Below are 200,237 nucleotides of genomic sequence, written 5' to 3'. Positions count from 1 at the left end.
GGTCCGGCCGATCGGCCGGACCACGACGCCACACAGCTTTCCGAGCTTCTAGGCCTGGGTGATCGACAGCACCGCCCACGCCGGCAGGTCGAGGTCGATGTCGAGCACCCCGGCCTCCGAGACGGTGAGCGTCGCGGTGCGCAGCGCGTCGGCGGTCACGCGCAGCTCGGCCGTCTGGGCGGGAGTGAGGTTGAGCGGCTCGCCCATCCGATGCCACGCCTCCGCGACGTTGCCGTGCTCCCAGTCGAGGCCCTCGACCCGGAAGACCGTGCCCGGGGCGAGGCCTTCGACGGTGTGGCGGATCCTGCGCCCCGGCCCGATGTAGGCCAGCTTGCGCGTGGCCGCGTAGCTGGTCTCGGAGCCCACCCCTCGGGTGCCCATGTCGTCGGGGTAGTTGAAGAAGACGGCGGACAGGGCGCCCGTCGTCGCGTCCTGGGTGATCACCCCCTGCGGGGTGGACGCCAGCACCGTGTCGCCGAGCCGGGACAGCATCGCGAAGGCGTGGAACGTCGGCTTGTGCAGGCCCTGCTCGTTGACCAGGCCGAACCCACCGTGGAACGGGCCGATGCCGGCTCCGCCCTCCTCGAACACGTCGGTGAAGGTCCAGTAGGCGATCGAGTCGGCCAACGCGGCGCACCGCAGGAAGGCCCGGGTGATGTAGGTGGCGGCGAACACGGTGTCGTGGATGTTGTCGCGGCTCGACGGCGAGCTCGACCATTCAGTGATGTGCAGCTCGGCGTCCGGGAACGGGCTGCCGGCGATGATCTTCCGGAGCGCGACCAGGTCGTCGTACGTCGCATCCACCTGGCGCCGGATGTGGCGCGCCTGCCCGGAGGCCCCGAACGCGACGTCGGTCGGGTACAGGTGGGTGGACAGGAAGTCGAGCGCGACCTCGCGGCCCGCGCACCAGTCGATGAACTCCTCGATCCACACGGGACGCCAGTCGAGCGCGTCGACGTCGTCGGCCTCCGCCGTCGCGTGCTCGACGGAGCGGTCCTCCCACTCCCCCTTGTAGCGGTCGTCGGGGACGAACACGCTGGTAGACGGGCCGCCCACCTTCAGCTCCCCGTCGATCGCCTTGATCGCCCGGGCCGTGGCCTCGTACAGCTCGAAGTACTGCGTCCTCGTGCCGGTCCAGAAGTAGGGCACCAGGTTCGGCTCGTTCCACACCTCGAACCGCCACTGGCGCACCTCGTCCAGGCCGTAGCGCTCGATCCAGTGCTCCACGGTCGCGGTGACCAGCTCGACCCAGCGCGCCATGTCCTTGGGCGGGCTGCAGTGGGCCTTCCACCAGAACAGGGTCTCGGTCTCCGTGGCCAGCTCGCGCGGCATGAACCCGAGCTCCACGAAGGGACGCGCGCCCGTCTCGAGGATGAAGTCGAACACCTTGTCGACGTAGCTGAAGGTGAGCACCGGCTCGTCGAGGGGCGTCTGCGGGCCGAACCCGCCCCCGTCGCTGGCGCGGTAGACGAACATGTCGTCGTGGAACAGGCCGTGGAACCGCACGAACCGCGCCCCGAGCTCGGCGACCGCCTCGCGGAAGTGCCCCTGCCAGTCCGCCCGCAACGCCTCGTTCGCCCGGCCGGCGCCGACGCACTCGTTCCAGACGTGCCGGAGCGGCGTCCCGGTGCGCGTTGCGCCGTCGATCGTCAGTTCCGGAAAGGTCATCTCGTTGTCCACCATGCTCTCTCTGTCTTCTCTCACGGATGTCGGGTCAGCCCTTGACGGCGCCGAGGCTCAGGCCCGACTGCCAGAAGCGCTGCAGCGAGATGAACGCCACGGTCAGCGGGATGATCGTGAGCAGCGACGACGTCAGGACGAGGTTCTGGAGCAGCTCACCGTTGCCCGCGGTGGAGGCCAGCTTGTTCCACTGGTTGATGCCCACGGTCAGCGGGTACCAGTCGGGGTCCTTGAGCATGATCAGGGGCAGGAAGTAGTTGTTCCAGATCGAGACGAACGAGAAGAGCAGCACGGTCACCGTCGCCGGGACGAGCATGGGCAGGGCGATCTGCCAGAACGTCCGGAACTCGCCGGCGCCGTCGATCTTCGCCGCCTCGAGCAGGCCGGTGGGCACGGCCTCCGCGGCGAACACCCACATGAGGTACAGCCCGAACGGGTTGAGGAACGACGGGATCAGCACCGCCCAGGGCGTGTTCGTCAGGCCGAGCTGCGCGAAGAGCAGGAACTGCGGGATGGCCAGCGCGATGCCCGGCACCGAGATGGCGCCGAGCACCACGAACAGGAAGACCCGCTTGCCCGTGAACTCCAGCTTCGCGAGCGCGTAGCCGCCCAGCGCGGCGAGGAACGTCGAGACCACTGCCCCGGCGACCACGTACAGAAGGGTGTTGAGCAGCCAGCGCGAGAAGATGCCGCCGTCGTAGGTGAAGACCGCGGCGATGTTGTCGAACAGCGCGAACCGGGTGCCGAAGGAGAAGCCGAAGCTCGAGACGAAGTCCGCCTGGGACTTCGTGGAGTTGATGGTCAGCCAGACCAGCGGCACCAGGCAATAGAGGGTGAACAGCCCCGTCAGGAAGGTCAGGGCGCCGCTCTTCCGGGGATTGGTGAGGGTGTACAGACGTCGGCGTGCCGTGCTGCCGGGACGCCGGACGTCGGCGATGGTGGTCGTCATCAGAGGTCTCCGGCTACTGGTCGAGGGCATTCTTCATGCCTCGGATCTGGACCGCGTAGGCGATGGCGATGGTGAAAGCGGCCATCACGAGGGCGAGTGCGGCGGCGTAGCCCTGCTGCGAGCCCGTGAACGCGAGGTTGAACGCGTAGAGGTTGGGCGTGTAGTACGTCGTGATCCCGCTGTTGGCGACCATCGACGGGAGGATCTGCGGCTCGTTGAAGATCTGGAAGGTCCCGATGATCGAGAAGATGATCGTGATCACGAGCGAGCCGCGCAGCGCGGGCAGCTTGATCGCCCGGATCACCCGCAGCTCCCCCGCGCCGTCGATCGCCGCCGCCTCGTACAGCTCGTGCGGGACCGCCTTGAGCACGCTGTCGAAGATCAGCATGTTGTACCCGGTGAAGGCCCAGGTCACCATGATCCCGATGGCGATCAGCGTGGTGCTCGGCCGGAACGGGTCGAGGTCGGTGCCGAGCCAGCCGTTGATGCTGCCGAACAGCCCGTACCGGACGCCGAGCATGAAGCCCCACATCAGGGTGGAGACGATCGCCGGCACTGCGTAGGGCAGGAAGATCGCCACCCGCATGAACCGCATGCCGCGCAGCCGCATCGAGTCCATCGCCAGCGCCAGCAGCAGGGCCAGCACGAGCATGATCGGCACCTGGATCAGCGTGAACCAGACGACGCGGGAGACGCCGTCCCAGAACTGCGGGTCGGCGAACAGCTTGCTGTAGTTGTCCATGCCCACGAAGGACGAGCCGCCCACCATCCGGTCCTGGAAGAGGCTGAGGTACGCGGCGTACGTGATCGGCACGATGAACACGAGGGCGAACAGGATGCCGAACGGCGCGACGAACGCCCAGCCGATCTGCCGCCTGCGTGGACTAGTCAACCTGGAACCCCTGCTCGTTGCCGTAGTCGATGGAGCGCTGCTGCCAGGTCTGCAAGACCTCCGCGAGGGAGCCCTCACCCGAGGTGTAGAACGGCGTGGCGATGTCGCCGTAGGTGCTGCGCGCCCACTCGAAGAACGGCGGGTACTGCCAGCCGACGGCGGCGATGTTCGAGGCCTCCGCGAGGACCTCGCCCGTCTTCTGGTCACCGAAGTAGGGGTTCTTCACGCTCTGGAACTTCGGGCTGTCGAGCACCGACGTGTTCGGCACGAACGCACCGGCGTCGACCCGGGGCTGCAGGCCCTCGCCGTGCGTGAAGTACTCCAGGAACTTGAAGGCCGCCTCCTTGTTGGCCGCGGCCTCCGGGATCCCGAAGGCCGAGCCGCCGTTCTCGGCGCCGACCTTCTCGCCCTCCTCCCACTGGGGCATGAGCGAGACGCGGAAGTCGCCCGCGGCGTCCGGCGCCCGTTCGGGCAGGGTCGAGGTCAGCCAGCCGCCCATGTTCTGCGAGGCGAGCGTGCCGTCGTTGAGCGCGCGGTTCCAGTCGTCGGACCAGGCGCTGATCTTCGTGTTGACCAGGTCCTCGTCGATCATCTTCTGCCAGAAGGCCACGGCCTTCTGCGTCCCCTCGTCGGAGAAGTCGATGTGCACCGACGTCCCGTCGACCTCGAACGGCCGCCCGCCGGCCTGCCAGATCAGCGACAGCAGGAAGAAGAGGTCGTTCGTGTCCTGGGTGATGTAGTAGTCCGGGCCCAGGGCGCGGATCTTCTTGGCGGCCTCGTAGTACTCGTCCCAGGTCGCGGGTGCCTCCTTGATCCCCGCCTTCGCGAAGGTCGCCTCGTTCCAGAACATGACGGCGGGGCCGTAGTCCGAGGGCAGGGCGTAGACGCCGTCGTCGATGGTGACGTTGTTCCAGGCCGAGGGGACGTAGTCGCCCTCCAGCTCCGTGGCGCCCAGCGGGGCGAGGTCGGCGAGCTTGCCGGGGATCGCGAAGTACGGGACCGCGAAGTACTCGAACATCGCCAGGTCCGGGACACCCGACCCGGCCTGGATCGCGTTGTCGAGCGCCTGGTACTCGTCGGAGGACGAGCCGGCGTTCACGACCTCGACCTCGATACCGGGGTTGGCCTTCTCGAACCCCGGGACGGCGAGCTCGACGGTGCCGTCCCAGCTCCACACCGTCAGCTTCACCGGCTGGTCGGCGGTGCCACCGCCGCCGTCGGCGCTGCCCGTCGTGCCGCCCGCACCTGAACATGCGGCGAGCGCACCCGCCGCCACGAGCGCGGTGCACACCAGCCGCGCCTTGGTAAAGAGCCTCATCGCCCTGTCCTCCTCGTTGAGTCCGTGCTTGGTGGAACATAGCGAAATAGTTTCGCAACTTTATCGATCAAGCAGCGACTCTAGCGACGACTGCCGTCGAGCGTCAACGGCCCCGAGATGAGAGTTCACGGGAGATTGACGGCGCCCTTAGCAATCGGTAGGCTCGAAACAGTTTCGACGAAGGGAAACCCATGGCCGGCAGGCCCCCGAGCGAGCGCGCGACACTCGCCGACGTCGCACGACAGGCCGGCGTCTCCACCGGCACCGCGTCCAAGGCGCTCAACGGGCGGCCCGACATCGCCGAGGACACCCGCAACCGGGTGCTGCGGGCGGTCGCCGAGCTCGGCTACCGGCCGACCACGACCCAGTGGGAGCCGCCGCGGACCCGCACCATCGCCACGGTGGTCGACGTGCTCGACCCGCCCTACGTCTCCAACGTGCTCCAGGGCGTCCTCGCCGCGGCGACGGGCGCCCAGGCCAACCTCCTGGTGCGCCTCGCCCCCGACCGCGCGGTGCGCGCGACCAAGGCGGCGGCGCGGGCCTGGGTGGCCGAGCAGAAGGAGTCGGGGGTGGTGGGCATCGTCGGCATCACGCTCGGTGAGCCCAACGCCATGCTGCAGGCCGCGAAGGAGGTCGGCATGCCCTTCGTCATGATCGACCCCGTCGACGTGGATGATCCGCGGACCGTCAGTGTCGGCTCGGCCAACTGGGCCGGCGGACGCACCGCGACCGAACACGTCCTGGAGCTCGGCCACCGCCGGATCGGCTGGATCGGCGGCCCGCCGGCGTCAGCCGCGGCGCGCGAGCGCCTGCACGGCTACCGGGCGGCCCTGGACTCCGCGGGGATCAGCCTCGACCGGTCCCTGGTGCGCAGCGACCCGTTCTCGATCAGCACGGGTCTGGTGCACGGCCGCGAGCTGCTCGCGCTGCCGGAGCCGCCGACGGCGATCGTCACCGGCGACGACGAGATCGCCGTCGGCGTGCTCGCCGCGGCCCGCGAGCTGCGCGTCGCGGTGCCCGAGCAGCTCAGCGTCGTCGGCTTCGACGACACACCCCAGGCCGCCTGGACGACGCCGCAGCTCACCTCGGTGCACCAGCCGCTGGCCGGGATGGGCCGGATGGCCGTCGAGACCGTGCTCACCATGGCGGACGGCGTCCAGCCCGCCTCCCGCCACGTCCAGCTCGCCACGAGCCTCACCGTCCGGGACTCGACCGCGCCGGCGCCCGGGGTGACGAAGGACTGACATGGGGGACGCCGTCGATCCATGACGCGGACGGCTAGCCGGGTCCGGCGCCGGCTATCCGTCCTGCAGTGCGGCGAGTGCCTCGTCGACGGCCGCGAGGTCGTCCCGGTCGTAGGTGCTGGTGGTCGCCATCAGCTCGACGGCGCCGGTCCGAGCGAGAAGCTGTTCGACGTCGTCAGCCACCTGCTGGGGCGTTCCCGTGATCGCCGTCCGGTACCACCGGGCGACGGCGGCGCGGGCCGTGTCGGGCGCCTGGTCGAGCAGCTTCTGCGCCTCGTCGGCGGACTGGAGCGGGGCAAAGCTCCCGCTCTGCCGCGAGCTGGCCAGCGCCCAGGCCTCAGGGAGCAGGAGCCGCCTCGCGCGTTCGGCCGTGTCCGCGACCGCGACGTCGACACTCGCCACCAGGTACGGCTCGGACCCGAGCGGCCCGGGGCGGAAGGCGTCGAAGTAGGCCGACGTCGCCTCGGTGTCGAGCAGTGCGGGCCCACCGATCACCGCGGGCAGGCCGAGCCGCGCGGCGAGCGCGAGCCCGTTCTTGATCGCGAGCAGGAACAGTGGCGGCGGTGCGACCCGCGGCTTCGCGGCCACGCCCGCCGTGCCATGCAGGTAGGCCCGCAGCTGTTCGACGGCGGCCGCGTGCTCGCCGTCGTGCAGGACGGTCCTGCCGAGGGCCTTGCGGACACCGGACGTGAAGGCCAGCGACGCACCGATGCCGATGTCGATCCGGCTCGGCGTGAGCGCCTCGAGCATCAACGCATGTTCTGCGACGACCAGCGGGTTGTGGTTCGGCAGCATGATCCCGCCCGTGCCCAGACGGATGGAGCTCGTTCGGGCACCGATGGCGGCCAGCAGGACCGTGGGCGACGCGCCCGCGATGCCGGGCACAGCATGATGCTCGGCGACCCAGAACCTGTGCAGCCTGAGGCGCTCGGCCCGGACCGCGCGGTCGACGGTGCCCGCGATCGCCTCGGCGTCGGACTCCCCGTCGCGCGTTCGGCTGCGGTCCAGGATCGATACGCGCATCAGAGCCATTCCCCGGTGACGTCCATGCCGGGGAAACCGCCGCGCCGCGACGATGATTCCGGCGACCCTGCCTGCAGCCGGTCTCCGGAAGCGCGGGCGGCGGTTCGACCCGCAGACCCGGGAAAGCCGAAGGGCCTGATCAGCATTTCTGCTGATCAGGCCCTTCCTTTGTAGCGGGGGTCAACGCGGCGGGTGCGAGACCTGCGGCGAGGTCCGCACGCACGACCGAAGGCGTCCGCGGGTGGACCTTGGTGGACTCGGCCCGCGCCACCGAGGTGACATCGTTCCCGACGGCGGCTCGTGCGGGTCAGGCGGAGGCTCCGACGGCCTCCGCCGGCTGGTGTGCACCGGCCTTCGTCATCAAGGTGATCAGGTCGAACGCTACGGTGGCGGCCGCGACGCAGGTGATCTCAGCGTGGTCGTAGGCGGGTGCGACCTCGACGACGTCACCGCCAACGATGTTGAGGCCGTCGAGCCGGCGGAGCAGGTGGAGCAGCTCGCGACTGTTGAAGCCCCCCATCTCCGGTGTGCCGGTGCCCGGTGCGAAGGCCGGGTCCAGGACGTCGATGTCGATCGAGATGTAGACCGGGGCATCGCCCACGCGGCGACGGACGATGTCGACCGCGCCGTCGATACCGAGCACGTCGAGGTCACCGGCACGAATGATCCTGAACCCGAAGGTCGCGTCATCGACCAGGTCGAGCTTGTCGTAGATCGGGCCGCGGATGCCGAGGTGGATCGACTGGTCCTCGGCCAGCAGACCCTCTTCGAACGCCCGGCGGAACACGGTGCCGTGCGTGATCGGTGCATTGAAGTAGGTATCCCAGGTGTCCAGGTGCGCATCGAAGTGGATGAGCGCGACGGGACCGTACTTCTCCCGCGCCACGCGGAGCATGGGCAGGGCCACGGTGTGGTCACCTCCCAGCGTCACGATGCGCCGGTCGCCGCTTCCGACGACCTCCCGGGCGAATCCCTCGATCTGCTTCACCGCCTCGTCGATGCCGTACGGCGTGCAGGGCACGTCGCCGGCGTCGACGACCTGAAGCTGTTCCAGGGGAGCGGTGTCGAACTCCACGTGGAACTTCGGGCGGAGGTGCCGTGAGGCCTGGCGGATGCCCATGGGCCCGAAGCGGGCACCGGGCCGGTAGGACGTGCCGCCGTCAAACGGGACGCCGAGGACGGCGATGTCGTAGTCGGGGACGGCGCCGATGTCCGGGATCCGGGCGAAGGTGCCCAGGCCAGCGAACCGGGGGATGACGGTCGCGTCGAGGGCGCCGATGGGAGTGTGCTCGCTCACGTCAGCTTCCGATCAGGTTGGAGTCGGGCGTGGGGTCGGCCTTCTTGGTACCGCCAGACGCGTCCGAAAGGGACCGGCCAGCGGTCTCGACACCCCAGGCGAGGGTTACCAGGAGGCCGACCGCGGACACGGCTGCTCCGGCGAGCAGGACCCAGTTGACGCCGCGGTCGAGGGCGAAGGGCATCAGGTAGACGGCGACGGCGGCACCGATGCGGCTGGCGGAGGTGCCAATGCCGACGGCTGTGGCCCGCACCTCGGTCGGGAACAGCTCGTTGGGGTAGACGACCTCCAGAAAGTTCGAGGTACCGGAGGCGACGGCGAAGAAGCAGATGACCGCGAAGATGGCCATCGCTCCCAGGCCCGGGACCAATCCGGCGACCCCCCACACCACAGCGATGGCAGAGAAGCTGTAGATCAGCAGGGCCTTGCGTCCGATCTTGTCCACCAGGAGCAGACCCGGGATGCCGCCGACGACGAACAGTGCTGCGAGGAACACCTCGGCGCCGTTGCCGGTGATCCCGGCCTTGGCGATGAAATCGAAGGAGAAAGAGTAGATCGACAGCAGCGGGATGACTTGGCACATCCAAAAGAGGCTGACGAAGAGTGTGCGCTTGAGGTAGGGCGCCTTGAAGACGGTGGCGAAGGTGGCAGTGCCCTCGGGCTCGGGCTCACCGAGGTCCTTGACGCCGTACTCCGGGCCGAAGACCTTCTTGATCGATGCGTCCGCCTCGTCCACGCGGCCCCGCGCGACGAGCCAGCGTGGCGACTCCGGCGTGCCCAGACGGAGAAGAAGCGTGACCATGGCGAAGAGTGCGGGGCTGGCCAGCATCCAGCGCCAGGCATCGTCGCCGGCCGCCTGGGCCAGGATCGCGACGACTGGGGCGACAGTGGCACCCACGGCCCAGACAACGAAGGTGGCGCCGAGCATGCGACCGCGGTACTTCGCGGGGAGGTATTCCGCCAAGAGCGAGGTGGCGATGGGGTAGTCGGCCCCAATGGCCACGCCGATCAGGAACCGCAGGACCACCAGTTGCCAAATCTCGGTGGCAAAGAAGCAGAGTGCGGAGAAGAGGGCGAGGGCTAGTAGGTCGAGAATGTACATGACGTGTCGGCCGACCTTGTCGGTCACCCAGCCGAACAGGCCTCCGCCGACGAAGATGCCGACGAGGACGGCTGCGGCGATGAGGCCCTTGTCGGTGGTTGTGACATCCATCGACGTGGACATGGTGGCCCAAGTGAACCCGATGATCGCGATCGCGTAGCCGTCGACGAACGGGCCGCCAGACGAGTAGACCGTCAACTTCTTGTGGAACGACGTGAGTGGCGCATCGTCGATCAAGTGGGATGTCGCAGTCATGGGACCTTCCTTGTGACAGGTTCGCCATGGTGCGGTGGCGACGAAGTGGTCCTCCATGTGTAGGTCGTCGAGGCCGCGTGCCGACAGCCGTCAACTGCTCAAACCTTTTCGACCGCTTTGTACGATCGCACATCAGCCATGTACTCATTTATGGTTGCGCCATGCCGATCACCGTGGCCGAGCTCCTCGAGATGCCGCACCTTCGGCTCACCCTGCACTCCGGCGCGGCCGGATGTGACCGCACCGTCTCCTGGACGCACACAACCGACCTTCCCGACCCGTGGCGATGGGTAGCCGGAGGTGAGCTGCTCATGACCAACGGGATGTCCTTTCCCAAGGCAGCAGCTGCCCAGGAAGACCTCATTCGCCAGCTCGTCGAACACGGTGCAACGGCGCTAGCGATCGGAGCAGAGATGTACTGTCCGTCGCTGACGCGCCGCCTGGCTACGGTCAGCGACGAGTTGGGCTTCCCCGTGTTGTGGATCGCCTACCCGATGCCGTTCATCTCGATCTCGAGGACCGTGGCCGAGGCTACGTTGCTTGAGCAATCTCAGCGGCTGATCCGCACCGAGCGCATCTATCGGGCTCTGCAACGCGTCTCGGCCGACAAGGACGGGTTACGCGAGTTGACCGAGTCCCTGTCTCGCGAGCTGGAGTGCCCGGTGGTGATCTGTGAGCGCGGGTCGGGCGGGCTCTGGTCCGGCGAAGAGGGTCCCGATGCCGCAGTCCGGGCCGCAGTGACCGGCGGGAAGGGTCGACTTCGCGCCGGCTCGATGGCCGCTCAGCTCGACGACGGACGACGGGTGCTGACCAGCACCATTCCCACCCATGACGACGCGCTCCTGGTCTGTGAGCCCCGGCCGGACCACGAACCCGATGCCATCCTGCTTCAACACGCGGCGACCGTCTGCGCGCTCGCGCTCTCCCAGGCGCGGCTGACCATCGAGCACCAGCGACGCGCGGGGGCTGAACTGCTGGTCCAGATCCTGGACGGGTACATCTCGCCCAGCTCGATCGAGCAGCACCTGGTCGAGCGGCACCTGGAGCCGCACGAGCTCGTTGTCATCGCGGCGCGCGGGGACGACCCCGATCGGATGCGCGAACTGCACGTCCAGCTGTGGCGCAACGACACCGCTCACCTCACGGTGCACCGGTCAGGGCTAGCCATCTCGCTCGTAGTAACCGACGCCGTCGACCGATATCTCGACGCCGTCGGCGACGAAGCGCGCGTCGGCATCTCCCTCACCGTCGCTCGGGCGAGCCGCATTGCCGATGCGGAGCGCGAGGCACGCTGGGCCGCGGAGATCGCTGAGTCGCAGCGGGGTGGAGTCGTGCGCTACTCCGAGGCGGTACCAGAACTCGGCCCCCGGACCCCGGACGAGGCCAAGGCCTTCGTGCGGCGGATCCTGCAACCCGTCCTTGACCGGTCCGAGGCCGAATCGGCCGAGCTCATCGAGACGTTGACGCGCTTCCTTGAGAATGGCCGGTCGTGGCAGCGCACCGCAGAGACCATGCACCTCCACCGTCAAACCGTGCTCTACCGCATCCGCAAGGTCGAGCGGCTCACCGGCCTCGACGTCAGCGAAACCGCAGACCTCGCCACGCTCTGGGTCGCCCTGACGACACTCGGCCGGTTGCAGCCTTGAGCGGAAGTTCGTTGGCTCGGGGAAACAACCCTTTTGCGCAAGGGACCCGGCGCCAGACATGGCAGGCAAGAGCGCGGGTTTGGCGCAGGGTTTGCTGAGCAGGGATGGCGATCAGGCGCGGAACCGCGATTCGGTCGTCGCCCGCACCTCGTCGAGCGTCACCCCAGTGGTGGAGAGCCGGAACGGCGGGTGGGCCGGTCAGACGCGGTATGTCTGCTCGACCCGGTAGACGTCGATCATCCGGTGGAGCAGCTTGCCGAGCCGCTCCACGTCGTGGTCGCCGTTGACGGAGACGACGAGCGAGACGCACATGACCCGCTCCCGAACCCGGTCGAGGCCGCGCACCTGGTTGTGGTCGAAGGAACTGAGGTCCGCGACCAGGCGCTCGACGGCGAAGCGTCGTGCGGTCACCGCCTGCAGGATCCGTGAGCAGACGCTCAGGTCAGCGCGGGCGTAGACGGTGACAACGACTATTCCGCCCACCTGCTCGTCGGGCTCGAGGAGCCCAGGCTGCGGCCTCATGCGAGCGCAAGGGCCTCGGCGGGATCCGCCAAGAGACGGCCCACGGTGGTAAGGACGTTCGACCCGTACTGCTCTGGGAGGCCGACGCCGAGCAGACCGAGCTCGCCGGCTCGGCGGTGCAGCTTCCGAGGCACCTCGCCACGAGCCCCCCAGTCGGCGAGATGAGGAGCCGCCTCCTTCTCGACGAAGGTCCGCACGGTGTCGCGCAGCGAGCGCCGCTCGGGGGTGCTGAAGAGGTCGTCAAGCATCCGGACCTCCGGAAGCGAGAGTGGACTCCACGGTTGTGGCGATGAGCTTCATGACGGCATCGCGATGGACAAACCCGACGGAGTGTGCGGAGTCGTCCATGAAGTGGGTCGTCGAGCCCGGGATCTGGCGGCTCAACTGCTGCCCGAGCGCAAACGGCACGTTGGCGTCGAGACGTCCGTGCCACACGTGGACATCGCCCGAGATATCAGCGAGATTGATGTCCCACGCCTTCCTGAGCATCACCAGCTCAGCCGCCGCCGCTGACGTGCCCTGACGGAAGGCGTCAGGAACAGCGGACATGCGAGGCGCGTACTCCGGGTCCCCGGCTAGCCGCCGATCCGCTTCGGGAACCCCCGCGTCGAGAAACCAGCCGAGCAGTCTCATCAACCGAGCGTGGCGCATCGATGCGGCCATGACGGCCAGCGGCCCGCGCACACCGGTCGTCCCGAACTGCAGGCACCAGTAGAGCAATGTGTTCATCGGCGTCATTCCGCGCGGCACGCCACGCTGTCCCCCCGGTCCAGCCGACCCCAGCAGCACGACGGGTCCGACCCGCGCTCCTAGGATCACGGCGACGGCCAGGGCGTGTGGGCCACCGCCGGACTCGCCGGCCACCGCGAAATCTCCCAGACCGAGGTGGTCGGCCAGCTGCCGGACGTCGTCGGCGAACATGGAGAGTGACCGACCAGGGAGGGCATCGGAGTGCCCGTAGCCGGGCTTGTCGACGGACACCCATCGCACGCCTGCCCGGCGGGCAGCTGCGTCGTAGGCCATGCCCGCGAGGCCGGATTCAGGAGTTCCCGGGACGTACACGCATGGCCTGCCCTGCGGGTCGCCAAGTTCGTACCATGCCAGGATGCGACCGTCGTCGAGCCTCATGGTCCGAAGATCGGGAGCAGATGTCATCGCCATCACCCGTGCATGCGGATCGAGCTGGGCACCGCGCCGAAGTAGTTGACCTCGAACGACGTCGCCTTGGCGGCCCAGATCGGGTAGTCGCTGAAGGCAAACGGGACGACGTCGGCAGCAGACACCAGCGCCTCCTCGGCGTCCTCCCAGATCGAGCAGGCCTCCTCTGTCGGCAGTGCGCCGGCCTTGGCCGCCAGCTCGGCGTACGTCGCGTTGTCGATGCTCGCGAAGTTGCCGCCGCCGTCGGCCGGGGTGGGCCCTGAGAAGCTCGGCGCGATCTGCGCGGGGTTCTGGCCGTCGATCGGGATCCACGCGATGTCGAAGTCGCCTGTCTCGTAGGCCGCCTTCAGCAGCTGGGCGTCGCTGAGACCGCGTGCCTCGACCGTCACGCCGGCTGCCTCCCATTGCTCCACTGCGAGCTCGGCGGCGGCTGCGACCGCGGGGCCGAGCTTGCTCAGGTAGACGAAGCTCAGGGTCGTGCCGCTGACCGGGCCGAGCGCGGCCTTGGCAGCCTCGACGTCCTGCTTCGGCAGGACATCGGCCACTCCCCCGTCACCACAAGGGCTCACACCGCTCAGACGCGTGGGCGTGGAGCCGGTGCCGGAGGTGGCGACCTGGCGCAGCTCGTCCAAGTTGAGCGCCTGCGTGAGGGCGACCCGCACCGCCGGGTCCGCAGTAGGTCGGCCCGTCTTCTGGTTGTACTCGAGCTCACCGAAGACGAAGCTGGATGCCTCTGGTTCGAGATCGGCCGCCTCAAGTCGCTTGCGGTCGGCGCCTGCAATGGTCGCCGCGTCCAGGTCGCCGGCGAGAAGCTGGTTGGCGGCCGTTGTCTCGTTGGGGACGACCTGCACCACGATCCTGGCCGGCAACCCCTTGGTCTTGCCGGTGACGCCGTCCTGTCCCCACGCGTAGTCGTCGCGGCGCTGCAGCTCGTACCTGGATCCCGCACTGACCGATTCGAGAGTGTAGGGGCCCGATCCGCTGGCGGACGTGCCGAGCTCGTCGAGGTCCTTCAGGCCGGAGGCGCAGACGATCGGCAGGCCGGCGAGGCCGTTGAGGAGGAAGCCGTACGGCTCAGGTGTGGACACCGTCACCTGGGTGTCGTCCGGACCCGCAGCAGCGGTGGTGCCGGCGGGGATCAGCGATCCGGCCAAGGGCGATGCGTTCTTGGTGTCGCCGACGTAGTTGATCGTGTCGATGACGTCCTGGCCCGTGAGGGGAGTGCCGTCCGAACAGGTCACGTCGTCGCGCATCGTGAACATCGCGCCAGAGTCCGTGAGCTCCCAGGAAGATGCCAGACCTGCCGTCACCTTGCCGTCCTCGTCGTGCACCAGCGGGTCGTACAGGAACGCGGCCAGCTGCTGAACGCCTGCGAGGTTGCTGCCCAACGGGTTGAGGCTGCCCGGGTCAACGTTGATCGCCAATGTGAAGGTGGCGTCGGACACAACGTCGCCCGCGGAGGCAGGCGCGGACGATCCCGAGCACGCGGACGTGGCGAGCAGCGCCGTTCCCGATGTTGCGGCGATGAGCAGCCTGGCCGACCTACGCAGATGTGACATGTCGTTCTCCTTGTTCTCCCATGGAGGGGGGTGGCGCGCCGCAGCCGGGTCCGGCTGACGCAGTCCGATTCGTCGAGGCCGGCACAGTGGTGGTTCGCGGATGGTCGAGATCCGAGGATCGTGGCGAGAAGTGACAGGCGCTCCGGTGCAGGCGGGACTCGGCACCGGCTACCGGGTCGTCCGTCAGGCATGCTGCCCGGTCGTCACGGGCCGTGGGACCGACGGGACAGCGCGGGTTGAATCGGCATCCTGACGGGGGGTTGCGAGGGTCGACTGGCTCGAAGTCGACCGGAACGATCTCGAGGCGGCGGTCCAGGGAGGGGACGGAGTCTAGGAGCACCCGCGTGTAGGGGTGCTGGGGGTCGGCGACGACGTCGTTGACTGTTCCCACCTCGATGACCTGGCCGGCGTACATCACCACGATGTCATCGCAGATCTGACGGACGGCGCCGAGGTCGTGGGAGATGAAAACGAGCGTGAACTGGTGATCGGCCTGCAGTTCGGCCAACAGCGAGAGGATGGCGAACCTGGTCGGTGCGTCGAGGGCCGAGGTGACCTCGTCACAGATCAGCACGTCCGGCTCGGCTGCGAGCGCCCGGGCCAGCGAGACGCGCTGCCGTTGACCTCCCGAGAGGTCAGCGGGGAGACTGCGACGATGCCGCTGCTCGAGGCCCACGGCCGCGAGGAGCTCGTCGATGCGCGCCGCGTTCGACGACCGCGGACCTGCACATGCGTCGAGGAGTGTCTGCTCGACCGTCATCCGGGGGTTCAACGACGTGCTGGGGTCCTGGAACGCCATTTGTACCCGGCGCTGGTCCTTGCGGGACCTTCGTGGCCCAAAAGTGGTCTCGCCGACAGTGACCTGTCCGCCCCGCACGGGCACGAGGCCCGCGACGGCACGGGCGAGGGTGGACTTGCCCGAGCCGGATTCCCCCACAATCCCGATGATGTGCCCGGCCGGAAAGTCAAGGCTCACTTCATGCAGGACGGTGACAGCGCGCGAGCCTTTGCCGTAGTCAACGCTCACCCCAGCGATGCGGAGGTTGTTCATGAGCTGCGCTGCCTCTCCTCGACGCCAGAACGGATGACCGCAGGTGGAGGAGGCCCCCCGGCCGGAGCGCGACCCGCCGAGGCCGGGGCCATGTCCCCCTCCAGCCGTCGTGCCATCTCCACCAAGGACCGCGTGTACGCGTGAGTGGCGCCCTCGCGCAGACCTGCGGCCGGAAGGTCTTCTACGATGTGGCCTTCCTGCATCACCAGGACTCGGTCGCACACCTGCGAGACGACGGCGATGTCGTGGGAGATGAAGAGCAGGGCGGCACCCGAGCGATCGAGGGCGGCAGTCAGATTCTGCAGCGCAAGGGCCTGAATGGTGACGTCCAGCGCCGTCGTCGGCTCATCGGCGATGAGCAGCTCCGGCTCGGCCGCCAGGGCCATCGCCGTCATGGCCCGTTGGAGCGTTCCCCCAGACAACTCATGTGGATACTGCCGTGCCCGGAGTTCGGGTGCCGACACCTTCAAGTCACCGAGCCGGACGATCGCGCGTCCCAGACGCTCGCGACGGCTTCCCGTCAAGTCGGCCTCGCCCACCTGCGCCCCCACGCGAAGAGCTGGGTTGAAGGAGCGAGCCGCATCCTGGAACGCGACGCCGACGCGCTCCTTCAACAAGCGTCGCTGGGCGCGAGTCGGGCTGCCCACCACCGGGAAACCCGCCACCCGCAGCTCGTCAGCGGTGACGTTCGCTCCGTCGACATGCAAGCCGGCGACGGCCAGCGCTGTCGCGGTCTTTCCCGATCCCGACTCGCCCACCAGCGCCACCCGTTCACCAGGAGCGATGGTGAACGAGATGCCGTGTACCACCTCTCGCTCGCTGCCGTCACGTTCCGCGAACGCCACCCGGAGGTTCCTGACGCACACTGCACTTCCGCCAGCTCGCGGCTCTTGTTGCACGATGCCAACGGAAGGCGACGCCGCCACCACCGTTCGCGCGTGGGAGCCGCGCTGGATCATCCGCTCGCCTGCCAGCGTGAAGGCGATGCCGGCGAGACAGATAGCCACGCCCGGTCCGAGAGCAGCGGCGGGCGAGATGTAGATCCGATCGAGGCTGGAGTCCAGGAGAAGACCCCAGTCGTAGTCCGGCGACTGGACGCCGAGGCCGAGGAACGAGAGTGCTGTCAGCACGACCAAGGAGGATCCTGCGGCAATGGTGGCGTTCACGATCAGCGGCTCGGCGATATTGGGCAGGACGTAGCGTCGGAACACCCGACGACGGCTCAGGCCCAGTTGTCGTGCAGCCTTGACGTAATCCAGCTCATTGACCTTCGAGCCGAGCGTGTACATCAGGCGCGCGAAGCTCGGAGACATGGCGAGGCCGACCGCGCCCATCGCGCTGAGGCTTCCGACCCCGAAGATCGTCGCAAAGAAGAGCGCCAGCAAAATGCCGGGGAAGGCAACGGCGACGTTGATGCCAGCCGTGATCGTCGCCCCAATGCCGCGAAGCAGCGCCAAACCGCCCAGCACCAGACCGACGGAGACCCCGATCGAAGTCGCCCCGAGTGCCAGCACGAGCGACAGGCGGGTTGCCACTAGGACCCTCGCCAGGTTGTCACGCCCCAAATCGTCGGTGCCGAGCCAATGCGCGCCTGACGGCCCTTGTAGCGCCGAGGCCACGTCAGTGCGGCCTGCCGCATCTCCCAGGAAGATAGGAGCGAAGATCGCAGTCACAGCGAGCAGACCTAATAGGGTCATCGCCAGGATCCCCAAGGGTGACTGTCGGCGCCGCACGCCCATCACGGTGCGCATCAGTTGTCCAGCACCGAGGAACGGGGGTCGACCCAAGCGAGGAGCAGGTCGATCAGCAGATTCACCAGGAGCACGCCCGCCCCGTAGACGAGGATGATCGCCTGCACGACGGGATAGTCCTTGCCAATGATGGACGACACCATCGTGCTGCCCAGCCCCGGCCACGAGAAGATGTTCTCGACGAGCACCGTGCCGGCGATGAGCCCTCCGAAGAGGAGCCCTCCGACTGTCAGCGCCGACGTCATCGCGTTGGGCAGCACGTGCCTGAGGTAGATCGTGCTCCGGGACAGCCGCTTGGCACGAGCGGTCTGCACGTACCCGTCCTGCAGCGCCGAGGTGGTTTCGACACGGACGAGGCGGGCCAGCACCGCGGTCGGCGCGGCCGAGAGGGCCAGCACGGGCATGATGTACGACTGCCAGCCGACCTGGCCGGCCACGGGCAGCAGTTCCAGGGAGACCCCGAGGACGAACACCATCGCGACGGCGAGCAGAAACTCGGGGAGCACGCTGAGGAGGCCGGCGGTGCCGGTGAAGATCGCTCCGAGGAGCCGACGGCGTCCGTTGCGAGAGGCCACGCCGACCGCAAGCCCGAGCGGGACCGCCACGCCCAGAGTCAGGACGAAGGAAAGGGCGGTCAACAGCAGCGTTCCGGGGAGCCGTTGTGCCAGGACATCGCCGACCGGCTGGCGAGTCGTGATCGACGTGCCGAAGTCACCCGTGGCGGTGTCGCGAAGGTAGGTGCCGAATTGCTCCAGCACCGGTCGGTCGAGGCCGAGCTGAGCCCGCGTTTCCGTGACGAGTTGCTGGTCGGCTCCTGGACCGAGGGCCGTCCGCACAGGGTCGCCCGGGATCAGCTGGAGCATGGCGAACGACAGGACGACCAACGCCAGCAATGACAGCACGAAGCGCCTGGTTCGACGCAGGACGAGCGACGCCTGCGGCGGCAACGAACGACGCCTCCGCTGCTCAAGCGCCACACCGATGACCGGGGACATCCGACTCCCTACGTTTGATCATGTCGTTATTGCTATAGTTGCGTTACTGTAAGAGCGTCGTTGTCGGCTGTCTAGTGCTTGGAGGATTTGATGCGACTGACTCGAGCAGAAGCCAAGGCGGCGAACCGGGCGGCGCTGCTCGATGCGGCCCGCATCCTGGTCAGCCAGGACGGTGCTTCGGTCTCGGTCGAGGCCATCGCGTCTGCCGCCGGCCTCACCACTGGGGCGATCTACTCGATCTTCGGCAGCAAGAACGATCTGCTCGTCACGTTGATCAACGAAAATCTCGCGCGCATCCACGGGTTTCTTGACCGGATTGAGGACCCGTCCCTGACCCTCGAGCAGGCGATCGACGCGTTCCTCGAAGCATGGTTCGCGGCTTACCAGGGCGACACCGCCGCCCAGGACATGTTCGCCCTTCAGGTGATCCTGGCCGCGGCCGAGGACGAGAGCCTGACGACAAAGCTCACCGCCGCGACATCCGCCGAGAATCGCGCGATCGCTCGACACCTGGTCGACCGGGTGGTGACCGAGTCCGGTGGCTCCGTGCGTCGCACCACACCTGCCGAGGCGGCCGACATCGCTCTCGCGATCCAGGCCATCCTGAGCGGCTTCTCCCTGCGCGAGAACTTCTCGCCAGGGCAGTCAACCGACCTCATGCGAAGGGCCTGCGCCTCCTTGGCGGGGCTGGCGACCACCCGATGACGCAGCCGGCTCGTCGACCGCCCACGGAGCTGGACGACCTGGCCGAACTGAACTGGCCCGGGTGATCGATCTGGAGATCGCCTTGCACGACGCCGACTCGAACCGGCGCCCAGCGTGGGTCTGGGGATACTGGAAAGAGTCCTGCTCAGCCAGGTGAGCGACGGGAGCCCTGCTCGTCGACGCGGCGAGCTGGGGCCGCCCTCCCCCAGCTCGCGTCCTTTGTCACCTTCTCCAGCAAGGGCTGCACGCGGTACCGCACCGGCGTCGTGAGGCAAACCGTCGTGTCGGACTGCGCGACTCCCGGAAGCTCGACGATGGCGTGGAGCAGGTCCTGAAGCTCTGCCAGTGTGCTGGCGGACAACCTCACCAGCAGGTCACCACCGCCGGTCGTGACATGGATCTCGAGCACGTTGGGCATGGCCTCGAGACGGTCGACGATCGAGTCGAACTGCGCTTGCTGCAAGGTCAGCGTGACGAACGCCTCCACCTCCACGCCGATGTCGGTCAGGTCGATCCGGGGTACGAAGCCCTCGAAGATCCCAGCCTTCTCCAGCCGCGACATCCGGGCCTGGACCGTATTGCGCGAGACACCCAACGTCTTGGCCAGCTCGACGATGCCTACGCGCGCATCGCGGGCGAGCGCCGACAGCAGTTCAGCGTCGAGGCGGTCGATGTTGAGCACTATGACGTGCCACCTCACTAACGGGCCAGATGATCTGGTGCTTTTGCCAAGCTGATTACACCACGATTGACCCATCCGTGACAGCCGATCAACATGATCTCATCCGAATGCTTGACTACCAGAAAGTCTGACAGCCATGACGCACGCTCCGGACGAACACGCAGCACGACGCGGCGAATCCATCTTCGATCCAGATGCGGGCGAAGACTCCGCTCCCGAGCGGCTCATCTACGCACAGGATCGCTCCACTGGGCTCAAGGCGATCATCTCCGTCCACAGCACTGCTCTCGGACCCGCCTATGGCGGTACGCGGTTCTATCCGTACCGGGACGAGCGGGCAGCGGTGACCGATGTCCTGCGGCTCTCGCGAGGCATGACGTACAAAGCGGCAGCTGCCGGCCTGAACGTTGGCGGCGGGAAGGCTGTCATCATCGGCGATCCCGCGGAGATCAAGACCCCCGCGCTCCTCGAAGCCTACGGCGAATTGGTCGAGTCCCTCGGGGGGACGTTCATCACCGGTGGCGACGTCGGCACGACGTCTGAGGATCTCGACATCATCGGGCGGCGCACCGAGCACGTGGGGACGCGCACCCCTGCGCGTGGTGGTTCCGGCGACTCAGGCCCGCTTACCGCGTTCGGCGTCTTCCAGGCGATGCGCGCTGCAGCCTCGCACGTCTGGGGAGCCTCCCACCTCGAGGGCCGTTGCGTCGGCGTGGAAGGACTCGGCAAGGTCGGCTTCCACCTGGCACGGTTGCTGGTCGACGGCGGCGCCCACGTCCTCGCCAGCGACCTGTCACCCGCCGCACGCGATCGCGTTCTGGCCGAGCTCCCCGACGTGAGGCTGGTCGACGACGTCTCCTCCCACCACGACCTGGACGTGTACGCCCCGTGCGCTCTCGGCGCAACCCTGTCGACCAGCTCAGCTCGAAGCCTGCGCGCCGAGGTGGTGTGTGGCGCCGCCAACAACCAGCTTGTGACGCCGGACGTCGAGGATGAGCTAGTGGCTCGTGGGATCACCTGGGTGCCTGACTACGTCGCCAGCGCGGGCGGGCTCATCCAGGGCGTTGTCGAGAAGGATGGCGGTGACGAGCTTGTCGCTCGCCAGCGGGTCGCGCGGGTCTTCGAGACGGTCGACTCCATCCTGTCCACGGCGGAGCGCGATCGGACCACACCCGGCCGAGCTGCTCAGCAGCTCGCTCAGATGCGACTCGACGCTGCCTCCCGCGCGAGGCTCGACACAGGCACACCGTCATGAGCGTGGTCGACCTCGCGCGAGACCTCATCCGCATCGACACCTCGAACATCCCGGACCCCACGGGGACGACGATGACCGGCCACGAGACGCTGGCCGCCGAACACCTTGCGGCGTACCTCTCGGCCGCAGGAATCGAGTGCGAACTCGTCGCGCGTGAACCCCACCGTGCGAACCTCATCGCCCGCATTCGTGGCGACGGGACAGGTCCGTCGCTCGCCTTTGTCGGTCACACCGACGTCGTCCCGGCGGACCGGGGTTCTTGGCTGCACCCGCCCTTCGCAGGAGTGATCGACGACGAGGGTTTCCTGCACGGTCGTGGAGCGCTCGACATGAAGGGCGAGGTGGCGGCACGTGCCGTCGCAATGGCGACCCTCGCGCGGCGTGGCTTCCGCCCCCGGGGTGATCTGTGGTTCCTGGCCGTGGCCGATGAGGAGGACGGCACAGCTGACGTCGGGATGCGATGGCTGCTCGAGCAGCGGCCCGACATCCGACCGGAGATGGCGGTTAACGAGGGCGGAGGCGAGCTTCTCGAACTGGAAGGACGAAGCTTCCTTACGGTCAGCCTCGGCGAAAAGGGAACCTTCCCCGCCCGCCTATCGGTCATCGGCGAAGCCGGTCACGCATCTCGTCCCAGTGCAGGCTCGAATCCGATCCCTGCCCTGTCGAAGCTGCTCACACGCCTCGACCGCGGCCTGCCGACGTCGAAATCGACCCCGTGGCTGATCGAGGCATTGACCACCGTGCTGGACAACCCGGTCACCGACGTCGATTCTGCTGTCGAGATCGCCGGTCGCCTGCACCCCAGCCTCGCCGGCGCCCTACCTCCAATGGGAGGAACGACCATGGCGCCCACGATGCTCAAAGCGTCGACTGTCCGCAACATCATCCCGGGCGAGGCCTCCGCCGAGCTGGACTGTCGGGTCGTGCCGGGGGCGACTGCCGCTCAGGTCGAGCAAGACATCCGCAGCCGCCTGGGCGACGACGTCGCCTACACGCTGTCATGGCCTGAGCCGTTCGTGGCCGGAAACAGCTCACCGGCTCAGTCCGAGCTCATGACCGCGATCAAGGACTTCCTCGCCACCACGCCCCAGTCACCGACTGTCCTTCCCATCCTCGACTCGGGCTTCACGGACTCGGTCCATCTGCGGGCTGTCGCCAACACGGTTGCCTATGGGGTTAACCCGTACCTGAACACGCCCTCTCCCGTCCTGACCAGCGGCTTCCACAACGTCAACGAGCGTGTGCATGTCGACGACCTGCAACTGTCAGTCGACTTCCATCTCTTCATGGCCGAACGGCTGCTGGGCAGCGTGCCAGGATGACGCAGGCGGCCTCTGAAACTCCGACGCCGCCCAGCTGATGTGTGGCCCTGGTCGGCCACGATGCCGACCTCGTCCTCGCGCACACTGAAGACGGCGTCGGCCGAGGCGCCGCAGGCCGGCCGCTGCCGCTCTCGACTCTCTACTCCCCCTACACCGACGGCCGCACCAGCCAGTGGATCCACAGGCTCGCGGTCACGCAGACGGTCACGAACGATCCCGGGCTCCGTCTGGCGGCGCAGGCAATGGACATAGGTGTCGACGACGCCGGGCCGGTCGGCGTCGGTGAAGGCAGCGTTGATGATCTGGGGTCGGGAGACGGGCGACGGCGCCCCCGCGCCACGGACGTCGCGGGGGCGCCTTGCCGGCAGTGCCAGCACTGCCGGCAGTGCCGGCAGTGCCGGCAGTGCCGGCAGTTGCGCTACGGGGTCTCGGTCGCGGCGACGGTCTCGCACCGCGGGTCGATACCGCCGAGGTTGGCGTTGAGCTCCGTGCGGTACTCGGGGGCGACGCCCGCCGCGCAGATGACCTCCCACGCAGCGCTGGGCCAGTTGTTCCCGCTGACCTGCACGTTGTCGATCAGCCGGTTGTTGCGCTCCTCGGCGTTCGGCATCTGGGCACCGCCGGAGTTGTACCAGTTCTCCTGCAGCGTGTTGTCATTCGTGCCGTTGCCGTCGGCGTACGCGTTGGTGAACACCCACGGGTTCGAGCCGCTCAGGACGTTGTGCCGGGAGAGGATGTAGCGGCTGCCCTCGTCCAGATAGATGCCGACGCCGGAGACGTTGTACATGTAGTTGTCCTCGATCACCGTCCCCGGGCTCGCCGAGAGGTTGTAGATGTTCCCGGAGTCGGCGAAGTCGGGCTTGATGTCGCGCACGAGGTTGCCCGCGATCAGGTTGTCCTTGAGCGTCGTCGGCGTCTGGTAGAGCGGGTTGTGCTTGTAGTACCCGCGGCGGACGTACTCCTGGGACCCGCCGGCGTCGTTGATCCCCCAGCCGTAACCGGTGTCGATTGCGTAGGGGAGGTTCGCGACCTCGTTGTGGACGATCTGCGCCCTGGTCACGTAGGTGCTGAGGATGCCGGAGTTGTCCTGGTACTCCACGGCGACGTGGCTGATGGTGTTGTTCGCGATGAGGATGTCCTGGTTCGTCATCCGGGGGTCGCTGGGGTGATGCGCGTCCGCCCGAACCCCGCCCACGAACAGGGCGTGGCCACCGACCTCGGTGAACACGTTGCCGGTCACGTCGATGTTGCTGGCGCCGAGCCCGATCCCGGTGAGCGTCGCGTTGGCGTCGTTGCCGATGCCGAGGCCCGACTGCCCGAGGTTGCGGAAGGTGTTCCGCGCGAACGTGATGTGGTCGGCGGCGGACACCTGCACGGCGGAAGGCTCCTGGAACGTGGCGTTGCGCGTCCGCTCGTACTGCTCGCAGCCGCGGCTGCAGCTTGTGAAGGCGTCGGCGGGGCGGTACTCGAACTCGCCCTTGATGTAGACCCCGTTCTGCTGGCTGGCGTACCCGTCGGCCGAGGAGGGGCCGAGCCAGGAGGTCCCGGTGAAGGTGAGACCGCTGAACTCCAGGTGGGAGACGGGGGCGTCGTAGGTGCCGCCGACGCTGACGAGCGTCTCCACCCGCGGGAGCTCGATGTCGAGGTCCTGTGGGTTCACGCCGTCCGCGGGCTTGTAGTAGAGCTTCCCCGCGTCGGGGTCGACGTACCACTCCCCCGCCTGGTCCAGGAAGCTGAGCGAGTTCGCCAGGAACCACTTCGACTCGGCGAGCAGCGAGTACTGCACCGTGTCCCAGCCCCATGTGTTGTTGTCCCAGGCGGGCTGGGCCATCGTGATCGTGCTGCCCTCGATGCTCTGCACCGGGGAGTAGCGGTCGGTGAAGTCACCGAGCGACTCGAACTCGATCCGGTCCTGCTTTGGCAGGTCCACGAGGTAGGCGAGCGCAGGATTGTCGATCGTCATCCCCGTCGGGGTGAGCGTCAGGTCGCTCAGCGCCAGGCTGGTCGCGGCCCGCGGCGCGGCGACGCCGTCGACGTAGAGCTGCCGGGTCTCGAGACCGACCGGCGTGTCCGCGACGTAGATGTTCGCGGCCTCGTCGTACTGCTGCCAGCCCGAGAGCTGGGTCGAGCCCGAGATCTCGGGGTGCGCGCCCGGAGCAGCCGTCCAGCGCACGGTGCGCCCGTCCCGGCCACCGTCCTGCGCACGGAACTCGAGCGGGCGGTCGATGCGGTAGGTGCCGTCGGCGAGCACGACGGTGACATCGTCCTTCCCCTTGGCGGCCGCGTGTCGCACGACGCCCTGCACGTGCTCCAGCGAGCACGGGTGCTGCTCCTGGCACTGCCCGTCGTCACGACCGTCGGGTGACGCGTAGTAGACGGTGTCCTTCTCCGGTGGTGCCGCCTGGGCGATCGATGCGCCCAGACCGCTCAGGAGCAGGGCTGCCGCGCCGGCAGATCCGGCAGCCGCTCGCCACCGGCCCATCCTTCGAACAGAGACTTCTCGCGTGCGTGACATCAATGTCATGGCTGTTCCCTTCCGTGATGTTGAGCAGGGCCGCTTTGCCCCGGGTCTACCGACAGGGTCGAGGGGTCGAGGGGTCGAGGGGTCGAGGGGTCGAGGTTCACGTCTCTCCGTCACTCAGGGCTCAACGGCCGCCGAAGGCGCCCGCGCCGATCGCGGCCACCAGCTGTCTCTGGGCGAGGGCGACCACGATCACCACGGGAGCGATCGTCATCACGCATGCCGCCATCAGCAGCTCCCATTGCGTTCCGGTCTGGGTCGTGAACCCGGCGATCCCGATGGGGATCGTCCACTTATCGGAGCTGTTGAGGATGATCAGCGGCCACAGGAAGCTGTTCCAGCTGCCCAGGAAGGTGAAGATCGCCGTCACCGACAAGGCTGGTCGCACCAGCGGAACGATGACGCTGATGAGGATGCGCCAGGTGGACGCTCCGTCGAGCCGGGCTGCCTCCTCCAGCTCCGCCGGGATCTGGAGCATGAACTGCCGGAGCAGAAACGCTCCGAAGGCTCCGAACAGGCCTGGCAGGATCAGAGCCACCCAGGTGTCGGCGAGCAACGCCTGGTCGAAGGCGAGGAACAGGGGCACGACGGCGACCTCGCTCGGCAGGGTCAGCGTGATGACGAACAGCAGGAAGACGGCGCTTCGGCCCGGGAACTGCAGTCTCGCGAACGCGAACGCCGTGAGGGTCGCGACGACCAGGGTGAGCACGGTCGAGATGGCGGCTACGACCAGGCTGTTCAGGAGCAGGCGCCCGAAGTCGACCTCGGTCCACGCGTCCACGAAGTTGGACCAGAGGACTTTCGAGCCGATGAAGTTGATCTGCGCTGCGAACACCTCGTTCGCCGGCTTCAGCGCGGTGAAGAAGGTCCAGATCAGCGGGAACGAGAACACGAGCGCGAACAGCCAGGCGACCGTTGTGTTGGCGGCGAACCCAACGGCGCGCCCCCTGCGACGCCAGTTCGGTCCCGACTTCGGCAGACGTTGCTCAGTCATAGTGGACCCACTTCCTCTGTCCCCACAGTTGGAACAGCGTGAAGATCGCGATGATCACGAACAGCACGGTGGCGATGGCCGACGCATAGCCGAGCTGGTTGTTCGTGAAGGCGGTCTGATAGAGGTACAGCATGATCGTCATCGTGCTGTTGCCCGGGCCCCCGCCCGTGATCACGTAGGCCTGGGCGAAGGTCTGCCAGGCGCCGATCACGGTCAGCACTGTGGTGAAGAACAGGGCAGGGCTGACCAGCGGCAGCGTGATCGAGACCAGGCGACGGAACCGGCCGGCGCCGTCGATCCGTGACGCCGCGATGACGTCCGGGCTTATCGAGTCGATGCCCGCGCCGAGCACGATCATGTTGTAGCCGAACGACTGCCAGAGTGACACACCTATCACGGTGACCAGCGCCCAGTTGCCGTCGCTCAGCCAGGGGATCGGCCCGAGCCCGATCGCCGCCAGAGCTTGGTTGACGGCGCCATCCTTCTGGAAAAGCAACCGGAAGACCGCGGCGTTTGCCACCATCGGTGACAGGGCTGGGATCAGGAAGATCACACGGAGCCAGTTGCGGCCCGCGATGCGGGTCTTCAGCCACATCGCCATCGCCATCGAGATCGCGATATTCGCCGGGACGTACACGAGCACGAAGATCGCCGTCACCATGACGCTGTTGAGGAACTGCGTGTCGTGCAGCAGCCGGACGTAGTTCTGTGTGCCCGTGAACTGGGTGCCTCCCAGCAGGGTCGAGTCGGAGAATCCGAGGATCAGCGAGGCGACCTGCGGTATGACGATGAACACCGCGAGCCCGATGAGGCCTGGGAGGACGAAGGCCCACCCCACCCAGCGGGGGCCCCCGAGGGGCCGGCGGCGAAGCCGGTCCCTCGGGCGGTCCGGTTGGGCGATGGACCCGTCGGAGACCTCTTCCTCCGCACGGTCCAGACGCACGAACGTCATTGCGCGAGGCCAGCCTTCACCTGCTGCAGCACTTCGGCGACCGTGCTCTTACCGGAGAAGGCGTCCACCTCGTACTGCGTCAGGAGCGTGTCGAGCTGAGCCTGGTTCGACGGTACGGGCGAGGGCGTCGCGTCACCGGTCATCTGCTTGATGACCGCGGTGAACGCCGGCGATCCGACGTTGGTGGACCAGGCGTCCAGCGCGTCGAGCCGCGCCGGCACGGAGGCCTGCGATGTGGTGACGAACTCGAGTCCGCTCTTGCTCGTCATCGCCTCGACGGCATCGAATGCCTTCTGCTTGTCGCCGCAGGTCTTCGTGATGGCGAAGCCCGATCCGCCGATGAACCCCTTGGAGGCGCCGCTCTTGCTCGGAATGACGGCGATGCCGACATTGTCCTTGCCGAGATTCTCCTGCGCGTGCTGGAGATCCCACAGCCCCTGCATCTCCATGGCCGCCTGACCTGTGCTGAATGCGTCGATGTCGGGGAAACTGCCGCCCGCCTCGAGCGGCTTCGCGACCTTGTACTTGTTGGACAGGTCGACGAGCAGCTGCAGCGCGTCGTGGAAGTTCGGGTCGTCGAGCAGCGGACCGTTCTCGTCCGCCCAGGGGTGGCCATCGGCCGCCATGAGGGTGGCGATGGGGTTCGATGCCTGGCCGATCGCGAAGCCGTACACGCCGTTCTTCGTGGTCGCCTTCGCTGTCGCGATGAAGTCGTCGATCGTCCAGTCGTTGGTGGGTTCGGCCACGCCGGCGTCCTTGAACATCTTCTTGTTGTAGAGGATCACGGTGGGCCCGGCGTTGAACGGGAGGGAGTAGAGCTTGCCGTCGACGCTGAGCTGCTCGAGCATCGCCGGGCTGTACGCCGACAGGTCGAGCTTGTTCTTCTTCGCCAGGTCGTCCAGCGGCTCCAGCCCCTGCACGTAGGGGTTCACCCGGCCGTTCTGGAACGTCACCAGGCAAGGCGCGCTACTGCTCCTCATCACGGTGGGTAGCTTCGTGTAGTAGTCGCCGATCGGCGGGCCTGAGACGCTCACCGCCACATTCGGGTCGGCGTGCTCTCCTCCGGCGATGTAGTCGCTCCACTGCTGCTCGTCGGCCTCGCCGCCGATCCACGTGTACATCTTGAGCGTGTTGCCGTCGAGGCCCGGGGTTCCACCACCGTCTCCTGAACATGCAGCGAGACCGAGGGCGAGCACCCCCGCGACCACGACCGAGACGCCGACGCGTCCCCGGCTCCTCGTGCTTTTCAACCGTGACCTCATGACTCCTCCTTGAGTCCGCCGAAATAGTTTCGCAACTGTGCACTGCGTGTTGCAGACTATAGGAGGCCGACATGCCGGGCAAGGGTCGACTTCGGAGCCGAGAATTCGGGTATGGTGCGAACATGGTCGCGAAACTATTTCGAATGAGAGGAGGCACGCATGGCTGATCGTTCGGCTACCCGGCGGACGACCTTGGCGGATGTCGCGGCTGCCACCGGGGTTTCGAAGGCCACGGTCTCCAAGGTGCTCAACGGCCGCGACGACGTCGGACGTGCGACCCGGGAGCGCGTGCTCGGCTCCGTCGCCGCGCTCGACTACCGGCCGACGACCTCGCACGTGCCGACAGCGACCCGACGTGCCATCGCCGTCGTGTACGACATCCCCGCATCGCCCTACATCCTCGGTGTACTTCAAGGGGTACTGACGGAGGCGTCAGACGGGCAGCTGGACCTGCTCACCCGGCTCGCCCCTGAGCGCGAGGTGCGGACGCAGCGGACGGTGGCCCGCGAGTGGGTCGCCGAGCAGCGCGCGGCCGGTGTCACGGGGATCGTCGGGCTCACACTGGCCAGACCGGGTGCGCTGATCGAGGCGGCGGCCGATGCCGGCGTTCCGTTCGTCATGGTCGACCCCGTCGACACCAATCACCAAGGCATGGTCAGCGTCAGCTCGTCCAACTGGACCGGTGCACGCACGGCCGCGGCCCACCTCATCGCGCTCGGTCACCGACGCATCGGCTGGATCGGTGGACCCGAGCTCTCCGAGGCCGCACGCGACCGCTTCTACGGCTTCACTGCGGCGCTGGACGCCGCAGGAATCCAGGTTGACCCCGCGCTGGTCCGCACTGATGAGTTCGACGTCGCCACCGGCGCGAGACACGCACATGACCTCCTGTCGGCGCTGGACCCACCGACCGCGATCATGGCAGCCGATGATGAGCTCGCCGTCGGCGTGCTGGCGGCCGCGCACGAGCTCGGGATCCGGGTCCCCGACGACCTGAGCGTCACCGGATTCGACGACACGCCCCAAGCGTCCTGGACAACACCACCATTGACCACCGTTCACCAGGACCTCGACGGAATGGGACGGACGGCGGTCCAAGCCATCATTGCGATGTCGACCGGCAAGCCGCCGACGTCCCGGCACGTCGAGCTGGCCACCTCGTTGACCGTCCGCAGCAGCACCAGCACCGCGCCGGCCAGGGGCCCTGGTCAGCGCAGTGCGCCGTAGCTCCTTCGGACCGGACGTGGTGCCCCCTGAGCATCGTCCGAGGACGGCACGTTCGAGGAAGGACGAATCGATCCGGTGCCCTCAGACCGCCCTTGCCTGGGCTGTCGCGTCCGCTGGCAACCAAGCCCGCCCCGCTTAGTGCACCACCGAGAGAAGAGGCGCCACGCCGCGGCGTATGACGTCAGCGTCGACGGCGCACGTTCAGCGGAAATCGCCGCCGCCACACGAGCAGCATCAGCAGCAGTCAGACCAGTGAAGACGCGGCCGTTGTCGGCCGCAGTGGGAGTCAGGTGAGTAGTCACACCAGCACTTCTACGGGCTGGTGGCCCTGCCTGCGCGCTACTTACGGAAAGTTCGACCCGCAGACCCGGGAAAACCGAAGGGCCTGATCAGCATTTCTGCTGATCAGGCCCTTCCTTTGTAGCGGGGGCAGGATTTGAACCTGCGACCTCTGGACCTAATCGGCCGAGAAATCGACGCCACGACAAGTCGGTGGGATTCGGGCGGAAGCCCTGAATCACTAGGGCGAACGGCTGCTCGCCGACTAGATAGTACAGGATTCCATCGGGTTGGTACCAGGTTCATTCGGGTGCCAAATGGATGGGTGGGTCAAGTCCCGAACCTCCTGCTGCCTCTCCGCATGCTGGAGGGCCGCCGACGCACAGCGCATCGTCGAGGAGAAGCTCCAGCGGCTCAACGCCGAGGTCGCCCGCGACAATGATGTCCTCGTACTGGCCGTAACAACCTCGTCTCGAGGCCAGACGGTGTGCTGCGTCATCGCGGTAGCGAGAGGCGGGCGCTCGGGCTCAACACTCAGTTGCGTGTTGATGCCTCGGCGTCGGCCTCTTGGCGCATGACCGCGCACACGGAGGCGCTGGTTACTGCTCGTCGTAAGGCCTAAACACCTCATCCACGCGCAGTTCCCGCTGCGAGAACAGCTCGCTCTGCACGTCACCGCGCAGTATTCCGACGAGGAGGTCCGTGACCGACATGTCGAACCTCTCCCACTCGTCACCATCGGCGCTCTCGAGATAGATCGGGTAGGTGTCGGCGGGCGCGTCAGCATCGGTCCGCCAGTACAGGTTCTCGCCCGTTGTGGTGGATGCCCATGGGATCAACCGTGCATCATTGGACAGGTCGTCCGGTGGATCGGAGTAGCCCTCTTCCCAGGAGAACTTGAGGTCGTCGAACTCGCCAGATGACTCGAGCAAGTTGCGTTCCGTATAGCGCTCGGCAGGCGCGTACAACCGGATGTACCGGAACCAGAGGCCCGCTCCTCCCGCGTCGAGCAATGTGCGGTAGTCCGGAGGGATCTCGATCCCAAGGGTGCGCTCTGCCAGGTCCCAGTCAAAGGCCTCAGCCCGTGGCACGAGACGGGCAGCCTCGATCAGTCGGTCAATGTGTTGGGGCATCACGAACCTCTCGTTCCGAACCGTAGACCATCCACCTTGGGATACAAGTCACTCGACTCTGAGAGCTTGGGAAAGTTTTCATGGTTCATGAGGGTGAAGTCCAGCTCATACCCAGCGGTGCCCGTACCCTCGAAATGGATCGCGTGCGGGACATCCGCGGTTCCGCTGTAATGAGGGGTCACCTTGTACATCACGTCTTCACCGGACTCCACAACCTTACGCACTTCACCTTCGATGGCTCTCTGCCAAGGACTGTTTGCCCGCTTGAACTGTGACACGAAGTTCGCAGGATGAGTGTTCGACCCTCCTAGTTGTGCTCCGTGGAGGTGCCCCTTCTGATGGACGTTCGGATCGTAGCCGGGCGGATCATCCACGTCAGGCTTCGTCTTACCCCCGATCGTCTTTTCCGTCAGCTTCGCCTCAATCCCTGACGGGCGGCCTAGCTCGTCGACCTTGTACACCGCGCCTTCAGGCACATGGGCGGCGTTGTGGACGAGAATCGGAGTCTCGCCGGCATAGACGTAGTAGTTGTGATTGGTGGCGGCGTGGAAGTTGTAGACGGTCACCGCATCCGCGTCGTCGCGCTGTTCAGTCTGGATCGCATCGACTGTCGCGGTGCCGGTCTCGGTGACCAGCAGGTCGCCCACCTTGAGGAATGCGGCATCCAGCCAACCGCGACTCTGGACCATGAACGGGTGCTCCGCCGTCGTGGACACAGCCGTGCCGTTGATGGTCAGGTGGAACAGCTCCGTGGTGGTGCGCACGAAAGTCTCTTCGACCACCTGCAGCTCGTCGGCGCCTGTTTCGAGGTTGCGGGTCCAGACCTTGTCCCCCACGACGATGTCCTCGATCGCCTTGGTGCCGTCCACCGTACGGATCGAGGTGCCAGCGGTGAAGCACTTGCCGAACCCGAACTTGCACCACCCCTTCTTCAACGCCTGCCGGAAGCCCCCCGACTTCGCGATCCCCTTCGCCAACCCGGTCGCGGCCTTGGCCGCAGCGCCCAGTCCGATCACCGACAGCGCGGCACCTGCGATGGCTATACCGGCGTCGGCCCAGGACCGTTCCCCGGTGGCAGCGAGTGTGATGTTCGCGACCGCGCTCACGATCGCTGCCACCGCGGCTATGACGATCAGCACCCCGGCCAGCGCAGTACCGACCACAGGGATGAACGCCACGATGATCGCGAGGATGCCGGCGATGGTGGAGATCATGTCCGCGATATCGGCGATCGCGGCAACGAGCTTGGAACCCCAGTTGTCCCACCAACCATCATTCAGCCCGCCGGAGCTGGTGATCTCCTCGATCCGGTCGATCGCATGCTCGGCAGCCCGGTCCCGGTCGGAGACCGCCGTCTCGATCGTGCCCTGCGCCGAGGAAATCGTGGACGCAGCCTGCTCGGCATCACCACCGGCCTCGTCAGCCTGCCGCTGATACTCCGCCTTCTCCGCCTCGTCCTTTGCACCGTCGGCCAGCTCCTGCCAACGGTCCCGCGACCCGGACGCAGCATCCGCCTCGTCCCGCGCGGCCCGGGCCTGCTCCAGGGCGGCCAGGGTCTCTGATTGAACCCGCTCCAACGAACTGGCGTACCCCATCAGGGCCTCACCCGTAGCGACATACCGGCTATACGCCTTGCGGATCTCGGCGATGGTGTCTTCCTTGGTATCCATCAACGCATCCACCGCCTGCGAGACAGTTCCGTCCACATCGAGACGACTCATCGCAGCGGCAGCGTTGTCGATCGAGTCCGCGACCGCCAGATACTCCTGCCCGCCCGAGAGCACTAACACCGGATCACCCGGCGTCGGATCCGCGTCCAACCCCACCGGCGACCAATCCGACGGCCTCATCACACGCCACCCCTGTCCGACATGAAAGTTTCACCCGCGAAGAGGGTAGGTGAAAACTTCCATCTCGGACAATTAGACGTGCTCACCATGGGCGGGCCGCAGATGGCGTTGACCTGGAGTTCCCGGTGTCGATGCGCAACATCTTGGAGGCTGCCACCTCCCGCTACCGTGCAGCCATGGAGCTCGGGAGCGCTGGAGAGTGGGCCGGCGCCGTAGTGACGGCTGCGGCGACCATCGTCGCGTTACACCTCGGCGCTCGGGACGCAGAGGAGCACTCGAACCGACAGGCCGCTCGACGGGAGATACACGGCTTCGCAGCGATCCGTCTCCGCCACATGGACCGGTGGGACGCTGGAACCGAGGACCCTGACGGCGACCGGATGAAGAACGCGCCGATATTGGACGCCGAGTGCGCGGCAGTTGTATCCGCCGTGGACAGGCTCGCTTCGCTCCGCCGCTGGCATGCTGATCGCTTGGCGCGTCGTATCTACGGTCAGCGCTCGGTGAGCGTAGCCCGGCTCTACCCCGAGCGGGTCGACCCCAACGCGACTGCGTCCACAGGCACCGAACTGCTCACCTTCTTGCTGCTGGAGAAGGACTACACGCTGGCAGTGGATGGCGACCCTGGGCCGTTGCGTCGTCAGGGTGCATCCGACGACCCGGAGAAGCGGAGGGTCCTACGTCGCGCCTTCCGTGGGCTCGCTCGAGTCTGAGGCTCAGTCCCGCCGAGAGGCCACGGCGATTCGATCGAGTCCAACCTATTGCGAGCCCGAACACCCGAGGTAAGGTCCACCCAGTCCTTGGAGCCACAGGCCCCGGAAGGCGGTAGACGATGGGAAAGTCAGCGAGAGTACTGGGCTTCGAGTTCGGCCGAACGGCACGCGAAATGAATGAGCTCTTCAAGCAGCACGGCTACTTGGAAGGCGAGCCTGGCGCCTACGGGCTCACCGACAAGGGCGCGCAGTACGCAGAAGAGCAGTACCACTCGCGAGGCACAGGTGGCTACGCCCACTACAACCGGAGCTGGGAAACTCGTACCTGGAACGACGCGACCATTGCTGCACTCCAAGCCGACATGAGGTCGGACCTGGGCGGCGGCACGGCACAAGATGCTCCCACAGTGGGGGACTTCCAAGGCCCTTCCTTGGATTACGATCCATTCCTGGATGACGGGAGCGACGGCGACGGCTCTCAGTTCGGCTGGAGAGAGTTGGCGATAGCGGGAACCGTCGTAGGAGCGATCCTCGTCGCTCCCCACGTCAAGACCTTCTACGACACCAAGTTCAAGCCGGCCACAGCGAAGTGGCGCGACATGCTGGCAAAGCGAGAGCCAGTTGAGGCTGGAACTCTCGATTCCGCGCAGGAGGTGGAAGAGCAGGCGAGCTCCGTTGCCCCCGAGTCGGAGTCGACGACAGCAGCCCCTGAACCTTTCAGCCCGCAAAGCGGTTCCAGCTCATCCGAAGACTCGCCCAGGTCCCACTGATGATCTGCAGCCCGCCGACAGCACGATCAGGCGGTTCGCCCGTGAGTTGAGTCCTGATAGTGGTGTAACGCGGTGGCCGCATCACGTCTCGCCGAGACGATCACGCCAACCGCGTTACACCACTATCAGGACTCAACTACCGGACGGCTCCTTCCAGGACGTCGACAAGCGGGCAACGCCTGGCGGACCCACGAACCCAACGTCCGCCAACATGCCCGGCGTACTCCACCTTGGCGATTGCGGAGTTCACTCGGCTGTCGGCGTTCTTGTGGCGTGGCCCGGGACGATGAATGTGGTCCACCGCGTCCATCGGCGGAAACCGAATTGCGTGTACAGATGTGGTTGGTCGAGTCGAGGCCCGTCGACGTCGAGGCCCGAACCAGGGCCGTCAGAACTGTCGCGGTCTGTGGACGGCAGCATGCGTCCCGCCGTTGGGTCGGGACCTCGTGGGAGCGCCGTCTTAGCATGCGCTACCGCGCGGGTCCGTTGGATCTCGGCGGGGCCGCAGGCGAGCGATCCAGCCGTCATCGCGTGACGGCGACCGGTGCTACGAACAGCGGGACGTTGCGACTCTCGATGTCCTGAGCCGCTCGCACCAGGTTCACTCGCGAGAACGTGAAGAGTTCACGTGCCGTTACGGGCTTGTGGCGCGCCATGGCGAGCACGACACGAGGTGGGCGGTCCTTGACCCACGTCGGGTCGCCGCCGAGGCTTTCGACCTTCTTCCGGAGGGCCGACACAGCCTGCTCATCACGGACGAGCGAGTCGGTGGAGACGTAGGCCTGTGCGAACAGGTGGCTCGCCGGTGCTGATGAGTCGAACTTCTTGACGTGGACCAAGGTGCCGTCGTCCAGCAGCACGTCGCATGCCTCGAACCCTCTGGGGTGCGCGTCCGTCGTGACCAGCTTTCGATCAAGGCACAGGCCACCGAGCTGCAGTGCAAGGTATTGGTTGTAGTCTTTCTCCTCCTTGAACTGCGAAGTCCACGGTGGCAGCGGCGGATCGAGCTGCTTGCGGAAGACGCCCTCCGCCAGCTGCAGAAGTCTCTCTGCGTACCGGGCGTCCATCTGGAACCACTGCCCGCCGAAGAAGCAGTACCGCTTCCCGTTCAGGCCTGTCTCGAACGCGAGCCACTTGCGTGCCGCGATCTGCGCACTGATCGCTTCCTCGTCACCGCTGAAGAGTTGGACAGACATCCCCTTGAGTTTCGCGACAGGGTCTTTGGTCTGCTTCAACGGCGTGATGAGGTCGTCAAGGAGCGGCAGCCCTTCCTGGATGCCCTTCCGTGACCCACCTCCGACGAGCTTGAAGTGCGTCGGCGGCTCGTTGTCCCCGATCTGCTCGAACGGCCAGGCCAAGCCGAGTTGCTTGCCCTCCGGATCGGCGAGCGCGGCTGCCAGCTGATCCTGCAACTCGCTGACCAAGGTCCTGGGCTTGCTGATCGGGACGAGCTGCTCGAGGACGCCCAGACCGATCGGCGGTTCCTGCGTCAGAATTGTCTCGATGTGGTCCAGGTCCGAGAGCAGTTCGGCCGGCGTGCGTCCCAGCGGAATGTTCAGCGCGTCGGCACCTCGGACTGCGATCATGTCCTTCTTCGCGCTGAGGCCCGACGAGGTTCCTCGGGCGACGAGCCTAGTCGCCATCTCGCCAAATGCCTCGAACCCGAAGCCATTGAGACCATCACCGTTGGGGACGGTGACGCGTGCGACTTGGGCTCGAGAGTCGATCGCGCTGCGGGTCACCGAGGAGATCTTCGCCGGGTCGGCTAGCCGGATTGCGATGCGCTGGCCGAAGCTCGCATCGACGTAGGACTGGTCGATCAGCTGGAACCCCATCCCGAACGTCAGCGCCCACGCCCCGTCCTCTCCGCGGCGGATGAGCAGTGCAGCCGCGGCGGTGATGTTCCCGATCGGTGTCACGACCTGGGTCAGGCTGTGCACGTCCTGGGCCCATTTCGCCTCGGGTGTGGCCATCACGCCGAAGACAAGAAGGCCTTCACGGTCACCGACGGTGACCGCGGTCGTCTCGAATTCGAGATCGTCGGAGTAGCGCTCCCGGACCGCGGCATGCATGTCCGGGAGGTCGACGAGACGGTAGAGCGTTCTGGGGGTCGTATTCGACCTTTCGCGGGGCATCAGTCGATCGTGAACAAGCGGGGCAATCGGCGCAAACGCTAGCAATGAAGATCACCCCTTGGAGGAGTCCCCCGGGCGGATTGACCACGCTCACGTCTCGCGGCCGGTCGAGGACTCGGTGCGTGTGCCGACCCGCCGTCAGCGGATTCGTGCTGCGGCTGTTGCCCGTTCAACTGGACCGTTAGCCGTACTCGTAGACAGCCAGCCTCGCCGCGAGTGCCTCGAAGTGCGGCAGCCGTTGCCAAGTCTCGCGATTGCCGACGACGTAGAGCCGGTGCTTGGCGCGGGAGATGGCGACGTTCATCAGGTTCGGTCGAGATGCGGCCCAGGATCGTGCGCCTTGGGTGCCGCCGCCGAGGACCAGAATGACCGCGAGGGCTTCCTTGCCCTGAGAGACGTGGACGGTGCCGCTGGTGACGCCCTGCCCGAACGTCCTGCGGACCAGGGGCTTGAGCCGGTCGGCCGCGGCACGAAACGGGCGGACGACGAGCACGTCCTTGGCCTGCAGCCCGTGCCGGCTCCTGAGCCCTCGCAGCACCCAGGCGGCAGCGTCGCCCTCGGCGGGGATTAGTTGCCGTCCGCCTCGCCGCGCACGTCGATCCAGAGGCTCTCGCGCACGGGCCGGTCCAGAACGGGCGGATTTGGCTCCTCAACGTCGGGTGGGAGGATGCCGAGCTTGTCCTGCTGGTTGGGGTCGCCGTGGAGCATGAGTCCGTCGTAGACGGTGTCGTTCACGATCGAGGACATCGGCTCGTCGCAACGCCGGTGCACCCGCAGCGGCGCCGACCCACAGTGGCTCGTCGTCTCGGTGCAGGCTCGTGCCGAGCGGGGTCACGCCGTCGATGAGGGTCTGGACGGACTGGCGGCTGGGTAGCCAGGTGTCGGTGATGTGGTGATGGTCGCGTAGACGGGCTTGGGTGGTGTGCAGAGCGGTGACGACGGGTTCGAGCTGGACCGACGGCGAACCCCATGCGCTGTTCACGCACGCACCTCGCGGCCCCGGTTCGCCCCTGTGTCCGACACGCAGCGCGCAAACGTCCGGCAGGACTTGGACGCTCCTCGCAGCACCCCCATCGCCTGTGAAGAACGGCGTTTTGGCACGTCAGAACGTCGAGACTGTGTTTGCGCTGGCGTTCAGGCGGCCTTCTTGTCGTAGGTAGACCGGAATATGGCGTCGGTCAGCCAGGCCTTGAAGTCCGGGTTGTCGACGAACTGCTTGAACAGCTGCGTCTCGTCCCGAAGCATGCCCTGCATGACCTTGTTCAGCGCCGCGGTCATGGCGAGCTTGGCGTTGTCGGCGTCGTTGTTCGCGCGGGCGTTGGCGTAGTCCTCGTCCGCGAGGACCCTTTCAGGGATCTCGGTGCTGATCCGCTCGCGGATGCGGTCGGCGTCGTCCCAATTGATGTTGCCGAACAGGTCGTTGAACTGGTTGAGGATCTCGGACAGGCGCTCGAGCGCGGGGTCGATGACACTGCTACCGCCACCGGTGGGGACCGGTTCCAGCTCCCCTTCGGCATCTGCGAGCGCGATGGAGACTTCCTCTCGCTTCTCGATGCGGTAAGAGTCCATATCGATGGTCTCGAGAATGCCGGCCGACAGATCAGTCTCCTCCGGCGCAGGGAGCTTGGGGATGAGTAGGCCGAGGAAGATCGACAGCTTCTCCCACCCGACGTTGCTGAAGGGCAGCACGAGCGAGAGGAACGAGTAGGTCCTCACGAATGCCTTGGCCTGGCTCTTGAACTCGATCTGCTCGTCCTCGTCGAGCTGCTCGATGTACTCGGCAGCGCAGTGGTCAAGGATCGGGTCAAGCTGCGACCGGTCCACGTTCTTGTCGAGGAACAGTGCCACGAATCGTTCGACGTCCTCATCGGAGTACACCGCTACCCGTGCGAGCGAGCCCTGCAGGTCGTGCAGCTTGTCCGGGTCGGTATCGCCAGCCAGAACGGTGGTGCGGTAGTACGGCTCGAACGCGGCCTGGATCTCCTCGGCAGTGTTGGCGAAGTCGAGCACGGCGGTGTCGATCTTTCCCGGCCGGGCACGGTTGAGCCGCGACAGAGTCTGTACAGCGAGGACGCTCGACAGCGGCTTGTCGACGTACATCGAGTGCAGCAGCGGCTCGTCGTATCCGGTCTGGTACTTGTCGGCAACGACAAGGATCCGGTACGGGTCTTCCTGGATCCGGTTGGGGATCTCCTTGCCAGGGAAGCCGTTGTAGCCGGCCTCGGTGACCTTCTTGCCGTCCCGCTCGAAGTCGGAGAACGCCACGATGGCCTTGTACGGGCTGCCGCGCTCGACGAGGTAGTCGCGGATCGCCTCGTAGTAGTCGATCGCGCGGGCGATCGTCTTGGTCACGACCATCGCGCGGGCCTTGCCGCCGATCTTGTGCTTGCCGATCACCTGGGTGTGGAAGTGGTCGACCATGATCTCAGCCTTCTTGCGGATCGCGGTCTCGTGGCCCTCGACGTAAACGCGCAGTTTCTTCGACGCCTTCGTGGCGTCGAACTCCGGGTCGTCCTCGACGGTCTTGACGAGCTTGTAGTAGCTCTCGACGGGCACGTAGCCCTGCAGGACGTCGAGGATGAAGCCCTCCTGGATCGCCTGCTTCATCGTGTACGAGTGGAACGGGCGCTTGCCCACCTCGCCGGGAACCGGCCCGCCAAATAGCTCGAGCGTCTTGTTCTTCGGGGTCGCGGTGAACGCGAAGTAGGAGGCGTTGGCCGGCAGCTTCTTCTGCTCGACCATCCGCAGCAGCATGTCCTCAGCCGACTCCTCGTCACCCTGCGCGCCCTCGGCCGACAGCGACCCGGAGAGTGCGGCCGCAGCTTTGCCCGTCTGGGAGGAGTGTGCCTCGTCGATGATGACAGCGAACTTCCGACCGCGGTGCTCACTGCCCAGGCTCCCGACGATGTACGGGAACTTCTGGACCGTCGTGATGATGATCCGCTTGCCCGCCTCGATCGCGTTCTTCAGGTCGCTGGAGTGCTCGGCATGCGCGACCGTCGACCCGACCTGCGTGAAGGACTTGATCGTCTCCTTGATCTGACTGTCCAGCACACGTCGGTCCGTCACGACCAGCACCGAATCGACGGCGTTCGCGCCGTCGTGCTTGGCCTCGATGAGCTGGTGGGCCAGCCACGCGATCGAGTTCGACTTGCCCGATCCTGCAGAATGCTGGATCAGGTACCGGCGACCGGCACCGTTCGCCGAGACGTCGGCGAGCAGACGACGCACGACGTCGAGCTGGTGGTAGCGCGGGAAGATCGACTTCTGGGACTTCTTGCCCGTCTTGGCATCTTTGGTCGTGGAGACCTGGGCGTAGTTCTCGATGATGTCGGCGAGCGACGACGGGGCGAGGATCTGCCGCCACAGGTAGTCCGTCATCAGCCCGTCGGGGTTCGGCGGGTTGCCGGCGCCGTCCTGGTATCCCTTGTCGAACGGCAGGAACCACGACTTCGGGCCGGCGAGCTCGGCGCAGAACTTCACGCGCTTGTCATCGACGGCGAAGTGCGCCAGGCACCGCCCGGGCTGGAACAGCAGCTCCTTCGGGTTGCGGTCGACCTGGTACTGCGCGACGGCGTCGGCGACGGTCTGCTTGGTGATGTAGTTCTTCAGCTCGAACGTCGCGATCGGCAGGCCGTTGACGAACGCGACGAGGTCCAGCGACTTGCCCGCATCCACCGGCGAGTAGTGAACCTGCCGCGCGATGACCCACCGATTCGCGACGTGCAGCGCCTCGGCCATCGTGTTCCCCGGTGTGGGGATCGGGTAGTAGAAGTCGATGTGCGGCACCGCACCGTGGCCGAAGCCGCGACGCAGCACCTGCACCACACCGTTCTTGGTGATCTCGCCCTGGAGCTTGGCAAGGAACTTCGTCCGCGCTGGGGTCTCCGTCGCCCAGTCCTCCCCAAGCCCGACCGCCTCAGCAACGGCCGGCTGGGTCTCCTGCAGGAAGGTGGCAAGTTGCTGCACGTCGAACCCGTATCCGGGCGCGAACGCCACGTCGACCTGCCGGTCAGCATCGACGACCGCGAGTGCAGGGGCGATGATCCCCTGCTTCCATCCCGCCTCGACCATCTGCTTGACGACGAGAGCCTCCAGACTCTCCTCGTTCATCAGCGTCGCGCTCATTCGTCCTCCAGGTCGGCCCCGTCGGCCGTCTCGTCATCGTCTGTATCGGCTGCGTCTTCGGACGCAGCGAACACGTCTGCGAGGTCGATCGACGGCAGGCTCGCTTCGATCGAGCGCACATCGACCTGGCCCGTCACGACGTCGGCTGTCAGGCGAGTGCGGAACTCTTCCAAAAGCCGGATCTCCTGACGAGCCACCTCTGTAGCGCTCGCCAGTCGGAGATGTGCGTCTGCAACGCGTGCGACGATCTTCCGCTGCTCCTCGATCGGCGGGACCGCCAAGCGGAAGTCGCACACCTGCTTGGGGCTCAGGTGGGGAACGCTGATCCCCGTAAAGATCGGGGCCAAGTAGTCCGTAAACCCCCGCCCTGCCAGCGCGAGCCTGAGGAACTCCGACTCGAGCGTGGGGCGCGCCCTGAGCCGCGCGACTCGCTGGACGAGCAACGAAGGGACATCGGCGGTGGAGACCCGGGCAACACGCACGCCCCCACGGATCACGGGTCGGTCCAGCCCCAGGACCAGGTCACCTTCCGTGAGGGAGAACGCAGACATGCCGCTTGCGCTCGCCGCTGGCCAATGGACGACGTTGTCCCAAGCGACACCGCCAACTCCCACGTTCGCGCCACGAAGTAACCGGATTCCATCTGTGTCAGCGATGAAGCCCGAACTCTCGAAAGGGAACCCCGCGAGAAGGTAAATGTGCCAACCCAACCGCTCCACCCGCCAATCAGCCGGGACTCGGCCGACATAGGGAATCCCGGAGTCAATAAGTTCAGCAGATGAAGTCAACGCGCCTCGGACCGCTTCGCTCGTAACAGCTCGCTGCTGCTCCTCGAGAAGCGAGATGAGTCGACGCTTGGTGGCGATTGCCTTGTTGATGCGCTGGTGGGCGTGGGCGAGGTACATGACGATCGCCTCCTGCTCCTCGACCGGCGGTACCGGAATCGGGTCGCGAGCAAGACGCGGATACTCGATGTTCTGACCCTCGCGGATTCCGGTCACGGCAAGGCGGAGCGCGTCGACGAACGGGCTCGACTTGAACAGGAGCGTGAAGTAGTCGCGGCTCGCATCGTCCTTCGCGCGCAGGATCGTGTATGCCGGACTGATGATGCCCTGAGAGTACGCCCGCTCAATTCCGCCCTGGAACGACCGGAGGCTGATGACGAAGTCATCGACAAGGACGCGCTTCAACGTGTCGAGCGCCTTGGTCGCCTCAACCGTGCGGTTCTCGTACTGGTCCTTGCGGATGACCCCTCGGGACTGAGTCGCGGCAAGCAACGGCTCGTCGGGGTATCCCTTGTCGCTGATCTCGCTAACGACGCTCTTCATCCGAGGCATCGACCAGTGCTTGGGCACCTGGCGTAGCCACGGTGACTCGGTAGCGATGTACTCGGGGTACGGCTTGAGGTCCTTGAACATCAGTGGGCGATCTCCGCGATGAGGGTGTCGGACTCGGCTTCGAGTGCGCGGATGTCGGCGCGGATTTCGTCGAGGGTGCGTAGGGGTGCGGGCTTATAGAAGTGCTTGGTGAAGCTGATCTCGTAGCCGATCTTGGTCTTCGATTCGTCGATCCAGGCGTCGGGCGCGTACGGGAGCACCTCGCGGCCGATGAACGCCTCGATGACGTCTCGCCACTCGCCAGCAGGCTCGGGCAGTGGGACCTGCTCGGTGTCGCGCAGCTCAGTATCGGGCAGGTAGGAGACGACGGCGGGCTTGCCCCGGAACGTCACCACGTACCGGCCCAGGAGGGGGTCGGGCTCGACACCCTTGGGGTGGACCTTGGTGACGATGGGCGGCGCGCTGCGGTCGCGCTTGGCGGTGCCGTCGTCGAGCAGCTTCTTGATGGCGGCCGCCGAATAGACCTTGTCGGGGTCCAGACCCTTGAGCCGGAGCGGGCGCTCGACGGTCTCCTTGGAGTATCCGAATTCGGCGTTGACGAAGACCTTCGAGCGGTCACCCTCGTCGTCGGACGAGTCAAAAGCGTTGAACGCCTGCATGATCCGTTCGACGTCGGCGTGCCCGAGCTCGCGGTTCTTGTTGCCGAGGTTCTTGCGCAGCGGGGTGTACCACTCGGTGGCGTCAATTAGCTGGACCTTGCCCTTGCGGTGTTCGGGCTTGCGGTTGGTCAGGACCCAGATGTAGGTCGCGATCCCGGTGTTGTAGAACATGTTGAGCGGCAGGGCGATGATCGCTTCGAGCCAGTCGTTCTCGATGATGTAGCGGCGGATGTTCGACTCGCCTTGGCCCGCGTCGCCGGTGAAGAGCGAGGACCCGTTATGGACCTCGGCGATGCGGCTGCCGAGTGGGGTGTTCTTCTTCATCTTCGAGACCATGTTGGCTAGGAAGAGCATCTGCCCGTCGCTGGACCGGGTGATGAGGCTGAACTCTGAGTCGCCGTCGTGGTCGACGATGAAGCGTGGGTCGATGATCTCCTTCTTGCCGCCCATGCGCTGCTGGTCGGTCGCCCAGCTCTTGCCATAGGGCGGGTTGGAGAGCATGAAGTCAAAGCTCTTGCCCTGGAAGGCGTCGTTCGACAGCGTCGAATACTCCGGGCCGCCGACCAGCCCGTCGGCGTTGGCGCCCTCGCCCTTGAGCAGGAGGTCGGCGACCGCGATCGCGTAGGTCTCGGCGTTGATCTCCTGGCCGAACAGGTTGGTAACGATCCGCTTGCCACCCCTGGCGGCAAGCTCCTGGAGGGTCTCCTCGGCAACGGTGAGCATGCCGCCGGTGCCCATGGCGCCGTCGTAGAGGGTGTATGTGCCGTCCGGGATCTGGTCGGCCACGGGATCGAAGATGAGCCTCGTCATCAGACGCACCGCGTCGCGCGGTGTCCAGTGCTCGCCGGCCTCCTCGTTGTTCGCCTCGTTGAAGCGGCGTACGAGCTCCTCGAACACGGTGCCCATGGCGTGGTTGTCCAGGCCCTCAGGGGTCAGGTCGATGGCCGGGTCGAGGAACTTCTCGATCAAGGCGCCGAGGGCGTCGGCCTTTGCGAGCTTGGGGATCTGCTGGCGCACTTCGAAGTTCTCAATTATTTGCTGCACGTTCGGGCTGAACCCGTCCAGGTACGCCTCGAAATCCTGCTTCAGGCGAGCCTGCGAAGAGCGCCCACGCAGCTCGCGCATCGTGAACGGGGAGGTGTTCCAGAACGCCTGGCCGGCCTCCTGGCGGAGTGCCTGGTCCTGGTCGATGATCCCGGCGTCGTCGAGGATCTTCTTCAGGTCCATGACCCTCTGCTTGGTGGGCTCGAGCACGGCGTCGAGGCGACGCAGCACGGTGAACGGCAGGATGACGTCGCGGTACTTGCCGCGGACATAGAGGTCGCGCAGGACGTCGTCAGCGATGCCCCAGATGAACGAGGCGATCTTCTGGACATTGGCGGCGGGGCTCATGTGGTTCCTTGGTCGTTACGGGTCTTGGGGCAATTGTGCTGGTCAGGATCGACAGGGCGCATCACCGACGGCGGGCGGGTCCGATCGTCGTCTGCACGGGTCGGCATGTTCCGGTCCGACGCACTTCGGTGGGAGTTCCCTGGAACCGGGGTGTGCTTGGCGGTGCCAGGACCTAGCACGCAACTGCGCTAGGAGGGAGCCTCGTCGCCACAGGATGAAACAGCGTTTCACCCGCAACAACGTCCGTCTAACCGACGTAAAAGACGCGAACGAAGTGCGAGGGTCGAACTATGCCACTTCCTGAGTATCCCGTAACCGTTTACCGGTCGCTGCCCAAGGGCTACGCCATCGATCCCTTGCCACCTGTGCACCACGGGCGCGTCTTCCACTACACCAATGCTCGGACAGCCATGGCGGTCGCAACATCGCGCCACTTCAGGGCGTCCGACGTGGCTGTGATGAACGATCCATCGGAACGACTGTTCGGGTGGGAGACGATCGCACGGGTCTACAGTGCCAGCAAAGACAGATTCAACGACAGGGCACAAGACGTGTTCGATGAGATCGTGAGGGACGCGCTCTCATGGAATTTCATGCCTCAGGGGTTCGCGCTGTGCGCGTCGACGGTCGGTGACGACCTGAATCAGTACCGCCTCTACGGCGACTACCAACTTGAGTTGCCCTCCGGAGTCTGGCAGCAAGACCAGGAGCGCCTAGAGGACCCTGGATATGCCCAGGCGGTGTGGCGGCCTGTGGTTTACGGCGAGGAAGCATCAGAAGAACTCGCCAGCAGGATGCTCGAGGCCGCCGCTATTGTCATCAACGAGCCCGAGGACGGGGACGCAACCGACGAAGGCGTCATCGCAACGTTCATGCTTGAAGTCGCCGCCCTGCATATGAAGCACGGGGCATACGCGACTGAGCACGAGGTGCGGTTAATCTTCCAAGCGGGCCCCCTTGAGGGTGCGAAGCCGAAGGTTCGCGAGCGGGAGGGGCAGCTCGTGACATACGTCGAGGCGTGGAACCAGGAGGTGGAGAGTCAGCCGATCGTGCGCGGCGTCATGCTGGGGCCCCTGGCCGGTGGAGAAGCCGCGCGTGCGGCGATGCGGCTCCACCTGAAGAACTCGTTCCCTGAGCTCCTATGGCGTCGGAGCGAGGATGACGGACCTGATCCGATCGAGGTGGAGGTCAGCAAGATTCCGTTCCGCGGGTAGCGTCGCGCCGTTACCAGTACCTGGAGCTCGTGAAGAGTGCTGGAACGCCTTCGGTGGTATCCACCCTGCCGGAACTCTGAGCAGCCGTCAGAGACGTCGAGAGCAATACGGGGCACAGTCGGACGGAAGCTGACCATCACACGCCCGGCCCGCTCGCGGTAGCTGGCGTTGCTTGGAACGGCGACGCCTCGAGACTCAATGACCACTTTTGCCGTTGTCTCGGCGAGCTCCTTGGCGGATCCAACGCACAGCGGGATGTCGTTCACAGCCACCTCCATCGGTCGACGAGAGTCAGCCGGGGGCTGATGGAACACCTGAGTGGCATGACGAACAACGACGGAGACGATGCCCGGAATCGAACACGCACCTGGTCTGAACAGCAACGGTCTGCCTGGAGCGGCCCACCCGACATCATCCGACGGCGCATGAACGACGCCAGCGTGTTCCCACTGGACGTCACGTCGCGAGGTCGATCATGAAGCCCTACTTCAGCGACCAGGACGTCACCCTGTATCTCGGCGACGCGATCGAGATCCTGCCCACGCTCGGCACGCTCGACGCTGTCGTAACCGACCCGCCCTACGGCGAGACCTCCTTGGACTGGGACATCTACCCGAACGGATGGCCCCAGCTCGTGGCCGGACACACCTCGTCGATGTGGTGCTTCGGGTCTATGCGGATGTTCCTGGACCACTTCGACGACTTCGCCGGATGGCGCATGTCCCAGGACGTCGTCTGGAACAAGGGCCGCGGCACCAGTCCCGCGACAGACAGGTTCCGTCGGGTGCACGAACATGTCCTGCACTGGTATCGCGGTCCCTGGCGGGACATCTATCACGAGACGCCGCGCGTCCAGCTCATGGGCCGGGCCCGCGGCGGCCGGTCGTCGCGCCATCCCGGCCCGTCGACGCACTCCGCGTACGGGCCCTCCACATGGCAGGACACCGGTGCCCGCTTGGTCGAGTCGGTGCTTCACGCGCCGAAGGACGTCACAAGCGTGTCGACCAACCCGACGCAGAAGCCCGTTGGTGTGCTCGAACTGCTGATCACGTACAGCGTCCCGCCCGGCGGGATCGTCCTGGACCCGTTCGCTGGATCAGGCTCGGCCGCCGTAGCCGCCCGCCACACCGGGCGCCGGGCAGTGCTCATCGAGAAGCGCGAGGAACAATGCGAGGCGATCGCTCAACGCTTGGCGCAGGGCGTCCTCGACCTGTCTGCGGAAGCATGACCGGTGACCGCACGAACGTTCCAGACCTGCATCGAGGCCGATCGCGGCGCCGCCGGGCTGTCGAAGCAACGATGTCGACCGCGACGCTAGCCAGCGTCCGCGAGCCCGGGGGTTGCGTATGCGAACTCCTGCACCTGTCGTAAGCGTGCCTTCTCGCGTGGTGTCGGCGTCCGCGGGTAGACCAGGCCTAGCACACGAGCCGGCGGCTCGTTGAGGTAGTCGGCGAAGCCGCATCCTGAGGCGTGCAAACACCCTCCGACGCGGGTGTTGCAGTCACGGCACAGATAGCCGCGCACGAGTCCGGTCACCGGGTCATGATCCACAGCGAATGCGATCGCCGTCTGGCAGCACGCGCAGCCAGGCCCAAACTCGGTCGTCAATCGCTCGCGGATGCGCCCGATCCGCGTGTTATCTACGGGCCGTGGCCAGTAGTCGGCTAGGACTGGGCAACGCTCAACGCCGGCGACGTGGGCAGGCAGCTTCGCCTCTCCACTCACCTCTACCGTCCAGTCGATGTAGTCGTGGCCGGACTCCCACTTCTCCATCTCCTTGTAGGGCATTTGGATCCGGTACGACGTCCCGTTCGTCGCCCAGATGATCCGCTGACTGTGCTCGTGATCACCGCAGGGCACCGTCGATCCCGCTTGAACGAGGTGGTAGCGGCCGTCGGAACCCAGCATCGTCATCGTGTCCGAAGCGGGGTATCGGCCGGTCCACCGGCCGACGCTGCAGGGCAGGTCACCCTGCCGAAAGTGCGGCTCGGCGGCGGTCCGTTCCCACAAGACGTTCATCCGCCGGTGCGCAGGCAAGTCCCCCCAATCCAGGGCGGGCACAGCAAGGGTCACCGCTTTCCGGTCGACGCCGAACACGGAGTTCGGATCTTCAGGAGGGTGTGGGAAATCGACCATGGCGTCAGTGAAGCACTCGACACCGACACCCCCGGGTCGAGCCCCACCGCTCATTACTTCTGCAGCCCAGGCAGGGCGCGCCAACCCTTTGAGGCCTCCTCGACTGCCGTCGTTGTCGGTGACTGCCGGTACGGTTCGCGGCGCCCGCCCGGCCCATAGGAGGCCGGAGGGTTGATCATGTGGCGAGGGGAAAGGCATGGTGGCAGGGATGTCCTTGACGGATATCAAGGAGCTCGTCGAGAGGCCGTTCGGAGTTTCGTGGGATCGGGTCCTGGCCGGGTTCGTCTACAGCCTCGCCAGCGGCTGGTTCTGGTGGGCACAGCTCACGTCGACTCGTCCGAGGTCACCGCTCGACGGCATGACCCGCCTGCTGGAGACGCTCACGATCACACCTCCCGCGTGGATCAGTGGCACCGCGTCCTGGCTCAGTCACCCAGAACGCGCCGGACTCGTCGTCGTTCTCGCAGTCGGCGCCGGCCTAGCCGCAACGGTCTACGCCGGGACCCAAAGCACCGGCTCAGAGGCCGCGTGCGTAATCCTCACCCTGGCCGCCCTCCAAGGCGGAGGCTGGACCTTGCTCATGATCACGTTTATGACCGTCGCGATCCCGGTAGCGCTGTCGTGGCGGTTGGCGGTCGCACAGGAACGTGCCAGGTCTTCCGAAGACGATCCGCTTCTTGAGGGCTTCTTCGGCAACCACACCACATCCGTGACGGTCAAGGCAGCGCTCTCCTCGTCGTTCCCCTTCTTGTTGATCCCGTTTGCTCCTCTCGCGGTCGTCGTCATCATGATCCGCTGTCTAAGCGCAGACCGACCCGTCGACGAGGCTGCGGCGCTGTCCTACAGTGCGCTTCACCGGCTTCATACCGGCTCGGCCGATGACCAACAGGCGGCAGCGCCAGCACTGATCCTGGCCGGCGCCCTGCTGGCCGACCCACACGACATCCAGGCCCGTCAGGCCGCTGCCAGCAGCCTTCGTGGCCTGTTCACCGGGCCGACCGGCGCAGCCCCGGTACAGCTGCGGCCCCGAATATGACGATGCGGTGAGGCCAGGTCAGGGCCTCAGGGTGGCGCCTCTGGTCTCCTACGGACGAAGCGGGGCGGTATCTCGATGCCTGGATCGTGCCGGCACCAGGTGATTCGGCTCCAGGCTCCGGGCGTTCGACAGTGCACGGTCGTCACCGTCAGTGCGCTCGGCAAGGGCTGCGATCAGACGTGCTCGTTCCGCCAGCGCCGCGCGCTCGTCCTGGGTCATCGGGCCGAGCGCTTCGGGGACGTTGTCGGCAACGAAGTGCATGTCCCTGGCCCCGGGTTTCCTGGTCGCTCGGGTCAGGCGGGCGCCGAGCATGGCGCACGCGTCGTCGGCGATCAGCAGGCCACGCTGGGCCGCGATCTGTGTCAGGAGGGTCTCGACGTCGTGTCCGAGCGCTTCGGCGCGGCGCAGGGCTCGGCACAGCGGGCCGAACGCGTCGGTCGTGACCGCTGAGGTGGCTTCGGCGGGGGTGAGCCTGCCTGCAGTGGTGAGCGTGGTGGTGACCAGGTGGGTCCAGCGTGGTCGTTGGGCGACGTCGGCGATGTGCTCGTATTCGGCGATCAGCTGGTTGAGCCCGGCCCACTTGTCGTGCTCGGCATCGTGCGTTTCGTGTGCGGAGAGCTCTGCGCCGGGGCGGGCCAAGATCCGGTAGAGGATGCCGCGGGCGGTTAGGTTCTCGGCGGGTGGGGTGTGGTCGTCGTCGGGCTGGTCGGTGGCGACGTAGGCGTGGTTGGCGTGCCGGCCGCGGGTCAGGGCGACGTACAGGTTCTCCCGGATCGTTCTGGCGGTGACCAGGACGTGGGCGGTGTCGACGGTGATGCCCTGGGCGCGGTGGGCGGTGACGGCGTACCCGAGGTCGAGGTGCTCAGCGACGTACCGGGCGGGCAGGATCACGCTGGACCCGAGTCGTGTCGGCGCTTGGCTTCCGCGACGTCCAGACAGAAGCCGGCGGGCTTCGACGGTGCCGTCGCGGCGGGTGTGTGTGATCTGCCAGCGGTCACCGTTGCGCACGAACCCTCCTCGGACCGTGACCAGGTTGCGGCGGTTGCGACGGGTGATTACGAGGTCGCCTTCGGACGCTTCGGTCCCGTCCGCCAGGGCCACGGCGCGACGGGGGTCGACCTTGCCGGCCAGGATACGGTCGGCGCGAGCGCGCCGGTTCAGCTCGGCAACCGCGGCGTTCGTGTCCGCCACGAGGACCGTGGCTTGGCCCGTGGTGTGGTCGTGGTGCCAGGCGGTATAGGCGGCGTCGGCCATCTCCTCCGTGGTGCCGTCGTGGAGGCGTCCGTTGTCGTGGTAGGCGGGCACAGCTTCGGGCCGCCCGTCGCGCAGTGCGAGGGAGGCGGTCTTCTCCCAGGCGTGGGTGAAGCGGTGCAGCTCGAGCAGGCGTGGTGGGTCGGTGCGGGCGTCGATGAGCATGGCGAAGGCTCCGCTGGCTTCGACGGCTTGGAGCTGGGCGGGGTCGCCGACTAGGAGCAGCTTCGCCCCCGCGCGCTTGGCGGCGGTGGCGAGGGCGTTGAGGGTGTGAGTGCCAGCGAGGGTGGCTTCGTCGACGATCACGAGCTGCCCGGGGTGGAGTTCGGCGTGGTGCCAGCGTTTGGTTGTGTGGTCGTGGAGCCACTTCGCTGTGGTCTCGGCGCGCAGTTCGACGTCGTGCGCGAGGACCTTCGCGGCGGCGGCCGAGGGCGCCAGCCCGACCACGCTGCCGCGCCCGTACTGGAGGGTCCAAGCCTGGACGAGGGCGCGCATGGTGGTGGTCTTGCCTGCGCCTGCTGGCCCGACGAGCACGTCTACCGTCCGGGCGGAGGCCGCGATCTGTTCAACGGCAGAAGCCTGCTCGCGGCTGAGGGTCCGGCCTCGGCGCGGGCGGTCGGCGGCGACGTCGCCGGGGTGCAGGGTCGGTGCGGTGGTGTCGTCGGCCAGGTCCAGGAGGTGCTGCTCGGCGTCCCAGACTGCGGTGCTGCTGAACACAGTGTGGTGCTTGGGTCGCAGCATTGTGGTGCCGTCGGGGCGCCGCAGCGTGGCCGGTGTCGGCGCGAGCTCGCCCGGGGTGAGCGGGATGGACCCAGCCTCGGCCAGGGCGACGATCCGGGCGGTGAGCTGTTCCCGGTCAGCGACGGAGGTGAGGCGCCAGCCGGTGGTCTGGCGGGAGGCTTCTGCCCACAGGTTCCAGTGCGTCCAGGTCGCCTTGCTGTCGGACACGGCTGCCAGCGTGCTTGCAGCAGCCTTGGCCAGGGCATCGTCGGGCACCTGGTCGGCGGTGTGGGTGCGGGCGGTACCGGTAGTGGTCAGGCGGCGGGCGAACGCGACCGGGTCTCCCCCATCGAGACCGGGTAGGAGCCGTGCTGCACGGCGGCGCCACGTGGTGGTCAGGTCGTGCAAGGAGTGCAGGGTCTTCTCGGGGCGGGTAGCCAGCGTGGCCTGGGCCCGTAGCTGCCCGACCATCGTCTTGGAGGGGCGGCGCCCGTGCCGGGCGATGTACTCCGTGATGAGGACGTCGGTCGCGGCATTGATCTGGGTGGACCGGGTGGAGAACTCGGCGATCAGGTCCTCGCCGACGCCGTCGATCTCCCACTGCGGGTTCCGGTCGACCGCGCGCTGCCGGCGTTCCCAGACCAGGCCGAAGGTTCCGGTAAGGCGGTCGCGTAGGACCGCGTCGTAGTGCGCTGACAGCGCGACCGCCGCCGCGAACAACGGCTGACCGTCCAGCGTTCGCCAGTTGCCGTCGAGGAGCGTCTTGACCTTGTTGGAGACCACGACGTGGGTGTGTAGCTGGGGGTCGTTGGCCCGGGAGTCCCAGTGGTCGAACGCCGCAGCGATCACGCCCTCGACGTCGACCTGCGCGATGCCGTCCTTGCCGACCCGTGTCGCGGCGACGTGTCGTTCGAGCAGGTCCAGGGTCTCGCGGACTGCGGCGTGGTGTGCCTCGACGATCCGCGCCTGGGTGTTCGCATCCGCCAACGCCCACAACACGCTCACCGACTTCGGCACGGAGAACGTCAAGTCGAACCCAGCCACGGCATGCCGGTCACCAGCGCGGTGCTCCTCGGACTCGATCGCTGCTGTCTCGATCACGCGCTCGTCGTCGGTCAGCCAGCGGTCGAGCTTCGCGATCCGTTCCTCGATCCGCTCCGCGACGGGCTTGTAGGCCCGGTAGTCCCGTCCCAGCCGCACACCGGTTATGGGGTGGCGGCCAGCTCCGAGAAGGAGCTTGAGTTGCTCTTCGGTCACCACATCACCGTCTGCGAGGCCGACCACGTCGGGCGTCCCACCACCTTGAGCGCCCACCAGAGCAGCCACGGCGAGCGCCGGGTCCAGAGCCTCCAGGCCGGAGCCGAGCCAGAACCCCGGCGGCGTACCCGCCTCCAGGTAGTACCGCGTCACCCGATCCGGCGCCGAACGATCTCCGTCCCCACGAACGACAGAACGCAGGAGGTAGGCGTAGCCGTCTCCTGCCGAGACCTTGCGGATGGACATAGTCACATCGGCGCACCTCCCCAGAAAGTAGGTGTGCCGAGGGATCCGGGACCGCGTGGTGCGCCCGTAAAAAGACAGCCCGGACTGAAATGATCGGTGACATGTCGGGACTCTCTGCCGAAGACGCTCGCCAGCTACTCGTGGTGCGGAACATGCTGACCGAGGCAACCCAATACGCCGCATTCGCAACGAACCTTCAACGCACCACGGCCGTGGTGCTGCTAGATGGGGTGGTCGAACGCGTGACGCATCTCGTGGCCATGACGCGTGGGGTCAAGGTGGGGCGTAACGACGGGCTCCGCGAGATGATCGACAACGTCAAGGCTGACCTCGGGCCGATATGGCGCCCCCGGGGACTCGCTGAAGTGCGCCAGCTGCACCGCTCGCGAAACAACGCCCAGCACGAGGGCTTGGGACCTGATCGCGACGACATCCCGAAATGGTCCCGCGGCACTGCGTCATACGTCCGAAGTTTGGTCGATGCGCAGTTCGATGCTGACATCGACCGGATTGTGCTAACTGACGTGGTCCGCGACCCGGACCTTCGCGTAGCGCTCGAAGAAGCGGCAGCGGATCTCGATGCAGGTCGGGCTGGCGTGTGCGTGGAAAAGTGTGCAGCGATCCTAGGGACCTCCGAACGTCGGTGGAACGAGCTTCACCGACCGCCCCGAACTCGAGGATTCCGACCGATCCTCGCAAACGAGCCCGTGGATGAGGTCAGACGAGAGCTCGATGATGTCGCACGTCTTGTGGCTCTCGCCGCCTTCGCGTCAGACGTCGCCGAGGCCGCCTGGTTCTTGCACATCCTCCACGAGCATTTCGATCTCTTGGACGCCGACGATGGTTCGCGCGCTCTCGCTTTCGTAACGAACTGGGTGATCGGCTTCGAGGAGGCGACAACCACATGGGTGCCAGACCGTCACGCAAGGAACGTCCGTGCTCGACGCCTCGTTCGGACGGATTCCGGCCAAACCGCCCGCATAGTGGAGATCGTCGATGTCCCGCCATCCAAGCCGAGCGAAGTATCGGTCACAGTGCGCATCGGTGACGTTCCTAGTGATTCCGACTACGACGAGTGGCAGGCAACCGCTAACGGACAGTTGTCGAGGTCTTCTGCACTCGGAGCCAAGATATGGCGAATCAACGATGACGGGACCGCGCGCATCCTGATCGACTCAGACACCACAGTGCCTCAGGCGCTCGACGACCTTGACAAGGTACTCAAGGAAACCGAGGCGAGACTGGCCCAGCAACGAGCCGCCGTCGTGATGCAGGCCGAGACGACGGCCCGCGCATCGACCGATTTCACGACTGCCCTGGAGCAATGGACTGACTCGCCCAAGTGGTTCGTCGAGGCCGTCCGCGGGTCGGACTACATCGCTGTCAGGCTCCCGATCGGACCGGAGGGACAACTGCCGGACGGAACGAGCGCGCGGCAGAAGATTGCCGGGATCCTTCGGAGGGACCCCCTGATCGAGCACTGCACGGCGGGAGCTGGCAGCGGTGGGGTCGTGATAAGCCCCCCAATCGACACGGCTGCCCTCATCAGGATCCTTACCGAAAACGAGGCTGCAATCTCCGCCGTCGTCAATGAAGTCACTGCGGCCGAAGAGTCATGGGAAGAAGCGCGAAAGCGAGTCAAACAGGAAGCTAGAGCCTATCTGGGCATTACCAGAGACATCTAGAGATCCCTGAATGCAATCGGTGTGAAAGGGCGGGGGTGGGGTGAGGCGAGGAGGGCGAGGATGAGGGTGAGGGGGCGTGAGGGTGAGGGGGCGTGAGGGTGAGGGGGCGTGAGGGTGGGGGGTAAGGGGGTGGGGCAAGGAGAGCGAGGGGCGTGAGAGTGGGGAGTAAGGGGCGATGCGCGAGAGGTGGGTGATGCCGCTTGAATACAGCAAGTTCAGTCGGCGATCGCGGGCCGAGGCCCTCAGCTCGTGCGGCGCACTGTCGCGATTCGTGGCGCCGTCACGGTGGGCGCCCGTGCGCCTTGCCGAGTCACGTCGAACCGCGATCCCGCACCGTCGACACGGGAGCGACGGGTCACGGTCAGTTGCGCCTCACGGATCCAGCCCCCGCCCCGGTCGGGGCCGGACCATCGCGTGCGCTCGACGTCGAGCATCGCGACCGCCCCTTCCCACGCCTGCGGTGTGATGATCGCCGTGCCTCGCTGGCGTGCTCGAGCAAGGAGTCGACGCCGCTCGCCCGCCGTCAGTAGAACCTTCGGGCCGACGACGACGATCTCAAATCCGTCACCGAGTGCGGCCAGGACCTGAGCGGCAATCCCACGGACGTCGGGCACAGCAACGACATGCTCTAAGTCGACTCCGGCCTCGCTCAGTGCCACTAGGCCCAGCGCCGGCCAGCCGACCAGTGCCACCCAGCGATCGCCCTGGGTGACACCCAGGAGCCAACCCAACAGGCTCGCAGAATCGCGGACGATCAGGGTGGCGCCTCGAGGAAGGTCACCGTCAGGCAGGAGCTCGGTCAGTGGATCGGGCTCAGGCGGGGCGAGTGGGATGACCTGGTCGCGGTGCTGGACACCGACGCGCCGCTCGGCGATGCGTAGCGCAGCGCGAGCCCGCCCAAGAGAGTCGGCACCGCCACCTGCCTCCGATTCGAACACAGGTTCCACATTAAGGTCTGTTGAGGTGTCGAACTAGTGGTGCGGGAGTCGTGGGCGGATCAGTGAGTCTGACGGTAGATGTCGGCGCGGTCGGGCACCCCGATACCGCCGATGATCGTCCATCCCTCGGGGATCTTGGCGTACAGGTCGTCGCGGGCGGCCTCGTAGGTCTCAGCTTCCGCCTCGATCTCGTGCGCCTGGGACGACTCCTCACCGCGCACGGCCCTGGCGGTGTCGATCGTGACCACAACCTTCATGCTGGTGCCCTCTCTTGCGAACTGACCGAGTCCCATGATGCGCCGCCCAGTGACACGCGCGGGCCGAGCATGACGACGAGGGTGGTGATCCCGCGCGCCTGTGGTCCGACCGAGACGAGGCCACCACTCCCAGGTGCTGCCAGGCAGCGAGCGGACCGCCATTTCGTCCAGCGCGCCCAGCGCGCAAGCCCACTGCCCTGATCAACTACCCATCCGCGCGTCAGTGCTGCTCCTGCCAAGAAGGCTGGCTATCGACCTCGGCGCAGGCGGGGGCTGAACGCCGTACGCAAAAGGCTTCCGAGTCCGACGAGCGCGAGCCACCCGGCGACCAGCGCGAACTTCAGGGCGTTATACGCGAACAGCACGACGAAGACCCAGGTGACCATGTGGTGCACCTCATAGAAGAACGACGCAGCACCCGCGTAGCCAAGGGCAGCAATGATCGCCAGCGGGAGTCCCCATCGGCGGTTGCCGCGCCGGCACATCCAGCGGGCCGCCACTGTGGTGGGCCCGGCCTCGAACATCGGTCGAGCCGCCGCGGTCGGCGCCGCTGGTGCGGTCGGGAGGCTGGGGCTCCGGCTCAGGTATGCGGGCATGCTTGTGCTGGGCAGCAGGGCCGATCCCATGGTGTGAGTCATCTCGTACTTGACGGCAGCCGGTGCAGACATGACCCCTCACCTCCTGGTTGCTTAGTTCGAACACACGTACTTCAAGGTACGCCCGGAACTCAACTGAGCCAAGCAAGCTCGCCGATATCAGCTCTCCATTGCAGGACTTGGCCCGTCGGTGAGCCCGAGGTAGGCCGTCGTGGTCGTCATCTGCGCTCGGCGGGTGGCCAGTTGATCGTCAGCGTTCCGTGGGGACGCGGCAGAGCTCTCGCGTCCGGAGCGATGTCCGGCGACTCGTCTTCCGGCCACCATTGGAACACCGGATCGCTTCCGCGGTGGTCGGCGCCGTAGGTCCGTACGGCCTCGGCCAGACGTGTGGTGAGAGCACCCGCAGCAGGCCCCTTGCCGACCGCACCGATCTCTAGGTCGTTACCGTCGCCCAACGGGCGCCACGCCAGGGCGGCAAAGGAACCCTGCTCGGTGATGGCCGGGTAGAACGACTTCTCTGCACCGCGGTCGGTCGGATCTTCTGCCTCCATGGCACATCCACCAGGCTGGATGAGCATCCAGGTCAGAAGGTCTAGCCAGATCGTGCCGCTGGCGTAGATAACGCCGGACCACGCTTCCACGTGCCCGGGAGCCAGGACATCGTCGGTGACCGCGAAGTCGTCAGGGATCTGGTCGGCGAACCGGAACGTGACCGGCTTGCCAGATGGCCCTGTCAGCTCGATCGACGACGGCTCGTACCGGTCAGTGCCCTGCAGGGGCACGAACCCACCGGGCACTGTCGACTCCGAGATCAGGTGTCCGTCCTGATAGCGGAACCCGACGATGCGTTGCAGACCCGGGGCGATCTGTAACGGCACGACCAGGACACCGTCGGGCGCCAGCTGTTCCAGCCAGACCTTCGGGATGGTCCACGGCGAGACGGTGACCATGATCCGGTCGAAGACCCCACGACCAAGATGCCGGCCGGCGTCGGCCGTGATGACCTCGACCCGGTCGCTGAGGCCAAGACGTTCGAGCCCCGCCGTGGTACGAGCGGTGACCGACTCGTCGATGTCCACGGTGACCACCTCACCGTCCGGGCCGACCAGGTGCGCGAGCATCGCCGCGTTCGGGCCGCCTGAGCCGATCTCCAGAACCCGCATCCCGGGCTCAACCCGAGCCTGGCGCAGATTCCCAGCCTGTCTTGTTGACCGCACTACTGGCGTGTCGTCCCGGCAACGCGTGATGGCGGCGCTGACGCTGATGCCCTCTGGATCGATCATGAGGAGCGGCATCGATGGCACTGGACGTAGATGGTGAGGGTGGCGGTCGTTCGGTCGCGGGGCTCGTCGTGGCACGCAGCGGCGCGGTCCGGCCGACTAGCGCGGCAGATCTGCCGTGGGTCGTGGTCGACGGCATGGGCGTGGCGATCGAGCCGGTCAGCGAGTTCCTGCGCGAGCTGCTGGCGTGCGGGAACGGGACGTCGTCGTGCCGGTCGTACGCGTACGATCTGCTGCGCTGGTTCCGGTTCCTGGCCGCAGTAGATGTGCCGTGGAACCGTGCGCAGCGCGTAGAGGTCCGTGACTTCGTGCTGTGGCTTCGCACGAGCGTCAACCCGGCGAGGGCACGGTCCCGGCCTGACGCGCCGGCGCCGGGGGCGATCAACGTGCGGACCGGCAAGCCGTCGCTGTCCGCGGGTTATGCGCCTGCCACGATCAACCATGCGTTGTCGGTCGTCGCGGCGTTCTACGCCTTCCACGTCCGGACCGGCAGGGGGCCTATCGTCTCGCCGGTCCCGGCGCAGTCTCGTCGCGGCGGGCGGGTCCACTCCCATCACAACCCGATGGAGCCGTTCGCGTTGCGCAAGCGCGGAAGCTACCGCCAGAAGCAGCCGGAGCTCCCGCCGCGTGCGGTGCCCGACGACGTCCTGGACGACTTGTTCTCCCGGCTCGGCTGCAACAGGGACAGGGCCCTGTTCAGCATGTACCTGTCCAGCGGTGCCCGGGCCTCGGAGCTGCTGGGCATGACGGTCGGCGACGCTCACCCGGGCGAGGGGCGCATCTACGTGGCGACCAAGGGCCTCGGCGGGATCAAGCAGGCGTGCCCGGCAGCGCCGGAGGCCTTCACGTGGCTCGCTCTCTACCTCGGCGAGCTCGCGGGTGAGGGACACCGGCCCGAGCCCGACGAGCCGCTGTGGTGGACCCGACGCAACCCGTTGCGACCGCTGACCTACACCGCGGTGCGCGCGCTGCTCCGGCGCATCAATGAGTCGATCGGCGCGAACGTCACGCTGCACGATCTGCGCCACACTCTCGGGCTTCGGTTGATCGCCGATCCGCAGGTCACTCTCGTCGATGTCCAGCAGGTCTTGCGGCACCGGCAGATCACGACCACGGGCCGCTACCTGCGGCCTCGCGTCGACGAGGTGATCGCCAAGGTCCATGAGCACTACACCCGCCCGCGGCCTACGCCGCGTCCGCTCGCAGGCTGGACCTATGACGAGCAGGACCTGTCCGACGTGTTCGGGGCGGACTGATGGTCGGGCGACACGGGCAAACGACCCGCGTGACTCCGATCAGCCCCCGGGAGCCCGGCGTGCTCACCGCCCCGGCTGCTCCCGCCTACGCCCCGGCATTGCCGGGCCAGGAGGGAGCAACGCGGCAAGAGCTGGTTCGCCTGGCCGAGGGGCTGCTGGACCGCCGGTCCTCCTCCCGGCAACGTGCGGGGCACGTCCTGGCGCTGAGTCGTGCCCTGGACTGGCTGGAGGCCTTCGCCGGTGAGGACTGGCAGGATCGGTGGCTGCACAGCGGTTCCGACCAGTACGGTCACCGGTGGCTCCCGGACGTCCCACCAAAGCATCGGCATTCGCTGACCTCAGGCATCAGGATGCTGATCGTGCTGCGCGCGATCCGGCCCACCTACGCGTGGTTCTCCGCCAGCCGCCTGCTCGGGGTCTACTCCCAGTTCCGCCAGCACAACCACGCCGCCGTCTTCGCTGCGATCGAGCCTCACATAGCTCGCGCGGACACAGGCAACTACAGCGCCTACGCGCTGACCCTGCTGACACACATCACGATCGTCACCGGCAAGTCGCCGCGAGACATCGATACGGCCGACTTCAACTCCTACCGGGCCGCGCGGCTCGCCTCGGGACGCCCCTGCACCGGGCTGCCCCTGGCCTACGAGGCACTGCAGGCGATCGGCGGACTCGCCGGCCAGCCCCCGACCCTGCGGCAAGCCATCGCCCGGGGCCAGCTCTCGGTTCCCGAGCTCGTCGACCGCTACCCGATCGTCGACACCGGGATCCGCAACCTGCTCGTGCACTACCTCGTGGAACGCTCGACAGTCCTGGACTACAGCAGCCTGAGCAGCCAGGTCCAGCTCCTTGCCGACCTGTTCTGGTGCGACCTGGAGCGCCACCACCCCGGGATCAACTCCCTACGGCTGTCCGACCAGGCCGTCCAAGGATGGAAGGAACGCCTGCGAACCCTGCCCGACGGCAGCCCGCGCAAGGGCACCCACCTCATCCTGCTCGTGGTCCGCGCCCTCTACCTCGACCTGCAGCAGTGGGCTCTACAAGACCCAGCCCGCTGGGCCGAGTGGGCCGCTCCGAGCCCGATCACCGAGGCCGACCTCCGAGGCCAGGCCAAGGCGGACCGCCTCCTCAAGGCACGCATGCAGCAACGCACCCGCACCCTGGTCCCGGTCCTGCCGCGACTGATCGCCACCGCTCAGGCCGAGCTCGAGCACACCGGCCGGCTCCTGGTCGCGATGCAGAACACCGAACCCGAAGCCGAGATCACCGTCGACGGGCGCCGCTACCAGCGCACCAAGACCACCTGGAAGATCAACGCCGTCGCACTCGACGACGAACCCGGCCCCCGGTTCGACGTCGCGCAACGTGACACCGACGCGTTCTGGACCTGGGCCACGATCGAGGTCCTGCGCCGAACCGGCGTCCGGGTCGAGGAACTCCTGGAGCTGACGCACGTGGGCCTGCGCCAGTACCAGGCGCCCACCGGCGAGATGGTGCCCCTGCTCCAGATCAGCCCATCCAAGACCGACGCCGAACGCGTCATCCCCGCCGACCCGGATCTCGTTTCCGTGCTGGCGAAGATCATCCGCCGGGTCAAGGACGACGAGGGACGCGTCCCACTGGTCCAGCGCTTCGACGAGCACGAACAGATCTTCGGCCCGCCCCTGCCGCACCTGTTCCAGCACGTCGTCCACTACCAGCGCCAGGTCATCTCAACCGAGCGCATCCGCTCGCTGCTGCGCAAGGTGGCAGGGCGCGCCGATCTGCGCGACATCGACGGAACACCACTGCGGTTCACTCCGCACGACTTCCGCCGCGTGTTCTCCACCGAGGTCGTCAACGGCGGACTACCCATCCACATCGCCGCGAAACTGCTCGGCCACCTGGACCTGAACACCACCCAGGGCTACGTCGCGGTCTACCCCGAAGAAGTCATCAGCCGCTACCGAGCCTTCGTCGACGAACGCCGCATGCGTCGCCCGAGCGAGGAATACCGCGAACCCAGCGACGCCGAGTGGAACGAGTTCCGCGACCACTTCAGCCTCCGCAAAGTCGCACTCGGCACCTGCGAACGCCCCTACGGAACACCCTGCCAGCACGAACACGCCTGCGTCCGCTGCCCCATGCTCCGCATGGCCCCCGCCCAGATGCCACGCCTACTCCAGATCGAACGCAACACCCACGAACGGCTCGAAGAAGCCCACCGACTGCAATGGCTCGGCGAAGTCTCCGCGCTCCAGGAGAACCTGCGGCACATCGCCGACAAGAAGCGACAAGCCGAACGACGGCTCCAACGAGCCGACAACGACGAGACGGGACCCCACGCGCTCGACTGAACGATCACCGCCAAGGCACTCTGCAGCCACTTCGGCCTGAGCATCGAGACAGCCGACTACGGCCCGGCCTACGACAGTGGCCGCGACGGACGGCAACCAAAGTCCGAGATCAAGCGTGGGCACTTCGGCGGCGGCAATGGGTCAACCTCGACCGCGCGCTCGATGATGGCGGGCCGCACGTTCCGGGCCGCGGTCCCGAGCAGCGGTCACCTACTTCCGCCGTGACGGATCTCGCAGCACCTCGTCACCGAGCTCGGCGATGATCTCGGCCACCTGGACCGGTGCGAGGTTGTTCGCCGCGTGGCCTTGCCGGCGCAGCCGCACGCGTTCAGTGTTCGGCATGGCGCGTTCCAGCGCATCCAGCCGTTCGCCCAGGTGCGCCGGGCTCCGTTCGCCGCCGAGCAGGACGACGGGCACGTCGATTCGCGAGTACGCGTCCAGCCGGAGGCCCACCTCGTCGATGGCCGCGCAGTCGTCGAGCTGGTGCGGGACGAGCCGGCCCAGCCGAGGCACCAGAGAGACGAAGGCCCCCGACATCCAGGCGGCCCACGCCGGAGTCCGCACGATGTCGCGCAGGAAGATCGCCAGCGCCCGGCTCGGCCTTCCGGCAGCCATGGCGGCCCGTGCCCGCGTCAGCGCCTCTCCGCCGAGCGGCGGTCCGATGACACAGGGCGGCTCATGAAGCACGGCACCGGCAAATGCCCCGGGCAACGCGACCAGCGACTCCAACGCCAGCACCCCACCGGACGAGTGCCCGACGATCAGCATCGGCTCGTCGATCAGATTCACCACGGCGCGGACATGCTCCACTTCCTCAGCCATCGTGCACGCTTCGCCCGTCTTGAGGTCCAGCCGGTACTGCCGGCGGTGCAGTCGCAGCACCCTGAATCGCGACCGGAGCCGGGCAGCGACCCTTGCCCACGACTCCCCGTCGTCCATTCCGCCGTGCAGGAGCAGGATCACCGGACCCTGCCCTTCGTCGTACGCACGCACGCCGCTGCCGTCAGCTGCCGTCGTCGTGATCATGGTGGGACCTTTCGATAGGGCGTGGGCGTCTCGTGTGGGGATCATCGACCAGTCTCGGCCGCGCGCTCGACGAGGGCCACTGCCCGGTCCAGGCCCCGCTCCCGGACGATGCGGCCCCCAAGCCTCGACGCCGCGGCCGCAGTCGCCGGTTCGCACGCCTCAGTGATCCGGTCGGCCAGCGCGGGCCCGGTGAGCTTGCGCTGGGACAAGGGCTCCGGGCCGACGCCGCGCGCATGGGTCACGCGTCCCCAGAAGGGCTGGTCGGCCACGAACGGGCACACGACCTGCGGTCGCCCCGCCGTGAACGCGGTGCCCGTTGTGCCGGCTCCGCCGTGGTGCACGATCGCGGCCATCCGCGGGAACAGCGTCTGGTAGTCCACGTCACCCACCACGAGCAGCTCCACACCGAGGTCCGACGCCGCGGCGGTGGCCGCCCCGGCGTCGAGCCCGCCCCAGCCGGTGGCCAGCACGAGCCGGTTGCCGGTCAGGGCCGCGGCCTCGACCACCGCCCGGGTGCGCGTCCGCGCGTCCGGGCCCGACATCGAGCCGAACCCGGCGAACAGCGGAACAAGGCCGGCGGCCAGGAACTCCTCGACGTCGGTCGGGAGCGAGGGCTCGGGCGGGAGAAACCAGTACCCGGTGACCTCGGCCCCCGCGGGCCAGTCCGCCGGCCGCGGCAGCACGGACGGGCTGTAGGCGTGCAGGACCGGGGCCGGGCCGCCGTCGGGCCGCACCGTCGGGTCGTGCCGGCCTGGCCTGGTCGGCAGGCCCAGCGTGTCCCGACGCCACCGGTCGATCACCCGGCCGAACATCGACGCGGGCAGCCGCATCCCGGCGAACGTGACCCGGTTCAGCCAGCCGGGGAGCCCGAAGGGCAGCGACTGCCCCGGCCACGGGTACTCGCGCGTGGGAACGTACATCGGCAGGGGCAGTCCCAGGACGGCCGGGATCCCGAGCGCTTCGGCGACGTGCTGGCCGGCCAGGATCTGCCCGTTGTGGACCACGACGTCCGCCCCCTTACCGGCGCCGTGGACGGCGACCTGCCAGGAGTCGGCCAGGACCTGGTCGAACATCGACGGCATCTCGCGGATCTGCCGCAGCCGCGTCCGCACGCCGCCCCCGAACGCCTCATCGGCCTCGGCCGGCGTGTCGAGCTGTCGCAGCGGCCCGTCGTCGACCCCCGCGAACGTCACGCCGTTCCCGGTGGCGAGCTCGGCGAAGCGGTGCGGCGCGCACAGCACGGCCTCGTGGCCGGCGGCGCCCAGCGCCCGCGCCAGTGCGACGAACGGCTGCACGTCCCCGCGGGTGCCCAGGGTCATGATCAGTGCCTTCATCGGAAAGCTCCTTCAGGGTCGACGAAATGAACGCCGACCAGGCTTCCCGGCACACCAGTAGTGACAGTAGACCTCCGCACCGGACCGCGTCAAAACAATCGGACCTGCATGTTTTCAGAGCGCTCTCACGGACCGGGCGGCGGCTCTTGAAAACAAACTGCCGATTGTGTTTTCATGATCGCAAGCGAGAGGAGGCCGACCGTGCCACGAGGATTCACGACGCAGGAGCGCGACCGGATCAGCCGGGCGCTGCTGGCAGCGGGCCGGGACCTGTTCACCAGGCAGGGTCTGCGCAAGACGGCGCTGGACGAGCTGGTCGCTCCGGCCGGGATCGTGAAGAGCACCTTCTACCAGTTCTTCGACTCCAAGGAAGCGCTCTACCTGCAGCTCATGCTGGACGAAGCGGGGCAGGTCAAGGCCCAGGTCATCGACAAGGCGCTGCTGTCCACCGACGACGCCCGCGAGGGGCTGCGCCGGTTCCTGCACGCGACGCTCGACGTGCTCGACAGCAACCCGCTGTGGCGCCGCCTGGTGACCCATCCGGAGGAGATGACGGCGGTCGCGACACGGCTCGACCCGCAACGGATCGCCGAGATGGGCGACAACAACCCGTCCACCGCACTCTTGGCGTACGTGACCGACCGGCAACGGCGCGGCGACCTGGTCGGCGACAACCCGGACGTCGTGGTGGGGGTCCTGCAGTCAGTACTGCTCATGCCCTTCAACGCCGCGCACATCGCAGCCGGAGACGCCGACACCTACCGCAAGACCCTGGACCTGCTCGTCGACATCGTGGCGACAGGTCTGACCACTCACCAAGGAGACCTGACATGAGCACGCACCGCCGCCGCGCCGTCGTCATCGGCGCGGGCATCGCCGGGCTGGGCGCCGCACTGCGGCTGCACCAGGCGGGCTGGGAAGTCCTGGTGGCCGAACGCGCGCCGGCGCGCCGGTCGAGCGGGTACGCGGTCGCCTTCGCGGGCCTGGGGTACGACGCGGCCGAGCGGATGGGCATCCTGCCCGAGCTCGTTGAGCGGCACATCACTCCCGACCGGATGGACTACATGCGGCCGGACGGCCGCACCAGGTTCTCGGTGCCGGGACCCACCGTCCGGGCGCTGGCGGGGGACCGGGCGCTGAACATCCTGCGCGGTGACATCGAGGACGTGCTGTACGCGGCGGTGACGGGCAGGACGCCGAACACGGTAGAGATCCGGTTCGGCACGAGCATCGTCGGCGTCGAGCAGGACGCGGACGGCGTGGACGTCACGCTCGGCGACGGCACCGTCGAGCGGGCCGACCTGCTCGTCGGCGCGGACGGGCTGCACTCGGCGACCCGGCGCCTCGTGTTCGGGCCGGAGGATTACATGCGCCTGGACCTGAACCACATGGCCGGCGTGTTCATGCTCGACACGCTGCCCGACGGCGTCGAGCCGGGCGTGACTGCCTCGCTCACCGACACCGGGCGGACGCTGGCGGTCGTCAGCCTCGGCGGGGACCGCGCGGTGGCGTTCTTCGGCTACCGCACCGAGCGGCCCATGGCCGAGCTCGCGGACGGGCCGCGGGTCGCGCTGCCGCGTGCGTACGGCGACATGGGCTGGGTGGCGCCGCAGGTGCTCACCCAGCTGCCGGGCGCCGAGTCGGTGTACTTCGACACCGTCAGCCAGATGGTCGCCGACGGCTGGAGCCGCGGCAGGGTGGTCCTGCTGGGCGACGCCGCGTGGTGCGTCACGCTCTTCGCCGGCTACGGCTCCTCGCTGGCCGTCGCGGGGGCCGACGCCCTGGGCGCGGCGCTCGAGCGGCACGCGGACGACCTTCCGACGGCCCTGCGCGAGTGGGAGGCCGAGATTCGTCCCGAGGCCGAGCGCAAGCAGAGGCTCGGCCGGCAGGTCAAGGGTCTGTACGCCCCCGCCGACCCGTTCCGGCTCTGGCTGCGCGACCTGCCGCTGCGGTTCGCCTCCTATCGCCCGGTCTCCGCGCTGCTCCAGCGCCGACTCCAGCTCACCTCATGAAGGCCACTTCGAGCAGACCGTTCGACCGAGCAGACGGGTAGGATAGAGCGCAGGGTGTGCCGGGAAGTCTGGTCGGCGTGGACCGGCCGAGGGCCGGTCCTGCTAGGACGACCCCACCGGCCCCGAGAGGACCTCCGTGCCACGCACCACCTCCACCCTCCCGTTCCCCCAGCGACTGCGCGCCTGGGTCTCCCGCGAAACCACCGGGGGTGCGCTCCTGATCGGGGCGGCGCTCCTGGCCCTGCTCTGGGCCAACTCCCCCTGGCGCGAGGCATACGCGTCGCTGTCCGCGACGGTGGTCGGCCCGGCCGCCATCGGGCCGATCCCCGTCCACCTCGATCTGTCTCTGAGCACCTGGGCAGCTGACGGGCTGCTCGCGATCTTCTTCTTCGTGGTCGGCGTCGAGCTCAAGCACGAGTTCATGGCTGGGAGCCTGCGCAACCCGAAGGAAGCGGGCGTCCCGATGATCGCCGCTGTGGGCGGCATGGCTGTACCCGCCCTGGTCTACGCCGGCGTGCTGCTCACGATGGGCGACCCGGGTGCTCTGCACGGCTGGGCCATCCCCACGGCCACCGACATCGCGTTCGCCCTCGGTGTCCTGGCGATCTTCGGCCGCGGCCTCCCGGTCGCGATCCGGACGTTCCTGCTCACGCTCGCCGTGGTGGACGACCTGCTGGCGATCATCGTGATCGCCGTCTTCTACACCGAGGCGATCCACTGGTGGTCGCTGGCCGGTGCGCTGGTGTGCGTGGTGCTGTTCGCCTGGCACGTCCGTTCCCGTGCCCCGCGCTGGTTCGTCCTGCTGCCGCTCGCCGTGGTTGCGTGGACGCTGATGCACGCCTCGGGTGTGCACGCGACCGTCGCCGGCGTACTGCTCGGCTTCACCGTCCCGGCGATCGCGATGCGCGGCGAGCCAGAGTCCCGTACCCACACGTTCGAGCACGCGGTCCGTCCCTTCTCGCAGGGACTCGCGCTGCCCGTGTTCGCGTTCTTCGCCGCGGGCGTCTCCCTGGTTGACGGAGACGGACCCGGTGCCCTGATCGGGCAGCCGGTGGTCCTGGCGATCACCGCTGGGCTCGTGCTGGGCAAGCTCGTCGGCGTGCTCGGCGCCACGGCCCTGGTCACGCGCCTGACCCCGCTGCGCCTGCCCGCGGGCATCGGCGTGCGCGACCTGCTGCCCGTCGGGTTCCTCGCGGGCATCGGGTTCACCGTGTCCCTGCTCATCAGCGAGCTCTCGTTCGGCGACGCAGAGCACGCCGACGGCGCCAAGATCGCGATCCTCGGCGCCTCGGTCCTCGCGGCGATCCTCGGCGGTCTCTCGCTGCGCTGGGACGCGCGACGTGCGCGCGCTACGGACATGAATCTCGACGGTGTGGACGACGAGGTCGAGGGCTACATCGGTGACGCCAAGGACCGCGAGAACCACTGACCTACCCGTCGAGCACCCCTGGGGCGGGTTCCCGTAGGAACAGTGCAGCCACCTCGAGCCGGTGCCTCATACGTTCGTGAGGTGTCGCCAGGCCCGGACGACGGCAGCGACGGCGAGCGGGGCGACGGCCGCCGCGACCAGCAGGTTGGGCAGGCCGATCGCGGCCGCGGCGTCGGCGCCGCCCATGCCTGTCCACAGGGATGGCGCGGCGTAGGGGAACCACGACCCGCCGCCGAGCAGCACCACGATCTGGGTCAGTGCGACGACGCCGACCAGCCCGCCGACGGTGCCGAGCTGGCTGCGCGTCACGGTCGCGAGCCAGGCGAAGGGCAGTGCCAGGCCGCCGCCGAGGAGCCCCGCGGCCAGGGCGGTCCCGACGTGGGCCCATGCCCCGTCGAAGGGCTCACCGGAGCTCATGGTGACGACCGCCGAGGCGGCGAGCGTCACGGCCACGGTCAGCACCACGCAGGCCGCGATCCAGGCCAGCGTGACGAGGCACTTCGCCAGGGCGATCGTGCCGCGTGGCACGGCGAGGCCGAACATCGCGCCCGCGGTCCCGCTCTCGAGCTCGCGCCCGAACGACCACGCGACGAAGAACCCGGCGGCGGCCAGCGCTGCGACCGACAGAACCTGGGCGCACACCATCAGGTGGGTGGTGGCGAGGTCGCCGGTCGCGTAGGCCGCGAGCTTGGCCGCCGTCGGGCCGGCGGCCCGGGGTGACCGGGCGAGCGCCACCGCCCCCACGCTCGCGAGCGGCACGAGAACGACGAGCAGCACCGTAGCGATGCGCGCGACGACGGAGCGGCGGAGCTTGAGGGCTTCGACTGCCAGGGCGGTGCGAAGCGCAGCTGCGGGGCTCATACCTGGGCCTCCGTGTCGGCCTCGCGGACGTCGGCGTCGAGCACCATGGCGAAGAACCGCTGCTCCAGGTCCGTGCCGCCCGGCTCCAGCCGCCCGACGGCGCGTCCGCCGTGCAGGACGACGATCTCGTCGGCGATGCGCGCGACCTCGTCGAGGTGATGGCTCGAGACGAGGACCGCGGCGCCGGCGTCGGCCAGGCCGCGGACCAGCTCGCGAACCAGGACGACACCCTGCGGGTCCAGCGCGCTGGTCGGCTCGTCGAGGATCAGCGCGGTCGGCCGATGGAGGGTCGCGCAGGCGATCCCCAGGCGCTGACGGTTGCCCATTGAGAGGGTTCGGGCCCGTGCGTGCCGCCATGGGTCGAGCCCCATGTGTCCGACGGCGGCGCCAGCCTCTGGCGCGGCGGCTCGCCTGGGCATGCCGTGGAGCCGGGCGGCACACCAGAGGTTCTCGGTGACGGTCAGCTCGGGATACACCAAGGCGGCCTCGACAGCCGAACCGAACCGGGCCGCGACGTCGGCAGGCAGGTCGGCCGGGTCGTGCCCGAGGACCCGGGCCATGCCCCGCGTGGGACGCAGGCGGCCGGAGAGCGCGCGCAGAGCCGTCGTCTTGCCTGCGCCGTTGAGGCCGATCAAGGCCGTGACCCGGCCCGGTCGGACCGTGAGCGTGAGGTGGTCGAGGGCGACCCGGCTGCCGAAGGTGTGGGACACGTCGTCGAGCACGAGGGTCGGCGTGGTCATGGTGTGGCTCCTGCCAAGGCGAGCTGCGCGAGGGCGCGGCGGACGAGCTGGGCGAGCGTGACGTCGTCGGGCGCGGAGCTCCAGGCCAGGAGGGCTGTGGTGGTGGCGGCCAGGCAGGCGGAGACGGCGATGGCGGCGTCCAGCGGGTCGACGCCGTCGGCCACGAGCCGGTCGACTATCGCCTCCTGGGTGGCCTCGGTGCCGCACGATACGGCGGCGCGCAGCGACGAGGACCGGGCGACGAGCGCCACGCGGCGTCTCGCCGTCGCGTCCTCGGTGGGCGTGATGTCGCCGAGCGCGGCGAGCAGGCCGAGGCGGGTGCGCTCCAGGGGCGGGAGGCCCGCGGGCTGGGCGCCGACGGCCTCGGCGATGAGGGGGTCGTACGGGTCGGTGACCAGCACGGCGTCCTTGGTAGGGAAGTGCCGGAAGAACGTCATGGGCGTGATGCCCGCGGCGTCGGCTATCTGGTTCACCGTGGTGGCGTCGTAGCCCTGGCGATCGAAGAGGTCGAGCGCGGCGTCGAGGATGCGGGCCCGGGTGCGGAGGGTGCGGGGTGTGGGCACGGCTAAATGTTAGTCGCTAACATTTGTGGGCGGAAAGGACTGGATCTCGCGCACGTGCCCGACCGCGCTGCTCCGTCGGCTCAGCCGATGATCGTGGCCACTCTCGGGGCGCCGGTAGAGGCGGCCACGGGCAGCGCAGACGTCTCACCCGCGCGATCCGCACCGGGGCTCGAGACCAGTGAAAAGCTTCCTCCGCGGGTGTAGGGTCACCGGCAGGTGTGCCGGGAAGCCTGGTCGGCGGCGACGCCGCCCCGTCCCCGGGCGGCCCACGTGGTTCGTCCAGAGGAACCTGCCATGCACGCCTTGATCATGTCGTTCGGCACCCGCGGAGACATCCAGCCGTATGCCGCCCTGGCCGGTACGCTCTCGCGATCGGGCCACGACGTCACCCTCGCCGTCCCCGAGGGGTTCGCCGACCTGGTGCCACGCGACGGTCCTGTTCCTGTCATGCACCACCCCGCCGGCTCGACGATGCTGCGCCTTCTCCAGGACGTCATGCCCGAGCTGAGCGGCCCCCGGGACGCGTTGCGCACCCTGGGGATCATGAATTCCGCGATGCGGGAGCTGAACGCCGAGTGCTGGGCCGCCGCGCAGGCAGCACGCCCCGACGTCGTCGTGCACCACCCCAAGACCCTGGCGGGTGCGCACATCGCCGAAGCGCTCGGCGTGCCCGGGGTACTGTCCCTCCCGCTGCCCTTCTACACGCCGACGCGCGAGCACCCGATGCCGTTCTTCGGCGGCGCCTCGTTCGGCGGGTGGGGCAACCGCGCGTCGTACGTGCTGAACCGGATGGGCGGGGCCATGTACGGCGGCATGATCAACGACTTCCGACGCCGGCTCGGACTAGGTCGTCTCAGGCGCCTCTCCGACCCGCTCCGGAACCCGGACGGCAGCCCGGTCCACATCCTGTACCCGTACAGCCGGCACGTCGTGCCCGTCCCCGGCGACTACCCGTCATCGGCTCACGTGACCGGGTACTGGTTCCTGGACAACAGTGACTGGCAGCCGCCCACCATGCTGACGGACTTCCTGGCAGCGGGTGAGCCCCCGGTCTATGTCGGGTTCGGCTCCATGGGCTTCGGCAAGGGCGCCGACCAGCGCCGCGACGCCATCCTGGCCGCCCTGAAGACCCGTGGCCTGCGCGGGATCGTCGCGACCGGATGGGGCGGCATCACACCCGGCCGGTCCGGGACCGACGACGTCCTGTTCATCGAGGGCGCACCGCACGACTGGCTGTTCGAGCGGGTCGCCGCGGTCGTGCACCACGGCGGAGCCGGGTCGACCGCGGCCGGTCTGCGGGCCGGCAAGCCCACGCTGGTCGTACCGTTCCTCGGCGACCAGCCCTTCTGGGGCGCCCGGGTTCACGCGATCGGCGCAGGACCAGCACCGCTCCCCGCCAGACACCTAGCCGCAGGCCTGACCGACCGGCTCGGCGACCTTGTCGGTACCGACTCATACGCCGCCCGCGCCGCCGAAGTGGGCACCGCGATCCGGGCCGAGGAAGGTCTCGGCGCTGGCGTGCGGGTCCTGGAGCAGATCACCAGCATGACAACCGCCGAGGACAGGACCGCCCGGTGACGACCAACCCGATGTCGACCAACCCGATATCGACCACACGGCTGGTGGTTACCACTGCAGGCCCCGTCGAGATCACGCGGACCGACGGGGACCGGCCGGCGGTCCTGTTCTTCCCGGGCGGGCACTGCCGCTCCTGGACCGACTGCGGGCAGGGCGTCTACACCGCGCTGGGGCATGAGGTGGTCTCGTTCTCCCGCCCTGGTTACGGGCGGACCCAGGTCGGCTCGATGGATGCCGCCGCGTTCGCCGACGTCGTCCGCGAGGTGTGCGAGCAGCTCGGCGTGCTCGCCCCCGCGGCGGCGGTCGGCGTCTCGTTCGGCGGCCTCCAGGCGGTCCACGTGGCCGGGCACAGGTCGATCGGCGTCGAACGACTCGTGCTGCACAGCAGCGCGCCCTCCACCCTTCCTTACCCCGACTCCCGGGTCGAGGCGCTCCTCGGGCCCGTTGCGTTCTCGCCGGCACTCGAACCCGCGGTGTGGTGGCTGGTCCGGTGGCTCGTCCGCTCGGACCGTGGTCTGCGGGCGATGCTTGTCCGGCTCTCCACACTCTCGCCCGGCCAGTGGTGGGACGACCTATCGGCCGCTGAGAAGGACCAGGCCCGGCGGGTTTTCAACGGCATGGGTTCGGGCTCGGGTTTCGTCAACGACCTGCGCCAGGCCCGCGCGAAGGACGCCGGTCAGCGCCGGGCAGCACTGGCGCGTGTCAGCAGCCCCGCACTCATCACCGCTTCGCCGCACGACGGCGGTGTCGACTACGCGCACGCCGAAGACTTTCGGGCCCACCTCGAGAACTCCCGGCTCGTCGAGCCGCCCTCGCCCACGCACCTGTTCTGGATCGGACCGGGGCATGACCTGGTCACCGACGCGGTCAGACACTTCCTGGACGACTAGACCAGGGGAAACGACTGAACCAGAGGATGGGTTCAGCCGATGATCGGCGCGCTCTCCGGGCGCCGGTACAGGCGCCCGTGAGCGCGGAGCACCAGAGCGGTGCCGAGCGTGATCGGCCCCAGCCGCCCGATAAACATCAGGACGCACAGCACCGCCTGGTGATACCAGGCTAGTTGTGCCGTGATCCCCGTGGACAGCCCGGTGGTGGTGAAAGCGGAGGTCACCTCGAACAGGATCTGGTCCACTCCGAACGGCGAGAGCGCCGTCATCCACAGGGACGGCAGAACTACTATCGCCACCGCCAGCAGGGCCACTGTGAGGGCCTGGCGTTGCGTGGCCAACGAGATGCGCCGGTCGAAGACACTGGCGTCCGGGTCGCCACGCAGCTCGGACCAGATCACCACGGCGAGCACAGCGAACGTCGTCACCTTGATACCGCCCGCGGTCCCTGCCGACCCGCCGCCGATGAACATCAGGATGATCGTGCCCAGCCAGGTCTCGGTGTGCATCTCACCGGTGTTCACCGAGTTGAACCCGGCCGTGCGGGCATTGGCCGACTGGGTGAACGACGCCAGGATCCGGCCGCCGGTGTCCAGGGTGCCCATGGTCGCGGCGTTGTCCCACTCCGTGACCAGGAAGAACCCCGCACCACCCACCAGCAGCAGGCCGGTCATGAGCAGCGTGATCTTCGTGTGGACGCTCCAGCGCGCCGGCCGGCGGTGTTCGCGCAGCAACTCCAGGATCACGGGCAGACCCAGCCCGCCGACGATCGTGGTCACAGCGATCGGTAGGCAGATCCACGGGTCGGCCACGAAGTCCATCAGCGACGTGGAGAAAAGAGCGAAGCCCGCGTTGTTGTAGCCGGACACGGCGTGGAACACGCCGTCCCACAGCGCCCTGCCCAGCGGCTCGTCGTAAGCAACGGCGAAACGCACGGTCAGCACCAGCGCCGCAGCGGCCTCCACGACGAACGCGATCACGACCACGCGGACCAGCGTGCGACGCACGTCGCCGAGGCCCACCGTGCGGGTGGACGCCGCCGCGACCAGCCGGGAACTGAGGTCCAGGCGCCGCGTGACCAGGACGCCTAGCAGCGACGCGACGGTCATGACGCCGAGGCCTCCGATCTGGATGAGCACCAGGATCACGGCCTCGCCGAACCCGGACCAGAACACCGGCGTGTCCGTGACGATCAGCCCCGTCACGCAGACCGCCGACGTCGCGGTGAACACGGCCTCCATGAACGAGGCCGGCTCGCCCGACGCCGAAATCGGGAGCAGCAGGAGCAGCGTGCCGACCGCTATGGCACCGACGAAGCCGACGATCACGAGCTGACCCGGCCGCCGCTGCAGGGCAACGCCCCGTCCCCGCTCCCGCCCGACCGGACTGCTGAACCGCATCTCGCTCCCGTCGCCGTCGTCCGTCACGTTCACGTCACGCGCCGAGACCGGTCCCGGTCGGCCCCGTGATGCCCAGGCTCACGGTAGTCCGAGAGACCCGCGGGCAGTAGCGACCGCACGGTCCGGGCCACCCCGTGCGGCGCCGGGACCAGCGCGGCTACGACTCCATGGCACTCGTCCCACGAAACCCATCGCGCCGTGATCGCCAGGCACGCGGTTCATGTGGCCGCCGCAGTACGGTGCTGTCGTCATGCCATCGCCCACGGGCTACGCAGGGCTGGGGTCGTGGGAGCAGACGGTGTCGTCGTTGCCGGCGCACCATCCAGGACGAGTGGAAGTCGATGAAGGTCTCGCCGCGGTGTTCATCCCGGTCACGTCAAAGAGGTTGTGCTTCCCGGGCGGGACTCGCGCCTCTTTCATACCCGCAGTGGCATCGGCTCTGCGAGGGTGTGGGGTATGACCGCGACCTCGCCCAGCCGCATCGACGCCTTCTCCCTGGCCGCCGTGCTGCTGCTCGTGCTGTCTGGGCTGTTCGTGCTGTCCGGGCTGTTCGTCCGGGCCGGGCCGCTCGACGGGCAGATGATCGTCGTCCACCCGGGGTACTACGACAGCTGGGCGATGGTGGCCTACATCGCTCCGGCGTCGGTGCTGCCCACCCTGGTGGTAGTGGCCGCAGCGGTGGCGCGCGGTTCGCGCACCTTCCTTCTGGTGGCAAGCGGCGTGACCGTGCTGCACGTCGCGGGTCTGCTCATGCTCGCAGGGATGGCGGGAGGGGGTCCGGCGGACCCGGCCTCCTTCCGGTCGGGGCCAGCAGTGCTCGGGCTTGCTGTAGTCGGCCTGGCCTTGGCGTGGTGGGATGCCTCGCGCGCCGTGCGCCGCCCGTGGATCGCGCTCCTGCCGGTCGTGCTGAGCCCTGCCCTGGGCCTGTTGTTCGACACTCGCATCCAGGATCTGCCGTGGGACCCACTCATCGCGGTCTTGGTCGTCGCCGATCGCCTCCCCGTCTTCCTCACGATCCTCACGGCGGGGCTCGTGTGCCTCTGCGGTCGCGCGCCGCGGCTGACCGGGGCGGCGCTTATCGGGTTCGCGGGGCTCCTCCTGCTCGGCGTCGATCTCGTCCTCGACCGGCGAGGGCAACTCCCGATCGCATTCCGGCTTGCCGTACTCGGGGCGGCGCTGGTGTGTGCGGTGGTCGCCGGCATCCGTGCCCGGTCGGGCGAGCCCGACCAGAAGCTGTCCGACGGCGGTGGCGCACCCGGTGCGGGTGAGCGCGGCAGGTCCGTCGACGCGGGCGCCGGGTCGGACGGTAACGGGACGTTCACCGACGAGGGCGTCGTGTTCGACGTCAAGGTGACCCGGCAATCGCCGTGACCCGCCCATCGCCGTCAGACGCCGGCCGTGTGACGACTGGCAGCATGTTGCCCATCGCCCGGCTCCGGCTGCCCGAGCTCCTCGGCGATCGCCGCCGCGGAGACTTCCTCGTGGGGTAGCCACCTCCGGGACGCGTAGTTCACGAGCGCCGGGGTGGACTCCATCAGGGAGAGGACTCGACGCCCGTTCGGTCGCGCCGTCATCGTGCAGCTTGACCTCGATCCAATTTCAGTTGATAGTGAAACAGCTGACATTGGAGGTGGCATGGACCCCCAGGACCCCGTCCTCGAATGGGTCGAGCGGGTCTCGATGTACCTGGCCCGTGACGGCGTCCCGCCGATCGCGGGGCGTGTGCTGGGCTGGCTGATGGTGTGCGACCCGCCGGAGCAGTCGGCCGGGCAGATCAGCGACGCGATCGGGGCCAGCCGCGCCTCCCTCACGTCGAACCTGCGCCTGCTGACGACCATGGGCTTCCTGAGCTCGCGGACCCGGCCGGGCAACCGCACCACCTACTACCGGATGGCCGACGACGCCTGGACCATCGTGGTGCGCCGCCAGATCGAGGGCATGGCGTCCTTCCTCGACCTCAGCAGGGACGGGATCGCCCTGGCCGGCCCGGGGAACGACGGCCGGGTGCGGCAGGCCCACCGGACCTTCGAGTGGATGGCCGCGGCGTTCGCGGCGGCACCGCCGCTCACCACCGCGCCTGCCGAACCCGCGCACCAGGACGACCACGAGGAGAAGAAGCGATGACCGGACACGCGATTGTCGTCGGCGGCGGCATCGGCGGGCTGGCCACCGCCCTGGCGCTCCACCGGATCGGCTGGCGCGCCACGGTCCTCGAACGCGCGCCGGGGCTCGGCGAGGTGGGCGCCGGCATGTCGCAGGCGCCCAACGCGCTGCGCGCCCTGGCCGAGCTCGGCGTCGAGGCCGAGGCCCGCGCCGTCGGCGTGCCCACCTACTCGACGAGCAACCTGCGCCGGCCCGACGGTCGCTACCTGCAGCGCGCCCGGCCCGGCGACACGACGCCGCTGCTTGGCTTGCACCGCGCCGACCTGCACCGGGTGCTGCTCGACGCCGTCCCCGGCGACTGGCTGCACACGGACGCGGCAGTCACGGACGTTCGGCAGGACGGTGATCAGGTGACGGTCACGGCCGGGGGCACGGAATACCAGGCGGATCTGGTGGTCGGCGCCGACGGGATCCGCAGCGCCGTCCGGACCCGCCTCTGGCCCGATGCGGCTTCGCCCCGTTACCTGGGGCGCACGGCGTGGCTCGGCGTCGCCGACGTCACAGGCGTGACCGGCGACCTGACCGGCAGCGTCACCATGGGCAAGGGCGACCTGTTCCTGATCCATCCAGTGTCCCGCGGGCGGGCGTACTGGGCGCTGCTCACCTCGGAGCGAACGGCCGGCGTCCGGTACGACGATGAGAAGCGCACCGCGCTGGCCCTGGCCGGCGACTGGCACGAGCCGGTGCCCGGATTGATCCGCGCGACGCCCGACCAGGCGGTGATCCGCACCGACATCCACGAGCTCCCGCCGCTGTCCACCTACGTGCGGGGCCGGGTGGCGCTGCTCGGCGACGCCGCCCACGCGATGAGCCCCGACCGCGGGCAGGGCGCCGGCCACACCCTCGAGGACGCGGTGGTCCTCGCCCACGCGCTCGCCACCGAGCCCACCGTGGACGCCGCGCTCGGCCGGTACGACGCCGAGCGGCGCCCGCGCGACCAGGCCACCGCGCGCGGGGCCCGGATCGACGGCGCCCGGACCGCCTCCCGTGCCGGACAGCGCGTCCTAGCGGCGATGGTCCGGCTCGTGCCCGCCGCCTTGTGGCGCAAAGGCATCGCACCGGACGGCAACCCCACCTGGCGCTGGGAACCACCCAAGCTCCCGGTGGTGCCCCCTGCCCGCTGAGCGAAGTACTTCTTGGCGTGAGAGTCCGCCGATTGCAACCCGGCTCCTTTGTCGCGACGCGGCCACCCCGCTACCGTCCTTGGGCCAGGCGACTTCGCAGCGCGGGGTGCACGTGATGGCCGAGGGGACCGTCTCGACGCGCGACACCGAGACCGAGTGGGCGTGACCGTCCCGGACGGCGGTGGCCCTCACGTCCGTGTCCACCAGGTCGAGATCCATATGCGCGGCTGCCAAGCCCTCGACCGGGGCGAACGTGTCTCGTTTGCGATCGAGCAGCACGACGACGGCCCGTACGCGACCGCCGTCACCCCCTCGGACCCATCGTCCCCGAGGAGGAGCTGGCACAGCGGGGGTTCGCGCCGTGGCCTCAGCACCCGAGCGAGTCGCTGCCGGAGTCGCGGCCGGACCAGGACGCCAAGCTCCCCGGCTGGCTCCGGACGGGCATCGTGCTGATCGCTGTCGGCGTCGCCCTCCTTCGTGGTCGGCGTGATCCGTCGGGGCCGGGATGATCCTCACCGGTCCTCGGGCACTCGCTCGGTGTCATGATCGAGAGCATGGAGGAGCGCGACCTGTTGACGGCGGGCACAGCTGCCCTGGACCGGGGCGACTGGGCCGCCGCGCGGGACGCGTTCGACCTGGCGTGGCGGGCCAAGGAGACTGCGGATGCACTCGACGGCCTGGGACGCGCGCTGTGGTGGTTGAACGATCCGGCCGGCGCCCTGGACCTGCGGGGACGCGCGTTCGCCCGGTTCCGCCACGATGGTCGCGACGCCGAGGCAGCTGCGATGGCGATCTGGCTCGCCCGCGAGCACCACAACCTCTACCGGTCCAAGGAGATGGGTGACGGGTGGTTGTCCCGGGCCCGGTCGCTGGTCAGCGGCCTCGACGATCCGCGTAGCCTCGCCGGCTGGCTGCTGCTGGCGCAGTCGGAGGCAGGCCCCCTGGATGCGCCATCCGCGAGGCTGGCGGACCGCGCCGTGGTGGTTGCCCGCGATCAGGGTGATGTTGACCTCGAGATCGTCGCGCTGATGCGCCGGGGTGCGTGCACCGTCAGCGCGGGAGCGGTCGGCGAGGGGTTGTCAGATCTGCGGGAGGCCATGGTCGCGGCGACGTCCGGCGAGGGCCATGACGTGCAGTATGTCGGTGAGGCGCTGTGCACCCTTCTTGAGGTCGGCGGTCTGCTGGGAGATCCAGGAGTGGTGGAGCCGTGGGCCACGTTTCTGGTCGACTTCCGCGCGTCCTACACGTTGGGCCCCCTGCTCCCGTTCGGGACCACGCGGGCCACCGATCTGATCTCGGCGTTCTGCACCGGCTGTTGCGGCGGCGTGTACCTGGTGACGGGCAGGCTGGACGCCGCGGAGGAGCAGCTCAGTCAGGCTGTGACTCAGCTCGCCGCGACCGGTCTTCGGCCTCGCTGCCTGCACCCGGTCGCCGACCTGGCGGAGCTCCGCGTCCTGCAAGGGCGACTCCATGAAGCAGAAGTGCTGCTGGCCGACTTCGAGGATGACGTCGAGTGCGCAGCCTCGGCGGCGGACCTCGACCTTGCCCTTGACCGTCCGCAGCGAGCAGCCGACCGGCTCGCCCGCGCGATCCACGCGCTGGTGAACACGCCGGTCCTCACGCTTCGGCTCCACGTCAAGCTCGTCGACGCGGCGCTGTCCGCCGGCGACCTGCCGTTGGCCGAGGCGTCCGCACGCAGCGTCGCGGAGCTGGCCGATGTGACGGGCACCGCTCTGCACCGGGCACAGCGCGACCACGCCGCCGGAAAGGTCGCTCTCGCCGCGGGCCGTGCAGATGCGACGAACCGGCTCCGCTCGGCGGCACAGGAGTTCGCGGGGGCCGGGGCGCCGTTGCCGGCCTGTCGGGCACGCCTCGACCTGGCTCGTTCGCTCGCAGGGCGCGACCGTGGCCTCGCGATCACCGAAGCACGCAGCGCCCTGCACGCCCTGGACCGGATGGGAGCGACGGCCGAGGCCGACCGGGCCGCGGCATTCCTCCGCGAGCTCGGAGCGAAGGGCAGAACCGGCCCCCGCACCGCCGGGCTGCTCAGCAACCGGGAGAAAGAAGTGCTCGGGTTGGTGGCCGAGGGGATGTCCAACGCCGAGATCGGCCAACGCCTGTTCATCAGCACCAAGACGGCAGGCCACCACGTGAGCAGCATCCTCACCAAGCTAGGAGTACGCAGCCGCACCGAAGCGGTGGCGTTCGCCCTGCTCAACCTGCCCGCCGACGGCGGACGAACGTCATCCTGACCGCCCCGGGACCGGCGGACCCCGCTCGATGGGTAAGCAGATAGGGAATCCTCCCGATGCTCGGTGTACTTCCGGGGCGCACGCTGGACTCAAACCAGCCGGAAGAACCGAGGAGGAAACATGGAAACCGCCGAGAAGGACGTCGTACGACGCTTCTACGAGATCGCTGGAAGACCCGAGGACCTCGACGAGGTCGTCGCACCCGACCTCAAGGGCCACGCAGGCGCCGGATCAGACCTGGCGGAGCTGAAGGCCTCGCTCGCCAGCTTCCTGGTTCCCTTCCCTGATCTCACGCCTGAGCTGCGCTATCTGGTGCAGGAGGACGACCTGGTCAGCGTGTGGCTGTCCTACACCGCCACACATCAGGCCGACTTCGCCGGCGTCCCCGCCAGCGGCCGCCGCGTCAAGTTCGCCGAATGGGACCTGATGCGGGTCCGCGACGGCAAGATCGTCGAGATCACGCAGTACTGCGACCTCTTCACGATCATGTCCCAGATCGGCGCGCTCCCGACCGCAGCGCCCGCGTGACAGAGGAGGTAAAACATCATGATGATCCGTTCCACGACTCGACTCGTCCTGCTGTCCGGTGCCGTTGCGCTGGCGGGAGTCCTGGCTACCGCAGCCCCCGCAGCGGCAGCACCGAGCTGCGTCGCGCAGTCCATCGCGAGCGAGCACGACTCTGCCGGGACCGCCTGGGGACACGACGTCGTCGCGTTCCTTGCGACGAGTCCGGAAGTGCTCCAGGAGTTCGGCTTCCAGAGCTTCGGCGACCTGGCGTCCTACGGCGCGCAACAAGACCACGGCGACTGCCCGGCCGACCTGTAGGCATCCTGGACTTCTGGGTATACGAAGAGGGCCACGGCCAACGGCGGCGGCCCTCTTCGTCGGGGCCGACGGGGACAGATCACCGTCGACGGGCGCCGCTACAAGCGCACCAAGACCGCCTGGAAGATCAACGCCGTCGCGCTCAACGACAGGCCCAGCATCCGGTTCGACGTCGCGCGACGCGACAACGACGCGTCCGCAGGCGTTCCTTCCATCCCTGGACGGCCTGGTCGGACAGCCGTAGACAGTTGATCCCGGGGTGGTGGCGTTTCCAGGTCGCACCAGAACAAGTCGGCCAGGAGCTGGGCCTGGCTGTTCAGGCTGCTGTAGTCCAGGACCGTCGAGCGTTCCACGAGGTAGTGCACGAGCACGTCGCGGATCCCGGTGTCGGCGATCGGGTAGCGGTCCACGAGCTCGGGAGGCGAGAGCCGCCCCGGGCGATGGCCTGCCGCGGCGTCGGGGGCTGGCCGACGAGCCCGCCGATTCCCTGCAGTGCCTCCCCGCTGCCAGAGTCGACGCGGCTGGCCGGCCTGGTCGCCTTCTGGCCCGAGGAGAGCGCCGACCTGGAGGTCTACGTCGACGGGGAGCGCATTGGCCAGCCGTAGCTACGGGCGCGCGCTCGGCCGGGGCCATCGACCGGCTGAGCGTGCGCACCTGGCGCGCCGCTCCTAGTGGTGTGGTTCTGGCCTTCGAGGTCGGCTTCTTCGATCCAGAACGAAAGCGCGCTGCTCGTCGAGCACGACCTATACATCGACTCACGTAACAGCTATGTTTGGTCAGTCGTACAAGACGATTGACCAAGGGGCGAGATGGCGGGTCGGACCAATGTCGAACGTGGTCGGGACGTGCGTGCCCGGCTGCTGGAGGCGGCCAGGGAGCTCATCGGCGAGGTCGGCTGGAGCGGTGTGAGCACCCGGGTCCTGGCTGAGCGGGCCGGTGTGCGTTACGGACTGGTGCACTATCACTTCGAGTCGCTCCAGGCGCTGCTGCGCCAGGCCACGCTGGAAGCGATGAGCGGCATGCTCGACGAAACCGCCGGTCTCCTCACGGAGGCCGCGAGCCCGGCCGACGGCGTCGAGGCGCTCCTGTCGGAGCTCGACCGCTACAACGGCTCCGACCCCGCGTCCCTGCTCTTCATCGAGGGCTACCTCGCCGCCACCCGCGACGCCGAGCTGCTCGAGGGCTTGAGCGAGATCGTGAAGGGCTTCCGCACTGCCCTCGCGACGTCACTGGCCGACGCCGGTCACCCCTCCGCTGACGCGGCCGCGAGCCTGATCGCGGCCTTGTTCGACGGGTTCGTGCTGCACAAGGGCCTTGACCCCGAACTGTCAGCCGCCCGGATCGCTCCCCTCCTGCGGACGCTCACCAGCAGCGAACCCATCGAAGCCATCGAACCGAACGGAGCGCAACCATGAGAGCCGTGATCAGCGGCGCCGGCATCGCCGGCCTGGCGCTGGCCAACCGCCTGCACCACCACGGATGGGAAGTCCAAGTCGTCGACCGTGCTGCGGGGCCGCGGACCCAGGGATACATGATCGACTTCTTCGGTCCCGGCTTCGAGGCCGTCACCGCGATGGGCCTGCAGCCGAGGCTGCGCGAGCTCGCCAGCCCGGTCGACGAGTTCTGCTACATCGACGACCACGGCCGCAAGACCGTGAGCGTCGACTACGCACTCTTCGCCAAGGCCGTCGACGGCGCGATCGTCAGCATCATGCGTCCCGAGTTGGAGCGGCTGTTCCGCGAGTCGGTCGCGGGCGCGGTCGACGTGCGCTACGGCACCACCGTGGACCGGATCACCGGCAGCCGGGTCGCGCTGTCCGACGGCACCACGCTCGACGCGGACCTGATCGTGGGAGCCGACGGCGTGCACTCCGGCGTGCGCTCCCTGGTCTTCGGTCCCGAACGCGGCTTTCTCCGTAGCCTCGGCATGCACACGGGTGCGTTCGTGTTCACCGATCCGGAAGCGTTCGAGAAGGTTCGCGGCAAGTTCGTGCTCACCGAGACACTCAACCGCCAGATGGGCTTCTACGGGCTCGACGACGGCCGTGTTGCGACCTTCCTCGTGTCTCGCACCGACGACCCGCTGCCCGAGGACTCACAGGAAGCCCTACGCCGGACCTTCGCCGGCATGGGCGACCTGGCAGAGCGCGCGCTGGCGCAGTGCCCGCCGTCCGACGAGGTCTACTACGACCAGGTCGCGCAGATCCACATGCCGCGCTGGACCGACGGGCGGGTGGCGCTCGTCGGCGACGCCGCGTACGCGGTCTCGCTCGTCGCCGGCCAGGGCGCGTCCCTCGGCGTCGCGGGCGCCTACGTGCTGGCCGAGCGGCTCCAGGCCAACTCCTCGGTGCCCGAAGGGCTGGCGGACTACGAGCGGCGCTGGCGCCCGGTCGCGACAGCGGTCCAACAGGCAGCCCGGGACCGCGTCACCGAGTGGTTCCTGCCGACCAGGACGACCACACTCCTGATGCGGCGGTGGGGATTCCGCGCCATGAGACTGCCCGGCCTCGACCGGGTCCTCGTGGGCTCGCTCTTCCCCAAGGGCCACCGGTCGGTAGCCGAGCTCAGCGCCTGACCGAGCGCGCGCCCCACGCTCACCGCACCGCGACGAGCCTGGTCAGGAGCCGATGAGTCGCCGGCGCGGACAGCCGCCCCTGGACGACGGCGATGGCCGCGTTCCACACTCCGGTCGCCGTAGGTCGGGTAGGGGTGGGTGGTGCCGGCGAGGTCGGTCGCGGTCAGGCCCTTCCGCACCGCGAGCGTCACCTCGGCGAGCGACTCCCCGGCCCGAGGACCCACGATGGTCCCGCCCAGCACCCGCCCTCTCGAGCCCAGGGCCAGCCGGGAGAACCCGTCCGTGCAGCCCTCGGCTTGTGCCCGGTCGACGTCGACGTGCTCGCGGGTGGCCGTTCGTGGTGGCTCGCCGCCGTCCGGCGACCAGGTCGGCGCGCCGACAGCCGACCTCTGGATCGGTGAACGTCACCCGGCTGGACCGCCGAGACGTTGACGCGTCTGCGGACGCCGAGGACGGCGTTGCCCGCTGCGAGGCTGCCCTGCACACCGGCCACGTGCGTGAACTGGGGATGCGGCGCGACGTCCCCTGCGGCCCAGATCCGGGTGCTGGACGTGCGCAGCTGGGCATCGACGGTCACGAACCTCCGTGGGCCGACCGCGACGCCGGCCGCGTCCAGCCCGAGGCCGGCAGTCCCAGGGCGGCGTCCCACCGCGACGAGCAGGGCGTCGAGGCAGCGGCCCTACGATCGAGCCGTCGTCGACGACGAGCTCGCCGGCTTCGCCCGGCTGTCCGTTGGCTACGGAGGGTCGCGGGACGAGCGCAGGTCCCGGCCACGGGACCAGAACATTGTCCGGCCGCTGGACGCGACCCGTCGACGTGCCGTCATCGAGGCGGAGCTCGCGAAGTCCGGCGTGGTGCAAGCCCGGCTCTCGCTGACGACGCAGTCATGCTGCGCGGTCATGTGAGGAGTCGGGCGGCCCGAGGGGCGGCATTCTGCCCGCGGGCTGGCCCGAGAGCCGAAGGGTCGGCCGCTACGGCGTCGGTGGTCCACCGACGTACCGGTGGAACACGATGCGGATCGGCACCGCTAAGGGGTCAGTGCTCGTCATGGTCAGCGAAGGCCCGCCATCGGTGAATTGCAGGCCACCGTCGTCGTTGGTGACCGAGATGCCAGTCCAGTGGTCGAAGGAGCAGGATGAGTGGGTGACGTCCCAGATGGCCGCCTCGCCTTCATAGGTTCCCGCCCCGGCCTCGTGGAAGGTCGCGATCACGGTGTCCTTGGCGAGAGTCTCGGTCAAGCCGGGGCAACTCAGCGGCCCTACCGCAGTCTCGCTGGTGGTGCCGCCGGATTCAGTGAAGTTCACCGTCTGGGCCAGCAGCGCGATGTACTGGCCATTCCCCGTGCCATCGGACTCCTGGCCCAGCCCGGCAGCCGCGACCTGCGTCCAGTCGCCGCTGAGGTCGGCCGGGTTTGACATCGAGGCCGCATCGCCAGGAGACGGCGAGGCGCTGTCCTGGGGAGTTGGCGAGGCCGAGTCGGAAGCGCTCGGTGCGGACGGCGTGCCGGTATGGGTGCTTGGCGGGTCACCACCGCACCCGGCCAGCGCCACCAGGAGCACCAGCCCTGCCGCGGTCCGATACCGCCGAACCTTGTCGAACCGGGTCATGAGAAGACCTCCTAGGTAAGGTGCCACAAGCACCAGGAGAGTCCCAGCCTGGTACTCACGTCTCAGATCCGCGAACAACTGCGCCCGCGACTGCGAGGCCATCGATCGATCCGTCCGTCGCCCGAGGCCCCCGCCGTCTCATCGTGCACCCGACCACGCCCTCGCGCGCGCCCGCTCCCCAAACTCGGCTCCACGAACATCCACCAGAACCGACCGCTCCCCGAACTCGGCTCCAAACGCTCCCGAACTCACCTCCGTAGCCAGTCCGTGGACCGCGACCGCCCGGTGGCCCGTCAGGATCTCGACCCCGTCGCGCACGAGCATGGAGTGCACGCGCCCGAGCTCGGCGAGGTGGGCGCCGGCATGTCGCAGGCGCCCAACGCCCTGCGCGCTCTGGCCGGGCTCGGCGTCGAGGCCGAGGCCCGCGCCGTCGGCGTACCGACGTATTCGGCGAGCAACCTCCGCCGGGCCGACGGCCGCTACCTGCGGCGCGCCCAGCCCGGCGACCCGACGCCGCTGCTCGCGTTCCACCGCGCTGACCTGCACCGGGTGCTGCTCGACGCCGTGCCCGCCGGCTGGGTCCACACGAACGCGGAGGTGACGGACGTGCGGGAGGACGGCGAAGGCGTGACCGTCGTCGCCGGGGGCACGGAGTACCGCGCGGACCTGGTGGTCGGCGCTGACGGCATCCACAGCACCGTCCGGACGCGTCTCTGGCCGGACGCCGAGCCGCCCCGCTACCTGTGGCGGACGGCGTGGCTCGGCGTCGCCGAGGTCGCGGGCGTGCCCGGCGACCTGTCCGGCAGCGTCACCATGGGCAAGGGCGACCTGTTCCTGGTCCACCCGGTCTCGCGCGGCCGCGCGTACTGGGCGCTGCTGACGACGTCGGGCGCGGCGGGCGTGCGGTACGACGATGAGAAGGCCGCCGCGCTGGACCGGGTCGGGGACTGGCACGACCCCGTGCCCGACCTGATCCGCGCCACCCCGGACCGGGCGGTGATCCGCACCGACATCCGTGAGCTCCCGCCCCTGTCCACCTATGTACGGGGGCGGGCGGTGCTGCTCGGTGACGCCGCGCACGCCATGAGCCCGGACCGCGGGCAGGGCGCCGGGCACACCCTCGAGGACGCCGTGGTGCTCGCCCACGCGCTCGCCACCGAGCCGGCGCTCGATGTGGCGCTGGCGCGCTACGACGCGGAGCGCCGCCCGCGTGACCAGGCCACCGCACGAGGTGCCCGGGCGGACGGCGCCCGGACCGCCTCCCGTGCCGGGCAGAGCGCGATATCGGCGCTGGTCCGGCTCGTGCCCGCCGGGCTGTGGCGCAAGGGCCTCGCGCCGGACGGCAACCCCACCTGGCGGTGGCAACCGCCGACGCTGCCGGTCGTCCCGCCAGCCCCGTAAGCGCGAAGAGGGAGGCAGCCACCCGCCACGAACACGCCCCGGCCGCAGTGCGGTGAAGCATGTACGGCGCCGACAAGGACGACAGCGCCCTGCCGTCGGCCGAGAAGCGGGTCCGGAGCGCGTCGTGGACTGCGTACGGCAGCTCGGTCGGAATACCTGGCGGAGCGAACACGTCACGCGGTACAGCACGGAACGCTGATTGGATCGCAGGATCATCGAGCACGCCCTCCACGATGAGTTCCTTGACCATCAGCTCACGCAGTACCTCGGCGCTTGGCGCGACCGGCGCGGGTGCGCCGTCGAGTTCTGTTTGGGCGAGGTCGGGCTGTGTCATTCAGGCCTTCTTCCGGGTTGCTGCGGCGAGGTTGGCGCGGAGGTGGTCGATCGATGTCGTCCCGGGAATCGGTAGGACCGCTGGCGACTGGTTCAGGAGCCATTCGATGGCTTCAGGCGCGCCGCCGGCGCGAGCGAGTGTTCCGGCGCTGAGCGGTGCGTAGGGCACGAACGCCAGGCCTTGTTCGGTGCAGTACTCCAGGACGGCGCGGTCTCCTTCGAGCTGGTTGAACTTGTTCTGCACAGCGGCGATGGGGGTGATCGCTCGCGCGGCTTCGACCTGGGTGAGCGTGGCCTTGGAGATCCCGATGTGCCGAATCTTGCCCTCCTCACGAAGAGCCGCGAGCTCGCCGAGCTGGTCCGCCAATGGCACGAGGGGATCGATGCGATGCAGGTAGTACAGGTCGATCCGGTCCAGGGCGAGGCGTCGCAAGCTCATCTCGACGCATTGGCGCAGGTACTCCCGGCGACCTACAGGCGCCCACCGGTTCGGGCCCTGCCGGGTCATGCCGCCCTTGGTGGCGATGACCAGGTCCTCCGGGTAGGGGTGCAGGGCCTTGCGGATCAGGCGTTCGCTGGTCTCGGGCCCGTAGGCGTCGGCTGTGTCGATGTGGTTGACCCCCAGGTCGACTGCCTCGCGCAGAACCGCTTTGGCCTCGTCCATGTCGGCGGGGTGGAACCAATGGCCCGCGCCGGTGATCTGCATGGCGCCGTATCCGATGCGGCGGACCGGGAGGTCCCCGCCGATGCTGAATATTCCGCCCAGATCGGTGGTTGCGGGTGCGGTGCTGCTGGTCATGAGGCCTCCTTCAGGTCGCCCGGAGCTTCCAGCACGAGCGCTGCCGCCCGCTCGGCAACGGTGGCCGCGTCCAGGTCGGTGGTGTCGATCTGCTCGATCCGGACGTTGATCCGGGCGAGCCGGTCGGCGGCCTCGAGGAAGTAGCTCAATTCGTTGGCGGTCGCGTCGGGCCGGTCTTGGTAGCGGTTGTGCGCCCCGCGCTGGGTCAGGCGTGCCCGGACGACGTTGGGCGCGCCGGTCAGCAGGATCGTTAGATCCGCCTCGAGGACCGGCGTGTTGATGGTGTCCAGGAAGGTGACGTCGACGTCGTCGTGGCGTTGCATGGCCATGCCGGAGGCCGTGTACCGGTCGGTCACCACCGTCTGGCCTGCCGCCAGGCGGGGCGCGATCTCGGTTGTGGCCTGGTGGTAACGGTCGGCGGCATACAGGCATGCCAGGGCGTGGCCGGCGACCGTCTGGGTCAGCTCGCGTGCCAGGGTGCCGATCGGTCCGGTGGAGGGCTGCGTGGTCTGGTGGACGTCGAGGCCCGCAGCGCGCAGGAGTGCGCTCAGGTTGGTGCACAGAGTCGACTTGCCGACGCCGGACGGGCCGTCGACGGCGATCAGCAGACCGTCACGGCGCGAGATCAGGGCCGTCATAGGTCGAACAGCGTCGCGTCGGCGGCCACCGCAGAAGCCTGCTTGGACGAGGATCTCATCGCGCCCGCCTGCCGCAGCGCCTCCAGGGTCACACCTGGCGTGCGGGTGGCGAGCTGGACGAAGAGCCGCGCGGTGACGGTGGCGTCGTAGTCGGCCCGGTGTGCCCGCATCCCAGGAGGTAGACCGTCGGCGAGTTGGCGGTGCTCGACCAGGGCGCTCAAACCGTAGGAGGGCAGATCGAAGGCGCGCCGTGCCAGCTTCAACGTGTCGAGCGCGAGCGGTGGCTCCCAGCCGGGCAGCGATCGACGCAGGACATCGACGTCGACGTGCACCCCATGCCCCACAGGAATCGCGTTCCCCAGCGCTGCCCGGATCTCCTGGGCAGCCTCTTCGACCGCGGGCGCATCAGCGACATCGTCATTGCTGATGCCATGGATCTTGCGCGCCTGCCAAGAGATCGGCGTCGGCGGCCGAAGAAGCCACGTCCTGGCTTTCTCGATCTTCCCGCGCCGGACCGGCACCACGGCCACCTCGACGAGCTCGGGTGGCCGGGCGCCGTTGCCTTCGACGTCGACGACGACGTAGTCGGCCTCATCCCAAACCATGCTCATGTAGGTGTCTCCTCGCTCGGAACCCACCCGATGTCGGCGCGCCCGTGCAGGCGGAGCTTGTGCGGGTGGCGCGTGTCGTGAAACTGGAACCCGAGTCCGTGCTGGAGGAAGTACCGGGGCGACTCGTCCAGCCCGGCTACCAGCACGGCACGTTCGGTGATGTCCACGATCTCGACATCCTCCCTGCCCGGTAGCCGGCGCGCGAGGTCACGCACCGCGTCTTCGGTCGGGACCTGGTGGTGCTGCGCGCACAGCGCCAGCTGCTTGACCGGACAGATGTCGCACAGCTCCCGGACGCCGTAGTGCCCGTTGTAGTCCGGCACCTCGTGCGCGAACGAGACCGAGCAGCTGGTCTTGCGGAACAACGGCCCGCCCGCGCCGTCGGCGAACGCCTCCAGGACCCGACGCTCCAGAGTCTCGGGAACGATCTTGCGGCGTGCGGTGTCCTCGTAGGGTTCCGGGATCTTGTTGGCCTTGTAGTAGTCGGCGATCTCATCGCGGTAGAACAGGCCCGTGAACACCGTGCCGTGCGCGTGGTGTGACAGCTCGACGGCCTTGGTCATGTGCTCGGGCGTGTCATTCAGACCGGGCACCAACGGCCGCCAATACAGGATGACGCGGTACCGGTCCGCGTGGGCGTAAAGAGTCTTGAGGGACTTCTCGGCGATCTCGCTCTTGACCGGCTCGATCCGCTTGTCGGCGATCCCCGAGTAGGTGACCAGGATCGTGACCCGGATGTTCTTCAGCTGGTTGAGACGGTCGCAGTCCTCCGGGTCGACCCGATACCGGGTGATGACCAGGACGTGGTTGGTCAGGCCGCGTGCGTCGAGGTCTTCCAGGACGTTGAACAGGTGACCCTTGACGCGAGGCAAGAACGGATCGGTGGCGCGGTTGAAGATCTGCACCGGCGTGTGGTGTGCCTGGAAGTAGGGGTGCTCGACCAGCTGTCGCACGGCTTCATCGTCGGGCATCAGTGCCCGCGGCTGGGTCATCTCCCACACGCCGTAGGTGTGGCGGATGCAGTAGGCGCAGTCCAGCGGGCAGCCCTGAATGTGGTTGAGCGACAACCCGGACTTTCTGTAGTCCACAACACTGCGCGCCGCTTCGGGTAGCTGGGCGATCTGGTCGGGGGTGAGCAGCGGAACGGTGACGGGCACAAGTGCCTCCAGAGTCGAACGCGTGGCTCGGAAGCGGGCCGCCGACTGGCGACGCGCACCAAACACTCTTCACTGGGTACCGATCTGGGGTGGAGGGCATTCTGAGAGGAAAGTTCCGGCATTCTGGAGAGGCCGCGCCCCTTGCGTGGGGCGGGCGGAGGGCTGGCAGAGGGCATATCTAATCTGTCCGGTGACCGGCATTCTGGAGCCCTTATCCGCTCGTTTGGGCTGGTGATCGTGGTAGTCAGGCTGCTGGTGGAGGACGTCGGAGCGGACTGCCGTAGGTGTCCTCTTCCTGCTCCGGTGGCGGTGCTGCTGGCATGTGCGCATGACCGTGCAGATGATGGCTCGGGACGCCCCGATCGAGCTGGTGAACGTTGCCGACCTGACGCCGTTGACGGCCACGACGTCGGCCGCTGACCCTCAGGCCGTGTACGGCGCGCTGCTCAAGCGGTGGGGCGTGGTGGCGCCGGTCGAGATCGAACCGGGCGCGCCGGCGTGGCTGGTGATGGGGCACACCGAGTGCATGGACATGATGCGTAACGAGCGGTTGTACTCCCGCGACCCGCGTAACTGGCGATGGAACTACGAGAACCTGCTCGCCCCCGATGCGCCCGTCAAGACGTTCTCGCCGGACAAGCCACGCGCTGGGTCCTACCACCATGACGGCGAGACCCGCCGCCGACTGCGCGAGCCATTGGACGCTGCGCTGGCAGCATTGCCGCAGAAGGACATCCTGCGGTTCACCGAACGGGTGTCCCTGCGCGCGATCGACGCCCTCGGCCCCTCAGGTACGGCTGACCTGGTGCGCGGCTATGCCAGCCAGGTCGGGTTCTTGTCCACCGCCGCGATGCTCGGGGTCCCCGACGAGCCGGCGAAGCAGCTCATGCGGGACTCGGCGCTGATCAGTACCCACCGACCCGGCGCCCGGGAGGCCAGGGAGCGGATCGGGGCAATTCTGATGAACCAGGTGCAGCAGGCCAAGGCCTCCGGTCGGCCTGGGACGGACCTGATCGCGGCCATGGTCGGTCATCCGAACTTCAAGTCCGACAAGGAAGTCGTGGACTCCGTCGCGGTCCCACTGCATGCCGCGAGCATGTTCCTGGGCGCGTGGATCGCACGAATCCTGCACGTGGAGCTGTCCGATGCCCGGCTCCGAGCCCGCTGGACCGGTGGCCGGATCGGGCTGGAAGACGTCATGCAAGAGGTCCTGTGGCGCGACACCCACGTGGCGAACTCCTGCGCGCCCCGATACGCCATGGAAGACGTCCGGCTCGGCGACATTCTGATCCGTAAGGGCGACGCCATCGTGTTCGCGATCTCCGCAGCCAACCACGACCCGCGTGTCCACACCGGCGACCCGTGGGACGAGATCGGGAACAAGTCGCACATTTCCTGGGGAACCGGGCCGCACGCGTGCCCCGCCCCACGGCAAGCCCTCCTGATCACCCGCACCGCCGTCCAGGTGATCCAGCAGGAACTCGACCTGACACTGACCATCCCCGCCGACGCCATCCAGTGGGCACCCAGCCCCTGGGTGCGGCAGCCACTCGAACTTCCCGTGCAGTTCAAACGAGTTACCCAGCGTGGTACCGAACTGCCGAAGACGAGCTACCAGGGCCCCTTGCTTCGGCCACCGGGCCAGGTAGCGCGACCGATGGGGACCCAGTGGCCCTCCGCCGTCCCCCTGGACGCCGCACCGGAGCGCGCGTCGTCATGGTGGCCGGTCACTGACACCTGACCCGCCACCACCTCGCCTTGGCGATCACCACCCTGTCACCGCAGGCCCCAACCGCTCGACCCGAACGTGTCCCGGTAGCCCGCCGCGGGCTCCACTTTGTGATGGAGGTTCCTCGTGCACCCGTACCCCAGCGTGACGCAGCCCGACCCCTACGCCGTCGACCCGACCGGCAGCGATCTCCAGAGCTTGATGCAGGACCTGCGCGAGCGGGGCAAGGTCGTGCCGATCCTGCTGCCCGAAGGTATGCCGGCCTGGGGCATCACCGACCCGGTGATCATGCGTGACCTGATGAGCGGCACCGACGTGTCCAAGGACAAGAAATACTGGAAGGACTACCAGGACGGCAACGTCCCGGAGAACTGGTCGATGCTCCCCTGGGTTGGCGGGCATGCGAAGAAGCCAGAGAACGCGTTCCACGCCGGCGGGGACGACCACAAGCGGTTGCGGCGTCCGATGGTGGCCGCGTTCACCAGCCGCCGCATCAAGGCTCTGCGACCCCAGATCGAACAGATCACCGCCCAGGTGCTCGCCCGCCTCGAGGAGGCCGGACGCCGCGGCCGGATGGTCGACCTGCGCCAGGAGCTGGCCTTCCCCGTCCCGATCGAAGTCATCAGCGCGCTGCTTGGGATCCCCGACAACCTGCGTCCGCAGTTTCGCACCTGCGTGGACCGGATCTTCGACACCACCATCAGCTCCGAGCTCGCCCAGGCCAACCAGGTCGAGCTCGGGCAGGTCCTCCAGGAGCTCGTCGAGTTCAAGAAGACCCACCCCGGTGACGACCTGACCACCGACCTACTGGCCGACCTGCATCCGCCCGCTACACCAGGCGACGACTCGGGTGCCAAGAACGGCAAGAGGAGCAAGCGGAAGAAGAACGTTGAGCCGGCCGCGGGGCTGACCGATCGGGAGGTGCTGGGCACGATCCGACTGGTGATCACCGCCGGGTTCGAGACCACGGTCAACCTCATCGACCAGGCGATCACATTGCTGCTGACCCACCCGCATTGGCTCGGCGCCGTCCAGGCCGACCGGATCACCTGGGCAGCTGTCGTCGAGGAGGCCCTGCGCTACGAGTCGCCGGTGGCATGCGCACCACTGCGCTACGCGCGCACCGACCTGCGCATCCGCGTGAACGACAAGGACGGCGTCGACGGTGGAGAGAACCAGGACGGCACCGTCCTGATCCGCGAGGGCGACGCGGTCTTGATGTTCGTCGGCGCCGCCGGGCGCGACCCGCTAACCCACGCCGAACCAGGCGTCTTCGACCCGACCCGCCAGGACATGGAGCACCTCGCGTTCGGTTGGGGCCCGCACCACTGCGTCGGCGCGACGCTGGCGATCGAAGAAGCCCTCGTCACTTTGCGCGACTTCTTCGCTCGCTTCCCTGGCATCCGGCTGGCCGTCGACGTGGCCGACCTGGGCGCCAACCGCGGGTTCATCACCAACGGCCACGCCCGGTTACCGGTCTACCTCTACGCGCCGTCATTCTGGGCACGGATGGCGCGCCGGCTCTCCCTCTCCGGACTCGTCCGGTGGATGCGCCGTCAGCTCACCCTGGCGTTCCGTCCTTGGTGAGCATCTCCAGAAGCACGTCGGTCCCGTTCCCGGGGTGTTCCCTGGCAGCCGTGATCAACTCGGCGGCGGTCCGTCGCAGCCGCAGGGACGCGACTTCGGTGGCATCGACAACGGCCTGCTGGGCGATCTTGGTCGCGTGGTCGACGTCGCCGGCGGTCAGGGTCAGGGTCGCCAGCTTGTATCCGGAGAACGCGCGCGAGCGGACGTACTGGTCGGTGTGTTCGGCGACGGCCTGGGCCAGGCGTCGGGTCGCGTCGGCGACGTGGTCACCACGTGCCGCGAGGTCGAACAGCGCGTGCCCGGTGTCGCCCAGGTGCTGGGCCTCGTCGTAGTGGGCCATCCACGGCGGGTCGCTTGCGGGGTCGGCATTGCTGAATGCTTCGTCAGCGGCGCCGACCGCGCGCAGCGTGGCCTGCACGTCGCCGGCGGCGGCGTGAGCCCGGGCCAGGGCGGTGTGCAGCATCGCCTGCTCGGTCGCGGTCAGCCGGTCGGCGCGTACCAGCCCCAGCTCGGCATAGGTCCGCCCTTGTTCGGCCTGGCCCACCCAGACGGCCTGCCGCGCGCGCCAAGACAGGGCCTTGGCGCGCAGGTGCCAGTCGTCGCACTCGACGGCGCAGTTCGTGGCCAAGTCGAGCATCCGTCGGGCCAGGGTGTGCCGGTGTGCATCGAACAGCAGCGCACCCGCGGCCACACCGAGTTGTCCGACGGCGGCGAATTTGTCGTCCCGCAGCCGGGGTGGGCAGTCGGTGCGCAGCAGACCGACGGCGTGCGCGGCCTGGGCGGCGATCGTGGTGCGGAGGGCGCCGCCGCCGTGCGCGTAGCCCCAGGCGTTGAGGTGGTCGGCCTGGGCCCGCAGGCTGGCCAGGTCGGCTCCGGTCACGGTCGCGGGCGTGGCAAGGTCGCGGGCCTGCCGGATCAAGTCCGGCACGGTGACCACTGACATCCCTCGTCCGTCCCCGTCGTCGGGCGCTGGCCGGTGTTCCGGCTCGATGTCCGACGTCGCCTCAGACGCGCCGCGGGGGGTCGGGGCGAAGCCGAGCTCATCGTCGGTGTCGGCCTCGAGCACCCTGCGCAGCGCCCCACGGTAGACCTCGCTGGGCCAGCGGACGATGCCCCGCTCGTACCGCCTGATCGCATCGGCGCTCAGCAGCGCGGCCCTGCCCGTGGTGGCCCGCACGTAGGCGTTCACCGCGGTCGCGAGCTCGGCCTGCGTCATCCCGGGCTCGTGACCGGACGGCGACGGCATCGCTTCACGCCGACGTCGGAGCAGGTCATTGCGCCCGCTCCTGGCCCAGCCCTCGCCACCCACGGCACCGCCCACCACGTGGTTCACGACCGGGCGTCACAGACGATCGTGATCGAAAATGGCGTGTGCGGGCTGTCGCCGGCCAGCCACCCGCACCACCAGATGCCCTGCTGATCCGCATCTGAGCCGAGCGCATCCAGCAATGGTGTGGCTGCTGGCAGGTCCAGCACGGCCGCGAGAAACGCACCGTCCGCAGGCGTGCGGGTCGTGACCAGCGCTGCGAGCACGCTGACTGCAACCACGGTGGTGCTGCCTAGCGTCATCGTGTTCGTCTCGACCCAGAGCACCCCATGTCGCGCACTCACGTCCACGGTCTCGACCCGGCACAGGTCCGCGATCTGGGCCAGGGTATCGGCGACCTGGTCGACGCGGGTTCTGGTCGCGCTCATATGGCTTGCCTCACGGCGGCGAGTGCTTGCTCGACGGCGGTGGTCAGCCGCTGGCGGGTCTTGCCGATCAGGGTGCCCCCGACAAGGCCCGAGCGTTCCACGATCCGCGCCAAGGCGGTGTGCTGCTGGTAGGTCGCCACCCGGGAGGTGACCCGGTGGCGCAGCACGTCCCGAGCGATGTACCCGTCCAGGGACTCGGTTGCCTGCGCCACGACCTGCGCCGCGACGTCCTCCCCAGCTCGCCGCACCGCCAGGTCCGCGCCCGGCGCACCGCTGGCGGCGATCGTGGCCACTGCCAGACCGTGCCGGGCACGGAAGTGCTCGTCCCCGTCGCCCGGCACAGTGCCGTGCACGCTTGTGCGGTACTGGTCGAACATCACCATCATCGCCTCGTGCCGGAGCTGCGGCGCGGCGCACAGGGCGGTCAGGCACGCGATCACCGCGCGTTCCCAGGCGTCCTGCGGGACCGTCTGGTCGATCAGTCCGCGCGCGGTGGGCAGGTCGCCGGCCGTGACCCGGTCCAGGATCAGGGTCTGCCGGCCTTCCAGCAGGCGACGGCCGATCCCGCCGTACGCACGAGCGACGTCAACCGCGTCACTCCATCGGCCTGCGGTTGCCAGGCCAGTCGTACCGGCGACCACGAGGTGGGAGCGGACCAGGTTCACCATCGTGCGTCGCTCGGCGACGCTCCCGTGGACGTTGCCCAGCGGCAGTGTCGCCCCCTCGATCGTGTAGGGCACCTGGTCACGTGCGGCCCGCATCAGCAAGCCCAGGCCAGTCACGACACCGTCGGGACCCCGCCCGGCACGCAGGCGGGCGAGATTGATCGCTGGACCGAGCATCCGGGTGGCCTCGATCGTGGTCAGCGCCCGGGGCTGGCCGGCGTAGGCGTCGATGTGACGACGGCACAACCCACGGGCCAACCCGGGCTCACCGCAGTCCGCGGCGATCAGCACCGCCCGGTTCAGGGCACGGGTCGCGGCTGTCAGTACCCCGGCCGTGTCATCTGCGGTCGACGCGGCCCGCCCTGCCTCAGCGATGTCGTCGATGCGCTGGCCCAGTGACGGACAGCCCGGCCGGGGCCGGGCGACCAGCGGGAACAGAGCCGCAATCAGTGCGAACTGCTCCGCGTCCGTGGAGCCGGCGGTAGCCGTGGACACCGAGGTGGTGGGCGTCGCCGTCCGGCTGCCGGTCGAGGTGATCGTCATTGTTTCTTCCTCCTGGTCCACAGCACGTTGCGGATTGCGACAGCAAGGACGACCTGCTCAGTCGGTGACAGGCCCAGCCGGTTCCATTGCGCCGCGACGGCGGACCGCAGGTCGTGTTGCACGACCTCAGGGGTCGGCTCGCCACGGGTCGAGACGAAGCCTGCGTGTCCGACCTTCCCCATGCGTTCTCCGGCATGGGTGACCCCGGCCGCCCACCGGGCCCCATACGAGTCCAGCTCCAACAACCGGGTAGCGGGCGTGCGCAGCAAGGAGCCGAGCATCTCGGTCAAGCCCTGAGCCCGCGCCCGGGCAGGTTCATCCAGCTGTGCGGCATGCAACCAGTGCCGGTCGACGAAGTCCGCAGTTGATGCGTCACCCAGACCCGCGGCCCGGCACAACACAGGCGTCAGGATCCCGGCGACATGCCGTGGGGCCAACAAGGGTCTGTCGCGCAAGTAGTCGAGCACGCCACGGCTGTCACAACAGTGCAGATCCCCCAGGACTTGACTCCTGCGTCTGGCCTGCCCAGCCACCCCGGACGTCTGGGCCGGCGCGGTCTGCTTCTGCGCGGCGACGAGGTTCGCCGTCCAGGATCCCGCGTTGCCGGATCGAGACGCCCGGTCCAACGCGACAGCCACCTCGGTCACCGGCACATCCTGTAGATAGACCCGCCAACCGGGCTGCTGGTTCAGGAGCCACCACTGGCCACCGTGCCGCTCGCACAACGCGTCCAGCACAGGCGCCACGGCGTGGGCCCCGACGATGACCGCCCGGGACTGGTCAAAGAACTCGACGTCGATCGGTAGCCAGCCTTCGACGTGTCTCGGGTCGGGTGCGGGGTCTGGGATCGAATGTGTCGGGCCTGGCGTCAGGGGCGGCATGAGCATCGTGGGGAGGTAGGCGATCGTGGCGGTCATTCGGCCCACCCGATCCCGAGCACGCCGTCGCCCTCGGAGACCGGGGAAGCCCGGTTGCGTAGCGACTCGAACACGAACGTGGAACCGAACCTGCCCCACAAGAACTCGGTGTCGTGCGGGTCGGGCAGGACCCGGCTGGTGCGCGACACTGCGTCGGCCGCCACCCCCACCCTGCTGGGTGGAAGCGAATGGCCGGTCATGTGCAGGGGCATGAGTGTTTCGGCGTCTTCGGCGGCGCGCAGCACGGTCAGGTAGGTGCCGCCGGCGCCGGCGAAAAGGTCAGGCTCGGTGATCCGGTTGAGTTCTCGCTGGGTAAGGCACGACGCGATGGTGTCCTCGGCCGCGAGCCGTCCTCGCTCGTCGCCCAATGCGATCGCGGCCATCTGCAGTGCCCGCCCGATGCCTGGCGTCCCGTGCGCCCATGTGGGTTCGGTCGGTGTCGGCTGCCGTACGCGCCCGGTGCGCAGTTCCTCCAGGCTCAGCCGCTGTGGCCACCAGGTCACCTTGTCGGGGGTCTTCTGCCGCCACCGCGTGTACCAGCCGGTGATGTTTCGGATCGCTGCGTCGTGATCCGGCACGGTGTACCCGGCGCGGAGGCTGGCAGCGAGAAACGCGAGGATGCCCGCGCCACCATGTGCCATCCCGAAGTCCACATGCCCACTCGGCCGTCCAGGCCCGGCCAGGTTGCCTGGACGAGGCGGTGTGCTGCTCCACCACCCCGGGAGCAGCACACCGGCGAGGATACGGTCCATCGAACGGTCCACCAGGTAGGTCAGGATGCCCGACAGCGCCTCGGTAACCGCCTCGTCGAGCTGGGTGTGGCGCTCCGGCTGGTGCACGGCACGACGTAACAGCACGATGCCGAGCCCGGTCAGACCGGTCATCAGGTCGAACTCACTGCCGCGTGTCGGAGCTCCCGCCTCGGTGCGGATGGTGACGGCACCCAACCTCTCGGCGGCCAGGTCGACGAGAATCCGGTCCAGGACCGCGAGCTCGTGAGCCCACCGGGCGCGGTACTGGACCCCGGTCGCGTCCAGGACGAACGCGAGTGCCGGAGCTCCATAGAACAGGTCTGCACGCGCGGACTTGTCGGGCGTGGTCTGTTTTGCGGTCAGCAGTGCGTCGGTGACCTCCTCCCAGGAGCCCGGCGAGGTCGTCATCGCCAGCTCGATGGCGAGCAGCATCCTGGCGAGCTCGCCGTCGGCCAGCGATTGTGCTGGGTCATAGCTTCCACGTCCCCCGAAATAGCCGTCTCGGGCCGACTGTCCGGGGCGGTGGTTGGTAGCGATCACGGGGCGTTCCCGATCGGACGGCGGCTGGCACGTACCTGGGGTTCGCGGGGCCCGGTCGTGCGGTGATCGGCTTGGTAATGGTGGGTCGGCATTGCGTTCTCCTGGGAGGTGCTGGGACCCGGCCGGTGACGGTTTCTCCGCACGTCACCGGCCGGGAGACAGGGGCTGGTGTCAGCAGCTCGAGGTCACTGACTCCAGCCAGCTTTGGGGAGCTCCTGGTCCCGAAGGAATGGCGGGCAGGTTCGGGGTTTGACCGCGGTCGTCCGGGATCGCTCAGCTGATCGTGGCGAGGATGATTGCGTTCACCAGGGCTTTGTGATCTCGAGCCAATGGAGTCCGCCGTGCTCGGGGTCGTATCGCCATTTCGCTCTGCCGCTGGGTGTGAGGGCGTAGATGTAGCCGACGGCCAGCAGGGAGCGTTCGAGGTCGAGCATGGTATGGCCGAGTGCTGCAGGCAGATCGGTCCGATGTGCCCACAGGGCGTCGAAGTCGCCGGTCCACAGCGCGCATGACGTGAGCCGCGAACCAGTACCGTCGAGGGTGGCCCGGATTGATACGGGGTACGTACGCGGGTGCAGTCGTTCGACGACGGCACGGAGCTGGGCGACCAGCGGCACCGGTGGGGCGATGACCGTCACGGTGACACCCCAATGGTCACGGGCTGGGCGAGCAGATCCAGCAGGGCGAGCGCGGCACCGTGCTCGGCCAGCGTCCCTGTGACGTAGTCGGCGGCGGCTTGGACGGCGCGGGGCGCGTGTCCCATGGCGTACGACCGCGCGGCCCATGCCATCGCGGGCAGGTCGTTCGTCCCGTCGCCGATGAAGACTGTGCGCTCAGACGCCACATCGAGCGTCCTTCGGACGGACTCCAGTGCGGACGCCTTCGACGTCCCAGGCGGTGTCACGTCCAGCCAGTGCGGGCCTGCGACGTTGGCGATCACGCCCAGGGAACGGACCGGTTCCAGGAGGACCTCGGCAGCGTCCGGGGCGGCCAGCACGACGCGCGGTACTGGTTCGAGGCACAGTTCGTCGTCGCTCACCACGAACTGTCGCCCGTTGATCTGACCCTTCGGGAACAGGTCAGAGACGTGGTAGCCCCATCCGACTTCCTCGACGGCGACGCGCACCGTGGGGCACACCTGGCGGGCGAGGTGGAGCAAGGGCTCGACTTCGAGCGTCTGGCAGGTCTCGATCCGGTACCCACCGGGTGACGACTGGTCGACACGCGCTGTCACCGCGCCGTTGGACGCGACGATCCAGGAGCCGTTCAGGCCGAGGGCAGTCGCGATGGGCAGTGCCCCGACCAATGAGCGGCCGGTCGCCACGACCACGTCGTGTCCTGCCGCGACGACGTCGGCCACGACCTCTCGCGTCGTATCAGGAAGGTCGCCCGTGCCGTCGGGCACGAGCGTCCCGTCGAGATCCAGCGCGATCATGCGGCGGTGCATGGCACTGTGCGTGGTGTCCTTCATCGGTCCTCCTCGCGCGGCGGCCTGCCACGCCGTTGGAGCGGGCAGATCGCGCGATGATCGGTAGTGGATCCACCATCGACCACCACACCCGCATTACAGGAGGGCATTCAGAGAGAAGCTGTCCGGCATTCTGTGCGAGACATCATGGGCTCGGCATAGGCCGAATTGGTGCAGTGACCCGCCATCTGAAAGACCGGGGATTGCCGCTAACGGCTGGCCGGCTGCGTTCCACACGGTGAGAAGTGGAATGTCGCGGGCCATCGCTCCGACTCGAACCGTTCGCGGCAGGCTGCGTGCCAGACTGGTCGCCATGCTTTCCGCCAGTGTGATCCAGGACGCCCAGGTCTTGTGGGACTTTCACCAGATGCCCGATGAGGGCCGGTCAACCGATATCGGGATCGGTCTGGGTGGCCACGACATCGGTGTTGCGGAGCACGCCGCCGACCTGTTCAGGGAGGGGCGCTTCCCGCTCTTGGTGTTCACAGGGGCGAACGCGCCCACGACTGTCGAGCGGTTCCCTCGGGGTGAGGCGGTGCAGTTTGCTGAACGGGCTCAGGAACTCGGTGTCCCGCGCCAGGTAATCATCGTCGAACCGACGGCGACCAACACCAGTGAGAACTTCACGTTCACGCGCGACCTGCTGGCCGCGCAGGACGTGAAGGCGTCGTCGGCGACAATCGTCAGCAGGCCGTACCAGCAGCGTCGCGCCTGGGCCACTGCCCGCAAGGTCTGGCCCGACCTCGACCTAGTGTGCTCGGCGCGATGGCTGGAGCTGGAGGAGTACATCGAGTCCATCGCCGACCCGGACCGAGTACTGAACATGCTCGTTGGCGACACACAGCGCCTGTGGGCGTATGCGGAAGCCGGGTTCGCGGTGCCGGTCCACGTGCCCGCGACGGTGCGGGCCGCGTACGACCGACTCGTAGAGGCAGGCTTCACGCGGCGCCTGGTTGCGTCGTAATCACCACGCCGCACGCCGTCTCCCGCATGCCCCGGCCCCGGGGCCGTCTCCACACGCGATCGGGTCAGGCCGGGGTGAGCGGAACGCCGGCGAGGTGGGCGAGACGACTGAGCTCGACACCGGGGCTGCGCTGGCTGCTTGAGATCAACTGGGTCACGACGTCGCGCGTGATGTGATGATGGCGCACCTGCGAGGACGCCGTCATCTCCGCCCGAACGAGTGTCGCGAGCGCGTCTTCACGGTCGCCGACGGCGAGGCTGGCCCGCGCGACGTCGAGATGAAGCCTTACCCGCCGCTCTATCGGCAGGTGGTCCACGCGCAGTGTTCCGCCGGTCGCCAAAGCGGTATCCATATCTCCGATAGCGGCCGACACGTTGGTCCGGTGGATCGCGACGTTGGACGGGCCGAACGCCGTCCACAGGTCGTTTCGATCGGTACCGGTGACCTGGGCAGCCCGCTGCGCCTCGTCAAGGTAGTCGTCGGCGCGAACTTGGTCGCCCTGCCCGGCCGCCAGGAGTGCGCCGGTCAGGAGCATCGTGCCGTAGACCGACGCGGACAACGGTGTCTTGCCCATCTGATGCTCGAAGTCGCCGGTAGCTGTGGCAATGGTGGCAAGCGCTCCGGCGTGGTTCCCGGTGGCAGCCTTCGTGAAGGCTGCAGTGCGCATAAGGGACAGTCGCAGGCATGCATCGCCCGCTACCTCGGCGGCGGTCACACCCCGATCAGCAGCAAGCTGGGAAAGTTCGGTATGCCGAGCCTTGCTCAGCACGATCGCCGCGATCTGATAGGCAAGCGCGATCACGCGCGGGTCGGTTGCGTGGGCTGCCCTGGTCTCCGAACCCACTGCAATCAACGCGGCGGAGGCGTGGTGCGCGGCGTTTTCGTAGCGTCCGGCCTGATACCCCTCGAATGCGGTCGCCACGTGCTGGCGCACCGCAGCGGATGAGTCAGTGGTGTCAGTTCGGTTCGGCTTGGTTGAGGTGTGCGACAGCACTGCCCGGTGGAGTTCGTCCATCCCCGTACCCGGATTTGGCAGATCGCCAGCATCGCGCAGTGCGGGCCAGCCAGCGACCCAAGCACTGAGGTCGGGGATCGCGGTCTTCCCACGCCGGGTCGCGTGGAACCCTAAGTCGGCGTCCGTTTCGACGCCAAGGACAGCACGGAGCCCATCGCGGTAGACGGCGTTGGGCCAGCGCGATATGCCACGCTCGTAGCGTGCGAGGGTGTCCACGTCCAGGTGGCGTTCCTCATGAGAGGTCTTCCAGATGTACTGGTTGACGGCCTCGGCGAGTTCAGCCCGAGTCATGGGCAGTCCGCTGCCCGATGGTGACGGGGTTCCCTCGCGTCGACGGCGCAGGTAGTCGTTCGCCATGGGCTCCCTCCTACCGCCGGCATGGACGATCGCGTTGCTGTAGCGCTCGCTCAGGGTACTGACTCTGGCCACAGCGTGGGAGGGTTTCGCTCCGGCAGGCCCACGGCGATCGTGCTCGGGTAGCCACGTTGGGTGGTCGTTCCGTGACCCCTCCAAGTCACGACGGGCACCGATGGTGGCTTGCTGATCGTGGCTCACGGCCTTGTCGTCCTGTGCGCAGCGAGCACCGGAATCGCGCGGATTTTTGCCTCAGGAAGGGAAGCCCATTCGATTCCCGACGGACGTTTCTGCCGCGCGGTCGTGATGACGCGGGTGGGAGTAATGATGAGGTCGACGTGGAAGTCGTGACTCGTCTCAGGAACTGATGTGTCCATCACCTGGAGGTCGTGGACGGTGGTGACGATCGTCGTCTGGTCGCCTATGAGCCCAGCCTCGGTCAGCAGTGCGACCTCGATGTCACCGTAACCGGCTCCTTTGCCCAGTCGGCCGCCTGACTCATCAACGGCGACGCTGCCCGTCACCACGAGATCAATGGCCCGCATCTGGTTGATGTCGACCGGTTCCCCGAGGCGCGCGGCCTGGTGTCGGTCAGCAGCCGCTGCGGGCGGCTCCGGCAGCACGGCCGGGTCCAGGAGCAGGAAGGGGCGGGCCTCGGCCAGTCGCGGCACAGCCATGTACACAAGCTTCCCCGCACGCAGTGCGAGAGCACGGACAGGACGTTGAGCAGCATCCGGGACGGCCTTGACTACCGCCGCGGTGGTCCAAGCGTCGAGTCCCGCCAGACGCTGCGCAGCAGCATTGGCACCTACGAAGTCAGGTATGTGCCCGTGTACGCCAGGCTCAACGACACCTGCGGCCTCGAGCCTGTCCCACACGTCCCGGCGCAGTGCGTTCTTCTCCCGGTCCAGGTCCGTGCCCTCAGGTCGGGCGCTGCTGGTCATGAGGCTCCCAGCGACAGGAGCCGTTCGCGAATGTCGGCGACTTCGTGGACGTCACGCCACGGCGCGAGCTCGCGACCTGCCTGGAATGCGATGGTCATCCCGCCACCACCACGGGTGGTCTCCACGACGTCGAGTGCCTCGCCGAGCACGACAGCAGCTTGTTCGGGTCGACGCTGCCGGATCAACGCGAGTGAGAGGTTGGCGCTAACGATCGCACGAGTCTTGGACCGCTCGGGCGCTCGGGCCAAGGCGATCTGGAGCCTGCGCTCTGCACGTCGGCCATCACCCAGAGAGACGTAGACCGATCCCGCCATCCGATCGAGCGTGTCGGGCGTGAACCAGGACGTCGCGGGGTCGTCGGGAGATGCGGCCTGCAGGAGGTTCTCGGCGTCGCCCAGCGCTCGAGTTGCCTCGCGCGCCGAGCCGAGCATCCCGAGTGCCTCTGCCGCATGCAGGAGCCCTAGACCGGCCAGCACCTTGCTCGACCTAGCCGCGACGTCTGCGGTGCGCCGGGCGAGGGCCAGTCCGTCGACTGGAACCTTATCGCTGTACAACGCCACGTAGCACGTCCGCAGCCAGGCGCTGGCCTCGCCAACCTTGTCGCGGGCGCGGGCCGCGGCTCTTGCGGACTGACCGAAGTACTGGCGCGGGGCGGCGCTGTCGCGTCGGGTGGACGCGTCCCAGACGATCTTGCCGAGGAGCATCGCAGCCTGGGCCTCACCAGCAAGCCGGTCACGCTCGGTGCCGCTCTCCTGGGACATCGCCTCCGACAGCAGTCGCGCTGAGTCGATCAACAACAGTCCGGCGGGGCGGTTGTCGTACTCCGACTCAAGTTGCACGAGGCGCTCAAGCAGCTCACCAGAACCATCACCCGCTCGTTCGGCCACGGCTTCTGTGCTCGGCGTCGGACGGGAAGCGCGGCCTCGCGGGGTGGGATGGAAGCCAAGATCGGCGTCGTCCTCGACCCCCAGGACAGCGCGCAGCCCGTCGCGATAGTGCGAGCCGGGCCATTGATTCTGGCCGCGCTCGTACCGCGCGAGCATGTCGACGTCGAGGTACCGGCGCTCGCCCGTCGTGCTCCAGATGTACTCGTTTACGGCCGCGGCGAGCTCGGCCCTCGTCATGGGCAGACCACTGCCCGACGGTGAGGGAGTCGCCTCGCGCCTGCGGCGCAAGTGTTCGTTGGACACGGCAGTCTCCTCCGGGGTCCGCCAAGGACCCGTCCAGCCTAACCAGGGGCGCTCTGACCAGGCGATACTCGACCCGCGCCCGGGTCATTCGATAGGTTTCCAGCGCCAGGGTCGAGGGCCGTTCCGGCCGCGCAGGCTGTCCACGCGGAGCTGGGCGTCGTCGCGAAGGTTGGAACGGCTTTGTGCGACGTAGGCGGCGAAGCACGTCACCCGCAGTTCCCGGATGTCGCGGAAAAGTTCGAAGCCTGCCCATTGGGTGACATCGAATCCGTACGCATCGCAGTATTCGGCGTAGGTTGCCGCCGAGAGCGTGCCGAAGCTGGTCAGTCGGCAGGCGGTGGACGTCAGGTCCCACTCCGGAGGTCCGACGGAACAACGTTCAAGGTCCATCAGTGTGACGCCCTGCCCATCGACGTCGACGACGTTGCCGGCCCATGCGTCGCCGTGGATCACCGCCTCGGGCAGTCCCGCTGGTCGTTCCGCCCAACGAGTCTTGAGGTCCGCGAGCTGACCGAGCAGCCAGCCGCGGTCGTCGTCGGGCAGCCATTGCGCTCCGGTGGCACGTTCGTGGAGGCGGACAAACGGCGCGACCTTGTCTCGCGCGAGCTGGTCCGGGACGGGAAGAGCGTGGAGTTGCCTGAGCGCCTGCGCGACCTGCTGGGGCGTTCCCGGTCGGTGTGGCGGTAGCTCGTGCCAAAACGTCACCGGGTGGTCGAAGGCAACAACGGGCTGCGTTACGGCGAGGAGCTCGACGGCGCGCACGCCGTTGTCGTTGAGCCAGCGGCCGAGGAAGACCTCGCGGGCCGCGACCTTCTGCTGGCCCGGCTTGTTGATGCGGACGACGATCTTGCCGGGCAGCCTGTAGATCTGGTTCTCACCGTCCCGAAGCAGTTCCGCGCCAGCCGAGGGGATCTCGACCTGCGCGCATGCGTCGTCGAGTATCCGATCTGCCAGGCTCATGCGGCGGTGCCGACGGTCTGCAGCGTGGCGAGCATCGCGGCGACGTCGTCCCGCTTCTGGTGGCGCGCCGCGGGCGAGGCGATCTCCAGCGCCGTGCGCCGCACGCGCTGCGACCGGACACCGGCCGCGTCGCGTACCGCGTCTTCGGCGAACTGAACAGCTTGATGCGGGTCTCCGGTATGCATTGTCAGGGCCGCGAGCTTGAACCCAGAGAAAGCGCGAGACCGGATGTAAGTGTCGGGGTGCTCGGCGACGGCGGTCGCGAACCGGCGCGTGGCCTCCTCGACGTGGATACCGTGGACGGCGAGCTCGTAGAGGGCGTGCCCCGTGTCGCCAGAATGCTGGGCGTGGTCGTAGTACGCCATCCAGGGAACGTCGTTTGCGGGATCTGCGCCGGCGAATGCCTCGTCGGCTTCCCCGATCGCGCGGAATGTTGCCTGCACGTCGCCGAGCCGACCGTGGGCGCGCGCAACCGCTGTGTGCAGCATCGCCCGCTCCGTCGCGGTCAGGCGATCACCACGCACCAGGCCGAGCTGTGCGAAGGTCATGCCCGCATCGACGTCGCCGATCCAGACCGCTTGGCGCGCCCGCCACGACAAGGCCTTTGCACGGAGGTTCCAGTCCTTGCTGTCTTCCGCGCATGCGGTCGCGAACGCCAGGATCCGCTCGGACAGCTGATGCTGATGCGCATCGAAAAGCAGCGACCCCGTAGCTACACCGAGCTGCCCGACAGCCCTTAGCAGCTGGGACTTGAGTCGCGGCGGGCAAGGAGTCTTGAGCAGGTCGACAGCGCGGGACATCTCGACAGAGACGGCACGTCCGATCTCGTGCCCACCATGGACATGCGCCCAGGACGTGAAGAAGTCACCGACGGAACTCAGCTGAGCGATGTCCGCCTCGGTGACAACCCGAGCTGGTGCGAGCCGGTCGAGCTCGTGCGCAAACTCGTCCATGGACGCGCTCATGCCTGCGATGGTTAGCGTCTGCAGGAACTGGCGTCGATTCACGTGATCGATCAAGCCTTCCGGGGCAGTGCCCTCGCGGGCAGATGCCGCCGAGCGTGTCGGGTCGGTGCTCTTCCCACGTCGCGTCCGGAAGAACCCGAGGTCGGCATCTGACTCGACGCCCAGGACGGCACGAAGCCCGTCGCGATACATGGCGCGGGGCCATCTGAGCTGCCCGCGCTCGTATCGGGCGAGGGTGTCGACGTCGAGGTGGCATTCCTCGCCGGTCGTTGTCCAGATGTACTGGTTCACCGCAGCAGCAAGCTCTGCGCGTGTCATGGGCAAACCGCTGCCCGACGGCGACGGCATCGCTTCCCTGAGCCGACGCAAGTGCTCGTTGGCCACGAGTTCCCCCTCTCGCGCTTCCCATGAAGATGAAGGCCAACGCTCAGAATAGCGACCGGCGTCAGGCGCCGGGAGGCATAGCTCCAGAATGCCGGATCGGGTCGCTCAGAATGCCCTCCCCGGCAGGGGCGAATCGACGCACAGTGGCCGTGCGCGTGTGCCGATCCGGCTTGCGTCGACATTCAGCTGCGTCCACGAAGGAGGCACTCATGCAGGTCTCCGTTCGGCTGCTCGTGCCCGACCGCCCCGCTCATCATCCTGAGCACAACCAAGAGGTGGCTGGACACGAAGCGGCCACGACCCCACATGGCCTGCCATGAGCACGCCGATCAGCACGGGATTGTTCGTCGCGGTCGACGGGCCGAGCGGCGTGGGCAAGTCCACGCTTACCCGGGCGCTCACCATCCGTCTGGCTGACGACGGCCACACAGTGCACCGGACGGCTGAACCCTCAGACGGGCCTATCGGCTCGCTCGCACGTGCAATGACGAACACCGCGGACGGCGTCACTCTCGCTTGCCTCTATACCGCCGACCGGCATCATCACCTCGCCCACGAGATCGACCCGCGCCTCGCTGCCGGAGCGATTGTGATCACCGACCGGTACATCGCGTCGGGCCTGGTCATGCAACGTCTGGACAGCGTGGATCCCGTCTACCTCCGCGCCCTCAACGAGCCGGTCCGTGCGCCTGACCTCCTTCTCGCCCTCACAGCGGACGACGACGTCATTCGAAGGCGCTTGACCCGACGCGGGACGCACAACCGATACCAGGACCAACGCGCCTCCAGCCAGGAAGAGGCTGCGTACCACCAGGAGGCCGCCCAGCACATCGCCGGCCAGGGCGCACTCGTGCAGACCATCGACACCACGCACCTGACCACCGACGCCGTGGTCGCCCTCGCACACAAATACGTACGCGACGCACTCGCCGCACGCGGAGGCGTCGCCGCATGATCCTCAGCAGGGCGACATCCGGCCTCGTCTGGCTGGGGCCAGTGATTCCGATTCGGCGCCAGTCGTTCGCGCGAAACGGTCCAGCATCGTGCGCCCGCCTCCTGGGGCCGCGCGATCGGCTATACCGTGCTGGCCAGGAGCGACCACAACCGCCTGACGCAGTCACAAACGTCGCCAAGTACCGGAACGAGCCGATCAAGCGCACGCTCCGGGAGCACCAAGAGGTCCCAGGTGCGTCCGCACTTCGAGACCTGATGGTCGAGCAAAGCCGCGCGGTGGAGGAGCACGAACGCCGGACCGTCTGTTAGCAGGTCGTCCGCGCGGAAATCCACAGGCCGGCCGATTCGTGGCGGTCTTCAACACCTTGAAGGGATACCAGGGATGAGCGTAAGCACCGTAGGCAGCCAAGACCTTCGCAACGCGTTGGTCGACCAGTTGGCCGCCGATCACCGGGGGAAAGGGCTAATGCTGCGCCCGGACGTGGAGGCGGCGATGCGGACCGTTCCTCGCGAGCTGTTCACACCGGGACTTCCGGTGGAGCGGGCGTACGAGAACAAGACCATCATCACCAAGCAGCTCCCGACGGGCGAGAACATCAGTTCAGTGTCGGCGCCATATCTGATCGCGGAGATGCTGGGCCAGGGCGCCGATGCGCTCGGATCCCTGGACGGACGCGATGTCCTGGAGATCGGATCCGGGGGATACAACGCCGCGCTCCTGCGCGAGCTCGTCGGCCCTTCCGGATCGGTCGTCACGGTCGACATCGACCGCGAGATCACCGACCGGGCATCAGCCTGCCTGAGCGCGGCGGGCTACAACGACATCACGGTGGTGCGCGCGGACGCCGAGCACCCCATCGAAGAGGGCCGCCACTACGACCTGATTATCGTCACGGTTGGTGCGTGGGACATTCCGCCGGCCTGGCGCGACCAGCTGACCGACGACGGCGTACTTGTCGTGCCGCTGCGGATGTACGGCACCACCCGGTCTTGGGCGCTACGCCGCTCGGGTGACCGCCTGACCAGTGTCAGCCATCGCTTGTGCGGGTTCGTCGCCATGCAAGGAGACGGAGCGAATGCCACCCGCTACATCGATCTCGCCGAAGGTGTCCATCTGCGGCTGGACGAAGGTGAGCAGGTCGATGTGGCCTCTCTGCAGGGCATCCTGGACCAGCCTCGCGTGGAGGCCTGGGCCGGGGTGAGCTTGCCGCCCCGCACCGTTCTGTCGGACCTGGACACCTGGCTGGCGATCCGCCAGGGCGCGCAGAACGTGCTGTTGTCGGCACAGGACGCTGCCATCGCCGCTGGAGTTGTCGCGCCGGGGTGGCAGCACGGCTCCCCGGCAACCCTGGCGGGCCGTACGTTCGCCTACCGGTCGGAGCTTCGCTGGACCGACAAGCACTTCGACCTCGGCTCCTACGCTCACGGCCCCGATGCCGGAGCCGCGGCCGAACACATGGTTGGGCAGATGCGTGCCTGGGTCGAGGCGGGCTGCCCCGCCCCCTCCCTGGACGTTCTTCCCGCAACGACCCCGGACGCCGATCTGCCGGACGGGGCGATTCTGGGCAAGCGGCACAGCCGCCTCGTCCTTTCCTTCACCAACCACTAGAACGGAGCCTCCCATGAACCTTGTCCTGAACCTTCGCCTGGTCGACGCCGGGCCCGGCACCAGCGCCTACGCCACCAACACCGACGACGACTGCGGGTCGGGCAACACCGGATCCGACGCCTGCACCGGCGGAAAGACCGCCGTCGGCACCAACCGCGGGAACCAGTGACATCCGTCCGCTGATCGGGCCCGGCCTCTCCCAGGCCGGGCCCGCGTCATCTCACCGACTCTTGGAGCGTGGATCGGCACGTGTTCCACAACGCGGACGCGGCTCTCATCAGGGCCGCCGCCTACCCCTCAAACCTGGTTCTGCCGGCCTGGCCGGACCTGACCACCGACCAGCCCGACCAGCCCGACCACTGGATCGACTGGCTGTCACAGGTGTGGGAGCTGCCGGAGTTCTCCGCCGCCGTCACCCAGGCAGCCCCCGACCTGGCCGCGCGCATCGTCGCGACGCTCTCTGACGACCCGATCACGACCCGCAGGCTCCGTCGCCTGACCGAGACAGTCCTTCGTTACCTGCTGCGGTGGACGACTCGCGCGACACCCTTCGGCCGCTTCGCGGGCATCGCGCCGGTCACCTTCGGCCCCCACGCGGCAGTGGCCTGGGGTTACAACCACCACGACGCTGCCCGCCCCGACGACCGACACATCACGGAGCACGTTGCTGCAGCAGAACAGGACCTTGCCGCGCTCCGCGCAGCCTGGGTGGTCACGAACGCCCTCGGATACGTCCGAGGCGAGGTATGGGTGCTGCCGAGTTCCCGCGCCGGGAACGATCGGATGTGGGACGTCGAGATCGACCTGACGGAGCCAGTACGGGTTGCGGTCGAGGCTGCGCGCGTGCCGCTCGCCTTCGCGGACCTGGCCGCCGCGACCGCCGAGAAGCTCGCCTCAAGCCGTGGCGATGTCGAGCTGCTGCTGGCGGCCCTGGTGCGCGAGGGCGTGCTGGTCTCGCACCTTCGGCCGCCGATGACCAGCGTCGACCCGGCTGCCCATCTCGCACTCCACGGCGTGATCTCCGCTCCCGGGGACCGGGTCACGGTCGACCGGCGGATCGACTGTGCCGTGACGCTGCCGCTCGCCGTCGTCCGCGAAGCACAAGAAGCCGCCGACACGCTCACCGTCATCGCTCCTCGGCTGCCCGGCTGGGACGCCTACCATGCGGCGTTCCTCGACCGGTGGGGACCGGGCGCGGCCGTACCGCTACGCGACGTCCTTGCCGTACTGGGCTTTCCACACGGCTACCGCGGCGCGCCTCGCCCGGCGCCGCTACCGTTCACGGCCGCCGACTCCCTGCTCGTGAGTCTTGCTCAGCAGTCCGCGCTGGATGACTGCGCCGAGGTGGTCCTGGACAACGACCTGCTTGGGCAGCTCACCGTGCAGGACGACCGACCGCCGATCCCGCACACAGAACTACGCTTCACCCTCGCCGCCGATACCGTCACCGACCTGGACCGGGGCAAGTTCACCTTGACCGTGGTGAGCGGTGCCCGCCACGCCGGCGTCGCCGCAGCGCGCTTCCTGCACCTGCTTGGTCCGGCCGAGCAGGACCGGTTCCAGACCGTCTATGAAGGCCTGCCTACCGTGATGCCCGGCGCGCAGCTCGTGCAGCTGTCCGCGCCCCCGCTGGAAATCCGCCTGGCGACCCTTGCCCGCACCTCGGAGCTCCTGCCCGTCCTGCCTGTGGGCGACTTTCACTCCGACCCCGCATACACGGTCGACGACCTCGCAGTGGCGGGCGACGCCCGCCGCTTGTGGCTGGTGTCCCGCACGACCGGTCAGGTGATCGAACCGCTGCTGGTCAACGCTGTTCTGCTCGCGGCCGCCCAGCAGCCCCTGGTCCGGTTCCTCACCGAGATCTGGACAGCCTGGAACGCGCCATGCACACCGTTCAGGTGGGGGTACGCGAGCACTCTGCCGTTCCTGCCCAGGATCCGAAGAGGTCGCTCCGTCCTGCACCCTGCCCGCTGGGCCGTCGCGAGCACGTCCCTGCCCACGCGGGGCGCAGCGTGGACCCGGTGGCACGACGGCTGGCAGCAGCACCGGGACCGCCACCGGATCCCTCGGCACGTGCTGCTCGGCGACGACGACGTCAGGCTCCGGCTCGACCTGGACCAGAACGCCCACCTCGCCCTCCTGCGCAGTCACCTCGACCGGAATCCGAGCGCGATCCTCACCGAGGCGCCCGGCCCGTCCGGCTGGATCGGCGGCAGGCCGGCCGAACTTCTCCTCACCCTCACCAGCACACCACCAGCGCATCAGCCGGCCGCCCGACCGACCAGGCCCGCCAACACGCTCCAGCACCGGCCCGGCACTGCGCAGTGGCTGGAAGCCCGCTTCCAAGGCCCAACCGAACCCATCCTCAGCCACTTCGCCCGCACCGGGCTGCCCCGCGGCTCCTGGTTCATCCGCTACCCCCACCCGGCCCACCACCTGCGGGTCCGAGTCCCGCTCGCCGACGTCACGTACGCCGAAGCCGCTCACACCCTTGCCGGGCACGCCGCACAGCTCCACGACGACGGCGTCCTGGTCGACTACACCCTGAACACCTATCGACCTGAGACCCGGTACGGCACCGGCCGAGCCCTGGCCGCAGCTGAAGCCGTGTTCGCTGCGGACTCCCACGCCGTCCTGCGCCGCCTGCCTGGAGACCGGCAAGCGTCGACCGCCGCCGGGATGCTCGCTATCGCGCACGCTTTCACCGGCGATGGTCCCCGCTGGCTCGCGGATCATGCACCCCACCACGGCGGCCCCCGTCTGGAACGCGCCCAGCTCGCCGCAGCCAGCCAGCCCCACGGCGACCAGCGCCTCATCGACGCCATCGCGGCCTACCGGTCACTGATCGACCACGACGACCTCGACGTCGACTGGGTCCTGGCCGACCTGCTGCACATGCACCATGCCCGGATGATCGGCGTCGACCTGGAGTCAGAACGACACTGCCTGCGCCTGGCCCGATCCCTCGCACTGACCGATCTTGCCCTGACCGACGCTGCCCGGAGAACCTCATGACGACCGGACAGTCGCTCGCCGAAGGAGCGGCCGGGGTCGCCCTGCTGCACCTGGAGACCGGTGACCGGATGGCGGCGTTCACGGCGCTGGAGGAAGCTGCCGCCGACGGTGTCACCATCGCCGACAACGCGAGCCTCTACTACGGTTCTCCCGCCTTCGGCTTCGTCCTCGCCACGAGCTCATGGCCAGAGCTAGCTCGCGCCCGCGCGGTCGCCGCCGACGGCACCGCAGCCGTCACCCGCCGGAAGCTGGAGGCTGCAAATCGGCGGATCGACCAACGCCGTCGTCCCGACTACGCCGAGTACGACCTGATCCGCGGCCTGACCGGCCTGGGTGTAGCCCTGCGGCGCATCGGCAACCTCGACCTGCTCCATGACGTCCTCACCTACCTGGTACGCCTCACTGAACCAATGGGGTCGCTTCCTGGCTGGTGGTGTCGCAACGGGCCGAGCCGCGACCAGCCCGACCCCGCCGGCGGGCACAGCAACCACGGTCTCGCCCACGGCATCACCGGTCCGCTGTCACTCCTGGCCCTGACCCACCTCGACGGCCTCCATGTCGACGGCCAGACCGACGCCATCAGCAGGGTCCTGTCCTGGCTCGACATCTGGGAACAGCAGACCATCGCCGGCTCGGTTTGGTGGCCGCAGACTCTCATCCGCACCGACCTCGAACGCGGCGCCCTCGTCCAGCGCGGGCCGGGCCGTCCGTCCTGGTGTTACGGCACCCCTGGTATCGCCCGTGCCCTGCAGCTCGCCGCCCGGGCAGTCGGCGACACCGCCCGACAACGTCGCGTCGAGACCGCATTCACCGCCTGCATCAGCGATCCCGCACAGACCGGACGCTTCATCGATAGAGGGCTGTGCCACGGAACCGCCGGCCTCCTGGCTACCAGCCGGCGGATCGCCGCCGACGCACTCGCACCGATCTCCCTTGAGCACCTTCAGACCCTCCACCACACCACCGCCACGGCCAACGAACCAGCGGGACTACTCGACGGCCGCGCAGGTGCCGAGCTGGCCGTCACCGGAACCACAACCGCTTGGGACGCATTGCTCCTGCTCTGCTGATGAAGGAATCTGCTATGGATCAGACCGCCTGGAGACAGGTCACAATCGACTACCCTCGCGCGGACCGGGAACAGCGCGAACACCAAGCCATTACGCACCTGGCCGGTGTCTTGCCCGCCGCTGAATCCGACGGACTCATCACCGCCTGGTTCTTCATCCGCAAAGGGCGATGGCGTATTCGCTATCTCCTCGCCAGTCCATCCGACCTCGACCCCGTCCGTCCACTCCTGACCAGCGGAGTCGCCTGGACCAGCGACATCTACGAACCGGAAACCCACGCCTTCGGCGGCGCCGGCGGCATGGACGCGGCCCATGCTCTCTTCCATGGCGACAGCCGAAATCTCCTCACCTACCTCAAGGACCACGCGGGCGAGCGACAAGAACGGTCCCTGGTGCTGTTCACCGCTCTGATGCGCGCTGCCGGACTGGAGCTCAACGAACAAGGCGACGTCTGGGCCAAGGTCGCCGAGCAACGCACCGAACTGCCTGCCCAACCACCCGGCCCTGAGGCTTGGGCGTCCTACACCAGCGGTGTACGCCACCTCCTGCTCGGAGAAGCCCGCGCCGATCTTGTGGGCTGCGACTGGCTCTCCACCTACGAAGAGACTGGCCGCACCCTCCGATTACTCCGCGACAGCGGGAACCTCACACGCGGGATACGTACGATCATCGCTCTACACGTGATCTTCGCGTGGAACCGGCTCGGCCTTTCGGCGACCACACAGGCACAATTGGCAAAGTCGGCCACGCAAGCGGTTTTCAGTGACGAAACCGACTGACGGGAGTGCCCGCTACAGCAGCTACTCGGCTTAGAGCGTTATTCACGTGGCCAGTCGGTAGAACTCCAGGTTGGCGATCACGTGGATGATGGTTGGTAGTTCGGTCAGTCGTCCGCGGTAGCCGTTCGAAAGGATGCGCCACTGCTTGAGGAGCGCGATCGCCCGCTCGACGGGGGCGCGGAAGCTGGCGATGGCACGGTTGAAGTGGACGTCCTCGGCGGGCCGGGGTTCGTTCGCCGGCTTGGGGCGGGCGGCCCATTCGGTATGGGCGCCGTAGGCGGAGTCGGCTACGACCGCCAGGTCCGGGTTCTGGTGGCGGGCGTGCGCGATCTGGTCGGCCCAGCCCACCAGGCGCAGGGCTGCGGAGTCGTGGCGTCGGCCGGGCACCGGTGCGGAAACAGCCGCCAGCGTGCCGTCGGGCCACGCGGCGACCTGCACGTTCAGGGCCTGCTTGCGGTGCTTGCCGTTGAAGTTCTCCTTCCCCGTGGCCGTGCGGTTGCCGGTCGGGATCGGTGTTCCGTCGACCAGGACGACGCCGGAGGTGAGCGCGTCAGCGAGGTGAGTGCGGTCCATCATCGTGACCATCCCCAGGATCGGCAGCAGGTAGCGGTAGACCCTTGAGACCGTGGCCTGGGAGACGCCGTACAGATCGCCGGTGAGCTGCTGGGCGAGGTTGTGCCGCACCAGGATCAGGATCATCACGACCGCCTGGCCGAACGGCAGCGTGAAGTCGTACCGCTCGCCGGGGCGGCGGCCCTGGTGGACGTCCCATGCGCGGGCGATCAACTCGGTCGTCTGGGCAGGGCTCAGCCCGCAAGTACTCTGGTAGCGCATCGGCCCTTCGATCGGCTCGGAACCTGGCGTAGACAACCTGGATCCAACCGGACGCGAGGGCCGTTGCGCTACCTGCCGAACCTTGACCCCGACCCGCAACGCCGCAGGTCAGCGCCTCACCACCTCATGGACGCGCCCACGCCGCTGAACAACGCTCTAAGTCTCGAAGTCCTCGCGGGGAGCGCCATAGTTGCGGCCCTCGAGAAGCACGACCACTTCAAATTCGTCTAGGCCGTCGACGACGAGCGGCGCGGGCAGGTCCTCAACAACCGCTGGCATCCCCGCTTGTGTGGTCCCGATTCTGCGAATCTCACGGACGGCCTGGTGGACGGTCTCTGCTACCTCAGTACCCTTCACGCCTCGACACCAATCTAAAGGCATATCATCGGCGGCGACCGTTGGCAATGTCAGAAGCGCTCCGGCCTCGGAAACGAACGGGGGTTGTTCGAGCGATTCGTCGATCGGGGTTGTGTCGCTGCTCACGAACACACCCCATGTTTCGAGTAGCTTGGCCATTGCTCCTTCCCAGAAGTTCTGAGACATGCCGCCACTCGAATATGAAATGTCGAAGTAGTGTGCCGATAGCGCGCGGAACATCAGGGCGTAGCGGAGACGAGCTGACACGATCGCTGCACGCGATGACCAATCCTGCGGTCTCCAGGTCGCCCATCCAGACTTAGCATGAAAAATGGCTGTGCGAAGGTTCACGTACAACTCGCGATGAATGGCATTGTAGGTTGCCTTCTTGGATACTGGCGCATATCTAGTCAAGTCGACGGTCTGGTCCACGGTGCGCAGCGCCCGCTTAAGCCACGCACTGTCACCCTCTGATGTGGCCAAAGAGCTCCTGCGCACTCCGAGAATGCCTCGCAGTATTCTACGTGGGTTAAACCGGCCGTACTCTGGGCTTGCACTACCGCGCCTCGCGGGAGGAACGACTTCGCTCAGTAGGGACTCCAGTGCAAGGTATAGGTTTCGAAACGAGTCGTAAAGGTCCGAAGAAGACTCCGATACGCGGTAGTAACGGAGACACTCATGCCACGCCTTTGGTGGCGCTGGTGTCTGCACTACAATGTTTCCTTCGGAGTCACGCACCTCACCGGATACGCTGAACCGGGCGGTAGTCTGTGCCCTCGTTAATATCCGGAGTGTGCGACCGCGCTCCGATGTCCATCCCGCGATGTACGCGCTGTCCTTTTGGGCCAGCATTAACGGGCGCCCACCTTGACCAAAGTAGACATCAATGCAGCGGTTCGCTGCGGCGTGCGCATTTTCGTGCACTGCCTGAAAACTGCTCCCTCGACAGTTCCGCACGACGATGTATCTACTGCTGGCCGGGATCACAACCTCGGAGCCGTCTTCTGATGGGTATATGAACTCCCGGTCCGAATCGGATGCTAGTTGGAATACTCCGAAGCTGCCAGCACCCAAGTCCACACCGCCGAAGCTAGCCATTGCCACTTGCCTCCCGACGTGCGGGCGAATGCGACGGGCAAACGATTGGTTCATAGAACGTGCTATCGAAGTCACGGCTCATGTTCGGAGTCTGCCAGACGTCGCGATGCATGGTACAGACTCCATCGAAGTGATCCATGGTCGTCATCCTTCCAAGGATGGAGGGCTGCTGCCGAATTGACCTCTATCAGATCAAGGGCGCCGCTCCGCGGCGCCGGGCGGGGCCGCGGCAGGGTCCCCCGCGCTCCGGGCGCTGCGCGCCCTGCGCGCACCCCCACCGCGGCCCGCTAGGCATCAGACTTAATCACAGGTGCGGGCTGGTCGACCGGACTGCATAGCCGGGCGTTCCTTCACTCGCTGTTCTCGTCAAGTCCCAACCCTCGCAGAAACAGCCGGGCCGTTTCCTGAGACATGGTAATCGCACGCCCTGGCGGCAATTTGATCCTCTCCCCGGTCTTCAGGTCGATTATCTCGACTTGATCGGGAATCGTTGGCGAAGAGGCGGGCATTGTGCGAAGAACCCGGGCATAGCGTACGAAATTATCGTTCGGAATGATCGCAGTGACATAGTCACCAGACTCCGGCGCAGGCAGATCCGGAAGCACCCGAGTCTCTAAGAATCTCTTTGCTGATATTCGAGACAGTCTCCGCTCGGTCAGCCAACTCTCCATTATGATCCTGAGATCGGCTGCGGAAAGAGGTCGCCAGATCCCGACCTCTTTTGAGGCCGCGGCAAACTCCCTGACGCGTCGCGCATGAGTTCTTTCGCGCCCGAACTGGATGAGGCCATACCAGCCGCCGCCTGCAATGAACAGGAACGCCAGCCATCCCACTATTGGATGCGTGGCACCTCCGAGCCAGAACCCAACGACTGCGCCAACAACTAGCGAAATGAATACCATATGGTTACCCCCGGTCTGCTGCTGTTCGGCGGTCGCTGAAAGCTCTGAGCCCGTGGCTAGGTGGCCTCGCGGAGCAGATTTACGACGACCTCGTCGGCTGCGTGGGACCGTGCCCGTGCCGCGAGACCCCAGTCACGGTTCTTCGACTTGAGCGGCAGGTCGTCAAAATCGACCGGTACGCCGACCATGCTTCGTCCAACTCTTGGAGCGCAGCGCTCAACTGATTCTCCGTCCATCAATCGAGCATGCGCCATGCGTGCGGCACCAGCGATACGTGGCCGGGTGATCTTCCTCTTCACCACCCGAACGCCCACCAACTCCTTGTCAAGCCCCGGGTTTGATGGAGAGTGATTTAGTTGGTTTCTGCCGTCGCCAGGACCGGGTTGGTCTGGGTGTGTGATGCCGTGCTGGTGTCGTGGGTGGAATGGTTGCGGTCGTGGTGGGCGGCTTCGTGGTCGGCGGGCTGTTCGGGGCGGCTGGTCCAGTAGGCGGCCTCGTGCTCGGCGGGCGGGACGTGCCCGAGCTCGCCGTGGAGCCGCCGCTCGTTGTACCAGTCGACCCATTCCGCGATCGCGAGCTCGAGGTCGTCGATCCCGCGCCACGGGCCGATCCGGCGCCGGGCGGGGCCACGGACGAGTTCGGCCTTGAACAGCGAGTTCAGTGCCTCGGCCATCGCGTTGTCGTAGCTGTCTCCCTTCGAGCCGACCGACGCGACCGCGTCGGCCTCGTGACCATCCCCAGGATCGGCAGCAGGTAGCGGTAGACCCTTGAGACCGTGGCCTGGGAGACGCCGTACAGATCGCCGGTGAGCTGCTGGGCGAGGTTGTGCCGCACCAGGATCAGGATCATCACGACCGCCTGGCCGAACGGCAGCGTGAAGTCGTACCGCTCGCCGGGGCGGCGGCCCTGGTGGACGTCCCATGCGCGGGCGATCAACTCGGTCGTCTGGGCAGGGCTCAGCCCGCAAGTACTCTGGTAGCGCATCGGCCCTTCGATCGGCTCGGAACCTGGCGTAGACAACCTGGATCCAACCGGACGCGAGGGCCGTTGCGCTACCTGCCGAACCTTGACCCCGACCCGCAACGCCGCAGGTCAGCGCCTCACCACCTCATGGACGCGCCCACGCCGCTGAATAACGCTCTTAGAGAATTGCGGAATCAGCCAAAGGGACACTCTTCGCCAGGAAGTTCGTTTAGGCGGACCCTCGACAGCGCCCAGAGCGTGGCCGCTGAATACGGACTGGCTCACCAGCTGCGCAGCATCGAGGGCATCTGCACCGCCAGCCAAGGGCTACCCGCCCGCGCACAGTGAACCAGGGAGACGGACAAAGGTGACCGACCATCAGCAGCCCCTCAGCGGCGAACAGTGGCACGCGACCGAGCTGATCTGGGACTACCACCAGATGCACCACACCGTGCGGCCGACGGACGCAGCCATTGGCCTGGGCAGTCACGACCTCGGAGTCGCCGCCTACTCCGCCGAGCTTTACCGGGCGGGCCTGTTCCCCGTCCTGGTGTTCAGCGGCGGCAACAGCCCGACCACAGAGGCACGCTTCCCGCGAGGTGAGGCCGTCCACGACAGCGAGCACGCCCTTGATTCACCAGCAGACTCATCGCCGCCTGATGCACCACCGAGGCCTGACTGGTACGCACGCTCCGGCCACCCGACCGGGCGCGGCATGAACCGCCCAATCGCAGCGACTTGAGGCCGCCGCTGCTCGCTTCTTTCATCGTCACCGACAGATCCATTCCAGCCGTAGGGTCGCGTGCATGACTGCTGATGTGGAGTTCTGCCAGGTCGTGACGATGTACCAGGAGCGCGATTTGGCCGACGCGCTGGCGGAGTTGCTGGTTGCTCGGCGTCTGGCGGCGAGCGTGCACGTCGAGGGTCCCGTCACGGCTCGTTTCTGGTGGGACGGCGCTGTTCAGACCGTCGAGGAGTGGCGGGTGACCTGCAAGACGACCGTGGACCGCTACGACGAGATCGAAGCGTTGATCAACACAAAGGAGCACCACCCGTACGACTTGCCGGAAGTGCTGGCGGTACCGGTGCTGGCCGGATCGGACCGGTACCTGGCGTGGATCGCCGCTGAGACCCGCACTGCCGGCACGCCTTTCGGAGAGGGCAACACCAGCGCGGGGGCGTGACGTCACTCAACGATCGAGCGATCATGAGCAAGGCAGTCATCGACGGGGTGAGGCTGATGGCACGGTATGTGGACCCGCGGTTCCCGGAGCAGATGCGCACACTGCGGCATGCCCGTGGGCTGTCCCTGAAGGGCTTGTACCGGCTCGCGCACGTGTCGGTTTCGGCGCTATCGGAGTACGAGACCGGGCGCCGGCGCCCGTCGGCCGAGATGGCCCGGACCCTCGACCTCGCTCTGGACGCCGGCGGGCAGCTGGCCGCCATGGTGGTCGAGACACCCCATGCGACCACAGCCGAGGAAGCCAGTGAAGCAGCGGACCGGGTAGCGCACGCGATGAGCGCCCCACGGGTGATCGATGCCCGGGCGGTCGATGCGCTCGCGGCAGCGCTGGCTGCGCACCGGCGGGCCGACGACGACGCCGACCCCGTTCTGCTGCTGCCTGCGGTCAGGGCTGGGCAGGCTCAGGTGCAGCGTCTGGCGGCCGAGGCGCGTGGACCGCACGCACGTGCGCTGCGAGTCGTGGCCGCTGAGTGGACCCAGTTCACCGGGTGGTTGCATGCCCAGGCCCGGCAGGACGCCGAGGCGGTGCGGTTGCTGACCGAGTCCGCCATCCAGGCTGTCCAGCTCAGCGTGCCGAACCTCGCCTGCCAAGCCTGGGGTTTTCGCGGCTACCTCGAACGCCAGCGCGGTGTGCCGGCTCGGATCACCAGAGCGTTCCAGACCGCCGCCGAGGTTCCCGGGGCTTCGCGTCTGCACCGTGTCGATGCGATGCTCAACACGATCCACGGGCTGGGTCTCATGGGCGAGAAGCGTCAGGCACTCGACCTGCTAGGTCAGGCCAACGATATGACCACGAGCGCGGGTGCGGACGAGGTCGACCCGGCGTCCTACTGGCTGACCCCGGCGTGGCTGCGGATCCCGATGGGCATGGCGTATCTCGGTCTGGACCGCGCCGGCGACGCGGCGCAGAACCTGCGCGCAGGCTTGGAGGCGTTGCCCGCTGGCTGGCAGGGAGCGGAGTGGGCCACCGAGTACCGCGACGCCCTGGTCCGAGCCGAGGCCGCCGCATGAAGCAGCCCGTCGATCCGCGGTTCGGTGCCGAGCTGCGAAGGCTCCGTGAGGCACGTGCGGTGTCGCTGCGTGACCTGTCCGCCGCCTCGCACCTGTCCAAGTCGCTGCTGTCGCTGTACGAGAACGGGGGCCGGGACCCGTCACCCGAGAACGCCGCCCACCTCGATCAGGTGTTGGAGGCTGGCGGGCGGCTGACTTCCCTCGGACTCGACCCGGTGCCGCGCGACGAACCGATGCTCGGCGACCTTGAGGCAGAACAGGCCGAGCGGATCGCTCATGCCGAGCGGGTACCCCGCGCACTGGATGGTGGGGCCGTGGCGTCGCTGGGTGGTGTCCTTGCCGCGCACCGCCGCCTGGACGACACAGTCCCCGCCGAGGTGCTGTGGCCGATCGCGAGCGCTCATCACCAGATGCTGGTCCGTGTGGCCGGCCAGGCTCGCGGACCGCACGTGCCGGCGCTTCAGCTGGTCGTGGCGGAGTCGCTCCAGTTCGTCGGGTGGTTGAGCGCGCAGCGCGGGCAGTACGAAGCAGCCGACCGGAGGTACGCGCAGTCCGCGGACCAGGCAGAGGAACTGGGCGCCGGCGGGCTCGCGTCCCAATCGCGTCGTTTCCGCGGGTCGCTCGCATGGGAGCAGGGCCGCCCGGTACAGATGGTGCGGCATTACCAGCATGCCGCTCAGACCCCGGGAGCCGGGATCCTGCACCGAATCGATGCCGAGCTACGGCACGCACACGGTCTGGCACTTCTCGGCGACCACGCCGGTGCTCTGCACGCGCTCCAGGTCGCCGATGACCTGACCACGGTTGCCGACGGCGCGGCACCAGACCCGTTCGCGTACTGGCTCACCAGCGCGTGGCTGCGGTTCCCGCTCGGCCTGGCGCACCTCGAGCTCGGCAGGGCCCAGGACGCGGCGGACAACCTTCGCTCCGGGCTGGCATTCCTGCCCGGCGAGCAGCGTGAGACACCCTGGACGGCGCAATACCGTGATGCGCTCGCCGCCGCGGAGGCTCGCGCCTGAGCCAAGCCGCCGGGAGCAACAGGCTCAGAAGCCACCGCGGGTAGCGCCAGGCAGACCACGCGATGGTAGACGTATGGGGTCAGTGGTCGGTCAGCGGTGTTGACCACTTCAGGACAGTCGACCCGTTGCAGACCTTGAGCGCCACCTCGATGACGCGGCCGTCGGTCAGGAACACCGTTCGGAGCACCTGGGTCACGATCACTGAGCCCGTGAGGCCGAGGGCTGTGCTCTCGGGCTCCGTGGCGAGCCGAGAGGTCACCTCCTCCAGCACGCGGTCCTGCGCGACCCCGAGCCGCTCGCTGGCCAGCTCCCGCGAGCCGCCCGTGGACACAGGCTCGGCCAGCTCCGGGGCAGCCTCGACGACATAGGCCGGGTAGTAGGACGAGGACAGGTGAACCGGTGATCCACCGCGCGTGACGAGGCGACGCCGCACCTGGACGGGAGACCCGGGCTCGACGTCGAGCCGTGAAGCGATCATCTCCTCGGCGCCGACCATACCGACCTCCACGATCCTGGAGGCCTCCCCCGTGGCCAGGGCCGTGCCCGTGACGGCATGGGTGCGCACGCGCATGGCGATGTTGTCGCTCCCGTAGTCCGTGACGACCGTACCGGCACCAGCATTGGCGCTGGTCAGACCCTCCTGCTTGAGAGTGGCGTACGCCTGCACGACGGTCCCGTTGGACACCCCCCAGTCCTGCATGACCTGTCGGATCGTCGGCAGGCGGTCCCCGGGGCGCATGGCCCCGTCCCGGATCTGCCCACGGAAGTGCTCGGCGATCTCCGCGTATCCCACAGCGTGCGTCATGCCGCCGATCCCTCATCTCTCCATCGGGTGTTCCACCCAGTCGCAACTTGCTCTAGGCCTGGGCACATCTTGGCACGTAGAGCATGCCGGACATCCGCCACCAGGATAACCGCCACAGGACTCCGGAACCAGAGCCCAACAATCGGCCCAACGCCTCGCTGAAACCGCCAAACCCATGGATCACCGGGCCGGTGGCAATCTCGCGCCTCCCCGATGTGGACAGCGAACCCCTCCCACAATCTTGCTCTGCATGATGATCTTGCTCCAGGAGCAACTGAAGCGACTGAGGGGAGCAATGATGACCACCCACGGTGCCGCCGGCCCGCCCGCAGTTGCGCGCCGGGGCTGTCCGGTTGCTGTCATGACCGCTTCGGCGGAGCTACGAACTCTGGGCTTGGCCGTCGTCTGGCGTCGAAGCAGCCGCGCAGCCGTGCCTCGTTCGCTACCTCGCTCCGTCAATCGCCCGACTGGTGACGCGCCGGAGAAACCGTCACCGGTCGGGTTCCCAGAGCCTCGACCAGACCCCAGGAGACCTGTGATGGGCAAGCCCTACTCACCTCCCGACCACCGCACAGCACCCGATCCCGATCCCGGGCCCGGAGACACCGCCTCGATCTTGGTCGCCCTCGACGCGGCGAGAGCAGCGCTCGTAGAGGTCGGCGCGGACCGCGTCGAGCTGCTGACGGCCACCGGCAGCGGGCGGGTATCGATCCAGCCGGCCCGCCTGGCCGACGGCGAGACCATCGCTAGGGATCTCGGCCTCGACTCGCCGCTGGACCACCGCATGGTGGATCCCGGATACACCCTCTGGTGCGGGGTGCGTGACGACTTGGAGTTCCAGGTCCGCGGTGTGCTCCGTCAGCCTCATGGGGAACTGCAGTGAACCGCCTCATGCCGCGCCTGGTCGCGCTCGACATCCAGGGCACCCTCCTGCAGGCCGGCACCACCGTCCCGGAGGTCACCGCCGCGGCCGTGGCCGCCGTCCGCAAGGCCGGCCACCACGTCGCCCTGACGACCGCGCGCCCGCTCATCGGTGCGCTGCCCGTGGCGCACAGCCTCGGTCTGGACGGCGCCTGGATCGTCGGGTCAAGCGGTGCCATCACCGCGTACGTGTCCCGGTCAGAGCCTGGCGGGTACCGCGTGCACGCGGCGCGCACGTTCGACGTCGACCCCGTCGCACACCTGGCCCGCACCCGCATACCCCGAGTGAAGATGGCCGTCGAACTGGCCGGCCGGGGATGGCGCGTCAACCAGGAGTTCGACCCCGGCCACCTCCAGGGACAACAGCACGTCGTGGCCCACCTGGAAGAGCTGTGGGCAACACCGGCTACCCGCATGGTCCTGTGCGCACCGGGCATCGGCACCCTCGTCGAGCCGCTGCGCCAGCTCGGCGTCACGCCGAGCGCCGCAGGCCTGGGGTGGGTCGACGTCACGCCGCGCGGTCCGTCCACGGCGTCCGCCCTGGAGACCATCCGGGCGCACCTCGACGTCCCGCCCAAGCGCACGGTGGCGATCGGTGACAGCTGGAGTGACGTGGGGATGCTGCAGTGGGCCGGCTACCCCGTCGCCATGGGGCAAGCGCCGACGGCAGTCAAGGCTCTGGCGAAGCACGTCACAGGCCCAGTCGGACGCCACGGGGCCGCGGACGCCCTGCGCGCGCTCCTGGATGCCGACGCGTCCCGGCCCGCCACCGTCCATGCCTGAGCCCGCATCCCACCTGTACGAGTACTGGAGCACTGCACGATGATCAGCACCCGGAGCACCATCGTGGGCAGCGACGCCGTCGCGGACGCTGCCCGGGCCGTCCCCCACGAGATCTACCTCGGACTCGACGGGGAGGCCGTCGAGCCCGTCGTCTCCCGCAGCACGACGTTGCAGGACCTGCGGTCCCTAGACCTGCGGCCCAATATGAGGGTCTTGCAGATCGGGACGGGGTCCGGCTACTCGGCCGCCCTCATGGCTCACATCGTCGGTCCCGGTGGTCACGTCCTGACCATCGATGACGACGAAGCCCGGTCCGTGCGTGCCCGGGAGCTGTTCGTCGCCCACAGGCACCGCGCGATCGCTGCGACGGGCAACGGCCTGGCCGGGCACCCCGGCCGTGCGCCGTATGACCGGATCGTGGTCGCCGGAACCCTGGCTGCGATCCCTGTCGCGTGGATCGACCAGCTCGCCCGGGGCGGGGTCCTGGTCACCGGGTGCACGGTCTCGGACCTGCCCGGTGCCTACGCCGTCGCGCACATCGTCAAGACCCTCGCAGACGACCTGCACGTCACCGTGCACGCCGGCCGGTACCCGCTGATGGGGTCACCCGTCGTCCCGTCCAGCGTCATGGTCGTAACAGCGACGGACGACTCCGGGTGCTACCTGGCCTCGGCCAGCGACGATCACCAGACCGCGGCCGACTTCCTGGCGATCCTGCGCGCCGGTACTGCAGAGCCTTGGCCCGGCGGACCTGGTGAGTTCCTCGACCTCAAGCACTGGTTGCTGGCGCGCCGCCCGGCCGGTCTGTTCACCGCCGTCACCGAGCACGGGGAAGGCATCGGGATCGGCGACCGAGCCCCCACCAGCTTCGGCCTGGCTGCCCGGCCCGAGGGCCCGCCGGAGGCCGTGATGATCACCCCCGCCCACCTTGTGGCTCACCCGCGGCAGTCGCCGATCTGGGCACGGTTCCTGGATCTGATGGACGACTGGCGGGCAGAAGGATCACGCGCCACGCACGAGCTCGACGCCGTCGTCCTGCGCGACGGCGACTCCTACCACGTCCGTCTCGACGACTGACACAACCCGAGACCGCTGACAACGCACTGACGGTGAGGATCCCGATGATCGAGATCGTGCTGGTCGCTTGGGTGCTCGCCGTGGCAGCCCTACTGGTATCGGCCGCCGTCATCTGGCGGCACTGATCACCACCTCCGGTGCACTCACGCACCCCGAGGCCAACCAAGGCTCGGACCCCGACCCACCCGACCGGGAGGCCTGCGATGCACAACGCGACAGACCAGATCGTGAGCGACTACCTCGACGACTTGGAGCACTTGCTCCAGCACGCCGACGCCGCGTCAGTGGCCGTCATGGCACCCACCGAGCTGGAACGGACGATCTGCGCGCTCCTGGTCAACCACACCCCCCGACGGCTGGGGTTGCTGCCGCCGCTGCACCACCAGGTGGGCGTGGCGGAGGTCGTCGTGGCGCCGGGTGTGTGGCCATACCGGGCGTGGCAGACCGCCCACCAGCGCCTCGTCACGGCTGCCCCGGCCCACCCGACCGAACCCATCGTGGCCATCGGCGGCCCGCGATGACCCCCACGACCGACACAGTCACCCGCACGACGACCAGGACCCCGGTCGGTCCGGAGGGGCGGGACTTCGGGTGGGAGAAGGCCGTCATCTCCCACTGGTGCGGCGTCCAAATTCTCGACATCGACGTCGGGAACACAGTCCGTGCCTTCGGACCCAACACCGTCGCGATCATCGAGATCATCCTCACGGCGGGCACGACTCGTGACGCCCAAGCGCTGGCCGGGCTGCTCGACCTCCCACCGACACCGTCTGATCCGGCCGTGGCCTGGCAGAGCTGGACCGGGTGGGTCTCGGCCCTGTCCGCACAACAACCCGTGCTCGTCACCGTGACCGCACCCACCTCGCATCAGGAGGCGTGATGACGCGTTACCACACCCTGCACGCCCCTGCCGCGGGTGTCCGCCTGGCTTGGCCGTCGGCCACCACGATCGTGATCGACCCGGGCACGGACGAGCGCGCCCGGACCCGCAACCTGGCCCGCGAGCGCAATCTGCTTGCAGGTGCGGTCCTGCTGTCGGTGGCCGGTCTGGTGATCCTGCAGCGTTCCCAGCCGCACGACCGGCCTTGGACCCTGGCCACAGGTCTGCTCCTGGGTGCGCTCGCCTGCGCCGCGGCCCGTCCTGGCCGCCGGGTGGTGCCTCCTGCTCTCGTCGACCTGCTCGAACCTCTGCGAGCCGTTGACCCGGCTCGCCCGGCCGAGATCCACCGCCTGGTGTGGGCAGCCGCCGTCCTGATCGGAATCAGCGAGACCAGCGACGACATGCCGGCCTGTCCAGGCTGCGCGGACCGTGTCGAGCAGATCCACGCCCAGCTGCGCGAACTGACCCTGTCCGGGTGAGCCGTCGGGCCTGGTTCGCGTCCCGCCAGAACCCCGGTGGGGTCTGCTCGCCCGATGCGTCGGGGGCGCGGCCACACATTCACCCCTGTCCCCGACTGGTTACGGTTGGCGAGTGACAGGCACGGACAGGTTCGAGGACAGGGACGAGTTGCTGCGCCAGTTCGAGACTGCGGTCAAGGGGATAGGCCTCGACGAACGGGCCTTGACAGGCGAACTGCCCTCGGGTGAGACAGGGGACGCCCGGGGCCAAGGGCAGGCCGCGCCGCAACGGCCGTCGCGTCGTCACCCACGTCGCGGCGACGTCGTCGCTTATCGCGTGCGGGTGGACCTGGACGACGCGAACCCGCCGATCTGGCGGTGCCTGGACCTGCGGTCGGACCTGACTCTGGACGTGGTGCACCAGGTGATCCAGGACACGTTCGGGTGGGCCCTGGCTCACGCTGCGCTCGCCCGCGCGTAAGAAGGAGTCCCGATCAGTTGCGTGACCAAGAAAGCGAGCTCAAATAGTGACGAACGGCGGCCGTGACGTGGGAGGCGGCAAGCTCGAGCGCACGGAGCGCATCCTGCGCGACGACATCGAGTCAGGTCGGCTCCGCGACGGTGAGGTGCTCCCGTCAACCCGCGCGCTCGCCGGCCAGATGGGCGTCAGCGTGTGGACCGTCAACAAGGCAATGGAACTCCTCGCCGAGGACGGCTTGATCGAAAGCAAGCCAGGCTCGCGTCGCATCGTGCGCAACAACCTCGGTCGAGCAGCTGAACCCGGCACCGCCCGGATGCCACGGACCTTCCTCATCGGTGGCCACGCCGGATCGGGCAAGTCCGAGCTGGGCCGGGTACTGGCGCGGTTGGCCGGCTCGGCGATCATCGACAAAGACACGATCACCCGCCATGTGACCGAGACGCTCCTCGAAACGCTCGGGCGCCCGCCCCACGACCGCGAGTCGCGCACCTACCTCGACCAGGTCCGGCCTCTCGAAACCGAGGCCGTGCTCTCCGTGATCCAAGAGAACGCCAACGCTGGTGTCGGCGTGATCGGCACCGCGCCCTTCGTCAGCGAGTTCCAGGACAACGCATGGATCGACCGCGTCAGCGCACGGCTTCGTACCGCGGGCGTCGACCTGACGCTTGTCTGGGTGAGGTGTGACGCCGCGACAATGCGCACGTATCTGCAGCGACGCGGCGCGGCCCGCGACATGCATAAGCTCGCGCACTGGGACGACCACGTCGCGGCTCTCGACTTGGACTACCGCCCCACCGCCGATCACGTCATCGTCGACAACTCGGCCACGGCAGAACCACTTCAACGGCAGGCAGCGAGAATGCTCGCCGCGATCACCGAGACCGCAGAGCGCCCATGAACATTGGCGGGGGCACCCCCACGAGTTGTCCGTCATGCCGGCGCCAGCCCGAGCGCTGCTGGAGGCAACAACTCACGCGCGGTCCAACTCGCTGGTCGGTGAAGCCCTGGACAGCGGGTCACACGCTGCCGTGCGCCGCGAGCGCCATCGACTGGGCTCCGGGCGCGATTTCACCCTCAGGAATGGCGTCCCGGGCGAGCGTTTATCGCGCTCGCGCCTTCGGCGGTGGCCGCACGATTCAGCGCATCGTCGAGATGCGACCCTGTTGTCTGCGTTTCTGACCTGCGCAAACAGTGGGTCGGGCACCACGGCGCGATTTCTTCTGTCTGCGTTTTTCGGTGCGCCAGTGTGCCAACGTGGTGTCTTGTCAGCACCGGTCCTCCAGCCGGGGACTGGCAAACAACAGCGCCAAGTTGGACAAGTGACCAAGTGGCACTTACCGAGATCTGGTGCCAATCTGGATCCCCCGGTCTGCACTTCACGACCGTGATCCTTCGTGGAAATCACTTCCGCACCCAGACGAAGGAGACAGGATGAGAGCCCTACCCTGCGTTACCGCGGTGGCTGCCATGGCGCTGCTTACTGTCTCGGGTTGCACGGCCAGCGCGACCGACCCGACACCGACCCCGTCAGCCACGACGACAACGAGCGCGCCTCCGTCGGTCTCCCCCAAGCCGAGCCCGACGACTGAATCGGAGCTCGCCGCCGCGAGCGCCGAAGCGCTGGCGCACGAGTACTACCGCATCACCGATGCAGTCGCCGCGGATCCCACCAACCTCAAGCCGTTGAAGACGGTCGCGACGAGCGCGGAGCTGATTCGGCTGCGGAACACGTTCGGCCCGTGGGAGGACGATGGCTGGCACAAGACCGGCACGATTCAGGTTATCGACCTCACGACCCAGTCGGTCTCCTTCGACGACTCCGGCCAGGGATCCAATGCGGGACCGACGGTGCAGATCGATGTCTGCTACGACGTCGCGGACGTGGACGTCGTCGACGCCTCGGGCGAATCACAAGTCGACGCGAACCGGCCGGACCGCGCTTGGGAGCGCCTGTGGATCTCCAACCCTGACTACGACGACGACCCCGAGTCCGGCTGGCTCGTGGCCGACCGGAAGACCTTGGAGCGGGAGCCGTGCGCCGCGCGCTGAGGATGCTCCCGAGCATGAGCCTCGCCGCGGCGGGGCTTACCGGAATGTGCCTGCCAGCCACCGCTACCGTCCTCGAGCCTCGGCCGATCGTCGAGGCCGGGTGCGATACAGCTCTCGATCAGTTCACCGGCACATGCACTGGAGAGGTGACAGTGTCGGGCACCGGGGGTAGCCCAGGCGTTCATGGCTCGGGGAGCGACCGCGGCACAGTGGGCGAGCCGGCCAGCGTCGAGGCTGGTCCGCCCGCCGCCGACAATGAAAGCAAGCCAGCTTGTATCCGCACTGACGGCGCCAGGGCAAGGCCGGTGCCGTGCACATCGGAGTACGGGATCTGGCAGGCCGATGCGGAGTGCTACGCGAGCACGACGCCGTCGGACCCGCAGCCGCCGCAGTCTTCAGCGGTGTGGGAGCACTTCGACGAGAGCTTCGGTGTCGGGCAGGAGCAGGGCAAGGTGTACGACTGCTACTACCCAGCGACGGGGCAGACGGCTCTGATCTACCTGTTCGATCCGCCGACGGCCGCGCAGGCTCCGCCGACGCCGGGTGAGGTCGCACGGGGGGCGCTGGCGAAGCTGGACCTGCGGGCAGTCGAGATCGGGATGGCGCCCCAGCCGCCGGCCACGGCGCTGGTCGGGGTACCGGTCTGGTTGTGGGTCGACCAGCCGTCCGAGGAGACGTTCGGCCCGGCCTCGGCGTCGGCGACCGTGCGAGGCGTGACCGTCACGGTCACGGCCGAGGTGACCGACGTCGTCTGGGATCTGGATGACGGCAGCACGCTCTCCTGCGATGCCGGGACTGCGTACCGGGCCGAGTTCGGGGCGACGCCGTCGCCCGATTGCGGGCATGTCTTCCTGCGTGAGTCCGGCTCCCGGCCGGGCGGCGCTTACACGGTGACGGCTACCTCGACCTGGACGGTCGAGTGGGCTGGTGCCGGGCAGACCGGAACGATCGCCATGGACCCGTTGGTGGCCCAGACCCAGGTGATCGTGGCAGAGGGTCAGGTGCTCGTGAGCTAAGCGGGCACCAAATAGGGGGCGCAGATGTCCGATTCCACCACCACACGCCAGACAGTCACTGAACATGACCCCGCGGCTACTCGGCCGCTGGTCGCACCACCGCCATTGCGTCGTCAGCCCTGGCTGGCGGTCCTGGCCTGCGCGACGTTGGCCGCCGGCGGGGTACTTGGCCTGGTCACGTGGATGCTCATGTCCACGTCGCAGGACATCGTGGTCGCGTCCCATGGCCTGGACGCCTACGACGTGATCACCGCGGAGGACGTCCGGGTCATCTCGGTCACCCTGGACCCGACGGTCGCAGCGATTCCCGGACGGGATGCCTCCGCACTGATCGGTCAGCGGGTGACGGGTGCGGTCGAGGCGGGCGGGGTCCTGTCTCCCGGCATGGTGTCCGCGGACGCGTTCCCGCCTGAGGGGCAGTCAGTGGTCAGGGTGACGCTGCCCCCGGACCAGTCCGGCGAGCTCGCGCTGGATCCGGGTGACGCGGTGCGGGTCGTGGTGTCCGCGGCGACCGCGCAGTCCGACGCCGAGCCGACCTACACCACGGCCCAGGTCGCGGCGGTCCGGGTGGGCACCTCGCGGACGGTCGTGGAGGTGCTGGTCCCGCACGAGGAGGCCGTCGCGCTGTCGGACGCCGTGGTCGCCGGGCGGGCCTCCCTCGTCCAGGACTCCGCCACCACCGACACGGCCGCTGGGGGTGAGTGAGATGGCCGTGATCGCGCTCGCTTCGACCAACGGCGCCCCCGGTGTGAGCACCACCTGCCTGGGCCTGGCGCTGGCCTGGCCACGGCCTGTGCTGCTGCTGGAGGCCGACCCCCGGGGGTTGTCCGCGCTGATGACGGGATGGTTCCAGGGCGCCAGGCCGTACGAGAAAGGCCTGGTCGAGCTCGCACTGTCTTCCCTGGCCCCGGCCGACGCTCTGCGGGAGGTCATGCTGCCCTTCGAGGGCACACAGGCGTCGTTCGTGACCGGGCTGCGGACCCACACCCAGGCCACGACACTGCGCGGGCAATGGGAGCCGGTCGCCCAGGCGCTGGCCGAGCTCGACGCCGAAGGCATGGACGTGATCGTGGACGCCGGCGCCCTGGGCTACCCAGGATCGCCGGACCCGGTGCTCGCATCAGCCGACGTGACCCTCCTGACGGTGCGGTCATCCCTACCGGCGCTGGGCGGCGCGCGCCCATGGGCCGACGTCGCAGTGCGCGAGTCGCTGTGGCGCAACCCGGGTCTGCTGGTAGTCGGCGAGAAGCGCCCTTACACCGGGGGTGAGATCGCCGCTTCCCTGTCCCTTCCGTTGATGGCGCAGGTGGCCTGGGACCCCAAGGGTGCCGAGTTCTACTCCCAAGGCGTCCGCCAGTCCGATTCGTTCGAGACCAGCAAGTACGTCCGGTCGCTGAACGCCGCGGTCGCGACGCTGCAGACCGAGCTCGCGCACCGCCGCAGCCTGGAGGTGCGCGTATGACCGCCCTGCGTGACACCCGATCTGCCGATGGCAACAGCCCTGACTACGACCTGCCTCGGCCCACGTCGATCCCGTTCCTGAGCGAACCGCTGCCCGACCCGAGCGCTGCGGCACCGACTGCTTCTGGACCATCTGCCGGCACTGGTACCAACCCGTGGGTGGCGCCGTCCGGCACGATCCATCTCGGCCCCGACGTGAACTGGGGCCTGGTGGCCAGTCTGCGCACACAGGCGTCAAAAGACTTGGCGGCACGGGCCTCAGCCGCGCAGGGCCATCTCGACCGGCCCGCACGCGAGCAGCTTGCCTGGGACATCATCCAAGGCTTGATCGCGCAGATCCGAGCCAGCCGAGCGAACACCGACGGCGGCACGTTGAGCAGCACGCAACAGACCGAGCTGGCTCAGGCGACGTTCGACGCCCTGTTCCGGATGGGCCGACTGCAACCGCTCCTGGACGACCAGCGCGTCGAGAACGTGCTGATCTACGGGTTCGACGAGGTGTGGCTCGAGCTCAACGACGGCGCCCTCGTCGCCGGCCCACACGTCGCCGAAAGCGACGAGCAGCTCATCGAGTTCCTCCAGTTCCTCGCCTCCCGCTCCGAGGCCAACCCCCGGATATTCTCCGAGGCGCGGCCCCGCCTGCACCTGCAGCTGGACGACGGTTCACGACTGGCCGCGGTCGCCTGGGTCACCCCGCGCCCCCAGGTCACCATCCGCCGCCACCGCGTCGTCGAGGTCTCCCTCGACGACCTCGCCCGGGACGGCGTCATGACCCCGCTGGCGGCGCAGTTCCTCGCCGCGGCGGTCCGCGACCACCGCTCCATCGTCGTGTCCGGCTCTCCAGGGGCAGGCAAGACCACGCTCGTGCGGGCCTTGTGTTCACACATCCACCCGCTCGAGCAGATCGCCACCATCGAGACCGAGGCCGAACTGCGCCTGCAGGAGCGGCGACGGTTCGTGCGCGCATGGGAGGCACGGCCCGGCACCGGGGAGATCGGCCCGGACGGGAAGCAGGCCGGCGAGTACACCCTGTCCGACGCCGTGTGGGACTCCTTGCGGTTCAACGTGCAGCGGACGGTCGTCGGCGAGATCCGCGGGCCCGAGGTGATCGCGATGCTCAAGACGATGGAGAACGGGTCCGGATCGTTGTCCACGACCCACGCCCGGAGCGCCGTCGACGCGATCGAGAAGCTGACCACGTGCGCCATGGAAGCCGGCGCCCAGTTCACCCACGACATGGTCACGGCCAAGCTGGCCCATGCGATCGACCTGGTGGTCCACATCGAGCTGACTCTCCCCGACGAGGACGACGAGCACGACCATCGTGGCGTTGCTCGCCCCGCCAGGGTGCGGCGGCGAGTGTCCGAGATCGTGGCGATCAGCCGCGGCGACCAGCCTGGGACGTTCGCGTCGACTCGGGTGTTCACCACCGGGCCTGACGGTCAGCTGGTGCCCGATGTGCTGCCGGACGAGTACCGCAGCCTCGCCCGGCGCAGGTTCGACCTGGCCGCCTACGCAGCCGCCCAGAGCATCGGGGGGCGGTGACCATGTGGCTTGCGATCATCACTGGTGCTCTCATTGGGCTCAGCGTCTTCCTCCTGGTCGCCTGGTGGTGGTCCTGGCCCCTCCTCCCAGGCCCGGGCACCTGGCACCGCAGCCGCCTGGCGCGCGTCTCGCGCCGCAGGTGGATGCTGATCGGGGCAGGACTCATTTGTGGGATCGTCGTCTGGGCGATCACGGGGATGCTGCTCGCGCTGGTCGGGATCCCCGCCGCGATGATCGGCTTGCCGGCGCTGCTGTCCAACCGCGCCGAAGCCGATCAGATCGCCCGCCTGGACGCCATGGCCGAGTGGTGTCGCTCGCTCGCCGGCGTGATCACCGTCGGTATCGGCCTGGAGCAGGCGCTGCGCGACTCCGCCCGGGCGGCGCCGGCACCGATCAAGGAACCCGTCACGCAACTGGTTCACCGGGTGGACGCACGCTGGGACACAGAGGCAGCGATCCGGGCGTTCGCCGAAGACCTGCACGACCCCACCGGCGACCTCATCGCCATCGAGCTCTCGCTGGCCGCCCGCCGTCGCGGCACCGGGCTGGCAGCGATGCTGGAGGCGGTGGCCGACTCGGCCGCAGCCGACGTCCGCTCCCGCCGTCAGGTCGCCGCAGACCGGGCCAAGTCCCGGGCCACGGCCCGTTGGGTCACGATCCTGTTCGTCGGTGTGCTCGTCGCCCTGGCGTTCAGCGGCGAGTACGCCGAGCCGTACACGACCGTCCTGGGACAGGTGGTCCTCGCGACGCTGATCGGTGCCTACCTCGGGACGCTGGTCTGGCTGGACCGTATCGCCCGGGGCAAGCCCCCGGCCCGGAGCCTCGGCGTTCAGGCCCGCGCAGAGCGAGACCGGCGCGTGCGCGCCACGGTTCTCACCTCGCCTGTCCCGTCTGCCCCGGCCAGCGCCTGGGGAGCGGCGTCATGACCGGGCTGGCCGGCGCCGTGCTCGCAGGTTGCCTCCTTGCTCTCGGGTTGACGCTGCTGGGCATCTACTTCTTCGCGCCTGCCCGGGTCGACCCCGTCAAGGCTCTGGCCGCGCTGGCCCCACCGCGCACCGTGACCCCGACCGGCCGGGTCCAGCCCGCACCGCAGGACGGTGTCGAACGCCTCGGGACGTGGGCGATGCGCAACGTGCCCGACGCGGTATGGCTGCGCACCCCGGTCAAGGAACTGAATCTGGTGGGCCGGTCGCTGACCCGGTTCTACGGCGAGCGGATCGTGTTCGCTGCCTACGGCTTGGCGATCGCTCCACTGGCGGTGTGGGTCGTGGGCCTGTTCGGTCTGCAGCTGCCACCGGTGGTCTCCGTGGCCGGTGCGGTCGGGCTGGCCGTGGTGATGTTCTTCGTCCCGAACTACAACGCCATCGACGATGCGAAGACGATGCGCACCGAGCTGCGGCGCGAGGTCGCCACCTACGTCGAAGCCGTCGCGTTCGAACGTGCCGGCGGGTCCGGTGTGCGGCAGGCCATGGAACACGCCGCAGCGGCCGGTGACCACTGGGTCTGGGCTCGGATCAGTCAGGAGCTGATCCAGTCACGCACCTCCGGGCAATCACCCTGGGACGCACTGGAAGCCCTCGGTGACGAGCTGACCCTCCCGGAGCTGACGAACGTCGCCCACGTGCTGCGTCTGGCGGGCGAGGAGGGCACCGCCGTCGCAGCCAGCCTGCAGGCCCAACGCACCGCGCTGCGTGCAGCGCTGGTGACCGACGACCTGGCCGCCGCCAACGCGACCAGCGAACGCATGGACATACCCCGATCCCTGCTCGGTGTCGTGTTCCTCGCGCTGCTGATGGCCCCCGCCGTCCTGCGGATCTTCCAGAACACCTGACCACCACACCCTGCCCGCACAACCACGCGGATTCGAAGAAGGAGGGCCTGCCCATCAGTACCCCAGACCCGGCGGCCGACGTCGCCGGACCGACGGAAGGACCACCCCCATGCTTCACCTCTACGTCACCCTCCAGGTAGCCCAGACCATGCTCTTCGACCGGTTCACGGACCCGTCACGACGGCAGCGGATCGAGATCGACCGGGAGGCTGGCGGGATCACGCTGGAGTTCGTCTCCTGGGCAGTTGCCCTGCTCGTCGTGGCCGGGATCGTGATCGCCGTGGTCACCCAGTACGCCGAGTCCGAGTCGGCGAAGATCATCAGCCCGAACCCCTGACCATGACGACCCCACGGCCGGCTGCTCGACAGCGAGCGACCCGACACAAGGTGACCCGGTGCGGGCGGCGCGACGACCAGGGCTCCATCACGCTCGAGATGATCGTCGCGCTGCCCGCCCTGCTCGGGCTGTTCTTCATCTGTGTGCAGGCCGGCCTGGTCCATCACGCCCGGCAGGTCGTGATCGCCGCGGCCAACCAGGGCGCGTTCGCCGCCGCGGCCGAGTACGGCACGGGCCCCGACGGCGCCGCTGCCGCGACCTCGTTCCTGGACCAGGTCGGCGCCGGCGCGCTGACCGAGTGGTCGGTGAGCGCCACCCGTAACGCCACGACCGTGCAGGTCCAGATCACGGCACGGTCCTACTCGATCCTGCCGGGACTCGACCCCGAGGTCTCCGCCGTCGCGTCGGCGCCAGCGGAAACCCTCACCGGAAGCGTGACGCCATGAACCACCTCAACCCTGCGCGCGCCTCCAGGCGCACGGGTGCCGTCCCTGCTCGCACCCGGGGCACCGAGACGGGCTCGGCGTCGCTCGAAATGGCCGTGAGCGTGGTCGGGTTCGGGCTGCTACTGGCCCTGATTCTGCTGGCCGGCCGGGTGGTGACCGCACGACAGTTGGTCGAGACCGCCGCCTACGACGCCGCCCGCACCGCATCCATCACCCGCGACATCACGCTCGCCCCCGCGCGGGCACAGGAAGCCGCCACCGCGAGCCTGACCAACCAGGACCTGACGTGCGTGTCGAGCAGCACGAGCGTGGACACCTCGCGGTACTCATCCACCCCCGGTGAGCCATCACAGATCACCGTCACGGTGTCGTGCGAGGTCAACCTCGCCGACCTCGCCCTCGGGCCCGTCACGCACACCGTGAGCCGAGCGGCGACCTCTCCGGTTGATTCGTGGAGGTCGGCCTCATGAACAGAAACCAGCCGCACACAACCCGCCCGGTCGAGCCCGGTCGGCGTTGGTACTCGGGCTGCGACCGCGAAGGTGATCAGGACGGCTCGGTGTCGGTGTGGATGATCACCGCCGCCGTCGGCCTCATCCTGATCGTCGGCGTGGTCCTGGACCTCGGCTCCCAGCTGCACGCCCAGCAGCGCGCCTACGCCGTGGCCGCACAGGCTGCCCGGACCGGCGGCCAGCAGCTCGACGCGGCCAGCGTGCTCGCCGGCGGCGACTTCACCGTCGACCCTGCCGCCGCCATCGACGCCGCGAGCGCCTTCCTCGCCGAGTCCGACATGCCCGGCACTGCCTGGGTGGAGGGCGACCAGGTCCACGTCACCGTCCACGACACCTACACACCGCAGATCCTGGGCCGGATCGGTCTGGGACCGTTCCCGGTCGAGGTCACTGCCTCGGCACGCCTGGTCCGCGTCGTGGGAGGAGCAGAACAATGACCCGCAGCACCAGCCACCGGCTCCCCGGCTACCCCACCGCCCGCCCCGGCGGGCCGCCGGCTCATGCCACCGCGGCGGACCGGTTGCGTGGCCTGGGCGCGTTGCTGTGTGTCCTGCTTCTGGTCGTCGGGCTCCCGGCCGGACTGCTGGTCGCACAGCCGCTGGTGCTTCCGGCCTGGCTGGACCTGGATACTGCGCGCATCGTGCTGCTCGGCGGCGACGTGTCCCGCGTGCTCCTGCTCCTGGGGTATGCCGCTGCCTGGCTCATCTGGGGCTGGCTGACCTGGAAGGTCCTGGTCGAGATCGCGCGGCAGTCACGGCGGCTGCACCGCCCGCACCTGACGCCCGTGCCCGTGGGCCTCGTTGGCCGGCTCGTGGCCACCACGTCGCTGCTGTTCGTATCCCTGCCCCTGAACCCAGCCCTCGCGGCGCCGTCGGCCGCAGTCGGCGTCGCGCCCGTCCCCGACGCCGCCGTGGGACCTGCAGCCCAACGTGCGCCCGAGCGGACAGCCGACACGCACGGCGGAAGCCCGAGCGCCGACGCCCCGGCCGCATCGGCGAGGACCAACGGGCACGCTGGTGACGATACCGTCACGCGTTCGCAGCCCCGGGTCGTGTCGTACGTGGTGCGACGGGGCGACACCCTGTGGGGTCTGGCCGAGTCTCGGCTGGGCGATGGGCGCCGCTACACCGAGATCCACGACCTCAACAAGGGCACCCTCGGGCCCAACCCTGGCCTCTTGCCCGCCGGGGCCACCATCCTGCTGCCCGACTCGACATTGGACACCCGTGATGACGATGCCGAGGGCACGGACCGCACGAAGCACACCGTCCGTCCCGGAGAGACCCTGACCGGGATCGCACAGGACCACTACGGCGACCCCGCCAAGTACACGACCATCGCCCAGGCATCCAAGGACACAATCCAACCCGGCGGCGAGCACCTCACCGACCCCGACCACGTCAAGGCAGGCTGGATCCTCACGCTGCCCGAGTCCCGAGCCGCCGAGCCCGAGGCAGACTTCGCCGCACACAAGGAGTCCCCGCCCCAGGGCGCCCACCCGACGCAGCCTCAACCGACTCCGAACGCATCCGGCGAGCCCGCCCCTGTTGCCAGTCCGGACGCCGAGGGCGCGGATCGGGCCGAGGACGGCCCTGCCGTGGCCGGGCCCACGCGCTCGCACGCGGCCTCGCCCTGGGTCACCCCCACCCCGCAGATCGATGGTCAGCACTCCAGCGACGCGAACGACGACGAGACCGGCCAGAGAGAAGGGTCCTCACAAGACGCCGACCACGAGGCTCCTGCATGGTTGCTGCCCGGTGTCGCGGCCGGCGGCGGGATTCTGGCCGCCGGTCTGCATGTCACGGTCACCCGCGCGCGCAGTCGTCGGGAGCGGCTCCGCCGGCCGGGGCGCATGGTTGCACCGACCCCGCCCGACCTGGTGCCCGCCGTCGCGACCGCGAGATTCGTCGGCAGCGACCGCGCGCCCGACGTTCAGCGCCTGGACCGCCTCCTGCGCGCCCTGGCGGGCCCAGACCTTGCGTCCGGCCGCCCCCGCCCACAGCTCGCCGCCGTCGAGCTCGCCGCCGACCAGGCGGTCCTGCACCTGGCCACACCCGCCACGCTGCCTGAACCATGGACCGGTGACGGCACACGATGGGCGGCGCCCTTGGCCGCGGCTCCACAAGAGTGTCGGGACCTGGTGCCCTACCCGGTGCTGGTCACCGTCGGGGTCGACCAGGACGAGCACGCCTGGCTGCTCGACCTCGAGCACCTGCGGACCGTCGCGGTGACCGGTGACGACGACGTGATCGCGTTCGGCAGACACCTGGTAGCCGAGCTCGCCGTGAACCCGTGGACGGTCAACCTCACCACCCACGCCGCCGGCATCGGGCACGGCGCCGCCGGGCTGTCGCAGTACCGGGTCGAGGAGGACGAGGACACCGAGTTCCTCGACACGATCAGCACCTACGTGCGCCAAACCGCCAGCGAGGCACCCGAGGGTGAGGACCACGAGTGGTTCCACGCCGTCGTGACCACCAAGCTGAGTGACGAGCTCAGTGCCCTCGGCACCGCGATCCATGGCCACCCTGGCCGACCCAGCGCTGTCGTGATCACGCTCGGCGTCGAGCCACGGCCCGACGATGTCGTCCTCGAAGCGCGCGACGGTCGACTGCGGGTCACGATGTCAGAGGCGGGGCTCGACCTGGACCTGGTCCCGGCCAAGATGAGCGCCGAAGAACTGGCGGCCTGCTCCCGCCTCGTCGAGCTCACCCGAGACCCGGCCGACGTGGCCAACCCGCTCGCCGACACCATCACCGGACGAACGATCTCGGACGACGCCACCGAGCCCAGGGTTCGGGTTACCGAGCGTCCGGACGATCCCGACACCGCGGCGGGGCCTTGGTCGATCCTGCCGAGCGCCGACGTCGAGTACGTCACCAAGACCGCGAACACCCGCGAGGACCTCGCCCGACTCGCGCCCATCGTCCAACTGGCCGACGCCAGTCCTGACGGCGAGAGCACGACTGGTGACGATGACAGGGTCGCTCGACACGATCAGGCCGAGATGGACGCGACTCTGGATCAGGATCTTGCCGACTGGTGGAACCAGGACACCGACAGACCCCGTGTCGAAGTCCTGGGCACCGTCTCGATGTGGGGCGTCGGAGACCAAGCTGTCAGCCCGACGCCGGCAATGCGCAAGGCGATCAAGATCGTCACCGAACGCCGGCCGACGTTCACCCACCTGGCGGCGTTCCTCGCCCTGCACCCCCAGGGAGTGACGCTGGAGCAGGTCGAGCTGGTCACCGGAGGGATCAGCAACGACGCCCGCTACCGGATCACGAGCCTGCGCAACTACCTCGGGACCCGATCTGACGGCACGCCGCGCATCCCGCTCGGCAAGGCCGGCCGACCCAAGGCCGATGACCCTCCCCACCTGTACCGGATCCCAGACGCCCTGGTCGACGCCCACCTCTTCCGCCGCCTCTACCAACGAGCCATCCGACGCGGCGCGGACGGGTTGCCCGACCTCGTGGAGGCCCTGGGGCTGGTGGACGGGAGACCGTTCACGCTGGCCAAGGACGACCCCCGCTGGCTCTGGGCCACCGAGGGCGAGGGCCTGGCCGACCAGTACACGGCCCTGATCGGCGACTTGGCGCACCTGGTCGTCACCCGCGCCGTCCTCGACGGTGACCTGCCACTGGCACGCCGCGCCTGCGAGACCTGGCGTGCCTGCGACCCGGCCAACGAAGCACTCGCCGACGACGACCGCCTCATCACCCTCGCCGAGGGCCACCCAGACCAGGCCCAGCAGATCGCCGCCGAGCTCTGGACACGCAACGACGACGAGACCGGACCGACCGGACCCGGCGAACGCACCCTGCAGATCCTCGACACGCATGATCACGCAGGTGAACAGGCCTCAGTCACAGTTCACAACGAGGGATAGCCCGAGCCGGAGCTCTAGCACCGACTCGCGCCTTGCCTGCCACTTCCGGCCCGCGAGGTGGCGTTCGCCGGGCTGCACCCTTGACAGGAATAGAACTAGTGTTCGACAGTCGTCCCTATGCGCACCACGAAGAGGGCGTCACAGATCGCGAAGTATCAGCAGTGCGCAGCGGCCGCCGGGCGGGGCGTGCCAGCAGAGCTGCTCGACCTAGCCGGCGATCCCACCCTGACTGGAGAGATGCTCGCGACGATCGCGCCAAGCAACCGCGAGCGCGACGCCGACATTGATCTCGTCAACGCAATCCTGGACCACCCGGCATGTAGCGAGGGCATCGCATCTCGGTACACCACGCACCACGACGCCATCATCCGCCTACGCATAGCTACGTTCCCCAACGTCACCAGTGCGTCACTGCAGATTCTCGCGGTCGACCCGGACGAGGGTGTCCGCGATGCCGCCACGGCTCAGCTCGAGCGCTTGAATAGCACCTCCACGACATTCGGCTGGCATTAGTACGCTCACGGGCGTATTGCGACGGAATTTCGTCAAATGGGGACGGATCGTGGACTGCAATGCGTAGCGTCCGCCCGTCGCGGCCCAGCACCGGATGCTGCCCAGGCCACAGTCGCTCTCGAACGGACATGACGCAGTTCAGACGACCTCGCGTGTCTCACCGTCGTCCGGAGCAGCAAGTTCGAGCGGAGTCGTCGTGAGTGGTGCGTTCGGGTCTCGGCGGGAAATCTCTGCAGAGTAGACCCTGAATGGTGATCCATCGAAGCCAGCGAATGTGAGCTTGTGTCCAGCTCCCGAACCGGATCGGAGGACATCTACTGCCCGCTGACCGTCCAGGGCGTGCGCACGAGGGTGAAAGAGCACTGCGCGTACGGGAAGTACGTGATCAAGGACGAGGTAGTGGACCTCTGTCTCGGATTCGATGGTCATCTGATCTTGCAGGAGCTGCTCCTCGAACTCTGGGCTTGTCTTGCCGCTCAGGGTGACATGCAGTTGCCCGAAGTCAGGCTCTTCGATGATGTGGCCGTCCAGAACTAGTCGACACTTGCGGATCTCGGCGCGCTGCGTCCACGTCAGCTCGTCGGGCATTGAGAGGGCGACGTTGTAGCGCGTGGCAATCGTGACGAGGTCGTCGACCAATTGACAGGTGTATGGGTCCGAACCAGTCGTTGATGCTTCCTCGACGGGGTCGTTCCACGTGAACAGCTTCTTGCCGGCTGACCAGATTGCCATGGCCCACTTGTCCTGCCGTGCGGGCAGGTCCATAAGGGCCAATGCTTCGGCGACGTGCCGTACATCCCTGCCCGTCGCGGCGGGGTAGTTCACGTTGGCCGTCGTTTGCGACGAGTCGTGCTGAGTCGTGAGTGTGAAGGTCACCCCACAGTCCAGCTCCATGACTAGACGCCAGCCTTGCTCGCCGCGGCTGACTAGGGACGTTCCGCGGAAGCTGTGCACCGTGGCGCCCGTCTCCGCCAGAATCCGCAGCTCGCAGGGGACATGCTTGCTCAAGTTGCTGGGGCCGAGCGTGACTGTCACGTCACCGGCGAAGTGAGCGGCGACAATCTCCGGGCCAGTGATCTTGACCGCTTCGAGAGCGTCGGGGCCGATCTCGATGCCCGGTCCTCCATAGCTGCGAAGTTGGCTCAAGGCGGCTCGTGCCTCATGCCCTTCTGGCGTGTCGCGCAGAGTCGGCGCTAGTCCGACCGGCTCCTTCTCGTAGGCGTCAGGACGCAGCGGCGTGAACTGTTTGCCCACCACTCCGTCGGGGCCAGTTGTGATGGTCGTGCTCCAGAAGGCACTGTGCATGTTTGCGCGCTCGCCGAGACTCATAGCCGCCTCGTCGATTGCAGCTGGCGTATCCAGGACCAGCCCCTCCGCCCCCGTGTATCGGAGAGCCTCCTTGAGCGGCCCGACCGTGAGCACCTTGTGGATCTGCGGAAACTTCGACAGGAGGATGTTCAGCTGAGTCGACCCGATGAACGCGACCTGGAGCTTTCGTTTTCCGATCAGGCTGCGCACCCACTTCCGCTCCTTCGTCGTCGGGTTGCGCGGAAGTACGAGAACCCATCGCTCCGGGTTGTGCGCCATAGCCGCGGTGAAGGACTTCCTGATCTGGGCGCGCCGAACCTTCGCGTGACCACCTGAGAAGCCTTCCGGGAAGTACTTCAGCTGGTAGATAACACTGACGGTCTCGTCAGGACGGACCACATCGACGTCGATCCCGCCGTCCCCACCACGCCCGTCGATCGCAGTCACTTCCCCCTGTGAAGGGTCGGCCTGGTGCCTCGCAACCAAGAGCATCTCGACAGCTTCGTCAAACTTGGGCTGGCCGCAGGTCCGCCAGGGATACAGGGTGTCGTCCTCAAGAAGCACCTCAGCAACGGTAGCGAGAGCTGAGCTGCGATGCGGCAAATCGGTGACACTTCACCCGTCGATCCGAGCCTCACCCTTGGAGATCCTTTCGCTCGTCACCGCGCGGTGGCACAGTCTGCGCATGACGGCCCATGAGGAGCGTTCCGCGGTTGGACGCTTGCGTTACATCGTGCTGGACACCAACGCGTTCGGCAGCGGCAAAATTCGACTTGAGCAGGTCGAGGGTCTGGCATCCGACCTTGCCACCGCAGGCGTAGTTGTGTTGGTCCCCGAGGTCGTCCTCTGGGAGTGGGCTCAGCATGCGCATGAGGATCTCGATGCCTTCTACACCCAGCAGGCATCGATGCATCGAGTTCTGCGGGGTGCGCAGATCCCCGGGCACTTCCCCGATGTGCCGAACGGTCTCCATGGGGAGTCCGTCGCAGTCGACCGGATCCTCGAACACCTCACCGAACGGCTGGCTGCTCTCGCAAACGTTCGGATCCTTCCCACCGCGCCGAGCGCAGCGCTGGTCGGCCTGAAGGCACAGATTCTGCAACAGGGTTCGGGGCGCAGGAAGAGCGGGACGAAGACGGGCGCAGCGGATATGGCCTGGGTGCACTCGGCGCTCGAGCACGTTGGTGGGGACCCGACCAGGCTGGCGTTCCTCAGCGGAGACGGTGACATCGATAGGGCATGCGTGCACCTCGGTATCGAGCAGCCACGAAGGTTCACGAATCGGAACCAGGCGGTGGTCGAGATCCGGCAGCTGGTCCAGACCGACCCCACCACCGTTGCAAGGGCGCTCGCCCGGCACGTCTGCAGAGACCTCCCGGCGCCCGTAAAAGCGTTGACGGACAAGCTCACCGACCTTGTCAGCATCGTCGATGAGGAGTCGGTCCGCACCGTACTTCCGGACTCTTGGCGCACCACAGGTGCCTCTGTCCGAGAGATCACCGGTCTGGCCGCAGTCGAGGATGTGCGTGTCGAGGGCCGAGACAGCGCAGTCGACGCCAGTCTCGTCACAGGGACTCTCCAACTGGTCGGCACCCTCTCGGCTCTCCTCTGGGAGGGGGGTCACAACGAAGGCACACCGTGGAACTTTCGCGACGTCGCAATGAGGGTGCCCGTCACTGCGCATTTCGATGGACACCAGATCAGTGGTCTGCGAGCAGCGGGACCAGCCCAATTGGAACCCACTGCGTCTCGCTTCTACACCGTCGACGAAGCCAAGGCATCGCTCGCTGAAGCCCTGGGCCGCGCCCCGGGGCTCGATCGAGTCCCCTGGATCGATCTCTTCAACGGCGAGCGACCAGATGAGCTCGGTGATCGGCTCCCCGATGGCCTCGACGTGTTGCTCGACTTTCCTGATGATGACGACGAGCAGTGGACCGCACAGTTCGTTGTGCGAGGTCGCCCTCACGACGTCCTGATACTGGAGAACTCCTACGCCGCCGCACGGATGAAGCACGCCCCCTTCGAGATCGAGACGCCAGCCGATCCAATCCATGGTCCGGCCAAGCCACTGGACGGCCCCGTCGCTGCAACCGCCTACCTCGTGTCGCTCCTTGTTGCTGCCGGGAGTCTGTGAATAGCGCTCACCAGACGACATCAGGCTTGATTGCTCGACCGCGATTCTGACCTGCGGTTTCTAATCGCGGCAGCGCTGGGCGCGATTCTTTCTGGCCGCGATTGACGCGATTCTCGGGTGTCAGCGTGGCTGGCATGGACACACCGCAGCCCGCAGATCTCGACCCGCGCATCCGCGCCGTGGTCGCGGCGTTCCGTGCGCCGTCGACCGCGGACGCGGCGCATGCGCTGGCGCGGGCGGGTGTCCCGGTCTTCCCGTGTGCCCCGCGGGCGAAGTATCCACGGACCAGGCGCGGGTTCCAGGACGCCACGACTGATCCCGGGACGGTGGCGTGGATGTGGCGCCAGTGGCCGGACGCGAACGTCGCGATCCCGACCGGTCGGGTCTCCGGGTTTGACGTCGTGGACGTCGACACCCACGAGACCGGGTCCGGGCAGGCCGCGTTCGACGGGGCACTCCAGCACGGTCTCGCCGGTGGCTGGGCGTTCGCCGTCCACACTCCGCACGCCGGCCTGCACGCGTTCTTTCCCAACCCAGGCATCGAGCAGCGTTCGTGGGCTCTGTCCAAGGCGCACGTCGACTTCCGGTCCGACGGCGGTTACATCGTCGTGCCGCCGTCCTACGTCGAGTACGACGACGGCACGTCGGGCACCTACCGGCTCGCCGCGGTCGCCTCGGGTCCGGTGTCCCCGGTCGACGGCGTCGCACTGCGCGACTTCCTGCAACCGCCACGCCCTCGCCCCGTCTTTGCCCCGAACCCTAGTGGTGACGAGGAGGCCGCCGAACGGCTGGCCCGCTACCTCCTGTCCGAGCCCGGCTATCGCCATGTGCGCCTGTTCTGGGCTGCGTGCCGCCTGGCCGAGGAGAACCACGACTACGACGTCGCGCTGAGCACGCTCGGCGCCGCGGCGGTCCAGCTCGGCCTGTCGCCCAGGGAGGCCGAACGCACGATCCGTAACGCGTACCGACATGCACACCCGCATGCCGCACACCCGACCCCGGGTCCCGAATCCAGCACGTTCGAGCCGGGCGGCCGACGCCGTCCGAACCCTCCCCAGGCGGTGATCTCATGAACGCCCCATACAACCAGGAACACGCCCCGTACCAGCACCACGTCCAGCACGACACCAAGCAGCCGGCCTCACCACAGCAGACCACGCCGCAGCAGACCGAGCCGAACCCGTTCGCGGTGCACGGCGACCCGTCCCAGCGCACCAACCCTGCCGCCCGCGACGAGGTCGAGACATCCCGGCGCGTGCACTGGACCCGGCTGGCCGACCTGTACGCCGACCCCCGGGTCGCCCGGCTCGCGGTGCGCGGCGTGGACCTGCACGCGCACCTGCTGCGCACGGTGCGCAACGCTCCGATCAACGCCGCCAAGGCGGCACGACGACGCCTAGCCCCGAGCTCCGAGCCCGCCCGCCGGCCGGGCGCAAGCACCGAGGGGGTCGAGCTCTGATGACCGTCATCGAGACCACGGACACACCGGTCCGCGCCGTGGGCGCCTCCGCTCCACGGCACCACAGCCCCGCGAGGCCGGCGCCGATCCCGAGCATGAGGAAGCCGGGCGGTGACCGGCCGGGGTTTGCTGATCCGCAAGGCCTGCGGCGGCTGCTGGTTGCCGTCTACCGCGGCGGCTCAGACGGGTGGCGGTCCCACCCGGACGTGCCTGCACTGCTGGCGTACTGCCAGGACAAGTACGCCGCGCTGGCCCGCCGCAACGGCCAGAGCCCGCAGGACGCGGTCACCGCAGCATTCGAGGTGCTGGCGGTCCCGTCGATCCTGGACGCAGACGACCCGTGGGCCGTGGTCACCACGGCGGTGCAGCGCACCCTGCAGGCACAAGACCGTGCCCACCGGCTGCTGTGCTCCACCGACCAGGCGCGCCGGCTGATGCACTCCTGCCACCACGACATCGCCAGGTTCTGCGATCTGGACCCCGACTCCAGCATCCCGGACACCGTCGAGCGGGCCGCCTCAACACCCCAGGACGACCCGCCTGGGCCCACGGGGTCCGGGACCGCAGGGGCCGAGATGACACCGCTGGATGTGCGGGTCGGACTGATCACGGTCCGCACGGTGCTGACCGCGACGGGCTGGCCGCCGGAGGTCGCCCGGGTCGGCGTGGACTACGTGTGCGAGCGGCTGCGCATCGCGGGCAGCCAGGCCACCGCCTTCGAGTACCTGCGCCGCGAAGTCACCCCCTTGCAGTTGCTCGGGCTGGACCACCGCACCTGGGTCCGGTTGTGCCGCGTCCTGCTCGGCGAGCCCGGACGTCCGGGCCTACTGGCGCGCGCCGTCCTCGGTGAGCGCCCGGTGGATCTGCTGGCCGACGCAGGCCTGGTCACTGCCCTGAGCAAGCAGGCTGCCCGCCCGGTGGGGGTAGGTCATGGGTGAGCAGCCAGGCGCGCTGGAGGTAGCGCTGGACGCGATCATGGTCGGGGTCCGGCACCGCAAGGACGTCGGCGACCTGGAACCGTTGATGGCTTCGATCGCCAAGCACGGGCTGCTGCAGCCCATCACGCTCACGCCCGAGCTCGTGCTGGTGTGCGGGTGGCGGCGGCTGGAGGCGATGCGTCGCCTCGGCTGGACGCACACGCGCCCGTGGTGGCGCCCCGGCCTGTCCGAGGACGCAACACAGGTTCTGGCGGAGCACGACGAGAACTTTCTCCAGCAGGCATACACCAAGTCCGAGCAGGCCACGCTGTTCCGGGAGCTGAAGACCGTCCTGCAGCAGGAAGCCGCACGAAGGCAATCCGCGCACTGGTTCACCAGCAACAGCGACGGTCCCGAGAGCGCGAGCACCGGAATCAGCGACGGAAGCGAAGGCCTGGACGAATCGGACGAATGCGGTTCCGGCTCCGAGCCGGGACCGGAGGAACCGGGCAACTCAGGCGACGCGCGCGAACAGGCCGCGCAGCTCGTCGCGGGCCGCAAGAGCTATCACACGCTCGAGCGGATCGGGACGCTGATGGACCTGGCCGTGGACCCCGAGCAGCCAGCGGACGTCCGAGCCCTGGCGGCCGACGCCGTCGCCCGCATCGACGAGGGCCACCCGCTCAAACCTGAATGGGCACGCGTCCAGGCGGCATTGGCCGCACAAGCGCCAGCCACAGACGGCGAGCCCGGTGGTCGGTCGCCAGCTGCGCCGGAGCATTCACGGCCGGCACCGGTTCAGTCGTCGTCGGGCCCGCCGGGGGTCTCTCGAGCGGCGTTGCGGGCCTGGATCATGACGTGGCGCGGGGCCGCGGTTCTTCTGGACGAGCACGATCCGGCCGTCCTGGGCCCGGTCCTGTCGGAGACGGACTGGAACACGGTGCGCGACCTGTCTCAGAACCTGGCCGGATTCCTGCGCGAGGCGCAGGCGGCACGCGAGGAGGCCGGGCTACCGGCCACGCCCTCCAACCCGGAAGACACCGAGAACCGGACCAAGGACCAGCCTGACACGCGGACCGAACCAGCGCCGGCCTCAGGACTGGCCTCGGTAATCCCGATCGGGGTGCGCTCATGATCCGCGCCTGGATCGACGCCCATCGTCTGCTGGCCGGCGCGATACTCGCGCTGGCGATGATCGGCATCGCGACAGGACTTCACCTGTCCACCACCGAAGGGCCATCTGGGGCCCAGCCGACATCCACGACGCCCAGCGCCCCTGCCCCCGAACCTGTCCTCCCGAGCTCGACTCCCGACACGCACGTTGACGAGTCCGCGCAGGCCCCCACGGCGCCGGACTTCGCTCGGCACGTCGCAGACCTTCTGTTCACCTGGGACACCGCAACCGGCGACCGCGACGCGATCGTCGAGCAGATCCTCGCCGTCGCGGACCCGACCGGCGTCGAGACACCGGGCCTGGTGACTGACGTGGAGGCATACGTACCCGACGACGCCTGGTGGGACCGGCTGCACCAGTACCGGACGGCCCAGTGGTTCGACATCGAGACCGCCGCCGTGCCCGAGGAGTGGACCGACGCCCAAACCAGGGGCGCTACCGACGGCCTGCCGCCGGGCACCACGGCGGTCACGGTCGCCGGCACGCTCCATCGCGCCGGATATGTCGCCGGGGAGCTGGAGACCGCCTCCACCGACCTGGTGCTGACGGTGTTCGTGGCCTGCACCGAGAACGACTGCGCGGTCCTGCGTCTCGGTGCTCCAGGCGCGGTCCTGGACCGCGAGCGGCTGCTCTGAACCGGGACGGGTGAACCATGCGCAAACTCCTCCTGCTACTGGCCGTGCTGGTGCTGCTGCCCGGCCCGGTCCTGGTCGCGGCCGGCACAGCAGTGGTCACCTCGGCGACGTCGCACGCTGCCTGCGGCCCAACCGCAGTCGGTGTTCCCGACGCCCTGACCGCCACCGCCGCCGACGGTGTCACTGTCCATCTGGACCGGGTCCAGCTCGCCCACGCGGCCACGATCGTCAACGTCGGCGCCCGGATCGACGGCGTCGGCCGGGACGGGGTGCTGGTGGCATTGATGGCGGCACTGACCGAGTCACGGTTGCGGATGCTGGCCAACACCGGCGCCTACCCGTCCTCGGCACGGTTCCCGCACGACGGCGACGCGAGCGACCACGACAGCTTGGGCCTGTTCCAGATGCGCCCGGCCGCCGGGTGGGGCAGCGTCGCCGAGCTCATGGACCCGCAGTACCAGGCCCGTGCGTTCTTCGGCGGCCCCGACGGGCCGAACAGTGGGTCGCCGCGTGGCCTGCTCGATGTACCCGGCTGGCAGGACCTACCCAAGGGCGCGGCAGCCCAAGCTGTCGAGGTCAGCGCCTTCCCGGATCGGTACGCGGCCTACGAGCCCGTCGCCCGCGCGATCCTGGCGGCCATCACCAGGTCCGGCGCCGACACACCCGCTTCCACGACGGACGAACCGGCCGCGCCGGCATCGGCCGCGGCGCGGGTGGTGTTCCCGTTGCCCGACGGCGCCGGGAAGCGGCTCAGCGGGTTCGGGTACCGGATCCACCCGATCTTCCGGACGACCCGCCTGCACGAGGGAACCGACTACGCCGCCCCGCCGGGCACACCGGTGCTCGCGGTAGCCGACGGCGTCGTCTCGTTCGCCGGCCCCTACACCGGCGCGGGCAACATGATCGTCCTCGACCACCACGTCGACGGCCAGGACGTCTCGACCGCGTACTTCCATCTGCTGGACGGCTCCTTCCTGGTCACCGACGGCGACCAGGTCCGTGCCGGGCAGCAGATCGCTGGTGTCGGTTCCACCGGCGACTCGACCGGACCGCACCTGCACCTTGAGGTCCACCCCGGAGGGTTCACGAGGCCAGCGATCGACCCTGAGCCATGGCTGGTCGACCAGGCTGCCGAGCCGCTGACCGAGGCCCGCCCGGCGACATGCCCGGCAGGAGGAGGTCAGTCATGACAGCCGCCATGCGATCAGGCGCGCTCACGCCCGTGGGCGCACACCTGGCCAGCCACCTGGTTGCCCCGGACTTCTCCGCGGTAACCGGCACGTCGTTCCCCGACGTCCTCGGTGCACTACTCCCCGTGGCGTTGGTCACCGCGGTCGCGGTGCTGATGGTCTCAGCCTGCGTCTGGGCCGTCGCGGCCAGCATGGGCAGCTGGCAGACCGTGGCCAAGGCCCGCATCGGTGTCCTGGTCGCGCTCGGGGGCGCCGCCCTCTCAGGTGCGGCACTCGCGTGGCTGAACTGGCTCCTGGAGACCGGCTCCCGCTTCTGACGAAGCGTCCACGAACTAGTCGCGGATCGCCGGCTCGGTGACCGCCACGGTCGCAGGCGGTAGCACCGAGGGCGGCACCACCTACGACCGTGGCTGCCGTTCAACCGCCGGTGACCATGTCGATCAGGCCGGAAGACTTCAGGCGTTCGAAGGTCTCTGCGGCCTTGTAGAGGACGTCCAACCAGCGGTCGACGGGGTCGGCGGCTGCCGTCAGGCAGGTCACGATGACCAGGAACCGCTTCATCGACGACGAAGCGTCGGATGGCTGGTGCGGCCCAGAGTTCTTGGGTATGGGGTCGGGACGGGTCGTCACTGTTCACCTCAGGCATGCGAAAGTTCGCATAGCCGCAGTGACAACTACACCTGACGCAGCCTGGTGTTTACCGGTCAAGCTGCGAAACCCCGTGGGCGCGCCCGAAGGCGAACCTTGCGGGTGACCTTACCAGGAACCCTTCAGGTCAGATCAGGATCCTGAGGGTCTTCGCCTCCGTGCTTGCTACGAGTTCCTCCTGGACGCGCCGGAGGTCGACCCGGATGTCCTGGCGCCCGCAGTTCGGACAGCTCACGGTGACATGGCCGTCGCCGTCCTGATAGTCGCGGTACTTCTTGCCGGACACGGCATCGACCAGCCACCCGCACCAGGGCTCGACCGCTTCCCCCCAGGCTTTTCGGCGCTGATCCCACTCCGCCTTGGACACCGCTCGAGGGCCATCCGCTGACCGACGACCACCGACCACATGGTTCCACTTGGCAACGATCGCCTCGCAAGGCTGCCTGTGGGCGAAAGTGCCGTAGTGCGCCCGGTTGCAGAGCATCAGCAGCACTCGCTGGGCTTGACCGGACACCTTGTTCATCTTGTTCGCCTCGAGGTTACGCAGTCGTTCCCCCTTGCCCGGCCGCGGGCCACTCCCGACGGTGAATCCATACGCCTGCGGCTCGCCCTCTCGCCGCAGCGCCTGGGCGTGGTCGAACTCCGCGAGAGGAATCTGCTCTTCGCACTTGGCGATCTCAGCCAGCTCGGCCGGATCCTCTACCGGGTCGATCTCCATCCCACCAGTATCCGTGGTCACAGGTGCCCTCGTCAGGACCGGACGTGGAGTGCGGGGTGTTCCCAGGCAACGCCCCGACAAGACCTGCCCGGCACCGTCGCGCTGCCCCGCGCCGCACCCCGGTGCGCGATCGTGCCGGCTTCGCGGGCTCGGCCTTCCAGTAGCGCCGGGTTGGCGGTGTTTCTCGTGCCCCTGCCCTCAGACAGCCGTGTCACTGCTGATGAGGGAGTCAACCATGTTGCACCGTGTCATCACGGGTGTGGCCACCGGTCTGGTCGGTGGCATCTCGATCGACCCGAACACCAACGGCCTGCCTGGTATCGACCAGCTCAAGACCATCGTCGGCGCGTTGATGACCGTGGGGCTGATCTGCGCGGTGCTGGGCGTGATCGTCTCGGCGATCGTTTGGGCGCTGGGCGCCAACTCGTCCAATCCCCAGTTGGCAGGGCGCGGTAAGACCGGTGTGCTGGTCGCGCTCGGGGCGGCGATCATCTGCGGCGCGTCGGTGACCGCCGTGAACTTCTTCTGGGATGTCGGCCAGGCCGTCGCGGCAGGGTGAGCCCGATGGGACTGTGCACCAATCCAGTCACCGCCGGCGTGTGCCAGCAGGCCGCCGAAGAGGCCACCACTCAGATCGGCGCTGTCTTCGTCGACCTGGTCAACACCCTCGCCGACGGCGTGGGCGCCTTGGCCTCGTTCCTTCTGGTCCAGCTGTGGAACCTGATGGCCACCACGACCCTTGTGGACGTCACCCGCGGCGAGTTCACGGGCGTCTACAACCTCGTGTTCGGCGTCGCGGTGTTCCTTATGCTGGGCTTCTTCCTTCTGCAGCTCATCACCGGGATGCTGCGCCGTGAGCCCGGTGCGCTGGCCCGTGCCGTGTTCGGGCTGGCCAAGAGTGTGCTGGGTTCGTTCGTCGTGGTCACGCTCACGGCGACGCTGCTGGAGATCACCGACCAGGTCTGCCTCGGGATTGTCCGCGCGTCCGGCACAACGATGGAGGCGATGGGCGCGCAGCTGGCCACGGTCGGTGTCGCGGCCACCGCGAGCTCGGTCCTGGCGCCTCTGCCCGGGGCGCTGCTGTCGTTGTTCCTCGCCGCCATGTCTGCGGCGGCCGTGCTGATCGTGTGGTTCTCGCTGTTGGTACGCAAGGCGCTGCTCCTAGTTGCGATCGCGCTCGCGCCTCTGGCGCTGGCGGGCGCGTCATGGGACGCGACCCGCGGATGGGTCTCCAAGTGGGCGCAGTTCGTGGTCGCGCTGATCGTTTCCAAGCTGGTCCTGGTCGTCGTTTTCCTTCTGGCCGTGTCCTTCACCGGGACGCCGGTTGCGGCCGACCTGGCGACGTGGTCGGAGAAGCTTGCCGGTGTCACTCTGCTGCTGGTGGCCGGGTTCGCGCCCTACATGACGTACAAGGCGATCTCGTTCATGGGCATCGACATGTACCACGCGATGTCGGTGGAGCAGGAAGCCAAGTCCGCGCTCAACCGGCCCATGCCGATGACCGCAGGAAGCGCTGCGGCGGGCGGGCTCTTCGGCCGCAAGGCCGCGACGGTGCTGGGCGCCGACGGGCGGCCGGGCGGGCAAGGCAGCGGCCAGGGCGGTGGCGCTTCGGGTGCGGGGTCGGGTGGCTCGAGCGGGGGTGGTTCGGCTGCTGGGGCCGCTGCTCCGAAGGTGGTCTCGGCTGGTGCGGGCGCCTCCGGTGGGTCGGCCGCTGCGGGTGCGGGGGCCGCGGGCGCAGGTGCCGCTGCCGGGGTGGCTGCTCCGGTGGTGATCGGCGCACAGCTGGCCAAGGCTGCCGCGACCTCTGGGCCCAAGGCGGGTGCGGCCGTAGCGGGTGGCGCCGGGCAGCAGTCCGACGCCGCGGCATCGTCTGGCGCGGCAGGTTCCCAAGGTGGTGCTGCCGGACCTCGTCCGCCTGCCAAGGCCGGGCCTCCGGCCGCGCCGCCGGTGCGTGAGGTCCCGACCGTGCTCGGCAAGGGGCAGCAGTGATGACCGCCTCGGCCACGTCGTCGGATAGCCCGCTGCGGGCGGTGAAGTTCTCCCGGTTGCCTAAGCACGCGCTGCTGCTCGGACTGACCGCGGCGCAGCTCGCAGCGATCACGGCCGGTGTGCTGCCGTTGATCGTGGCCTTCTACATCGGCGGCACCACGATCGTCCTTGCCGTGCCGTTCGCGGTGGTCGGGATGGTGGTCGCCGTCGTGCCCGTGGGCGGGCGGGTCGTGGTCGACTGGCTGCCGATCGCCGTCGCGTGGGCGTGGCGGTCGATGACGGGGCAGCTCATTTTCCGGGTGCGGGTCGACCGACCGCGTCCTGCCGGGACGCTCGCGCTGCCTGGGCGGGCCGCCTCCTTGCGGCAGTATGTCGATCCGGTCACCGGTGCGGCGCTGGTCCACGACCCGCACGCGAGCACGCTGACTGTGGCGATCCCTGCGGCCTCGGCCGGGTTCGAGCTCCTCGACCCGGCCGACCAGGCCCGCCGCGTGGCCGGCTGGGGGCGTGTCCTGGCCACGGTGTGCCGGTCCGGGCGGATCAAGGCGGTGCAGGTCACCCAGCGGACCCTGCCCGGGTCCGGGGCCGGCTTGGTCGAGTGGTGGCAGGCTCACCAGGCTGGGGACAACGAGTTCGCCTCCCGGATCTACGGGGAGCTGATCGAGCGGGCCGGGCCGACGGCCGAACGCCACCAGACCACGATCAGCCTCGCGCTCGACATGCAGGCGGCGGGCCGTGCGGTGCGGGCCGCAGGGGGCGGCCTGGCTGGAGCCGCTGCCGTGCTGCGGCAGGAGGCCGAGACGCTGACCACCGCGCTGCGCTCGGCGGATCTGACACCGTCAGCCCCGCTCGGTACCGGCGAGCTGGCCGTGTGGCTACGCAACGCCTACGACCCGCCGGCCGCACCGGTCCTGGAGCGGCGCCGAACCGCTGGCCGGGACCTGGCCACAGCCGGTCCGATCGCAGTGACCGAGTCGTGGGGCGCGTTGCGGTCGGACTCGTCCTGGCATGCGGTGCTGTGGATCTCCCAGTGGCCACAGAGCGCAGTCCACCCCGGGTTCCTCGCACCGCTGCTGCTCACCTCGGGCGTGCAGCGCACCATGACCCTCCGGTACGAGCCCCTGCGCGCCGACGCAGCGGCCCGCGACCTGCGCCGCAAGAAGACCGGGCACATCACCGAGGCTGCCCAACGCGCTCGCGTGGGCCAGATCGAGGACGCCACGCAGGTCGCCGAGTACGACGACGTCCTGACCCAGGAAGCAGAGCTCGCCGCCGGGCACGGCGTCCTGCGCGCCACGGGCCTGATCACGGTCAGCGCGGCCGATCTGGACGGGCTCGAGCACGACGTCGCTGCCGTCGAGCAGGCCGCGATCCAGGCCGGGTGCGAGACCCGCCGCTTGTGGGGACAGCAGTCACTGGCCCTCGCCCAAACCCTGACCGCCTGACCCCGTTGGAGACAACCGCGATGTCGAACCAGCCGACCGGGAATCAAGCCGAGCCGACCCACCCAGATGCCGACGCGGACAATGCTGCGCGCGAGCCTGGCCCGACCGATGTTGCCGGGGCGCTGGAGTCGCCAGCCCAAGAAGCGTTGAACGCCTTCTACGCCCGATGGCAGCTCTACGCTGGGAGCGACGACTTCGAGCTGCGGGATCCTGAGGCAGGCAGGGATGTGGCTTCAATCGGGATCGCCCGGGACGGAGCGTCGCGCGCCCAGGTGGTGCGCGTGTCTGTCCAGGAGAGCACCACGTGGATCCGGTTGTCGGTATCCAAAAGCGAGTGGGCTGTGGACCTGAACGCTGCGTCCCGCGCGCTGCGGCTCTCCCTCGTCGAGACGCGCGATCTGCTCGAGGCGGCTTCAGACGCTCTGGGCCACATGTGGACCGTTGCACGCTTGGCAACCGACCTGTACAGCGCCCGCAGCAACGCTGACGCCCTGGAGCGCAGCCTTGACCTAGAGGCCCGCGCCGCGGGCCTGGACGCCACGCGGCTGAAAGACCCTGCGGCGCAACGCGCCGACATCACCCGATGGGAAGTCGTCCGGGACCGCTTCACGACCGCGCACGGTCCCACGGCAGTGGTTCCATCAGGGCTCGAGGCCAGGAGCGTCCTGACCTTGCGGATCTCCGACTTGATCTCCGAGCGGGCTGCCCTGTCGATGACCCCGATCAAGACGTGGCTCTGGGCCGGCAGCACACCGCCGCGCCCCAGCGGCAGCATCTTCCGGATGCTGGCCGAGGTGCAGCGCGCCGTGGCGAACGTCGCGGCACACATCACGCGCCTCCGACAGGTGAGCCAAGCCCTGAACGTCTTACAGGAATGCCAACGGATCGCCGACGGGCTCCAGGACGCACACGAGCGCCTGGCGAACGCCGAGACACTACAGTCGGCCCGCATCGAGGAGCGCCGGCTGGCCGACGCCGTCGTCGCCGCTGTCGAGGAGGCTTCCACGCCCGTCGAGAGGCCTGGCCGGTCGGTGCCGTACACCGGTCGCCCAGCACCCCTGACCTCCAGAACTCTGCTTCCGGCCGCCACCCCTGGGCCGGGTTGTCCCCTCCGGCCAGATATGGGACCGCCCCGCCTGTGAACCGCAGTGTGCTGAGTTGTAGCGCGTCCGGGCGCATCCGGACACCTGGCGAGCATGGACACATCACGCACTAGTAAGCCTGCCGGTACTCTCGGGTCCCCGTTCATAGAGGCACTGAACGCCTTCCACGCCCGGTGGGACCTGGTCACCAGGGACGACATCGAGCTGTGGGCGCCAGAAGCGGGCCCCGATACCGCGCTGATCGGGATCGCCCGCCGCGGCGCCCCAGAAGAGTCGGTCGTGGATGTCTCCCTCCAAGGGGACCGAGTCTGGCTGTCGGCATCAACGACCGGGACACCGATCGATCTGGCGGCAGCGTCACGGGTGCTGCGACTACAGGCACCCGAGGTCCGCGACGTGCTCCAGGCCGCGGTCGAGGCGCTGCACTACGCGCGCGACGCCTACCGGCTGGTCGACGAGCTCGACCACGCCATGGCGGCGGTCAGTTTCCGGGAACGGGAACTGGATCGCGCCGCCCGGGCGGGAGGGCACGACCCGGCATGGTTGAAGAACCCACAGGCCCAGCAAGCGCGCACGGTCGAACTGGAGGAGCAGCGGGACCGGTTCGCGGTCAAGCACGGCCTCGGCGGGTTGACCGCGTCGGGGCTCGACGACGACTACGGCCTGGCCCAGGACGTCATGCTGCTGACCCAGGAGCGAGACGAGCTGGCCGACGGCGGCCTCACCGGCTGGTTCCAGTGGATCACCCCACCCATCTCACCGGTCCAGGGCCTGTTGCGCCCCCTGACCACGCTGTACCGGATCGTGCACGGCATCGTGACCTACCACCTGCACACCAGGCACGTCGCCCAGGACCTTGAAGTCGCCCGTGAACGTAGGCGGATCGCGGGTGGCCTCTACGTGGCGTACGAGTCCCTGGCCGAGGCCGAGGAACTGCACTCCGCCCATGACCTGGTCACCAGCCTGCGGGACGAGGTCGCCGCGAACCTGCACTCGGCGTCCACGCCGACCCAGAGACCGCAGGTGTCGACCCCGTACACGGCACGACCCGCGCTCGGTGCGCCGCACACACTCGAGGCGCCCACCGCCCCCGGGGAGCCAGGTCCCGCGAGGCCGCGTCCCGAGACGGGCTCGCCCAACCTGTAACCCCGGCCCACGTCCGACGCTGCTGGCGCCCCTGACCGTCATGGACACACCACGGCCGAACACGCTGACCCGGACCTGCGGCTCGCTGACCATCACGGTCCGGTACGACGGTGCTGCGCGCACCGGCCCGTTCGGGCTCCGCCACCGGTGGACCTACCGGCTCGAGGACGCCGCACGACCAGACAGGACGCCCGCCGAAGGCGTCGACCTGTATCCCGTGCGCCAGAGCCCGGCCAACGCACGCGAAGCGCTCGGCTCACTCCTTGCGCTCCTGACCATCGCTGGGCGCGGCCATGCCGACCAGCGGAAGAACCCAGGTTCGACATCGGCGAGCTTGGTCCGGTTCGCAGCCTGGGTACCCGAAGCCTCGCACCTGAACGCCAACGAGCTAGCGGCACTCGCCCTGGAGCTCGCGTCCGCAGAGCACAGCTCGGAGCGCGCCGCCGCGCCCGCCCGGAACGCCATCTCCGCCGACCAGCCACCTTCCACCGACGAGGCGCCGTGGCCGCCGGGCCGCTGGTACGGAGTCGTCTTCCTGCAGGACGAGGAAGGCTACGACGTCGTCGACCTGATCGACGCACAAGGACCGAACGCTGCGATCGAGCACCTCTCCGCCTGGGACTACGGGTCCGAGACACGGGACACAGCCCTGTTCCACGACCACACCCACACCACACTCACCACCGAGCCCGGCGGCCATTGCGTCGAGTCCGGGCCGTACGCCCTGGTCTGGCACACGGGTCTCGGGCACGTCAGCCTGCTGCGGCAATTCGAACCGGACCACGAACCACCCATCTGGTGGCTCAACCGCGCCGGACTACTCACCCCGGAAACACCCGCGAGCACCGACTGTGCACGACCCATCGGGACCGCGTCGGGCAAGACCTCCGGGCCTTCGCTGTAGCCATCCCAGACGCTGCGGCGTCCACCCCTGTCACCAGAACCCCACTGTCCAAGGAGGACCATCCATGTCGACCGACACCGACCCGAGCGCGCTGGACGACGGCGCCCAGGCCGTTCGATCCCTGCACGCCCTGGCCGAATCCGCCCAGCACCTCGACCCTGCCGACAGCTACTACGCCATCCGGGATCTCCTGGCATGCGTTCGGCACCTGTCTCAGGTCGCCCTGCACGTCGCAACAGCCCACCGCAACAGCGCTGACCGCGCCGTCGCAGTCAACGACTTCGCCTCCGGTGGGCTCGGCCTCGCCGGTGCCGTGGGCGACCAATTGGACGGGTGCCGCCAGCACCTGGACGACGCTCGCACCACCCTGCAGCACGCGGCCGACCGGTCCATCCACATCCACTGGATCACGCCCCCACGCCCCGCCCCCGCAGAGCCCGAGCGCAGCGAGCCCCGACCGTCCCTCGGTTACGACCTGCCACGACCCGTCGCCGCGCCGCCCGGGTCTGCGCGACGCGACGCACCCTGGAGAGGGCCGCAACTGTGACCCGCGAGCAAGATCATGTCCACGTCGCCACCCTCACCACCCCGCAACGCGAGAGCTGGGCGGACCGCCGAGACCGGCGTCGAGCGCAACGTGCCCTGCGGGCCCGCGCCGCCGCTGCACACCCCACTGGCGGCGCACCCTCACGAGCGACCACATCTGCCGAGACGACCCGGTATCTGCCCCGTTCAGGCGAACCGGGGCCAGCCGCATTGCGCTCACCGGTAGGGCTACGCGTCCCACGCCACCAGGACACGAGCGCCACCTGGGCCAGTGCGTACCCGTTCCTGGCCGACGCCGGCCCGGATGCCGGTGGGGTGTTCGTCGGCCAGATGCTGCCGTCGGGAAGCTCGTTCGTCTACGACCCCTGGGAGCTGTACGCCCGCGGCCACATCACCGCCCCGAACGTCCTGATCGCGGGGATCCTCGGTGTCGGCAAGTCCGCACTGGCCAAGTCGCTCTACCTGCGGAGCCTGGCCTTCGGACGCCGGGTCTACGTGCCCTGCGACCCCAAAGGAGAACACACCGCGGTCGCCGAAGCCGTCGGAGGCAAGGCCATCGCCCTCGGACCGGGGATGCCCGCACGCCTAAACCCGCTCGACGAGGGGTACCGCCCTGCCTCCGTGCCCGACGACATCTGGGCCGGCCAGGTCCGGACCCGGCGACGCACCCTGCTCGGGGCACTGGCCGAGACCGTGCTCGACCGACCGCTGTCACCCGTGGAGCACACGGCGATCGACGTCGCCCTCTCCGGGGCCGACCGGGCCGCCGACGACGCCCCAGTCCTGCCCCAGGTCGTCGAACACCTACTGACCCCGCACCACGACGACGACCCCGACGGCAGGCTCGTCGAAGACGGCCGCTCCGTCGCCCACGCCGTACGCCGCCTCGTCGGCGGCGACCTGAGCGGAATGTTCGACGGCCCCTCCACGGTCAGGTTCGACCCCTCGCTGCCGATGCTCTCCTTGGACCTGTCCCGCGTCGGCGAGAACTCCACCGCCATGAGTGTCCTGATGACGTGCAGCTCAGCGTGGATGGAAGCCGCATTGTCCGACCCCGACGGCGGACAGCGATGGGTCGTGTACGACGAGGCGTGGAGGCTCATGTCCGAACCCGCCCTGCTGCGCCGGATGGACACCCAGTGGCGCCTCGCCCGCTACTACGGAATTGCGAACATGCTCATCGTCCACAAGCTCACCGACCTGGACAACGTCGGCGACTCCGGATCTGCAGCCCGAGCCATCGCGACATCACTGCTCGCCCTGGCCGAGACGCGGATCATCTACCGACAGGAAACCGACCAGCTCGGAGCAACCGCGGCAACCCTCGGCCTCACCGAGACCGAACGCACCCGGCTGCCGATGCTCGGCCTCGGCCAGGCCCTGTGGCGCATCCGCGAACGCGCTGTCTTGGTGCAACATCAGCTGCACGACGTCGAGGCAGACCTCTACGACAGCACCAGTCGGATGCGCACCAATTCCCGTGAGTTCAGGAATTCTGAGACCAGTTCGAGCGGGAACTCACGGAATCAAGCCCACGGTCGCCGGCGCCTTCCGCGTACCTGACGGTCATGGACACGCCGAGCACAAATGGACTGACCCGTAGCTGCGGATCGCTCACGATCACGGTGCGGTACGACGGCGTCGAGGACGTCCACCAGATCGGGCGCCGGCCCAGATGGTCGTACCAGCTCGATGACGCGTCGGACGCCGCCAGGGAACCGGTGCATGGTGCGGACCTGTACCTCTCGCCGGTCGCACCGAATGACGCCTTCGAGGCCCTTCGTTTGCTGCTGTCGTTGCTGACGGCGGCCGGGGAAGCCTATGACCACGCCATGAGGAGCCCGGGCAGCGAGTCAGAGAATCTGAGCCTGTTCCCAGCCTGGGTACCCGAGGCCGCCTCCCTCAACTCCGACGAGCTCACGATGCTCGCACTCGAGCTGGAGCCCCCCGAGGACGAACCGGACCCGGAACTGGCGTACGCCCTCCAGCACGAGACCGACACGCTCGAGGAGGCGCCGTGGCCACCAGCCCGCTGGTGGGACGTGGTGTTCCTGCAGGGCGACGAAGGGCACGAGGTCGTAGACCTCATAGAAGAACAGGGTGTGGACGCCGCGATCGAGCACCTCGCCCAGTGGGACTACGCCGAGGAGACACGCAACACGGCATTGTTCCACGGCCACATCTATACGGACCTGCCGACGAACGGGGGTGACCACACCGCCTCCTCCGGCCCGTACACCCTGGTCTGGCATCCGGGTCTCGGCCACGTCAACCTGCTGCGCGAGTTCACGCCCGCCGACGAGAAGCCCGCGTGGTGGCCAGACCGAACCGCTCGCCTCTCGCCTGTCGTCCCGGCGAACGTCGATCCAGAACCACCCGCGCGCCGCGCCGTAGATCGCGGACCGGGCGGGCTCGCCCTGTAGAGGCCTTTCCCTCAGCGCCCGCCGGCGGTCATCTCGGGGATGACAGACCACCTCCCTGGCAGTCGGCCGCACACCTGGTGCGCGCCAAGTTCGGGAAGGACGGGTGCAATGCCCACTGAACATGAGCTGGACCTGATAGACGCAGCAGCCATGGAAGTCCACGACGATCTCGATACCCGTCCGGCGCACCGGATGCTGACCAGGCAGATCTGGTCCGCGCTGCGCGGGCTGGGCCTCACGCACGGGTGGGTGACCTGCATCGGGATGGACGCCGCGGCATTCACCGGGCACATCACCCCCGAGGAGTACGGCGAGGCCGGTAGCTACGCGGAGTGGACCGGACCCATCCGGCCCGCCGGCGAGATCTACGACGCGGTATTGACGCCTCAGTTCGACACCGACCCGCCATTGGACGTCATCATCGCCAACCTGCCCTACGCCGATCTGCACTTCCGCAACCCGCACGCCGCCAGACGCATCCTCCAGGTCCACCAAGAACTGATGGCCGCGGCTGTGGAACGCACCGCCCCGGGAGGGTTCCTAGTTGCCCTGACCACCCGGCAGCTGATGGACCACAAGAATCCCGTCGTCCGCCAGGCCATCTTCCAGGAACTGGACCTGCTGGGTGCCGTACGGCTGCCTGGGACGACCTACCATCCCACGCTGACCCCAGAGCAGACCTCGCCCACCGATCTGCTGGTGCTGCGTCGTCGCCCCGCGGGAGAGCCGAACCGTTCGGCTCCCTGGGTCGACAGCGGACGGGGCGTCTTCCCGGGCGGTCAGGCCAGAGTCAACACCTACTTCACGAACTACCCGCACCACGTGATCGGGAAGATCGAATTCGTCGAGGACCTCGAGCGAGGTACACCCCGGATGAGCGTCGTGGCCCCGGACAGCGACCTGGAGCCTGCCTTGCGTCTCGGCTTGCGGCAGATCGTGCAGGAAGCCCGCGCAAACGGACTCACTGCAGCGCCGCTCTCGGCAACAGCGCCGCCATCGCCTTCCACTGGGATCGGGCGTTCCGCGCCACCCGGAGACGGTGGCACGACGCCGTGCCGCTCATCGCCGCAAGGACCACGCTTCGACCCGCTGGGCTGAGCTGCAGCCTGCGGACCCCCGCCTCCGAACTTGATCATCGGCACGGGGACGGGGTCGATCCTCACCATGGCTGCGCATGGATTCCGGCAGTTCATCGCGGGTCAGCGGTAGCCGCTACGTCGCGCAGAAAGGAGTGCAGGGGATGGCACAGGAGATACCCGACACGGAACGGCTAGTCCTGAGCATGCATGTGCTCACCGACGGGCTCGCCCGCATCGCGCGCACGTACGAGCAGCATGTGTATCTGAACGACGAAGGGGATCCCGAAAGGTTCTCGCCCGGGCACTTCGTCCTGTCCTCCGAAGGACAGGACGAAGCGCTGTTCGCGATCGAGGAGCAGTACACGGGCACGGACTGGTCCGACCCGGACCGCCTCCCGACCTCGTGGACCTGGCATGCCCGGCGAGTCGTCTACCGCGACGGCGCCTACCGGTGGGTGCTCGAGGCGGAGGGCGAGGTGGCCTCGGCAGACGTTGTGCAGCTGCTCGTGCGAGCTCAGACCTGGGCCCGCCAGGAGAGCAACGCTGTCGCGCACGAGGACGCACCCCACCGGATGCCCCACAGGTCCCATCGGCCGCTCGGGCCGTCGCTGTAGCGGTGGCACACGAAGTTGTCGGTCGTCTGCCGCGACGCGACGACCGCGCTGTGCGCCCCAGCCGGCCTGTTGACGTCTCGGGCGAGCGTCCGCACCTGATTCTCGACCGCCTGTGCTTGACAGGCTGCGAGGAAAGGACGGTGACGTCGTGCCCACAGAAGAGGTCCTGAACGTCCTGGACGCCGTGGCGATCCACCGGCATGACCGACATGCCTCGAGGGCCGCGCACACGATCCTGGCGGAGAAGATCTGGGGCGCCCTGCGCGACTTGGGCGTCGCGCGCGGCCGGGTGCTTGTGACCGGTCCATATGCGGCGACGCTCGCCGGCGCGCCGGCTCCGGTCCGTCGTGCTGACACCGGCTACCGGGAGTTGGTCGCCGCGATCCCGCGCGTCGGGTGGCCACACGAAGGCGTACGTCTCGCGCAACTCACCCCATACGACCCGGCGCAGCACGACGTCGTGATCGCGAACATCCCGCTTGCTAGCCTGCACGCCCGGTCCGTTCACGGCGCGAGGCGGTTCCAGCAGGTCCACCAAGGGTTGCTGGCCAGAGCGGTCGCGCACACGTTCCCCGGCGGCGTCGTCGTGGCCGTTGCGGCCCGACAGGTCCTGGACCACCCGATCGACACCATCCGGCGGTTCCTGCTTACCCAGCGAGCCCAACTGCTGGGCGCGGTCCGTCTACCGGGAACGGTGCTGCATCCGCGCCTGGGTAACGACCAGGCGTCGCCGATCGACCTGCTGATCCTGCGGCGCCCGCTTCCCGACGAGGCACTGGAACCTGCCGAGTGCCTGAGCTCCGTCCCAGTGAATGTGCCTGGCGGTGTCGAGCAGATCAATGAGTGGTACGCCCTGCACCACCCTGATCACGTCATCGGCCGGCCCCGCGCGGTCGCCGACCCGGACCGTGGCGGCACCCGCTACACCGTGGAACACGGCGAGGATCAGTGGGACAGCGCGCTGGAGACCACGCTTGCACAGGTCACCGGTGTTGCCCGAGACCGCGGGCTCACGGCGGTCTCCGCGTCGTGGGACCCGCCCGATTCCAGGCTCGCCCCGCAAGCCGACTGGTCCGCCCAGGCGACCACGTGGAGCGCGACACCACGACGCCCGGACGCCGGTCCGGGACCAGACAACGTCCCGGGCCTGTGAGCCCTCGCATCGACAGGAGTCCTCGATGAGCCCGTTCGACCTGAACGTTGGTGACATCGACGAGCGCACCGCCCGAGTGCTGCTCACGATTATCAGTCCACCGGGCAGCGCCGCCGTCATGGGTGGCTGGGTCTCCGCGCGAGGCGCCGTCGACACGCTGCGGCATGCACTCGCTAGCGGGCCGGTCGACATGCACGAGGCCTGGGAGGTGGAGGACTGGCGCACCACGATCAGAGAACGCCTGGCTGAACCCCACGTCGCGAGGTCGTTCTTCGCGGCCCTTGCCCCCGATACCCGGGTCCTGATCCCGTCTGACCCGCACTGGCCGACCGGGCTGGAAGACCTGGGCCACTGGGCGCCCCTGGCACTGTGGGCCGAGGGCGAGACCGGCCTGCTGTCCAAGCCCCAAGCCGAGCGAGTCGCGGTCGTGGGCCGTCAGGCAGCGACCGACTATGGGCTCGTCGTTGCCCAGCAACTGGCTCACGATCTGGCAGGCCGCGGCCTTCAGGTGGTCTCCGGGGGCGCGCACGGTATCGACGTCGAAGCCCACCGCGGGGCCTTCGTCGCTGGAGGAGCCACGATCGTCGTCATGGCCGGCAGCCTGGACAATCCCTTCCCGCCGTCGAACACGGACCTGTTCCACCACATCCGTGACAACGGGGGCGTCCTGCTCACCGAGACACCGCCCGGGATCCTCGCCTCCAACGCCAGTGCGCAAGCCCGGCACCGGATCACCGCCGGCGTCTCGGGCGTCGTGGTCGGGATCGAGGCTCGCCGCCGCTCCGAGACGCCCGACGCGTGCGACGAGGCCCTCGCACTGGGCCGCCTGTTGGGCGCTGTCCCCGGCCCGGTCACCAGCGAGTCCTCTGCCCCGTCACACGCACTGATCCGCGACGGGGGCGCGGCCCTGGTCACGGACGCCGACGACGTCGTCCGCCTGCTCCACCGCGATCCGCACAGCATGGCGCACCCCGAGCCTCCGACACCGTCGCAGCGGCAGTCACCGCCTCACGACCCTCCGCTCTGAGCACATGGACCCAGGGGATGGACCTGTTCGACGAGCTCGAGCTGCTCGACTCGCCCGCGACCGACACCGCTACCGGTGAGCGCGTGCCGCGCGGGTCCCGATGCCCGGACTGCGGCACGACCGGGTACGGCCCAGCCGGGACGTCACGCAACGTGGTCACGGTGCGCACTGACCAGGGGTACGTGATCACCTCGCACTGCGGCTGCGGCCGGATCCTGTGGCACGACGTCGACGACCGCCCCGGCTGGGACGAATCTGTGCCGCCCTACCCGGACGGCACACCTGGGCACGGCAGCCCGCTCGTCCCGTACACCGCGACACCACCGCAACGGTCCACCGCACGCACGGTATGGCGCACACCACCGCAGCAGGCCGCGTCCGCCGCCGAGAACAACGACCCGGTTGCGGGTCCAGAGAACGACACCGACCTCCGGCGACCGCCTGCTGCCGGTAGCCGCCGGGGACCCGGCATGTAACCGCGGCACGTGACTCGGTGCGCGGGCCCGCGCGTGCCCCTGCCTTCCAGACACTTCTGGGAGGCCACGATGCGCAAAGACAGCCGGACCCTCGAGCAGAAAATCGCCGATCGCAACGCCAAGCTCGATGCGCTCCACGAGAAGCTGACCGGTGCCGTCGAGCAGCTCGTCACCGGGGACGACTGGCGTCGGGCGATCCAGTTCGCCGCCCGGTTCCGCAGCCGCTCGTTCAACAACACGCTGCTGATCTGGGTCCAGCACTCCATCGCGCACGCCGAGGGCCGCGTCGCAGATCCGTTCCCGTCGTTTGTCGCGGGCTTCAAGCAGTGGCACACGCTGGGACGCCACGTCGACAAGGGCCAGGCTGGGTACCAGATCTTCGCGCCCGTCACCGCGCGTATGGCTGGCCGGGACGACGACCCCACCTCCTGGCATCGGCTGGACCGTGGCGAGAAGCCAGGGCCCGGCGAGGTCGTCCGGTCCCGGATAGTCGGGGTCCGCCCCACCTATGTCTGGCCCCTGTCGATGACCTCGGGGCAGGACATACCGCTGCCACCCGCCCCGCAGCTCCTGCAGGGTCAGGCCCCCGACGGCTTGTGGGACGGAGTCGCCAAGCTCATCCAAGCCAAGGGCTTCCGTGTCCTGGACGCTCCCGACGCCGCCTACCTCGACGGCGCCAACGGCATGACGCATTGGCTCAAGAAGACCGTCCACGTCCGCGCCGACATGGAACCGGCAGCCCGAGCAAAGACGCTTCTGCATGAGGCCGGCCACGTGCTGCTCCACGACCGGGACAACGTCGACGCCGTCGTCCATCGTGGCGTCGCCGAGGTGGAGGCCGAGTCGGTAGCCCTCATGGTCGCGGCAGCCCACGGCATGGACACCACCGACTACACGATCCCGTACGTCTCCACCTGGGCCTCCCGCGTCCAGGGCCAGGACCCGGTGACCACCGTCCAGCAGACAGCCGCCCGCGTCCGCTCGGCAGCTCTGACGATCCTGGACCAGCTCGACACAGCGATGGTGACCGACGGCGCCCCGCCGGGCCTCGACCGTGCGCACAGCCTGCCCGATCGAAACGAACCGGCGCGGCAGGCCGGCGAGCTTGCGGCCGGTGCCGCTGAGGCAACGGACGCACCGAGCGACGGTTCCGTCGAGGCAGACCCGCGGGTGCCCGTCGGTACCCGAGCCGCGTCGACGACGGACGGACTCGGTCGATGACCGGGCACCTGCGCGACGAAGATCGCGCCGACGTCGTCCTCGACATCCACCAGGACGGCCACGTCACGGTCACCCTCCACGGCCAGCCCTGGTCACCCCTCTCGAACGATGCCGGCCGCATCTCTCTGGGCCGCACGGACGTCCCGTGGATTCTTCGACAGCTCGTGACCGACCAGGACATCCCGCTGTGGGTCATCGCCAAGAGCGCAGGACGCACGTTCAAGGGCCTGGTTGTTCCCGAACACCTGAAGCACTCCGACCTGGCGTTCCCGGCCGGCCCGCCCGAGCCGCCACGCCGACCCGCACAGAGCGGCAGGCCTCTCGGGCTGGGTGCGTCATGACGCCCGCGGCAGGTCGCCCGATGGGTGACGAGCTGACCAACCTGGCCCTGGGCACGCTCGTAGCGCTGCTGACGTTGTCAGCGGTGCTGCGCTTCGCCGCGAACCTGGCCGCGCTCCTGACCGGCCACGCGATGCCCGACGGCGGCCCAGCCACGGGCCTGCGTGTCCTGGCCGACCCGACCGATCCCGGCCGGGCGGTCGGTGCCGCCGGGCTGAACCCGTTCTTGTACTGGCTGGCCGTCGCCGTCCTTCTGGGCGGGTGCGGGGTGCTGGCCTGGGTCGTGTGGCGTACGGCGGCCAGCCTGCGCACACCGTCGGCGCACACCAGCAAAGCGGGCCTAGCGACCGCCCGCGACCTGGCCCGCACAGCGTCCCGGCGAGCGCTGCTGAAGCGGTCGGGGACGCTCCGCCCGTCGGTCGCCAAGGCAGAACCAGCCGAAGTCGGGTACCTGCTGGGCTATGCCCACGGGCAGGAGCTGTGGGCGTCGGTGGAGGACTCCATGCTCGTGCTCGGACCACCCCGTTCCGGCAAGGGCCTGCACCTCGTTATCAGTGCGGTCCTCGACGCGCCGGGCGCCGTCATCACGACGGCGACCCGGCCGGACACGCTCGCGGTGACCATGGCCGCCCGGGCGGAAGTGGGGCCGGTGATGGTGTTCGACCCGCAGCGCCTTGCCGGGAACCTGCCCGCTGGGCTGCGGTGGTCACCGATCCGTGGATGCGAGACCCCGCGCCGCGCGATGGTGCGAGCAGCCGGGCTGGCCAAGGAGACCGGGCTGGGCGGCAAAGGCGTGGACAACGGCAACTTCTGGGAGAACACCACCCGCGGCGCTCTCCAGGCCCTGCTGCACGCCGCAGCCTTGGCTGGCCGCACCCCCAAGGACCTGTACGTGTGGTCCCTGTCGCCGGCCGCCGCGGCGGACGCCGTCGCGATCCTGCGCGCCCACCCAGGTGCCGCACACGGGTGGGCCGAAGGCCTGGACGGGATGCTCAACGGCGACTCCCGCACCCGCGACAACATCTGGACCGGCGTCGCCCAGGCACTGTCCTGCCTGGCCGACCCCGACGTCCTGGACGCCGTCAGTCCAGGCCCGGACGAGATCTTCGACCCCGAGGCATTCCTGCGCGAGCGCGGCACCCTCTACCTGCTCGCCACCGGGTCCGGAGCCTCAGCGTCCGGAGCCCTGATCGCGGCGCTGATCGAGGACATCACCGAGACCGCCCGCCGCCTGGCCGCAGTCTCCCCACGCCAGCGGCTGGACCCTCCGCTGTTGCTCGCCCTCGACGAGATCGGCAACATCGCCGCCCTGCCCTCGCTGCGGTTCCTGATGGCTGACGGCGGCGGCACCGGACTGACCACGATTCCCGTGTTCCAGTCCCTGGCGCAGGCCCGTGACCAGTGGGGTGCCGAGACCGCGGCAGCGATGTGGGACTCGGCAATCGTGAAAATCGTCCTGGGCGGGATCTCCGCCTCCAGCGACCTGCGCGACCTGTCCACCCTGATCGGGGAGAAGGACGAGGTCACCGACTCGGTCACGATCGGCGAGAACGGCGCCCGCAGCATCCAACGCTCCCTGCGGCGGGTGCCTGTGATGCCGCCGGAGGCGATCAGGACCTTGCCGTTCGGTACCGATCTGGTCCTGCTGCGCTCGGTCCCACCGATCATTGCCACCCTGCGCCCCTGGACCAAGCGCACCGACGCCGCCCATCTGGTGGCCGGGCGGAACGCTTTCGAAGCCACCATCCGCGGCGACGCCAACGCCGCGACCACGAGCAGGGACACCGCCTCTGACCAAGGGGGTGACCGGGTCGATGAGCGCGCAGACGAAGCTGACGCCTGAAGCCCTGGTGGAGAACGCCTTCGCGCAGGCAGCGACGGTGAGCCAGAAACTCGCCGTGGACCTGGCTGCGTTCCGGCACCTGAGCGACTGGGCCGACACGGACTACGGCGAGTACGTGGATGCGTCGGAGAACGCGGTCCGCGACTTGCGCCTGGTCAAGGACTGGCAGGTGACCGGCGCGCCCCGGTGGAGCGACGTCATCGCTCAACTTGTGCTTGCTGACAGCCGCCTGCACACGGTCTCCGAGCTGCGTGCGCCCATCATCGAGCAGTGGGACAAGGTGCGTGGCCACCTGGGCGGCTACCGGCCCGTCCTGGACGCGTCGGCCGTGACCGGCGGGCGACGCGGCATGTATGCCTGGCTCGCTTTCCAAGCCACGCTGGCAGCTCAACCCGCCGAGGTCACCGCGATGACACCCGCTCAGCGGGTTGACCGATTCCAGGCCATGGCCGACCGGCTGATCGAGCTGATGGACCGGGCGTGGTCCTGGGATCGGGCAGCACACGAGTGGTGGAACATCGATGGCGGGGCTGACCCGGACAACGAACCCGAGCTGCGCGTCGAGTGGGAGGTCGAGTCCGACGTCCTGCTGTCCCAGCTGCCCAACCAGTTCCAGGACGGGACGCTGCCCAGCAGCGCCTTAGACCAGTACCTGGCGGCTCGCCATCTGGCCGACTGCGCCCACCAGCCGCCCACGGGTGACGAGATCAGCCGAAGCGTGGGGACCGAGTGGCAGATGGTCGCCGCGATGCTACGCCTGGTAGCCGACCAGCCAGGCCGCGCTGGTGGCAAAGCTTCTCGGCGGTTGCAAGACGAGCTCAATGACTTGGCCATCGACCTCGACCGCTACCAGAGGTACGTCGCGGACACCCCCGAGCCGCGTGGCGTCGTGGTGAACCTGGGCCTGGCCACGGAGCAGATCCGGGACATCGCCGATGAGCAGAACCGGCGCCGCCTCACACCAGAGCCTGCACACCATCGCGACCAGCCCCGGCTCGCGCCGCTCCGGCTCTCGAGCTCGGGTCCCTACAGCTGGTCGCGTCTCGGGTGAACCGCTCGGCGGTATGGCGACGACTTTTGCCGTCCCGTCCTCGGAGTTCGGGCCAGTAGCCCGCCCGCGCTTCTGGGCAGGTCCGGTGAACCGGCTTCGCCGGGCCCGGCAGCGCACCTGTCATTCAGCACCCCGCCACGCCGGCGGGGGCTGACCGACAGGGAGCCTCCCATGACGTCCCCCACCATGCCCTCTTCGACGATCCCCACGTCCGTCAGCCTGGAGGGCCGGCTGGCCGCCGACCCCGTCCTGCAGCACACCCGGGCCGGCCGGTCGTTCGTCCGGGTGCGGGTACAGGCCGATCCCGTCCCGGTCCCGCTGGAGGACGGCCAGTTCGCAGACCTCCCGGCGGTGCCGTGCGATCTGGTCGTGTTCGGCAAGGCCGCCGACCGGATGACAACCCGGTTCCGGTTCGGCGACCGGTTCGTCGCCTCCGGGCGCGTGAAGACCACCAGCGACGGGACCTGGTTCGTGGCCCGCCGCATCGGGCACGACGCCGCCCGCACCACCTACCGCGTCACCCGGGCCCGCCGCGCTGGTCGCAGGGTGACGAGCACGGACAAGGCCGGCGACAACTCGCCCGCGGGGCAACTGTCCGAGCAGGACCAGCCGATCGTCGCCGGCCGAATCGTGCCCGCGACCAGGACCGCGTGAAGGGAGCTCACAGCGATGGACGAGAACCGCACCAACACACCGGACGACACCCAGCACAACGCACCCACGCACGACCCCGCCCAACCCGCTCTGGCGGACGAGTCGATGCTCGACGACTTCGTTAACAACGCGTTCATGCTGCCCAGCGACGTCGAGGCCCTGGACGAGGACTTCGACAGCCCCGACGAGAGCACCGACAACAGCGGGGACGACGACCCTCCCGACGACGAGGACCCCTTCGCCCTACCAGCAGGCTTTGGCGCTACGTCCGGGTACCGCCCGGGACGACCAGCCGTACCGAGCTTGCCGCTTCGACCGATGAACCTGAACCTCCTGTCCTCGTTTGAGGCGAGCCTGTACTGGCGGGACCTGGACACCTGGGTGACCTGGATGCGGCGCGACTACGGGCTCGGAGTCACGGTGATCCCGCCGCTGTGGCACCGGCACGCCGAGCTGCGGTGGGAGCTGTCAGCCCTGCACACCGCGTGGCTGGCCGCCTACGACCCCAAAGCATCGGCCTCCGCCCCGATCACCTGGCACCGCGAGCTGGTCGAGGCGAAGGACCGGCTGCTGCACTGGGTCTCCGTCTGCGGAACCGGACTGAACGATGACCGCCCGACCCCGATCACCCTGTGGCCCGGTGAGACCGGGTTCGGCTCCCAGGAGACCTGGGACTCCGACGCCGTCCGCCCCCGCACCTTCACCGACCGGGCTGCGGACTTCGAGGCATGGGTCGCCCAGGACATCGCCGCCCGGCGCGCGGTCGAGGACCGGGTCCGGTCCGAGGTTCGCCGCCCCGTGCCCGGCACCATGCCACGACTCCGGACCGATTCGGGGAGGTCATGATGTTCGACGACGAGACCGAACGCTTCCTCGACGACGCGTTCGGGGATGACGAGCACGCCAAGGCCGCCGCGCGCGCGGACGTCGCCGCGATGCACGATCACCGCGCCGCGGACGCCACCGCCGCCCACGATCTGATCGCCCACCACGTCTGGAAGACGCTGCGCGCCCTAGGCATCTACGAGGGGAGATTCCTTGCCCTCGGCACGGACCCGGAAGTACTGGCAGGGCTGCCGCCCTCCGAACGCCGCCTCGATCCGGGCCAGGCGAACGGCTTCACGGGGCAGATCCCCGCCGGTCGCGATCTCCCCGCGTCCTGGCCGCATCACGGAACGGTCCTACGGGTCATGGACGAGGACACCTTCCACGACGAGCACGACGCCGTGATCGGCGTCGCCCCGTACGTCGACGTCGCCCTGCACCGCCCCGGCATCACCGAACAACGCCAGCTCACCCAGACCGTCGGAGTGGTCTCGATGCTGGAAGCCACAGAACCCGGCGGGTTCACCGTCGCCTTGGTGTCCCAGGAACTGCTCGACGACCCCGACCCGCAGTTTCGCCAGTACATCGCCCACCTGGGCGAACTCGCCGGTGCGGTACGCCTCCCCGCCGGCGCCCTGCGCACCGATCCGGGCAACGACGGCTGCGTCGACATACTCGTCCTGCGCCGCCACTTCGGAGCACCCCGCCACCCGCACACCTTCTTGCGGTCCCTGGCCTACGAACGCAACGGGCTCCAGGCTCATCTCAACGATTATTACCTCGAACACCCTGAACAGATCCTCGGCGAGCCCACGATCCAGCAGACCATCTGGTCGCCCGCCGAGCTCACCGTCCAGCCCTCCGGCGCGAGGCTCAAGCACGACCTCGCCGCAGGAATGTCGGCCATCGTCACCTACGCGCGCGAGGCCGGGCTCACCGCTGACACCCTCGCGTCGCCCCGGGAGGCATACGAGGCCAACCTGGATGCCCCGATCAGGTACGTCCCTGTGGACCTGCCCGGAGACACCCACGTCGTCGACCTGAATGCGGCCCGCGACCGGATCAACCAGCTCCGCGCAACCCAGCGAGCCCCGGACTCCGAGAACGGCCCGCCGCGGCCGGGCGGCACGAAGCCCGGTCCGGGCATGTGACCGCAGACCGTCCGGACACGCAGCTCACGCAGGACCCACCCGCCGCTGCGCTCCATCTGTCGCGGCTCGGCCGCGCCGCACCCGGGGACCACCGGCAACAAGAGGTCGGGGCGGCAGGGCTCAGCGGTGGAGGTGCGCCGGCGAGCCTTGGAGACTTGCCCCCATGAGCCCGTCAGAGAGGGTCGTCCTTCCGGACCCGTCGTCGCTCGACGGCCTGTCCGACCACTGCACGCCAGCTCACGCCCGGCGCCTTCGGCTGCCGGTGCTGCGGACCATCTCCTCGGCCACCGGGGCAATGGTGGTATCGATGTTCGCGCTGATCGTCGCGGCGTTCGCGTACTCCCACGGCTGGCCGGCGGCGATCGTCGCCGGGGCCGCTTACAGCCTGCTGGTCGTCGTCCTTGTCGCGCACGTCATACAAACCGCCGTCCCGGCGCGACGTCCACGGCTCCACCCACGGCGGACAACCTACGTGCTGCAGGGCGGGACTGCGGCCATCGAGGCCCGGGCCACCGGCCCGGGCCGAGGTGTCGTGGAGCTGTCCAACCACGCCAAGCTGCCCGGGACCTCCTCGGACACCGTCCGCACGATGCGACGAACCCTGATCACCGCGCTCCTCCACACCAATCCGCGAACCGCACTCCGGGTAACGACCCGGGTTCCCGCGCTCGCGCAGCTGTATGCCGAGGACTTCGATGTCGTCGCTGAGCAACTCGGCCTGGGCCGGCGCAGTGTCACGCAGCCAGTGCGTGCGTGGGAACGCGTGATCGGGTTGCGGACCGAAGTGTTGCTGGGCCCGGAATAGCGACCGTGCGGCCTGGGGACGTCACATTGTGCACCAAGGCCTACAGAGTTCCGGAGGAGCGAGAGGACCACTCGGCGTTGGAGCGCAGAAATTCGGTGTCCACAGCTTCTTGCCACAGCTGCTGGCCTGATTGCAGTAGATCGATGACAGTCGCCCGGTGTGCGGGATCAAGCCAATTGGTCAGCGCTTCGGCCTCTTCTCTCGTAACAAGATCTCTACTGCCTTGAGGCCGACCACGCTCAAGCAATGCTTCATAGAGATCGGTCGCCGGCTGCACTCGTGGCAGTCCAGCCTCTCGGGCGACACGGTCTGCCTCGATCGGAACGCGTAGCCCCTCAACATCGAGGTCACCGAAATACGAGATCCGCTCGACAAGCGAGTCCTCAATGGAGCGGACCATCGCGGGGAAGAGCCCACCGGACCCGTACCCTACAAATCCGATGCTTCCTGGGTTTCCAAGCAACACATCACGGGTAGCGTCGAAAGACACTGGATTCTCCAGAACGAGGAGCGTTCTTCCTGGGCCTACCCGCTCCATCTTGAAACGCTGAGATAAGTTCCACGCCCCGGCCATGGTTACCCTCCGCTGAGTCAAAAACATCTCGCGCGAGACAGTCCTTAAATGGATCTTTGGAAACCGAGACCCCTCAGCTCGCTGTGCTGCTGGCCTCGTGAACCCCGAGGTCGAAAATATTACGCCGGTACCTACGTTGATGTCTTGGAGCTTACCTATAAACGCTTCGACCACATCGATCATGACCGACTCCTTGAGATGTTTACACTCAATGGCGATCGCAACCGGGTATTCAGCAAGAGTGCCTGTCACAAGGACGTCAATCTGGCGCTGGGTTCGACTCAGGTCACCGAGCAAACGCGCATCGTGCTCAACGCGAGCCCCGGAGCCGAGGTCCTGGATAAGTTCTGCGACTCCTTGCTCAAACAACCGCCACGTAGGCGGGTTGTCGCGGAGCTTTCCCATGGCATCGGAGCATAACGGCATCGGGCTCGCACTCCGACGTTACGACCTGGCACGTATCCCCGACGGCGTCCTCAGATGGCGCTGGATGCCTACATGTCGATGCGGGTGCCTGCGACGACCGTTCGTGGCTTCTGACGGCGCGGTTCCGGTCGGACACCTGTCAGTGTCACGTTCCCGCCGAGACCCAGGAGCCGGCCATGCTGACCTATACCAACCCGCAGCACACCGCCGAGGACGCCGCCGAGGCCATGCGGAACCTAGTGTTCGCGACCCGCAGCTTCGCGGACCCGTGCGACACGTACTGGGTGGTGTCCGACCTGGCAGCCACAGCCCGCCGCATGGAACAGGTCGCAATCCAGGTCGCCGCAGCACACCGCCAGAACCTGCACCTGGCCCACGACCAAACCGCCTCCACCGCCGTCGGAGGAGTCAAAGCGCTCACCGCAGCGGCGCATCTGCGCCGGGTCGCCGATCTGCTACGGCAGGCGCACACGCGCCTGGACCTGGCGGCGAAGCACTCCGGTGCCATCGCCTGGTACGACACGGTGCCAGCCACTGGTGACAGGGCGCGCGGCCAGGTTCGTCGGAGTCGACGTTCCGCTCCCTCCGAAGAGTGATGTGCCCAGTCCGGCAAGCGTGACGAGGGGACGGTTCGGAGTGCCCCGCCCCCTCGCCATGAATCGCTGGGATCTACGTTGCCTTAGGTGCCAGAGATTCCAGGATCTCGGCGGTCCGGCCACTCACGTTCTCGTCCTTCTCGATGTAGTGCAGCTTCGTGATGTCAGACGAGGTGTGACCCAACAGCTCGGCCGCAAGGTCCGCACCTGCAGATCGCTCGATCGTCGTGGCTACGGTGCGGCGGAAGGAATGCGGCGTCACCCAGCCAAGTCCGGTGTCCTTCAGAATCTCGCGAAGGCGCCGTCGCACATTGTTGGTCGTCAGTGGTGTCCCGTTGCGGGTCTGGAAGATCAGCCCGTCGGGCCGAGCATCGGCAACCTCGACAAGGCGCCGCCGCAACGCCTCGGCGGTGTACGACGGGACCGCAAGGCGCCGTACCGATGCACGAGACTTCGGATGAGGCTGACGATAGGTCGGCTTCCCTTTAAGGGAGACGATCGTTCCGCTGATCCGGATCGTCGCCGGCATGGAGGTCACGTCCACGTCGCACTTGCGCAGTGCCAGCACCTCGCCGATCCGCGCCGAGGATCCAATCATCACTTCGATGATCGCTTCTAGCTGCCCATCAGGCTTCGGGCCCGAAAGGCCCTCCTGACGACGCCAGCCTCTGACTGCTGCACGCACCACCTCGAGTTCTGCATGTGTCAAAGCCCTTGCCTCAGCGTGCGAGCGCTTGAGCCGCTTCACGCCCGCCACGGGGTTGCGTTCGATCGCTTCGTACCGCACCGCCAGACCGAGAGCGAGGCTTAGGACCGTCTTGGCCTGCTTAGCCATGCTGTGGCTTCGTGTCTTGGCGAGCGACCGCAGGAACCGGTCGACGCGAGCGACCGTGACCTCACGCAGGGTGTACCCCTCGAACGCCGGGAGGACCAGCTTGCTCATGTTGCGCTCGTAGAGAGCACGTGTGTTCGGCGCAAGCTCGCCGTCCAGGTCGAGGTCCTCCAACCAGACGTCGACGAGCTCGCCGAACTTGCTGCCCGGACCCAGGTCACCGACTCGCGAGGAGACCCTGCCGCGCTGGGCGAGCTTCACCTTGAGCTTTGTCTCTGCGGCCTTCGCAGTCTCGGCACTGGCCTCGACCAATCGAAGGTGCCCGTCGACGTCACGGAACTTCGTGCGGGCACGATAGTTGCCGCTCTGGAGCTTCGCGGTGTAGATGTCGCCGAAGGTGCCGATCGGGATGCGCTGCCTAGCCATGGCTCATCACCGACCCTCCGGCAGCTGCCCAGGCCGCGCCTCGCGCTGCTGGGCCAGCCAGGTCTGCGCCGCGCTGGGCAAGCATCACCTTGAGCTTTGTCTCTGCGGCCTTCACAGTCTCGGCACTGGCCTCGACCAATCGAAGGTGTCCGTCCACGTCACGGAACTTCGTCCGTGCGCGAAAGTTGCCGCTCCGGAGCTTCGAGGTGTAGATGTCACCGAAGGTGCCGATCGGGATGCGCTGCCTAGCCATGGCTCATCACCGACTCTCCGGCGGCTGCCCCGGCTGCGACTCGCGCTGCTCGGAGAGCCAGGCCCGCACGTCGCTGACGGCGTATCGCAGGTGCTTGCCTACCCATACGCCGCAGGGCCCCTTCCCTGCGGTGCGCCAGTCGCGCACCGTCGAGACCGGAATGCCGAGATAGGCGGCAAGGTCCTCGGCCGTCAGGAGTGGTTCCAGACCACCCGACGGAACAGATGTGGGAGTTGTGTTCGTGTCCATGCTCGTCAGGGGCAACGGCCCATCCGACGGAACCTGGGGTAACCCGCGCCAACTCTGGACGGGTACGACGCAACCTCGCTGAGAGCGCCCTGGGGTGCTCAAAGAGGTGCCAATGGGGTGGGAGGGTCAAGTCTCCAGAAACCTTTCAGGCCCGGGATTCCGTAGAATCCCGGGCCTGACTTTGTAGCGGGGGCAGGATTTGAACCTGCGACCTCTGGGTTATGAGCCCAGCGAGCTACCGAACTGCTCCACCCCGCGGCGGTAACCCCTACTTTACGCACCCCTGGGAGCGATACGCAAACCGGGTCGGGCGGTAGAGACGCAGGTCACAGGCAATCGAACCGATCCGGCCGTGGAACGATCGTCCCCATGACGACGGAGCTGACCGATACCGCCGTGACCGCCGACCGGATCGTCCACCTCATCGACCAGCTTGCCACCCTGCCTCACCTGCGACCGGATCCCCGCACGAACGCCCTGTTCGGCGACCTGGTACAGGCGGTCCTCGCGGCGCCCGACCGCCAGGCCGACGCCGTGCTGACGCATCCGGAGGTCAGCAGCCGCAGGGCAGCCGTCCGCGAGCTGTCCGCGCGCGGCGAGACCGCTCTGGAGCATGCCTGGGCGGAGCGCATATGTTCCGCGCCCGACCCGCGGGCCGCGCTCGCCGCGTTCCCCTACCTCGACAACTACGACCGGCTCACGGCCCTCGAGGTCCACGTGCTCACCCACTCGAGCGGCGCGCGCTCGGGCAGGACGCCGACGTCGGTCGCCGTCCTCGGCTGCGGGCCGCTTCCGCTCAGCACGCTCGGGTACGCCGACGCGCTCGGCTGTCCCGTCGTCGGCCTGGACCGCGACCCGGCGGCGGTCGCCCTCGCGCGACGGGTCGCGGCACGGGTCGGGACCGCGGGGGTCCGGTTCGAGCAGGCCGACGCCGCCAACGTCGCCCTCGCGGGGTACGACGCCGTGGTGCTCGCGGCGCTGGTGGGCGAGACGCCGTCGGCCAAGGCGGCGATCCTGGACCGGATCGCGGGCGCCATGCGGCCGGGGGCCATGCTCCTCGCGCGCAGCGCGCGCGGGCTGCGCACCCTCCTGTACCCGCCCGTGGACCTGAGCGCGATGACCGGGTTCGAGGTGCTGGAGGTGGTGCACCCCACCGACGACGTCATCAACTCGGTGGTGGTCGCCCGCCGGCTCGGCTGAGGGCCGCGCCCAACGGCCGGCCCGAGTAAAGAAGGGCTCCCCGGTGCGAACACCAGGGAGCCCTTGCCGACGCTTACCGCGCGCTCAGCGCGCGGCGGGCGTCACCCCGCCGAGCCCTCCTGCGCCTGCTCGGCGGCTATGGCGTCCTCGAGCGCCTGCTGCAGGCGGTCCTGCGCGTCGCCGTAGGCGGCCCAGTCACCCTCCCGCTGCGCCGCGTTGGCGTCCTCCATGGCCTGGGCCGCGTCCTGCAGCGCCGCGTCGAGCTCGCTGCTCGGCGCCCCGCCCGTGCCCGGCTCCGTGCTGGGCTCACCGCTCGGCGCGGGCGTGGGCTGTGTGCCCGGCTCGCCCTCACCGGTGGGCGGGGCAGTCGGCGCCTCGTCCTGGGCGGTACCCGCATCGCCGGCCTGGGCGCCCGAGTTGCCGCCGAACACCTGGTCCAGCGCCTCGTCGAGCGTGTCGGCGAAGCCGATGTCGTCACCGAACGCGACCAGCACCTTGCGCAGCAGCGGGAACTGCGTGCCGCCGGTCGACTGGATGTACACCGGCTGCACGTACAGCAGACCGCCGCCCACGGGAAGGGTGAGCTGGTTGCCGCGGCGCACCGTCGACGCACCAATCTCCAGGATGTTCAGCTGCTCGGAGATCGTCGGGTTCGAGTCGAAGTTGTTCTGCACCTGGCCGGGGCCGGGCACGGTCGTATCTCGTGGGAGCTCCAGCAGGCGTAGCTTGCCGTAGTCCTCGGATCTGGTCCCGTCCTTGTTCCCGGCATCGGCATCCACGGCGAGGAAGCCGGTGAGGACCTCGCGGTCCGTGTTACCGCCCGGGATGAAGGTCGACGTGAGAGAGAACGACGGGTCGTCCTGGCCCGGCATCTTCAGCGTCAGGTAGTACGGCGGCTGCAGCGGCGGGGGCGAGGTCTCCGACGTCGGGTCGGTCGGGTTGTTCCAGAAGTCCTGGCCCGAGAAGAACTCGGCCGAGTCCGTCACGTGGTACTGGCTGAGCAGGGTGCGCTGCACCTTGAACAGGTCCTCCGGGTACCGCAGGTGGCTCATCAGGTCGCCGGAGATCTCCTCCATCGGCTTGACCGACCCCGGGAAGACGTTGGTCCAGGCCTTGAGGATCGGGTCGTCGGCGTCCCACGCGTACAGGTCGACCGAGCCGTCGTAGGCGTCGACGGTGGCCTTGACCGAGTTGCGGATGTAGTTGACCTCCTCCGGCAGCGCGACGGGAGCGCCCTGCTGCGTGGTGAGGGTGTCGGCCACCGCCTCGTCGAGCGGCGTCGACGACGAGTAGGGGACGGCGTCGCTGGTGGTGTACGCGTCGACTATCCACTTCACGCGGCCGTCCACGACCGCCGGGTAGACCCGGTTGTCGAGGGTGAGCCAGGGGGCGACCTTGCTGACGCGCTGCTGCGGGTCGCGGTCGTACAGGATCTGCGACTCGCTGGTCACGCGGTCGGAGAACAGGAGCTGCTCCTCGCCGAACTTCAGCGCGTACAGCAGCTTGCTGCCGAACGGGCCGACGCTCGGCCCGGCGTCACCGGTGAAGGTCGTGTTGACCTGGCCGCCGTCCTCCGCGTCGTCCGCCTGGTAGTCGAGCTCCCACGGCTTGGTGCCATCGGGCGCCCCCACTATCGAGTAGGTGTCGGTGCTGGGGCTGAAGTAGATGCGCGGCTCGTACTTGCCTTCCATGTCGGTGATGGCGCCCTGGGACGGGATGCCACCCTCGAAGAAGGCCGGCCGGCCGTCCGGGCCGGGCTGGTTGCCATACGCGGCGACGACGCCGTAGCCGTGCGTGTACACGGTGTGGTCGTTGACCCAGTTGCGCTGGTCCTGGCCGAGGCCGTCGAGGTTGAGCTCGCGCACCGCGATCACGGTGTCGCGGGACTTGCCGTCGATGTCGTACTTGTCGACCGAGAGGGAGTCGTTGAAGTTGTAGTACTGCTTGTTCTGCTGGAGCTGGCGGAACGACGGCGACACGACCTGCGGGTCCAGCAGGCGGATCGACGCGGCGGTGTCGGCGTCCGACCGCAGCGCGCCTTCCTCGGCCTGGGTCGTGGCGTCGTACTGCTCCTTCTCGACGCTGTCGATGTCGAACGCCGACAACGTCGCGTCGATGTTGCGCTGGATGTACTCGGCCTCCAGCTCCTGCGCGTTCGGGTTCACCTGGAAGCGCTGCACGACGGCGGGGTAGATGCCGCCGATGGCGATGGCGGACACGACCATGAGGCCGACGCCGATCGCCGGCAGGCGCCAGTCGCCGCGGAACGCCGTGACGATGAACAGCGCGGCGACGAAGATCGCGACCACGGTGAGGATGCCCTTGGCGGGGATCACAGCGTGCACGTCGGAGTACGAGGCGCCGTCGAACCGGTCGCCTGCGTTCGTCAGGATCGAATACCGGTCGAGCCAGTAGTTGGCGGCGAAGAGCAGCAGGAGCACCGCGCCGACGATGGCCAGGTGGACGCGCGCGGCGGTGGTGGTCCGGGGACCGCCGGCCGCGGCGGGCCCGACCCGGAGCCCGCCGTACAGGTAGTGCGTGATCAGCCCGGCGATGCCCGCGATGATCACCACCGAGATCAGGAACCCGACGGTGAACCGCAGCGCGGGCAGCAGGAAGACGAAGAACCCGAGATCCATGCCGAACTGCGGGTCGTTCTGACCGAAGGGCTCGCTGTTGAACGCCAGCAGCACCGTGCGCCACTGCGCCGAGGCCGCGACGCCGGCGAAGAATCCGACGAGGACCGGCGCGGCGATCATCACCACCCGGCGCAGGGGCTCGACGGCCTCGCGGTACTGGTCGAGCGTCGCCTGCTCGGGCGTGCTCGGCGCGTAGATGGGGCGCGACCGGTAGGCCGCGGTGAACGACCAGAACACCGCCCCGCCCATGATCAGGAAGCCGGCGGCGAACAGGGCCGCGCGCATGCCCCACTCGGTCCAGATCACCCGGGAGAACCCGACCTGGCCGAACCACATCACCTCGGTCCAGAACTGGGCGAGGAGGAGCAGGGCTGCGATCACGATGGCGACCGCGACGATCGCCACCCCCAACGGACTGCGTCGTCGGGCTCGGGAGGCGCCGCCGGAAGGGCGGCGAGGTGCTGCGGCGAAGGACACGACTGCGTTACCTCACGTCATCAAATGGTTGGGCCGTACCCAGGTGGAACGGCCAGGCTCTGCTCAAGGTTCCCGACACAAGGTTCCCACATCCTCCAGATGTGCAACACAGGGTCAACAAGTGGGCGGGCAGGTCACGGACACGTCGGCAGGTCTGCACCGTCGCCCCGCCCGATCTGCTCGACGGCGTCGCGCGCCTCGGCCAGAGTCGCCACCTTGACCACGTTCAGCCCGGCGGGCACGTTGCCGACGACCTGGTCGCAGTTGCCCGCCGGGGCGAGGAACCATTCGGCGTCGTCCCGGACGGCGCCGTACAGCTTCTGCTCGATGCCGCCGATCGGTCCCACGGTGCCCTCGGGGCTCATCGTGCCGGTGCCGGCGATGATCTTGCCGTTCGCCTCGTCCTCGGGGGTGAGCTTGTCGATGATGCCGAGCGCGAACATGGTGCCGGCACTGGGCCCGCCGATGTTCTCGATCTCGATGGAGACGTCAACGGGGAAGTCGTAGTGCGGGTCGATGAAGACGCCGAGCACCGCCCGCTCCCCGTTGCCCGAGGTGGTGACGTCGACGTCCATCCGGCGCTGGCCGCGCTGCACGCCGAGCGTCACGCTGTCGCCCGGGTTCGTCTCCGCGAGCCCGTCGATCAGGTCCGCGTAGGTGCCGACGGGCTCGCCCTGGAACGCGTCGATGACGTCGCCCTTCTCGAGCTTGCCCTCGGCACCGGAGCCCGGCTCCGTCCCTTCGACGTCGAGGACGGCGGGCACGTCGTACCCGATCTCCGTCAACGCGGCCGCCGTGGCCGACTCCTGCGACGTGACCATCTCGGCCTGGCTGACCTCCTGCTGCTCCTCCTGGGTGGTCGCCTCGGGGAAGATCGCCTCCACCGGGAGCACCGAGCGCCGCGGGTCGAGCCAGCCCTGGATCACCTGCCCCGACATCATCGGGTAGCCGGGCCCGCCCAGCACGGAGACCGTCGTCAGGCGGAGCTGGCCCGTGGACTCGTAGGTGCGCGCGCCCTCGATCTGGATGAGGTTCCGCTCCAGCGTGTCCTCGGTCGGCCCGGGCGAGCGCATCGCGTACGGCGTGGGTACCACGAGCGCCACCGCGGCCAGGACGGCTGTCGCCAGCAAGGACACACCCAGCGTCACCGTGCGGCGCGTGATCGGTGCGACCTCGGGCCGCTCCGTGCCGGGCCCAGGCTCGAACGGCGACGGCTCGGGGTGGGCATGCTGGCGGTCGCGCATATCGGTCACCGGCCTATCATTCCTCACTTGACTGAGGGTTCCGTGAAAGCTGCCCGACGGCGGCGCGGGTACCCGTTCGCATCCCGGCAACCAATACGCCGTCGTGCAAAGAATTTCCACTCGAACGGTGTGTTATACCCCACGTCGCGCCGATAACACGCTACGGTCGTTCCGTGGCCCACGACGCCTTGACGTCCGTGGAGGTGCGCCGGAGCCGCCGTCGCACCGCCACGGTGAGCGCATATCGCGACGGTGGACGAACCATCGTCGCGATTCCGGCGCGCTTCTCTCGGGCTCAGGAACGAGAGTGGGTGGCCAAGATGGTAGCCCGGCTCGAGGACAAGGAACGGCGCCGCCGTCCGTCCGACCAGGAGCTGATGGACCGCGCCTGCGAGCTCTCCGCCAAGTATCTCGACGGCACGGCCCTGCCGTCGAGCGTGCGGTGGTCGTCGAACCAGGGCCGGCGCTGGGGGTCGTGCACGCTGCTGGACGGCTCCATCCGCATCTCCACCCGGGTCCAGGGCATGCCGTCCTGGGTGCTCGACTACGTGCTGCTGCACGAGCTCGCGCACCTGCTGCACGCAGGCCACGGCCCGGAGTTCTGGAAGATCCTCGAGGTCTACCCCAGGACCGACCGGGCGCGCGGGTTCCTCGAGGGCGCGTCGTTCTCGCAGGACGACCCGGGGCAGCTCACGTCCGACGACGAGGACGACTGAGGCCGGGACTACTTGGCCTGGCCGGTGGGGCCGTCGGTGGGCTCGTCCGTGGGGCCCTCCTCCTCGCCGAAGATCTCCGCGAGCGCCGCGTCCACGTCGGCGTGCTCGGTCTCCGCGGCCTCGCGGCGCACCAGGTAGCCCGACGGGTCGTCGAGGTCCCGGGTGCCGGGCAGCAGGTCGGGGTGGTCCCACACGGCGTCGCGCCCCGCTGTGCCCTGGGCGCGGGCCACTATCGAGAACAGGGTCGCGGCGTCGCGCGACCGGCGCGGCCGCAGCTCCAGGCCGACCAGGGTCGAGAACGTCTGCTCGGCGGGACCGCCGGCGGCGCGGCGGCGGCGGATCATCTCGCGCAGCGGGATGGCGTGCGGGATGTGCGGCAGCGCGGCGACGGCGCTGACCTCGTCGACCCAGCCCTCGACCAGTGCGAGCGTGGTCTCCAGGTTGAGGAGCACTGCCTTCTGCTCGTCCGTGTTCTGCAGCCCGAACACCCCACCGGACAGGGCGCTGCGCAGCGCGTCGGAGTCGGCGAGGTCGATGTCGCGCACCTGCGCCTCGAGCGCGTCGAGGTCGATGGTGATGCCGCGCGCGTAGCGCTCCACTATCGACAGCAGGTGCGACCGGAGCCACGGGACGTGGGTGAACAGCCGGGCGTGCGCGGCCTCGCGGACCGCGAGGAACTGCCGCACCTCCTCGAGCGGGGCGTCCAGTCCGTCGGCGAACGCGGCCACGTTGGTGGGCAGCAGCACCGTGTCGGGGCTGTCGAGCAGCGGCAGACCGACGTCGGTGGCGCCGAACACCTCGCGCGAGAGCGTGCCCGCGGCCTGGCCGACCTGCATGCCGAACACCGCAGAGCCGAGCCTGCGCATCATCTGGGCCGGGTCGATCGAGCCGCCGAGGCCGTGCAGCACGCCGGCGGGCATCCCGGGGATGGCCTCGCCGTCGTCGATGCCCTCGGGGAGCTGGTCGCGCAGCACGGTGGCCAGCGCGTCGGAGACTGAGGAGGCGACGGGCGCCGCGAGCTCGTTCCACACGGGGAGCGTGGCCTCGACCCACTCGGACCGGTTCCACGCGTGCCTCGTCCCGCCCGCGGGCGGGAGGTCGGTGACCGCGTCGAGCCAGAGCTCCGCCACGGCCAGCGCGTCGGTGGCGTCCTTGGCCTGCTTGCCCGTCAGCGAGGGGTCGCCCTCGCTGACCGCCACCTGGCGCGCGACGTCGTGCGCGACGTCCGCGTTGACCGGTCCGGTGCCCTCGGCCGAGAGCATCTTCTGCACCTGGGCCAGCGCGTACTGCATCATCACGGGGTCGGGCTGTCCGCCGAGGGCGGTCGGGTCGATGCCCCGTTCGCGCATCTCGGCCATCACTTCGTCTGCGCCGTCGCCGAGCATGGAGCGCAGCATCTCCTCCCACGACTGGGGAGTATCGCCGGGCTGGTGCTGGTCGCTCATAGTGTCACCGTAACCGGGTCGGCAAGCGGTGCGCCGTCCATTTGGCTATCGGCGCACACGGGAACTTCCGGTCCGCGCGATGCTTTGGATATACCTCTGGAACTGTGGACGAGCGCCTGGGGCGGGCGACGCCGTCGGGCAAGGTTGTCGGCATGACGCGCGCTCCCCTTCTCCGGCTGCGGCCCGGCACGCCCGTGCTCAGCCGCGGCGGCGGCCAGATGCAGTGCGGATCCGACCCGCGGTGGTCCTTCGTGCTGTCGGGTCTCACGCCGGCCGAGGAGACGTGGCTCGAGGAGATCGCCGAACGGCGGCACGTGACGGTCGAGCAGTCGGCGGCGCGCTGCGGCGTGCCGGCGGAGCGGCGCGACGAGATCATGACCGCCCTGTTCCGCGCGGGCGTGCTGGTCCCGGTGCCGGGGACGGTGGGGGCGGTGACCGCCCCGGCCGACGGCGCCGCCGACGCGACGGTCCTCGGCATGCTGCGGCCCGACGGCGCGGGACTCGCCACGCTCGCCGACCGGGCGCAGCGGGCGGTGGGCGTGGTCGGCCTCGGGCGGCTGGGGACGGCCGTCGCGCTGCATCTCGCGACGGCGGGGGTCGGCGGTCTGGTGCTGCACGACCCGCTGCCGGTGCAGGTCACCGACGTCGGGCTGGGCGGGCTGCGCCCCGTCGACGTCGGACAGGCCCGCGACTGCGCCGTGCGGTCGCTCCTCGCCGAGCGTTCGCCGCGGGTGGCCGTCCGGGTGGACGACAGCGGGGCGGGCGGTCCGGGGCTCGACCCGACCGATCTCGACGTCGTGGTCGTCACCGAGCCGCATGCCGCGCACCCGGCGCGGTACCAGCGGCTCCTCGGCCTCGGGGTGCCGCACCTGCCGGTGGTGGTGCGGGAGGCCGACATGGTGGTGGGCCCGTTCGTCCGGCCGGGCCGGTCGGCGTGCGTGAGCTGCGTGGACCTCGCGCGCGCCGACGCCGACCGGGAGTGGCCGGCGCTCGCCGCGCAGCTCCGCAAGACGCCGGAGCCGACGCACGAGGCGACGCTCGCCGCCGTGGCAGCGGCGACGGCCGCGGGCCAGGTGCTCGCCCAGCTGGACGGGCACCGGCCCGCGGCCGTCGGTGCGTGCCTGGAGATCTCTCTCCCGGCGGGACTCCCCCGAGCTCACCCGGCGGACCCACACCCGCGCTGCGGATGCGTGGCCCTCCCGGCCTGACGCCTGCCGCGTTGAGTGCGGGCTATTTGTTGTTCGAGACCGGCTGGCTCAACAAATAGCCCGCACTCAACGATGCGGGTCAGGCGGCGGCGACGTTCTCCGACTTGCGCGGCCGGCCACGGCCACGCTTGCGGGCAACGACGACGCCGTCCACGAACACCTCGCCGCCCCAGACACCCCAGGGCTCGTTGCGCTCGAGGGCGCCGGCGAGGCAGCCCTCCATCAGGGGGCACGTGCGGCAGAGCGCCTTGGCCTGCTCCACCTGCGTGCTGTGCTCGGCGAACCACAGCTCCGGGTCGTTGGTACGGCACGGCAGCAGCGTGTCCATCAGTCGGTTGAACTCCGCCGAGTCCGAACCGGTCCCGCTCGTGGCGGGGTGTTGAGGCGGGTCCCAGGGGCCCGAGCCGCCCTGGGGAAGAGTGTCGAGGAGCGCAGTGAGGCGCACGGTTGTCTCCTGTGTCCTGTATGGATGCACGTCGTCGGTGAACGTTCGGGGAACAGGACCCCGGGCTAGATCCCTGCCGGCCGGCCCTCGTGGGGTCGGTCTTCCGGACAAGAATTAAAGGCCGCGGGTCCTAGGTGGACTCCGCGGCCTGGATCTCTTCGGTCGTTAGACCGGCGAGTCTCCTGGAGATGCGGAGTCGGGTGCGAGAGCGGACGGCTTGTTGCCTCCGCGGTGAGTGCGCGCGCGGAAAGACAGAGCTGCGCCGGTAGCCGGGACGGGCTCGTAGCCGAGCACGTGCTTGCACACCTGCAGATCCGTCTGCGGAATCATGTTCATCTCCAATGCACCCACCTCCTCACTCGAATCCGGGCCAGACCTTCTCGGCCTCGCCCACTGCTGTCAGGGACGTATGAACACTATGCCGGGCCGCCGTGGCGAGCCAACTCTTTTTCCAAACTTTCTTGAGAATCTTTTCGTCAGTCCCGCGACGGCTCCCTGGACAGCCATCCCGGGCGGCCCCGGATCCCCCGAAAGTTCCCTCGCCCGACCACCTGAAAGACCGTTCAGGAACCCGGTGCACTCGACACGATCGCGAGAATCGTGGCGCCGTACTTGTCGATCTTCGCGGGCCCGATGCCGTTCACGCGAGCAAGTTCGGCTATGCCCGAAGGTCGGATCTCGGCGATGGCCGCCAGCGTGGCGTCGGTGAGCACCGTGTAGGCGGGCTTGTCCGTCTCCCGGGCCACCTCGAGCCGCCAGTCGCGCAGGGCGTCGAAGAGCGCGACGTCGTGCTCGCCCGTCAGCAGCGCGCGGGCCTGGTCCTTCTGCACGGCGCGGGCCCGGGGCGCGCGGGCGTCGTCGGGCCAGAGCCCGTCGAGGAACCGGGTGCGCTTGCGCGTGGCGCGCCCGCCCGGGTTCCGCGAGCGCCCGAACGACACCTCCAGGTGCTCGCGCGCGCGGGTGATGCCCACGTACAGCAGCCGGCGCTCCTCGTGGACCGCGTCGTCGGTCTCGGCGAGCGAGATGGGCATGAGGCCCTCGCTCATCCCCGCGAGGAAGACGGCGTCCCACTCCAGACCCTTCGCGGCGTGCAGCGAGGCGAGCGTGACGCCCTCGACCGTGGGCGCGTGCTGCGCGGCGGCGCGCTCGTCGAGCTCGGCGACGAGCGCGGCGATCGTCGCGGGGTCCTCCGGGGTCCCGGCTGCCGCCAGGTCGTCGGCGAGCGAGACGAGTGCCTGCATCGCGTCCCAGCGCTCCCGGGCGGCGCCGCGCGCGGCTGGGGGCTGGTCGGCCCAGCCGGCGGCGGCGAGGATGTCGCGCACCTGGTCCGGCATGGGCAGCTCCGGGTCCGCGGAGCGGGCGGCGCCGCGCAGCAGCACTATCGCGTCGCGCACCTCCTTGCGCTGGAAGAACCGCTGGCCGCCGCGCACCAGGTAGCCCACGCCGGCGTCGGCGAACGCGGCCTCGAAGGCCTCCGACTGGGCGTTGGTGCGGTACAGCACGGCGATCTCGCTCGGCTTGACGCCCGACGTGATCAGGCGCGCGGCCCGGGTGGCGACGCCCTTGGCCTCGGCCTCGTCGTCGTCGTACGCCATGAAGGTGACGGGCGGGCCGGGCTTGCGCTGCGCTATGAGCTCCAGCGCCTGGTGCGCCCCGCCGCCGCGACCCGCGCGCTTCAGCACCTGGTTGGCGAGGTTCACGACCTGGGGCGTGGAGCGGTAGTCGCGCACGAGGCGGACCTCCTGCGCCTCCGGGTAGGTGCGCCGGAACTGAAGGAGGTGGCGCGGGGAGGCGCCGGTGAAGGAGTAGATGGTCTGCGACGGGTCGCCGACCACGCACAGCTCCTTGCGCCCGCCGAGCCACTGGTCCAGCAGGAACTGCTGCAGCGGCGAGACGTCCTGGTACTCGTCCACGACGAAGTGCCGGTACTGCGAGCGGACCTCGTCGGCGACGATCTTGTGGCTGTTCAGCATGTCCGCGAGCATGAGGAGCACGTCTTCGAAGTCGATGACGCCCCGCTCGGTCTTCACGTCCTCGTACGCCGTGATGAGGCGGGACACCGTCTGGGTGTCGTAGCCCGACGGCGCCTCGCGGCCGGTCGCGAGCACCGCCTTCTCGTAGTCGTCGGCCGTGACGAGCGAGACCTTCGCCCACTCGACCTCGCTGCTCAGGTCGCGGACGGCCACCCGGTCGACGCTGAGGCCGAGGCGCCGCGCCGCCTCCGCGACGAGCTGCGCCTTGTACTCCTGCAGGCGCGGCGGTGCGCCGCCCACGACGCGTGGCCAGAAGTAGCCGAGCTGGCGCAGCGCGGCGGAGTGGAACGTGCGGGCCTGCACCCCCTGGACGCCGAGCTCGCGCAGCCGCGTGCGCATCTCCCCCGCCGCGCGGGCCGTGAACGTCACGGCCAGCACGCTGGTCGGCTTGTACGCGCCGATGCGGACGCCGTACGCGATGCGGTGCGTGAGGGCGCGCGTCTTGCCCGTGCCCGCGCCGGCGAGCACCACCACCGGCCCGTTGAGCGCGAGGGCCACCTCGCGCTGCTCGGGGTCCAGGGCGGTCAGGATCGCGTCGGGGCTCATCGGTCCAGGATGATTCGAACCGTCGGCTGAGTTGGTCTGGGTGAGCATCGTCTGCGATTCTCGCAGCACCCACTGACAAGGAGCACAGATGTCCGAGTCGACCACGTCGTTCCCCACGCCGGCCCCCGCGGACGGCACGGTCCTGATGTACTCGACCACCTGGTGCGGCTACTGCCGTCGGCTGCGCACGCAGCTCGACTCGGAGGGCATCGACTACACGGTCATCGACATCGAGCAGCACCCGGCGGCCGCCGCGTACGTGGAGCAGGTCAACGGCGGCAACCAGACGGTTCCGACGGTGGTGTACCCGGACGGTTCGGCAGCGACCAACCCGAGCCTCGCCCAGGTGAAGCAGGCCTTGGCGGTCTGACCCAGGCCCCCGCCTGCCGGCGCCTCGGACCTACCGGTCCACGTCGGTCCTACCAGTCCAGGTCGGAGCCGAGCCAGGCGGAGAACCTGGCCAGCGGCTCGTTCGCGCGACGATGCGCGCGGACGAGCACCCGGGTCACCTCCCGGGTGGTCGGGTGGCGTCGGGTCTGCTGCGGCGCGAGCTTCTTCGCCTTCTCAAGGCTCAGCAGCGCGCTGTCGGTCCGCCCCTGCCAGAGCTGCGCCCGCGCGACGTCCATGTGATGGTGCCCCACCCGGATGGGCAGCCGCCGGACGACGTCGTCGGAGAAGCGCAGGTCGTCGGCCAGGGCCAGGGCACGAGGGCCGTCGCCCGACTCGACAGCCGACGCCACCGCGTGGATCTCCACGTTGGTGCGCCCGAACGCCAGGTTGCGCCAGTCGTTGTCGGTGTCCGCACCCGTGTGGCTCGCGGCCTGACGAGCCTCGGCGACGTGCGCCACGGCGTCGTCCGCCCGGTTGGCGCGGGCGGCGAGGATCGCCGACCGCAGGTGGAGCGACCCCACCATGCGGAGCGCGGCCGGACGCTCCTGCGACCCGGGATCGACCTCGGCCAGGGACTTCTCGAGGATGCGCAGCCCGGCGTCGTACGCGCCCAGCCGCATCAAGGACGTGGTGCGTACCCAGCTCGCGAAGGCCTTCATCACCGGGTCGCCCGACTGCGTGGCGATCCAGGCTATGCGGTCCTCGACGATCGTCGAGAGGTCCTCGTAGCCGGCCTGGTACGTGACGGCGTGCGCGGCGTAGAACATGCCCGTCAGCGCGTCGAACAGGACGTCCCGCTGGTCCTCGGCGCTGTCGTGCACCATGGCGAACGCTTCGATCAGCAGCGGCGGCAGCCGCTGGGCCACCTCGAAGTTCCGGTCGAGCTGGTACAGCGTGGCGATCTCCGCGGCGTCGCGCGCGAGCTCCGCCGGCTGGCGCGGAACCGTCCCGAGCTCCGAGGACAGGTCCCAGTACGCCAGGGCGCGCCGCAGGTCGGGCATGGCCGTGTGGACACGGTCCGGGCGGGGGCCCTCGCGGTCGTACGGCTGTCCGGTGAGCGTCGTGCTGTCGACGTGGAGGGCGCGGGCCAGGGCGGCGACCACCGGCTGGGAGGCAATCCTCGATCCCTGCTCCATCTTGCGCAGCAGCGACGCGCTCACTCCGGCGTCCTGCGCCAGGGCGATCTGGGTGACCCCGCGCGCCTTGCGGTGGTGCGCGATCCGGCGACCGATGGAGTCGTCGTCAGTCATCTCGTCGTCCCTTGCTGGCACAGGTAGCGGGCATCTGCACCCTACGGCCTACGGCGTTATGTCCGACAGGTCCTAGCAGGTCAATTGGGATTTTGTGACACAAAGTGTGTCACATCGCCGCTTTGTCACCCGCCACAGTGGGAAGCGGTGCGCCCGGGCACGGGCGAGGAGCCGGCGATGCGAGGGGACGAGGACCATGAGGACTGGGCGCAACGCGAGGCAGCACACACTGACCGGACCCGGCCCGTACCTGGTCGCGCTGGACATCGACGGCACCCTCCTGGACAGCGGCATGGACGTTCCCCTGGTCACCGCCCGCGCCGTGGCGGCGGCACGCGCGGCCGGCCATCACGTCGTCCTGGCCACGGGGCGCTCCCTGACCGGCGCACTGCCGGTCGCGAAGAGCCTCGGCCTCGACGACGGGTGGGTGGTCGTCTCCAACGGCGCCGTCACCGCGCGGCTGGCCCCGGACGCGCCCGGCGAGTACGTCCTGCACGAGCAGCACACGTTCGATGTCGGCCCCGTGGTGCGGCTCGCTCTCGACCGGATCCCCGGCGTGCGGATCGCCATCGAGGTCGTCGGGTGGGGCTACCTCGTCACGCGCGAGTTCGACCCCGCGGAGGTCAACGGCGAGCAGCGCGTCGTCCGGCGCGTCGACGAGCTGTGGGCTGCTCCGGGCACGCGCGCGATCCTGGCCGGACCCGACGTCACCCGCCTGGTCGAGCCGCTGCGGGACCTCGGCGTCACGGCGACCCCCGACGCGCAGAGCTGGATCGACGTCACGGCGCCCGGCCTGTCGAAGGCGACAGCCCTCGACACGGTCCGAGGCCTGCTCCGCGTCGACCCCGCACACACCGTCGCGATCGGTGACGGCTGGAACGACCGGGAGATGCTCGCCTGGGCGGCGCACGGCGTCGCGATGGGACACGCCCCCGAACCGGTCAAGGCTCTCGCCAAGCGCGTCACCGGCACGATCCATGAGCACGGCGCCGCGACGGTCCTGCACGCCCTCGTGGAGGGCACGGCGTCCCTTCACCTGCCCGCCCCCGCCTGACGCGCGCGACGTCAGCCGCCGAGCGAGGCGCCGAACCACTCCTCGATCAGGGACCGCCCGATCGAGTTCCGGCCGTACGAGCTCAGGGTGCCGTCGGCCAGCGCCGTCGCGAACTGCTCGCGGCTGAACCAGCCGGCCTCGGCGATCTCGTCCTCCTGCAGCACGAGCCGCGTGGTTGTCGCGCGGGCACGGAACCCCAGCATGAGGGACGCCGGGAACGGCCACGACTGGCTGTCGCGATACTCGATCGACGCGGGGTCGACGGTGACGCCGACCTCCTCCATGGTTTCGCGGGCCACCGCCTGTTCGAGCCCCTCGCCCGGCTCGACGAAGCCGGCCAGCACCGAGCGGCGGCCCGCGCCCCATTCGGGGCCGCGCGCCAGGAGCAGGCGGTCGTCGGCGTCGGTGATCGCCATGATGACCGCGGGGTCGGTGCGCGGGAAGTGGTCCGAGCCGTCGACGGGGCAGTGCCTGACCCAGCCGCCCTTGGTCACCTCGGTCGCCGCGCCGCAGCGCGGGCAGTGGGTGTGCGCCGCGTGCCACTGGGCCAGGGCGAAGGCCTCGACGGCGAGACCCTGCTCCAGGTCGGGCACGTCGAGCGCGCGCATCGCGGCCCAGTCGACGTCGGGGCCGGGGTCGGCCTCCGGCGTGTGCTCGGACTCGGGGCCGGGCTCGGGCAGGATCGCCGCGAGGTAGGCGACGCCGTCGGCCTCCCCGAGAAAGAGGTGCGTGCTGAAGGCGAGGTGCGCGACGTCGTCCGGCGCGAACAGCGCGACCCGCTGCCCGACCGTGGCCACCTGGCTCCCGCGCAGCACCAGCATCCGGGTGCCCGGCTCCTTGCGGAGGTCGTCGACGAGGCGGGGCTCGGCGCGCCGGTGTGCGGCGCGGTCGTGGGCGGCACGGGAGAAGGGGAGGTCGAGAGCTGGCACGGGCACGACAGTAGTCCCGCCGCTACACCCCGTCCCGGGCATCGCGCTGGCGCACGGCCGCGCACGGCCACGAGCGAGCAGCGGGAGCGGGGACACACCCCCGCCCTGTGCCCTGGCGCCGCGGACACTGCAATACGGTGAGCACGTGTCCCGCACGCCCCTCGCTCTCGCCGCCCTCTCGACCGCCGCCGTACCCGGTCTCGACGCCCAGTCGGTCCGCGTCGGCGACCTCGCCGGCGACTACGACGTCGCCGTCGTCACCGGTCAGGACGACCAGGAGTGGGTGGTGCGCGCGCCGCGCACCACGGTGGCGGGCGCGGCCCTGGAGGCCGAGATCGAGCTGCTCGACGCGCTCCGGCTCTACATCGACACGGGCGTGCTGCCGTTCGTGGTGCCGCAGGTGGCGGGCTACGCGCTGCTGCCGGAGGGCGGCCGGGCGGTGGTGCACCGGCGGATCATCGGCAGCAACCTCGACGTCGAGTCGCTGCAGCCGGGCCCCGGCCTGGCCGCCGATCTGGGCCGGGCCATCGCCGCGATCCACGAGCTGCCGACGTCGGTCGTGGAGACGTGCGGGCTCCCCAGCTACACCGCGTCCGAGTACCGCGAGCGCCGGCTCACCGAGGTCGACGAGGCGGCGAAGACCGGGCGGGTGCCCCCGACGCTGCTGCGGCGGTGGGAGGCGGCGCTGGAGGACGTGTCGCTCTGGAAGTTCAGGCCCGTCGTGGCCCACGGCGACCTGGCGCCCGACCAGCTTCTCGTGGATCGGCAGCGGGTCGTGGCGGTCTCGGGCTGGGCCGAGGCCCGCGTAGCCGACCCCGCCGACGATCTCGCCTGGCTCATCGCCGCGGCGCCGCTGGAGGCCGTGGACTCGATCATGGAGGCGTACCAGCTGCGCCGCACCGAGCTGAGCGACCCGCGCCTCGCGGAGCGCGCGATGCTCGTGGGCGAGCTGGCGCTCGCCCGGTGGCTGCTGCACGGCGTCCGGCACCGGCTGCCCGAGGTGGTCGAGGACGCGACGTCGATGCTGGAGGACCTGGACGAGGCAACCCTCGAGGAGGGCGCGTAGGGCCGTCGCTATGTGCCCAGGATGAGCGCCTCCAGCTCCGTCTCGTCGAGGAGGCGGTCCGGGCGGACCGTCGTGTCCGAGCCGACGTAGTAGAACGCGGCGCTGACCTGGTCCAGCGGCAGGCCCGTCCAGCGGGACCACGCCAGCCGGTACACGGCGAGCTGGACCTCACGGGCCGCGCGCGCCGCGGCGTCGAGCGGCTCGCGGCCGGTCTTCCAGTCCACCACCACGACGGCGTCCGGCCCAGTGGCCGGGTCCCGGAAGACGGCGTCCATGCGGCAGCGGAGCATGACGCCGGCCACCGGCGTCTCGACGTCGGCCTCGACAGCTATGGGTGTGCGGGCCGACCACTCGGATCCCAGGAAAGTGTCCCGCAGCTTGTCGAGGTCCGTGTCCTCCGGGAGATCGTCGTCCTCGGCGCTGGGCAGGTCGTCGACGTCGAGCAGCGTGGCCGACGTGAAGAACTGCTCGACCCACTCGTGGAACCTGGTGCCCCGCCGGGCGTGCACGGTCGGCTGCACCGGCACGGGGCGCCGGAGCTGCAGCGCGAACGCGTCGCGGTCCGCGGCGAGCCGCACGAGGCCCGACGCCGATACGTGCGCCGGGAACGCGACCTCCCGGTCGGCGTGCCGGTCCCGTTCGGCCAGGAGCATGCGGGCGAGGTCGACGAGGTCGTGGCCCGCCGCGTCGGTGAGGACGCCGCGCGGCGCCGTGAGCGCGTCGGCCGGCAGTCCGAGGGCGGCGAGCGCGACCAGGCGGTCCTCCGCCGCCCCATCCACCAGAGCGGCCGTGGCGCGCAGGACGTCGCGGGCGGTCGGGTGCTGCCCGCCGGCCGTGTCCTGCCCGGTTGCGCCCTCGCTCTGGTCCTGACGCCCGTCCGGCGCGGGCCAGGCCGCCGTGAGCTCCTCGGCGTTGCGCGGGTTCTCGGCGTCCGGCTCGGGCATGGGCGCCCAGAGGTCGGTGCTGACGAGCCCGGCGTCGGCCAGCTCGGCGAGGAACGGGGAGACGCCGCGCGGGCGGCTCGCCGTGCCCCACCACGAGGCCGTCAGGAAGAGCTCGCGCCGGGCGCGCGTGAACGCGACGTACGCCAGCCGGCGTTCCTCGGCGAGGCGGTGCTCGCCGCACTCGAGCTTGAACTCGTCCCGCAGGGCGACCAGGTCCTTGGTGTCCGAGGCGCGCTCCCAGGCGAAGCTCGGCAGGTCGTCCGCGTCGCCCCGCAGGTGGTAGGGCAGCTCACCGAGGTCCGACAGCCAGCCCGACGACGCCTCCCCCGAGCGCGAACCACGGTCCCACGTGGGGAAGGCGCCGTCGGCCAGGCCCGCCACGGCCACCGAGTCCCACTCCAGGCCCTTCGCGGCGTGCGCGGTGATGACCTGGACGGCGTCCGGGTCGGGCTCGTGGACCGGCATGTCGAGGCCGCGCTCCTTCTCGCCGGCGACGCCGAGCCAGGCGAGGAACGCGCCGAGCGTCGCCGTGTCCGACGACTGCGCGAACGACGCCGCGACGTCGCGGAAGGCGTCGAGGTGCTCGCGCCCGCGGTCGCTCACTGCTCCCCCGACCCCGGCGCTCGCCAGGGCCGCCGCGGTGGCCGCCTCGACGTCGAGCCCGAGGGCCCGCTCGGCCTGGACCACCAGCTCGGGCAGCGACAGGTAGGTGAGGCCACGCAGGTCCCGGAGCAGCCGGGCCAGCGCTGCCAGCCGGCGGTGCGCGTCCTCGGAAAGGACACGACCGTCGCGGGCCGGCCTGCCCACCGGCGGGAGGTCGTCGAGCGCGTCGACGATCGAGCGGTGGTCGGAGACGTCGCCCTCGACCACGCGGGGGTCGTCATCCGGGTCGTCGTCCGTGCCGCCGTCCTTGCCGCCGTCGACCGGTGTGGCCGCCGCGGCGCGGCGGGGGTCGTCCAGCCGCGCCAGGTCGGCGGCCCAGGAGCCCAGGGCGTGCAGGTCCGACGCGCCGAGGTTGAGGCGCGGGCCCGTGAGCAGGCGCAGCAGGGAGTCGCCGCGCGACGGGTCGTGGGCGGCCTGGAGCAGCGCGACGACGTCGACCACCTCGGGTGTGGACAGCAGGCCGCCCAGGCCCACCACCTCGACCGGGAGGCCCCGGCGGCGCAGGGCCACCTCGATGGCCGGGAACTGCGCACGCGCCCGGCAGAGGACGGCCGCCGTGGACCGCCCGTCCGGGTGCGCGCCCGAGCGCCAGCGCTCCGCCACCCACTCGGCGACGGCGTCGGCCTCCTCCTCCAGGGTGGAGGCGACGTACGCCGACACCACGCCCGCGCCCGCCTCGGGCCGCAGGTCCAGCGGCGGGACCTCGACGTTCGTGCCGGCCCCCGTCCGCGAGCGCAGCGGGCCCGACACCACGTTGGCGGCGGTCAGGACGGCGGCGTCGTTGCGCCAGGACGTCGACAGGTAGTGCACGGAGGCGGGGACGCCGTCGTCGCGCGGGAAGCGGCCGGGGAAGCGGGCGAGGCCCGCCGCGGAGGCGCCGCGCCACCCGTAGATGGACTGGTGCGGGTCGCCGACGGCGGTGACGGGATGCCCGCCGCCGAACAGGCCGGACAGCAGCTCAACCTGCGCGTAGGAGGTGTCCTGGTACTCGTCGAGCAGCACGACCTCGAACCGCGCCCGCTCGGCGGCGCCCACGAGCGGCACCTCTCGGGCGAGCTGCGCGGCGAAAGCGACCTGGTCGCCGAAGTCGAGCGTCTCGGCGATCCGCTTGCGACGCCGGTACTCGACCACGAGGTCCACGAACCGCGCCCGCTCGGCGACCGAGCTGATGAGCTTGTCGACGTCCTTGGTGCGCTTCTTCTGGCGCGGGCCGAGCGGGACGGACTCGAGGTGCTCGGCCATCTCGACGAGGCGGTCCCGCGCGTCGGCGGGATCGACGAGGTGCTCGCCGAGCGCGCCGGACAGCGCGACCACGGCACCGGTGACGGTGCTGACGGCCTTGTCGGTGCCGAGGTCCTCGTCCCAGGACTCCACGACCTGGGAGGCGAGCTGCCACTGCTCGGCCTGGCCGAGGAGGCGGGCGCTGGGCTCGACGCCGAGACGGAGGCCGTGGTCGGCCACCAGGGACGCGGCGTACGCGTTGTAGGTCGCGACGGTGGGGCGGTCGAGGTCCAGGCCGGCCAGCGCCTCGCCCGACTCCTCGCCCAGCGCGCGGCCCAGCTGCGCGAGCCGGGTCTGCACGCGCTGCGTCAGCTCGCCCGCCGCCTTGCGCGTGAAGGTCAGGCCGAGCACCTGCTGCGGCTGGACCAGCTTGTTGGCGATGAGCCAGACCACGCGCGCTGCCATGGTCTCGGTCTTGCCGGAGCCGGCGCCCGCGACGACGAGTGTGGGCTCCAGGGGCGACTCGATGATGCGTATCTGTTCGTCGGTGGGCTCGTGGCGGCCGAGCAGGCGTGCGATCGCGCGCGCGGACAGCCGGATCTCGGGCTCGGTCACTCGACCACCTTTCGTCCCTCGGGCTGCAGCGGGCAGGATCGCCGCACCGCGCACACCTCGCACAGGTCGTTGTTCCGGGCCGCGAACCGTGCGGCGGCCATCGTGTCGGCGGCGCCCTCGACGGTGTCGCGCGCCCAGCTGTTGCCGTCCTCGTCCGGGACCAGGGCGGGCTGGTTCCGGACGCTCGCCGACACCGTCTCGGTGCCGACGTAGACGAGGCTCGCGCCCTTGCTGACCGTGCCCTCCGGCAGGTCGAGCGCGCCCTCCTCGACGGCGAGCTGGTAGGCGCCGAGCTGGGGATTCTCGGCCGCCTTGTCCTTGCTGGCCGCGGTCTTGCCGGTCTTGAGGTCGGCCACGGTCACGCTGCCGTCGCCTGCGTCCTCGACGCGGTCGACCTGGCCGCGCAGCCGGGCGCGGCCCACCTCCAGGTCGAAGTCGGCCTCGATCAGGAGCGGCTCGCCCGAGTCGGCGAGGTAGTCGGCCAGTCGCTCGACCATGCGCTCGGCCCGCTTGCGCAGCTGCAGCGACGGCCACCCGTCCGGCAGCGCGAGCTCCGGCCAGCGCCGGTCCAGCTCCCTCTTCAGGTCCGTGAGCGACCCCTTCGGGTGGCTCTGCGCTATCGAGTGCAGCAGGGTGCCGAGGGTCTGGTGCGTGGCGTCCGGCTTGGTGCCGCCCGCCGCCTCGAACGCCCAGCGCAGGGCGCAGGTGGTCACCGTCTCGACCTTCGACGGCGACACGGTCACCGTCTCCTGCGCGCCCCACAGCGGCACCTCGCTCGAGACGCCGGCCACGCCGTACCAGGTGCTCGGGTCGGCCTCGGCGACGCCCGCCGCCGCGAGGTCCGCGAGGAGCGCAGCCCCGGGCTCGTCGCCGGACGCCGGTCGGTCACCTGCCGCCGGACGCTCACCCGAGGCCTGCACCGCTGATGCCGCCTGCGCTGCCGACGCCGACACCCGCACCAGCTCCGACCGGGCCGCGGCCACCACACCGCGCAGGTCGAGCGGCGGCCCGACCGGCACCCGCCGCGGGTCCGGACCGTCGCCGCCGTCGTTCCGCGGGGACACGAGGTCGCAGAACACGCTGGGCGCCTCCTCCGTGTCCTCCACGGCGGTGACCAGGAGGCGACGCCGGGCGCGCGAGACCGCGACCGCGAAGGCGCGCAGCTCGTCCGTCAGGACCTGGCGCCTGGCCTCCGACCCGACCACCCGGCCGTCCTCGGACCGGCCCGCGACGAGCTCGACCAGCGCCTGCGAGCCGAGCAGCGAGTCGCGCAGCCGCAGGTCGGGCCACACGCCGTCCTGCACACCGGCTACGACCACCACGTCCCACTCGCGCCCCGCCGCGCCCGGAGGCGTGAGTGCCTCCACGGAGCCCGCACCCTGGGCCGACGCCGCCAGGGAGTCGGCCGGGAGGTCCTGCGAGTCCAGGTAGTCGACGAACGCGGCGACCGGCGCGCCGGGCATCCGGTCCACGAAGGTCTCCGCCGCGCGGAACAGGGCGAGCACGGCGTCGAGGTCGCGGTCGGCCCGCAGGCCCGCCGGGCCTCCGGTGAGAGCGGCGGCGCTCCAGCGCTCGGCCAGGCCGGTAGCGGCCCATACGGCCCAGAGCACCGTCTGCGCCGTGGCGCCGGGCTCACCCGCCGCCTCCCGGCCGGCGGCGAGCACACGCGCCACGGCGAGCGGCCCGCGCCGGACCTGGGTCGGCAACAGGGCAGCGCGGGCCGGGTCCGCGAGCACCTCCACGAGCAACGCGTCCGACGTGCGGCCGCCGCCGGCCGACAGCTCCTCGGACCGCAGCGCGCGGCGCAGCCGGCGGAGTGCCACGGCGTCCAGCCCGCCGATCGGAGAGATGAGCAGCAGCGCCGCCGTCTCCGGGTCGAGCAGGGCCTCGTCACCGTCGAGCTCCTCGGCGATCAGCGCCTCCAGGCTCCCGCGCGGCGCGCCCGCGCAGGTCTTGACGGCCGCCAGCAGCGGCGCCACGGCGGGCTCGTCGCGCAGCGGGAGGTCCGACCCGAGCAGGGCCACGGGCACCGACGCCGACACCAGCTCGCGCCGCAGGGCACCCAGCCGGGTGCCGCTGCGCGCGATCACCGCCATCCGCTCCCAGGGCGTGCCGCGCAGCAGGTGCTCGGCCCGCAGCTCGCGCGCGATCCAGGCGGCCTCCTGGGCCGCGCCCGAGAGCACCGCCACCTGTACCGGCGGCGGCGACCCGGCGCCGGCTTCCGCGGTGTCTGCCTCAACCGGTTCCGCCACTGGCGCCGTCGCGCGCCGGTGCAGCGCGCTCGCCGACACCGGGATCCGGTTCGTCACCGAGCGGGTCACGGCGCGCAGCTCCGGCGACTGCCGCCAGACCGTGCCCAGCACCACGGTCTCGGCATCGAAGGCTCCGAAGGCGCGACCGGCACCGGCCGGCGCCGCGGCCCGGCCGGTGAGTCCCGGAGCGGCGCCGCGGAAGGTCTGGACCGCGGAGTCGGGGTCGGACAGCAGCACAAGGCGCGCGCCGTCGTCGTGCAGCACGCGCAGGAGCCGGACCGTGGCCGCGGTGACCTCCTGGTAGTCGTCCACCACCACCAGGTCCCAGGTCGGCCGGGGCATGCCCGGCACCTCGTCCTCCCACGAGCGCAGGGACTCCGCCGCCTCGTCGATCACGACGGCCGGGTCGTAGCGCGGCCCGGCGTCGGGCGTGGCGAGCCGCAGCGCCATCGTGTCGAGGTACTCCTCGTAGATCTGTGCGGCCATCACCCACTCGGGGCGGTCGTTCGTGCGCCCCATCTCGTCCAGCTCGACCGGGCCGAGGCCGCGTTCAGCGGCGCGCATCAGCAGGTCACGCAGCTCCTGGCGCAGACCGCGCAGACCGAGGGACTCCTCCGGCAGACCGGCGGGCAGAGCGAGCGGCCGCCCCTCTCCCGCGACGTGCCCGGCGAGCAGCTCGGCCAGCACCAGGTCCTGCTCCGGACCTGAGACCAGGGTGGGGGCTGGCTGTTCGAGCGCCGCGGCACGCTTGTGGAGCACGGCGAAGGCCGCCGACGACGCGGTCCGCACCATCGGCGCGCCCACCGTGCGCCCGGCCTGGGCAGCCACCTCGTCCCGCAGGCGGGCCGCGGCACGGCGCGACGACGCGAGGACCAGCACACGCTCCGGCCGCACGCCCGCGGCGAGCGCCCGCACGGCGACCTCACAGGTGACGGTGGTCTTGCCCGACCCGGGCGCGCCGAGGACCAGCGTGGCGCGACGGCTGAGCGCCGTCTCGACGGCGGTCGTCTGGCTGTCGTCGAGCGGCACGGAACCGGCGCCGCCGGGACGATTTCCGGGCGGCGCCAGCCGAGGTGCGAGGGCGAGGGTCGGTGTCACGCGAACGATCGAACCACGAGCCACTGACACTCCCCGGCGCCCCGCGCGGGGCTGTCGCGAATGCCCGGTTCGTCCGGTCAGGAGCGCGGTCAGTCCGCGTGCGGTGCGGGCCACTCCTCGGGGATGCAGCCGCTCGTGGTCGTGCTCTGCTGCACCATGATCGTCGCGTGCTCACCCTCGCCGGCGCACAGGTCATGGTGGTACCCGATCACGTGTCCCACCTCGTGGTTCACGAGGTACTGCCGGTAGTGGCCGATGTTCTTCCAGGCCCGGGAACCCGTGGCCCAGCGCTTGAAGTTCAGCACCGCGGTCTCCTCGATGCCGCACGACAGCTCGCCGATCGTGTCGAGCGGGAGGCACAGCTCGTCGGTGGTGCCCGGGCTCGCGAGCACCACCCTCGCGTCGTACTTCTCGGAGTCCGTCCAGGCGAACGTCGAGCCGTCCGCGCCGTTCCAGCCGCGCGGGTCGTTCAGGGTGGCCAGCACGGCCTCGGCGAAGGCCCGACGGTCCACCGGCAGGCCCTTCTCGACGGCGATCTGGACCCGCCAGACCTTGCCCTCGGCGGGCGCCGGCCGGGACCCGCGCGCCACGACGAGGCGGCCGGAGAGCTCCGGCTCGACCGTGACCTTGGTGCCGAGCAGGCCGGAGCCGGGCTCCGGCGTCGGGCCGGGGGCTGAGCTGGGGCTGGGCCGAGGGCTGGGCGACGGCGGCGCCGACTTCGCAGTGGACGGCCCGCTTGCCGCGGCCGGCGGCGACGGGAGGGCGGAGGCGAGCGGCTCCGCCGCTCCGCCCGCGTCGGCACCGGCACCGGTCCCCGACACGGCGTCGGCTCCCGCATCGGCGTCCGCCGCGCTCTCCGCCGAACCGTCCGGCGCGGGCGGCGACGTGCGGTTGCCGGACCTGGCCACCTCGTACGCGTTCCGCACCGCGGCGCCCGCCTCGGCGCCCAGGCTGTCCTCGACCGCCCCGACCACCACCGCCGCCGACGCGTCCGGCTCGGTCGACATGGTCGCCGCGATGCCCCCGCCGAGGCCCACCGCGAGACACAGGCTCACCGCGGCCAGCGCGCGCCTGGGGTTCCGCGCCGCCCCGCGCTTGACCTTCCGGGCGGCTGACCGACCCGCCGCCAGCCCCTCGGACAGGAGGCCGGCGGGCACGTCCCCGCGGGCGTGCCTGCTGGCGCGCCTGGGGGACGTCGGACTGCTCACGCCGACCATGGTGCCACGCACGCCCCCGCCCGCCCATGAATTCGTCCACAGGCCGACTGCGCCCGCGCCGCCGGCGCGCCCTGCCCGCTGTCGGCTCACGGCGAAACGACGGGCAGATGGCCCCGGAGCGTGACTAGGATCGTCTGGCCGGGACCCCGGACCCCCGGGTGCCCGGCGCAATCCCCGACCGAACTGGAGTAAAAGTGGACGTCACCATCGGTGTGCAGAACCTGCCGCGCGAGGTCATGGTCGAGACGGACGAGAGCGCGGACGCCGTAGCGACGGCCGTCAAGAAGGCCCTGACGGGTGGCCCCCTCGAGCTCACCGACACCCGCGGCCGCCGCGTGATCGTCCCCGGCGCCGCGATCGGCTACGTCGAGATCGGCTCCGAGGAGCAGCGCAAGGTCGGCTTCGGCGCGGTCTGAGCCTGGTTGTACCCGTCACGACGTGGCGGACGGCGCACCAGTCTGCGCCGTCCGCCACGTGGCGTTCATTACTAACGGGGTCCCGCAACCCGTTTCGCTAACCACCCGGAAACATCGTGCGCGTACCATGAAGGCCGTACATCGGTTGCCCGGTCGTCACGTTCCGACCCCCGAGCCTGTGCTCCGGCCTCTCCCATGAGGCCGCCCCGACAGGACGCGCAGCCTGGGTCATTCCCGGCGCGCGATGATTTTCACGATCGGCTGCCGCACGAAGGCGCGATCGCCGGGCCATGAGGGCCCACCGCGCCGCTAGAGATGAAGGCGCCAGTGACTACCACAGACACCCCGGCCGCAGACGCGGTCACTGAGACAAGCCCCGAGCCGACGACCGGCTCGGGGCCCGACTACTCCAGTCCGTCCGCCATCCAGGCGCAGAACGTGACGTTCGCCGACTTCGGCGTCCGCCCCGAGATCGTCGAGGCGCTGAAGGACTCGGGCATCACCCACCCGTTCCCCATCCAGGCGATGACGCTGCCCGTCGCGATGAGCGGGCACGACATCATCGGCCAGGCCAAGACCGGTACCGGCAAGACGCTCGGCTTTGGCGTGCCGCTGCTGCACCGCGTCGTCGCCCCCGGCGAGCCCGGCTACGACCAGCTCGTCGCCCCCGGCAAGCCGCAGGCCGTCGTCGTGGTCCCCACGCGTGAGCTCGCCGTGCAGGTGGCGAACGACCTGGGTACGGCGTCCGCCAAGCGCAACGTCCGCATCGTGCAGGTCTACGGTGGCCGTGCGTACGAGCCGCAGATCGAGGCCATGAAGTCCGGCGTCGACGTCGTCGTCGGCACGCCTGGACGCATGATCGACCTGCTCAACCAGGGCCACCTCACGCTGCTCCGCGCGGCGACGGTGGTGCTCGACGAGGCCGACGAGATGCTCGACCTCGGGTTCCTGCCCGACGTCGAGAAGATCCTGGCCCGCACCCCCGCGCAGCGGCACACGATGCTGTTCAGCGCGACCATGCCGGGCGCCGTCGTCTCGATGGCCCGCCGCTACATGAAGCAGCCCACGCACATCCGCGCCGCCGAGCCGGACGACGAGGGCGCGACCGTCAAGAACATCAAGCAGGTCGTGTACCGGGCCCACGCCCTGGACAAGGTCGAGGTGCTGGCGCGCCTGCTCCAGTCCGAGGGCCGCGGCCGCAGCATCGTGTTCGCGCGCACCAAGCGCACGGCAGCCAAGGTCGCGGAGGAGCTGCAGACGCGCGGCTTCGCCGCCGGCGCGATCCACGGTGACCTGGGCCAGGGCGCCCGCGAGCAGGCGCTGCGCGCCTTCCGCAACAACAAGATCGACGTGCTCGTCGCCACCGACGTCGCCGCCCGCGGCATCGACGTCGAGGACGTCACGCACGTGGTCAACTACCAGTGCCCCGAGGACGAGCGCATCTACCTGCACCGCGTGGGCCGCACCGGCCGCGCGGGCAACACCGGTACCGCCGTCACCTTCGTGGACTGGGACGACGTGCCACGCTGGTCGCTCATCGACAAGGCGCTCGAGATCGGGTACCCCGAGCCGGTCGAGACGTACTCCACGTCGCCGCACCTGTTCGCCGACCTGAACATCCCCGAGGGCACCAAGGGCCGCCTCCCGCGGTCCGCGCAGCACCTCGCGGGGCTGGACGCCGAGGACGTCGAGGACCTGGGCGAGACCGGCAAGCGCAACAGCGGCTCCCGCTCGGGCGGCGCCCGCTCCGGCGGTCCTCGCTCGGGCGGTCGGCAGGGTGGCTCGCACGGCGCGCCGCGCTCGACGTCCCGGCCCGACGGCGGCGCCGCGACCACCGGCGACCACTCCGGCGCCACGTCGGGCGAGCGCCCGGCGTCCAGCGAGGACGAGGGCGGCCAGCGCCGCCGTCGGAACCGCAACCGCCGCCGCACGCGCGGCGGCCAGTCGGAGAGCTGACCCGCAGGCCGCGAAGTAGAGCGCTTGTCCGAGTCTCCCCGGGCGCGCCAGGGAGACTCGGAC

General features: G+C 69.0%; 181 protein-coding genes, 1 tRNA gene and 2 pseudogenes. 102 read left to right on the top strand and 82 right to left on the bottom strand.

Translation table 11 applies throughout. The annotated features are described in order from the left end of the window. Positions 1–48: 48 nt before the first annotated feature. The 4 genes from ACFT2C_RS05850 to ACFT2C_RS05835 are packed head-to-tail and all read right to left on the bottom strand — an operon-like array spanning position 49 to position 4,839. Positions 49–1,668, bottom strand: coding sequence for a beta-xylosidase (locus tag ACFT2C_RS05850; RefSeq protein WP_377206070.1), 1,620 nt, complete (start codon positions 1,666–1,668; stop codon positions 49–51). Positions 1,669–1,714: 46 nt separating this feature from the next. Further along, the gene (locus ACFT2C_RS05845; protein WP_377206069.1) at positions 1,715–2,629 is read right to left on the bottom strand and encodes a carbohydrate ABC transporter permease; all 915 of its coding nucleotides are present in this window, start codon (positions 2,627–2,629) and stop codon (positions 1,715–1,717) included. Between the two features lie 13 nt (positions 2,630–2,642). Beyond that, the gene (locus tag ACFT2C_RS05840; protein WP_377206068.1) at positions 2,643–3,521 is read right to left on the bottom strand and encodes a carbohydrate ABC transporter permease; all 879 of its coding nucleotides are present in this window, start codon (positions 3,519–3,521) and stop codon (positions 2,643–2,645) included. Then, positions 3,514–4,839: an ABC transporter substrate-binding protein gene (locus tag ACFT2C_RS05835; protein WP_377206067.1), complete on the bottom strand. Its 1,326-nt coding sequence runs from the start codon at positions 4,837–4,839 to the stop codon at positions 3,514–3,516. The genes ACFT2C_RS05840 and ACFT2C_RS05835 overlap by 8 nt, the downstream gene beginning before the upstream one ends. A 191-nt stretch (positions 4,840–5,030) precedes the next feature. On the opposite strand from ACFT2C_RS05835, the gene ACFT2C_RS05830 reads away from it, so the two are divergent. Further along, positions 5,031–6,083 (top strand): LacI family DNA-binding transcriptional regulator, encoded by a 1,053-nt coding sequence (locus ACFT2C_RS05830; protein WP_377206066.1) that lies wholly within the window; start codon positions 5,031–5,033, stop codon positions 6,081–6,083. Positions 6,084–6,137: 54 nt separating this feature from the next. On the opposite strand, the gene ACFT2C_RS05825 is transcribed toward ACFT2C_RS05830, so the two are convergent. The 3 genes from ACFT2C_RS05825 to ACFT2C_RS05815 all read right to left on the bottom strand — a co-directional run bounded on the left by ACFT2C_RS05825 (position 6,138) and on the right by ACFT2C_RS05815 (position 9,760). Beyond that, entirely contained in the window at positions 6,138–7,106 is a 969-nt protein-coding gene (locus ACFT2C_RS05825) for an MsnO8 family LLM class oxidoreductase (protein WP_377206065.1), read from the bottom strand. Positions 7,107–7,413: 307 nt separating this feature from the next. After that, positions 7,414–8,403 carry an agmatinase gene (gene speB / locus ACFT2C_RS05820; protein WP_377206064.1) on the bottom strand — a complete coding sequence of 330 codons (990 nt, stop codon included), beginning with the start codon at positions 8,401–8,403 and terminating at the stop codon, positions 7,414–7,416. Between the two features lies 1 nt (position 8,404). After that, positions 8,405–9,760 carry an MFS transporter gene (locus tag ACFT2C_RS05815; RefSeq protein ID WP_377206063.1) on the bottom strand — a complete coding sequence of 452 codons (1,356 nt, stop codon included), beginning with the start codon at positions 9,758–9,760 and terminating at the stop codon, positions 8,405–8,407. Between the two features lie 161 nt (positions 9,761–9,921). Between ACFT2C_RS05815 and ACFT2C_RS05810 the strand changes: the two genes are divergently transcribed. Next, positions 9,922–11,406, top strand: coding sequence for a PucR family transcriptional regulator (locus tag ACFT2C_RS05810; RefSeq protein WP_377206062.1), 1,485 nt, complete (start codon positions 9,922–9,924; stop codon positions 11,404–11,406). A gap of 198 nt (positions 11,407–11,604) precedes the next feature. On the opposite strand, the gene ACFT2C_RS05805 is transcribed toward ACFT2C_RS05810, so the two are convergent. The 7 genes from ACFT2C_RS05805 to ACFT2C_RS05775 are packed head-to-tail and all read right to left on the bottom strand — an operon-like array spanning position 11,605 to position 18,442. Further along, entirely contained in the window at positions 11,605–11,928 is a 324-nt protein-coding gene (locus ACFT2C_RS05805; RefSeq protein WP_377206061.1) for a hypothetical protein, read from the bottom strand. Continuing rightward, entirely contained in the window at positions 11,925–12,176 is a 252-nt protein-coding gene (locus ACFT2C_RS05800; protein WP_377206060.1) for an acyl-CoA dehydrogenase family protein, read from the bottom strand. The genes ACFT2C_RS05805 and ACFT2C_RS05800 overlap by 4 nt, the downstream gene beginning before the upstream one ends. Then, positions 12,169–13,056 (bottom strand): alpha/beta fold hydrolase, encoded by an 888-nt coding sequence (locus tag ACFT2C_RS05795; RefSeq protein WP_377206059.1) that lies wholly within the window; start codon positions 13,054–13,056, stop codon positions 12,169–12,171. Before ACFT2C_RS05795 ends, ACFT2C_RS05800 begins: the two co-directional genes overlap by 8 nt. 32 nt (positions 13,057–13,088) lie before the next feature. After that, entirely contained in the window at positions 13,089–14,645 is a 1,557-nt protein-coding gene (locus ACFT2C_RS05790; protein WP_377206058.1) for an ABC transporter substrate-binding protein, read from the bottom strand. Next, positions 14,629–15,696, bottom strand: coding sequence for an ABC transporter ATP-binding protein (locus ACFT2C_RS05785; protein WP_377206057.1), 1,068 nt, complete (start codon positions 15,694–15,696; stop codon positions 14,629–14,631). Before ACFT2C_RS05785 ends, ACFT2C_RS05790 begins: the two co-directional genes overlap by 17 nt. Then, a complete protein-coding gene (locus tag ACFT2C_RS05780; RefSeq protein ID WP_377206056.1) occupies positions 15,693–17,447 on the bottom strand; it encodes an ATP-binding cassette domain-containing protein in 1,755 nt (584 codons plus the stop codon). The genes ACFT2C_RS05785 and ACFT2C_RS05780 overlap by 4 nt, the downstream gene beginning before the upstream one ends. Continuing rightward, entirely contained in the window at positions 17,447–18,442 is a 996-nt protein-coding gene (locus tag ACFT2C_RS05775) for an ABC transporter permease (protein ID WP_377206055.1), read from the bottom strand. Before ACFT2C_RS05775 ends, ACFT2C_RS05780 begins: the two co-directional genes overlap by 1 nt. 78 nt (positions 18,443–18,520) lie before the next feature. Here ACFT2C_RS05775 and ACFT2C_RS05770 point away from each other — a divergent pair, with 78 nt between their 5' ends. Then, the gene (locus ACFT2C_RS05770) at positions 18,521–19,147 is read left to right on the top strand and encodes a TetR/AcrR family transcriptional regulator (protein ID WP_377206054.1); all 627 of its coding nucleotides are present in this window, start codon (positions 18,521–18,523) and stop codon (positions 19,145–19,147) included. A gap of 145 nt (positions 19,148–19,292) precedes the next feature. Here ACFT2C_RS05770 and ACFT2C_RS05765 read toward each other — a convergent pair whose 3' ends face one another. Continuing rightward, positions 19,293–19,829 (bottom strand): Lrp/AsnC family transcriptional regulator, encoded by a 537-nt coding sequence (locus tag ACFT2C_RS05765; protein ID WP_377206053.1) that lies wholly within the window; start codon positions 19,827–19,829, stop codon positions 19,293–19,295. 136 nt (positions 19,830–19,965) lie between these two features. Here ACFT2C_RS05765 and ACFT2C_RS05760 point away from each other — a divergent pair, with 136 nt between their 5' ends. Next, positions 19,966–21,084 carry a Glu/Leu/Phe/Val dehydrogenase gene (locus ACFT2C_RS05760; protein WP_377206052.1) on the top strand — a complete coding sequence of 373 codons (1,119 nt, stop codon included), beginning with the start codon at positions 19,966–19,968 and terminating at the stop codon, positions 21,082–21,084. Beyond that, positions 21,081–22,406, top strand: coding sequence for a M20 family metallopeptidase (locus ACFT2C_RS05755; RefSeq protein ID WP_377206051.1), 1,326 nt, complete (start codon positions 21,081–21,083; stop codon positions 22,404–22,406). Before ACFT2C_RS05760 ends, ACFT2C_RS05755 begins: the two co-directional genes overlap by 4 nt. A 418-nt stretch (positions 22,407–22,824) precedes the next feature. On the opposite strand, the gene ACFT2C_RS05750 is transcribed toward ACFT2C_RS05755, so the two are convergent. From ACFT2C_RS05750 to ACFT2C_RS05735, 4 genes are all read right to left on the bottom strand, one after another. Further along, positions 22,825–24,888, bottom strand: a complete 2,064-nt coding sequence (locus tag ACFT2C_RS05750) for a right-handed parallel beta-helix repeat-containing protein (RefSeq protein WP_377206050.1) — start codon at positions 24,886–24,888, stop codon at positions 22,825–22,827. Between the two features lie 163 nt (positions 24,889–25,051). Beyond that, positions 25,052–25,921, bottom strand: a complete 870-nt coding sequence (locus tag ACFT2C_RS05745) for a carbohydrate ABC transporter permease (protein WP_377206049.1) — start codon at positions 25,919–25,921, stop codon at positions 25,052–25,054. After that, positions 25,914–26,873 carry a carbohydrate ABC transporter permease gene (locus ACFT2C_RS05740; protein WP_377206048.1) on the bottom strand — a complete coding sequence of 320 codons (960 nt, stop codon included), beginning with the start codon at positions 26,871–26,873 and terminating at the stop codon, positions 25,914–25,916. Before ACFT2C_RS05740 ends, ACFT2C_RS05745 begins: the two co-directional genes overlap by 8 nt. Next, on the bottom strand, positions 26,870–28,135 hold the full coding sequence (locus ACFT2C_RS05735; protein WP_377206047.1) for an ABC transporter substrate-binding protein: 1,266 nt from the start codon (positions 28,133–28,135) through the stop codon (positions 26,870–26,872). The genes ACFT2C_RS05740 and ACFT2C_RS05735 overlap by 4 nt, the downstream gene beginning before the upstream one ends. A gap of 159 nt (positions 28,136–28,294) precedes the next feature. Here ACFT2C_RS05735 and ACFT2C_RS05730 point away from each other — a divergent pair, with 159 nt between their 5' ends. Continuing rightward, a complete protein-coding gene (locus tag ACFT2C_RS05730; protein ID WP_377206046.1) occupies positions 28,295–29,362 on the top strand; it encodes a LacI family DNA-binding transcriptional regulator in 1,068 nt (355 codons plus the stop codon). 878 nt (positions 29,363–30,240) lie between these two features. Here ACFT2C_RS05730 and ACFT2C_RS05725 read toward each other — a convergent pair. Together ACFT2C_RS05725 and ACFT2C_RS05720 are read right to left on the bottom strand one after the other, a co-directional pair. Then, the gene (locus ACFT2C_RS05725; protein WP_377206045.1) at positions 30,241–30,777 is read right to left on the bottom strand and encodes a hypothetical protein; all 537 of its coding nucleotides are present in this window, start codon (positions 30,775–30,777) and stop codon (positions 30,241–30,243) included. After that, entirely contained in the window at positions 30,774–32,600 is a 1,827-nt protein-coding gene (locus ACFT2C_RS05720; RefSeq protein ID WP_377206044.1) for a polymorphic toxin-type HINT domain-containing protein, read from the bottom strand. The genes ACFT2C_RS05725 and ACFT2C_RS05720 overlap by 4 nt, the downstream gene beginning before the upstream one ends. 200 nt (positions 32,601–32,800) lie before the next feature. Here ACFT2C_RS05720 and ACFT2C_RS05715 point away from each other — a divergent pair, with 200 nt between their 5' ends. Together ACFT2C_RS05715 and ACFT2C_RS05710 are read left to right on the top strand one after the other, a co-directional pair. After that, a complete protein-coding gene (locus tag ACFT2C_RS05715) occupies positions 32,801–33,337 on the top strand; it encodes a hypothetical protein (RefSeq protein ID WP_377206043.1) in 537 nt (178 codons plus the stop codon). A 119-nt stretch (positions 33,338–33,456) separates the two neighbouring features. Then, a complete protein-coding gene (locus ACFT2C_RS05710) occupies positions 33,457–34,107 on the top strand; it encodes a hypothetical protein (protein WP_377206042.1) in 651 nt (216 codons plus the stop codon). A gap of 524 nt (positions 34,108–34,631) precedes the next feature. Here ACFT2C_RS05710 and ACFT2C_RS05705 read toward each other — a convergent pair. The 6 genes from ACFT2C_RS05705 to ACFT2C_RS05680 form a co-directional block, all read right to left on the bottom strand. Next, a complete protein-coding gene (locus ACFT2C_RS05705) occupies positions 34,632–36,242 on the bottom strand; it encodes a DUF6119 family protein (RefSeq protein ID WP_377206041.1) in 1,611 nt (536 codons plus the stop codon). A 181-nt stretch (positions 36,243–36,423) separates the two neighbouring features. Then, entirely contained in the window at positions 36,424–36,810 is a 387-nt protein-coding gene (locus ACFT2C_RS05700) for an AAA domain-containing protein (protein WP_377206077.1), read from the bottom strand. Next, the gene (locus ACFT2C_RS05695; RefSeq protein ID WP_377206040.1) at positions 36,810–36,989 is read right to left on the bottom strand and encodes a hypothetical protein; all 180 of its coding nucleotides are present in this window, start codon (positions 36,987–36,989) and stop codon (positions 36,810–36,812) included. Before ACFT2C_RS05695 ends, ACFT2C_RS05700 begins: the two co-directional genes overlap by 1 nt. Positions 36,990–37,376: 387 nt before the next feature. Beyond that, positions 37,377–40,370 (bottom strand): type I restriction endonuclease subunit R, encoded by a 2,994-nt coding sequence (locus ACFT2C_RS05690; protein ID WP_377206039.1) that lies wholly within the window; start codon positions 40,368–40,370, stop codon positions 37,377–37,379. Beyond that, positions 40,367–41,788, bottom strand: a complete 1,422-nt coding sequence (locus ACFT2C_RS05685; protein WP_377206038.1) for a hypothetical protein — start codon at positions 41,786–41,788, stop codon at positions 40,367–40,369. Before ACFT2C_RS05685 ends, ACFT2C_RS05690 begins: the two co-directional genes overlap by 4 nt. Continuing rightward, a complete protein-coding gene (locus ACFT2C_RS05680; protein ID WP_377206037.1) occupies positions 41,788–43,758 on the bottom strand; it encodes an N-6 DNA methylase in 1,971 nt (656 codons plus the stop codon). The genes ACFT2C_RS05685 and ACFT2C_RS05680 overlap by 1 nt, the downstream gene beginning before the upstream one ends. Positions 43,759–44,048: 290 nt before the next feature. On the opposite strand from ACFT2C_RS05680, the gene ACFT2C_RS05675 reads away from it, so the two are divergent. Beyond that, positions 44,049–44,972 (top strand): hypothetical protein, encoded by a 924-nt coding sequence (locus ACFT2C_RS05675; protein ID WP_377206036.1) that lies wholly within the window; start codon positions 44,049–44,051, stop codon positions 44,970–44,972. A gap of 475 nt (positions 44,973–45,447) precedes the next feature. Next, positions 45,448–46,200 carry a DNA-methyltransferase gene (locus tag ACFT2C_RS05670; protein WP_377206035.1) on the top strand — a complete coding sequence of 251 codons (753 nt, stop codon included), beginning with the start codon at positions 45,448–45,450 and terminating at the stop codon, positions 46,198–46,200. An 86-nt stretch (positions 46,201–46,286) separates the two neighbouring features. Here ACFT2C_RS05670 and ACFT2C_RS05665 read toward each other — a convergent pair whose 3' ends face one another. Beyond that, positions 46,287–47,108, bottom strand: a complete 822-nt coding sequence (locus ACFT2C_RS05665) for an endonuclease domain-containing protein (RefSeq protein ID WP_377206034.1) — start codon at positions 47,106–47,108, stop codon at positions 46,287–46,289. 214 nt (positions 47,109–47,322) lie between these two features. On the opposite strand from ACFT2C_RS05665, the gene ACFT2C_RS05660 reads away from it, so the two are divergent. Next, a complete protein-coding gene (locus ACFT2C_RS05660; RefSeq protein WP_377206033.1) occupies positions 47,323–48,144 on the top strand; it encodes a hypothetical protein in 822 nt (273 codons plus the stop codon). 48 nt (positions 48,145–48,192) lie between these two features. Here ACFT2C_RS05660 and mobF read toward each other — a convergent pair whose 3' ends face one another. After that, positions 48,193–51,618 (bottom strand): MobF family relaxase, encoded by a 3,426-nt coding sequence (mobF, locus tag ACFT2C_RS05655; RefSeq protein WP_377206076.1) that lies wholly within the window; start codon positions 51,616–51,618, stop codon positions 48,193–48,195. A 101-nt stretch (positions 51,619–51,719) separates the two neighbouring features. Between mobF and ACFT2C_RS05650 the strand changes: the two genes are divergently transcribed. Then, positions 51,720–53,303 carry a hypothetical protein gene (locus ACFT2C_RS05650; RefSeq protein WP_377206032.1) on the top strand — a complete coding sequence of 528 codons (1,584 nt, stop codon included), beginning with the start codon at positions 51,720–51,722 and terminating at the stop codon, positions 53,301–53,303. A gap of 242 nt (positions 53,304–53,545) precedes the next feature. On the opposite strand, the gene ACFT2C_RS05645 is transcribed toward ACFT2C_RS05650, so the two are convergent. The 4 genes from ACFT2C_RS05645 to ACFT2C_RS05630 form a co-directional block, all read right to left on the bottom strand. Then, positions 53,546–54,241, bottom strand: coding sequence for a hypothetical protein (locus ACFT2C_RS05645; protein ID WP_377206031.1), 696 nt, complete (start codon positions 54,239–54,241; stop codon positions 53,546–53,548). Between the two features lie 59 nt (positions 54,242–54,300). Then, the gene (locus tag ACFT2C_RS05640; protein ID WP_377206030.1) at positions 54,301–54,498 is read right to left on the bottom strand and encodes a hypothetical protein; all 198 of its coding nucleotides are present in this window, start codon (positions 54,496–54,498) and stop codon (positions 54,301–54,303) included. 248 nt (positions 54,499–54,746) lie between these two features. Further along, the gene (locus ACFT2C_RS05635) at positions 54,747–55,166 is read right to left on the bottom strand and encodes a hypothetical protein (RefSeq protein ID WP_377206029.1); all 420 of its coding nucleotides are present in this window, start codon (positions 55,164–55,166) and stop codon (positions 54,747–54,749) included. A gap of 146 nt (positions 55,167–55,312) precedes the next feature. After that, positions 55,313–56,389 (bottom strand): hypothetical protein, encoded by a 1,077-nt coding sequence (locus ACFT2C_RS05630; RefSeq protein WP_377206028.1) that lies wholly within the window; start codon positions 56,387–56,389, stop codon positions 55,313–55,315. A gap of 2 nt (positions 56,390–56,391) precedes the next feature. Between ACFT2C_RS05630 and ACFT2C_RS05625 the strand changes: the two genes are divergently transcribed. Further along, a complete protein-coding gene (locus tag ACFT2C_RS05625) occupies positions 56,392–57,630 on the top strand; it encodes a tyrosine-type recombinase/integrase (protein WP_377206027.1) in 1,239 nt (412 codons plus the stop codon). 29 nt (positions 57,631–57,659) lie between these two features. Next, positions 57,660–59,966 carry a tyrosine-type recombinase/integrase gene (locus ACFT2C_RS05620; RefSeq protein ID WP_377206026.1) on the top strand — a complete coding sequence of 769 codons (2,307 nt, stop codon included), beginning with the start codon at positions 57,660–57,662 and terminating at the stop codon, positions 59,964–59,966. A 210-nt stretch (positions 59,967–60,176) separates the two neighbouring features. Here ACFT2C_RS05620 and ACFT2C_RS05615 read toward each other — a convergent pair whose 3' ends face one another. Both ACFT2C_RS05615 and ACFT2C_RS05610 read right to left on the bottom strand, forming a co-directional pair. Beyond that, positions 60,177–60,992, bottom strand: coding sequence for an alpha/beta fold hydrolase (locus tag ACFT2C_RS05615; RefSeq protein WP_377206025.1), 816 nt, complete (start codon positions 60,990–60,992; stop codon positions 60,177–60,179). A 41-nt stretch (positions 60,993–61,033) separates the two neighbouring features. Continuing rightward, on the bottom strand, positions 61,034–62,326 hold the full coding sequence (locus tag ACFT2C_RS05610; protein ID WP_377206024.1) for a glycosyltransferase: 1,293 nt from the start codon (positions 62,324–62,326) through the stop codon (positions 61,034–61,036). 201 nt (positions 62,327–62,527) lie between these two features. On the opposite strand from ACFT2C_RS05610, the gene ACFT2C_RS05605 reads away from it, so the two are divergent. The 3 genes from ACFT2C_RS05605 to nhaA all read left to right on the top strand — a co-directional run bounded on the left by ACFT2C_RS05605 (position 62,528) and on the right by nhaA (position 65,767). Continuing rightward, entirely contained in the window at positions 62,528–63,160 is a 633-nt protein-coding gene (locus ACFT2C_RS05605) for a TetR/AcrR family transcriptional regulator (RefSeq protein ID WP_377206023.1), read from the top strand. Next, a complete protein-coding gene (locus tag ACFT2C_RS05600; protein ID WP_377206022.1) occupies positions 63,157–64,338 on the top strand; it encodes an FAD-dependent oxidoreductase in 1,182 nt (393 codons plus the stop codon). Before ACFT2C_RS05605 ends, ACFT2C_RS05600 begins: the two co-directional genes overlap by 4 nt. Positions 64,339–64,474: 136 nt before the next feature. Next, positions 64,475–65,767: a Na+/H+ antiporter NhaA gene (nhaA, locus tag ACFT2C_RS05595; protein ID WP_377206021.1), complete on the top strand. Its 1,293-nt coding sequence runs from the start codon at positions 64,475–64,477 to the stop codon at positions 65,765–65,767. A 66-nt stretch (positions 65,768–65,833) separates the two neighbouring features. Here the strand turns inward: nhaA and ACFT2C_RS05590 are convergent, their stop codons facing one another. From ACFT2C_RS05590 to ACFT2C_RS05580, 3 genes are read right to left on the bottom strand one after another with little or no spacing between them, the layout of a single operon-like run. Continuing rightward, complete coding sequence (locus ACFT2C_RS05590) at positions 65,834–66,628, bottom strand: ABC transporter permease (protein ID WP_377206020.1); 795 nt, start codon at positions 66,626–66,628, stop codon at positions 65,834–65,836. After that, the gene (locus ACFT2C_RS05585) at positions 66,625–67,368 is read right to left on the bottom strand and encodes an ABC transporter ATP-binding protein (RefSeq protein WP_377206019.1); all 744 of its coding nucleotides are present in this window, start codon (positions 67,366–67,368) and stop codon (positions 66,625–66,627) included. The genes ACFT2C_RS05590 and ACFT2C_RS05585 overlap by 4 nt, the downstream gene beginning before the upstream one ends. Further along, entirely contained in the window at positions 67,365–67,931 is a 567-nt protein-coding gene (locus ACFT2C_RS05580) for a TetR/AcrR family transcriptional regulator (protein ID WP_377206018.1), read from the bottom strand. Before ACFT2C_RS05580 ends, ACFT2C_RS05585 begins: the two co-directional genes overlap by 4 nt. 294 nt (positions 67,932–68,225) lie before the next feature. Between ACFT2C_RS05580 and ACFT2C_RS05575 the strand changes: the two genes are divergently transcribed. After that, entirely contained in the window at positions 68,226–69,509 is a 1,284-nt protein-coding gene (locus ACFT2C_RS05575; protein ID WP_377206017.1) for a glycosyltransferase, read from the top strand. Next, entirely contained in the window at positions 69,506–70,399 is an 894-nt protein-coding gene (locus ACFT2C_RS05570) for an alpha/beta fold hydrolase (RefSeq protein WP_377206016.1), read from the top strand. Before ACFT2C_RS05575 ends, ACFT2C_RS05570 begins: the two co-directional genes overlap by 4 nt. A 32-nt stretch (positions 70,400–70,431) precedes the next feature. On the opposite strand, the gene ACFT2C_RS05565 is transcribed toward ACFT2C_RS05570, so the two are convergent. Continuing rightward, positions 70,432–71,832, bottom strand: coding sequence for a TrkH family potassium uptake protein (locus tag ACFT2C_RS05565; protein WP_377206015.1), 1,401 nt, complete (start codon positions 71,830–71,832; stop codon positions 70,432–70,434). A gap of 423 nt (positions 71,833–72,255) precedes the next feature. Here ACFT2C_RS05565 and ACFT2C_RS05560 point away from each other — a divergent pair, with 423 nt between their 5' ends. The 7 genes from ACFT2C_RS05560 (at position 72,256) to ACFT2C_RS05530 (ending at position 78,163) form a co-directional block, all read left to right on the top strand. Beyond that, entirely contained in the window at positions 72,256–73,170 is a 915-nt protein-coding gene (locus ACFT2C_RS05560) for a hypothetical protein (RefSeq protein WP_377206014.1), read from the top strand. Between the two features lie 264 nt (positions 73,171–73,434). Beyond that, positions 73,435–73,923, top strand: coding sequence for a GbsR/MarR family transcriptional regulator (locus ACFT2C_RS05555; RefSeq protein WP_377206013.1), 489 nt, complete (start codon positions 73,435–73,437; stop codon positions 73,921–73,923). Next, complete coding sequence (locus ACFT2C_RS05550) at positions 73,920–75,086, top strand: FAD-dependent monooxygenase (RefSeq protein WP_377206012.1); 1,167 nt, start codon at positions 73,920–73,922, stop codon at positions 75,084–75,086. Before ACFT2C_RS05555 ends, ACFT2C_RS05550 begins: the two co-directional genes overlap by 4 nt. A gap of 156 nt (positions 75,087–75,242) precedes the next feature. Beyond that, positions 75,243–75,539 (top strand): cold shock domain-containing protein, encoded by a 297-nt coding sequence (locus ACFT2C_RS05545; RefSeq protein WP_377206011.1) that lies wholly within the window; start codon positions 75,243–75,245, stop codon positions 75,537–75,539. Positions 75,540–75,628: 89 nt separating this feature from the next. Beyond that, positions 75,629–77,338 carry a LuxR C-terminal-related transcriptional regulator gene (locus ACFT2C_RS05540; RefSeq protein ID WP_377206010.1) on the top strand — a complete coding sequence of 570 codons (1,710 nt, stop codon included), beginning with the start codon at positions 75,629–75,631 and terminating at the stop codon, positions 77,336–77,338. Positions 77,339–77,458: 120 nt separating this feature from the next. After that, positions 77,459–77,866, top strand: a complete 408-nt coding sequence (locus ACFT2C_RS05535) for an ester cyclase (RefSeq protein ID WP_377206009.1) — start codon at positions 77,459–77,461, stop codon at positions 77,864–77,866. Between the two features lie 18 nt (positions 77,867–77,884). Beyond that, positions 77,885–78,163: a hypothetical protein gene (locus ACFT2C_RS05530; protein WP_377206008.1), complete on the top strand. Its 279-nt coding sequence runs from the start codon at positions 77,885–77,887 to the stop codon at positions 78,161–78,163. 98 nt (positions 78,164–78,261) lie between these two features. On the opposite strand, the gene ACFT2C_RS05525 is transcribed toward ACFT2C_RS05530, so the two are convergent. After that, a complete protein-coding gene (locus tag ACFT2C_RS05525) occupies positions 78,262–78,573 on the bottom strand; it encodes a hypothetical protein (RefSeq protein ID WP_377206007.1) in 312 nt (103 codons plus the stop codon). A gap of 399 nt (positions 78,574–78,972) precedes the next feature. Between ACFT2C_RS05525 and ACFT2C_RS05520 the strand changes: the two genes are divergently transcribed. Further along, complete coding sequence (locus tag ACFT2C_RS05520; RefSeq protein WP_377206006.1) at positions 78,973–79,578, top strand: TetR/AcrR family transcriptional regulator; 606 nt, start codon at positions 78,973–78,975, stop codon at positions 79,576–79,578. Then, a complete protein-coding gene (locus tag ACFT2C_RS05515) occupies positions 79,575–80,738 on the top strand; it encodes an FAD-dependent monooxygenase (protein WP_377206005.1) in 1,164 nt (387 codons plus the stop codon). The genes ACFT2C_RS05520 and ACFT2C_RS05515 overlap by 4 nt, the downstream gene beginning before the upstream one ends. A 125-nt stretch (positions 80,739–80,863) precedes the next feature. Here the strand turns inward: ACFT2C_RS05515 and ACFT2C_RS05510 are convergent. The 3 genes and pseudogenes from ACFT2C_RS05510 to ACFT2C_RS05500 form a co-directional block, all read right to left on the bottom strand. Further along, positions 80,864–81,133 (bottom strand): annotated as a pseudogene (locus ACFT2C_RS05510) (hypothetical protein); the annotation flags it as partial. Positions 81,134–81,225: 92 nt separating this feature from the next. Next, positions 81,226–81,399, bottom strand: a pseudogene (locus tag ACFT2C_RS05505) (FAD-dependent oxidoreductase); the annotation flags it as partial. 310 nt (positions 81,400–81,709) lie between these two features. Then, entirely contained in the window at positions 81,710–82,345 is a 636-nt protein-coding gene (locus ACFT2C_RS05500; RefSeq protein ID WP_377206004.1) for a hypothetical protein, read from the bottom strand. A gap of 267 nt (positions 82,346–82,612) precedes the next feature. Here ACFT2C_RS05500 and ACFT2C_RS05495 point away from each other — a divergent pair, with 267 nt between their 5' ends. After that, positions 82,613–83,746, top strand: a complete 1,134-nt coding sequence (locus ACFT2C_RS05495) for an FAD-dependent monooxygenase (protein WP_377206003.1) — start codon at positions 82,613–82,615, stop codon at positions 83,744–83,746. 334 nt (positions 83,747–84,080) lie between these two features. On the opposite strand, the gene ACFT2C_RS05490 is transcribed toward ACFT2C_RS05495, so the two are convergent. From ACFT2C_RS05490 to ACFT2C_RS05475, 4 genes are read right to left on the bottom strand one after another with little or no spacing between them, the layout of a single operon-like run. Next, positions 84,081–84,878 (bottom strand): aldo/keto reductase, encoded by a 798-nt coding sequence (locus tag ACFT2C_RS05490; protein ID WP_377206002.1) that lies wholly within the window; start codon positions 84,876–84,878, stop codon positions 84,081–84,083. Continuing rightward, a complete protein-coding gene (gene tmk / locus ACFT2C_RS05485) occupies positions 84,875–85,516 on the bottom strand; it encodes a dTMP kinase (RefSeq protein WP_377206001.1) in 642 nt (213 codons plus the stop codon). Before tmk (ACFT2C_RS05485) ends, ACFT2C_RS05490 begins: the two co-directional genes overlap by 4 nt. Next, on the bottom strand, positions 85,513–86,127 hold the full coding sequence (locus tag ACFT2C_RS05480) for an exonuclease domain-containing protein (RefSeq protein ID WP_377206000.1): 615 nt from the start codon (positions 86,125–86,127) through the stop codon (positions 85,513–85,515). The genes tmk (ACFT2C_RS05485) and ACFT2C_RS05480 overlap by 4 nt, the downstream gene beginning before the upstream one ends. Continuing rightward, positions 86,124–87,284 (bottom strand): radical SAM protein, encoded by a 1,161-nt coding sequence (locus ACFT2C_RS05475; protein ID WP_377205999.1) that lies wholly within the window; start codon positions 87,282–87,284, stop codon positions 86,124–86,126. The genes ACFT2C_RS05480 and ACFT2C_RS05475 overlap by 4 nt, the downstream gene beginning before the upstream one ends. 328 nt (positions 87,285–87,612) lie before the next feature. Between ACFT2C_RS05475 and ACFT2C_RS05470 the strand changes: the two genes are divergently transcribed. Then, positions 87,613–89,025, top strand: a complete 1,413-nt coding sequence (locus ACFT2C_RS05470) for a cytochrome P450 (protein ID WP_377205998.1) — start codon at positions 87,613–87,615, stop codon at positions 89,023–89,025. A gap of 114 nt (positions 89,026–89,139) precedes the next feature. Next, positions 89,140–90,600, top strand: a complete 1,461-nt coding sequence (locus ACFT2C_RS05465) for a cytochrome P450 (RefSeq protein WP_377205997.1) — start codon at positions 89,140–89,142, stop codon at positions 90,598–90,600. On the opposite strand, the gene ACFT2C_RS05460 is transcribed toward ACFT2C_RS05465, so the two are convergent. From ACFT2C_RS05460 to ACFT2C_RS05430, 7 genes are all read right to left on the bottom strand, one after another. After that, complete coding sequence (locus ACFT2C_RS05460) at positions 90,575–91,816, bottom strand: hypothetical protein (RefSeq protein ID WP_377205996.1); 1,242 nt, start codon at positions 91,814–91,816, stop codon at positions 90,575–90,577. The genes ACFT2C_RS05465 and ACFT2C_RS05460 overlap by 26 nt on opposite strands. 113 nt (positions 91,817–91,929) lie before the next feature. Then, on the bottom strand, positions 91,930–92,295 hold the full coding sequence (locus tag ACFT2C_RS05455) for a hypothetical protein (RefSeq protein WP_377205995.1): 366 nt from the start codon (positions 92,293–92,295) through the stop codon (positions 91,930–91,932). Continuing rightward, entirely contained in the window at positions 92,292–93,503 is a 1,212-nt protein-coding gene (locus ACFT2C_RS05450) for a hypothetical protein (protein ID WP_377205994.1), read from the bottom strand. Before ACFT2C_RS05450 ends, ACFT2C_RS05455 begins: the two co-directional genes overlap by 4 nt. Then, positions 93,500–94,420: a hypothetical protein gene (locus tag ACFT2C_RS05445; RefSeq protein WP_377205993.1), complete on the bottom strand. Its 921-nt coding sequence runs from the start codon at positions 94,418–94,420 to the stop codon at positions 93,500–93,502. The genes ACFT2C_RS05450 and ACFT2C_RS05445 overlap by 4 nt, the downstream gene beginning before the upstream one ends. Further along, a complete protein-coding gene (locus ACFT2C_RS05440; RefSeq protein WP_377205992.1) occupies positions 94,417–95,712 on the bottom strand; it encodes a lanthionine synthetase C family protein in 1,296 nt (431 codons plus the stop codon). The genes ACFT2C_RS05445 and ACFT2C_RS05440 overlap by 4 nt, the downstream gene beginning before the upstream one ends. A gap of 302 nt (positions 95,713–96,014) precedes the next feature. Continuing rightward, positions 96,015–96,350: a hypothetical protein gene (locus ACFT2C_RS05435; RefSeq protein ID WP_377205991.1), complete on the bottom strand. Its 336-nt coding sequence runs from the start codon at positions 96,348–96,350 to the stop codon at positions 96,015–96,017. Then, a complete protein-coding gene (locus ACFT2C_RS05430; RefSeq protein ID WP_377205990.1) occupies positions 96,347–97,183 on the bottom strand; it encodes an HAD family hydrolase in 837 nt (278 codons plus the stop codon). The genes ACFT2C_RS05435 and ACFT2C_RS05430 overlap by 4 nt, the downstream gene beginning before the upstream one ends. Positions 97,184–97,430: 247 nt before the next feature. On the opposite strand from ACFT2C_RS05430, the gene ACFT2C_RS05425 reads away from it, so the two are divergent. Beyond that, positions 97,431–98,144: a YdcF family protein gene (locus ACFT2C_RS05425; RefSeq protein WP_377205989.1), complete on the top strand. Its 714-nt coding sequence runs from the start codon at positions 97,431–97,433 to the stop codon at positions 98,142–98,144. Between the two features lie 64 nt (positions 98,145–98,208). Here the strand turns inward: ACFT2C_RS05425 and ACFT2C_RS05420 are convergent, their stop codons facing one another. The 5 genes from ACFT2C_RS05420 to ACFT2C_RS05400 form a co-directional block, all read right to left on the bottom strand. Beyond that, a complete protein-coding gene (locus tag ACFT2C_RS05420; protein WP_377205988.1) occupies positions 98,209–99,516 on the bottom strand; it encodes a hypothetical protein in 1,308 nt (435 codons plus the stop codon). A 194-nt stretch (positions 99,517–99,710) separates the two neighbouring features. Further along, positions 99,711–100,457: a 5-formyltetrahydrofolate cyclo-ligase gene (locus ACFT2C_RS05415; RefSeq protein ID WP_377205987.1), complete on the bottom strand. Its 747-nt coding sequence runs from the start codon at positions 100,455–100,457 to the stop codon at positions 99,711–99,713. Further along, positions 100,454–101,647, bottom strand: coding sequence for a hypothetical protein (locus ACFT2C_RS05410; RefSeq protein ID WP_377205986.1), 1,194 nt, complete (start codon positions 101,645–101,647; stop codon positions 100,454–100,456). The genes ACFT2C_RS05415 and ACFT2C_RS05410 overlap by 4 nt, the downstream gene beginning before the upstream one ends. A gap of 84 nt (positions 101,648–101,731) precedes the next feature. Further along, a complete protein-coding gene (locus tag ACFT2C_RS05405) occupies positions 101,732–102,607 on the bottom strand; it encodes a phosphotransferase enzyme family protein (protein ID WP_377205985.1) in 876 nt (291 codons plus the stop codon). Then, positions 102,604–103,956, bottom strand: a complete 1,353-nt coding sequence (locus ACFT2C_RS05400) for a hypothetical protein (protein ID WP_377205984.1) — start codon at positions 103,954–103,956, stop codon at positions 102,604–102,606. The genes ACFT2C_RS05405 and ACFT2C_RS05400 overlap by 4 nt, the downstream gene beginning before the upstream one ends. Positions 103,957–104,272: 316 nt before the next feature. Between ACFT2C_RS05400 and tmk (ACFT2C_RS05395) the strand changes: the two genes are divergently transcribed. The 6 genes from tmk (ACFT2C_RS05395) (at position 104,273) to ACFT2C_RS05370 (ending at position 111,383) form a co-directional block, all read left to right on the top strand. Then, positions 104,273–104,911, top strand: a complete 639-nt coding sequence (tmk, locus tag ACFT2C_RS05395; protein ID WP_377205983.1) for a dTMP kinase — start codon at positions 104,273–104,275, stop codon at positions 104,909–104,911. A 381-nt stretch (positions 104,912–105,292) separates the two neighbouring features. Further along, positions 105,293–106,519 (top strand): methyltransferase, FxLD system, encoded by a 1,227-nt coding sequence (gene fxlM / locus ACFT2C_RS05390; protein ID WP_377205982.1) that lies wholly within the window; start codon positions 105,293–105,295, stop codon positions 106,517–106,519. Between the two features lie 13 nt (positions 106,520–106,532). After that, positions 106,533–106,688 carry a hypothetical protein gene (locus ACFT2C_RS05385; protein ID WP_377205981.1) on the top strand — a complete coding sequence of 52 codons (156 nt, stop codon included), beginning with the start codon at positions 106,533–106,535 and terminating at the stop codon, positions 106,686–106,688. 68 nt (positions 106,689–106,756) lie between these two features. Continuing rightward, positions 106,757–109,534 (top strand): lantibiotic dehydratase, encoded by a 2,778-nt coding sequence (locus ACFT2C_RS05380; protein ID WP_377205980.1) that lies wholly within the window; start codon positions 106,757–106,759, stop codon positions 109,532–109,534. Further along, positions 109,531–110,604, top strand: coding sequence for a lanthionine synthetase C family protein (locus ACFT2C_RS05375; protein WP_377205979.1), 1,074 nt, complete (start codon positions 109,531–109,533; stop codon positions 110,602–110,604). The genes ACFT2C_RS05380 and ACFT2C_RS05375 overlap by 4 nt, the downstream gene beginning before the upstream one ends. Before the next feature lie 14 nt (positions 110,605–110,618). Then, a complete protein-coding gene (locus tag ACFT2C_RS05370; RefSeq protein ID WP_377205978.1) occupies positions 110,619–111,383 on the top strand; it encodes a thiopeptide-type bacteriocin biosynthesis protein in 765 nt (254 codons plus the stop codon). A 42-nt stretch (positions 111,384–111,425) separates the two neighbouring features. Here the strand turns inward: ACFT2C_RS05370 and ACFT2C_RS05365 are convergent, their stop codons facing one another. The 5 genes from ACFT2C_RS05365 to ACFT2C_RS05345 all read right to left on the bottom strand — a co-directional run bounded on the left by ACFT2C_RS05365 (position 111,426) and on the right by ACFT2C_RS05345 (position 115,510). Continuing rightward, a complete protein-coding gene (locus tag ACFT2C_RS05365; protein WP_377205977.1) occupies positions 111,426–112,169 on the bottom strand; it encodes a transposase family protein in 744 nt (247 codons plus the stop codon). Positions 112,170–112,373: 204 nt separating this feature from the next. After that, a complete protein-coding gene (locus tag ACFT2C_RS05360; RefSeq protein ID WP_377205976.1) occupies positions 112,374–112,760 on the bottom strand; it encodes a hypothetical protein in 387 nt (128 codons plus the stop codon). A 1,262-nt stretch (positions 112,761–114,022) separates the two neighbouring features. Continuing rightward, entirely contained in the window at positions 114,023–114,505 is a 483-nt protein-coding gene (locus tag ACFT2C_RS05355) for a hypothetical protein (protein WP_377205975.1), read from the bottom strand. Between the two features lie 421 nt (positions 114,506–114,926). Continuing rightward, complete coding sequence (locus ACFT2C_RS05350; RefSeq protein WP_377205974.1) at positions 114,927–115,247, bottom strand: integrase core domain-containing protein; 321 nt, start codon at positions 115,245–115,247, stop codon at positions 114,927–114,929. After that, positions 115,232–115,510, bottom strand: coding sequence for a transposase family protein (locus ACFT2C_RS05345; RefSeq protein ID WP_377205973.1), 279 nt, complete (start codon positions 115,508–115,510; stop codon positions 115,232–115,234). Before ACFT2C_RS05345 ends, ACFT2C_RS05350 begins: the two co-directional genes overlap by 16 nt. 394 nt (positions 115,511–115,904) lie before the next feature. Here ACFT2C_RS05345 and ACFT2C_RS05340 point away from each other — a divergent pair, with 394 nt between their 5' ends. The 4 genes from ACFT2C_RS05340 to ACFT2C_RS05325 all read left to right on the top strand — a co-directional run bounded on the left by ACFT2C_RS05340 (position 115,905) and on the right by ACFT2C_RS05325 (position 118,810). Further along, positions 115,905–116,279 (top strand): hypothetical protein, encoded by a 375-nt coding sequence (locus ACFT2C_RS05340; RefSeq protein ID WP_377205972.1) that lies wholly within the window; start codon positions 115,905–115,907, stop codon positions 116,277–116,279. Positions 116,280–116,343: 64 nt separating this feature from the next. After that, a complete protein-coding gene (gene cutA, locus ACFT2C_RS05335) occupies positions 116,344–116,721 on the top strand; it encodes a divalent-cation tolerance protein CutA (RefSeq protein WP_377205971.1) in 378 nt (125 codons plus the stop codon). A 23-nt stretch (positions 116,722–116,744) separates the two neighbouring features. Further along, positions 116,745–117,791 carry a helix-turn-helix domain-containing protein gene (locus ACFT2C_RS05330; protein WP_377205970.1) on the top strand — a complete coding sequence of 349 codons (1,047 nt, stop codon included), beginning with the start codon at positions 116,745–116,747 and terminating at the stop codon, positions 117,789–117,791. Next, positions 117,788–118,810, top strand: coding sequence for a helix-turn-helix domain-containing protein (locus ACFT2C_RS05325; protein WP_377205969.1), 1,023 nt, complete (start codon positions 117,788–117,790; stop codon positions 118,808–118,810). Before ACFT2C_RS05330 ends, ACFT2C_RS05325 begins: the two co-directional genes overlap by 4 nt. Before the next feature lie 79 nt (positions 118,811–118,889). Here ACFT2C_RS05325 and ACFT2C_RS05320 read toward each other — a convergent pair whose 3' ends face one another. Further along, positions 118,890–119,615, bottom strand: a complete 726-nt coding sequence (locus ACFT2C_RS05320) for a GntR family transcriptional regulator (protein ID WP_377205968.1) — start codon at positions 119,613–119,615, stop codon at positions 118,890–118,892. 538 nt (positions 119,616–120,153) lie between these two features. On the opposite strand from ACFT2C_RS05320, the gene ACFT2C_RS05315 reads away from it, so the two are divergent. The 21 genes from ACFT2C_RS05315 to ACFT2C_RS05215 all read left to right on the top strand — a co-directional run bounded on the left by ACFT2C_RS05315 (position 120,154) and on the right by ACFT2C_RS05215 (position 137,817). Continuing rightward, on the top strand, positions 120,154–120,498 hold the full coding sequence (locus ACFT2C_RS05315) for a hypothetical protein (RefSeq protein ID WP_377205967.1): 345 nt from the start codon (positions 120,154–120,156) through the stop codon (positions 120,496–120,498). Beyond that, positions 120,495–121,319, top strand: coding sequence for an HAD family hydrolase (locus ACFT2C_RS05310; RefSeq protein WP_377205966.1), 825 nt, complete (start codon positions 120,495–120,497; stop codon positions 121,317–121,319). The genes ACFT2C_RS05315 and ACFT2C_RS05310 overlap by 4 nt, the downstream gene beginning before the upstream one ends. 39 nt (positions 121,320–121,358) lie before the next feature. Then, positions 121,359–122,396: a protein-L-isoaspartate O-methyltransferase gene (locus ACFT2C_RS05305; protein WP_377205965.1), complete on the top strand. Its 1,038-nt coding sequence runs from the start codon at positions 121,359–121,361 to the stop codon at positions 122,394–122,396. 203 nt (positions 122,397–122,599) lie between these two features. Beyond that, positions 122,600–122,917, top strand: coding sequence for a hypothetical protein (locus ACFT2C_RS05300; protein WP_377205964.1), 318 nt, complete (start codon positions 122,600–122,602; stop codon positions 122,915–122,917). Continuing rightward, positions 122,914–123,276 carry a hypothetical protein gene (locus ACFT2C_RS05295; RefSeq protein WP_377205963.1) on the top strand — a complete coding sequence of 121 codons (363 nt, stop codon included), beginning with the start codon at positions 122,914–122,916 and terminating at the stop codon, positions 123,274–123,276. The genes ACFT2C_RS05300 and ACFT2C_RS05295 overlap by 4 nt, the downstream gene beginning before the upstream one ends. Continuing rightward, positions 123,276–123,755: a hypothetical protein gene (locus ACFT2C_RS05290; RefSeq protein WP_377205962.1), complete on the top strand. Its 480-nt coding sequence runs from the start codon at positions 123,276–123,278 to the stop codon at positions 123,753–123,755. The genes ACFT2C_RS05295 and ACFT2C_RS05290 overlap by 1 nt, the downstream gene beginning before the upstream one ends. A 112-nt stretch (positions 123,756–123,867) precedes the next feature. After that, the gene (locus tag ACFT2C_RS05285; RefSeq protein ID WP_377205961.1) at positions 123,868–124,215 is read left to right on the top strand and encodes a hypothetical protein; all 348 of its coding nucleotides are present in this window, start codon (positions 123,868–123,870) and stop codon (positions 124,213–124,215) included. Between the two features lie 46 nt (positions 124,216–124,261). Further along, on the top strand, positions 124,262–125,113 hold the full coding sequence (locus ACFT2C_RS05280; RefSeq protein WP_377205960.1) for a GntR family transcriptional regulator: 852 nt from the start codon (positions 124,262–124,264) through the stop codon (positions 125,111–125,113). A 569-nt stretch (positions 125,114–125,682) separates the two neighbouring features. After that, positions 125,683–126,264, top strand: a complete 582-nt coding sequence (locus tag ACFT2C_RS05275; protein ID WP_377205959.1) for a hypothetical protein — start codon at positions 125,683–125,685, stop codon at positions 126,262–126,264. Positions 126,265–126,569: 305 nt separating this feature from the next. Continuing rightward, complete coding sequence (locus ACFT2C_RS05270) at positions 126,570–127,280, top strand: hypothetical protein (RefSeq protein WP_377205958.1); 711 nt, start codon at positions 126,570–126,572, stop codon at positions 127,278–127,280. Between the two features lie 189 nt (positions 127,281–127,469). Then, entirely contained in the window at positions 127,470–127,985 is a 516-nt protein-coding gene (locus tag ACFT2C_RS05265) for an SAF domain-containing protein (RefSeq protein ID WP_377205957.1), read from the top strand. Position 127,986: 1 nt separating this feature from the next. Continuing rightward, positions 127,987–128,742 carry a hypothetical protein gene (locus ACFT2C_RS05260; RefSeq protein WP_377205956.1) on the top strand — a complete coding sequence of 252 codons (756 nt, stop codon included), beginning with the start codon at positions 127,987–127,989 and terminating at the stop codon, positions 128,740–128,742. After that, the gene (locus tag ACFT2C_RS05255; protein ID WP_377205955.1) at positions 128,739–130,286 is read left to right on the top strand and encodes a CpaF family protein; all 1,548 of its coding nucleotides are present in this window, start codon (positions 128,739–128,741) and stop codon (positions 130,284–130,286) included. Before ACFT2C_RS05260 ends, ACFT2C_RS05255 begins: the two co-directional genes overlap by 4 nt. A gap of 2 nt (positions 130,287–130,288) precedes the next feature. Then, complete coding sequence (locus tag ACFT2C_RS05250) at positions 130,289–131,212, top strand: type II secretion system F family protein (RefSeq protein ID WP_377206075.1); 924 nt, start codon at positions 130,289–130,291, stop codon at positions 131,210–131,212. Beyond that, positions 131,209–132,117, top strand: coding sequence for a hypothetical protein (locus tag ACFT2C_RS05245; RefSeq protein WP_377205954.1), 909 nt, complete (start codon positions 131,209–131,211; stop codon positions 132,115–132,117). Before ACFT2C_RS05250 ends, ACFT2C_RS05245 begins: the two co-directional genes overlap by 4 nt. Positions 132,118–132,226: 109 nt before the next feature. Further along, positions 132,227–132,454: a hypothetical protein gene (locus ACFT2C_RS05240; protein WP_377205953.1), complete on the top strand. Its 228-nt coding sequence runs from the start codon at positions 132,227–132,229 to the stop codon at positions 132,452–132,454. 50 nt (positions 132,455–132,504) lie between these two features. Further along, positions 132,505–132,900, top strand: a complete 396-nt coding sequence (locus tag ACFT2C_RS05235; RefSeq protein WP_377205952.1) for a TadE family protein — start codon at positions 132,505–132,507, stop codon at positions 132,898–132,900. Further along, positions 132,897–133,370, top strand: coding sequence for a TadE/TadG family type IV pilus assembly protein (locus ACFT2C_RS05230; protein ID WP_377205951.1), 474 nt, complete (start codon positions 132,897–132,899; stop codon positions 133,368–133,370). The genes ACFT2C_RS05235 and ACFT2C_RS05230 overlap by 4 nt, the downstream gene beginning before the upstream one ends. Continuing rightward, positions 133,367–133,849, top strand: a complete 483-nt coding sequence (locus ACFT2C_RS05225) for a pilus assembly protein TadG-related protein (RefSeq protein ID WP_377205950.1) — start codon at positions 133,367–133,369, stop codon at positions 133,847–133,849. Before ACFT2C_RS05230 ends, ACFT2C_RS05225 begins: the two co-directional genes overlap by 4 nt. After that, complete coding sequence (locus ACFT2C_RS05220) at positions 133,846–137,304, top strand: LysM peptidoglycan-binding domain-containing protein (RefSeq protein ID WP_377205949.1); 3,459 nt, start codon at positions 133,846–133,848, stop codon at positions 137,302–137,304. The genes ACFT2C_RS05225 and ACFT2C_RS05220 overlap by 4 nt, the downstream gene beginning before the upstream one ends. A gap of 117 nt (positions 137,305–137,421) precedes the next feature. Then, a complete protein-coding gene (locus ACFT2C_RS05215; protein WP_377205948.1) occupies positions 137,422–137,817 on the top strand; it encodes a hypothetical protein in 396 nt (131 codons plus the stop codon). A 138-nt stretch (positions 137,818–137,955) separates the two neighbouring features. Here the strand turns inward: ACFT2C_RS05215 and ACFT2C_RS05210 are convergent, their stop codons facing one another. Then, entirely contained in the window at positions 137,956–139,689 is a 1,734-nt protein-coding gene (locus ACFT2C_RS05210; protein ID WP_377205947.1) for a hypothetical protein, read from the bottom strand. 121 nt (positions 139,690–139,810) lie between these two features. On the opposite strand from ACFT2C_RS05210, the gene ACFT2C_RS05205 reads away from it, so the two are divergent. From ACFT2C_RS05205 to ACFT2C_RS05170, 8 genes are all read left to right on the top strand, one after another. Continuing rightward, positions 139,811–141,259: a hypothetical protein gene (locus ACFT2C_RS05205; RefSeq protein ID WP_377205946.1), complete on the top strand. Its 1,449-nt coding sequence runs from the start codon at positions 139,811–139,813 to the stop codon at positions 141,257–141,259. A gap of 134 nt (positions 141,260–141,393) precedes the next feature. After that, on the top strand, positions 141,394–142,332 hold the full coding sequence (locus tag ACFT2C_RS05200; RefSeq protein WP_377205945.1) for a bifunctional DNA primase/polymerase: 939 nt from the start codon (positions 141,394–141,396) through the stop codon (positions 142,330–142,332). After that, on the top strand, positions 142,329–142,718 hold the full coding sequence (locus ACFT2C_RS05195) for a hypothetical protein (protein ID WP_377205944.1): 390 nt from the start codon (positions 142,329–142,331) through the stop codon (positions 142,716–142,718). The genes ACFT2C_RS05200 and ACFT2C_RS05195 overlap by 4 nt, the downstream gene beginning before the upstream one ends. Beyond that, a complete protein-coding gene (locus ACFT2C_RS05190) occupies positions 142,718–143,656 on the top strand; it encodes a hypothetical protein (RefSeq protein ID WP_377205943.1) in 939 nt (312 codons plus the stop codon). The genes ACFT2C_RS05195 and ACFT2C_RS05190 overlap by 1 nt, the downstream gene beginning before the upstream one ends. Positions 143,657–143,693: 37 nt before the next feature. Further along, a complete protein-coding gene (locus ACFT2C_RS05185; RefSeq protein WP_377205942.1) occupies positions 143,694–144,770 on the top strand; it encodes a ParB/RepB/Spo0J family partition protein in 1,077 nt (358 codons plus the stop codon). Then, entirely contained in the window at positions 144,767–145,444 is a 678-nt protein-coding gene (locus ACFT2C_RS05180; RefSeq protein ID WP_377205941.1) for a hypothetical protein, read from the top strand. The genes ACFT2C_RS05185 and ACFT2C_RS05180 overlap by 4 nt, the downstream gene beginning before the upstream one ends. 17 nt (positions 145,445–145,461) lie before the next feature. Further along, entirely contained in the window at positions 145,462–146,634 is a 1,173-nt protein-coding gene (locus ACFT2C_RS05175; RefSeq protein WP_377205940.1) for a M23 family metallopeptidase, read from the top strand. Then, on the top strand, positions 146,631–146,951 hold the full coding sequence (locus ACFT2C_RS05170; protein WP_377205939.1) for a DUF6112 family protein: 321 nt from the start codon (positions 146,631–146,633) through the stop codon (positions 146,949–146,951). Before ACFT2C_RS05175 ends, ACFT2C_RS05170 begins: the two co-directional genes overlap by 4 nt. A gap of 100 nt (positions 146,952–147,051) precedes the next feature. On the opposite strand, the gene ACFT2C_RS05165 is transcribed toward ACFT2C_RS05170, so the two are convergent. Together ACFT2C_RS05165 and ACFT2C_RS05160 are read right to left on the bottom strand one after the other, a co-directional pair. Beyond that, positions 147,052–147,264: a hypothetical protein gene (locus ACFT2C_RS05165; RefSeq protein WP_377205938.1), complete on the bottom strand. Its 213-nt coding sequence runs from the start codon at positions 147,262–147,264 to the stop codon at positions 147,052–147,054. Between the two features lie 145 nt (positions 147,265–147,409). Then, complete coding sequence (locus tag ACFT2C_RS05160) at positions 147,410–148,000, bottom strand: hypothetical protein (RefSeq protein ID WP_377205937.1); 591 nt, start codon at positions 147,998–148,000, stop codon at positions 147,410–147,412. Between the two features lie 235 nt (positions 148,001–148,235). Here ACFT2C_RS05160 and ACFT2C_RS05155 point away from each other — a divergent pair, with 235 nt between their 5' ends. From ACFT2C_RS05155 to ACFT2C_RS05050, 22 genes are all read left to right on the top strand, one after another. Then, the gene (locus ACFT2C_RS05155) at positions 148,236–148,559 is read left to right on the top strand and encodes a DUF6112 family protein (RefSeq protein WP_377206074.1); all 324 of its coding nucleotides are present in this window, start codon (positions 148,236–148,238) and stop codon (positions 148,557–148,559) included. Positions 148,560–148,564: 5 nt separating this feature from the next. After that, a complete protein-coding gene (locus ACFT2C_RS05150; protein ID WP_377205936.1) occupies positions 148,565–149,989 on the top strand; it encodes a conjugal transfer protein TrbL in 1,425 nt (474 codons plus the stop codon). Then, positions 149,989–151,434, top strand: a complete 1,446-nt coding sequence (locus ACFT2C_RS05145; protein ID WP_377205935.1) for an SCO6880 family protein — start codon at positions 149,989–149,991, stop codon at positions 151,432–151,434. Before ACFT2C_RS05150 ends, ACFT2C_RS05145 begins: the two co-directional genes overlap by 1 nt. Positions 151,435–151,454: 20 nt before the next feature. Next, complete coding sequence (locus ACFT2C_RS05140; RefSeq protein ID WP_377205934.1) at positions 151,455–152,576, top strand: hypothetical protein; 1,122 nt, start codon at positions 151,455–151,457, stop codon at positions 152,574–152,576. Between the two features lie 54 nt (positions 152,577–152,630). After that, positions 152,631–153,683 carry a hypothetical protein gene (locus ACFT2C_RS05135; protein ID WP_377205933.1) on the top strand — a complete coding sequence of 351 codons (1,053 nt, stop codon included), beginning with the start codon at positions 152,631–152,633 and terminating at the stop codon, positions 153,681–153,683. A gap of 40 nt (positions 153,684–153,723) precedes the next feature. Then, on the top strand, positions 153,724–154,587 hold the full coding sequence (locus ACFT2C_RS05130) for a hypothetical protein (RefSeq protein ID WP_377205932.1): 864 nt from the start codon (positions 153,724–153,726) through the stop codon (positions 154,585–154,587). Positions 154,588–154,651: 64 nt separating this feature from the next. After that, positions 154,652–155,134, top strand: coding sequence for a hypothetical protein (locus ACFT2C_RS05125; protein WP_377205931.1), 483 nt, complete (start codon positions 154,652–154,654; stop codon positions 155,132–155,134). After that, positions 155,131–156,696: an ATP-binding protein gene (locus tag ACFT2C_RS05120; RefSeq protein ID WP_377205930.1), complete on the top strand. Its 1,566-nt coding sequence runs from the start codon at positions 155,131–155,133 to the stop codon at positions 156,694–156,696. The genes ACFT2C_RS05125 and ACFT2C_RS05120 overlap by 4 nt, the downstream gene beginning before the upstream one ends. 5 nt (positions 156,697–156,701) lie before the next feature. Next, positions 156,702–157,556: a hypothetical protein gene (locus ACFT2C_RS05115; RefSeq protein WP_377205929.1), complete on the top strand. Its 855-nt coding sequence runs from the start codon at positions 156,702–156,704 to the stop codon at positions 157,554–157,556. A gap of 108 nt (positions 157,557–157,664) precedes the next feature. Then, a complete protein-coding gene (locus ACFT2C_RS05110; RefSeq protein WP_377205928.1) occupies positions 157,665–158,654 on the top strand; it encodes a hypothetical protein in 990 nt (329 codons plus the stop codon). A 142-nt stretch (positions 158,655–158,796) separates the two neighbouring features. Continuing rightward, the gene (locus ACFT2C_RS05105) at positions 158,797–159,249 is read left to right on the top strand and encodes a hypothetical protein (RefSeq protein WP_377205927.1); all 453 of its coding nucleotides are present in this window, start codon (positions 158,797–158,799) and stop codon (positions 159,247–159,249) included. Positions 159,250–159,433: 184 nt separating this feature from the next. Further along, positions 159,434–160,402, top strand: a complete 969-nt coding sequence (locus ACFT2C_RS05100; RefSeq protein WP_377205926.1) for a hypothetical protein — start codon at positions 159,434–159,436, stop codon at positions 160,400–160,402. Between the two features lie 25 nt (positions 160,403–160,427). Further along, a complete protein-coding gene (locus tag ACFT2C_RS05095; protein WP_377205925.1) occupies positions 160,428–161,429 on the top strand; it encodes a DNA-processing protein DprA in 1,002 nt (333 codons plus the stop codon). Positions 161,430–161,446: 17 nt separating this feature from the next. Beyond that, positions 161,447–161,905: a hypothetical protein gene (locus ACFT2C_RS05090; RefSeq protein ID WP_377205924.1), complete on the top strand. Its 459-nt coding sequence runs from the start codon at positions 161,447–161,449 to the stop codon at positions 161,903–161,905. Positions 161,906–161,974: 69 nt separating this feature from the next. Then, the gene (locus ACFT2C_RS05085) at positions 161,975–163,126 is read left to right on the top strand and encodes an ArdC-like ssDNA-binding domain-containing protein (RefSeq protein WP_377205923.1); all 1,152 of its coding nucleotides are present in this window, start codon (positions 161,975–161,977) and stop codon (positions 163,124–163,126) included. Then, positions 163,123–163,467: a hypothetical protein gene (locus ACFT2C_RS05080; RefSeq protein ID WP_377205922.1), complete on the top strand. Its 345-nt coding sequence runs from the start codon at positions 163,123–163,125 to the stop codon at positions 163,465–163,467. Before ACFT2C_RS05085 ends, ACFT2C_RS05080 begins: the two co-directional genes overlap by 4 nt. Before the next feature lie 20 nt (positions 163,468–163,487). After that, positions 163,488–165,308: a type IV secretory system conjugative DNA transfer family protein gene (locus tag ACFT2C_RS05075; protein WP_377205921.1), complete on the top strand. Its 1,821-nt coding sequence runs from the start codon at positions 163,488–163,490 to the stop codon at positions 165,306–165,308. Beyond that, positions 165,280–166,359 (top strand): hypothetical protein, encoded by a 1,080-nt coding sequence (locus ACFT2C_RS05070; RefSeq protein WP_377205920.1) that lies wholly within the window; start codon positions 165,280–165,282, stop codon positions 166,357–166,359. Before ACFT2C_RS05075 ends, ACFT2C_RS05070 begins: the two co-directional genes overlap by 29 nt. Positions 166,360–166,530: 171 nt before the next feature. After that, the gene (locus ACFT2C_RS05065) at positions 166,531–167,013 is read left to right on the top strand and encodes a single-stranded DNA-binding protein (protein WP_377205919.1); all 483 of its coding nucleotides are present in this window, start codon (positions 166,531–166,533) and stop codon (positions 167,011–167,013) included. Between the two features lie 15 nt (positions 167,014–167,028). Further along, positions 167,029–167,859 (top strand): hypothetical protein, encoded by an 831-nt coding sequence (locus ACFT2C_RS05060; RefSeq protein ID WP_377205918.1) that lies wholly within the window; start codon positions 167,029–167,031, stop codon positions 167,857–167,859. Then, a complete protein-coding gene (locus ACFT2C_RS05055; protein ID WP_377205917.1) occupies positions 167,859–168,989 on the top strand; it encodes a hypothetical protein in 1,131 nt (376 codons plus the stop codon). The genes ACFT2C_RS05060 and ACFT2C_RS05055 overlap by 1 nt, the downstream gene beginning before the upstream one ends. 163 nt (positions 168,990–169,152) lie before the next feature. Then, on the top strand, positions 169,153–169,794 hold the full coding sequence (locus ACFT2C_RS05050) for a hypothetical protein (protein ID WP_377205916.1): 642 nt from the start codon (positions 169,153–169,155) through the stop codon (positions 169,792–169,794). A 40-nt stretch (positions 169,795–169,834) separates the two neighbouring features. On the opposite strand, the gene ACFT2C_RS05045 is transcribed toward ACFT2C_RS05050, so the two are convergent. Continuing rightward, on the bottom strand, positions 169,835–170,773 hold the full coding sequence (locus tag ACFT2C_RS05045; protein ID WP_377205915.1) for a restriction endonuclease: 939 nt from the start codon (positions 170,771–170,773) through the stop codon (positions 169,835–169,837). Positions 170,774–170,970: 197 nt separating this feature from the next. Between ACFT2C_RS05045 and ACFT2C_RS05040 the strand changes: the two genes are divergently transcribed. Next, positions 170,971–171,390, top strand: coding sequence for a hypothetical protein (locus ACFT2C_RS05040; protein ID WP_377205914.1), 420 nt, complete (start codon positions 170,971–170,973; stop codon positions 171,388–171,390). Positions 171,391–171,463: 73 nt separating this feature from the next. Here ACFT2C_RS05040 and ACFT2C_RS05035 read toward each other — a convergent pair whose 3' ends face one another. From ACFT2C_RS05035 to ACFT2C_RS05025, 3 genes are all read right to left on the bottom strand, one after another. Continuing rightward, a complete protein-coding gene (locus ACFT2C_RS05035) occupies positions 171,464–172,648 on the bottom strand; it encodes a tyrosine-type recombinase/integrase (protein ID WP_377205913.1) in 1,185 nt (394 codons plus the stop codon). 259 nt (positions 172,649–172,907) lie between these two features. Beyond that, positions 172,908–173,150, bottom strand: a complete 243-nt coding sequence (locus tag ACFT2C_RS05030; protein ID WP_377205912.1) for a helix-turn-helix domain-containing protein — start codon at positions 173,148–173,150, stop codon at positions 172,908–172,910. A 184-nt stretch (positions 173,151–173,334) separates the two neighbouring features. Further along, positions 173,335–173,408, bottom strand: a tRNA-Met gene (locus ACFT2C_RS05025). A 111-nt stretch (positions 173,409–173,519) separates the two neighbouring features. Here ACFT2C_RS05025 and ACFT2C_RS05020 point away from each other — a divergent pair. Continuing rightward, entirely contained in the window at positions 173,520–174,350 is an 831-nt protein-coding gene (locus ACFT2C_RS05020) for a nicotianamine synthase family protein (RefSeq protein ID WP_377205911.1), read from the top strand. Positions 174,351–174,451: 101 nt separating this feature from the next. On the opposite strand, the gene ACFT2C_RS05015 is transcribed toward ACFT2C_RS05020, so the two are convergent. Next, positions 174,452–177,466, bottom strand: coding sequence for a UPF0182 family protein (locus ACFT2C_RS05015; protein ID WP_377205910.1), 3,015 nt, complete (start codon positions 177,464–177,466; stop codon positions 174,452–174,454). Positions 177,467–177,600: 134 nt separating this feature from the next. Further along, on the bottom strand, positions 177,601–178,710 hold the full coding sequence (locus ACFT2C_RS05010) for a PDZ domain-containing protein (RefSeq protein WP_377206073.1): 1,110 nt from the start codon (positions 178,708–178,710) through the stop codon (positions 177,601–177,603). Between the two features lie 173 nt (positions 178,711–178,883). Between ACFT2C_RS05010 and ACFT2C_RS05005 the strand changes: the two genes are divergently transcribed. Continuing rightward, positions 178,884–179,426: a SprT-like domain-containing protein gene (locus ACFT2C_RS05005; RefSeq protein ID WP_377205909.1), complete on the top strand. Its 543-nt coding sequence runs from the start codon at positions 178,884–178,886 to the stop codon at positions 179,424–179,426. Between the two features lie 8 nt (positions 179,427–179,434). Here the strand turns inward: ACFT2C_RS05005 and ACFT2C_RS05000 are convergent, their stop codons facing one another. Further along, positions 179,435–180,871, bottom strand: coding sequence for a zinc-dependent metalloprotease (locus ACFT2C_RS05000; RefSeq protein WP_377205908.1), 1,437 nt, complete (start codon positions 180,869–180,871; stop codon positions 179,435–179,437). A 152-nt stretch (positions 180,872–181,023) separates the two neighbouring features. Between ACFT2C_RS05000 and ACFT2C_RS04995 the strand changes: the two genes are divergently transcribed. Further along, positions 181,024–182,079 (top strand): TOMM precursor leader peptide-binding protein, encoded by a 1,056-nt coding sequence (locus ACFT2C_RS04995; protein WP_377205907.1) that lies wholly within the window; start codon positions 181,024–181,026, stop codon positions 182,077–182,079. A 79-nt stretch (positions 182,080–182,158) separates the two neighbouring features. Here ACFT2C_RS04995 and ACFT2C_RS04990 read toward each other — a convergent pair whose 3' ends face one another. Together ACFT2C_RS04990 and ACFT2C_RS04985 are read right to left on the bottom strand one after the other, a co-directional pair. Further along, a complete protein-coding gene (locus ACFT2C_RS04990) occupies positions 182,159–182,524 on the bottom strand; it encodes a WhiB family transcriptional regulator (RefSeq protein WP_377205906.1) in 366 nt (121 codons plus the stop codon). Positions 182,525–183,087: 563 nt separating this feature from the next. Next, positions 183,088–185,103, bottom strand: coding sequence for an ATP-dependent helicase (locus ACFT2C_RS04985; protein WP_377205905.1), 2,016 nt, complete (start codon positions 185,101–185,103; stop codon positions 183,088–183,090). Positions 185,104–185,191: 88 nt separating this feature from the next. Here ACFT2C_RS04985 and ACFT2C_RS04980 point away from each other — a divergent pair, with 88 nt between their 5' ends. After that, entirely contained in the window at positions 185,192–185,473 is a 282-nt protein-coding gene (locus tag ACFT2C_RS04980) for a mycoredoxin (protein WP_377205904.1), read from the top strand. Between the two features lie 49 nt (positions 185,474–185,522). On the opposite strand, the gene ACFT2C_RS04975 is transcribed toward ACFT2C_RS04980, so the two are convergent. Beyond that, complete coding sequence (locus ACFT2C_RS04975; protein ID WP_377205903.1) at positions 185,523–186,743, bottom strand: helix-turn-helix domain-containing protein; 1,221 nt, start codon at positions 186,741–186,743, stop codon at positions 185,523–185,525. Positions 186,744–186,972: 229 nt separating this feature from the next. On the opposite strand from ACFT2C_RS04975, the gene ACFT2C_RS04970 reads away from it, so the two are divergent. Continuing rightward, positions 186,973–187,797, top strand: a complete 825-nt coding sequence (locus tag ACFT2C_RS04970) for an HAD family hydrolase (RefSeq protein WP_377206072.1) — start codon at positions 186,973–186,975, stop codon at positions 187,795–187,797. Between the two features lie 11 nt (positions 187,798–187,808). Here the strand turns inward: ACFT2C_RS04970 and nudC are convergent, their stop codons facing one another. Beyond that, on the bottom strand, positions 187,809–188,726 hold the full coding sequence (gene nudC, locus ACFT2C_RS04965; protein ID WP_377205902.1) for an NAD(+) diphosphatase: 918 nt from the start codon (positions 188,724–188,726) through the stop codon (positions 187,809–187,811). Between the two features lie 145 nt (positions 188,727–188,871). Between nudC and ACFT2C_RS04960 the strand changes: the two genes are divergently transcribed. Further along, positions 188,872–189,792: a macrolide 2'-phosphotransferase gene (locus tag ACFT2C_RS04960; RefSeq protein ID WP_377205901.1), complete on the top strand. Its 921-nt coding sequence runs from the start codon at positions 188,872–188,874 to the stop codon at positions 189,790–189,792. An 8-nt stretch (positions 189,793–189,800) separates the two neighbouring features. Here ACFT2C_RS04960 and ACFT2C_RS04955 read toward each other — a convergent pair whose 3' ends face one another. The 3 genes from ACFT2C_RS04955 to ACFT2C_RS04945 all read right to left on the bottom strand — a co-directional run bounded on the left by ACFT2C_RS04955 (position 189,801) and on the right by ACFT2C_RS04945 (position 197,793). Beyond that, entirely contained in the window at positions 189,801–193,235 is a 3,435-nt protein-coding gene (locus tag ACFT2C_RS04955; RefSeq protein ID WP_377205900.1) for a UvrD-helicase domain-containing protein, read from the bottom strand. Beyond that, positions 193,232–196,516 carry an ATP-dependent helicase gene (locus tag ACFT2C_RS04950; protein WP_377206071.1) on the bottom strand — a complete coding sequence of 1,095 codons (3,285 nt, stop codon included), beginning with the start codon at positions 196,514–196,516 and terminating at the stop codon, positions 193,232–193,234. The genes ACFT2C_RS04955 and ACFT2C_RS04950 overlap by 4 nt, the downstream gene beginning before the upstream one ends. A gap of 158 nt (positions 196,517–196,674) precedes the next feature. Next, a complete protein-coding gene (locus ACFT2C_RS04945; RefSeq protein ID WP_377205899.1) occupies positions 196,675–197,793 on the bottom strand; it encodes a DUF3152 domain-containing protein in 1,119 nt (372 codons plus the stop codon). A 203-nt stretch (positions 197,794–197,996) separates the two neighbouring features. Between ACFT2C_RS04945 and ACFT2C_RS04940 the strand changes: the two genes are divergently transcribed. Beyond that, positions 197,997–198,218 carry a DUF3107 domain-containing protein gene (locus tag ACFT2C_RS04940; protein ID WP_377205898.1) on the top strand — a complete coding sequence of 74 codons (222 nt, stop codon included), beginning with the start codon at positions 197,997–197,999 and terminating at the stop codon, positions 198,216–198,218. 327 nt (positions 198,219–198,545) lie between these two features. Further along, positions 198,546–200,174 carry a DEAD/DEAH box helicase gene (locus ACFT2C_RS04935; protein WP_377205897.1) on the top strand — a complete coding sequence of 543 codons (1,629 nt, stop codon included), beginning with the start codon at positions 198,546–198,548 and terminating at the stop codon, positions 200,172–200,174. The last annotated feature ends 63 nt before the right edge of the window (positions 200,175–200,237 follow it).

Source organism: Promicromonospora sp. NPDC057138, assembly GCF_042670845.1.
Taxonomy (GTDB): Bacteria; Actinomycetota; Actinomycetes; order Actinomycetales; family Cellulomonadaceae; genus Promicromonospora.
This window is presented reverse-complemented; position numbering and strand designations above follow the sequence as displayed.

Excerpts from the sequence above, each read along its gene's own strand:
- ACFT2C_RS05385 (WP_377205981.1), top strand. The coding sequence starts at position 106,533 with ATGAACCTTGTCCTGAACCTTCGCCTGGTCGACGCCGGGCCCGGCACC.
- ACFT2C_RS05115 (WP_377205929.1), top strand. The coding sequence starts at position 156,702 with ATGGACACGCCGAGCACAAATGGACTGACCCGTAGCTGCGGATCGCTC.
- ACFT2C_RS05590 (WP_377206020.1), bottom strand. The coding sequence starts at position 66,628 with ATGAGCCCCGCAGCTGCGCTTCGCACCGCCCTGGCAGTCGAAGCCCTC.
- ACFT2C_RS05225 (WP_377205950.1), top strand. The coding sequence starts at position 133,367 with ATGAACAGAAACCAGCCGCACACAACCCGCCCGGTCGAGCCCGGTCGG.
- ACFT2C_RS05170 (WP_377205939.1), top strand. The coding sequence starts at position 146,631 with ATGACAGCCGCCATGCGATCAGGCGCGCTCACGCCCGTGGGCGCACAC.
- ACFT2C_RS05185 (WP_377205942.1), top strand. The coding sequence starts at position 143,694 with ATGGTCGGGGTCCGGCACCGCAAGGACGTCGGCGACCTGGAACCGTTG.
- ACFT2C_RS04985 (WP_377205905.1), bottom strand. The coding sequence starts at position 185,103 with ATGAGCCCCGACGCGATCCTGACCGCCCTGGACCCCGAGCAGCGCGAG.
- ACFT2C_RS05730 (WP_377206046.1), top strand. The coding sequence starts at position 28,295 with ATGGCTGATCGTTCGGCTACCCGGCGGACGACCTTGGCGGATGTCGCG.
- tmk (WP_377206001.1), bottom strand. The coding sequence starts at position 85,516 with ATGACGGCCCTGATCTCGCGCCGTGACGGTCTGCTGATCGCCGTCGAC.
- ACFT2C_RS05455 (WP_377205995.1), bottom strand. The coding sequence starts at position 92,295 with ATGAGCGCGACCAGAACCCGCGTCGACCAGGTCGCCGATACCCTGGCC.
- mobF (WP_377206076.1), bottom strand. The coding sequence starts at position 51,618 with ATGTCCATCCGCAAGGTCTCGGCAGGAGACGGCTACGCCTACCTCCTG.
- ACFT2C_RS05070 (WP_377205920.1), top strand. The coding sequence starts at position 165,280 with ATGAGCGCGCAGACGAAGCTGACGCCTGAAGCCCTGGTGGAGAACGCC.
- ACFT2C_RS04995 (WP_377205907.1), top strand. The coding sequence starts at position 181,024 with ATGACGCGCGCTCCCCTTCTCCGGCTGCGGCCCGGCACGCCCGTGCTC.
- ACFT2C_RS05685 (WP_377206038.1), bottom strand. The coding sequence starts at position 41,788 with ATGTTCAAGGACCTCAAGCCGTACCCCGAGTACATCGCTACCGAGTCA.
- ACFT2C_RS05760 (WP_377206052.1), top strand. The coding sequence starts at position 19,966 with ATGACGCACGCTCCGGACGAACACGCAGCACGACGCGGCGAATCCATC.
- ACFT2C_RS05305 (WP_377205965.1), top strand. The coding sequence starts at position 121,359 with ATGATCAGCACCCGGAGCACCATCGTGGGCAGCGACGCCGTCGCGGAC.
- ACFT2C_RS05600 (WP_377206022.1), top strand. The coding sequence starts at position 63,157 with ATGAGCACGCACCGCCGCCGCGCCGTCGTCATCGGCGCGGGCATCGCC.
- ACFT2C_RS05150 (WP_377205936.1), top strand. The coding sequence starts at position 148,565 with ATGGGACTGTGCACCAATCCAGTCACCGCCGGCGTGTGCCAGCAGGCC.
- ACFT2C_RS05630 (WP_377206028.1), bottom strand. The coding sequence starts at position 56,389 with ATGCCGCTCCTCATGATCGATCCAGAGGGCATCAGCGTCAGCGCCGCC.
- ACFT2C_RS05375 (WP_377205979.1), top strand. The coding sequence starts at position 109,531 with ATGACGACCGGACAGTCGCTCGCCGAAGGAGCGGCCGGGGTCGCCCTG.
- ACFT2C_RS05780 (WP_377206056.1), bottom strand. The coding sequence starts at position 17,447 with ATGCGCACCGTGATGGGCGTGCGGCGCCGACAGTCACCCTTGGGGATC.
- ACFT2C_RS05745 (WP_377206049.1), bottom strand. The coding sequence starts at position 25,921 with ATGACTGAGCAACGTCTGCCGAAGTCGGGACCGAACTGGCGTCGCAGG.
- ACFT2C_RS05445 (WP_377205993.1), bottom strand. The coding sequence starts at position 94,420 with ATGACCGCCACGATCGCCTACCTCCCCACGATGCTCATGCCGCCCCTG.
- ACFT2C_RS05420 (WP_377205988.1), bottom strand. The coding sequence starts at position 99,516 with ATGGCGAACGACTACCTGCGCCGTCGACGCGAGGGAACCCCGTCACCA.
- ACFT2C_RS05145 (WP_377205935.1), top strand. The coding sequence starts at position 149,989 with ATGACCGCCTCGGCCACGTCGTCGGATAGCCCGCTGCGGGCGGTGAAG.
- ACFT2C_RS05325 (WP_377205969.1), top strand. The coding sequence starts at position 117,788 with ATGAAGCAGCCCGTCGATCCGCGGTTCGGTGCCGAGCTGCGAAGGCTC.
- ACFT2C_RS05220 (WP_377205949.1), top strand. The coding sequence starts at position 133,846 with ATGACCCGCAGCACCAGCCACCGGCTCCCCGGCTACCCCACCGCCCGC.
- ACFT2C_RS05795 (WP_377206059.1), bottom strand. The coding sequence starts at position 13,056 with ATGAGGCTCGACGACGGTCGCATCCTGGCATGGTACGAACTTGGCGAC.
- ACFT2C_RS05080 (WP_377205922.1), top strand. The coding sequence starts at position 163,123 with ATGACCGGGCACCTGCGCGACGAAGATCGCGCCGACGTCGTCCTCGAC.
- ACFT2C_RS05360 (WP_377205976.1), bottom strand. The coding sequence starts at position 112,760 with ATGTCTCAGAACTTCTGGGAAGGAGCAATGGCCAAGCTACTCGAAACA.
- ACFT2C_RS05650 (WP_377206032.1), top strand. The coding sequence starts at position 51,720 with ATGTCGGGACTCTCTGCCGAAGACGCTCGCCAGCTACTCGTGGTGCGG.
- ACFT2C_RS05500 (WP_377206004.1), bottom strand. The coding sequence starts at position 82,345 with ATGACCCGGTTCGACAAGGTTCGGCGGTATCGGACCGCGGCAGGGCTG.
- ACFT2C_RS05275 (WP_377205959.1), top strand. The coding sequence starts at position 125,683 with ATGGCGCTGCTTACTGTCTCGGGTTGCACGGCCAGCGCGACCGACCCG.
- ACFT2C_RS05715 (WP_377206043.1), top strand. The coding sequence starts at position 32,801 with ATGGAGCTCGGGAGCGCTGGAGAGTGGGCCGGCGCCGTAGTGACGGCT.
- ACFT2C_RS05405 (WP_377205985.1), bottom strand. The coding sequence starts at position 102,607 with ATGAGCCTGGCAGATCGGATACTCGACGACGCATGCGCGCAGGTCGAG.
- ACFT2C_RS05110 (WP_377205928.1), top strand. The coding sequence starts at position 157,665 with ATGCCCACTGAACATGAGCTGGACCTGATAGACGCAGCAGCCATGGAA.
- ACFT2C_RS05830 (WP_377206066.1), top strand. The coding sequence starts at position 5,031 with ATGGCCGGCAGGCCCCCGAGCGAGCGCGCGACACTCGCCGACGTCGCA.
- ACFT2C_RS05490 (WP_377206002.1), bottom strand. The coding sequence starts at position 84,878 with ATGACCAGCAGCACCGCACCCGCAACCACCGATCTGGGCGGAATATTC.
- ACFT2C_RS05810 (WP_377206062.1), top strand. The coding sequence starts at position 9,922 with ATGCCGATCACCGTGGCCGAGCTCCTCGAGATGCCGCACCTTCGGCTC.
- ACFT2C_RS05050 (WP_377205916.1), top strand. The coding sequence starts at position 169,153 with ATGAGCCCGTCAGAGAGGGTCGTCCTTCCGGACCCGTCGTCGCTCGAC.
- ACFT2C_RS05785 (WP_377206057.1), bottom strand. The coding sequence starts at position 15,696 with ATGAACAACCTCCGCATCGCTGGGGTGAGCGTTGACTACGGCAAAGGC.
- ACFT2C_RS05790 (WP_377206058.1), bottom strand. The coding sequence starts at position 14,645 with ATGTCACATCTGCGTAGGTCGGCCAGGCTGCTCATCGCCGCAACATCG.
- ACFT2C_RS05610 (WP_377206024.1), bottom strand. The coding sequence starts at position 62,326 with ATGAAGGCACTGATCATGACCCTGGGCACCCGCGGGGACGTGCAGCCG.
- ACFT2C_RS05255 (WP_377205955.1), top strand. The coding sequence starts at position 128,739 with ATGACCGCCCTGCGTGACACCCGATCTGCCGATGGCAACAGCCCTGAC.
- ACFT2C_RS05430 (WP_377205990.1), bottom strand. The coding sequence starts at position 97,183 with ATGAAGGACACCACGCACAGTGCCATGCACCGCCGCATGATCGCGCTG.
- tmk (WP_377205983.1), top strand. The coding sequence starts at position 104,273 with ATGAGCACGCCGATCAGCACGGGATTGTTCGTCGCGGTCGACGGGCCG.
- ACFT2C_RS05125 (WP_377205931.1), top strand. The coding sequence starts at position 154,652 with ATGTCGACCGACACCGACCCGAGCGCGCTGGACGACGGCGCCCAGGCC.
- ACFT2C_RS05295 (WP_377205963.1), top strand. The coding sequence starts at position 122,914 with ATGACCCCCACGACCGACACAGTCACCCGCACGACGACCAGGACCCCG.
- ACFT2C_RS05530 (WP_377206008.1), top strand. The coding sequence starts at position 77,885 with ATGATGATCCGTTCCACGACTCGACTCGTCCTGCTGTCCGGTGCCGTT.
- ACFT2C_RS05315 (WP_377205967.1), top strand. The coding sequence starts at position 120,154 with ATGGGCAAGCCCTACTCACCTCCCGACCACCGCACAGCACCCGATCCC.
- ACFT2C_RS05415 (WP_377205987.1), bottom strand. The coding sequence starts at position 100,457 with ATGACCAGCAGCGCCCGACCTGAGGGCACGGACCTGGACCGGGAGAAG.
- ACFT2C_RS05130 (WP_377205932.1), top strand. The coding sequence starts at position 153,724 with ATGGACACACCACGGCCGAACACGCTGACCCGGACCTGCGGCTCGCTG.
- ACFT2C_RS05670 (WP_377206035.1), top strand. The coding sequence starts at position 45,448 with ATGAAGCCCTACTTCAGCGACCAGGACGTCACCCTGTATCTCGGCGAC.
- ACFT2C_RS05450 (WP_377205994.1), bottom strand. The coding sequence starts at position 93,503 with ATGACGATCACCTCGACCGGCAGCCGGACGGCGACGCCCACCACCTCG.
- ACFT2C_RS05825 (WP_377206065.1), bottom strand. The coding sequence starts at position 7,106 with ATGCGCGTATCGATCCTGGACCGCAGCCGAACGCGCGACGGGGAGTCC.
- ACFT2C_RS05140 (WP_377205934.1), top strand. The coding sequence starts at position 151,455 with ATGTCGAACCAGCCGACCGGGAATCAAGCCGAGCCGACCCACCCAGAT.
- ACFT2C_RS05520 (WP_377206006.1), top strand. The coding sequence starts at position 78,973 with ATGGCGGGTCGGACCAATGTCGAACGTGGTCGGGACGTGCGTGCCCGG.
- ACFT2C_RS05195 (WP_377205944.1), top strand. The coding sequence starts at position 142,329 with ATGAACGCCCCATACAACCAGGAACACGCCCCGTACCAGCACCACGTC.
- ACFT2C_RS05755 (WP_377206051.1), top strand. The coding sequence starts at position 21,081 with ATGAGCGTGGTCGACCTCGCGCGAGACCTCATCCGCATCGACACCTCG.
- ACFT2C_RS05680 (WP_377206037.1), bottom strand. The coding sequence starts at position 43,758 with ATGAGCCCCGCCGCCAATGTCCAGAAGATCGCCTCGTTCATCTGGGGC.
- ACFT2C_RS05640 (WP_377206030.1), bottom strand. The coding sequence starts at position 54,498 with ATGAAGGTTGTGGTCACGATCGACACCGCCAGGGCCGTGCGCGGTGAG.
- ACFT2C_RS05200 (WP_377205945.1), top strand. The coding sequence starts at position 141,394 with ATGGACACACCGCAGCCCGCAGATCTCGACCCGCGCATCCGCGCCGTG.
- ACFT2C_RS05010 (WP_377206073.1), bottom strand. The coding sequence starts at position 178,710 with ATGCGCGACCGCCAGCATGCCCACCCCGAGCCGTCGCCGTTCGAGCCT.
- ACFT2C_RS05850 (WP_377206070.1), bottom strand. The coding sequence starts at position 1,668 with ATGACCTTTCCGGAACTGACGATCGACGGCGCAACGCGCACCGGGACG.
- ACFT2C_RS05535 (WP_377206009.1), top strand. The coding sequence starts at position 77,459 with ATGGAAACCGCCGAGAAGGACGTCGTACGACGCTTCTACGAGATCGCT.
- ACFT2C_RS05030 (WP_377205912.1), bottom strand. The coding sequence starts at position 173,150 with ATGGACACGAACACAACTCCCACATCTGTTCCGTCGGGTGGTCTGGAA.
- ACFT2C_RS05055 (WP_377205917.1), top strand. The coding sequence starts at position 167,859 with ATGTTCGACGACGAGACCGAACGCTTCCTCGACGACGCGTTCGGGGAT.
- ACFT2C_RS05740 (WP_377206048.1), bottom strand. The coding sequence starts at position 26,873 with ATGACGTTCGTGCGTCTGGACCGTGCGGAGGAAGAGGTCTCCGACGGG.
- ACFT2C_RS05065 (WP_377205919.1), top strand. The coding sequence starts at position 166,531 with ATGACGTCCCCCACCATGCCCTCTTCGACGATCCCCACGTCCGTCAGC.
- ACFT2C_RS05040 (WP_377205914.1), top strand. The coding sequence starts at position 170,971 with ATGCTGACCTATACCAACCCGCAGCACACCGCCGAGGACGCCGCCGAG.
- ACFT2C_RS05330 (WP_377205970.1), top strand. The coding sequence starts at position 116,745 with ATGAGCAAGGCAGTCATCGACGGGGTGAGGCTGATGGCACGGTATGTG.
- ACFT2C_RS05585 (WP_377206019.1), bottom strand. The coding sequence starts at position 67,368 with ATGACCACGCCGACCCTCGTGCTCGACGACGTGTCCCACACCTTCGGC.
- ACFT2C_RS05675 (WP_377206036.1), top strand. The coding sequence starts at position 44,049 with ATGCCACTTCCTGAGTATCCCGTAACCGTTTACCGGTCGCTGCCCAAG.
- ACFT2C_RS05690 (WP_377206039.1), bottom strand. The coding sequence starts at position 40,370 with ATGAGCGCGACGCTGATGAACGAGGAGAGTCTGGAGGCTCTCGTCGTC.
- ACFT2C_RS05705 (WP_377206041.1), bottom strand. The coding sequence starts at position 36,242 with ATGCCCCGCGAAAGGTCGAATACGACCCCCAGAACGCTCTACCGTCTC.
- ACFT2C_RS05540 (WP_377206010.1), top strand. The coding sequence starts at position 75,629 with ATGATCGAGAGCATGGAGGAGCGCGACCTGTTGACGGCGGGCACAGCT.
- ACFT2C_RS05135 (WP_377205933.1), top strand. The coding sequence starts at position 152,631 with ATGGACACATCACGCACTAGTAAGCCTGCCGGTACTCTCGGGTCCCCG.
- ACFT2C_RS05300 (WP_377205964.1), top strand. The coding sequence starts at position 122,600 with ATGCACAACGCGACAGACCAGATCGTGAGCGACTACCTCGACGACTTG.
- ACFT2C_RS05265 (WP_377205957.1), top strand. The coding sequence starts at position 127,470 with ATGTCCACGTCGCAGGACATCGTGGTCGCGTCCCATGGCCTGGACGCC.
- ACFT2C_RS04980 (WP_377205904.1), top strand. The coding sequence starts at position 185,192 with ATGTCCGAGTCGACCACGTCGTTCCCCACGCCGGCCCCCGCGGACGGC.
- ACFT2C_RS05215 (WP_377205948.1), top strand. The coding sequence starts at position 137,422 with ATGCGCACCACGAAGAGGGCGTCACAGATCGCGAAGTATCAGCAGTGC.
- ACFT2C_RS05635 (WP_377206029.1), bottom strand. The coding sequence starts at position 55,166 with ATGTCTGCACCGGCTGCCGTCAAGTACGAGATGACTCACACCATGGGA.
- ACFT2C_RS05470 (WP_377205998.1), top strand. The coding sequence starts at position 87,613 with ATGACCGTGCAGATGATGGCTCGGGACGCCCCGATCGAGCTGGTGAAC.
- ACFT2C_RS05815 (WP_377206063.1), bottom strand. The coding sequence starts at position 9,760 with ATGACTGCGACATCCCACTTGATCGACGATGCGCCACTCACGTCGTTC.
- ACFT2C_RS05370 (WP_377205978.1), top strand. The coding sequence starts at position 110,619 with ATGGATCAGACCGCCTGGAGACAGGTCACAATCGACTACCCTCGCGCG.
- ACFT2C_RS05800 (WP_377206060.1), bottom strand. The coding sequence starts at position 12,176 with ATGCTTGACGACCTCTTCAGCACCCCCGAGCGGCGCTCGCTGCGCGAC.
- ACFT2C_RS05000 (WP_377205908.1), bottom strand. The coding sequence starts at position 180,871 with ATGAGCGACCAGCACCAGCCCGGCGATACTCCCCAGTCGTGGGAGGAG.
- ACFT2C_RS05105 (WP_377205927.1), top strand. The coding sequence starts at position 158,797 with ATGGCACAGGAGATACCCGACACGGAACGGCTAGTCCTGAGCATGCAT.
- ACFT2C_RS05695 (WP_377206040.1), bottom strand. The coding sequence starts at position 36,989 with ATGTCCTCGATCGTGAACGACACCGTCTACGACGGACTCATGCTCCAC.
- ACFT2C_RS05515 (WP_377206005.1), top strand. The coding sequence starts at position 79,575 with ATGAGAGCCGTGATCAGCGGCGCCGGCATCGCCGGCCTGGCGCTGGCC.
- ACFT2C_RS05615 (WP_377206025.1), bottom strand. The coding sequence starts at position 60,992 with ATGATCACGACGACGGCAGCTGACGGCAGCGGCGTGCGTGCGTACGAC.
- ACFT2C_RS05175 (WP_377205940.1), top strand. The coding sequence starts at position 145,462 with ATGCGCAAACTCCTCCTGCTACTGGCCGTGCTGGTGCTGCTGCCCGGC.
- ACFT2C_RS05805 (WP_377206061.1), bottom strand. The coding sequence starts at position 11,928 with ATGAGGCCGCAGCCTGGGCTCCTCGAGCCCGACGAGCAGGTGGGCGGA.
- ACFT2C_RS05160 (WP_377205937.1), bottom strand. The coding sequence starts at position 148,000 with ATGGAGATCGACCCGGTAGAGGATCCGGCCGAGCTGGCTGAGATCGCC.
- ACFT2C_RS05155 (WP_377206074.1), top strand. The coding sequence starts at position 148,236 with ATGTTGCACCGTGTCATCACGGGTGTGGCCACCGGTCTGGTCGGTGGC.
- ACFT2C_RS05550 (WP_377206012.1), top strand. The coding sequence starts at position 73,920 with ATGACCGGACACGCGATTGTCGTCGGCGGCGGCATCGGCGGGCTGGCC.
- ACFT2C_RS04975 (WP_377205903.1), bottom strand. The coding sequence starts at position 186,743 with ATGACTGACGACGACTCCATCGGTCGCCGGATCGCGCACCACCGCAAG.
- ACFT2C_RS05750 (WP_377206050.1), bottom strand. The coding sequence starts at position 24,888 with ATGGGCCGGTGGCGAGCGGCTGCCGGATCTGCCGGCGCGGCAGCCCTG.
- ACFT2C_RS05835 (WP_377206067.1), bottom strand. The coding sequence starts at position 4,839 with ATGAGGCTCTTTACCAAGGCGCGGCTGGTGTGCACCGCGCTCGTGGCG.
- ACFT2C_RS05350 (WP_377205974.1), bottom strand. The coding sequence starts at position 115,247 with ATGGCCGAGGCACTGAACTCGCTGTTCAAGGCCGAACTCGTCCGTGGC.
- ACFT2C_RS05260 (WP_377205956.1), top strand. The coding sequence starts at position 127,987 with ATGGCCGTGATCGCGCTCGCTTCGACCAACGGCGCCCCCGGTGTGAGC.
- ACFT2C_RS05460 (WP_377205996.1), bottom strand. The coding sequence starts at position 91,816 with ATGACGCAGGCCGAGCTCGCGACCGCGGTGAACGCCTACGTGCGGGCC.
- ACFT2C_RS05250 (WP_377206075.1), top strand. The coding sequence starts at position 130,289 with ATGTGGCTTGCGATCATCACTGGTGCTCTCATTGGGCTCAGCGTCTTC.
- ACFT2C_RS05480 (WP_377206000.1), bottom strand. The coding sequence starts at position 86,127 with ATGAGCATGGTTTGGGATGAGGCCGACTACGTCGTCGTCGACGTCGAA.
- ACFT2C_RS05020 (WP_377205911.1), top strand. The coding sequence starts at position 173,520 with ATGACGACGGAGCTGACCGATACCGCCGTGACCGCCGACCGGATCGTC.
- ACFT2C_RS05775 (WP_377206055.1), bottom strand. The coding sequence starts at position 18,442 with ATGTCCCCGGTCATCGGTGTGGCGCTTGAGCAGCGGAGGCGTCGTTCG.
- ACFT2C_RS05205 (WP_377205946.1), top strand. The coding sequence starts at position 139,811 with ATGACGGCCCATGAGGAGCGTTCCGCGGTTGGACGCTTGCGTTACATC.
- ACFT2C_RS05180 (WP_377205941.1), top strand. The coding sequence starts at position 144,767 with ATGATCCGCGCCTGGATCGACGCCCATCGTCTGCTGGCCGGCGCGATA.
- ACFT2C_RS05085 (WP_377205923.1), top strand. The coding sequence starts at position 161,975 with ATGCGCAAAGACAGCCGGACCCTCGAGCAGAAAATCGCCGATCGCAAC.
- ACFT2C_RS05560 (WP_377206014.1), top strand. The coding sequence starts at position 72,256 with ATGACCGCGACCTCGCCCAGCCGCATCGACGCCTTCTCCCTGGCCGCC.
- ACFT2C_RS05320 (WP_377205968.1), bottom strand. The coding sequence starts at position 119,615 with ATGACGCACGCTGTGGGATACGCGGAGATCGCCGAGCACTTCCGTGGG.
- ACFT2C_RS05090 (WP_377205924.1), top strand. The coding sequence starts at position 161,447 with ATGGACCTGTTCGACGAGCTCGAGCTGCTCGACTCGCCCGCGACCGAC.
- ACFT2C_RS05240 (WP_377205953.1), top strand. The coding sequence starts at position 132,227 with ATGCTTCACCTCTACGTCACCCTCCAGGTAGCCCAGACCATGCTCTTC.
- ACFT2C_RS05245 (WP_377205954.1), top strand. The coding sequence starts at position 131,209 with ATGACCGGGCTGGCCGGCGCCGTGCTCGCAGGTTGCCTCCTTGCTCTC.
- ACFT2C_RS05665 (WP_377206034.1), bottom strand. The coding sequence starts at position 47,108 with ATGGTCGATTTCCCACACCCTCCTGAAGATCCGAACTCCGTGTTCGGC.
- fxlM (WP_377205982.1), top strand. The coding sequence starts at position 105,293 with ATGAGCGTAAGCACCGTAGGCAGCCAAGACCTTCGCAACGCGTTGGTC.
- ACFT2C_RS05845 (WP_377206069.1), bottom strand. The coding sequence starts at position 2,629 with ATGACGACCACCATCGCCGACGTCCGGCGTCCCGGCAGCACGGCACGC.
- ACFT2C_RS05735 (WP_377206047.1), bottom strand. The coding sequence starts at position 28,135 with ATGAGGTCACGGTTGAAAAGCACGAGGAGCCGGGGACGCGTCGGCGTC.
- ACFT2C_RS05290 (WP_377205962.1), top strand. The coding sequence starts at position 123,276 with ATGACGCGTTACCACACCCTGCACGCCCCTGCCGCGGGTGTCCGCCTG.
- ACFT2C_RS05625 (WP_377206027.1), top strand. The coding sequence starts at position 56,392 with ATGGCACTGGACGTAGATGGTGAGGGTGGCGGTCGTTCGGTCGCGGGG.
- ACFT2C_RS05060 (WP_377205918.1), top strand. The coding sequence starts at position 167,029 with ATGGACGAGAACCGCACCAACACACCGGACGACACCCAGCACAACGCA.
- ACFT2C_RS05095 (WP_377205925.1), top strand. The coding sequence starts at position 160,428 with ATGAGCCCGTTCGACCTGAACGTTGGTGACATCGACGAGCGCACCGCC.
- ACFT2C_RS05230 (WP_377205951.1), top strand. The coding sequence starts at position 132,897 with ATGAACCACCTCAACCCTGCGCGCGCCTCCAGGCGCACGGGTGCCGTC.
- ACFT2C_RS05035 (WP_377205913.1), bottom strand. The coding sequence starts at position 172,648 with ATGGCTAGGCAGCGCATCCCGATCGGCACCTTCGGCGACATCTACACC.
- ACFT2C_RS05075 (WP_377205921.1), top strand. The coding sequence starts at position 163,488 with ATGGGTGACGAGCTGACCAACCTGGCCCTGGGCACGCTCGTAGCGCTG.
- ACFT2C_RS05710 (WP_377206042.1), top strand. The coding sequence starts at position 33,457 with ATGGGAAAGTCAGCGAGAGTACTGGGCTTCGAGTTCGGCCGAACGGCA.
- ACFT2C_RS05425 (WP_377205989.1), top strand. The coding sequence starts at position 97,431 with ATGTCGCGGGCCATCGCTCCGACTCGAACCGTTCGCGGCAGGCTGCGT.
- ACFT2C_RS05555 (WP_377206013.1), top strand. The coding sequence starts at position 73,435 with ATGGACCCCCAGGACCCCGTCCTCGAATGGGTCGAGCGGGTCTCGATG.
- cutA (WP_377205971.1), top strand. The coding sequence starts at position 116,344 with ATGACTGCTGATGTGGAGTTCTGCCAGGTCGTGACGATGTACCAGGAG.
- ACFT2C_RS05045 (WP_377205915.1), bottom strand. The coding sequence starts at position 170,773 with ATGGGAAAGCTCCGCGACAACCCGCCTACGTGGCGGTTGTTTGAGCAA.
- ACFT2C_RS05190 (WP_377205943.1), top strand. The coding sequence starts at position 142,718 with ATGACCGTCATCGAGACCACGGACACACCGGTCCGCGCCGTGGGCGCC.
- ACFT2C_RS05575 (WP_377206017.1), top strand. The coding sequence starts at position 68,226 with ATGCACGCCTTGATCATGTCGTTCGGCACCCGCGGAGACATCCAGCCG.